Source organism: Leifsonia sp. RAF41 (assembly GCF_052114085.1).
Taxonomy (GTDB): Bacteria; Actinomycetota; Actinomycetes; order Actinomycetales; family Microbacteriaceae; genus Leifsonia.
Genome location: NZ_JBFREB010000001.1, coordinates 3,436,003 through 3,644,244, shown reverse-complemented (window position 1 = coordinate 3,644,244; position 208,242 = coordinate 3,436,003). Strand labels below are relative to the sequence as shown.

The following is a 208,242-nucleotide window of genomic DNA, read 5'->3' as shown; positions in this document are numbered from 1 at the left end:
GTGGGCGGTCATCAGACCGCCCACTACGGGAGCTGTCGCGATCCCCGCCGCGGTAGCCTCCTTGCGAACGTTCGCCGGAACGCCCGTCTCGGGAATCGCCGCGGTAGCCTCCCTGAGGGCGGTCGCCATCGCGGCCGTTGCCGGCACCCGTTCGGTCCCCGCCTCGGTAGCCTCCCTGCGAACGCTCGCCGGAACGCCCGTCTCTGGAATCGCCGCGGTAGCCGCCCTGAGGGCGGTCGCCCGAACGCCTATCCGGCGAGTCGCCGCGGTATCCGCCCTGCGAACGCTCGCCCGAGCTCCGACCGCGGGATCCGTCACGATCCCCGCCTCGGTAGCCGCCCGTCGAGCGGTCCCCCGGACGCCCGTCGCGAGACGCGTCGTTCCAACGTGGTCGATCACCCTGACCCGCGCGTGGCGTACGACCTTGCTGGCCGCCTGTCCGGTCCGAGTCTCGACCGCGGTAGCCGTCACGTCCACGGTCTGCGCCGGCACCGTCGCCGTCACGCGAACCGCTGGGCCGGCCGGCGCGCCACTGGCCGCTGCCGCTCGAGTTCGAGCGATCACGGGACGCGCCGCCGGCGCGCGGGCGCCCGTTGCCAGCGCTCTCGTTTCGGGGACGGCGCTGGCCGTCGCCCGCTCGGTCTGGGCGGCCGGGCTGCTGCCGACGCTCGGAACGCTCTTCGCGAGAGCTCTCGTCTGCCGGGTTGTCGCTCACGGCTTCTCCTGTCGAATCGGCGGGTGCTGCCCACCTTAGGCTTCGTACTGCTGATGACTCCGTTAACGCGAAATGGCCACCCATCACTGGGTGGCCATCTCACAAAGAAGTCCGGCGGTGTCCTACTCTCCCACAGGGTCCCCCCTGCAGTACCATCGGCGCAGAGAGTCTTAGCTTCCGGGTTCGGAATGTAACCGGGCGTTTCCCTCTCGCTATGGCCGCCGAAACACTATTGATGTATCAAAAGTGAACGTCGAGCGTCAGCTCGAATCAGTTCTCGACCGTACATCGAGAACCACATAGTGGACGCAAGCAATCTTGGCCTCTCATACCAGCCTTACAACATGTATGAGAGTAGTGATTATCAAGTCATCGGCTTATTAGTACCGGTCAGCTCCATGGGTCTTTAGTCCCCACTTCCACATCCGGCCTATCAACCCAGTAGTCTAGCTGGGAGCCTCTCGCCCGAAGGCATGGAAATCTCATCTTGAGGCCGGCTTCCCGCTTAGATGCTTTCAGCGGTTATCCATCCCGAACGTAGCTAATCAGCGGTGCTCCTGGCGGAACAACTGACACACCAGAGGTTCGTCCAACCCGGTCCTCTCGTACTAGGGTCAGATCCTCTCAAATTTCCAACGCGCGCAGCGGATAGGGACCGAACTGTCTCACGACGTTCTAAACCCAGCTCGCGTACCGCTTTAATGGGCGAACAGCCCAACCCTTGGGACCTACTCCAGCCCCAGGATGCGACGAGCCGACATCGAGGTGCCAAACCATGCCGTCGATATGGACTCTTGGGCAAGATCAGCCTGTTATCCCCGAGGTACCTTTTATCCGTTGAGCGACAGCGCTTCCACAAGCCACTGCCGGATCACTAGTCCCGACTTTCGTCCCTGCTCGACTTGTCAGTCTCACAGTCAAGCTCCCTTGTGCACTTACACTCGACACCTGATTGCCAACCAGGTTGAGGGAACCTTTGGGCGCCTCCGTTACTTTTTGGGAGGCAACCGCCCCAGTTAAACTACCCACCAGGCACTGTCCCTGAACCGGATTACGGTTCTAAGTTAGATATCCAGAGTGACCAGAGTGGTATTTCAACATTGACTCCACCGACACTGGCGTGCCGGCTTCAAAGTCTCCCACCTATCCTACACAAGCCACACCGAACACCAATACCAAGCTGTAGTAAAGGTCACGGGGTCTTTCCGTCCTGCTGCGCGTAACGAGCATCTTTACTCGTAGTGCAATTTCGCCGAGTTCGCGGTTGAGACAGCTGGGAAGTCGTTACGCCATTCGTGCAGGTCGGAACTTACCCGACAAGGAATTTCGCTACCTTAGGATGGTTATAGTTACCACCGCCGTTTACTGGGGCTTAAATTCTGAGCTTCGCCGAAGCTAACCCTTCCTCTTAACCTTCCAGCACCGGGCAGGCGTCAGTCCGTATACATCGTCTTGCGACTTGGCACGGACCTGTGTTTTTAGTAAACAGTCGCTTCCCACTGGTCTCTGCGGCCTTCAAACGCTCCAGGAGTAAATCCCTTCACGCCTCAGGCCCCCCTTCTCCCGAAGTTACGGGGGCATTTTGCCGAGTTCCTTAACCACGATTCTCTCGATCTCCTTAGTATTCTCTACCTGACCACCTGAGTCGGTTTGGGGTACGGGCGGCTGGAACCTCGCGTCGATGCTTTTCTTGGCAGCATAGGATCACCCATTTCGTCAATTAAGACTACGCATCGTGCCTGGGCCTATATGAGAGACGGATTTGCCTATCTCTCGGCTTACACACTTACACCGGGACAACCATCGCCCGGCTGGGCTACCTTCCTGCGTCACACCTGTTAATACGCTAGCCGCACCAGCATGGGGTCGAGCGTTAGGCCCGGACCTTCACCCCGAAGGGATCCGTGTCCAGGATTAGGACTCTTAGCACCACTGGATTAGCTTGGGCGGTTCTTCGCCGGTACGGGAATATCAACCCGTTGTCCATCGACTACGCCTGTCGGCCTCGCCTTAGGTCCCGACTTACCCAGGGCGGATTAGCCTGGCCCTGGAACCCTTGGTCTTTCGGAGGACGGGTTTCTCACCCGTCTTTCGCTACTCATGCCTGCATTCTCACTCGTGTAGCGTCCACGGCTGGTTTACACCGCCGCTTCACTCGCCACACGACGCTCTCCTACCCATCAACACGGCTGGACCACGAAGGCCTACCAATAATGTCAATGCCACAACTTCGGTGGCGTGCTTGAGCCCCGTTACATTGTCGGCGCGGAATCACTTGACCAGTGAGCTATTACGCACTCTTTCAAGGGTGGCTGCTTCTAAGCCAACCTCCTGGTTGTCTGTGCAACTCCACATCCTTTCCCACTTAGCACGCGCTTAGGGACCTTAGTTGGTGGTCTGGGTTGTTTCCCTCTCGACGATGAAGCTTATCCCCCACCGTCTCACTGCTGCGCTCTCACTTACCGGCATTCGGAGTTTGGCTGACGTCAGTAACCTTTTAGGGCCCATCGGCCATCCAGTAGCTCTACCTCCGGCAAGAAACACGCAACGCTGCACCTAAATGCATTTCGGAGAGAACCAGCTATCACGAAGTTTGATTGGCCTTTCACCCCTATCCACAGCTCATCCCCTCAGTTTTCAACCTAAGTGGGTTCGGTCCTCCACGACGTCTTACCGTCGCTTCAACCTGGCCATGGATAGATCACTTCGCTTCGGGTCTAGGACATGCGACTGAATCGCCCTATTCAGACTCGCTTTCGCTACGGCTACCCCTCACGGGTTAACCTCGCCACATATCGCTAACTCGCAGGCTCATTCTTCAAAAGGCACGCTGTCACCCCTACAAGGAGGCTCCAACGGTTTGTAAGCAAACGGTTTCAGGTACTATTTCACTCCCCTCCCGGGGTACTTTTCACCTTTCCCTCACGGTACTTGTCCGCTATCGGTCATCTGGGAGTATTTAGGCTTATCAGGTGGTCCTGACAGATTCACACGGGATTTCTCGGGCCCCGTGCTACTTGGGATACTCTTCGCGCCATTGGACCATTTCGGCTACGGGGTTGGCACCCTCTATGACTGGCCTTTCAATACCATTCGCCTATGATCCTTTGTAACGCTTGCAGTTCGGCAGAAGCTGCTGAAAAGTCCCGCAACCCCGACCATGCAACGCCTGCCGGCTATCACACATGATCGGTTTAGCCTCTTCCGGTTTCGCTCGCCACTACTAACGGAATCGCTTTTGCTTTCTCTTCCTGTGGGTACTGAGATGTTTCACTTCCCCACGTTCCCTCTACCCGCCCTATATATTCAGGCGGGAGTCACTGGGTCACCCAAAGGGCCCAGCGGGGTTTCCCCATTCGGAAATCCTCGGATCAAAGTTCGTTTATCAACTCCCCGAGGCTTATCGCAGATTACTACGTCCTTCTTCGGCTCCAGATGCCAAGGCATCCACCGTTTGCTCTTAGAAACTTGAAATCACATGAGTTTGAATCGATCGGCTCATCCGAAGATGAGCAGATTGACCAATGATCTAATCAGTACATAAGTACTGATGATCATCTTTGTGATCCGAACCCGAAGGTTCGAATCTAAGATGCTCGCGTCCACTGTGTAGTTCTCAAAGTACGGGCGGTACCTTTTCCGCCGGCTAGTTATGCCAACAAGAAAAGGTCCAGAGGATTCGTTTCCCATCCGTTTCGGATGAGGCCCGGTCCCTCAGGACCCAACAGCGTGCATGTGCAAAGCTTCCCGTTCCGAACCGTTCCTATCTGCAAGAGATGTACTGAGTTCGAGCCGTTCGGCTCCGCACCAATGTCAATGTTCCACCCATGAGCTAACCGGCTGAGACGTTCGCTCAGATCCGGCGCCTGGACACTCTTGCTAGTAAACCAGCAGAGTGCCAGTTGCTCCTTAGAAAGGAGGTGATCCAGCCGCACCTTCCGGTACGGCTACCTTGTTACGACTTAGTCCTAATCACCGATCCCACCTTCGACAGCTCCCTCCACAAGGGTTGGGCCACTGGCTTCGGGTGTTACCGACTTTCATGACTTGACGGGCGGTGTGTACAAGGCCCGGGAACGTATTCACCGCAGCGTTGCTGATCTGCGATTACTAGCGACTCCGACTTCATGAGGTCGAGTTGCAGACCTCAATCCGAACTGAGACCGGCTTTTTGGGATTCGCTCCACCTTACGGTATTGCAGCCCTTTGTACCGGCCATTGTAGCATGCGTGAAGCCCAAGACATAAGGGGCATGATGATTTGACGTCATCCCCACCTTCCTCCGAGTTGACCCCGGCAGTCTCCTATGAGTTCCCGCCATTACGCGCTGGCAACATAGAACGAGGGTTGCGCTCGTTGCGGGACTTAACCCAACATCTCACGACACGAGCTGACGACAACCATGCACCACCTGTTTACGAGTGTCCAAAGAGTTGACCATTTCTGGCCCGTTCTCGTATATGTCAAGCCTTGGTAAGGTTCTTCGCGTTGCATCGAATTAATCCGCATGCTCCGCCGCTTGTGCGGGCCCCCGTCAATTCCTTTGAGTTTTAGCCTTGCGGCCGTACTCCCCAGGCGGGGCGCTTAATGCGTTAGCTGCGACACGGAAACCGTGGAATGGTCCCCACATCTAGCGCCCAACGTTTACGGCGTGGACTACCAGGGTATCTAATCCTGTTCGCTCCCCACGCTTTCGCTCCTCAGCGTCAGTTACGGCCCAGAGAACTGCCTTCGCCATCGGTGTTCCTCCTGATATCTGCGCATTCCACCGCTACACCAGGAATTCCATTCTCCCCTACCGCACTCTAGTCTGCCCGTACCCACTGCAGGCCCGAGGTTGAGCCTCGGGTTTTCACAGCAGACGCGACAGACCGCCTACGAGCTCTTTACGCCCAATAATTCCGGACAACGCTCGCACCCTACGTATTACCGCGGCTGCTGGCACGTAGTTAGCCGGTGCTTTTTCTGCAGGTACCGTCACTTTCGCTTCTTCCCTACTAAAAGAGGTTTACAACCCGAAGGCCGTCGTCCCTCACGCGGCGTTGCTGCATCAGGCTTGCGCCCATTGTGCAATATTCCCCACTGCTGCCTCCCGTAGGAGTCTGGGCCGTGTCTCAGTCCCAGTGTGGCCGGTCACCCTCTCAGGCCGGCTACCCGTCGTAGGCTTGGTGAGCCGTTACCTCACCAACTACCTGATAGGCCGCGAGTCCATCCTTGACCGAAATTCTTTCCACGTACAGGAGATGCCTCCGTACGTCATATCCGGTATTAGCTTCCGTTTCCGGAGGTTATCCCAGAGTCAAGGGCAGGTTACTCACGTGTTACTCACCCGTTCGCCACTAATCCCCCGGAGCAAGCTCCAGGTTCATCGTTCGACTTGCATGTGTTAAGCACGCCGCCAGCGTTCGTCCTGAGCCAGGATCAAACTCTCCGTAAATGTTTAGCTCCGCGGCCAAAACAGTGACAAGCACTGCAGCGACCGGGAAACATGGTGCAGAAGCGGACAGGAAATATGTCCACGACTGCGAGTTTGTCTTGACTAGTTTCGAATATCTACTGACATTCTGTTTCTAATCCAAAGGAATCTCGCATCGACCACTAGACTAGGTCTAGGAAGTCAATGCAGAGGTTATTTGGCATTTGACATTGTGCACGCTGTTGAGTTCTCAAGGATCGGACGCTCTCACTTTTCAGCCGTTAGGCTTTCTCCGTGAGGCAACTTGTCTACCTTACCACTCTCAGTCAGTTTGTCAAGTCGGCGTTTCGTGTTCCTCGTTGGCCCTTATATGTGGACACAACCGAATCACACGATCCGAACCGGTTAGACCTGCTCAGTGAGTGGGTGTTAATCCTAAGCGCAGCAAGCGAACTAATTCAAGTTCGGATTTGCCGCTAGGCTTTGGATTTGGTCCCGCTTGAGGCCGGGGAGCTCTTCCGCTCTCCCGCACCTTTGGGGTGACAAGTAAGTACTTTACGCAGGGCTTCTGGCCGGTGCAAATTCGGGCCGCAGCCCGGGCGTGTCGTGGTTGACTTCCGCGGAATCACGCGGAAGTTGTCGACCGACGCCGTCGGGCGCCCGGCTAAAACGAAAAACCCCCTCGTCCGCCGGCCGGCGTTCGAGGGGGGTTCTGTGCTGAATGGATTGTGAGATCACAGCCCGGAGTAGGCGTGCAGTCCATGGAAGAAGACGTTCACGATTCCGAAGTTGAAGAGCACAGCGGCGAATCCGATGATCGCCAGCCATGCCGAGCGCGATCCGCGCCAACCGCGCGTCGCTCGCGCGTGGATGTATCCCGCATAGATCACCCAGATGATGAACGTCCAGACTTCCTTGGTGTCCCAACCCCAGTAACGACCCCACGCTTTCTCGGCCCAGATCGCGCCGGCGATCAGGGTGAAGGTCCACGCGATGAAGCCCACGATGTTGATCCGGTACGCCAGGTTCTCCAGAGCGACCGAACTGGGCAGAGTCGCGAGGAACCGGAACTGCTGGGGTCGCGACTCCGTGATCTGACGCTCCCGCCGGTACTGCAAGAGCTGCAACGCGGAGAGCGCGAAGCCGAGTGCGAAGAACGCCGTGCCCAGCACGGCAACGATGATGTGGATGACGAGCCAGTACGACTGAAGTGCCGGCTGCAGCGGCACCACGGGCACGTAGTACCGCAGCAAAGCGATGCCTTGCAGGACGAGGACGAGCCCCAGAACGAAGGTGCCGACGTACTTGATCGGCCATCTGAGGTTCGCGACCAGGAACACGCCGATGATGACGAGTGTCCCCGTCATCGAGAACTCCCACATGTTGGCCCACGGCACTCGCGCGGCCGCGATGCCTCTCAGGATCACCGCCACCAGGTGGAACGCGAAACCGATGATCGTGAGCACGAAGGCCCACTTCAGCGACGCTCCGCCGCCCGATCCGTTCATCACGTCGTCTTCGACGCGAGTGCTGATGCGTGAGGACAGTCGGCCGATCGCGGACGACGGAGGCGGCGGCGGCTCCACGGAACCGCCCCCGATCACAGCCGCCGATGGCGCCCCGACAGGCGCTGCCACTTCAGCACGGCGCGCCACCGCGCTCGGAACGACGGCAGCCTCGACCGCGGTTGCTCGCGCGCCACGTCGGGCGAGGTCGAGCGCGAAGGCGATGAACGCCGCCGCGTACAGTCCCATCGCCGCGTAGAGAAACACGGTCGATAGTTGAGCCAGGGTCTCGGTCACAATGCAAGCCTAATTCGTCGGAGGCCCGGACAGGGCCCTGGAGTGCTGATCGGCGACGGCTGTCACCGACGCCAGGAGATTGGGATCGTCTCCGCGCGCGAGGCCCGCGTACTCGAGCGTGAGTGATCCGTCCCGATTCTCGACGGCCTTCACCCAGAGCCGGCGCCGGGGGACGAAGAGGGACGTCAGGAGTCCGAGGAGGATGAGCACCGCGAACAGGAGAACCCAGATCTGCGCGGGATCATTGTGCACTTCCAACGTCGCGAACCGCTTGACGCCGTCCAGCGTGATGGTCCCCAGTCCATTGGGCAGGTCCACTGTCTGGCCGGGCTTGAGCTCGAGCGCCTTCGTCTTCGTCGGAGGCCCGGCCAGCTGCTCGAGCGTGTCGGTATTCAGGCTGTAGACCGACTGCGGGACACCGTCGTCGACGCCCAGGTCGCCGGCATAGACGTTGAGGCTCAGGACGGGGTCATCCAGTCCGGGGAACTTGGAGGCAAGCGCTCCCTGAGCGGTCTGGCTGTCAGTGACCGTCGGATAGAAGAAGCCGATCATGCCGACCTGCTCCTTCAGACCATCCGGGATCTTCACGAATCCCAAGGACGTCAGGTTGGGGTCCGCTTGCGGGATGAACGGAACCGAGTCCGTGAATACGACGTGCCCCTTCGTATCCTTCACCGTGATCGTCGGCGCATAGCCGTTACCGAGCAGGTAGACGTTCGTGCCGCCGATCGCCAAGGGGTCGTTCACCTTGATGGTCGTCTTCCCGGCCGCATCCCCCGGCCCCGTGGTGGTCACGTGTGCCGTGTAGTCCAGGGGCGTGCCGATCGCATCCTGATTCTTCGTCTCATAGCGCACGTCTAGCTTGTCGACCGCGATCGAGAACGGCGCGAGGGAGGCGTCATTGAAGAACCGTCCCGGGTTGAACGAGTTGTACGACGGCAGGCTGTTCACGAAGCTCTGGCCCTCGACCACGATCTTCTGGCCGGTGTAGCCGAAGCCTCCGCCGACGCCGATCGCGAGCAGCACTCCGACCAGCGCGATGTGGAAGATCAAGTTCCCGGTCTCGCGCAGGTAGCCACGCTCGGCCGAGACCGAGGTGGAGCGCGCATCCTGATAGAGGGCGACGCGATAGTGGTTGGCCTTGAGGACGTCGCGAGCGGCCAGGATCGGATCGGTGCCGCCTCCGCGGAGCTCGGCGGGAAGGATTCGGGACTGGAACCCGGCCATGCGCGCCAGTCGCACGGGCGTCTTCGGCGGCTTCGCCCGCATGGCGGCGAAGTGATGCGTGGTGCGCGGGATGATGCAGCCGATCAGGGACGCGAACAGCAGCAGGTAGATCGCAGAGAACCACACCGATGTGTACACGTCGAAGAACTGCAGCTTGTCGAGCACCGGCGCAAGCGACGGGTTGTCGGTGAAGTACTTCGTGACCCCGTTCGGGTCGGAGCTCCGCTGCGGCACCAGCGACCCCGGCACGGCCGCGATCGCGAGAAGAAGCAGCAGGAACAGAGCCGTGCGCATGCTCGTGAGCTGCCGCCAGAACCAGCGGAGCCACCCACCCGGGCCCAGCTTCGGTTGTGCGACGTCGAGGTCCTCCCGGGGAGGAGCCGCGTCGATGTGATCAGAGGGCCGGCTCAAAACCTTGGATCACCGCCAAGAACTGGGACATGAGGTCACTCCAGATACCGGTCACCATGAGGATGCCGATCACGACCAGGAGCACACCTCCGATGACGTTGATCGCCCGGATGTGGCGCTTGACGAAGCTGACCGAGCCGGCCACCCAGTCGAAGCCGAGCGCAACGAGGAGGAAGGGGATGCCGAGACCGATGCAGTAGAAGAGGCCGAGCAGGGCCCCTCGCCATGGCGAACCGCTTCCGACGCTGAGGGCGCTGATCGCGGCGAGGGTCGGCCCGATGCACGGCGTCCAGCCCAGTCCGAAGACGATGCCCAGCAGCGGCGCCCCGATGAGGCCCGTGGCTGGGCGCCACGACGGCTTGATCGTCCGCTGCAGGAAGGAGAACTGGCCGATGAAGACGAGCCCCATCACGATGACGAGCGCACCGAGCACCTGGACGACCACATCCTGCCAACGCACGAGCCAGTAGCCCAGCGCACCGAAAGCGGCGCCGTATGCGATGAAGACGACGGCAAAGCCCAGGATGAACAGGGCAACGCCCGTCAGGACACGCGCTCGGTCCCGCTTGGCCCCCGGGTCGCTGATGCCGCCGACGTACGCGAGGTACCCCGGCACCAACGGCAGCACGCATGGTGAGGCGAACGAGACCAGGCCCGCGACGAGCGCGATCGGCAGGGCGAGCAGAAGCTGGCCGCTGAAAACGATCTGACCGACGTCGCCCACGTCAGTGCTCGGCCACGGCGTCGGAGATGAGAGTGTCGAGGATGCTCTTGTCGGGGATGGCACCGAGGATGCGCGCTGCGACGCGACCTTCCTTGTCGACGACCAGGGTGGTCGGCGTCGCCTTCGGTGGAACCGTCTTGCTGAACGCGAGGAGCACGGATCCGGTGTCGCGGTCGAGCATCGACGGGTAGGTGACGCCCTTCTCCTTCTCGAAGCTGTCCGCTGTCTGCGCCGAGTCGTAGAGATTGACGCCGAGGAAGCCGACCCCCTGCGTGGCGTACTTCTGGCTGAGCTCCTCCAGCGCAGGCGCCTCCACTCGGCACGGCGGGCAGCCCGCGTACCAGAAGTTCACGACGAGAACCTTGCCTGCGTACTCCTTCGACGTCACGGGGTCGCCATCTTGCAGCTTCCCCGCGAACGAGACCGGCTCGCCTCGGTTTCCTGGGGCGAACTCGCTGACCGTTCCGTCTCCGGCGATGTAGTTCTGGCCGTTGCCCGACCGATACTGAGTAGCGAGGCTGTCGTTGGCGGTGCAGCCCGTGAGAGCGAAAGCGGTCGCAGCGACCGCGGCCACGACAGGCAGAAGGATGCGGGCGCGCAGCCGAGATGTGACGATCACACGGCCCCCACATCGGTCGCCGCGGTCAGAAGGCTCGCAGCGGGCTCCACGTAAGAGACCTCGATCAGGCGCTGGGACTCCGGAGTGCGGCCGGGGTTGTTCGGCCCCGACTGCGGCGGGTCGGCCGTTTCGCGTGTCGGATCGGCGGCGGTCTCGGGGGCGGGCGTTCGCTCGAACGTCGTGATGCTCGACAGGGCGCAGCGCCGCTTCCGGGGATCGTGCGGGTAGCGCTCCCCCGCGACGGACAGGTGCGTGACCCAGATCGGGAGCTGGTGGCTGACGAGGACGACATCGCCCGAGTCGACCGAGTCGAAGGCATCATCGACGGCAGCGAGCATCCTGCGCTCGATGCTGGTGTAGGCCTCACCCCAGCTCGGCCGCAGCGGGTTGATCAGATAGGGCCAGTAGACGGGCTTGCGGACTGCGAGTTTCATCTTGGTGCCCTCGAAGCGGTTCGTAGGCTCCATGATTCGCTCGTCGACGACCGGCTCGAGGCCGAAAGCGGCCGCTACGGGTGCCGCGGATTCGCGCGTGCGCTGCAACGGTGAGACGCGTAGCGCCGTCATCGGGCGGTCTCGCGCGACCAGGTCGTCAGCCGCGGCCTGCGCCATCCTGTGGCCGAGTTTGGAGAGGCCGAACCCCGGCAACCTGCCATACAGGATGCCGTCGGGATTGAACACCTCGCCATGACGGATGAGGTGGACTTGGCTCGCTACCACTGCTCCAGTCTACGGAGGGGTTCCCCTTGAATTCACTGAGCGCGGTGGGGCTGTGGAAAGGCCTCCGTCCACAGGCATCGGTGGTGAGCCCGTTGTCCACAGATTTTTTCGTGCGCGACCTCTCATGTTCGGTCTTCCCTAGCTTCGAGCTATGGCCGACGAGGAAGAAGAGGGTGAGGCCCTTGCGAACATCCCGAACCATGACCGACCACGCGAACGGATGCGACGGCTGGGCATCGGATCGCTCACCGACGACGAAGTGCTCGCGCTGGTGCTGGGGTCCGGTCAGACCGGGCGTAGCGTGCTCGCCCTGGCGCGATCGGTGCTGCGACGGACCGGGGGCTTCCCTGGTCTTGCCACGATGGACTTCGCCCGGCTGGAACGTCTGCCCGGTGTCGGTCCGGCGACCGCTGGGCGACTCGTCGCCATCACCGAGATCTGGCGGAGGGCCGGCGCATCGTCGACCTGGACCCGGCTCATCGACCACAAGGCGATCGCCGCTGTGGTCCGCCCCGAGCTGCTCCACCGCGACAGCGAACGCTTCGTCGTGGTCGTCGCGGACCGCGCGGCGCGGCCGATCGAGCTCGTGCTCATGCGCGATGGCGGCGTCGACGAAACGGCAATGCAGCCAGCCGACGTCCTGCAAGCCGTGCTCACTCGTGGCGGCCGGTCGTTCGCCGTGGCGCACAACCATCCATCCGGAGTGCTCGACGCGTCCGTGGCCGACCTCATGCTCACCCGACGGCTCGACCAATCGGCCGCCACGCTCGGGGTGCGATTCCTCGGACACATCCTGGTGGCGGGCGAGAGCTGGACTGCTCTGCCCGCTGCCGGGTCGGGCGCTACGGCGTCAGGCGCGTCGGCCCGCGGAACAGGTAGGTCGTCTCGCGCAGGTTCGCGAGGTGCAGCATGAGCATCAGAACGCGCGCCAGGCCCATGCCGAAGCCACCGTGCGGCGGGATGCCGTACCGGAAGAACGCGAGGACGTCCTCGAGTTCTTCCACGGAGAGGCCCTTCTCAGCGGCCTGCTGCTCCAGGATGTCGACGCGGTGCTCGCGCTGAGCGCCGGTGGAGATCTCGACACCGTTGAAGATCAGATCGTAGCTGCGCGTGATCGACGGGTCCTCGGGATGCCGCATGTGGTAGTACGGCCGGATGCTCGCGGCGTAGTCGGTGAGGAAGACGAACTCGTGACCGTAAGTCTCTTTCACGTACGCCGAGATCTGACGCTCGCCCTCCGGGTCCATGTCGTCGTCTTCGCGCGGGATCTCGTAGCCGCGTTCCGCGACGATGCGCTTGGCCTCGGCCAGGGGAATGCGAGGGAACGGCGTCGATGGAACGGTCACCTCGACTCCGAAGAGTCGCTCGATCTCGTCGCCGTGCTTCTCCTTCACCGCTGTGAAGCCAGCGACGAGGAGCTCTTCATGCACCTTCATGACATCTTCGTGGCTGTCGATCCAGCTGAGCTCGGTGTCGACACTCGTGAACTCGGTGGCATGGCGGCTGGTGAAGCTCGGGTCGGCGCGGAACGCCGGGCCGATCTCGAACACGCGGCCGAAGCCGGCGGCCTGTGCCATCTGCTTGAAGATCTGCGGGCTCTGAGCGAGGTACGCGGTGGTCTCGAAGTACGGCAGCTCGAACAGCTCGGCGCGCGACTCCGAGGCGGATGCCATGAGCTTCGGCGTGTGGATCTCGACGAAGCCGTTGTCCACCCAGTACTGACGAAGAGCGTGCTCGAAGGTCGTCTGCACGCGGAAGATCAGGTTGTGGCGGGGCTCGCGCAGGTCGAGGAAGCGCCAGTCCATGCGCTTGTCGATACCGCTGTCGGCGGCGATCGGAGTCTCGGGGATGGCGGCCGTCTCGACCTCGAGCGACGAGAGACGGATCTCGATGCCGCCGAGCTTGACGCGCTCGTCATGCTTCAGCTCGCCGGTCGCCCGGACGAACGTGCCCTGCGACAGACCGGAAATGGTGACCGCGGGCTCATCCGCCACGACAACACCGTCTTCGCCGACCGTGCGGGGGTTCACCAACTGCACGGCACCCGACTCGTCGCGCAGCACGACGAACTGCACCTTCTTCTGGTCGCGGACGGTCTCGACCCATCCGGCGACACTCACGGGGCCGTCCGGCAGGGCGGCGAGGTCTTTGATCAAAGCGCGTGCTGTCACGAGCCCCAAGCCTACCCGTGCGCCAGGTGTGAGAATGGAGGGACCAGGCACGAAGGAGTAGCCCATGAGTTCCGACGACGTCGTCATCCTGTCCGCCGCCCGTACGCCGCTGGGCAAGATCAAGGGCACGCTCGCGTCTCTGAGCGCGGTTCAGCTCGGGACGATCGCGGTGCAGAAGGCCCTGGAGCGGTCGGGAGTCGGTGCGGACGCGGTGGATACGGTGCTCTTCGGACAGGTGCTGCAGGCGGGCGCAGGGCAGAACCCCGCACGCCAGACGGCGATCGGGGCGGGCATCGGCTGGGACGTTCCCGCCACGACGATCAACAAGGTGTGTCTTTCGGGGCTGGCTGCTGTGATCGATGCCGCGCGTCTCATCCGCACGGGCGAAGCGACAGTGGTGGTCGCCGGCGGCCAGGAATCGATGACCAATGCGCCCCACATACTTCCGGGCTCACGGATGGGCTGGAATTACGGATCCATCCAGGCCCTCGACTCCGCCGCGCACGACGGGCTGACCGATGCCTTCGACGGCGAATCGATGGGCGCCTCCACGGAGAGGTACACGGAGAAACTCGGTCTGAGGCGGGAAGCCCAGGACGAGTTCGCTGCGCGATCCCATCAACGCGCCGGGGTGGCGGCAACCAACGGCGTGTTCGCCGACGAGATCGCGCCGGTCAGCATCCCGCAGCGCAAAGGGGACCCGGTGGTCGTGACCACCGACGAAGGGGTGCGACCCGAGTCGACGCCGGAGACGCTCGCCGGGCTGCGTCCGAGTTTCGCGCAGTCCGGGACGCTGACCGCCGGCAACTCGTCCCCACTGAGCGACGGGGCGGCAGCACTGGTCCTGACCAGCCGGGAGAACGCCGAACGCCTCGGGCTGGAGTGGCTCGCCCTCGTCGGCGCGAGCGGGCAGGTGGCCGGACCGGACAACTCGCTGCATTCGCAGCCGTCCCGCGCAATCGACGCGGCCCTGAGGCGGGCCGGCTGGAGCGTGTCCGAACTCGATCTGATCGAGATCAACGAAGCCTTCGCCGCGGTCGCACTGCAGTCGATGTCCGACCTGGGTCTCGACCCGGAGAAGGTCAACATCCACGGCGGTGCGATTGCGCTCGGCCATCCGATCGGCGCATCAGGCGCCCGGCTCGCCGGGCACGCGGCGCACGAGCTCGCGCGACGCGGCTCTGGGCGCGCGGCCGTAGCGTTGTGCGGCGGCGGCGGGCAGGGGGACGCTCTACTGCTGTATCGCTGAGCCGGCGCTGGAGCCGACTAGCGCTCCAGGTGTCGCTCGGCCGGACCGGTGTATTGCGAGAGAGGGCGGATGAGCGAATTCGCGGCGTACTGCTCGAAGATGTGCGCCGTCCAACCGGCCACCCGGGCCGCCGCGAACAGAGGCGTGAACGTCTCGGTGTCGAAGCCCATCAGGTTGTACGCCGGCCCGGAGGGGTAGTCGAGGTTCGGCTTGATGTTCTTCCGCTCGCCCATGGCGCTCTCGAGGGCGTCGTAGAGGTCGAGCAGCTCCTGCCGGTCGTAGTGCTCGACGAGAGTGACGAGAGCCTCCCTCATCGTCGGGACGCGCGAATCACCGTTCTTGTAGACGCGGTGGCCGAACCCCATGATCTTGCGCTTCTCGGCGAGAGCGGAGTCCAACCAGTCCGCCGCCCGGTCAGCGGTGCCGATCTCGTCGAACGCGTGCATGACAGCCTCGTTGGCGCCACCATGCAAGGGGCCCTTCAAGGCACCGATGGCGCCGGTTACGGCCGAGTACACATCGGAGAGCGTGGACGCGATCACTCGCGCGGTGAACGTCGACGCGTTGAACGAGTGCTCCGCGTAGAGGATCAGCGACACTCGGAAGGCGTCGACAACCACGTCGTCCGGTACCTCGCCGAACGTCAGCCACAGGAAATTGCGCGAATAGTCGAGGTCGTCCCGCGGCTCGAGCGGCTCCAATCCCCGCTTGCGACGCTGAACGTAGGCAACGATCGTAGGCAGTTGGGCCAGCAGGTAGATCGCGCGGCCCTCGTTGAGGTCCCGGTCGAGAATGCCCTCGGACTGTTGCAGGGTGGCATCGAGCCCTCCGAGCTGACTCACGGCGGTGCGGAGCGCATCCATCGGGTGAGCGGACACCGGAATGTCGTCGAGTGCCCGACGGGTGCGGTCGTCCAGGCGGCGAAGGGAACGCTCGAGAGACTCGAAGGCGACGAGTTCGTCGTCCGTCGGCAGTTCGCCATGCCAAAGGAGGTACGCAACCTCTTCGAACGAGCAGGCGCGCGCGAGTTCCTGAACGGGGTACCCCCGGTACAGGAGCGAGTTGCTCTCCGGATTCACCGAGGAAATCGTCGTCGTGTCGACGAAGACGCCGGCGAGGCCCTTGTGGATCTCGGGGTCGGTCATCTGAGCTCCTTCGCTGCTGACGAGGTCGCCGCGCCGGCGGGCCGCGGAAAGCGGTCGCTAGCGACGCACCTCGAAGTTGTACACCGAGGTGTCGAACGCGTTGTATCCCTCGTAGTCAATCAGGTCGTACAGTTCGGCGCGATGCTGCATGTCATCCAGCATCGGCTGCAGAGTCCCCTGCGAGAGGAGCTGCTCGAGCCCGCGCTCGGCCGCGCCCATCGCCAACCGCAGAAGAGACACCGGCCAGATGACAATGTTCACCCCGACGTCCCGCAGCTGATCGACCGTGAACAGATCGCTCTTTCCGAACTCGGTCATGTTCGCCAGGATCGGCACGTCGACGGCGGCCCGCACGGCCTCGAACTCGGACAGGTCAGCCATCGCCTCGGGGAAGATGGCGTCCGCGCCCGCGTCGACGAGCGCCTTGGCACGGTCGATCGACGACTGCAGACCCTCGACAGCGCGGATGTCCGTCCGAGCCATGATCAACAGGTTGGAGTCGCGCCGCGCATCCACCGCCGCCCGGATGCGTTTGAGCGCGGTGTCCTGATCGACAACCTGCTTTCCGTCCAGGTGTCCACACCGCTTCGGGTTGACCTGATCCTCGATGTGCAGACCGGCGACTCCGGCATCCTCGAGCGCCTGAACGGTCCGGGCGACGTTCATCGGCTCGCCGAAGCCGGTGTCGGCATCCACCAGAGCGGGAAGGTCGGTCATGCGCGCGATCTGAGCGGAGCGTCCCGCGACCTCGGTCTGCGTGGTGAGGCCGATGTCGGGAAGCCCCAACTCTGCCGACAGCACCGCACCGGAGATGTAGACGCCCTCGAAACCCTTGCGTTCGATCAGCCGAGCACTCAGGGGATTGAACGCCCCCGGCATCCGGACCAGTTCTCCCGAGGCAAGTCGGGCGCGGAAGGAGGCGCGCTTCTCATGCGCCGGAATGGTCGAATACAGCATGCGAAGAGTCCTCGTCATCGAAGGGCCACAGGAGCATGGCCCACCTCATCTTCCCAGATCGACGCCGAGGCTCTTCCGGCCACCTGCTCAGTAGCAGACGGACAGACCGTCCACTTCGCTGGTGAGCGTGTTCGGTCCGCCGGCCACCGTTGTGGAGGTGGTCCGCAGGCGCACAAGCTGATCACCGATCGAACGGGGAACGCAGTTGGTGTTCGCGATGAGGAGAGGCTTCCCCGTCGCGCCCGCGGCCGCGGACGTCACCAGTGCGTCGGGCCACTGCACCCCGGAAGCGATGTACACATTGGCGGATGCGCCGTCCGGGAAATACTTGGTGGCGATTCCGGCGCTGACATCGAATCGGGTCGCGCCGCCGATCCGCGTCACGGTGAGGCCCTCCTGCTGGGCGGACGCCGTCCAGCCGTTGGAGACGCTGGCAGGGCCGCCGGCCACGGTCACCGAGGTCGCCCTCCGGTTGGTGAGGAAGGCAGCCGTGTTGGCATCCAAGCCGCTTCCGTCGACGAGCAGCAGCGGGACGCGCTGCTTGGCGGCCGCAGGAGCCGCCGACAGTGCGTCAGGAAAGCTCCACCCGGTCGCCACGAAAGCGCTCTTGGCGGAACCGAACGCATAGTCGGCTACGGCGCGGGCCACCTCGACGCGGGTGGTTCCGTCGAGCCTGACCATCGGGATCTTCAGCGACTGCAGCTGCGCGTATGCGGCGTCGGAGACGCTGCTCGTGCCTCCGACGACGACGATCTTGCCGGGTTTCAGCCGCTGCAGTTCGTTCATGGTCGTCGTCGGGACAGACGCCGCCAGAGTGAGCAGCACCGGTCCGTGCTGAACTGCCGCGGCCGGAGCGGCCGAGAGCGCATCCGCGTAGACCTCGCCGGACGCTACGTAGGCCACGGCTGCCGATCCGGCCGTCGGGTAAGTGTCCTTGGACACGGCGACGGCAGTGGTGAAGCGGTCGGTGTCCTGAAGGCGACGGCTGGTCGGCGCGCTCGACACCACGGCGGAGACGAATGCCGTGCGGCAGCCGAGCATCGCGTTCCCAGCCCGGTCACCAGGGAGCGCCAGCACCGTCACGCACGCGCCGTACTGCCCGTTGCCGGCCCAGGGCACCTGGGCAGAGAACCCGTGGCTCGATCCGGCGGACGGGAAGGCCGCACCGACGTCCGGTCTCGACACGTTGGATGCAACGGTCGTCGTCGAAATTCCGGTCGGAGTGTTCCACTGGATCTGGACAGACGTTGTCGCCGCGAGGTTGGTCTGATCGAAGCTCCATCCCGATACCCGGAAGGGCTGACCGCTGCTGAGGGACGCGGACTCGTAGTTGCCGAGCGGCGGGTGATCGTTCGCCCCCAGAGCGAACTGCTGCAGCTGGCCCATGTTGCCGTTGAAGATGTCCTGATCGCCGGCGAACACCCCGGAACTGGCGTACTGCCACATTGTCCAGTTGAGCCAGCTGGCGGGCAGGGAGCCTGGTGTCGAACTGTCATAGCGGGCGACGAACAGCGGGTAGGCACCGAACGTGTTGTTCGAGCCGGTGCAGGTGTTCCACCAGTTCGCGGTGGAATAGATGGCGGGGTTCACACCGGTCAGAGAGCGCATCGTCTTGACGAAGTCATTGATCCACCAGGACATCTGAGCCTGCGACAGCCCCCAGCAGGTACCGGAACCATCGGTGGCGTACTCGATGTCGAGCAGCGGCGGCAGGGTGCGACCGTCAGGGGCCCAGTTACCACCGTGCGCATAGAAGAAGCGCGCCTGCGTCGCGCCGTCAGTCGTGTTCGGGGTGGCGAAATGGTAGGCGCCGCGAATCATTCCGACGTTGGTTGCGCCCTGGAACTGACTGGGGAAGTGGCTGCTCGTGTAGTAGGTGCCTTCGCTCGACTTGATGTACACGAAGCGCGCACCGTTCGCCCACTGCGCCGACCAGTCGACGGTCGGCTGCCAGCCGCTGACGTCCATCCCGAGCACGCCAGAAACGCCGAGCTGCGTCGAGAAGGTCTTCTGGGCGTTCGCCGGACGAGGGATCGTCGAACCCATCGCGTGGTCGCCCGCCGCGTTCATCTGCGCCAGCGACGGGTCGGAGACCATTCCGGCGTCGGCGGCCGGAGACGGGGTGGCCGTGGGCGTCCCTGAAGTGGTGGGCGCCTCCGGACTCGCGGGTGCCGGTGTCGCGGTCGGTGCCGGCGTCGGCGTCGGTTCGATGGCGGAAGCGGTCGGCCCCGACCCGAAGGCGAGCACCATGGTGACCATTGCTCCGAGCACAATCCTCGAGCGAGACATGAGTCGCCCCCTTCAGCGGCAGTCATGGGGAGCCGCGATAGAGCTATCCGGCACCGCCACTATAACTTCGGGGGTAGAACGATTGGGATGCCGCTCCGGAAAGTTAGAACAGCCCCCTCGGAGTGGGGATGCCCGCAAGCAAGCCGGGGCGGGCAGTGATCGTGAGGCCGCCGAGCTCTGCGGACGTGAGCTCCGGCAGTCGCTCGGCGAGCGCCAGGAAGCGATCGATCTCGTCGCTCTCCAGCACGCCGTCCGCCAGCGTGCGGAACTTGGCGACGTAATCCTCGCGAGCAAACGGGCGCGCACCCAGAGGGTGGGCGTCCGCGACCGCGATCTGATCCTCCACGACACCACCGTCGGCCAATCGGATCACGACGCGGCCGCCGAACGCCTTCTCGGCCGGGTCGGTCGAGTGGTATCGACGCGTCCACTCCGGGTCCTCGGTGGTGCTCACTTTTCCCCACAGCTCGACCGTGTCGGGGCGGGCGGCGCGCGAGGGGAGGTAGGAATCGGCGTGGTGCCATCCGCCGTCCTGCAGGGCGACCGTGAAGATGTAGGGGATGCTGTGGTCGAGCGTCTCCCGGGATGCCGTCGGGTCGTACTTCTGCGGGTCGTTGGCCCCCGACCCGATCACATAGTGCGTGTGATGCGAGGTGTGGATGACGATGCTCTCGACGCGAGACGCATCCGCTACCTCGGGGTGCTCGCGGTGGAGCTTCCGGGCCAGATCGATCCAGGCCTGCGCCTGGTACTCGGCCGAGTGCTCCTTGGTATACGAATCGAGGATGGCGCGCTTCGGCTCGCCGGGCGCGGGAAGAGGCACCTCGTAGGAGGCGTCCGGCCCATCGAGCAGCCAGGCGATCACGCCATCCTCTCCCTCGTAGATCGGCGTGGGACTCGTCTCGCCGCGCAGTGCGCGGTCGATCGCCTCGACCGCCATCTTGCCGGCGAAGGCGGGGGCGTGCGCTTTCCAGCTGGAGATCTCGCCCTTACGGGACTGCCGGGTGGCCGTCGTGGTGTGCAGGGCCTGGCCGATCGCCTGGAAGATCGTCTCGGCGGGGAGGCGCAGCAGCGTCCCGATGCCGGCGGCGGCCGACGGGCCGAGGTGTGCGACGTGGTCGATCTTGTGACGGTGAAGACTGATCGCCCGCGCGAGGTCGATCTGGATCTCGTAGCCGGTCGCGATACCTCGCAGCAGGTCTTGACCGCTCAGCCCGTAGGCGCGCGCCGCGTGCTGGGCGACAGCCGTGATCGGTGGGATGTTGTCGCCGGGATGCGAGTACTCGGCCGCCAGAAACGTGTCGTGGTAGTCGAGCTCGCGGACGGCGACCCCGTTGGCCCACGCCGCCCACTCCGGCGACACCCGGGTCGACGGCCACTCGCCGAAGACGGTCGAGCCCTCCTGAGGATGCTCCGCCGAGTCGGTCAGCTCCTGCAGCTGGCGGGCTGGGATCGGATGCGCGAGCGCCTGCGCTCGTGCAGACACCACGGGCCGCCGAGTGAGGGACGCCGCAGCCACGGCCGCGTTGTCGATGACCCGGTTGATCACCATCTCGGCGACCTCCGCGTCCACCTCGACGGGGTCGGTCGCCACCTCGGCGATCTTCCAGGCGAGCTGGTCCTGGCGCGCCAGGTTCTCCTCGCTGCTGTGCACACGAACGTTGTGGAGCTTCACGTAACGAACCTACCTCCCCTACGCTCGGCACATGGTTCCGGGCCCCTCCCTCCTGGCGTTCGCGCTCGCGTCTCTGGCGCTGATCGTCATTCCGGGTCCGAGCGTGCTCTTCGTCATCGGGCGGTCCCTGGCGCTGGGCCGGGTCGGGGGGCTGCTCAGCGTGCTGGGGAACGCGATCGGCATGCTGCCACTCGTCGTCGCGGTCGCACTCGGCATCGGCGCCATCGTCGCCCAGTCGCTCGTGCTGTTCACCGTGATCAAGTTCGTCGGGGCGGGCTACCTGGTGTACCTCGGCATCCAGGCGATCCGGCACCGCCGACACACCGCCGTGACGCACGAGGCGACGCCTCTGCGATCGCGCTGGCGCATCCTCAGCGAGGGATTCGTGGTGGGGCTGACCAACCCGAAGTCGCTGGTCTTCTTCGTTGCGGTGCTGCCGCAGTTCGTCGACTACCGCGCGGGCGGGATCCCCCTGCAGCTGTTCGAGCTGGGCGCGGTGTTCCTCGTGCTGGCGCTCACATTCGACAGCGTCTGGGCGCTCGCCGCCGGAACGGCGCGACAGTGGTTCGGCCGGTCGCCCAAGAGGGTGGAGCGTCTGGGCGCGACGGGTGGCGTGCTGATGATCGGGCTGGGCGGGGTGCTCGCCTTCACCGGCGTCAAGCACTGACACCGGTGAAGGCGAGGGGATTCCGACCGTCTCAGATGTCGCCGGCCGTCGCCACGGGAGTGAGGACCGCACGCGCAAGCGAGTGGAAGTGCGCATTGAAGCCGAGGACAGCCGGCGTCGACTCCGGGTCCAGGTCGAGATGCTCGACGTCCAGCGCGTGCACCACGATGTCGTAGTGGTGGGTGCCCGTCCCGTGCGGCGGTCCGGCACCGGTGAAGCTCTTCGCTCCGAGCTCGTTCGACAGCATCGCCGCGCCCTGCGGAAGGTTGTCGCCGCCCTCCGCGCCAGCATCCGTAGCGAGTTCCGTGACGGATACGGGGATGTTGTACACCGCCCAATGCCAGAAGCCCGACCCCGTCGGCGCATCCGGATCGTGGATCGTCACGGCGAAACTCTTCGTCTCCGGCGGGAAGCCCGACCAGGACAGGTGCGGCGAGATGTCGGCGCCGCCGCCGCCGGCGCCCCAGTGGTCGCGCGCGAGCGGACGGCCGTCGGCGACGTCGTTGCTGGACAGGGAGAACAGAGGGACAGCGCCGAAGCGCTCGAGAGGATCGACTGCCATGGCGTCAGGCTACGCCCGTGCGGCAGGCTCCACCGTCTGCGCTGCCGGTCGCTTGCGGAACCGCCGCGGAAGTCCGGCCAGACCCCACAGGGTGACCCGGACCATCGCCTCGACGACGATCCCGCCACCCATTTTGGAGGCCCCGCGCTCCCGCTCCACGAAAGTGATCGGCACCTCCACCAGCTCCAGCCCGGCGGCGTACGCACGGCGGGTCATATCGATCTGGAAGCAGTACCCCTGGCTCTCGGTGCGCTCGTAGTGGAGCGCGCGCAGCGCGTCCGCGGTGAATGCGCGGTAGCCGCCGGTCACATCCCGGACCGGAAGGCCAAGTGCGATGCGGGAGTAGGCACTCCCGCCGCGCGAGATGAGTCGACGATGGGCCGGCCAGTTCTCGACTCCACCGCCGCTGACCCAGCGCGAGCCGAGCACCACGTCCGCACCGGCACGGGCGTCGTCCGGGCCACCGTCACTGCGAAGGGCGCCGAGAAGTCGGGGCAGCTGCTCCGGCTGGTGCGAACCGTCCGCATCCATCTCGACGATCGTCGAGTAGCCGGCGTCGAGCGCCCAGGCGATCCCGGCCCGGTAGGCGGCTCCGAGCCCGTCCTTCCCGGCGCGGTGCATGACATGCACACTGGCGTCGGTCGCGGCGAGCGCGTCGGCCAGCTCACCCGTGCCGTCGGGCGAACCGTCGTCGACGACCAGCACGTCCGCCTCGGGCACCGACGCACGAACGCGCCCGACGATCGAGCCGATGTTCTCGCGCTCGTTATAGGTCGGGATGATGACGAGGGTTCGCACAACCCGCCTTCCTGTCAGGGGCCGCCTTGCGGACCTCACTCACCCTGTCGCACCAGTCTGAACGGCAGGCGAACGAGGCTTCGGGGGCTCACAGGCTCCACGATCCTACGATCAGTGCGGCCAGGGAACCCTCGCCTACGATGAGGCGGTGGCCGTCCCGAAAGTGCTCCTCTTCTACGTCTTCGCGCCGCTGCCCGATCCGGAGGCCATCCGGCTGTGGCAGCGGGACCTGTGCGAACGGCTGAATCTGCGCGGGCGGATCCTGATTTCACCGCATGGAATCAACGGAACGCTCGGCGGCGAACTCGATGCGCTCAAGCGCTATCTGCGCGTCACCAAGGAGTACGGGGCGTTCCGCGCTCTGGACGCGAAGTGGAGCGAGGGCTCCGGACTGAATGCGGACAATGCGAGCCTCGACTTCCCGCGCCTCTCGGTAAAGGTGCGCGACGAGATCGTCTCGTTCGGCGCCCCGGATGAGCTGCAGGTCGGCCCTGACGGCGTCGTCGGCGGCGGCGCACGGCTCGACCCCGAGGGCCTGCACGCGCTCGCCGCGGAGAAGGACGATCTGGTGTTCTTCGACGGCCGAAACCGTTTCGAAGCGAGCATCGGCAGGTTCCGGGATGCGGTGGTGCCCGATGTCGCGAACACCCGCGAATTCGTGGAAGCGCTCGACAGCGGCGCCTACGACCACCTCAAGGACCGGCCGGTCGTCACGTACTGCACCGGCGGCATCCGGTGCGAGGTGCTCTCGTCGCTGATGCGGTCGCGCGGCTTCCAGGAGGTCTACCAACTCGACGGCGGAATCGTCCGCTACGGCGAGGCGTTCGGAGACGACGGGCTGTGGGAGGGGTCGCTCTACGTCTTCGACGACCGCGGATCGATGACCTTCAGCGACCATGCCGCCGTGCTGGGCCACTGCTCGATATGCGGCGTGGCGACGAGCAGGATGCGCAACTGCGTCGACCCGGCATGTCGCGAGCAGCTCGTCGTCTGCGAGGAGTGCGACGTGGCCGCCTGCGAGGCCCACGCGGCCTGACGCGGAAGCTGTCCACATCGCTGAAGGCGAACAGGTTCTCCCCCGTCTGACGGAAATCTTGGCGGGCTTGTTGCGTTGCGGCCATCATGAACACCATGGATCCGGTCACCACCATCGTCTGGATCGTGTCGTTCGTTCTCGTCACGGTCACGGTCACCGGCCTGTCCCGCAGGGTGGGCTGGTCGGCACCCGTCGTGCTCGTCATCGTCGGCGCAGCGGCGTCCTTCGTTCCCGGAGTGCCGGAGGTGGCGCTCGAACCGGAGGTGGTGCTGTTCGGCCTGCTTCCCCCGCTGCTGTTCGCCGCTGCGATCCAGACCTCCATCGTGGATGTACGAGCCCGACGTGACGGCATCCTGCTGCTCTCGGTCGGCCTGGTGGCGTTCACCGTCATCGTCGTGGGTTTCGCGACCTTCCTCGTCGTGCCCGCGATCACGCTCGCCGCCGCATTCGCATTCGGCGCTGTCGTCGCACCCACCGACACCGTCGCGGTGCAGGCCATCGCCGGACGCGCACGCCTGCCTCGACGACTTCTGACCGTGCTCGAGGGCGAGAGCCTGCTCAATGACGCGACCGCGCTCGTCGCCCTGAACGCGAGCATCGCCGCCATCGTCAGCGTCGTGAATCCGTGGGCGGTGGGCGGTGATTTCGTCCTGGCGGTCGTCGTCGGCATCGGTGTGGGACTGGTCGTCGGTCTGCTGCTGGCGGTCATCCGCAAGCAGTTGCGCTCGCCCGTCCTGGACACGTCACTCGCCCTGATCACGCCTTACATCGCGTTCATCCCAGCGCAGCTCTTCCACGGCTCGGGGATTCTCGCGGTCGTCGTAGCGGGCCTGTACCTCGGTTACCGCTCCCCCACCATCCAGACCGCCGAAGCACGCATCGCCGAGACGATCAATTGGCGGACGATCAGCTTCCTGCTGGAGAACGCGGTCTTCCTGTTCATCGGGCTCGAGCTGCGTTCCATCCTGACCGGCGCCTTCACGTCGGGCATCACCGTGCCGCAGACGATCGTCATCAGCATCGTGGTCCTGCTCGCGATCTTCCTCGCCCGGTTCGCCTGGATGGTCGGGACGACCACGCTGTATCGGTACGGCCCCCAACGGCTTCGGGAACGCGGTTGGTCGTGGCCGACCGGCATCGCCGTCTCCTTCGCGGGCATCCGCGGTGTGGTCACCCTCGCGGCGGTGTTTCTGCTGCCGCTGTCGACTCCGCACCGCGAGTTCCTCCAGTTCCTGGCGTTCGTCGTCGTGGTCGCCACTCTGCTGGAGGGACTCGCGCTCCCCTGGGTCATCCGCCGGCTCAAGCTGCCACCACCCGACTTCGCGCAAGAGGCCAGCGAGATGCAACGGCTGCTCGCCGAAGCGCAATCGGCGGGGCTTGAGCGTCTCGAGTCCCAGGTGACGGGCGACGAAGACGAGCGTGTGATCGAACGACTGCGGATCAATGCGCTCTTCCTCGCCGACGCGCTGGAGAACCCGTCCTCCGATGAAGCCGCGGATCTGCCGCTCGAATACCGGAGGCTGCGACGCACGATGATCGTCGCGGAGCGGCAGGCCGTTCTCGAGGCGCGGTCGGAAGGCCGCTATCAGGAGCCGGCCGTACGGTCCGTGCTCGCCTTCCTCGACGCCGAAGAGTCAGCTCTGAAGGCGGGCGGCACTGGCGGGAAGAAACCGCTCATGTGAGCTGCGGGACCGCCGCACCGGCGCGACGACGATGACCGACCGACCGCCGCGCCCACTGGCGTGAGCGCTTCGACGACAGCGCGAGCAGCACGAGGATGTCCAGCGCCAGGCCGAGCAGGTTGTTCTTCAGCGAGACCTGCGGCCCACCGTTGAAGAAGTCGACCGCCGAGAAGAAGATGATGAGCGCGCTGTACGACATGGCGGCAATGCGAGCCCGGTTGCTGCCGAAGAACACCAGCAACGCCAGCAGGAAGTAGAGCACCAGCCCGGCCGCGAAGACACCCATAGCGACGCCGAGCACGAGACTGGTGGTCGCCCTCTCGTCCGGGGTGACGCTGGCCGCGCCCAACTCGGAGCCGACGAACCGCTGCCAGTCGAGCAGATTGAGGACGACGTAGCCGACGCCGGCCATGACTCGGAGGACCATCAGCAGCACTCCGAGCGCCGTCGGCACCGGCCGCCGCTCCTCCAGTGCGGCGCGGCGCGTGTCCGCATCCGTCGCTACCGACAGGCCCCGCGCATCCACCGCCACCCGGCTCAGGTCCACGACCGGCAGGTCCCCGTCCGTCTCGATGGTGTCGCCGCCGCCGTTGCGGGCGTGGTAGCCGGTCGAGAAATCCCGGATTACCGATACGTCGACGCCGATATCCGCATCCATCAGGGTGGAGACGATGTGGTCCCGTTCGATATCCGTGTTCGCGTCGATCTTGTGGGTGATCTGCAGGGTGAACAACGAGAACCCGACCGAACGGTCGAACGTGCCGGCGGCCAGCCACTCGACGCGACGGCCACCGGGAAGGAGCCAGCCGTCCGGGCACCGCCAGAACCGCACATGGTGCCGCTTCGCGGGGTTGCCCTTCACCTCCTGCTGGTACGCAACATCCTGCTGCCGCCCGAACAGGAACAGGGGACTGACCGGCGCTTCGTCATAACTCCGCCGCAGCACTGTCGACCCGATGATGCGACCGCTGGACCGGAGGGTCACGTCATCCGCACGCGTCCACCCCGCTTGCCGCATGGCGTCGTCGAGCTGCGCCTCGGAGCCGAGCAAGGCGAGATTGATCGGGTCGCCCAGCAGGCCGTCACTGGTGCGCGCACGCCCGATGAAGTAGTCCGGTACATAGATCTCGGTGAGGATGCGATGCAGCCGCGGGAGCACCAGATACGCGAGCACGACCCAGAACAGCACGAAGAACAGGATGAGGAACCAGCCCCACTCGAAGCTCTCGGTGAGCACGAGCCAGGCCAGCCACACGGCGGCGACCCCTCCGAAGACGAAGAAGACGTAGTCCACCACCGTGCTGACGGACGCGCGGCGGCGCGGTGCCGAGCGGCTCTTCGGCACCTCCTGCGGCTCCCCCGTGCGGGCCATGGCGCCATCCTAGGGTGCGTGGGCCACCCGCCGTAGGGTGGGCGCATGAACAGCATCGACGCACGGGGTGCCGAACTGCGCCGCCTTCACGACGCACCCGAGCTCCTGCAGGTCGTCAACGTCTGGGACGCGGTCAGCGCTCGCGTGATCGGCGACCTCCCCGACACCCGCGCGCTGGCGACCGCCAGCCACTCGATCGCCGCCACCCTCGGCTACGAAGACGGCGAGAAGATCCCCCTCGACCTCATGCTCGACATGGTGGGCCGGATCGTCCGGACGACCGACCTGCCCGTCAGCGCAGACCTGGAGGCCGGGTACGGCAACGCCGGCGAGACGATCCGCCGCGCGATCGGAGTCGGGGTCGTCGGCGCCAACCTCGAAGACCAACTGCGGCCGCTCGACGACGCCGTCGCATCCGTGCAGTCCGCCGTGGCCGCGGCGGCGGCCGAGGGCGTCCCCTTCGCGCTGAACGCGCGCACCGACGTCTTCCTGCGGGACACCATCCCGACCGACGAGGAGAAGATCGAGGAGGCGATCCGCCGCGGGCGCGCATTCCTCGACGAGGGCGCCACCTGCGTCTTCGTCCCCGGCCGCCTCGACGAGCGGACCGTCGAGCGACTCGTGGGCGGCCTCGGCCAGCGCAAGCTCAGCGTCATCGCCGTGCCCGGATCAGTCTCGCCGTCGCGCCTGCAGGAGTTGGGCGTGGCGCGTGTCTCCTACGGCCCGTGGACGCAGCGGGTCGCCCTGACCGCACTGCGGGACGCCGCGCGGACGCTCTACGCCGGCGGCGCGCTCCCGGAGGGCACCCAAACGCTCAACTGACGCGCGACCGCCCGCTCGGGCGACGAGCGGCCCGGCGTAGGGTGAGGCCATGAGCGACTTCCGGGCCATCGTGATCGAGCAGCAGGTGGACGGGGGCCGGATCACCGCGCACAGCGCTGAGGTCCGCACCGTGACCGATGACATCCTCATGCCCGGCGATGTCACCATCGATGTCGAGTTCTCCGACCTCAACTTCAAGGACGGCCTCGCGATCGCGGGTCGCCCAGGAGTGGCCCGCACCTCGCCGCTGATCCCCGGGATCGACATCGTCGGCACCGTGGAGCAGTCCGACCACCCGCGCTGGCGCCCGGGCGACCGCGTCGTCCTCAACGGTGCCGGGCTCGGCGAGTCCCACCACGGCGGCCTCGCCGAGAGGGCCAGGGTCGGCGGCGACGCACTCGTCCGCATCCCCGATTCGATCACGTCTGAGCAGGCGGCCGCGATCGGCACCGCCGGCTTCACCGCGATGCTCGCCGTGCTCGCGCTCGAGCGCAACGGCGTCGACCCGCACGAGGTCGACGAGAGCGGCAGCAGCATCCTCGTCACCGGCGCAGCGGGCGGTGTTGGATCCGTCGCCGTGGCATTGCTGGCGAAACTGGGTTACCCGGTCACCGCATCCACCGGCCGTGCGGATGAGGTGGGCGACTACCTCACGGATCTCGGCGCCACGACGATCATCGACCGCTCGGAGCTCGACGCACCGGGAAAGCCGCTCCAGTCGCAGCGCTGGGCCGGGGCCGTGGACTCGGTCGGAAGCCAGACGCTCGCCACCGTCCTGGCGCAGACCCGCTACGGCGGGACCGTCGCCGCCTGCGGCCTGGCCCAGGGACCGGACCTGCCGGCGACCGTCCTGCCGTTCATCCTCCGTGCGGTCACCCTGGTCGGCATCAACTCGGTGGAGGCTCCTTCGGCCCTCCGCGAGACGGCCTGGAGGCGACTGGCGACCGACCTCGACGAGGAGTCCCTCGCGGCGATGACGCGCTTCGTCTCCCTCGCCGACGCGATCCCCGCGGCCGACGACATCCTCGCCGGCCGGCTGCGCGGGCGCACCGTCGTCGACGTGCGCGCCTGAGGGCATCCGCGCCTGAATCGTCGGCGCCGGGTTGACCCGCCGGTATGCTGACGCCATGATCCTCCTCGCCACCATCGTGGTCACGCTCGCGGCCGCGCTCCACGTGGCGATCTTCTTCATGGAGAGCGTGGCCTGGACGCGGCCGGCGGTGTGGCGGCGGTTCGGTGTCGCGAGCCAGCAGGCGGCCGACACGGTTCGGCCGATGGCATACAACCAGGGGTTCTACAACCTGTTCTTAGCCGTCGGGGCGATCGTCGGGCTCATCCTCTACGCCGTCGGCCAGCACGCAGCCGGCCTGGCTCTCATCATCTTCACGTCCGCCAGCATGCTCGCGGCCGCGGTCGTGCTCGTCACCACCGGCCGCGGTTACGTGCGCCCGGCCCTCATCCAGGGCATCCTCCCGCTGATCGGCCTGGTGCTCCTGCTGATCGGGCTGGCCAACGGCGAGCGCTGACCGGCGTATCCTCCGGGCATGGCCAATACGGGCATCGCCGTCATAGCGAGCATTCTGATCGCTGCGGCGGCGGTGGTTCACCTGGTGTTCTTCGCGATGGAGAGCATGCTCTGGTCGTCGCCCGGCGTGTGGCGGCGGTTCGGACTGTCATCGCAGCGCGACGCGGACACGGTGGGTCCGATGGCGTACAACCAGGGGTTCTACAACCTGTTCCTCGCCGGTGGCGCGGTAGTCGGTCTGGTGCTCTATTGGACGACGCTGCGGCAGGTGGGATTCGGCCTCGTCTTCTTCTGCGGCGTCTGCATGGTGCTGGCGTCACTGGTGCTGGTGACGACGGGCCGGCGCTTCCTCGGCGCCGCGGCACTGCAGGGCGTCCTGCCGCTGGCGGGACTCGTCCTGTTCGTGGTCGCCGAGAACCTCTGAGCGCGCGACCGGAACCCGGTTACCCGGGGGGTCAGTCGATCGTGGTGCCGTCTGCCGCGAGTTCGCTGCCGTCGACCCGCAGCGCCTCGATGAGACGTGCTGCGTGCGGGGTGGAGACGATGATCCGCGAGTACTCCTCGCCGTCGAGGTCGATCACGACCGCTGCGCGCTGCTTTCCCTTGATCAGCAGGAAGTCTTTGCCGCCGTGGAACTTCCACGTCCCGAGCGACAGGGTGAGGGGGACGGCGGCGCCTGGGGCGCGGATGCCGCGGATCCAGATCCACGGGTCTTCGGTGATCGCCACCGAGCGGATGCTGTCTCGCGGCACCACGAGGTCTTCGCGCTTCACGGCCAGCACCTTCTCGGCCCGCGTGAGGTGGATCTCCAGGCGGTCGGGGTGAACGTGCAGGTCGGCCATACGTCTATCCTGCCAAGCCGGCGGCCCCAGCGGGTCACAGGAACCTCACAAACCCATTACTTTCGCTCGGAGCGGCGACCCTTGCCGAGCCATGTATCCTTCTCGTCGTGGCAACGCAGCGACGAACTCCGGGTTCTCAGACTTCACTTCGTGAAGCCAACCGAGCCCGCATCGTCGACGCCATCAAGAAGCACGGCGGTCTGACCCAGGTCGAGCTGGCCGGAGCCACGGGCCTCTCCGCGGCGACCGTCTCCAACATCGTCAAGGAGCTGTCGACCTCCGGCGTCCTTCACACGGCGCAGAGCATCCGCTCGGGCCGGCGCGCCCAGCACGTCACGCTGGCGCACGCGCTCGGTCTCGTCGTCGGCGTGCACTTCTCGACGCGACACCTGCGGGTCGCGCTGGCGGACGTGGCCCACACCGTCGTTGCCGAGAACCACATGCCGCTGGCGCGCGACCACCGCGCCGACAACGAACTCGACAAGGTGGCGTTGCTTCTCAACGACATGCTGGAATCGGTGGACGCGTCCCGCGACGACCTGATCGCCGTCGGCCTCGCCGTGCCCGCCCCGATCGACCGGACCACCGGCACGATCGCGCGCAGCGGGATCATGCGCGGCTGGGATGGCGTGGTCATCGGCGAGGCGCTGGAGCGCCGGATCAAAACGCCGGTGTACGCCGACAACTCGGCGAATCTCGGCGCGCTCGGCGAGTCCCGTTTCGGTGCGGGCCGCGGGAAACGGAACACGATCACTCTCGATATCGGCGACGGGATCGGGGCGGGTCTCATCCTGAACGGCCAGATCTATCGTGGTCACCGCGGCGTCGCCGGCGAATTCGGTCACACCACGATCCGCGAGAACGGCCCGCTCTGCCGTTGCGGGAATCGCGGCTGCCTGGAGGCGCTCGCGGGCGGCCCTGCCATCCTGGAGGAACTCCGCGACCATCTGGGCAGCCTCAAGCTCGGCGACGTCGTACTGCAGGCGATGGCCGGGGATGCCCGCTGCATCCGTGCGATCGCGGACGCCGGCCGCCATATCGGTGTCGCGACCGCCAACCTGTGCAACCTGCTCGACCCCGAGCGGATCGTCGTCGGCGGCGAACTGGCCCGCGCCGGAGAGCTGCTGCTCGGGCCGATGCGGCACGCCGTCGAGCGTTCCATCATCGTCAATCCCGACCTCATGCCGGACATCGTTCAGGGCCAGCTCGGGACGCGCGCGGTCGCGTTGGGCGCCGTGGCCTACGCCGTGGACTGCGTCTCGATCACGGGCGACGGCGTCTCGTATTGATCGCGCTCCCACCGTGTCCCCCGAAGACGGCAGGAACCGTTATCGAATCCGTTGGCTTCAAGTCTTGACGCCAAATGCGTCACCTGGGACACTCAACGCAGCCGCCAACGAAGGCGGTTTCGAATCGGAGGTTTTTCAATGAAGATCGCCACCAAGAGAGCGGTCATCGCGTCGGCCGCGATCCTGCTCACAGCCGTCACCCTCACAGCGTGTTCCAACGGATCCGGCAACAGTTCGGGTAACAGCACCGGAGACGCCGCCAACGCGCAGATCGGCCTCCTCCTTCCGGACTCGGTCACCGCTCGCTACGAGGCGGCCGACAAGCCGTTCTTCGAGGCCAAGGTCAAGGAGCTCTGCTCCGGCTGCAAGGTCCTCTACGCGAACGCCGACGGCGACGCCAGCAAGCAGCAGCAGCAGGCGGAGTCGATGCTCACCCAGGGCGTCAAGGTGCTCGTCCTCGACCCGTTCGACGGTGAGGCAGCGGCCTCGATCGTCGGCGAGGCAAAGGCGAAGAACGTGCCCGTCATCTCGTACGACCGTCTGATCAACAGCCCCGACAGCAACTACTACATCTCGTTCGACAACGAGAAGGTCGGACAGCTGCAGGCCCAGGCGCTCGTCGACAAGCTGAAGAAGGACAACGTCGCGTCCGGCGCGGGCATCCTGATGGTCAACGGTTCGCCGACGGACAACAACGCCACGCTGTTCAAGAAGGGCGCGCACAGCGTCATCGACTCCAGCGGCTTCAAGGTGCTCGCCGAGTACGACACACCCGGATGGGACCCGGCCAAGGCCCAGGACTGGGTGGCCGGCCAGGTCACGCAGTTCAAGGACCAGATCAAGGGCGTCTACGCCGCTAACGACGGCACCGGCGGCGGTGCCATCGCGGCCATGAAGGCGGCCAACGTCAGCCCGCTCCCGCCGGTCACCGGTCAGGACGCAGAGCTCGCCGGTGTCCAGCGCATCCTCGCCGGAGACCAGTACATGACGGTCTACAAGGCGCTGAAGCCGGAGGCGGAGAAGGCCGCTCAGCTGGCTGTCGACCTGACCAAGGGCAACAAGCCGAAGGGCGACGTCACGGTCAAGACGGCCGGCGGCGCGGAGATCCAGTCGTTCCTGCTGGTGCCCGTGTCGGTCACGACGGACAACATCGAGAGCACGGTCGTGAAGGACGAGTTCTACGGTCCCGACTCGGCAGGCAAGATCTGCACCGCCGACTACAAGGCAGCCTGCGACAAGTACGGCATCAAGTAGAAGAAAACCCGAAGGACCCCGGCCCGGGATTCGCCCCCTCCCCACGGAAGGGCGCATCCCGGGCCGGGTGGTTCCGCTCTAGCCTGAGACAGGAAGCATGCTGAGCACAGCTCGAAGGAGAACGCCGTGACCATGGAATCCGCCATCGTGGACGAGGACCGGTCCGCGCGCCGCCCCGTCCTCTCCCTCCACGGGGTCTCGAAGGGATTCGGCGCCGTCCAAGCCCTCACCGACATCCACCTCGACGTCTACCCCGGCGAAGTCGTCGCCCTGGTCGGGGACAACGGCGCCGGCAAGTCGACGCTCGTCAAGATCCTTGCCGGCGTGCACCCGCAGGATTCCGGGACGATCGAGTTCGACGGGCAGGGGGTGAGCATCCCCTCCCCCGCGGCCTCCCGCGAACTCGGCATCGCGACCGTGTTCCAGGACCTCGCGCTGTGCGACAACCTCGACGTGGTCTCCAACCTCTTCCTGGGTCGCGAGATCAGCAAGGGAACGCTCGACGAAGAGGAGATGGAGAAGCGCTCCTGGAGCCTGCTCCGGCAGCTCTCCGCTCGCATCCCCTCCGTCCGCATCGCCGTCGCATCACTGTCGGGCGGCCAGCGCCAGACCGTCGCCATCGCGCGGTCGCTCATCGGTGACCCCCGCGTGGTCATCCTGGACGAGCCGACCGCCGCGCTGGGCGTCGCCCAGACCGCCGAGGTGCTCAACCTCATCGAGCGCCTGCGCGAGCGCGGGCTCGGCGTGCTCCTGATCAGCCACAACATGGCCGACGTGCAGGCCGTCGCCGACCGGGTCGCCGTGCTGCGCCTCGGCCGCAACAACGGCGACTTCCGAGTGCCGGACGTGAGCTACGAGGAGATCATCTCCGCCATCACGGGTGCCACGGACAACGTCGTCATCCGCCGAGCTGAGCGGCTCATCGAGGTCGAAGAATCCATCGAACGGACTCCGGAAGCATGACGAACACAGCAAACACCCCGGCATCCTCGACGTCGGAGACGCCCGCCGAGCTGGCGGCCGATCTCCAGGACGAGCGCCTCATCCGCGACGAAGGACTCGGCGGCGCCGTCCGCGCCTTCGGACGCCGGGTGCGCGGGGGCGACCTGGGCTCGCTCCCGGTCGTCATCGGTCTCGCGGTCATCTGGGTGGTCTTCCAGATCCTCAACCCCAACTTCCTCAGCGCCAACAACCTGGTCAACCTGACCCTGCAGTGCGCGGCGATCGGCACCATCTCGATCGGCATCGTGCTGGTGCTGCTCCTGGGCCAGATCGACCTGTCGGTCGGTTCGGTCAGCGGTGTCGCGGCGGCCATTCTGGGCGTCGGCTTCACGCAGCTGCACTGGCCGCTCTGGCTCACCGTGATCGTCGCCATCCTGGCGGGTTCGCTGATCGGTCTGCTCTACGGGTTCTTGTTCACCCGCTTCGGCGTGCCGAGCTTCGTGATCACGCTGGCGGGCCTCCTCGGATTCCTCGGTCTGCAGCTGTGGATCCTCGGGGCCAACAGCTCGATCAACATCCCCTACGACTCCTGGATCGTGAAGTTCGCCCAGCAGTGGTTCCTCCCGCCGTGGGCGGCGTACACGCTGGCAGTGGTAGCCGCCGGGGGGATGTTCCTCTCCGACTGGCGCCGCAACGTGCGTCGCCGGAAGGCGGGTCTCTCGGAGGGGTCGATGGCCGTGGTCGCGGTCAAGGCTCTGCTGCTGCTCGTCGGGCTCTGCATCAGCGTCTGGTACCTCTCCACCGACCGTGGCACCGGGGCGATGTTCCTGTTCTTCGTGGTCCTGGTGATCGTGATGAACTTCCTGCTCACCCGCACCAAGTGGGGCCGTTCAGTGTTCGCCGTCGGCGGCTCGGTGGAGGCGGCACGTCGCGCCGGCATCCGGGTGAACCGCGTGTTCATCAGCGTGTTCATCCTGTGCTCGACGTTCGCGGCGGTCGGCGGCCTGCTCGCCGCCGCCCGACTCGCTTCGGTCGGGGCGGGCTCCGGCGGGACGGACACCAACCTGAACGCCATCGCGGCGGCGGTCATCGGCGGAACCAGCCTCTTCGGTGGACGCGGATCGGCCTGGTCGGCCCTGCTGGGCATCCTCGTCATCCAGTCGATCTCGAACGGCCTGACGCTGCTGAACCTGGACTCGTCGTACCGCTTCATGATCACCGGCGCGGTTCTGCTGCTGGCGGTCATCATCGACTCGCTGTCGCGGCGATCGCGGGAGTCGCACGGCCAAGCGTAGGGACGCCGTCCCGCCTGTGACGCAGGAGGCGGGCGTGGGAGAGTGGTGGGATGACCCGCACCACCACCTTCCGCGCCCGCCTTCTGCGTTCCGGCGCGGAACCGCAGACGGTGACGGTCCGGTCGTCGTCGGATGCGCCGCCCCGCACGCTGCGCCGGGCGGCCGGCGGCGGTGGAACACTCAACTTCGACGTCTACGCGCTGCTCGACGCCGACGGCTGGCCGGCCTCCGCGACATACACCTACGTCGAGTCCCTCTCACGCGAGCCCGCCGCCCCCGACGCGTAGCCACAATGGCCTCGAGTGGAGGGCTCGGCGGAGCGTCGCGGGGGCGGTCAGGCCGCGGGGGTGGCGGCGGCCGCTGCGCGGGCGGCGGCGGGGAGGGCGTCCAGGATGCGCGCGACGGCCGCGTCGTCGTGCGCGGCGGTGACGAACCAGGCCTCGAACACGCTCGGCGGGAGCGAGACCCCCTGGTCGAGCATCGCGTGGAAGAAGGCCCGGTAGCGGTACGCCTCCTGCCGCTGCACCTCCGCGTAATTGCGCGGCGCCGCGGGATACTCGCCGAAGACGAAGCTGAAGAGGTTGCCCGCACGCTGCACGCGGTGGGCGACGCCCGCACCGGCCAGGGCGTCCGAGACACCGGTCGAGAGGGTGGCGGCGACGGCGTCGAGTCGGTCGTACACGGCAGCGTCGGCGTTCTCGAGGGTCGCCAGACCGGCCGCGACGGCGACCGGGTTCCCCGAGAGCGTGCCCGCCTGGTAGACCGGACCGGCCGGCGCAAGGAAGTCCATGAGCTCCGCGCGGCCGCCGAGCGCCGCCAGCGGCATCCCGCCGCCGACGACCTTGCCGAACGTGACCAGGTCGGGCGTGTACCCGCGGTCGAGTCCCCAGAAGCCGGCGTCGCTGACGCGGAACCCGGTCAGCACCTCGTCGAGGATGAGCAGAGCGCCGAACTCGTGGGCGAGCTCGGTGAGCGCGGCGTTGAAACCGGTGTCCGGCGGGACGACACCCATGTTGGCCGCGGCCGCCTCGGTGATGACCGCCGCGATGTCCGGGCCCTGGGCCTCGAACACCGCGCGCACCGCATCCAGGTCGTTGTACGGCAGCACGATGGTCTGCGCGGCCGTCGCCTCCGTGACTCCGGCCGAACCGGGCAGTGCCAGCGTTGCGAGCCCGGAGCCCGCTTCCGCGAGCAAGCCGTCCGAATGCCCGTGATAGTGCCCGGCGAACTTGATCAGCAGCGGACGGCCGGTGAAGCCGCGCGCCAGCCGGATCGCGGTCATCGTGGCCTCGGTTCCGGTGGAGACCAGGCGCAGCTTCTCGATGAACGGCACGCGCCCGATCACGGCCTCGGCGAGCTCCGTCTCAGCCGGAGTGGATGCGCCGAACGACAGGCCGCGCGCGGCCGCCTGCTGCACCGCCGCCACGACGGCAGGATGAGCATGGCCCAGGATGGCCGGACCCCACGATGCGACGAGGTCGACGTACTCGCGCCCCTCCGCGTCGGTCACGTAAGGCCCGCGGGCCGAGACGAGGAAGCGCGGCGTGCCGCCGACGGAGCCGTAGGCACGCACGGGCGAGTTCACTCCGCCCGGGATGACGCGCTGAGCGCGCTCGAACTGCGCCAGGTTGACGTCGATCGGGTTCACATCGGTCATCGCAGCCATCCCGCCACCTCGGTCGCCCAGTAGGTCATGATCGCGTCGGCCCCGGCGCGCTTCGCGCCGACCAGCGTCTCCTCGATGATGCGGTTGCGGTCGATCCAGCCGTTCGCCGCCGCCGCCTCCACCATCGCGTACTCGCCCGACACCTGGTACGCCCACACGGGCACGTCGCTGATCGCGGCGACGTCGCTGAGCACATCCAGGTAGCTGAGTGCCGGCTTCACCATGAGCACATCCGCGCCCTCGTCGAGGTCGAGGCGCGCCTCGCGAAGCCCCTCGCGGCGGTTCGCCGGGTCCTGCTGGTAGGCGCGCCGGTCGCCGGAGAGCTGGGAGTCGACGGCCTCGCGGAACGGGCCATAGAAGCCCGACGCGTACTTGGCCGAGTAGGCGAGGATCACGACGTCCGTGCGTCCGGCGTCGTCGAGCGCCTCACGCACAGCGGCGACCTGGCCGTCCATCATCCCGCTGAGTCCGAGCAGCTGCGAACCGGCCTCGGCCTGCGCGACCGCCATGTCGCGGTAGCGGAGCAGGGTGGCGTCGTTGTCGACGTGACCCTCCGCATCCAGGACGCCGCAGTGACCGTGGTCGGTGAACTCATCCAGGCACAGGTCGGTCTGCACGACCAGCGCGTCGCCCACTTCGTCGGCGAGGACGCGCGTCGCCACATTCAGGATGCCGTCCGGATCGGTGGCCGCAGAGCCCACCGCGTCCCGCGTCTCCGGGACGCCGAACAGCATGACACCGCCGATGCCGGCCTCCGCAGCCTCGTTCGCGACGCGCTTGAGCGAGTCGAGGCTGTGCTGCGAGACACCCGGCATCGAGGCGATCGGGATGGGCTCGGTGGCGCCCTCGCGCACGAACAGCGGGAGGATCAGCTCAGCGGGGTGGAGGCGGGTCTCGGCGGTCAGCCGGCGCATCGCCGGGGACTGCCGCAGCCGTCGGGGGCGGATGACGGGATGCAGTTCACTCACTCACATCAGCCTACGCCCGCGTCGCTGAGGGTCCTCCCAGCCAGCAGGTCCGGGATTCGAGCAGAACGGTGTCGCGCGGCCTAATAGTCCGCGTTGCCGGCGTCGACCGTGCGGGACAGGGCGACGCGAGCGACGGCGTCGATGAGGGACGCGGCGGTGCGCTCGGCCGCCACCACATCGACCCGAAGGCCGAAGGCTCGGGCGTCGCGGGCCGTCTGAGGTCCGATGGCCGCGATCAGGGTCGATTCCGGCACCGGGCCGAGCTGCTGCTGCACCTGCTCGGCGACCGAGCCGCTGGTGACGAGGATGGCCTGGACACGACCCTCGCGGACGTCCGCGACCACGGTCTCCGGAACGGGGACGCCGACCGTGCGGTAGGCGACCACCGACTCCACGTCGTGCCCGATGCGCCGCAGGCCCTCGGTGAGCAGCGGCTTGGCGATCTCGGAGCGGAGGGTGAGGATGCGCAACGGGAACGCGCCCTGCGTCGCGGCCTCCCACTCGGCGAGCAGGCCGCGCGCCGAGTTGTCCTCCGACGGCACCAGGTCGACGTGGTATCCCGCCGCGGCAAGCGCAGCTGCGGTCGTCTCGCCGACGGCGGCGACGCGCGTGGACGCCGGAACGGCCGCGCGCTGTGCGCTGAGCACATCCACCGTGGTGGCGCTGGTGACGGTCATCCAGTCGAACTCGCCATTGGCCAGCCGCGCGAGGGCCCTCTCCAGCGCGGGCGCGTCCGCGGTCGGCGCGAAGTTGATCATGGCGGCGACGACAGGCGATGCGCCCTTCGCCCGGAGGTCGGCCGCGACCGAGTCGCCCCAGGGGCCGCCGCGCGGTACGAGCACGCGCCAGCCGGCCAGTGGTTTCGGTGTCGGTGCGGTGTTGGTCATCGCGAGCTCCCCAGCGGCGCCAGGTCTGCGGCGCCTGCCTGCAGCAGTTCGGCGACGACGCGAGCGCCGACATCCTGCGCCGCCTCTTCGAGGTGCGCGGCGCTGAGCGAGTCCGGGGTGGCGGCGTGGGATGCGGTCAGCTGCTCGGAGCCGTCGGGCCGGTACACCGTCGCGGTGAGGAACAGCAGCCCGTCGTCGACGAGGGCCGTGGCGCCGATGGGCGCCGCGCACCCGGCCTCCAGGCCCGCGAGCACAACGCGCTCGGCGACCGCCGACGCGTGGCTCGTCACGTGGTCGACGGCCGAGAGCGCGCGAGCGATCGGACCGCGACCCTTCTCGTCGCCCGCGCGGACCTCGAGCGCGAGCGCTCCCTGGCCGGGTGCCGTCGGCACGAGCGAGAGCGGGAAGAATTCGGTGACGTCGTCGAGCCGCCCGAGTCGCGTGAGACCGGCAGCGGCCAGCACCACCGCATCCAGGTCTCCGTCGGCGACCCGGCCCAAGCGGGTGTCGACGTTGCCGCGCAAGTCGACGACGTCGAGGTCGGGACGCTGCGCCTTCTGCTGGGCCACCCGCCGCGGTGAGCCGGTGCCGACGCGGGCGCCCCCCGGCAACGTCTCGATCGTCAGGCCGTCGCGCGCGCAGAGCGCGTCGCGAGCGTCGGCACGCTTGGGGACGGCGCCGATCACCAGCCCGGGCGCCGGTGCGGTCGGCAGGTCTTTCAGCGAGTGCACCACCACGTCGACCTCGCCGGCGCGGAGAGCGTCACGCAGCGCCGTCGCGAAGACGCCGGTGCCGCCCAGCTGCGCCAGGGACTCACGCGAAGTGTCGCCGTGCGTGGTCACCGTGACGAGTTCGACATCCAACCCGGTCGCCCGGGCGATCGACTGCGCGACCGTCGTGCTCTGGGCGACCGCCAGCGCACTGCCGCGGGTTCCGATGCGCAGAACGCCGTCGCGGCGCTCGGCGGCGCCGTCGGCCATCGTCACGGTTCCGGTCACGGTGCCAGCCCCGCCGCGGCCGGCTTGAACCCCAGGCGGACGTTCTCGCAGCATCCGGGCCGGCACACGTCGTACCAGGGGCCGAGGGAGGTGACCGCCGGACGCTGATCGACCGGGACGCCGTCGCGGCGCTCCAGCACCAGGTCGACGAGGCCCTTCACGTACGCTGCGTGCGTGCCGGGGGTGGGGACGCGGACGGCGACCAGGCCGTTCTCGTCGCTGGTCTCCATGGCCTCGTTGTCGAGATCCCAGAGCACCTCCATGTGGTCGCTGACGAAGCCGAGCGGCACGATGACGACGGCCTTGATGCCCAGCGCGGGCAGCTCGGCGATGCGGTCGTTGATGTCGGGCTCGAGCCACGGCATGGACGGCGGACCCGAGCGCGACTGGAAGACCAGATCCCACCCGACGGTTCCGCCGGTGGCGGCGTGCGACACGACCTCGGCGACGGCGAGGTGCTGAGCGGCGTAGGCGCCGCCCTCACCGAAGCCGCGCTCGGCCGGCCCGGACTTGGCGGCATCGGTCGACGGGATCGAGTGCGTCGAATACAGGATGCGCACCTCGGTGGCCGGGTCGAGCCCGGGCAGCTTCTGCTGCAGTTCGTCGATCGCGGTGCGCACACCCTCGATGAACGGCTCCACGAAGCCCGGGTGGTCGAAGAACTGGCGCACCTTGTCGATCTGGATGCGACCCTCCAGGCCCGTGGACTCCAGGGCTCCCGCGAAGTCTTCGCGGTACTGACGGCAGCTGGAGTAGGAGGAGTAGGCGCTGGTCGCGATGGCGATGAGCTTCGTGAAGCCGCGCTCGTCCGCCTCGCGGAGGGCGTCGGCCAAGTACGGGTCCCAATTGCGGTTGCCCCACAGGACGGGGAGGTCGATCCCGCGCTGCGCGAGTTCCGCCTCCAGCGCCGCCTTCAGCTCGCGGTTCTGGTCGTTGATCGGGCTGACGCCGCCGAAGTGGCGGTAGTGGTGCGCGACCTCCTCCAGCCGCTCCTCGGGGATGCCACGACCGCGAGTGACGTTCCGGAGGAACGGGATGACGTCGTCCTGACCCTCCGGACCGCCGAAACCGGCGAGCAGGATCGCGTCGTATGCGACCGGCTCGGTCACGTGCTCGGGGCCGGCGGCCGCAGCGGGGGTCGCCGCCAGCACCCGCTGGGCGGTTCGCGCGTCGGTCACTGCAGAACCTCCACGACCTCGGCGGGCTCGACCCGGCGACCGGTGAAGAAGGGAACCTCTTCGCGGACGTGCCGGCGGGCCTCTGTGTAGCGCAGCTCGCGCATCATGTCGACCAGGTCGGTGAGTTCGTCGGCCTCCATCGGGAGGATCCACTCGTAGTCGCCCAGGGCGAACGAGGCCACCGTGTTGGCGACGACCTGGCGGAACGCGGCACCCTTGCGGCCGTGATCGGCGAGCATCTTGGACCGCTCGTCGTCCGGGAGGAGGTACCACTCGTAACTGCGCACGAACGGGTAGACGCAGAGCCACGCCTTGGGCTCGACACCCCGGAGGAAGCCGGGAACGTGGGCCTTGTTGAACTCGGCGTCGCGGTGCACCGCCATGGCGTTCCAGGTAGGAAGGAGCGCCTTCAGAAGGCGGGTGCGGCGCAACTGGCGGAGTCCCCACTGCAGGGTGTCGGCTTCGGGACCGTGCAGCCAGATCATGATGTCGGCGTCAGCCCGGAGCCCGGACACGTCGTAAAGGCCGCGGGTCGTGACGCCCTGGAGCTCGATGTCGGCGATCACGCCTTCGAGCTCGTTGACGGCCGTCGGCACGTCCGTGCCGTCCAGGTCGTCGGGGCGCGCGGGATCGCGGCGCAGCACAGCCCAGAGGGTGAAGCCGGTCGGGTTGTCGCTGGGGGTTTCGGGGGCGGACGACTCTGCCGGAGCGGCAGCCGGGGTACTCATACCCACAGTCTCCCTCTGAAAGCTGGGAAGGCCAAAAGCGGGAGGCCGCTCACCGGCGGATGAGGCGGACGATGCCCCACACCGCTCCGGCCACGGCGACCGCCGCACCGGCGGCGATCCCGGCGAGAGCGACCGGATTCTCCTTGCGCAGGCGGTCGAAGCGCTCTCTCGTGCGCTGGGGAACATTCAGCTTGTATCCGATGGCGTCCACGGTCGCGGCCAGTTCGGCGCGCGCGCGGTCGACGTCGCTGCGGTCAGTTGTCATACTTCCCCAGTCCTTTCAGCGCGTCGGCGTCTTCCTTGATGCTGTCGATGGTCTGCGAGGGAGCCACGCCATCCATCTTCTTGAACGACCGGATGCCGATCAGCGCGAGCACGACCGCGATCACGACCAGCGCGCCGAACACGATGAGCGCGGCGGCCCAGGCGGGCAGGGCGACGGCGATCCCGAGGATCGCGGCGGCGATGAGCACGCCCAGCGCGTAGAACAGCAGCAACGCCGTGACGGCGAGCAGCCCTATACCGATGCCGGCATGCTTGGCCTTCTCGGCGAACTCGGCCTTCAGGTGGTCCAGTTCGGCCTTGAGCAGACGAACGATCAGCTGCGGCAGGTCCGAGACCAGCTGCGCAAGGGACTTCGTCCGTGCGCTCGCCGGCCGTTGCGGGTCGGTCATCGCGTCTCCCCTCGTCGCTTCCGTACAGTACCCCCGTCAGGAACCGCTGTTGCTGCGGTCTTCGCCGGCTCGGATGGCAGCCTCGGCAGCCGGCGACGGGTACGGGGCTCGCGACTCGCGTCGGCGGTTGTTCGCCTGCATGACCAGCTTCTTGACGGTGATGAACGCCGTCTCGGGGAATTCGCCGACCTTCTCGGCCACGAAGTCTTCGACCGTGTGCACCTGCTTCTGCACGCCGGGAGACTGCCAGACCTTCGCGGCAGTCGCCTTGATCTGCTCGTACCGTTCGCGTCCCGCGCGGGCGCCGAGCACGAAGCCCACCGCCGCTCCGGTCACGAAGAGGATCTTGCCGCGCATTCCGTCTCCCTCGGATCAGTCCGTCTGTTCGGTCTGTCTGCTCAGTCTGCCTGTGCCGTGCCGTCCGGGTGGAGGGCCTCGGTCAGGGCTCTCCACCGTAGACCTCGCGCCCGCTCGGCCGTCCGGCGGGCATCCGGGATGACGGAAGCGAGGCCTGTTCCGGTCAGCCAGGACCCGGTGACCTCGAGACCCTCGACGCCGTCGACCCCGGTGCGAACCCGCTCGATGCGTTCCCGCTGCCCCACTGTCGCATACGGGAGGGCGTTCGTCCAGGGGGTCCGGGCGAAGGCGGTCACAGAGGATTCCGCGATCGGAATATTCAGCAGCTGGGAGGCGTCGGCGACCGCCTGCGAGCGCAGTTCGGCATCCTCGAGAGACATGGTCTCGGCCGGTCGTCCCGCCCGGCCGTAGGACAGGCGGACGACATGACGGCCCGCACCGGCCGCTTCGGCGACCCACGCCCACTTCGCACTGGAGTGGGTCATGGCCTTGGCACGGACGTCAGCGTCGGGCACATCGGCGACCAGCACTCCGGTCCCGACCGGACTCGCGGCGAGGCGGTCGTCTTCGATCAGCAGGGTGACGAGTTCCACGCTGGAGGCCGCCGGCCAGTCGAGGGCGGCCAAATCGGCCAGCGCGGAATCGAGCGGCGTCAGGAGAGCAAGGGATGCATCGGCCGGCGATGCGATGACGACAGCATCGGCGACCAGCGCGTCATCGTCCCGCGTCCGCACGATCCAGCGACCGGGACGCTGCCCGTCCACCTCCAGGCCTTCCCCGGCGTCGCCGTCGTCGTGAGGCTCCTCGTCGGAGACGCTCGCGTGCTCGATCGACACCACCGGCGCATCCGTCCGGACCACTCCGCCCCGCGCCTCGACATCGGCGGCGAGCGCCTGCGGCAGCCGCCACATCCCGCCCCGGATGCCACCGACCGCGCTGCCTGCCTTGGCGGCCGATCGCAGCTCGCCGACGGCGCCGGAGAGCGAACCCAGCCGGGTGAGGGCCGCGTTCAGTCCGGGGGCCACCACATCGACGTCCAGCTCGTCGGGCGACGCGGAGTAGACGCCGGTTGCGACAGGGGCGACGAGGAGTTCGAGGACCTTGCGCCCCATCCGCTTGCGGACGAGCGTTCCGAGATTGTGCTCGCGACCGATCTTCAGCACCGGGATGAGGCGGTCCAGATACGCGCGGAAGGCACCGGCCGCACCAATCGCCGCGATCACATCCGTGGCCAGCGGTGAGCTCGGGATGCCGAGCAGCCCGGCCTTCGGGAGCGGCACCGACCGGGAGCCGTGCCGCACCCAGGCCCCGGACGGGTTCGGCTGCACCACGTCGGCGTCCAGACCCAGGTCCTGCAACAGCTCGGCGACGTGGCCCCCACGCGTCGCGAAGCTCTCGGCGCCCGCATCCAGCGTCATCCCGGCGAGGTCGAGCGGTGCGACGCTACCGCCGACGCGGCCGGACGCCTCCAGCAGGGTCACCTCGAAGCCGGGGCGGGCGCACTCGCGGGCGACCACCAGCCCGGCCATGCCGCCGCCGATCACGACGATGCGCGTCGGCGGCGCCTCCACGACGTGCCGGATCTCCTCGCCGAGATCGTCGACCTTCTCCGGCCCATCGCCGGGGAGGATCGGCTCGTCGCTCATTCGGGACGCCACCCGTGCACCAGCTCGACCAGCCGGGTCAGTACGACCGGGTCGGTCTCCGGAGGGACGCCGTGACCCAGGTTGAGGATGTGCGCCGGAGCCTCGCGCCCGCGGTCCAGGACATCGAGGACGTGCGCCTCGAGCACCGGCCAGGGCGCATCCAGCATCGCGGGATCGACGTTGCCCTGCACCGGCACGACGTGTCCCAGCCGGCGGCTCGCCTCGTCGAGCGGGATGCGGTAGTCGACGCCGACCGCATCCGCCCCTGCTTCGTGCATCGCCTTGAGCAGCTCGCCGGTGCCGACGCCGAAATGCACCAGCGGAACGTTCCGGACTACGGCGTCGATCGGTGGTTCCACGTCGGCGACCGGCTCGGCCTGCGGCAGCTCGTAGGCGAGGTCGCGGACATGCGACAGCGCCCGGGCCGATGCGGGCGCGACGTGCGTGACGTAGTCGTGCAGCGAGAGGGAACCCGCCCACGAGTCGAACAGCTGCGCGGCGCTCGCGCCGGCCAGCACCTGCGCACGGAGGAAAGCGCCGGAGATGTCGGCGGTCCAGGCCATCAGGCGGGCCCAGGCATCGGGGTCGGCATGCATCAGGGTGCGCGCCCGGATGTGGTCCTTCGACGGACCGCCCTCGACCAGGTAGGCGGCGAGGGTGAAGGGCGCGCCCGCGAATCCGATCAGCGGGGTGCGATCGAGCTCGGCGATGGTCAGCCGCACGGCCTCCTGGATCGGTGCGAAGACCTCCGCGCCCAGGGCTGCGGGATCGACCGCGGTCAGCCGGTCGACGTCGTCCGCCGTGCGAACGGCCTGTGCGAAGACCGGGCCCTTGCCCGCGACGATCTCCACATCCACGCCCGCCAGCTTGAGCGGCACGACGATGTCGCTGAAGAAGATGCCCGCATCCACGCCGTGTCGGCGCACCGGCTGCAGCGTGATCTCGCTCGCCATCGCCGGGTCGAGGCAGGCGTCGAGCATGCGCGTGCCGACCCGCAATTCGCGGTACTCGGGCAGGGACCGCCCCGCCTGCCGCATGAACCAGACCGGTGTCACCTCCTGCCGCTCGCCCTGATAGGCCCGCACGAGCGGGCTGGAGGCGGTGCGCCCGGAGGCGAGGGGATGCTCGGGTGGGAGGGAGGTCACCCCCTGATTCTGCCAGTGTGCAGGCTGATAATCGGCTGGCTGACGGCTCTGCTGATGGGAAGCTGGGTGCCGATTCGAGGTTGCTCGAACGCGAGCGTAGGCTTTCGTCCGTGCTTCTGTGCTTCTCGTCGAGTCACCGTACGGCAGACTTCGACCTCCTGGAACGGCTCGAGCGTCACGCTCCGGCCATCACGGTCGCACTCTCGGAGCACAGCGACATCGTCGCGGGCTCGGTCGTGCTAGCCACCTGCAACCGTTTCGAGGCCTACCTCGACATCGACGAGCCGCTGCCCGCCGCACGCGCCGTCTCGGCCGAGGCTGTGCTGGACGCCGTGAGCAGCGCCTCCGGAATCGACGCCGAGACCCTGCGCGGCGCGACTGCCGTCTACAGCGATCACGCCGTCGCCGAGCACCTGTTCGCGGTGACGAGCGGCCTGGAGTCCGTCGTCGTCGGCGAAGGCGAGATCGCCGGTCAGGTGCGTCGCGCGCTCGAGTCGGCGCGCACGACCGGTTCGGTCACCAGCGAGCTGGAGCGACTGTTCCAGGTCGCCTCGCGGACATCCCGCGGGGTGAAGAACCAGACCGGCATCATGACCGCCGGCCGTTCGATGGTCCGCCTCGCCCTCGACCTCGCCGAGAGCCGGGTCAGCGACTGGGCGCAGACGCGCGTCCTCCTCGTTGGAACCGGCAAGTACGCCGGCGCCAGCCTGGCCGCCCTCCGCGACCGCGGCGTCACCGACGTGCGCGTCTACTCCCCCTCCGGTCGCGCCCCCAAGTTCGCGCACTCGCACGACATCGCACCGGTCGCCCCCGACGAACTCGTCGCGGCGCTCGCGGAGAGGGACCTCGTCGTTACCTGCTCCGCGGTCACCGACTATGTGCTCACCCGGCCGTTGCTGGCCGAGGCTCTCGCCCTCCGGGGCGCGCTCGAGCGCCGACTGATCGTCGACCTGGGCCTCCCCCGCAACGTCGACCCCGCCGTCGCCGAGCTGCTCGGCGTCGAGCTCCTCGACCTCGAGACCATCAGCCTCCATGCGCCCCTCACCGAGCTTCGCGCCGCGGACGACGCGCGCAGCATCGTGGATGCGGCCGCCGCAGAATACCGCGCCCGTTCGGCCGAGCAGGTGGTCACTCCCGCCCTCGTCGCCCTACGGAAGCACGTGTTCGACGTGCTGGACGCCGAGATCGAGCGCGCGCGGCGCCGCGGCGACGACAGCGGGCAGACCGAGGCGGCACTTCGGCATCTGGCCGGCGTGCTGCTGCACACCCCATCCGTCCGGGCGCGCGAGCTCGCCCGGGAGGGCGATGCCCGGGCGTTCATCGACGGCGCCGCCGCCCTGTTCGGCGTGGACGTCGACTCCACGGCCGCCCGGCCACTCCTCTCCGCCGTGGACGACGAGTCCGCGGCATCCTGACCACCACCGCCTAAGGAGCGAACGTGAGCGACGAAGCCACGACGACCACCGTGCCGCCCCACGGCGCAACCGGGCTGCCGTACGCGGCGGAGCAGTTGCACACCGAGCGGCTGCTGCTGCGTCCCCTCAACACGGGCGACCTGCAGGACGCCCACTCCTACGAGAAGCTGAAGGACGTCGTCCGCTACCTCTACTGGGAGGTGCACGACCACGACGAGTCGGCCGAGCACCTCCGCAAGCGGATCGCGATGAACCGGCTCGCCGAGAACGGCGACGGCATCGTCTTCGCGGTCGAGCTGGCCGACCCGGAGGGCGGACCGGGGCGGGTGATCGGTCACATCAGCCTGTTCCTGAAGAACGCGAACTGGGGCAAGTTCGAGATGGGCTGGGTCTTCCACCCGGCCGTGCATGGTCGCGGCTACGCGACGGAGGCCGCGCAGCGGGTGCTGCAACTCTGCTTCGACGCGCTCGGCGCGCACCGCGTCTTCGCCCAGCTGGACGCGCACAACGACGCCTCCGCGCGGCTCTGCGAGCAGCTCGGGATGCGCCAGGAGGCGCTGCTGCGCGAGACGGAGATCTTCAAGGGCGAGTGGTCCGACACGGCCGTGTACGCGATCCTGGAGCAGGACTTCCGCGCGGGCAGCTGACCATTGACATACTGGATGGGTGCACCTCTGTTATGTCGATGACTCCGGCGATTCCCGCCGCGGTGTCCTGCTCACCGCGCTCATCGTCGAGGACTCGAATTGGAGCCGTACGCTCCGCGCCTGGTTGATCGGTCGGCGGGAGATCCACCGAGTCTTCGGCGTCCCGAAGCTCCGTGAACTCCACGCAAATCAGCTGTACAAGGGTCGCGGCACGTTCTGCGAGACGACCGAACAGAACGCGCGCTTCGGAGACGCGCAGAGGGCTGCCGTTGGGCGGATGATGCTGAGCCACCTGAGCAAGAACGGTGCCTTTGTGTTGTTCAGCGTCGGCACCTCCGACCGCTCTCCGAGCGTGGCGTACGCAAAGCTCATCGCTCGACTTGAGGATTGGGCGGACGACAACGCGACCGAGCTCATGGTGTTCTACGACGGGCGGGACGGCTCCACGGTCGATCACCACGCGTCCGCCCGCGAGAAGGCGGAGTTCTGGGAGCAGGCGATACGGGCCGCGGCGCCGTATCGTCGAGCGCACCGTGCACTCGACCTCGCGTCCCGACGGGTCATCGAGGATGTCGTGATGCAGGACAGCCGCTTCAGCCAGTTCATTCAGGCCGCTGATCTCCTCGCATATGGTGCGTTCCACAAGCACGTGCAGTCACATCCGGAGATCTGGGGCGACGAGAAGGAACCGTGTCGCCCGGCTATCAAGGCGTACATGCAGGCTTCGAGCCACTGGCCCGAAGACAGCGACGACGGGGTGTACTGGCTCGGATAACGCAAGAACCCCCAGCGGGAGCCGGGGGTTCGCGAAGTGCAGGATCTCCTGGGCGGCCTCACAGACCGCATGAGACCCTGCGCCCTGAGGTTACCACCCCCGGTACTTCACCGCACGCATCCTCAGTAGGATGGTCGGGTCCCACACACCCGCATCGCACCAGGGAGCACCATGGCCGCACCGTCGAGACTGGAATCCGTCATCACGCTGGCGCAGCACCGTGGGTTCGTGTTCCCCTCCGGTGAGATCTACGGCGGAACGCGCTCCGCGTGGGACTACGGCCCCCTCGGCGTCGAGCTGAAAGAGAACATCAAGCGCGAATGGTGGAACTCGTTCGTGCGCGGCCGCGGCGACATGGTCGGCCTCGACTCGGCGATCATCCTGCCCACCGCGGTCTGGCAGGCGTCCGGCCACGTCCAGGTGTTCAGCGACCCGCTCACCGAGTCGCTCATCACCCACAAGCGTTACCGCGCCGACCACCTGTTCGAGGCGTACGAGGCCGAGCACGGCCACCCGCCGGCGAACGGTCTCGACGACATCGCCGACCCCGACCACCCGGACAAGGTGGGCCAGTGGACGCCGATCCGCCAGTTCTCGGGTCTGATGAAGACCTACCTGGGCGTCGTCGACGACGAGTCCGGCCTGCATTACATGCGCCCGGAGACGGCGCAGGGCATCTTCACCGACTTCGCCTCGGTGCTGCAGACCTCGCGCAAGAAGCCGCCGTTCGGCATCGGCCAGATCGGTAAGGCGTTCCGGAACGAGATCACGCCGGGGAACTTCATCTTCCGCACCCGCGAGTTCGAGCAGATGGAGATCGAGTACTTCGTCGAGCCGGGCAGCGACGAGGAGTGGTTCGACACCTGGATCGACCTCGCCTGGGGGTGGTTCACCGAGCTGGGCATCAACCCGGAGAACATCCGCCGGTTCGAGCACCCGAAGGATTCGCTGGCCCACTACTCGAAGCGCACGATCGACATCGAGTACAAGTTCGATTTCGTCGGCAGCGAGTGGGGCGAGCTCATGGGCGTCGCGAACCGCACCGACTTCGACCTCAAGACCCACATCGAGCACTCGGGCAAAGACCTGAGCTACTTCGACCAGAACAAGAACGAGCGCTACGTGCCGTACGTGATCGAGCCGTCGTTCGGCCTGACCCGTGCCCTCATGGCGTTCCTGGTCGACGCGTACGACGAGGAGCAGGTGCCGAACGCCAAGGGCGGCACCGACAAGCGCACAGTCCTGCACCTCGACCCGCGCCTCGCACCGGTCAAGGTCGCCGTGCTCCCGCTGTCGCGCAACGAGGCCCTCTCGCCGCTGGCCCGCGGGCTCGCTGACCGGCTCCGCAAGCGTCGCAACGTCGACTTCGACGACTCGGGCGCGATCGGCCGCCGCTACCGCCGGCAGGACGAGATCGGCACGCCGCTCGCGGTCACGGTCGACTTCGACTCCCTCGAGGATGACGCCGTGACCGTCCGCGACCGCGATTCGATGCAGCAGGAGCGCATCCCGCTGGAGGGTCTCGACCGGTATCTTGCTGAGAGGCTCCGCGAGATCTGACGTCCACCCTCCTGCGCTCGGACTGAGCCCACCGTGACGGAGGCCCGAATGAGCACCCCAGACACGGCGAGCGCGACTCCCGCGCCGCCCACCGCGCCGACGTCGGCGCCTCCGGGAGGACGGGGCGGAGTCGGTCGCACGATCGCGCGTTACGTCCGCATCGCCCCCGCGAGCATCGCTCTCGCCGCGATCGTGCTCGTGACGTCGATCATCTCGGGCACGCTGTGGGGCGCGGCGACGACCGGCGGAGACTCGCTCGTCTGGGCGGCCGGCGTCACCAGCACGATCCGGGCAGCCTTCTGGTGGACGCCGTTCACCGCCCTGTTCGTGCCTGAGGACCCTGCGCAGCTCATCATCACTCTGGTGCTCGCGCTCACGGTGATGGCCGCCTCCGAACGCCTGATCGGCACCGCGCGCGCGGTGCTGGCCTTCCTCGTCACAGGGATTCTGGCGGTCGCTCTGGGAGTCCTGTTGCAGTGGGCCGCGGCCGGGATCGGCGAGCTCTGGGCGACGGTCACCGAGTTCGACTTCACGCTCGACCCGACGGTCGGCATCGTGGGGACCCTGATGACGGCGAGTGCGTTCGCCAGTTCGCTCTGGCGTCGGCGCATCCGGCTGCTCACGTTCGCCGTCGTTCTGGTCTTCGTGCTGTACAACGGCGATCAGAACAACGTCTACCGCCTGATCGCCGCCCTGCTCGGCTTGGGCCTCGGCGTCGTCCTGCGTCGCGGCCGGCTGCGACGCCTCCGGCGCAGCTCGCACGGCGAGACCCGCACGCTTGTCGCGGCGATCGTCGCCATCACCGCGTTCGGCCCGCTGCTCGCGCTGCTGCCGCCCGGAGGTTTCGGCCCGCTCTCGTTCGTCGCCGCCCTGTTCGAGCGCCCGGCCGTCAATGTGGCCCAGGTGCTGGCGCGCTGCGACGTCTCCTACTCGTCCAACTGCCGCAGCGAGCTCCAGCTGGTCTCGATTCAGGGACCGGGCCCGTTGCTGCTCTCCGTGCTCCCGTTGGCACTGCTCCTCCTCGCCGCCATCGGTCTGCGCCGAGGCCGCCGGTTCGCGCTTCTGCTCGCAATAGTGGTGAACGCCGCGATGGTGGTGCTGCCCTTCACCGTCCTCGGCGGTGACATCGCACTCGAGGCGCGGAGCATGGAGGCGCTCTGGCCGGCGTTGGAGGTGCTGCTCTGGCTGCTGGCGGCTGTCCTCGTGCCGATCGCCCTGATCGCGCTGCTGATCGCCACGCGTAGCCAGTTCCAGCTGCGGTCGCCGCGCGAGGCGATTGTCCGTTTCGGGATCGTCGTCGTCTGCGCCTTCGCGCTGCTCGCCCTCGCCTACCTGATCGCAGCCCTGTGGTCGCTGACGGAGTTCGTGCCGGACGCCACGGTCGCAGACGCCTTCGCCTCGACTCTGCGACGGTTCGTGCCCGCCGGCTTCCTCTCGGTGCTCGGAACGCCCGTCATCCCCACGACGTCGATCGTGGTCCTTCTCTACCAGTGGGTCGGCCCCGCCTTCTGGGTCGTCTTCGTCTTCGCCACGCTTCAGCTGTACCGCTCCTCGTTCACCGGCCGCACCCTGGCGGATGAGGAGCACTTCCGTGCGCTGCTGCGCGACGGTGGAGGCGGCACCCTCGGGTTCATGGGCACCTGGCCGGGAAACGTGTACTGGTTCAGCTCCGACGGCGAGTCGGCCATCGCTTACCGGGTGATCAACGGGATCGCGATCACACTCTCCGACCCGGTGTGCCGTCCGGAGCGCGCGGAGCGCACCATCTCCGAGTTCGTCCAGTTCTGCGACGCGAACAGCTGGACCCCGGTCTTCTACAGCGTCCACGGCGCGTTCCTCCCGGTTTTCGAAGCGCTCGGCTGGCCGACGATGTCTGTCGGCGAGGAGACGCTGATGCACCCGCAGACCTTCGACCTCGTCGGCAAGCCGTGGCAGAAGGTGCGGCAGGCCCACAATCGCGGCATCAAGGCCCGGATCTCGACGCTCTGGACCAGCTGGGACGACCTCTCACCGCTCATCCAGACCCAGATCACCGCGGTCAGCGAGCAGTGGGTCTCCGAGAAGGAGCTGCCGGAGATGGGGTTCACCCTCGGCTGGATGGCCGAGCTCAAAGACCCGGACGTGCGGCTCTACCTGGCGTTCGATCCGGACGGCGGCCTGCAGGCCGTCACCAGCTGGCTGCCGAGCTGGCGCGACGGCCGCGTGGTCGGATGGACGATCGATTTCATGCGGCGTGCGGACGGATCCATGCCGGGCATCATGGAGTTCGTGATCGCGTCCGCCGCGCAGCACATGCGCGACGAAGGCGTCGAAGTCCTGAGCCTCTCCGGCGCACCGCTCGCGACCAAACCGGGCGAGGACGCCGACGACCCGGCCGATCAGACCGCCATGGACCGGCTGCTCGCCCTTCTCGCGCACACCCTCGAGCCCGCGTACGGTTTCGCCTCGCTCTTCGCCTTCAAGAGCAAGTTCAACCCGACCTACGAGACGATCTACATGGCCTACCCGGACCAGCTGGCCCTTCCGGCCATCGGCAACGCGATCGGGAAGGCGTACCTGCCCGACGCCAACGCGCGCGAGTACGTGGCGCTTGCCCGCACCCTCGTGCGCTGACTCCTACGCGTACCCCCAGGCCGACGCCGCCATCCGTTCGGCGTCCTGTCGACGGATGCGGCGCACGATCAGCAGCCAGGCCAGCCCAGTGCTCAGGACGAAGACCAGCTCGAAGAGGAGAAGCGCACCACCGGCTGCAGCCGGCGACCAGGGGAGGTTCTGCGCGAGCCACGTCGCGCCGTTGAACAATCCGTGAGCAGCGGCGACGCCCAGGTACGCGAGCACGACCCTCACCGACAGGCGGAACCGTCCGCCACGCGCCGCGGCGAAGACCGCCGCGCCGAGCAGCGCCGAGAACACCGGGTGCAGGAACGGACCGGTCAGCTCGCGCCCCACTGCCGTAGCGACGAACACTCCGAAACCGGATCCCGTCTCCTGTCCGCGCGCGAACGCCTCCTGCAGGTAGCTGAGGTTCTCGATGACACTGAACCCGAGACCGACGGCGCCGCCCACGAAGAGACCGATCCGCGCATTCTTCACCGGCAGCTTCAGTGCGAGGATCACCGCGGCGGATACCTTGAGAAGCTCCTCCACGACGCCCGCCAGCACCAGGGCGAGCCCGCTCGGATGCGACGCCGTCCCCCCGCCCAGCACGTCGATGAGACTGTTCACCGGCGCGGCGACCAGCGTTGCCGCGAGCCCGCCGACGCCCGCGATGATCACCAGCCGGGAGGCGGTCAGCCCGTCCTCCGGCCGCAACCGGTAGGCCATCGTGTACAGGATGGCCGCGGCCACGGTCGCGGCGCCCGTCACGAGAAGGTACGGCGAGAGCACCGCGGGTCCGTCGTCGCCCGCGTTCGGCGAGATGGCGGACAGCAGCAGGCTGAAGCCGATCAGCCAGATCCAGATGAAGGCGCTGGCGCCGGCGATGATCCAGCCGCCGAACCGTCCGATCCACTTGTGGGGAGGACGACGATGGGCAGAGTGCACCCCCGCGACCGCAGCGAGCGGGTACGTGTAGGCCGTCCATCCGGCCCCGCTCCACCAGCGGAGCGAACGCGCATCCTGGGGGTCGACATACCAACCGGCCTTCGGCAGCCCTCGGGCGGCCGCGTCCCGGCCGCCGTACTGCTCGGCGGGTTGATGCTGCGAAGGCGCGATGGTCACTGCGCCAGCTTACGAACTGCGGCTGTGCCCTCTCTCGACCCCGTCCGGGCCACACGGCGAGCCTTCGGCACGAGGCCGACGACGCTGACACACTGAAACCTGAGTATCAGAAGGATCCAGGATGCGTTTCACCACCGCCGGCCGGAAAGCCGCCGTCATCGCCGTGCTCGTCGCCGTCAGCGCCCTGCTGACGCTGCTGTTCGACGCCCTGCATTCGGAAGCCGGCTCCATCGTCCTCACGATTCTGCAGGTGATCGCGTGGTACCTGGTGAGCCGCCTCTTCCGCGGTCCCGGGGAGCCTGTCCGCGCGGCACGACCCTGGTGGCGCATGACGAACCGACCGTTGCTCAGCGGGGTCCTGGCCGCAGTGTACGGCCTCCTCGCGGTGGTCAACGTCGGGTTCTCGTTCGCCGGATACGGCAGCCCCTCCGGCACCGTGTCCATCCTCGCCGAGCTCGCCCTCGCCCTCCTCTTCGCCCTGTCGTACGCGCGGCTCGCGTCGCTGGCCCGCGCCACGGCCTGACCCGTAGGCTGGGCGCATGACGCTCGACTCCGGTATCCGAACCGACGAACTCGACCCCGCCACCCGCCCCCAGGACGACCTGTTCCGCCACGTGAACGGCAAGTGGCTCGACCGCACCGAGATCCCCGCCGACAAGGCCCGCTGGGGGTCGTTCATGATCCTCGCCGAGGAGTCGGAGGCGGCGGTGCACGAGATCGTCGAGCGGGCGCAGCACGCCGACGAAGGCACCGAGGAGCGCAAGTTCGGCGACCTCTTCACCAGCTTCCTGGACGAGGAGCGGGTCGACGCCCTCGGCGTGGAGGCGATCCGCGACGAGCTGACGTTCGCGTCGGGCGTGGACAGCATCCCGAGCCTCCTGGAGACCGTCGGCAAGCTGGAGCGCCGGGGTCTCGGCGGCTTCTACCAGCTGTTCGTGGACAACGACCCGGGCGACCCGGAGCGCTACCTCGTCTTCCTCGAGCAGGCCGGGATCTCGCTGCCCGACGAGTCGTACTTCCGCGAGGAGCGGTTCGCCCCGGTCCGCGAGGCTTTCGTCGCGCACATCCAGCGGATGCTCGAACTCGCCGGCCTCGACGACGCGGCGGCACGCGCGCAACGCGTCTTCGACCTGGAGACCGCCATCGCGGCTCAGCACTGGGACAATGTGGCGTCGCGCGACTCGGAGAAGACCTACAACCTGTACAGCTGGGCGGACGCGAAGGCCGTCTTCGACGGTGGAGCCACCTCTGGGCCGGCCGCCGACCTGGACGTGTGGGCTCAGGCCCTCGGCGCCCCGCAGGACGCGCTGTCCGAGATCGTGCTGCGGCAGCCGTCGTTCAGCGCCGGCCTCGCCGGGTTGCTCACAGAGGACCGCCTGGAGTCGTGGCGCGACTGGCTGGCGTGGCAGGTCGTCCACGGCGCCGCGCCCTACCTCTCCGGCGATTTCGTGGATGCGAACTTCGACTTCTACGGCCGCACGCTCACCGGAACCCCGCAGATGCGCGCACGCTGGAAGCGCGGCGTCTCCCTCGTCGAGGGCGCCATGGGCGAGGCTGTCGGCCGCATCTACGTCGAGAAGCACTTCCCGCCTGCCGCCAAGGAGCAGATGGATGCTCTGGTCGACAACCTGATCGAGGCGTACCGCCAGAGCATCCGCACCCTCGACTGGATGGGCGAGAAGACCCGCGAGCGCGCCATCGACAAGCTGGAGAAGTTCACGCCGAAGATCGGCTTCCCGGCGAAGTGGCGCGACTACTCCCGCCTCGAGATCGACCCGACCGATCTGGTCGGCAACGTCCGCGCCGCTGCGCTGTTCGAGTTCAACCGCGAGCTCGGCAAGATCGGCAAGCCGATCGACCGCGACGAGTGGTTCATGACGCCGCAGACAATCAACGCCTACTACAACCCCGGCTTCAACGAGATCGTGTTCCCGGCGGCCATCCTGCAGTTCCCGTTCTTCGACGCCGACAGGGATGCGGCGGCGAACTACGGCGCGATCGGCGCGGTCATCGGTCACGAGATCGGGCACGGCTTCGACGACCAGGGCTCGAAGTTCGACGGCGACGGTCGCCTGGAGGACTGGTGGACGGAGGCCGACCGCGCCGCCTTCGAGAAGCTCACCGCCAGCCTCATCGAGCAGTACGACGCGCTCGCGCCGGCCCAGGTGCCGGAGCACCACGTGAACGGCGCGCTCACCATCGGCGAGAACATCGGCGACCTGGGCGGCCTGGGCATCGCGTGGAAGGCGTACCTGCTGTCCCTGGGCGGCGACGAGCCGCCGGTGATCGACGGCCTCAGCGGTGCTGAGCGGTTCTTCCTCTCCTGGGCGCAGGCCTGGCAGCAGAAGGGACGCGACGAGGAGGTCATCCGTCTTCTCGCGATCGACCCGCACTCGCCGAACGAGTTCCGCTGCAACCAGATCGTCCGCAACATCGACGCCTTCTACGAGACGTTCGGGGTCGCCGAGGGCGACGGGCTGTGGCTCGCGCCGGCGGAGCGCGTCACCATCTGGTGATCGCGTCGCCCGTCTCCGGCATCCGCCGAGCGTGTCCCCCGATCACGGGGTAGCATCGTCTCTGTCGTCCTGCGGTCACCCCCGCAGCGGCGGCTGCGGTGCCGGGGACGGGCGCCGCGATTCCGGTAGAACCGACTCGGAAGAAAGACCAGCGACACCGTGACGATCCAGGCTCAGGATTCCGCCCGTCGGGCGCGGCAGGCGCCCGCCCGTCGTGGCCGGCATCGTTCGCCGGGGTCGACCGAGAACTTCAGCCGCGGCTTCGACGCCCTCGGGCGACTGGCCGTCTCGGGCGTGCAGGTATCGGCGCGCGCAACCGACCTGTCGACCGGAGCCGTGCTGTTCTCCGTCGACGACCACGTCGTCATGCCCACCGCGAGCATCGGCAAGGTCCTGCTCCTTGTGGAGGTCGCTGCACGTCTCCAGCAGGGCGAGCTGAGCCCGTTCGCGCACCTGGACCGCGACCCGCGCGACATAGCCGGTGAGTCGGGCATCTGGCAGCACCTGCACGTTCCGTCCCTCCCAGTCGCCGACCTCGCGGCGCTCGTCGGCGCCACCAGCGACAACCTGGCCACGAACGTCCTCCTGCGCCGCGTCGGCCTGGAGGCCGTGAGCGCCCGGACCGAGTCCCTCGGCCTCACCCGCACCGCGCTGCTCGACCTGGTGCGCGACCACCGCGGGCCCGACGATGCCCCGCAGCTCTCGGTGGGAAGCGCCAACGAACTGACGTGGCTGTTCTCCGCCCTCGCGCGCGGCGAGATCGTCAACCCGGCGACCAGCGAGCGGGTGATCTCCTGGCTGTCGCTCAACAGCGACTTCTCCCTGGTGTCGAGCGCCTTCGGGCTCGACCCGCACTCCCACCGCCACCCGGAGCACGGCATCCTGCTCGTGAACAAGACGGGAACCGACGACGGCGTCCGGAGCGAGGTGGGCGTGCTGCGCGGCCCGCGCGCCGGGGTCACGTACGCGGTGTCGACCTACTTCGACGACACGAGCCTGCCGGAACGGCTGGCCGTGATCGAGGGGATGCGCGCGGTGGGGTTGGATCTGCTGGAGTACGTGTTCTGAGGGCTGCGGCTGCACAATGTGTGAGTCGTGAGGTCGTCCACCGCAACGTCGCGATCGTGCTCCAGCCGACCTACTCGGCCGGAGCGGGCGCAGGCGGCATGGCCACAACCGCAGCGACGGCCAGCCCGAGCAAAGCGACGACGGAGACGACGACGACCGTGCGGGGGGCTCTTTTCTGCAGCGGTAGCTCGACGAAACGGTACGTGACCGCGGAGAGCAGCGCCGTCCCCACGATCGCGAGTACCGCCCGCCACGGCGCGGAGAACGTGGGGATCGAAGCGAGCGCCACCCAGAGAACCCAGTGCCACAAGTAGATCGAGTACGACGCCCGCCCCACCATTCGGATGTGCCGCCAGCCGAAGAACCGAGCGAGTGCCCCCTGATGCACCACCGACCAGACCAGAGCGACCTCCGCCAACCCGACGACGAGGAGCCCGCCGGCATACAGCGCGGGCGAGTCCACGGTCCAGCCGACGACACAAGCAGCGATGAAGAGGGACAAGGCCGACCACCCCACCACCGTTACCGTGCTTCGAGCCCGGGAGGACATCGGCGGGGTCGCCGGACGGTCGGCGAGGAAGAGCGCCAGCGCGGCGCCCAAGAGCAGGGCTCCCGCGCGGGTGTCGGTTCCGAGGTAGGCCCGGTCGGGATGCGCCATGCCGATCCAGCACGCCAGGCTGTACGAGACCGCGGCGAGCGCCAGTACGACCGCGACGCGCACCCGTCGTGACACGAGGCCGAGCACGAGCAGCAGAAGCCACGGCCACACCAGATAGAACTGCTCCTCCACCGACAGGCTCCACAAGTGGTTCAGCGGCGTGAGACTGGAGTGGATGTCCCAGTACGACTGCGTGGCAAAGATGGCGTACCAATTGGAGACGTACCCAGCCGCGGCGACGGTCTGCTTGCCTCCGGCGCGTTGCATGGCATCGCCAGCAGTCAGTAGCCAGAGTTGCGTGACGGCGAGCACCACGACGAGGACGGGGAGGAGCCGCCGTATTCTGCGGGCCAGGAAGTGCCCGTACCGGACGCCCGAGCCCGCCGCATGCTGACGGATCAGCAGCCGAGTAATGACGAACCCCGAGATCACGAAGAACAGATCGACGCCGAGGAACCCTCCGGGCAGCGGTGCCCCGAAATGGAACGCGACGACGGCGACGACGGCGAGAGCGCGGAGCCCGTCGACAGCATCGATCCTCGCCGCAGGGCTGGATTGCACCGGGACAGGCGCTCCCGCGCGACGGCGCGAGCGAGACGCCAGTTGGGAAGCGCTCATCGCTGCACGGCGCCGAGGTCCGCCGAGATCGTGTTGAGGATCCAGCGGGATTGGCGAGCCAGCGACTCGCCCGCCGGGTGCGATGTCTCGTCCATCACGGCGATCCCGTCGATGGTGGTCGGGCACGTGTTGCCGTCGCAGAGCTGCCCCCGCAGGTCGAGGAGCCCGACGTTCTTGCCCGCAGCCTTCGCCTTCCGGTAGACCTCGGTGACCGTCTTGCTCATCGCCTCAGCGCTCGGCATGTCATTCCCGAGATAGGGAAGGGAGTTGTCCAGGTAAACGCGGGCGCCCTGCGCGGACAGGATGTCGATGCCCTCCTGCAGCGACGCCGCATACTGGTCTCGGAACTTCTTGTCGGTGATCAGCCGGAAGGTGTCTGTGTCATCGATCTTCTGGGCGTTGACGTCCCAATACGAGGTCGTCAGAAGGACCGCATCCGGTTTGGACTGCTCGATCAGTTGGCGCCACTCCGAATCCCAGTCGTCGCAGGCGCGATTCGCAGCGTGCTCGTCGGAGAGGCCGTAGCTGGAGAGTTTGTACCGGGACTCGCGCATGAGTCCGCACCCGCCGTACGCCGCGCGCACGACCTGGTAGGCGTCGCCGGCGACCTGCTCCATACCCTGCGCGAAGCGCAACGCGTGAGAATCACCTACCGTCGCAATCACATACTTCTTCGTTGGCGCGGCCAGGACCGTCGCGCCGAAAGGCGGCGACGTCTGCGGGGCGGTGGACGCGCTACAGCCTCCCAACAGCACGACGGACGCGACGGCCGCGGCCAAGGCGGAGAGTGCGCGGGTCTTCATGATGCTCCTCACGTTCAGCGAACGGCGAGCGGATCCCTTCGTTGCCGCAGGTGGTCTGCGAGGAAGGGTCTGCATCGCCTCTTACTTAGACGTAAGGCGTGAGGAATTATGACGTGACACCGCCGGAAAGAGGCGAGGCACCGCGAACTCGCCTCACGCGTCGCGTGCGCTGCGCACCTGCTCCCACTCGCCGATAAGCTGGAAAGCCGGTGAAGCGCCCGCGCTCAGCCGTTCTCGTTTGACTAGAACTGCCTTAGTGCCGCTCACCACTTGCCAGAACCATGTCGTCGCCGGAACCACGGATCTGACAGGTACTCAAGTAGATCGGACCGGTTTAGTTGCATTCCGATCGAGGTCGAAGTTAAAGCACGCGTACTGGCCTCCCCAGTCATACCGCTCATTTCGAACGTGCCCGAGGCAGCGTAGTCCGGGCCGCGAAGGGTGTCCGATTCGGTGAATCGTTGGGCGAGCTGGTCAAGTCAAGCTCGCGAAAGGCGGATATCCATGCGACGGCAACACCGGCAGTCCAGATCGCGATCGCGAGGCCGCCCCAGGGATTTTGGGAGAGCGGAACGCGATTTTTGATGATGGCCGAAACCACAAAGTAGATCAGCCCAACGAGAAAAACGGCTATCGCCCGGAAGAGCCCCCAACCCTGCAGGTGACTGGTGTACCGGCGGAACTCGCGGGACAGGCTGCCGCCGCGTCTGCGAGGAAAGAGCGCTCGGGTTCCGTAGACGGCAAGCGTTCTTACGAAGACGATTATCCAGAGGCACCCGGCGCAAAGCGCAGCTATTAGCCCGAGGTAGGTGGCCCGGAAGACTGGTATCGCAAATGCTGCGATTCCGAACACTGAGCACGCAACTACCACTGCTATACCCGCGACCGACCACCAGTCGCTCATGTCTTTGAGCCGTGCTCTCATGCTCTCCTCTGGCGACCGAGTCGACGAGTCCATAGTTTGAACGCCCAGGGGGCCCGGCATATCGCGCTAGTCGTCCGAAACCTCCGCCGCCTGCTCCAACCACTCCTGCATGTCTTCGATCGCCGCCTGCCCGCCCCACCGCTCCCGGTCCGTGAGTGAGTCACCCAGCGCTGCTAACCCGGCCGCCATCAACTTCAGCCTGATCTCCACGCTAACTCGATCGAGCTCGCGCCCGCAGAAGACGGCCGGGTCAACCTCGTACCCTTCCCAGCCGAGCACCCTAGCCCTGGAGAGGACTTGACGCGCGCCCCTTCCTCCGTCAATCCAGGTATACCTACGGCCCAGTATTCTTCACCCATTACTTCATTCATTACCTCTTAGTCTCCAATTCGCTTTTTGAGAGTCATATCGAATGTGCCCAAAGGATCAGGCGTTATTCCCCCCCTTCCCGACTGCTACTGGAGCGGCGACCGCGCCTCCTACACAGCCGAAAAGGGCCAATCCGTAACCGCCCCACGCTGTCTGCAGCCCACTGGACGCCTGAAACGCAACTCCCAACGAGAAGAACATGATCGCGAACGCCAGCAACGTCCCCAGGAGAAGTTTGTATCGCAGCGGCAACGACCACGCAGTGCGGATGAGCAGCCGCTCGAGAACGCTGCGCCCGCGCTTTGCAGGAAACATGGATCGCCTTCCCCACACAGCGAACGCAAGGCCGTTCTCCGCTAGGAACACAATCATCGCTGAGAAAGCCATAACTAGGCCGAGTACGGGTTCTTTGAACCATGGCACGATCAGCGCCCCTAGCCCGAGGATTAGCGTTCCGGTGGCTATGACACCCTGAACAGTGAGAAGCACACGAAGAATTAGGAGTTGCGACTTCACCCTCAATACAACACCCAAGTCCACCCCACCTCCGCCCCGATATATGCCTTCCCGCCGACGCCATAGCCGAGCTGGGAAGTCGAGATCTGCGGATTCGTAAAGGTCCAGGATTGGTCTGCGGTAGCACCCACTCCGAGCTCAGCTCCACCTTGGAATCCGAACGACCCGCCGGCGAGGTCGTCAGCTGATCGGGCGTTCGTCGTGAGAGTTGACATCTCTGCCCCCGCACCGAGGCCAAAGCCAACGGCTCCATTTCCTACGACTATGGCGTGGTCCTTCCCGTCAAGCGTGCGGACCTGGCAGTACGAGCCTCCGAGGCCGACCCCTAACTTGCCAGACGCAGAGGCGCAGCTACCCGAACCTGGTTTAAGTTCAGCATCTTGTTGCTGCACCTTCCGATCATGTTCGAGCTGCTGGTTCGACCTTTGCTGCTTTGCCCAACGGCTGTAGAACTCTTCGGGTGTCGGTCCCAAGATAGCGACGAGTGGCTTCCCAGCGTCGGTTATGTGGCCTTGCACAGTCGGCTTGCTGCCCTTCTTTTTGATCGCGCGATCGTCATACGAACTCTCTTGAGGTTCGTAGGCGCTGTGTCCCGAAATTTGCGGCGCGGCCACCCCCTTGCCGCCGCCGCAATTGGAACTGAAGTTCAGCGCGTCCTTGCCCGCGACGTAGCACTTGCCGTCGGGGTCGCTGTTGGTGATCGGGTTGTTCGCCGAGTACGCGTACCCGTTGTTCTGGGCGGGGTTGTCGGGTGCGAGGATCGAGTCCACGGACAGGAACCGGCCCACCACCGCGTCGTACAGACGCGCACCCAGCTGGGTCAGCCCCGTGACTGCGGACTTGGGTTTGTTCAGGTACCCGTGCCCGTCGACCCAGGGCACCTTCGGGCCGCGAGTGTTGCCGTAGGGGTCGGTGTAGCGGCGGGTAACCGCGCCGGTGGTGTTGTTGAAGGCGAGGTCCTGAGTGTGGTTCAGGTCCCCGGAGATCCAGGTCACCACCGAACCGGAGACACCAGCCTTGGTTGCGCGTTCCGCGACCGGGACATCACCCAGCGAATAGGTGCGGACCGCGGACGCGACCGACGCGCCCGGCGCCACCGTCACCTCGGTCTGCCCCACGAACAACATCGTGCCCGACGTCGGATCTGAGCGCAGCAGCAGGGTGCCGTCGGCGTCGTACACGTTCGACTGTGCAACACCACCGGTGGTCACCGTCGAAGGTTTGCCGACCTCGTTATAGGCCAACGTCTGACCTGGACGGGCTGTGGTGTTACCGGCAGCGTCATACGAATACGCGTCAGCTTCCACCGCGGTCACCGCGTGCGGACGGGCAGCACCAGACGCCGGGTAGCTGTACGCGGTCGACGCATCCCCGTTCGCGGTGTGCGCGGTGGACGAGGTACGGTTCCCCGTCGCCGGATCGATGGTGTAGCTGGCCCAATACGGCGCCGGGCCACCCAACCCCGTCACCGCGGGTGACGCGGCGCAGTCGGCCGACGCCGGCGTCCACGCCTCAGTCAGCGCACGGAAACCGTCATACCGGAAACACTGCGTATCCGTCCCCACCGCACCCTTGGTCACGACCGATGTCACATCTCCTGCCGCGTTACGGGAGTACAAGCGACTGGCCTGGGTAGTCCACACCGAACCGGTCAGCGTGGTGTCGATCACCTGATTCGCCAGACCGGTGCCCGGGTCATAGCCGAAACCCGTGTACAGGGTGTTCGTGCTGCCCCGCTCGATCTGCGAGAGCTGGCTTATCGGCGTGTACGTCGCAATGCCGTACATGGTCGTGCCCTGCACCGAATCGATGTTCCCGATCCCGTCATACAGAGTCCGCAACCGCTCCGCCGGAAGACCACCGATGGCCGGGAGAACCTGCTGCGACAGTCCCACACCGTTCGTCGTGTACGTCGACGTCACCGTGTACGAAGTGCCACCGAACGCGGGTGCGCCCGCCGGGATCGACACTTTCCACGACGTCGGATGGTAGAGGTCGTCGTACGCCGTAACCGATTTGGTGTAGGCGAGACCCGGCTTGCCGGCAACCGAGCCTGTGTAGCTCGACGATGACGACAGCTGGCCCTTCGCGACCGTGTCGAACGTCCACGACGCCAACAACGGACCCGCGACATCCCCCGAATACTGAGCGGTCTTCCGGTTCAGCGCGTCGTAGGCGTAGGCCAGCGTCTGACCGCGCGCATCCGTACTGGTCAGCTGGTTGCCGGCCGCATCGAAGGTGCTCGCGCTGGTGCCCGAATCCGGGTCGACGGCACTCACCTGGTTGCCCTGTACGTCATATGCCCACGACCAGCGGTTACCCGCCGGATCGACCATGGCGCTCATCCTGCCGGTCGGCGAGAACTCATACTGGGTCGTCAGGCCGCCGCCCGCTGCGATCGGTCCGGGGTACTGCGTCAGTGCGGTCTTCTGACCCCTCGAATTGGTGATCGTCGAGGAGAGGGTCCCCCCAGACGGAGGCGTCACATCCACTCGATCGGCACCAGGGTACGTGTTTGTGGTGCGTGACGCCTCGTCGCCATAGGTGTAGCGGACCGAGGCAGTCGTCCGGCCCGCAGCATCGAAGACGGTATCCGTCCGAGACGGCACCTGGCTCAGGCTCGTCGGAACGAACAGCTTTCCGGAGGCCACCGCCACTGCCCAGTACGGCTTCGTGGAAGACACAATGCGACTCTGCCTGTCGTACGACGTGTCGGTGATCACACTGCCGGCCTGCACCGCGGCGGACTGAGACTGGACAACCCGACCCAGGCCGTCGTACAGGTCGTACCGGGTGGTCGTACCGCCAGGAACTTGCGACTCGGTGGCCACCACACTCGCGGCGGTCTGCGAGACCGTGTACGTGTACTTCGTGGTCGGAGCAGACGGGTTGGCCGACTGGGGATTATTCGGCAACCACACGCCGACCAGGCGACCAAGCGCGTCGTACGACGCCGTCGTCAGCTTGCCGTTCGCGTCCGTCTCCGCCACCGTGGCACCGGTCGCCGGATCCACGGTCGTCTTCGCGGTCCACCCCAGCGGGTTGGTGACCGTCACCGCCGTCGGCGGGCCAGAGGACACCGGCGTGTAGGACGCTTTGGTGGAACGCCCGAGCGCATCCAGCGTCTCGACAACGCGCCCGAGCGCATCGAAGGTCGATGCCGATTTCGTGGTCCACGTCTTGTCGCCCGCGGCATCGAGCCCTGTCGCCTGCTCGACCCGGGTGGCATCTCCGCGCGTCGGCGAAGCACCGAAAGCCTGGCCGTCGTAACTGGTTCTCAGGTCCGAGATCAGGCGGTCCGCTCCCGCCGATGTGGCCTGGGCACAGGTCCCGGACGTCGCGGTCGACTGAGCAACAAGCCCGATCAGCCACACCGACGTGTTCGACGGGGCGTACGTCGTCGTGTTGCACGATGCCGGAGCGTCCGACGGGACTGTTTGCACCGACGTCGGCAGGCCGTCGGCATCGTAGCTGGTCGTGGTCGTGATCGTCCGGGTGCCGCCGGTCGACACCGGCTCACTCAGCACCGTTGTGCCGTCGCCCGTGCGACGCGCTGAATGCAGGCCGTCCGAGGCGGTCGGAGGGGATGCCCACGGTACGCGGAGCGTTTCCGACACCACCGCGCCGCCCGCGCCCGCGGTCACCGTCTTCTGGCGGACCTGACCGGCAAAGAAGCGACTGTCGGCAATGCCGCCGACGGACACCGAACGTGCTCCGCCGTCGGGAGCCGCACGGTCGCCGTCGAGGCCCTGGAAGAACGTGTACGAGGTGACGTTCTGTTCCGCCGGCCGGTCTTTATCCCCGATGCGAACCTGCGCCGTGTCGTAGCCCGCGAAGCCGCTCCAAGTGCGCTTGTCGGCAGGAGTGAGCGGTGAATCGTTGTACCGCCACGCTGGCGTGCCGTAGCTGTAGTACTTCTCGATCTGCGCGGCACCTGCACCACCCGTGTTCGGGTTGTCGATGACGGCTGTCACTACGTACTTGTGGAACAAATCCTGTTGCGGCGCCTGAGGCGGCGAGACCGACGGAGACCACCACTGCGGATAACACCGTTTCCCGTTCGCCGCAGGGTTCGCGAATACTGCTGCCCGGTCAGCCGGAACGCACTGCTGCGAGGAGTAACTGACGGATACGGTGGCTCCGAGCTCGGTCTTGATCGATGAGATGCGCCACTTGTCGAGCGGGGCCAGCCCATCCACGGCCCACACCCGGTTCTGCATGGTCGTGCCGGCGAAGGTGACGGCAGGTTCCGCGAGCGAGGCGCCGCCCACGTAACCGGTGTGGGTGACGGTCTGGAGCCACAGGGCCGCACTCGTGCCATCACCTGGAGCCGGATACGAGTGTGCGAGCGACCAGGAGTCCACGTCCTTATACGCGCCGGATGACAGGACCTGAGCCTTCACGGTCGCCAGTCGCGATGTCGTCCAAAACGTCGGCGAGATCTTGTCCGAGCACGGAGCTGACGTACACAACTGGTCGAACGGGATATCGGGGTAGGCCGCGGGAACAGCCGGCTTGGCCGCCATGCCCGAGATGGGCTGCGCAGTGCACTGGCCGCCCGATGCGTCGCTGCAGCGACCGTTCTTGTCGTAGGTGAACTGGACCCTGCCGCTCGCCGCGTTCACCGCATAGACCGTCTCCGAGGTCAAACCGTAATCGATGTGATCGAGCTCGCCTCCGCGGACATACGACGTGGCGGTCGCACCGTTCACCGCATACAGGTTTGTCTGCGCGTTGTAGTAGAACGCCTCAGCGTTGCCGTGAACATCGACCACGTAGTCGAGGTTCCAGCGCCAACCCAGGGCGCAGGACGACGCCGCAAACGTCGACGCATGGCACGGTTCACCCGCATCGTTTCCGAACACGGGCACGGTCCAGGCCGAATTGGTGGCCGACTTGCCGTCGACGTAACCGGGGAGACGGTTCAGGCCGAAGAAGTACTGGGTCCCTTCCGGAGTGACCATCTGCCAGCACGCTGTATCGGCCGTACCATTCGCGGCGCACGGCGCGCCCTTGAACTCGGTGAAACGCGTCCCATCGTCGTCGGCCAGACGGTACTCGTTCGATCCGGCAACTTGGATCAGCTCTCCACTGTGGCCACCGAAAGACACTGTTGCATTCGCGTTCTTGAAACACAGATCGCCGGAGGTCTTCACGGAACCGCTGGCACCGTCGTCCACGGCGCAACCGACGTAGCTGCGCTCGATGAAGCCGGAGCCGTTCAACGACCACCCCTCGCCCAGTGCGGAGGGCTGATTGTTGGTCGAAGCCGTAAGGCCATCGACCGACTGCGAGTCGTAGCTTAGGGAAAGTTCTGGCGCCGGGCCGGCAGCAGCCGGCGGAACCCGCAGCGGGTACTGCCAGCTGAAAGTACCCGTTTGGGCGGATACATCCCACAACGATGACGGTTTGAGCGAGGATGCGGTAAAACTGCCGGTGCCCGAGGCACTCGTGGGTGAGGTGATCGCCGCAAGGACGATGCCGCCGCTGCGCAACGTCGGCGACACCACGATGTCACCACCCACTGCCCGACTGGTGAGTGCCTGTGCAGCGGACGGGACCGTCGCGACCGTGGAGGCCGTTCGGACACGCTCGTCGCCCGCGTCGACCTGCACCCACCGCACGCGGCCGGCGTAGTCGGCACCGTACATGCCATCGAGGAGCCGCCGAGGCACACGCACCTCCACCGCAGCAGGTGTCGACCGGCCGTCCGCCCGCGCTAGCTGAAGGGCGAAGCCGCTCCCACCCGACGCCTCGGACCGGGAGGCCCGCACGAACTCGGCGGTGACCGAGCGAACGCGGGTGCTGTCGGAGGCGGGCGAAGTTGGACCTCCCCCGTCCCCGGCGGAGAAGCCAGGGGCGCCGATGACAACGCCGGTGTCGGCGAGTCCCCGACGCTGCGAACGAGAGACTGCCTGGTTTGTCCGGTCGCCGGTATCCACGGTGAACGGGCCGCGGGGCAGCGTCGCTGCCACGATCGGCACGGAAACGGGCGGACGTACCACCGCCCCCAGCCCATCGGACTCCACCGACCCGGTCACAACCGCGGCGAACCCGGGGGCCGCAGGCGGCTGGCCGTCCGAAAGCCACACGGGCGCACCAGGGATGAGGGCTGCAACCAGCGCAATCGCTACGGCGACCCCTGCCGGGGGCCTGATGCGGCCCGCAGGCGAGTGCTTTCGTGTGTTCATCGTTAGTGTCCTCATGGTGACGGAGGCGGAGAATGTGGGGCGTCGGGCGCTCACGGCAATGGCACCGGGAGGCGCCGGAGCGCGGCATCCGGAATCAGACCGGGATAGATACTGACGTCGGCGATCGAGCCGCCGAAGAAGTCGGACGGATAGCCCTGCGACGTCGCCGATCCGACCGTGAGCACACCGGTCGACGAGACGTTGTCGGCCGGGAGCGAGATCTGCGAGCTTGAGACATCGAGCTTCTCGCCGGAGAAGACGGCGATCGACAAGCGCTTGTTAACGGCATCCCACGTACCGGTGATGGTGGCGTAGTTCACCGTGTCGACACGGGCCCCGTTGACGCACGGCGTCACTTTCGTGGTCCCCTGGGAGCGCATGCAGAAGCGCCAGGCGTCGCCGTTTGCCTGAAGATAGAAACCCGAGTCCTGGGAGCTTGTGGTGGCGGCGACGGTCTGGATGCCCTGGATGGTGGCCGGCTTGACCCGGGCCGAGACAGTGAATGACTTCGTCGTGTCGACCACCGATTCCGTCGTCTTCGTCGGCGAATGAACCAGCACGAAGCCTCGCGATCCTTCGAAGATCTGGCCCTCGCAGGTGGACAACGTCGAGACGAAGTAGTCCGTCCCCACGCGACAGCGAAAGATCTCGCGAACGTCGTAGCCGGACGGCGCGGCCGAGCGCGTCGTCCAGACGTACCCGAGGAGACGCGCCGCCGCGCCCGTGCCTTCACAGTTCTGACTGAGGGAGAGCATGTTGCCTGGGCCGTGTAAGCACGAGTACAACGCGGCCGTGTCTTTCGGCGCAGGCGAGCCGGACGCGACGCGGGCGAGCTGGCCGATCGTCCACTCGAGAACGTGGCCGGCCGGGGTGCCGGCGGCTCCGGAATCCGTCCAGTGCGAGATCCCGGGCTTGAGAAACCGGTTGAGGGAGACGAGCGCGTCGGTCTTCAGCTGCGGGTCTTCGCCCTCATCCTCACCCCAACCCGAGATCGAGCCGACCGTGAGCCCGACCGAATTGACCGAATCATCGATCACGTCGGAGGGTTCGACGGGAAGCCAGGCGTGGCCTGCGAGCAAGTCCGCCTTACCGGATCGGACCGACAGCCCTGTGGCGGCAGACCGGGTAGCTGCGTCGAACGAGACGTTGCCGGCGCGGTCGTAGGCAGACACCCAGAGCGTAGCGAGAGGCGCGATCGGTGCGACCTCGATGTCCAGCCGACCCGTCGCGTCGGCGCACTCGACGCGCTCAGCTGCACCTTGTGCGCCACAGATCGGCAAGGCTGTCGTGTAGTCCGTGCTCGAGGGGGACGGGCTGGCCTCGGTGCGTGCGCCCGCTGTCCACCACACCATGTAGCCGCCGATGGCGTCGCCGGCTGGCGGCGTGACCCGGACACTGATCGCCTCACCGACCCGTGAGTCGACCTGGATGTTCGACGGATCTCCGTCGACCAGATCAGCAGCCGAGAGCACTGCAGCCGTCGGCAACCCCGGCTTGGTCGAGTCCACCACGAAGTAGCACGGCGCCGTGCGACCCGACACGTTCATGTAGTCGGAAGCGAGCGCGGACCAGGCGTATTTCTGGCCGTCGGGGAGTGTGCTGGCTGGGATCGTGTGCTGCAGCGCGGCGCCTTGAGCCTGCAGAGCTGTAGTTGAAAGCAGCTGCTCGATCCCGGTTGTCGTGTTGGTCAGATAGAAGTTCGCGGCGACGTTTCCGGGGTCCGGATCGCTTGCGGCCACCTGGAGCGCGATGGGCTGCTTGCCGTAGACGTAAGACGGATTGTTCGGGTCGGTGCTGCAGCCGCGGTTGGGACTGATCATGCTGGCGCCCGTAGGAACGTTCGGGCGCGAGTTGTAGGTGACGACGAGTTGGGCGTCCCAACGGAAGTGCTTGCGGGAGAGCGCGTTGCCTTCGTCAGCCGTGCGGAGAGCCAGAGTGACGTACGGTGCCGAGTAGATCGCTGCGTCCTGGGCGGTCGGGGTCGCGTTGAAGCCCACCCACGCCGGGTTGGGGCTGCACGGGCCGCCCGTGTTGTAGCTCTGGGCGTCGATCGCCCGCACCCACTGGGCGGGGTCGGAATTCCAGGTGAAGCCGACGGCGGACGGCCCGTACTGCCAGAGCTGCGTCCAGGTGCTTGCGCAGCTGTTCGCCCAATTCTGGACCACGTTGAAGCGTGCGTTCGAGACGATCTTGCCCGCAAGGAAGCCGGTTTCGAATCGGTAGAAGGCTCTCGACATGTAGGCGATGCCGTTCTGGATGCCGTAACCGACGCTGTTTTCGGGTGGGTTCAGGTACGACTGATTCGGGTAGGCACGGTCGGTGAACCAGTCGTATTGCAGGTAAGCGCTCCAGTCCGGGTCGATGTACAGCGGATAGGTCGGATCACCTTCGGCGACAGCGCCCACCGACATCACGGTTTCAGCGCCATCGACGCGGGTTTCCACCGCGCGCGGCTCGCCACCGCCGGCGCCCTCCTCGTCCGCTTCGGATTCGGACGAATCCCACCACAGCGGGGTGGCCGCGACGACCGGGTCGCCGGAGGTGGTGTGCGCCTCCAGCGTGCCCGTTTCGGCTTTCAGACGAATCTCGGCTCCCCGCAGCCCGAGTCTGAGCTCGGCAACGCGACTGTCAGAGGCCGCCGCCGCGGTCTTCACGATGAGGACTTCCCGCATCCCTGCCTTCGTCGCCTGCACCCGGAGGTCCACATCGGGGAGCACAGCAGGAAAGACGGCGGCATCTTTTCTGATCGTGGGCTTCGGGAGCGTGCCGTACGGCCAGGTCTCCGTGATCCAGTCCCCGGACTCGGCTTGCACCGAGACGATGTCGGACGTTCCGCCCTTCCCGATTCGGACCGGTACGACCGCAACCTTGGGCTCCCACCACTGATCGTGCTCGACCAGAACCGAGTCCACCGGCTTCCAGCTGCCACCGATCCGGGCCTGCTCAGGAAGCTGACTGCTGACCGCCTCCATCTGACCACCCGGCTTCGCCCGAACCAGCAGGGTCGGGGTGGACTGATCGTCGACGACGACGTCATGGTCGTGCGCGACGGCGATAGCGCGCGCTTCGGATTCGGAGGCGGCGTGCTCGGAGTCGGCTACCACCGGACCACGTTCGGCAGCGCCCGCGGGAAGCGCCACCGCGACCGGGGCAGCGACGAGGGCTGAGGCCGCGACGCATAACGAGAGCCCCACCGCGACCGCAAGAAAGCAGGCGCGGAGGGATGACCAGGACGACACAGAGAGACTCCCCGAAACGAAGGATCGCCTCGGCGGAGCGCGCGAAGCTAGCTCACGTTATCGAGTCAGGAATTTCAGACGCAAAGTACCGATACCTAATGCGGACACTTTTATGTCGAGCCCTCAGGCGTCGCGCGCGCTTCGCAGCTGCTCCCACTCGCCGATGAGTTCCGGCAGGCGCGACTGGATGAAGCGGTAGAAGCCCGCCATGTCGCGCAGGCGCTCGGTCGCCGGTGAGGCCGGGTTTCCGACGGCCGCCAGGCCCGCCTCCGCCTGGTCCGCGAGCACCCCGTAGATCGGGCTGTTGCGGACCATGAGGGCATACCAGTCACTGGGTAGCTCATAGCGGTCACGGCGGCTCCCTGTCTGCGCGAGCCGACGGATGATGCCCAGCGTCTGCAGGTAGCGCACAGCGCCCGAGATGGCGGCGGGGCTGACCTCCAGGCGCTCGGCCAGCTCCGCAGCGGTGAGGCCGGGCGATTCCGTCACGGTCAGCGCCATCAGCACGCGGGCGGGCATCTTCGGAAAACCCGCGGCGGTCAGGACGGCCGCGGAGTGCTCCATCACCTCGGCGAGCGCCGCCTCGTCACTGGCCATGGCAACCGTCCCGTCTCCTCGATGGCATCCACTAACCGATGGCGAAATCGCGCCGGCGGATCAGCACCGCGGCACCGGCGAGGGCTGCGATCGTGATGCCGAACATCCAGTATCCCCCGGTCCAGTCGACGTTCCCGACGACGACGGGGACGTCGGCGAAGGGCGAGACGTGTCGCAGCCATTCGGGAAGTTGGATGAGTCCCCCGAAGATGCCGACGAAAGCACCGAGGCCGAGGGCTGCCCAGCCGACGGGAACCGTCCAGCTGGGCAGCACGACGAAGAGCAAGGTCAGCACACCGAGGTAGACGAGTGCGACGGGAAGCTGGGCGGCCGCCGCCGCGATCGAGGTACCGATGACCGATGGGTCCTCCCCTGCCGCCATCGCCGACAACCCGGACGCGATGGCTGCAGCAATCAGTACCAGCAGCACGGCGCTCACGCCGACGGTGACGAACGAGAACAGCCAGCGGATGCGCGAGACCGGCCCGGCGAGCAGCGTCTCGGCGGTCCCGGACTGCTCCTCCTGCCGCAACCGGATGACCGCCTGCACTGCGCACGCCGCGGCGAGCACGCCGACGATCGAGAAGATCGCGGAGATGAACAGCTCGATGAGCGGTCCCGCTCCCCCGGCGCCGATGCGTCGCAGCGCCTCACGGATGCCGGCCAGGCTCGGATTGTCGGCAAGGGAGCTGTTGATCGCACTGCCCAGCGCACCGGCGAGGAGGCCGCCCAACGCACCCCCGATGGCCCAGCCGATCACGACCGGCCGCTGCAGACGCCAGGCCAGGCCGAGCATGCCGGAGAGCGCCGGCGAGGCAGCGGCTCGTCCCGGTCGTTCCGCGATGAGGCCGGCACCGGAGTCGCGAACGGCCTGGAGCGCGAACACACCGGCGACGAGGACCGCGGCGAGACCGATCTGGAGGAGCAGCGGCCACCCATTGTCGGCGGTGTACGGGGCCGCCTGCTGCCCCCAGCCGATCGGGCTGAGCCAGCTCGGCCACGCGGGCCTCAGGTGCGTCCCATCGCCGATCGGGGTGCCGGTCGCGTCTCCGATGCCCCGCACCAGGTACGCCGCCACGACGACCGCCGCGGCGGACCCGTTCGCCCCGCGCGACGTGCTCATCACCTGCGCCAGGAGCAGCCCGACGCCGAAGAAGGCGAGGCCGGCGCCGGCCGTCACGGCGCCGGCGAGAAGCGATCCGGCGACGGGGAGACCGACGGCCATGAAACCGAGGCCGGTGACCACCGCAAGCAGGATGTTCGCCACGACCGCATGACCGACGGTCGCCACCGTGGGCAGCAGCCGCGCGGCGGGGGTCGCCGCGACCAGCTCGGCACGCCCCGACTCCTCCTCGGCGCGCGAGTGCCGTACCGCGAGAAAGGTGTTCATCAGCCCGGCCAGCAGCGCGAGGAAGGTGAAGATCTCGAAGAAGGTGAGGGCGGCGAGCGTCGATCCTTGCGGCAGACCGCGCAGGACCAGGATGGTCGGGTCGGCGATGGCGAGCCGCATCAGCTGCAGGCGCGCGGCCGCGCTGGCGTAGGTCTGCTGGATGCTCGCGGCGGAGAAGGCGGCCAGCGCGCCGATCGAGAGCAACCAGATGACCAGTTGCCAGCGGTCGCGGCGCAGCCGCTGCCGGAGCAGGGCGCGCAGGGTGCTGAACCTTCCGGGTCGCGGCGATGCTTCGCGGGCGCGCGTCGGCTGGAGCGGGGCGGTCGCCGTGCTCATCGTGCCGCCGCCTGGGTGGTGGTGGGCGCATCGGCGGTGTCGTCGCCGTAGTGACGCAGGAACAACTCCTCCAGCGAGGGCGGCGCGACGGTGAGACCCCGGACGTCCATCCGGGCGAGTGCACTGAGCAGAGCCGACAGCGCGTCACTGTCCGCGGTGAAGCGCACGCGCCCGTCCCGCACCTGGATGTCATGGGCGCCGGGGAGCTGCGCCATCGCATCCTGACCCATGCCCTCGGTGCGGAAAGTGACCTCCGTGCGGGTGAGGTGCCGGAGTTCGTCCAGCGTCCCGGTCTCGACGGTTCGGCCGGCACGGATGATGGTGACGCGGTCGCACAGCTGCTCGACCTCCGACAGGATGTGGCTGGAGAGCAGCACAGTCGCGCCCTCCGCTGCCACGCGTCGGATCTCGGAGTCGAAGACAGCCTCCATGAGCGGGTCGAGGCCGCTCGTCGGCTCGTCGAGGATGTAGAGGTCGGCCGGCGTCGCGAACGCCGCAACCAGAGCGACCTTCTGCCGGTTCCCCTTGGAGTACGCGCGACCCTTCTTCGTCGGGTCGAGCTGGAAGACGTCCAAGAGCCGTTTCTTGCGGGCAGCGTACGCGGCCCGGTCAGCGGCACCGCCGCGCAGGCGGGCCAGGAGGTCGAGCGCCTCTCCTCCGGACAGGTTCGGCCAGAGGCTGACGTCGCCGGGCACGTACGCGATGCGGCGGTGCAGGTCGACGGCATCCTTCCACGGGTCACGCCCGAACAGGGCCGCCGTGCCGCCGTCGGAGCGGGCGAGGCCGAGGAGCACCCGGATGGTTGTGGACTTCCCTGCACCGTTGGGGCCGAGGAAGCCGTGGACCGTCCCCTCCGTCACGGTCAGGTCGAGCCCGTCGAGGGCGCGTACGCGCCCGAATCGCTTTTCTAGTCCGGAGACGTCGATCACCGCATCCATAGGCAGGATGCTACGCCAGTTTCAGTAATTTGTGAAAGTTGTGTTTTCTGCGCGTCACGCCTGGCCGCAGTCGACGGTGTCGATGCCCGCGTACTCGTAGACGGACGCCGAGTCCGGGATGGTCAACGTGTACGGCACGGACGCCTCCAGATCGAGAGTCGTGGTCCACTCGTCGACCACATCGCCGTCCGGCGTCTCTGAGAAGCCCGCGACGACCGTCGCCGCTGGGCACGTCTGGCCTGGCGTGAGCTCGAAAGTCCAGCCGTCGACGTAGTGGACGTGCACGCCGTCCACGTCGTAGTCCTCGACTGCCGTGCCGTCGGAGCCACCGTCGGAAGGATCGCCGGAGGGAACGTCGAATGGCGTCGCGCTGGAGCTGCTCTCTGCTTGCGCAATACGGCCCGAGCTGTGCACGACGGCGGCGATCGCGAAGACGGCCACGAGGAGCACGACAAGGCCGGCCGTGATGCTGCCGAGCGTGATGCCGACGATGGCGCCGGTGGACATGCGGCGGCGCGCGGGAGCCGCCGGATACCACGGGGCCGGGGCGCCGGTGGTGGGATAGGGCTGTTGCTGGGCGTATCCGTTGGGCGGGTAGCCGGGCTGCTGCGGATAGCCGGGCTGCTGCGGGTAGCCGGTCGGAGTCGCCCCCTGCGACCGAGCCGCAGGCGCCTGCCACGCTGAGGCGGCGAGCAGCGCATCCCGAGCCGCCGTCAACGCATCCCGACGCGGGACGTCCGAGCCGACCTCGGCCAGCCGTGTCACGTAGGCACGCTGCACCTCGTCCGGTGTCGCGGACGGCGACACTCCCAGCAATACGGCCGCCTCGTTCGGACTCACCGTGCCCCCCTCGTCACGTCAACGGTACGGCTCGATCGTAGTGGCCCGCCGCCCACCGCTATGTTGGATCAGGCGACGATTCCGCTGAGCCGGCGCACCATCCCCACGCTATCGCGGCGGCCAGGACGCTCCGCCGTGGCGATCTCGCCCAGCTCACGGATCGCCCGGTGGTAGTAGCCGGCAGCAACTCCGGCCCGGTAGGCGTCTGGCTGCAGATCGGCCTCGTTGTGCAGGCGGATCTCGGCGCGCGCGGCCTCGATGGGCGTGATGATCTTGACGCCCGCGCGGTACCGGATCAGCCGGTGCACCCACTGGTCCAGCGCCTCCGGGAGGCCTGAAGGCACGCGATCGTGCTCGGCCGCGAGCGAGCTGCGCCCGCGCGCCGCAGCCCGCGGATCGGCGGGTGCGCCGTTCGCGGTCGCCTCACGCTCGGCCCGCCGGCGCTCGGCCGCCATCACGGAGAGGAGGTCGTCGTGGCGGTTCGCCTGCCGCGAGAGCACGTCGAGTTCGTCGAGCGCCGTCGTGAACTCGTCTTCGTAACCGGCGTAGGTGTCCGGATTCGCTGCCCGGTCGTTCGCGAGATCGGTGCGGGCCGTTACAGCCTGCGCCCGCGTGAGCACCGTCCGCCCGCTGCGGACCCGCTCCAGCCGCCAGGTCCAGGTGGCGAGCGGTTCGGGCATCAGGTGGCTCATGCGTCCACCGTACGTTCGGCCACCGACATCGGCGGGAGCGAGGGCCGCGCGTCGGTGGGCGGGACTAGCGTTGTCGGTCGTGAGCACCATCCTGCGCCGTCCCGTCGATCGGGAGATCCTGCGCCTCGCGGTGCCGGCGTTGGGCGCGCTCGTCGCCGAGCCGATCTTCCTGCTCGCCGACTCGGCCATGGTCGGCCACCTCGGCGTCGACCCCCTCGCCGGGTTGGGCATCGCGAGCGCCGTGCTGCAGACGATCGTCGGACTGATGGTCTTCCTCGCCTACAGCACGACACCGGCCGTCGCCCGCCGCCTCGGTGCCGGCGACGAGCGCGGTGCCGTCGCCGCGGGCATCGACGGCTGCTGGCTGGCGCTCGTGCTGGGCGTCGTCCTTGCTGCTGCCGGATGGGCGGCCTCGCCGTTCCTGGTCGGGCTCTTCGGCGCATCCCCCTCGGTGAGCGACCAAGCCGTGCAGTACCTCTCGCTGTCGATGCTCGGCCTGCCCGCGATGCTCCTCGTCTACGCGGCGACCGGTCTGCTCCGCGGACTCCAGGACACGCGTACTCCGCTGGCCGTGGCGGTCGCCGGTTTCGCGGCGAACATCGTGCTCAACTACCTCTTCATTTACGTCGCCGGGCTCGGGATCGCCGGCTCGGCGCTCGGAACGGTGGCGGCGCAGTGGGCGATGGTGCTGGTCTACGCGGTGATCGTCGCGCGGCACGCCCGTCGGGTCGGGGCGCCGCTGCTTCCACACCACACCGGCATCGGCCGCACGGCACGCGCCGGAGGCTGGCTGTTCCTCCGTACCGCAAGCCTGCGCGCGGCCATGTTGCTCGCCGTCTTCGCGGCGACGCAGCAGGGACCGGATGAGCTGGCCGCGTTCCAAGTGACGATGACCGTGTTCGCCACCCTCGCTTTCGCGCTCGACGCCCTGGCGATTGCTGCCCAGGCGCTGATCGGCAAGGGGCTGGGCGAGGGCGACCTCGAGAGCGTCCGCGCGGTGCTGCGCCGGTGCATCCGCTGGGGCATCGGGGCGGGAGTCGTGCTCGGCCTGGTGACGATCGCGCTGAGCCCGTTCGCCGCGGCCCTCTTCACGAACGATTCCTCCGTCGCCGCCCTGTTGCCGCTGTCCCTCGCGATCGTCGGGCTCGGTGCCCCCTTAGGCGGTTACGTTTTCGTGCTGGACGGGGTGCTGATCGGTGCGGGAGACGCGCGGTATCTCGCGCTCACCGGCCTGCTCAACGTGGCGGTCTTCGTCCCGCTCGCGGTCGCGGTCGCGAGCTGGGGCGGCCGCGACGCCGTCGGCCTGGCCGCTCTCACCGCCGCATTCGCTCTCGGCTATCTGGGTGCGCGGGCGGTCACCCTGGGGCTGCGGGCGCGAGGCCGCGTGTGGATGCGCGCGGGCGCGACGGTCTGACCGGTCGGGCAACGGAGGAGCCTGCGTCGACGACGGCCCGGCCGTCCTCCGTTTCCGGTGCCCGCACCGCGCGCCGAACCGCAGCTCCTCCGTTTCCGAGACCGTTACCGGCGTCGGCGGCCGCCACGGAAACGGAGGCGGTCGAAGGTCCCCGGTCGCGCCCGCTACGCCAGCCACTCCCGCGCCGCGACCACCAGCGCCTGCACGCCGGTGTCGATCGTCGGCTGCGGCACCGGTGCGAAGTACGGGGAGTGGTTCGACGGGATGTCCGTGTCGAGCGTCCCCGCGGCCGTGGCGGCGAGCACCGTCTCCGGGTCGGCACCGCCCAGCATCCAGTAGACCAGCGGTACGCCGGCCGCGGTGGCCAGGTTGCCGACGTCTTCGCTGCCGGAGAGGGCACCGGGGTGCAGCACTTTGTCCTCCCCGAACTCAGCGGCGAACGCCGCATTGACCCGCGCGGTGGAGTCGGGGTCGTTCACCGTCACCGGGTACCGCTCGCCCCACTCCATGTCGGGTTCCTGCGGCGCACCGGACGCCTGCGACTCCGCCCGGATGACGCGGTGCACACCGTCGAGCACGCGCTGGCGCACCTCTTCGTTGAAGCTGCGGACGCTGATCCCGAGCGTGGCCTCGGCCGCGATGATGTTGTTCTTGGTTCCCGCGTGCAGGCTGCCGACCGTGACCACCGCGGTGTCGTGCGGCGCGATCTCGCGCGAGACGACGGTCTGCAACCGCATCACCGTCGCCGCGGCCATCACGACCGGGTCGATCGTCGTCTCGGGCCGGGAGCCGTGGCCGCCGCGCCCGTGCAGAGTGACCTCCATGGTGTCCACGGCCGCCATGGCCGCGCCCGAGTGCGCGCCGACCATGCCGGCCGGCGCGGGCAGTACGTGCTGGCCGAGCACCACATCCGGCACGGGGATCTTCTCGTACAGCCCGTCTTCGACCATGACCTGCGCGCCGCCGCCGTGCTCCTCCGCCGGCTGGAAGAGGGCGATGAGGGTGCCCGACCAGTCCCCCCGCGAGCCGACCAGCGACTCGACCGCGCCGAGCAGGCAGGTGATGTGGATGTCGTGGCCGCACGCGTGCATCAGCGGCACGGTGTTACCGGCGTCGTCGGTCACCGTCTCGCTGGATGCCCACGCGAGCCCGGTCTGTTCGCGGACGGGGAGCGCATCCATGTCGGCACGGAGCAGTACCGTCGGGCCCTCGCCGTTGCGGAGGACGCCGACGACCCCGGTGGTCGCGATGCCCGCGTGCACCTCGAGACCGAGGCCGGTCAGACGGTCTGCGACGATACCGGCGGTGCGGTGTTCGGTGAAGGCGAGTTCGGGGTGGGCGTGCAGGTCGCGGTAGAGGGCTTCGAGATCCATGCCGCCAGCCTACGACCGGCGCTCTACGGCTCCCGCGGCGCCGCGGTGGTGTTGCCCCGATGGAAGACGCTCGTGAAGGTGGAGGGATGCGGGTCGCCGCCGGACAGCATCTCGACGACGGCGCGACCAGCGGCCCGGCCCTTGTCGACCGCCGGCTGCACCAGAGTGGTCAGATCGTAGGGCCAGAGTCCGTCGACCCGGACACCGTCGAAACCGACGACGCTGATATCGCCGGGCACGTTCAGATCGAGCTCTTCGGCGGCGCGGATGACCCCGGCGGCGAGCAGGTCGCTCTGGGCGATGATGGCCGTCGGACGGTGTCCCGGGTGCTCGAGGAGCGCCCGGCCGGCGATGCGCCCCTCCTCGACGAAGGAGCCACGGGTGACCCAGCCGCCCGCCTCCGGAAAGACGTCGCGCGCACCGGCGAGACGATCCAGCGCGGTGGTGGAGCTCGCCGCGGCGAGGCGGTCGGGCGTGAGCTCCCCCCGAGCGCGGTCCCGGGTCAGCGAGAGGGTCACGACGGCGACGTCACGATGCCCGAGCTCGTAGAGGTGCTGCGCCGCGATGCGGGTCGCCTCGCGGTTGTCCTGCCCGATGGTCGGGACGCCGTCGGCGGGGTCGCCCTCGATGGCGACGAGCGGGATGCCGCGCTGGCGCAGGGTGGCGACCGACTCGTCGAGCCGGGGGCTGCAGCCGATCAGGACGACCGCATCCATCGGGGCGTCCTCGATGCGCTGGGCCGCCTCCCCGGCGTCCGTCAGGATGAGGAGGCCCGCGTCGATCGCGCCGATCTCCTCCGTGATGCCGTCGAGCAGCGCGATCTTGATCGGGTCGCGGAAGGCGTCGCGGACGCGCTCCTCCATGACGACTCCGACGATGCCGGAGCGGCCCGTGCGGAGGGAGCGCGCACGCGGGTCGGGGCCGGCGTAGTTCAGCTGCTTGGCCGCCGAGAGCACGCGCTCACGCGTGGCGTCGGAGACGGGACCGGTGCCCGAGAAAGCGAGGGACGCCGTGGAGTTGGATACCCCGGCCAGCCGGGCGACGGCGGCCAGCGTGGGCCGCGGGGCGGCCTGGGCTGTGCTGGGTTCGTTCACGTATGGTAGCTTAGTCGAATCGTTTCGATCGAAACGATTCGAGCCGCCGACCCACAGGAATCGCCCGTGTCACAGCCGACCGCCGCCCCGACGCGCGACCGCCGAGAGCTCAAAGCCTGGCGGAACGCGGTGTTCGTCATCTTCATCCTGAGCGGCCTGGCGATCGCCAGCTGGGTGGCACGGATCCCCGGCGTCCGCGACGACCTGCGGCTCGGGAAAGACCCGTCGGCGGTTGGGCTCCTCATCCTCGGGCTGTCGGCAGGCGCCATCCTCGGCCTGACGATCTCCTCCTGGGCACTCGTGCGCTTCGGACCGCACCGCGGGATGGTCGGCGCGCTGGTCATCGTCGCAATCGGCACCGTCTTCATCGGTTTCGGCGCCACGACATTCCACAGCGTTCCTCTGGTCGCCGTGGGGCTCATCCTGCTCGGGTTCGGCAACGGCATGGTCGACGTGATGATGAACGTCGAGGCCACGGCGGTCGAGCGCGAGATCGGCAAGACACTGCTCCCCCTGATGCACGCCTGCTTCAGTCTGGGAACCGTTCTGGGCGCCGCGATCGGCGCGCTTGCCGCCTGGCTCGCCGTGCCGGTCGTCTGGCACCTGCTCGGCATCGCCGTCGCGATCGTCGTGATCGCGGTCATCGCGGTCCGGTTCATCCCGCGGGAGGCGGACCTCGGCGATGAGGCCGCGACGCCGACGGAGCGCATCCCCTTCGGCGAGCGCATGCGCACGTCGCTGGCCGTCTGGGCGGACTGGCGCCTCATCCTGATCGGCGTCGTGATGCTCGGGATGGCGTTCGGCGAGGGATCGGCGAACGACTGGATCTCGCTCGCCGTCGTCGACGGCCACGGCCAGTCCAACTCGATCGGTGCGGTCGTCTTCGGCTTCTTCGTCGCCGCGATGACCCTGGGACGCGTCGCCGGCGGACCGATCGTCGACCGGATCGGACGCGTCGCCGCCATCCGCATCACCGCCGGAACGGGGGCCGTCGGACTGGTGCTCTTCATCATCGGCGGACCGATGTGGGTCGTGGTCGTCGGAACGGTGCTGTGGGGCTTCGGCGTCTCGCTGGGGTTCCCGCTGGGCATGTCGGCGGCGGCGGACGGTGCCGCCAACCCGGCTGCCCGCGTCTCCGCCGTCGCGATCATCGGCTACTGCGCGTTCCTCGCCGGACCGCCGCTCATCGGCTTCCTCGGCCAGCACTTCGGGCTGCTGAACGCGCTGTTCCTCGTCCTCGTGCTCCTGGTGGCCGCGTTCCTGGCGGCTCCGGCCGTGCGCCCGGTGGCGGCCGCCGCGGAGCAGCGCGAGAACGCGCCCGAGGCCGCCTGACCGGAGCCGAGGTCTCCCACCGCCTTACGCGAGTGGTGACTACATGTCGCAACTCGCGCAGAATTCCCGCAACGACTCACCACTGGGGCGGTCGCCCACGCGCAACGACTCGCGACTCGCGAAGCGGGGCTAGACGAACGCCAGCCGCACCGGGGTCGGGATGGGGGACGCGCCCAGCGGACGGAGGGTGCGCTCGGCCTCGTCGAACGCGAAGACCGTCACCTCGTCGCTGTCCTGGCAGGCCGCGAGCACACGGTCTCCCGCCGGCGCGATGACCAGGTCGCGGGGCGATTTCCCGCCCACCGGCACCGATGCCACGAGGGCCACTCGCGACGCGGCCGGATCGAACGCGAACACCGCGATGGTGTCGTCACCGCGGTTGCTCACCAGCACGGTCGTCCCGGACGCCGCGACGCAGACGGCTGCCGGGGCGTTGTCGCCGGTGGCGCCGTCCGCCCGCGTGGTCGTGCTCTGCACCCGGATGAACCGGTCGCCCTCCCGGCGGAGCACGTCGATGCTGGAGTCGAGCTCGTTCACCAGCAGCGCGTGCGTCCCATCGGGGTGGAAGTCGAGATGCCGCGGCCCCGGCGAACCGACGACCACCGTCGCGTCGTCCCGGAGCGCGACCTCGCCCTCCGGCGACAGCGCGTACCATCGCACCTCGCCGAGTCCGAGGTCGACGACCACCACATCCCCGGACACCGGGTCGATGCTCAACTGGTGGACGTGCGGGCCCTCCTGCCGCTCGGGATCCGGACCCCGGCCCTCATGCTGCACGAACGCGGTCCGCTCACCGAGCGAGCCGTCCTCCCCGAGGGCGAAGACCGAGAAGGTACCGCCCCCATACGTGCCGGCCACCAGCAGCGGCAGGGTCGGGTGCACCACGAGGTGCGCCGGGGATGGACCCCCGCTCGACACCGAACCGAGCTCCGTCAGAGTCCCGTCCTGCGCGCGCGCGAACGCGACGATGCGCCCGTCCGGTTCCGTCTCACTCACGGCGTAGACCCCTGCGCCACCCCGCGCGACCGCGACCCACGACGGGTTCGTCACACGCGCGGCGACCGTCGCATCCACCACCGCCGTGCCGTCGAAACGGGCCGAGAGCACGCCCTCCGCGTGCCCATCGACGTGCGGGAGCGTCTCGGTGTAGGTGCCGATCAGGAGTTCGCTGGCCATGCGCCCATCCTGCCAGCGCCCCCGGGCGCGCTCCGCCGGGTTGCACTTAGGATGTTCCGGTGCGTCTCGTCATTGCCAACTGCTCCGTCGACTATGCCGGTCGGCTGAGCGCGCATCTGCCGCTCGCCACGCGGCTGCTGATGCTGAAGGCCGACGGCAGCCTCCTCGTCCACTCCGACGGCGGCTCCTACAAGCCCCTGAACTGGATGAGCCCGCCCTGCACCGTCGCCATCGATGAGCCGGACGAGCTGCAGCAGGCCGCAGGCATCCGCGAGGTGTGGCGCGTCACCCAGGCGAAGACCGCGGACATGCTCGTCGTGTCCATCCACGAGATCCTCAGCGACACGTCGCACGATCTCGGAATCGACCCCGGCCTGCAGAAGGACGGTGTGGAGGCACACCTGCAGAAGCTGCTCGCCGAGCAGATCCACCTCCTCGGCGACGGCCACGTGCTGGTGCGCCGCGAATACATGACCGCAATCGGGCCGGTCGACATCCTCGCGCGGGACGGCTCCGGTGCGGCGGTGGCCGTCGAACTCAAGCGCCGCGGCGACATCGACGGGGTGGAGCAGCTGACGCGCTACCTGGAGCTGATGAACCGCGACCCGCACCTGGCCCCCGTGACCGGCATCTTCGCCGCGCAGGAGATCAAACCGCAGGCGCGAACACTGGCCGAGGACCGCGGCATCCGCTGCCTGGTGCTCGACTACGACGCGATGCGCGGTCTCGACGACAGCGAAAGCAGGCTGTTCTGATGGCGCAGCCGAAGGCCCGGTTCCCGCAGAGCTACGAGAACGCGCTCGTCAAGAAGGCGCTCGCCGCCATCGCCGCCGAGCCGTCGCGCGAGAGCCTCGACGCACTGCTCACGGCCGCGACGAAGGGCGGCCTGGTCGTGGATGTGACCGGCTCCACCCCGCAGGACACCCGGCTGCGCACCATCAGCTCCACCACCGGCGAGGCGGTGCTGCCCCTGTTCACCTCGATGAACGCCCTCCGCTCCGCCGTCGCTCAGGCCGCGGAGGGCGACGGCGCCCGCGTGCAGGCCGTGATCGTTCCGGCACTGGAGGCGCTCGGATTCATCCGAACCGCGGATTTCGTCGCGGTGCAGTTCGACCCGGGCGCCGCGCACACGATGGTCGTCGCCCGGTCGCACATCGAATCCGCCCTCAGCGGGCGCTGACCCGGCATTCAGATACCTGACATACGCTAGGACCGCTATGACCAACCCCACTCCGACCGTCACCCGGACCTGGACCTGCATCCTGTTCGACCTCGACGGCACCCTCACCGACTCGGCCCCCGGCATCACATCCTCCCTCGCGCGCATGTTCGCGACCCTCGGACAGCCGGTGCCCTCCCCCGCCCAGCTGCTCGAGTACGTCGGGCCGCCGCTGCTCGAATCGCTGGAGGCGTTCGGCGGGATGAGCGAGGCCGCCGCGCGTGAGGCCCTCGCCGTCTACCGCGCCGACTACGCCGCGCACGGTGCGCTCGACTCCGCCGTCTTCCCCGGCATCCGGGGCCTCCTCGAGCGGCTGCATGCGGCGGGCATCCCCCTCGCCCTGGCGACGAGCAAGCCCGAGATCCAGGCGACCCGCATCCTGGAGCACTTCGGTCTCGCCAAGTACTTCGACGTCATCACGGGTGCGACGGAAGACGAGAGCCGCAGTGCCAAGGCGGATGTGGTGGAAGAGGCCCTGCGCCGCCTCGGCGAGCGCGGCGTCGACCTGGGGCACACCGTCATGGTGGGCGACCGCCAGTACGACGTGGAGGGCGCCGGCGCTCACGGCCTGCCGACGATCCTCGTCGAGTGGGGCTACGGCTCCCCCGCCGAGGCGGCCGGTGCGATCGCCGTGGTGCACTCGGCGGACCAGCTCAGCTCGCTCCTCCTGGGGTGACCCGACAGCGGACACAGAGCGTGGACACGGAGGGGGACGCGGTCGACGGCGTGCGCGAGTAATCTGGGTGGTTGCACAACCGCACCCATACAGCACTAGGAATCCATATGCGCACACGTAATCCGTTCGTTCCGGCCGCCATCGTCGCGGCCCTCACCATCGGTTCGCTCGCCGCCTGTTCCAGCGGCGGGAACGGGAACTACGTCACTCCCCAGACGCCGGGGGCGTCGTCCTCCTCGGGGGCGAGTTCCGGCTCAAGCTCGGCGGACCAGAAGTCCGAGGAGCTGCCGTCCGACTTCCCGAAGGAAGACGTCCCGATCGTCGACGGGACCGTCGTGGTCGCTCGCGGCGATAAGGATAACGGCTGGTCGGTCACGGTCCAGCCGTCCGGCAAGAACGGCTTCGCCGACGCCCAGTCCGCGCTGAAGGGCAAGGGCTTCACCGAGCAGGCTGGCTCGTCGGACAGCAAGGCGGTCTTCACCAACGACAAGTACACGGTCGCCGTCGGCACCCCCGGCGTCTCCGTGACCTACACCGTCACCGCCAACTAGCCCCGCGCCCCGCCATCGAGTCCGCGAAGACTGCACGCTCGCCACAGTGATACCGTGCAGTCTTCGCGGACTCGATGGTGGGCGGCGAGAAGCGGGGCAAGGCGAGGCGGGGCGGGACTCGGGGCCGGGTCAGGCGTCGATGATGCGGACGAGTTCGTCGATGAATGCGGTGAAGGTGTCGGAGCGGCGGATCAAGGCCAGCACGGCCTCGCGGTCGGAGAAGACCTCCACGAACTGGTCGAAGACCGTCTGGAACGATGAGCGGCCCGCCGCCGAGAACGCGATGAAGGCGATCACGTTGACCCGCGCATCCCCCCAGTCGATCGCCGTGTCGTTGACGACGATCGCGATCGCCGTCCGGTGCGCGCTCATCGTCATGGCGTGCGGCACCGCGAGCGAGTCGGTGAACGCGGTGGATGACATCTGCTCGCGTTCCACCGTCTGATCGACATACTCCTGGTCGATGGCGCCGGCCGCGATCATCCTGTCGCCGAGCGCCCGGATCATCGTGATCGGGTCGCGGGCGTAGAAGTTGCGCAGGAACAGGTTCTCGTCGAAGTACTCCAGCAGCTCGCTCTTGATTCGGGCACGATGACGCTGGCGGCGGATGCGCGAGGCGGCCTGCCGGACGTGCTCGACATCCGTCTCGGTCAGGAACGGCTGCACGATGACCGTGTTCTCGCGTCGCCCGCGCGGGTCGATCGTGGTGAGCACCAGGTCCGCCTCGATCGCCTCCCAGTCGGCGTCGGTCGAGGTGATGACGCTGGTGATGTCGAGCTCGTCGCCGAGCGTGCTCTCCAGCCGGTCCCGCAGCAGGATGTGCATGTCGTAATAGTTGGGGCAGACCACGGCACAGGTGACCGCATCCCGGCGCCGTGACTGCTGCTCCAGGTACGCACCGACGTGCATGGCGATGTAGGCGATCTCGTCGTCGTTGACCGCGATCCCCTCGGCGGCCTGCAGCCGGCTGGCGATGTACACGGCCAGCTCGTAGATCATCGGGTACGAACTCTTGATGGATCGGGTGAGCGGGTTGCGCGAGAATGTGTTCTCGTGCGCGCGGGCGACCAGGTTCTGGACGTGCAGCGTGAGCCGGACGATGAAGTTCTCGTCGTGCAGATCCACCAGGTACTCGGCGGAGGCGCGATCGACGATGCCGCGGACGACTTCGAGGTCGGCCGGGCTGACGAACTCCTCCACCGTGTCGCGCCCGGCGCCCGGTGCGATCACGCGGGTGCGCATCAGGATGGCCAGGTAGCGCAGCTCGGTCGCATCCAGCGCGGTGCCGAAGTGCTGCTCGATCAGCTCGCCGAGGTCGTGCGCCAGCGAGCGGATGGTCTCACTCGTCTCCGGCTCCTCGACCGACGGCAGCACGCGGTTCTTCGCTACCCGGTCGAGCGCGACGGCCATGTGCAGCAACACGTCGTTGATGCCGTACTCGTTGACGAAGAAACCGCGCGCATCCAGCATCGCCACCAGTGCGGACTTGAAGTCGGCGAGCCCCTCCGAGCCGAAGGCCTCCTGGATGCGCGCCACGTCCACCACGCTCTGCCGCATCTCGTCGCGGAACAGCCGGCTGAGCAGCTTGCGCCGCGCGATCTCCGGTCCCAGCAGCTGCACGGTGCCGCCGCGGCGTTCGAGGGAGAGCTCGGTTCCGGAGAGCAGCCCGCGCATGCGGGTGAGGTCGGACTCGATGGTCGAGTCCGACACGAACAGGCTCTCCGCGGTCTCGTACACGTCGATTCCGTCAGGCTCGTCGAGCAGCCGCCGCACCAGGAAGACCAAGCGCTCCTGGGGGGAACCCGCCGTGCCCGCCTCGGAGCTGCCGTCGCCCGCGAGATACGCGGCGTACTCGTCCGGCTTGACGCGGTAGCCGTTGGGCCCCGACTCGACGACCTCGCCGAGGGCGGCCGCATAGCTGCGAATGCTGCGGGTGGTCACTCCGAGGTCGTGCGCCAGCTCACCGGCCGTCACCCAGGCAGCACGACGCGCCAGGATGTCGAGCATCCTCGTCTGCTTCGCCGAGAGCGCCACCGGGACCACCTTCCCCCACGAGTCAACCACCGGGCGCGGGCCGCCACGTGTGTTCCCGACATCTTTCCGCACCCCCGGAAGAAACGGTGCTGGAAGCGCCTCGGCATGCGGACGAGCATGTGAGACGTTCCATCAGCTCCATCAGCAACACGTGAAAGGCAAGGATCGATGAGGATCATGGTCGTCTGCGGCGCCGGTGCGTCCAGCACCTTCGTCGCCGTGAAGCTGCGCAGCGCCGCCCGGATGCGCGGCGAGGATGTCGTGGTCGAGCCGGGCAGCGCCAGCCAGCTGGAATCCCTCGATGGCATCGATGTGCTCCTCGTCGGGGGGCATCTCGAAGCAGCGCTTCCCTCCCTTCGCGAGCGTGCGGCCGCGACCGGCACCGCCGTCGCCCTCCTTCCCGCGATCTCGCCCGCCTCCCTCGACGGCGAGAAGGCGCTCGACCTGGCCCTCAACGCGAAAGCGGCGGCACTATGAGAACGGAACGGGCCACCCGCCCGGCACGGAGTGAAGGAGATCGGAAACATGGCTGAACGGATCATCACCGTCGGATCGGCGCACGGGCTGCACGCCCGCCCGGCGAAGCTCTTCGTCGAGGCGGTCAAAGGCTCTGGTGCGACGGTGAAGCTGACGAAGGAGGGCGGCAAGACCGTCGATGCCGGCAGCATCCTCGGCGTGATCTCGCTGGGCATCGATCACGGCGACAAGATCGTTCTCACCACCGACGCGGACAACGGTGAGGTCGTCCTCGACGACCTGGCCGAGATCCTGGCCACGGACCACGACGCCTGATCATGGCCACCGAACTCAATACGGCCGGCACCACGCTCGCCGGCGCAGGCATCGGCCAGGGTGTGGCCATCGGTCAGGTCCTGCGCATGTCGGCTCCCCTCCCCGAGCCGGCGGACACCGCCAGCACCCGCACGCCCGACGAGGAGAAGGCGCGTGTCCAGGAGGCGGTCGCCGCGGTCGCCGCAGACCTGCGCGAGCGCGCATCCTCGGTCCAGGGCACCGCGGCGGACGTGCTGGAGGCGCAGTCGATGATGGCGGAGGACTCGACGCTCGCCGACGATGTCTCCTCGCGTATCGACGGCGGCAAGACCGCTGAGCGTGCGGTCTTCGAGGGATTCGCCGTCTTCCGGGACATGCTGAAGGACCTCGGCGGCTACATGGGCGAGCGGGCCGGCGATCTCGACGACGTCTCACAGCGCGTCGTGGCCGCCCTCGAGGGCAAGCCCGCTCCGGGCGTTCCTCACTCCGACCGCCCGTACGTGCTGGTCGCCCACGACCTGGCGCCCGCCGACACGGCACTGCTCGATCTGACCAAGGTGCTGGGCCTCGTGACCAAGGAGGGCGGCCCGACGTCGCACACCGCCATCCTGGCGCGCGAGAAGTCGATCATCGCCATCGTTGGCGCAGCCGGCGCGGACGGGTTGGCGGACGGCGACGAGGTCATCGTGGATGCGGCGGCCGGCTCGGTCACCGTCTCACCGACCGAGCAGCAGCGCGCGGACGCGCAGCGCCGCATCGACGAACGCGCCGCCGCTCTCGCCGGGGGCGTGGAGCCGGGCGCCCTCGCAGACGGCACGGCCATCCCGCTGCTCGCCAACCTGGGCTCCGCAGAGGGCGCCGAGGGCGCGCTCGCGGCCGGCGCCGAGGGTGTCGGTCTGTTCCGCACCGAGTTCCTCTTCCTCGACCAGCGCCTGGCACCGACCGTGGAGCAGCAGCGCGAGCAGTACGTGAAACTCCTGAGCGCCTTCGGCGGCGGCAAGAAGGTCGTCGTGCGCGTGCTCGACGCGGGTGCGGACAAGCCACTCGAGTTCCTGAACGACGCCCACGAGGACAACCCGGCGCTCGGCCTGCGCGGCCTGCGCTCGCTGCGCGCCAACGAGGACATCCTGCGCGAGCAGCTGACCGCGCTTGCCGAGGCGGACGCGCAGACCGACGCCGACCTGTGGGTCATGGCGCCGATGGTCGCGACGATCGAGGAGACCCGGTACTTCACCGAGCTGGGCCGCGAATACGGGCTCAAAACGGTCGGCGTCATGGTCGAGGTCCCCTCGGCCGCACTGCTTGCCGACCGCGTGCTGCAGGTGGCCGACTTCGCCTCCATCGGCACCAACGACCTCACCCAGTACACCCTTGCCGCCGACCGCCTTCTCGGCTCGGTCGCGGGCTTCCAGGACCCGTGGCATCCCGCCGTCCTCCGCCTGATCGGCGAGGTCGGCGCTGCGGGTGCCGCTGCGGCCAAGCCGGTCGGGATCTGCGGCGAGGCGGCGGCGGACCCCCTGCTCGCCGTGGTGCTCGTCGGGCTCGGGGCGACCACTCTCTCGATGTCGCCTTCGGCGCTCGCCGACGTGCGGCTCTCCCTCAAGCGTTACACCCTCGACCAGGCACGTTCGCTGGCCGAGACCGCCTTGGCCGCCGATGGCGCGGCCGAAGCCCGGGAGGCGGTCCGCGCGGCCGCCGAACGGTTCACCTCACACGCACACCAGAACAGAAACGAGGCACCACAATGACATCGGCGACACAGACGTCGACGACGGCGTCGGCCCCCAAGAAGCCCGTAGGAGCACGTGTCCACGTGCAGCGATTCGGTACGTTCCTCTCGAACATGGTGATGCCGAACATCGCGGCCTTCATCGCCTGGGGCATCGTCACAGCGCTCTTCATCGCGCAGGGACCGTTCCCCAACAAGGACATCGCCAGCCTCGTCGGCCCGATGATCACGTACCTGCTCCCGCTCCTCCTCGCCAACACCGGCGGTCGTCTGGTGTACGGCGTCCGCGGCGGCGTAGTCGGAACGATCGCAGCCATGGGCGTGATCGTCGGCACCGACATCCCGATGTTCATCGGTGCGATGATCATGGGTCCGCTGGGCGGCTACCTCATGAAGCTCGTCGACCGGATCTGGGAGGGGAAGATCAAGGCGGGCTTCGAAATGCTCGTCAACAACTTCTCGGCCGGCATCCTCGGCTTCCTCCTCGCGATCGGCGCCTTCTTCGGAATCGCCCCGCTGGTCCAGGGACTCAGCAAGGCCCTCGAGGCAGGCGTGGACTGGCTCGTGTCGGTGCACCTGCTGCCGCTGGTCAGCATCCTGGTCGAGCCGGGCAAGGTGCTGTTCCTCAACAACGCGATCAACCACGGCGTGTTCACACCGATCGGGACGCTCGAATCGCAGCAGGCGGGCAAGTCCATCCTGTTCCTCATCGAGACGAACCCCGGCCCCGGCGCCGGAATCCTGCTCGCCTGGGCGATCTTCGGCCTCGGCGCCGCGCGTGCGGCAGCTCCTGGCGCGTTCATCATCCAGTTCTTCGGGGGCATCCACGAGATCTACTTCCCGTACGTGCTGATGAAGCCCATCCTGATCATCGGTGCGATCCTCGGCGGTATGACCGGCGTCGCGGTGAACGTCGCCTTCCAGACGGGACTCCGGGCGCCGGCGGCACCAGGATCCGTGTTCGCGATCTTCGCGCAGGCGCCGGTGAACAACATGCTCGGCATCGCCCTGGCGATCATCTCCGCCGCTGCTGTCTCGTTCGGCTTCACGGCGATCGTGCTGCGCTCGAGCCGCAGGCGTGACCTCCTCGCCGGCAACGCGGGCGACCTGTCCGCTGCCGTCGCGCAGACCGAGGCCAACAAGGGGAAGTCGTCATCGGTGCTCGGGGGCCTCGTCCAGGAGGGCGAGCACGACACCGGTGACGCGCAGGGCGACGCCACCGACCGGCTGGTGCGCAACATCGTGTTCGCGTGCGACGCTGGCATGGGCTCGAGCGCCATGGGCGCCTCGGTGCTCCGCAACAAGATGAAGAAGGCCGGAGTCGAAGGGGTGACGGTGACCAACCAGGCCATCAGCAACCTCGACGGCACCGCCGACCTGGTCATCACCCAGCAGCAGCTGACCGACCGGGCGAAGGGGCAGTCGCCGGACTCACTCCACGTCTCCGTCGACAATTTCATGAACAGCCCGAAGTACGACGAGGTCGTCGACCTCGTCAAGAACCAGAACGCTAGGGAGGACGTCACCAAATGACCGACACGATTCTCGACCGGGCGAACGTGGTGGCCGCGGGTTCCGCGACCACGCGGGAGGACGCGATCCGGGAGGCCGGTGCACTGCTGGTAGCCGCGGGCGCCGTCGAACCCGGGTACGTCGACTCGATGCAGGACCGCGAGAACACCGTCTCCACCTTCATGGGGAACGGGCTCGCCATCCCGCACGGCACCAACGAGTCCAAGGACGAGATCAAGCGGTCCGCACTCTCCTTCATCCGCTACTCCTCGCCGCTCGACTGGGGCGGCGAGGAGGTGCGGTTCGTCGTCGGCATCGCCGGGCAGAACAACGAGCACCTCGAGATCCTGTCGAAGATCGCCATCCTCTTCTCCGAGGAGGACGACGTGCAGAAGCTGGTCGACGCCCCGGATGCGGACGCCCTGTTCGCGCTCCTCGGCGACGTGAACGAGTGAGGATCGCCCGGATGAGGAGAACGCTGACGAGGAGAGCACAGTGAAGGCCGTCCACTTCGGCGCAGGCAACATCGGCCGCGGCTTCGTGGGGCTCCTGCTCCACGAAGCCGGGTACGAGGTCGTGTTCGCCGACGTCAACGCCGAGCTGATCGACGCTCTCGCCGCCGCCGACTCGTACGAGGTCCACCTCGTCGGCGAGGAGTCGGAGACGAAGACGGTCACCGGCTTCCGTGCCATCAACAGTGCGACGGACGAGGAGGCGCTGGTCGCCGAGATCGCGACGGCAGATGTCGTCACGACCGCGGTCGGCCCGCGCATCCTCCGCTTCGTCGCCCCCGTGATCGCCCGCGGCCTGGCGGCGCGCTCGGAGGACGCCCCGCGGTTGGCGGTCATGGCGTGCGAGAACGCGATCGGCGCGTCCGACCTGTTGGCTGCCGAGCTGATGGACGGGCTTCCGGACGACGACACGCGAGAGGAGCTGGGCGCCCGGGCCATCTTCGCCAACACGGCCGTCGACCGGATCGTCCCTGCCCAGGCGGCGGACGCCGGCGTCGACGTCACCGTCGAGACGTTCTATGAGTGGGTGGTGGACCGGACGGTGTTCGGGGGCGACGAGCCGCGCATCCCTGGCGCCCACTTCGTCGACTCGCTCGGTCCGTACATCGAACGCAAGCTGTTCACGGTGAACACCGGGCACGCGACCGTCGCCTACACGGGCTTCCTGCACGGTGCGACCACGATCAGCGAGGCGATCGCCATCCCTGCGGTGCGCGAGGCCGCCGAGGGGGCGCTGCGCGAGACGTCCGCTGCGCTCTCCGCCAAGCACGGGCTTCCCGAGGAGGAACTGGCCGCGTACCGGGCCAAGATCCTCGGCCGGTTCACCAACCCCCACCTGGTGGACGAGGTCAGCCGCGTCGGCCGCGAGCCGATCCGGAAGCTGGGGCGCCACGACCGCTTCATCGGTCCGGCGTCGGACTACGCCGAGTACGTCGGTGGAGTCCCGACGGCCCTCATCGCCGCGGTCGGAGCCGCGCTGCGCTTCGACGTGCCGGAAGACAGTCAGAGCGTGGAGCTTCAGCGGTTGCTGGACGAAGCGGAAGCGGCTGCGATCGTGGAGGAGGTCATGGGCGTGGAGGCGGATCAGCCGCTGCACGAACCCCTGATCCGCGTGGTCGCCGAGGCTCAGCGGGACCGCCGCGACGCGCACGCTAGCCACGTATCCTGAGACTCATGGACGATCTGGACCGTGTGGTAGACCCCGCGACCCAGTTGGAATTGTTGGTGCCGCCATTTGCGACGGCAGAGCGGGCTATCGCGCGCGCGGCTATGGAGCGAGATGGTCGTCTCCGTCGAATTCGGCTTTACCCGGACGGCACGTACGCCTGGTCCTTGTGGGAAGAGGGCGGTGGGATGCCAACGCCGTCGGAACTCGGGCTGAGCGAACAGCTCGCCTCGGATCTTCGCGACTGGTTCGAGGACTGGAACGCGAACTTCCGCTACGACGGGCCGCAGGACGAGGACTTCTCTCGCCGCTGGTTGGCGCGTGGCACAGAGCTCACCGTCCGGCTCGAAGAGGAGACGTGGGACTTCGCGGAGATCGTGCCCGGTGGCGGAGGTTGGGACGCAGCGGGGGCGACGTGGAGTGCGTGATCACGAACCCCCGCCGCGGTTCAGCAGTAGGTGCGACTCGTAGGGAACGACGTGATCAGTCGATCGCTGTCAGACGCCCAGGCTGCCTCCACCCGGAACGAATACAGTTCGCGGCCCGTTTTCACATCTTGTAGGTAGAACTCGTTGTTTGCGCACCACTTGTTGTTGATCGCATCTTTGCGAAGGTAGTCGGGGTAGAGAATGATTGCTCCGGTTGCGCCGGACATGAGGTCATCCCACGACTCCACACCGAGGGCGGAAGCCTGCCATCCCGCGGCCCGCGCACTGTCGAGCTTCGATTGCCACCCGCCTTCCTTGTCCTCGCGGATGTGCTTGTATCCCCACGAACTGTTGCCGCACTTGAGTCGCACGTCGTGTCCGTAACCGTCCCACCAAAACATATAGTCGGCGAAGACATCGTTCTCCGTGTTCAGCGAGTAGCACCCGAACCACTGGTTCCAGTCGATCAGTCGTGGCGCGATCGACACCGAGTCGGACGCTTCTTCGACGGGGGCAGTCAGGTCCAGAGCGTGTGACGTCAGGTCATCGCCGTCGAGTTGTAGAGGCTTGCCATCAACTCGGGTGAACAGCGCGACCGTTCGCGAGGTCTCGATTTCCGCCGTCGCAGGGGCAGCGCTAGCGAGGCCCAGCAATACGGCAGCAGATGTGGCCGTGAGTACGAATGCGGCGAGACGGTTGAAGGGTCTTGTCATAGTGATCCTTGGTTCAGTAGCGTCGCGACCCACCTTGAGAGCTAGGCCGCCGGGCACCTCCATCCGGAGGATGCGCGAGCCTAGCATTAATAAAATGCCTGTAATTATTCAGGGGCCAGCCGGCGGCTCGGCCGCCCGCTGGGTATCCGCCGACCGGCGGTGTCGGCGGCCGAAGCCGGTGGTACGTTTCGCTTGTGAGTCGAATCGTGTCGGTTGCGCCGGTACTTCCCGCCCGGAGTTACAGCCAGGGGGAGATCACCGCCGCGCTGCTCGCGATGATCACATCCGACCCCGCCCGACAGAAGGTGATGCGCCGCATCCACGCCTCTTCGGGGGTTCAGACGCGCAGCCTGGTGATGCCGCTGGAGCAGTACAGCTCGCTGGCGTCGTTCCAGGAGTCGAACGACTACTTCATTGCGGAGGGCACCTCGCTCGCCGAACGCGCCCTCACCGCCGCACTCCAGTCGGCCGGGCTGGAACCGGCCGACGTCGACTTCCTGCTCTTCACCTCCGTGACCGGCATCGCCGCACCCTCCATCGACGCCCAGCTGGTCGCTCGTCTCGGGCTGCGTCCCGACGTGAAGCGGCTGCCGAGCTTCGGACTGGGATGCGTCGCCGGGGCGGCGGGGATCGCCCGGGTCAACGACTACCTGGCCGGGCATCCCAACGAAGTGGCCGTGCTGCTCTCGGTGGAGTTGTGCTCGCTGACCGTGCAGGCCAGCGACGACTCGATGGCGAACATCGTCGCGAGCGGCCTCTTCGGCGACGGCGCCGCGGCCGTCGTCATGGTCGGCGAGGCACGCGCGGAGAAGCTGGGGATCGCAGGCCCGGAGGTCATCGACACCCGCAGCCACATCTACCCCGACACCGCCGATGTGATCGGCTGGGACATCGGCGGGACGGGCTTCCGTATCGTCCTCAGCGCCGGCGTGCCGGAGGTCATCGAGCGGAACTTCGCCGGGGACGCCCGCGGAATCCTGGCGGCGCACGGACTCACGGTGGAGGATGTGGGCGCCTGGGCGGCCCATCCCGGCGGACCGAAGGTGCTGGAGGCGTTCGCGCAGGCGCTCGACCTGCCCGAGGGGGCTCTGGATGCCAGCTGGCGCTCGCTCGCGAATGTCGGAAACCTGTCGTCCGCGGCCGTGCTGCATGTGCTCGCCGAGCAGCTCGACGAGCACCCGGTCGGAACCATCGGGTTGCTGTTCGCCCTCGGCCCGGGGGTGACGAGCGAGCTGGTGCTGCTGCGCTGGGCGGACGGTGAGAAGCGGGTGCCGCCCGCAATCGTGGCCGCACCCGCCATAATCGAACCGGCGTAATGAAACCCAGCCGACTCGAGACCCTAGGCAGCTGATGATCTGGTACACCGTCCTCGTTCTCGCGACCGGCGCGGAACGCATCGCCGAGCTGGTGGTGTCCACCCGCAATGCGAAATGGTCGTTCGCTCGGGGCGGCGTCGAGTTCGGTCGCGGGCATTTTCCGCCCATGGTGGCCCTCCACACCGGGCTGCTGCTCGCCTGCCTAGCCGAGGTGTGGTTCGCCGGGCGCCCGTTCATCCCCTGGCTCGGCTGGCCGATGCTCGCGTTGGTGCTGGCGAGCCAGGCGCTCCGCTGGTGGTGCATCGCGACCCTCGGCCCCCGTTGGAACACCCGGGTCATCGTGGTGCGCGACCTGCCACTGGTGACCCGCGGCCCGTACCGCTGGTTCACCCACCCCAACTACGTCGCCGTGGTCGTGGAGGGCTTCGCGCTCCCACTCGTGCACACGGCCTGGGTGACGGCGCTCGCCTTCACCGTGCTCAACGCCTGGCTGCTCGTGGTCCGGATCCGCTGCGAGAACCGGGCGCTCGCCACCGTCTTCTCGGCCCCGGCCCCCGCATGAGCCCGCAGGTCGTCGTGGTGGGCGGCGGCCCGATCGGCCTGGCCTGCGCAATCGAGGCGCGCATCGACGGGATGGACGTGGTGCTCGTCGAGCCGCGCACGGGCCCCATCGACAAGGCGTGCGGCGAGGGGCTGATGCCCGGGGCTCTGGCGGCTCTGCACCGGATCGGGGTGGACCCGGCAGGCCGGCGGCTGGACGGCATCGCCTATGTGGATGCGGCGTCCCGCGTCGAACACCGTTTCGCCGACCGGCCGGGCCGCGGAGTGCGACGGACCGTGCTGCATCAGGCGCTCGCGGACCGCGCCGCCGAGCTCGGCGCCGAACGCATCCAGGCGAAGGTCACAGCGGTGTCGCAGCGCGCGGACGGCGTTGCGCTGACCCTGAGCGACGGCCAGACCGTCGACGCCCCCTGGGTGATCGCGGCGGACGGCCTCCACTCGCCGGTGCGCCGCATGGTCGGTCTCGACGGACGCGGCCAGCCGGGCACGCGCCGTCGGTTCGGGCTGCGGAAGCACTTCGGGGTGGAGCCCTGGACGTCGCTCGTGGAGGTGCACTGGTCGGATGGCGCCGAGGCGTACGTCACCCCGGTCGACGACCGCACCGTCGGCGTCGCGGTGCTCGGGGCCCGTCCGCTGGACATCGATGAGGTCATCGCCGGCATCCCCGAACTGGCGGACCGTCTGCGCGGCGTACCTGCGGTCAGCGACCCTCGCGGTGCCGGTCCGCTGCTGCAGCGCGCGCGCTCGCGGTCCCGAGGTCGGGTGCTGCTGGCGGGCGACGCCTCCGGTTACGTGGACGCGCTCACGGGCGAGGGGATGCGCGTCGGCTTCGCGCAGGCCCGCGCGGCGGTCGCAGCCGTCCACACGGGGAACACCGAACAGTACGAGCGGGCTTGGCGGACGACGACGCGCGACTTCCGCATGCTGACGTCGGCCCTGGTCGTGGCTGCGCGGTCGCGGTACCGGCCGCGCATCGTTCCGATGGCGGCCCGGCGGCCCGAACTGTTCGGCTCCATCGTGGAGCGACTCTCCCACTGATGGCCTGAATAGGCCGCTGTGAGCAGCCGCTCGTGCTGTCACTGCCCGCATTATCGGGCTCAAACGCATGCTTAGAGCCTGTGGAATCTGGTCATCCGCCGGGCCGAGCGGATAGCATGTGAGATCGAACATCAACATCCGATATTCCGAAAGGTGACACATGGACGGCTCAGCATCCAGTCCCTCCGAGGAGCCTTCGGCCGCCGGAAGCAGCATTGAACTCCGCGTCTCCGGCACGGGGCCTGTCGCTCAGCCCCAGGCCGTGAAGAAGCGCACGACCGTGACCTTCTACCTCACCGACGCCATGCGCAATCGCGCGAGGGCCGCATACCGACAGACATCGTTCAACGAGCGGGACACCAGTTGGTCCGAAATGATCAACAAGGCGCTCCTTGCGGAGGTACAGCGCCGGGAGCGCGCGTACAACGGCGGCGAGATATTCGTCGGCAACGACGATCCGTTGACGCCGGGGCGGCCGATCGGGTTCTGAGCGCGCCGAGTCCAGACGCGCCGAGCTCCCGGCACGCCGAGCTCCCGGCACGTCGGCGGCTGGGATGCCGGCGTGCCGGGAAGCGGGTCGCCGACGCTCAGTGGGCGGATGTACTCAGCGGGCGGATGTACTCAGCGGGTGTGGTGGCGGCGCTGCCGGTTGGAGGCAGCGAACGCGAGCATCACACCGAGGAGCGCCAGCAGCGCGCCCACCGCGCCCAGTCCGAGCTCGTCCGAGCCGGTGGAGGCGAGGGTCGCACTGCCGGACATCGTGCCGGCAGCGAGCGTCATGACGCCACCCGCCGATGCGCTCACCGTGCCGACTCCGTCGTTCGCGGTCAAGCTGGCCGGAGCGCTCGGAGTGGCCGGCATCGCCGGGGTCGTCGGCGTCGTCGGCGTCGTCGGAACGGTCGGCGCGGTGGCGGAGTCGGTGGTCTCACTGTCGCCGACCACCGAGATCGCGTTGCCGCCCACCGTCACCGGGACGTCGATTCCGATCGGCAGGTCGATCCCGCCGAGCAGACCGCCTCCATCGGTGCCGGTTGTCGTCCCGCCTCCGGCCGTCGCACCGCCGGTCGCCGGCGCCGCGGTGGCCGAACCGGTCGAGCCGGCGTCTCCGACGACGGCGATGACGTTACCGCCGACGGTCACCGGAAGGGCCGCATCCACGGGAGCCTGGACGCCCGACAGGATGCCGCCGTCCGAACCCGAAGCCGCCGTCGTTCCGTCGCCGGCGGCCGGAGCCGACGTCGCCGAACCCGACGACGTCGCGTCACCGAGCACCGACACGGCGTTACCGCCCGCCGTCACGGGAACCGCAGCACCGACCGGAGCCTGAATGCCCGACAGGATGCCCCCGTCCGCTCCCGCGCCTGTCGCGGTCGCCGACGATCCCGAACCGCTCGAGGGTGTGGAGGTCGCGGCGCCCGTCGACGACGCGTCGCCGAGGACCGAGATCGCGTTGCCTCCGGCCGTGACAGGCACATCCACCGCTACCGGCGCCTGGATCCCCGAGGCGATCCCGTCGGCACCGGACGACGTTGTACTGGTGCCCGCCCCCGAACCGGCCGCCGGAGCGGACGCCTCGGAGCCGGAGCTGCCCGAGTCGCCAAGGACGCTGATGGCGTTCCCGGCGACCTGGACGGGGACGCTCACATCGACGACCGCCTGGTCACCGCTCAGCACACCGCTGACGGAGTCGGGCGAAAGGGAGGCAGACGGTGCCGCGGGCGCTGCCGGAGCCGCCGCAGTGGAGTCGCTGCTCGACGCGTCGCCGAGGACCGAGACCGCCGTGCCGGAGAGGGAAACCGGGATGGAGATGCCCACGACCGCCTGGTCGCCGGTGGCGACGCCGTCGGTGCCGGAGGATTCGGCCGCGTTCGCCGCCGCCGTTCCGGCGAGCCACAGGCCGCCGACGCAGAGGGTGAACCACATCCCCCTGGATACGAACTTGTTCATGATCGAGCCTTTCGAATGAGTGATAGTCGCCCGGGCACAGGGGTGCCGGGTCATGGTCGCGTGCTGCCGGAAGGGCAGCCGGGACCCACTCAGTCGGGGCTGATGTCGTGGTCGGCGACAGGGCCGGCGGGGACGTGATCGTCCGCGGGCGTGCCACTCAGCCCGCTCCAGGCGGAGGCGGGCAGAAGGAACGTATCGGCGGTGGCCAGGGCGGAGGGCGCAGCTCCGCCCGGACCGCTCGTTCCGCCGGACGAACCGGCCGAGCCACCGGCGGGCAGCCCGCCGGTGGCATCACCGGTCGGGAGCACCGGGCCGCCGAGAGGACCGCCGGGTGACGACGAGGATGCGCCGCCCGCCCCTGCCCCAGCGACGACGGCGGGCGCCGGGTGGCCGCCGAACGCAGCCACCGCCGGGGTCAAAGCCGCGGCCGGGATGACCAGCGCAACGCTCACTGAGCCGGCGAGGGAGAGTCCGGGCACCGGGGATCCCGGCGCGGGACCGACTTCTGCCGCGGGCGCGAGCGGCGAAACGGCCGTCTCGATGGCCCCGACCACATCCGCGACCGCCTGATCGACCGTGCCGGTGACCGGCTGCGTGACGGAGGCGAGAGGAGCGGCAGGAAGCACATCGCGGACCACCGGAACCGAAGCCAGGGCCTGGTCGACCGTCGCGGTCACGGGCTCGACGACGCTGCTCACGGGCACCTGGTCGACCACGCGGTCGACGGTTTCGGTGACGGGAGTGACGACCGCCGAGACGACCTCTCGCGCGGATGCCGGGAGCACCGGTGCGACGGCCTGGGTGACCGAGCCGAGGGATGCGCCGATCTCACCGGTCACGCCCGAGACGAGCGAACCGACCGGTGTGGGAGGCGGTGCGGGCTCTGCCGCCGACGCGGCGGAGCCGCCCGCAAAGAAGCCCAGGACGGTCAGTCCGGCGCCGGCGATCAGTGATCCGACCAGCACACGCGCAGGGGTGAGGATGCTGCGGTGCGGCTCCGAGGCCCACTCCGGCATACGATCACCCCCCGACCGTTCGAGATGAGGGCGACTGTACCCCACGTTCTACTAGACAGGAAGCGCGGATTTCTCCGACCCGGCCGCGGCCCGTTCGGTTCGCGAACGTGCGCGCCGGGCCGACACGGAGGCGACCGCCACCACGACGAGCGCTCCCAGCGTCATCGCGGCCCCCACCCACAGCGGGGAGGTGTAGCCCAGCCCGGCCGCGATGGTGACTCCGCCGATCCAGGCGCCGAGCGCGTTTCCGAGGTTGAATGCCGCGATGTTCCCGCCCGAGGCGAGGGTGGGCGCGTGCGAGGCGTACGACAGGACGCGGAGTTGCAATGCAGGCACGGTGGCGAAGCCGAACGCGCCCATGAGGATGAGGGCGATGACCGCTCCGATCGGCATGCCGGCGACAAGGGCGAAACCGGCGAGAACCACCGCGAGTGCAGCGAGTAGCCAGAGCAGCGTGCCATCGATCGACCGGTCCGCGAGGCGACCGCCGACCCAGTTGCCCACGAAGAGGCCGACCCCGAACAGGATGAGCAGCCACGGCACCGCACCTGCCGCAAAGCCGGACACTCCGGTCAGCGTGTAGGCGATGTACGTGAAGGCGCCGAACATCCCGCCGAAGCCGAGCACGGTGGCCGCCAGCGACAACCACACCTGCCCGGAACGGAAGGCGGACAGTTCGCCGCGGAGGCTCGACGTCGGCCGCTCCCCCGCTGCCGACGGCACGAGGATCGCGACGCCGATCAGCGCGATCACGCCGATGACCGTGATCGCCCAGAACGTGGAGCGCCAGCCGAACGCCTGACCGAGGAGGGTGCCGAACGGCACGCCGAGAACGTTGGCCGCCGTGAGGCCCGTGAACATGACGGCGATGGCGCGCGCCTGCCTCTCGGGTGCCACCAGGCTCGCGGCGACGACGGAACCGATGCCGAAGAATGCGCCGTGGCACAGCGCCGCGAGCACCCGGCCGCCGAGCATCACTCCATAGTCGGGGGCGATCGCCGACAGCAGGTTGCCGGCGATGAACAGCACCATGAGCCCAATGAGGGCCGCCTTGCGTGGGATGCGCGTGGCAGCGGCCGTCAGCCCGAGCGCGCCCACCACGACCGCGAGGGCGTACCCGGAGATCAGCCAGCCGGCAGCGGCCTCATCGACGTGGAAGTCCGCGGCCACCTCGGGCAGCAGGCCCGCGATCACGAACTCGGTCAAGCCGATGCCGAACCCCCCGAGGGCGAGGGCGATCAGGCCAGCAGGCATGGAGGTCTCCTTCGAGAAGGTGCGAGGGGTGCGCTAGTCTGTTAGTTGCAGACGCGCTATATATAGTTGCACGCGCAACTAAATCGCGCAAGCGTCTCCGACCACGACCGACTCACGACCCGGGAGGCACCCATGGGGATCGCCGACGATGCCGTCGAGGTCCGCGCGCACGGCTGGCGCACCCTCGCAGCCCTGCACGGCTCCATCGAGGCGGAACTGGAACGCGCCCTCAGCCGCGCCGTGCAGCTCTCTGTCGTCGAGTACACGGTGCTCGACGCCCTGGCCCGTCAAGACGGCTGGCAGATGCGGATGCAGCAACTCGCCCGCGCGAGCGCGCTCAGCCCCAGCGCCACCACCCGACTGGTGAATCGCCTCGAAGACCGCGGACTGCTCACCCGCATCCTCTGCGACGACGACCGCCGAGGCATCTACACCGAGCTCACAGCGTCCGGGCACGAACTGCTCGACGCCGCCCGCCCGGTGCACGATGAAGCACTGGCCCGCGCGCTCGACAGTGCACGTCAGGTACCGGAACTCGCGCCGCTGGTGGATGCCCTGCCGCAGCTGTCGGAGTCGGAACTGGTCTCCTAGCGCAGCACCTCGACGAGGGCGATCCACGAGAACAGCACGGTCGTGACGATCGCAAGGATGGTGCCGGCGGCGACGAGGACCAAGCCGGTCGGCGACTCGGGCAACGCCACCAAGAACACCCCTCCGACCGCGTAGATCGCGGGAGGAGCCGAGAAGAGCAGGATGCGCTCCGCCGTGTACCTTCGAAACCCGGTCTGGGCCCCATCCCGCTGCACCGCCAGCGCCGACCGCACGATCACCGACGCGCACAGCGCTGTCCCCACCAGCACCTGGATGCCGTAACCGATCGGCACCTGACCGGGGATCAGCGCCGCGCAGCACAGCGCGACGCCCAGGATCAACCCGGCGATGGATGCGGCGGCCCGGGCGGCGAGACCACGCGATTCGGCGATCGTCTTGATGTTCACGGACAGCGCCACGATCAGGAGCCCGCCGAGGGCGGCGCCCGCCCCCGCTACTGCGACGTTGAACTCGGACCACGAATCGAACGGCTCCAGCATGCGGCCCAGCGTAGCGGTGCGCCTCAGGCAGGGCGTATAACGGGGGGATGGCGGACGCGATCACCAACTGGATCGACCTCTACCGGCGCGCGTGGGAGAGCAACGAGCCCGATGACATTCGGGCCCTGTTCACCGAAGATGCGAGCTACCGTACGGAGCCGTTCGCCGAGCCCTGGGACGGCTACCTCGAGATCGTCGAGGGGTGGCTGGACGCGCAGGACGACCCCGGCGCCGCCACCTTCGAGTGGCGACTGCTCGGCCAGGACGGTCCGGTGTACTTCGTCGAGGGCGTGACGGACTACCGCGACGGCCCCATCTACAGCAACCTGTGGATCATCCGCCTGGCCGCTGACGGCCGTGCGGAGGAGTTCACCGAGTGGTGGATGGAGCAGGAGCCCGATCAGGTCTGACCGGCCAGCTGTCCCAGCCACAGGCCGAGCCCGGCTGCGGCGAGCGCCAGCACGAGCATCCCGACGCCGTTGACCAGCGCGGCGCGGTACCGCCGCTGCTGCGCCAGCCGCACGGTCTCGTAGCTGGCCGTGCTGAAGGTGGTGTACCCGCCGAGGAATCCGGTGCCGAGCACGGCCCTCCACTCCGGCGGCAGCCCGTGCGCGAGCGCGAGGCCGGTCACGAGCCCCAAGAGGAACGAACCCGTCACGTTGATGATGGTCGTGCCGATGGGAAAACCGACGCGCAACCACGACCGGAGCGCTCCGTCGAGGACGAATCGCGCCACCGCGCCGACACCGCCGGCCGCGGCGACGGCGAGGACGAGCAGGGCGGTCATGCGCGGCCCCGCGCGGCCCGGCGCCGTTCGATCCCCGACGCGAGCGCGATACCGGCCACCGAGGCCGCAGCGCCGACGACGATCGTGGCAGCGGCGTACAGGATGCTGAGCCCAACGCTCTGGGCCGCGATCAGGCCATCCGTGTCCACCGCCAGTGAGCTGTACGTGGTGTAGCCGCCCAAGACGCCGGTTCCCACGAAGAGACGCACCGTCCGACGCGTGCCCTCATCCTGTCCGCGGAGCGCGAGAGCCTGCAGGAGCCAGCCGAGCGCGAAGGCGCCGGTCACGTTGATCAGGAACGTGATCAACGGCACACCGCCGACAGGCGGCACGGAGAGGGTGAGCAGGTACCGGGCAGCCGTACCCAGCGACCCCCCGAGGAAGACGAGCAGGATCGAGCGCGGCCGGAGGTGCACGGGCGCTCGGGGACGTTCGGCCGGCACTAGACCGGCGGATCTTCCCACGGGAACCGCTGGGCTCCCGGCAGCGGATTCAGCGGCACCACGATCACGGGCCGGTGCTGTCGGTGCGCCAGATGCACCGCGATGGAGCCGTTGAAGAACTCGCGCACGCTGCCGCGGAGCCCGGCCTCCCGCGTCCCGATGACGATATAACGCGCATCCATGTCCTCCGCCAGCCGGGCCAGCGACCACGCAGGGTCGCCCGCCCGCTGTTGCAGCGAGTACGGGATGCCGCGGCCATCGAGCGCCTTTCGGATGTGCGCCTCCAACTCGGGGTCGAAGTGCTTCTCCTCCGTCTCCGGGAGGTCCGGATCGTACGGGAGAGCGACCACCGTTCCGTCGACGTAGCTCGAGACGACGTAGCGGTCGGGATCGACGTTCGCGCACACGAGCGGGATGTCGAGGTCATCGGCCAGGCGCGCGGCCTGCTCCAGCACCACGAGAGGCTGGCCGGGGACCACGGCCACGAGGATTCCCCCTCTGCCGGCGATCTCGTTGCCGTTCATGCCCCTAGTGTGCACTATCACGGGTTCACTCGCGTGGAGCCGTGGAGTACGGTCGCCGTACCAGTGTCTGAGAGGAGCCCGATCCGATGGCCGACACGCCACCGCTTCCCCGGGAGCGACGCCGCACCACCCGCGGACTCCGCCCGCTGCCGGAGCTGACGAAGGACCTCGTCGCCCAGTTGCAGCGACTGGTCGCCGCAGAACTCGCGCTGTTCAAGGCGGAGATGACCGCCAAAGCGAAGGCCGCCGGAATCGGTGCCGGCCTTCTGATCGGCGCGCTCCTCTTCCTGTTCTTCGCGTTCGCCGCGCTGATCACCGCGGCGGTACTCGGGTTCGCACTCATCCTTCCCGCCTGGCTCTCCGCCATCATCGTGGGCGTCATCCTCATCGTCATCGCCGTCGTCATCGGCCTCATCGGCCTGCGCAGCCTCAAGAAGGGCATGCCTCCGGTGCCGGACGACCTCGGTAGCGAGCTGAGCGCCGACGTCAAAGCTCTGAAGGGAGAGCAGCCGTGACCTCCGAGACCATCCCTGCGGTGCACCGTCAGGGCCAACGACCGGCCGGACGTCCGCCGCTGCCGAAGGGCGCCGGGATCAATTCGCTCAAACTCGACCTCGAGGTGACCCGCGACGAGCTCGCGAGCACGCTCGACGACCTGTTCGCGACCTTCAACGTCCGGGTGCAGATCCGGTCCCATCCCGTCTTCTTCACCGGGCTGTTCCTCGCGCTCACCGGAGCTGCGGCCGGTATCGCGACTCTGCTCCTGCGGAGGCGCGGGCGTGCCGGCTGACCAGGGCGGCGTGGGCAGCGACCGCGCCAAAGCGGTTCGTCGGATCGAGGACCGCAACAGCGTCCACTGGTACCGCCTGCCGTGGGGATTCATCTTCAAGCGCACGATGCGCAGTTTCTCGACGGACCAGTGCACCGACCTCGCCGCCGGCCTCACCTACTTCGCCGTCCTGTCGCTGTTCCCCGCGCTGCTGGCGCTGGTCAGCATCCTCGGCATCGTCGGGCAGAGCAAGACCGGAGTCGACGCCCTGTTCGGGATGGTGAACGAGCTCGCGCCCGGCATGACCGACGTGCTGAAGGGGCCCATCGGGGATCTCGCCTCGTCGCCCGCCACCGGGTGGGCCCTCGCGATCGGGATCGTCGGCGCCGTCTGGTCGGCGTCGGGATACGTCGGAGGGTTCGGGCGCGCACTGAATCGCGTCTACGGAGTGCAGGAAGGCCGGACGTTCATCGCGCTCCGTCCGGTGCAACTCGGCGTGACACTGCTGGCGTTGGTGCTGGTGTCGCTGCTGGCCCTGCTGCTGGTCATCTCCGGCCCCGTGGCCCAATTCCTGGGCGGACTGATCGGGCTGAGCGACGCGTTCCAGGTCGCCTGGTCGATCATCCGCTGGCCGATCGTGGTCGTGGTGATCGTGGCCCTCGTCGGCGTGCTGTACGCCGCCACGCCGAACGTGAAGCATCCCAAGGTCCGGTGGCTGACGCCCGGCTCGATCGCCGCCATCGTGGTCCTGGGGATCGCTTCGGCACTGTTCGCCTTCTACGTCGGCAACTTCGGCAACTACGACCGGACCTACGGCGCGCTGGCCGGCATCATCGTGTTCCTGCTGTGGATCTGGATCGCGAACAACGCACTGCTTTTCGGCGCCGAGCTCGATTCCGAGACCGAGCGGGCGCGGGAGCTGATCGCCGGCATCGACGCGGCCGAGGTGCTGCGACTGCCGCTCAAGTCCGACAAAGCGCTGCTGAAGGCTCGGGAGGCACACGCCGGCGACATCCTCGCGGCCAGGGACATCCGGCGGCGTTATCGGGCGAGAGCGTGAACCTCGGTCGCAGGCTCCCTAGGCTCGTCGTATGAGCGACCAGCGACCCGGCCACGATGTCCCCGACGCGCGCGGACGCAGCGGACTGCACCAGACCGGACGCGACCTGACCGGCAATCCGGGTGTGCGCATCCGTGACGTGGAGGTCACCTCCGACGGCTGGCACGTGCTGCGACGGACGACCTTCGACTATCGCGGCCGCGACGGGGCGTGGACGACGCAGGCCCGAGAGACCTACGACCGAGGCAACGGCGCGACGGTTCTGCTCTACGACCCGGTCGGTCGCACCCTGCTGCTGTCGCGCCAGTTCCGCTTTCCCGCGTATGTGAACGGCCATCGGGACGGGATGCTGGTCGAGTCGGCCGGCGGGCTGCTCGACGGCGACAGCGCCGAAGAGGCGATCCGTCGCGAAGCCGCTGAGGAGCTGGGCGTCCGGATCGGCGAGCTGACGCACCTGTTCGACCTCTACATGAGCCCGGGGTCCGTCACCGAGCGCGTCCACTTCTACGCCGCGCCCTACACGCCGGCGGACGTCGTGGGTGGCGGCGGACTCGAGGAGGAGGGCGAGGAGATCGAGCCGGTGGTCGTGCCGTACGACGAGGCCCTCGCGTGGGTCGCCGACGGCCGCATCGCTGACGGCAAGACCGTGATCCTGGTGCAGTGGGCGGCCCTCAACCTGTTCGGCTGAGCGGGCCGGTTGCGGTCACTCAGCCGTAGCGGAGGGTGGAGCCGCTCGACTTGAGGAAGTCGATGTGCAGGTGGTTGCACGTGTCGTCGAAGGGCTTGAAGTTCGAGAGGTCCATGGATGACCGGCAGCCGACCTGACCCAGGCCCGTGCCGTCCGGGACCAGCGGGTCGAGGATGCGGATGAGCTCCACCGACTTCGCGTCGCCGCCGGTGAGCGGGGAGCCGTTGAGCAGATAGAAGTCGACCGCGTGGCCGCCGCCGTCGGCGTAGTGCGCCGAGTCGGTTCCGGCGCCCTCGATCTGGCCGGTGCAGCGACGGTTGATGTCGCTGACGCCGACCTGGTTGAAGTTGTCGAGCGCGATCGAGATGGCCTGAAGGACGCGGTAGTCGACGCCGCAGCCCGGCACGGCCTGACCCTCGGCGAGGTCGGCGATCTCCGGGATGTGGTTCGGTGTCGAGCCGACCAGGCGCCCGGATGCGACCGCGCCCATGATCTGGACGGCCAGTGCCTGCACGGTCGGCGACACGCTGGCGTTGGTCGTCGAGTCGAGCGCCTGCGGGCTCTCCTGGATGGCGAGGCCGTCACGAGCGACGACCTGGGTGACACCGCCACCGGTGAGCGTCTGCACAGCGAGGGCGGTGCGCGCCGCGCCGACGGTCGAGCCTTCTCCTGAGGTCGCGTAGGCGGGAAGCGCTGCGGTGCCGAAGAAGGCCGCCAACGCGAGCATGACGACGGCGTGGACGCCCCAGCGACGACGCTCGGGGTGCGAACTGCGCACGCGGGGGGCACGGACCGGACGTGCGGGCCGGGCGGCACGTTCGACGCGGGCCTTCGGGCTTCGCTCGGCGCGGGTCGGCTTGACGACGATGCGCTCACGGGTGCGCGGGCGGCTGCGTTCGGCCTCGAGCGCGGCTCTGCGGCTGGGGAAGGGCTGAGCGATGGTCAGCTCTTCCGGCGTCGTGAACGCGGTGACCGGGTCGTCCGAAAGTTCCGGCTGCTGATCCACATCCACCACGACGGGTGCCCTGAAAGTCCGGCGAGGCCGCACTGAAGGAGTGGACTGTGGCAAGCTGCTGGGTCTTCCTGGGGGGAGTCGGTCGGGGGCGACGCACGCTGTGGCGCGAAAAGGGTACCGACCATTTCTACCCGATTTCGCCTGGATGTTCCATCAATGCAGACGAATAGATCCCGGCCGGGGGCTCGTCCTGCGTGTTCGGGTCACGCAGGGGCCCCCCTCCGGGACCGGGACGGCGGCAGGCGCCATCCCTTGAGAATCTAGGGATGCAGTGGCCGCGAAGGGCTTCGCGGTACGGCTGATACGACCGGGTTCTCAGGCTCCGGTCAGGGGATGTCGACAACAAGTTCGACACGCCCGGCGACCTCTCGGAGGGCGACCGTTCCGCGTTCTGAGAGCTGTCGCAGACCGATCCCCGGTCGCGCAGTGTCCAGCGTCCCTCCGGACTCGATCACGACCTCCACTCCGTCGTCGCCTCGCGGCCGCAACTCGACGCTCACGGGCGAACCGTCGCCGTGCCGGACCGCGTTCGCCAGCCCCTCCGAGACGGCGTCGACCACGGCGGACGTCCGGGCCGGATCACCCAGCCGATCCCACACGCCGTCCTCGATTCGTGCACGGAGGTCGATCGCCGACGACCAGCTCTCGACGAGCGCCCGGACCTCGTCGGCAGCGTGCGGTTCCTCCTGCCCCCCGCGCAGCGCATCCCGAGCACGGCCCACGACCTCCGCAAGGCGCACGCCGGGGGTTTCCGGCCCCACCGCCCGCGTCGACGTCAGAGCGAGAGCACCAGCGATCAGCTCGGACTGGACCCCGGCGTGCAGCAGCCGCGCCAGCGACGCGCGCTCGCGGTCGTACTCCGAGCGGATGCGGGCGGCTGCGCCGACCCGCGACTGCAGCGCCCGCTCCAACTCGGCCTGGTCCTGGCGGACCCGGATGGTGAGCGAGGTGACGAACGCGACTCCCAGGGTGATCAGCGGATAGGTGAGCGCCTCGAACCAGGCCGAGGAGGGATTCTCGCCGACGAGTGTGAGCGCCAGCCCGGTCGTCACGGCCAGGACGACGCCGACGACCGAGTAGAGCACGAGCAGGAGCAGCGCCCGCGGAACGGCCCTCTGCGGGAGCGGGATGGCCGCGACCCCCGCCCCGGCGACCAGGAGGACAAGCAGTCCGGTGACCACCGGCAGCAGACTGACGGCGCCGATCTGCACGAGTGCGAACGGAAGGACGAGGGCGGTGAACAGCACGGCCGCGGTGATCGGCGGCGCAGCCCGCATCCCTCCGATGACCGACGCGGCCCACTCGCCGCGGCTGAGGCCCCGCGCCTCGGGTGGCCCGCCGGCGGAGTCGTCGTCGTAGATCCGGTGGCTGGCGGGGCGCACGACGTCTTCAGCGAGGGTGCGCAGCACGCGCGCTGCCTCCACCGGTTCCAGCCGGTGCGCAGTGGCAGTCGTCGCCGCGTCCTCCAGCGCCGAGACCACCTCGTCGACCGCCGTGCTGCGCAGTCGACGGAGCCTGTCCGCCGCGCACTCGACGTCCCGTTCCGACGCGTGCTGCGCGGCGCGCAGACGGCGGAACATCCCGCGGTGCTCGCACACCAGATCGACGCCGATCGCGATCAGAGAGAACATCACCACGACGACGACCAGGTTGATCGCCATCCGTCCGATCAGGTCGCCGGCCATCACACGGATGCCGAGCAGACCGCCCGCCTCGAGGAAGAGCAGCGGACGGGCCGCACCGACCACGGCGTAGATCGTGAACACGGCGAACGGACGCCCTCGACCCCGCACGACACGCAGCACGGCGGCACCGACGAGGAGAAGTCCGCCGAGGATCGCATGCTGCAGGGCGGCGACCGCGAGCACCGCGGCAGGGCCGCCCGTCACGTACTGGAGCCCGGACATCACGGTCAGGGCGGACGGCAACGTGACCAACCACGTCCACCAGGTGATGGCCGACCCGCTCCAGACGCGCGCGATCGAACGACGGACCGGGAGCATCGGGGATCAGAGCCCCGTCGCGGGATCGCCGAAGGTCGCCGTGTACAGGGTCGCGGCGGCGACGCGAGGGGCCGTCCGCTCGGTATTGGCGAAGCCCAGCGCGGAGAACACGCGTTCCACGCTCTTCTCGACGGCGCGCACGGTGACGTTCCGGCGACGCGCGATCTCCGCATTCGAGAGACCTGCCGCAAGCAGTCGCGTGGTCTCCAGCTGGGCGGCGGTCAGGCCGAGCAGGCGGGAGCGCGCGTCGGAGCCCCCGCTCTCGCGCCGGACCGGGCGGTCGGCGAGGACGGCCTCGGCCGCATCCACCAGCTCATCGACGGACTCCACGGCCGCTTTGTTGACGAACGAGGCGTCCGAGACCGTGCTCCGCGCCTGAACGGCGGCAGCATCCCGGGACAGGTTGCTGAGGAACATCACGGCGATATGCGGCGCGCGCTGCCGCAGGATCGTGGCGAGTTCGACGCCGTTGGGCCGCTGGCCGAGGTCGATGTCGGTGACCAGAAGATCCGGGTCGATTTGCTCGGCGATGCGCAGGGCTTCCGCCGCCGAGCCGGAGGGGGTGGCCTCGAAGCCGCGCTGCCCGAAGGCGTCGACGACGAGCGAGCGCATCAGGGCGTGGTCCTCCACCACCAGAACCCTGCGCCGCCACGTGTCCACCGCCACTCGCATAGGATAACGCGGCACGGGCGATCGACCGGCCGGACCGGCGACCCCCGTTGTGGTCCCCCGCGGCCCGCGGAGAGCCGCGCCCATCCGTTCCGTAGACTGGCTCCGAAGACCCGACGACACGGAGGATGCGCATGGGATCGAGGTGGGCCCGCCTCTCCCGCGGCATGCTCGCCTCGGGAGTCGCGATCTTCGTCGCGGCCTTGTTCCACGTCGCCGGTGGCGGAGCCGCTCCCGCACCGGTCGCGCTGGCGCTCAGCATGGCGTTCGCCACCCTCGCCTCCGTAGCGCTCACCACCCGCCGACTGTCGCTGTGGCGGCTGACCATGGCCGTCGGCGTCAGCCAGTTCCTCTTCCACGCACTGTTCTCGCTCGGCGAAGGCGGCGCGCGGTTCAGCACTCCCGGCGGGATGACGCACCTCCACACCGGCGTTCACCTCACGATGACGACGGGTGCCATGCCTGCAGCGCACGGCTCCGATCTGAGCCCATCGATGTGGCTGACGCACGCAACGGCGGTGCTGGTCACCGTCATCGCGCTGCGCTTGGGTGAGCAGGCGTTCTGGGGGCTGCTCCGGACCGCCCGAGTGCGCATCCGGCACGTGACCGACCGTCTCGTCGTCGTCCCGGTCGCGGTCGGTCCGCGGATCACGGCGGCGCCTGCGGAAGCCGAGCCGTCGCGACTGCGAGACCTCGGGCTCCCCCTCGCCCGGCTGCGGCACCGCGGACCGCCGGCGGTCGCCGGCGCGTTCTGACAGCGACCCGGGAGGCCCGGGCGTCGCTGCGACACGCGCACGCGCACACGCACACGCCTACCGACGATCCGATCACAAGGGACCTCCCATGAAAAAGACCACGTTCGCCGCGTCCATCGCGGCGGCATCCACCGCTCTGCTCCTCGCCACCTCACCGCTCGCGGCGAGCGCGCACGTCCACGTCGACCCCGGAACGGCGACGCCGGGCAGCTACACGAACCTCACTTTCAAGGTGCCGACCGAGTCGGCGACGGCCGGCACGGTCAAGCTGGTCGTCGACCTACCGACCAAGACACCGTTCACGTCGGTGAGCTACCTCCCGCTCGCGGGATGGACGACCACCGTCGACACCGAGAAGCTCGCCGAGCCCGTGAAGACGGACGACGGCACGATCACGGAGGCGCCCATCCGCGTCACCTGGACGGCCGACACCGGCGTCCAGATCGCGCCGGGACAGTTCCAGCAGTTCACGGTGTCGGCGGGTGCCGTTCCGGACACCGGTTCCGTCGCGCTTCCGACCCACCAGTACTACTCCGACGGCACCGTCGTCGACTGGGATCAGCCGACTCCCGCCTCCGGTAAGGAGCCCGAGCATCCCGCGCCGACCCTTTACATCGACGACCCGGCTCCCGCAGAGGGTGGTGCGCCGGCGCTCGTGGCGACCTCCACGCCGAAACCCGAGTCTGCGACAGCGGGGACGACGGCGACGGTCGTCTCCCTTGCGGTGGGCGTCGGCGGTCTCGCGCTCGGAGCGATCGCACTGGTCATCGCCGTGTTCGCCCTCACTCGGGTGAGCCGCAGCCGCGAGCGTAAGGTGCAGGGATGAGGAACAGGCTGATCGCCGCGGCCGCCGGTATCGCCGCGGCCGCCGCCCTCGCGCTGGCCCCCGCGGCCGCCGCCGACGCGCACGACTATCTCGTCGGCAGCGACCCGTCCGCCGACTCCACGGTGACGTCTCAGCTGGATTCGGTGTCACTCACCTTCAACGACCGCGTGCTGGATCTGTCGGGCAACGGCTCGACGAACCTGCTGACGGTCACCGGCCCCGACTCCGGCACCCGCCACTTCGAGACCGGATGCGCGACCGCGGCCGACACGAAGCTCAGCGCACCCGTCGCGCTCGGCTCCGCCGGCACGTACACGGTGACGTACCAGATCGTCTCCGCGGACGGACACACGGTGTCGTCGTCGTACACGTTCACCTATCAGCCGCCTGCCGGGGCCACCGCCGCGGACGGGTCCGCGTCGACGCCGTGCGGAGCCACCACGACCCCGAGCTCGACATCGGCTCCGGCGGCGACCGGCTCAGGGAGTGGGGCCACCTCGCCCGCCACGGCTACCGCGTCCACCCCCCAGCCGACCGCCGCCGCGGGGAGCGGCACTGATCTCGGCCTGGTGATCGGCATCGCGATCGCCATCGTCGTGCTGGCGATCATCGGAGTGGTCATCGTGCTGCTCACCGCTCGCCGCAAACCGCCGACGACGACCGAGACACCCGACTCGGAGGAGCCGAAGGAGTGAGGGCTCGCCGCGGCGCGCTGGCTCCCGACGCGCGCCGTGGCGACCTGCGAAGGTCCACCCTGGGACTATCCGCGCCGGGATCGCTGGCGTAACGTTCGCGCATGGCCAGACAGAGTGGTGACCAGCAGACCTCGGACTTCCCGGACCTCGTCCCCGAGGGTCAGATGGATCCGGACATCGTGCCGGTGACACTGCCTGAGCCCGACTCGGTCGACGACGGCGACGAGGAAGACGGTCGCCTCTAGTCGGTCGGGTCCCCCGACTCCCCCGACTCGCCGATCTGGCCCTCTTCGGGGTCGTGCGCTGTCAGGTCGGCGCTCGTGTACTGGCGCTCGCCCGGGTCGAGGTCTTCGCGCTCGTCGTCGCCGTTGGCTCTGGGATCCGACATGGTGTCCTCCGTCACTGTTTGATGGGTTCGCTTTCGGACGGTAGCCCTCGGCCGCGTGGACCGACAGGGGTGCTGGGCCAGCGGACGCTCACCGGGGGTTGAGCAGTCGCCCAGTTCCGTACGGCAGGGTATGCCTCGTGGAGATCGTGGTCGACGTCGTGCTCGTGGTGCTCGGCATCCTTGCCGTCGCGGCCGGCTGGAGCAAGGGCGCCATCCGCGCTGCCGGGACGCTGGTCGGGCTGGGCCTCGGGCTGTGGCTCGGGCTGACACTCGCTCCCATCGTGGTCGACTGGTTCGCTGCGTTCGGGTTCAGCGGGGTCACCGAGCGCTCCGTGGTGGCCGGCATCGTTATCCTGGTCTGCGCCGGAGCGATCTACGCCATCGCCGGCGCGCTGGCCTCCATCATCGGCAAGCTCTTGCGCCGAGGACCGGTCCGGTGGCTCGACTCTCTCGTCGGCGCGATCCTCGGTCTTCTGACCTGGGGGGTCGTCGTCTGGCTGCTCGCCGGGTTCGCCCTGGCGACCAGCCTGGCCACGGTGGTGCAGGCCGCGAACTCGTCGCGCGTCGTCGCCACGCTGAACGGCATGGCGCCCCTGCCCTCCTCGGCCGTCCTGGGTGCGGTCGACGATGCGCTGGCCGGTGCCGGGCTGCCGAAGGTCTTCGCGGGTGCGGAGGCGATCCGCGCGGTCCCCGAACCCGACCCCTCGGTCCCGGCCTCGGTCGCCCGGTCGGAGCAGTCCGTGGTCACCGTGCTCGCATCGAAGCCCGCTTGCGGCGTCGACTCCGAGGGCACGGGATGGGTCCTGCAGCGCGGTCGCGTGGTGACCAACGCGCACGTGGTCGCCGGGGCCTCGTCCGTCGTCGTCCGGATGTCCGGGAGCACGAGCGTGGAGCGGGCGACGCTCGTCGCCTTCGACCCGTCGCGCGACCTCGCCGTGCTCGACGTGACCGACCTCACCGCACCGGCGCTCGACGTCGGCCCCGACCTGACGGCGGGCGCCCCCGCCTATGCCGTGGGATACCCGGGCGACGGCCCGTTCACCGTGTCTCCGCAGCGTGTGCGCGACCGCGTCACCGCACGCGGAACCGACATCTACCAGAGCGGGAGCGTCGATCGCGACATCTACTCGCTGCGCGGCGTCGTCCGCCCCGGAAACTCGGGGGGACCCCTGCTCGACCAGAACGGACAGGTCGCGGGAGTCGTGTTCGCCCGGAGCGCCACCGACGCGGACACCGGCTACGCGCTGACCCTGGCCGAGCTCCGGCCCGTGCTGTCGTCCGTTGGCTCTGCCCCGATCAGCTCCGGCGCCTGCTCGGCCGGCTGAGCGACGCTCTCGCACGACGCCTCCGGTCATGGTTGGCTGGTGCCATGAAGGCTGTGACCTACTCCGCGACCGGTGATTCCGACGTTCTGACCTTCGGCGAGCGCGAAGAGCCCCATGCCGGCCCCGGCGAGGTGCGCGTGCGCATCCACGTGTCCGGCGTCAACCCCACGGACTGGAAGGCACGGAAGGGCAGCGGATCGAAGCAGCTTCCCCGGCCTCAGGTACCGAACCAGGACGGGGCAGGGGTCATCGACGAGGTGGGCGAGGGAGTGACCGGCTTCGCGGCCGGCGACCGGGTGTGGGTGTGGGACGCCGCCTACCAGCGCCCGGACGGCACGGCTCAGGAACTCGTCGTCCTGCCTCAGAACCTCGTGGTCGCCCTCCCCAAGGACGTGAGCTTCGACGAGGGCGCGTCGTTCGGCATCCCGGCCCTGACCGCCCACCGGGCGCTCACCTCGTACGAGCACGCAGCCGCCGAGCTGACGCCCGGATCGCTGGACGGCCGCACGGTGCTGGTCGCCGGAGGCGCGGGCGCGGTGGGCCACGCCGCCATCCAGCTCGCCGTCTGGGCGGGAGCGACGGTCATCGCCACGGTCAGCAGCCACGACAAGGCCGAACTGGCCCGCGCCGCGGGAGCGCACCACGTCGTCAACTACACCGAGCCGGACACCGCGCAGGCGATCGGTGCCCTCGCACCACGTGGCGTCGACATCGTGGTCGAGGTGAACGTGGCCGCGAACGCCGAGCTCGACGTGAAGGTCACGAATGCGAACGCCACAATCGCGAGCTACGCCGACGCGCCCGGCGCCGACTCGGTGACCATCCCGGTGCGCCCGAGCATGGCCAAGAACCTGCGCTGGCAGTTCCTCCTCACGTACACCGTGGCATCCGAGGCCAAGGAGGCCGCAGTCCGCGCGGTGTCCGCGGCGGCAACCGACGGCGCGCTGCGGGTGGGCGCCGACCACGGCCTCCCGATCACGCGATTCCCGCTCGACCAGACCGCGGCGGGCCACGACGCCGTTGAGGGCGGCGTCGTGGGCAAGGTACTCATCGACGTGGCTTGAGCGCCTGCACGATCAGGGCGACGACGGAGGCGGCGGCGATCGCCGCGGAGTAGCCCAGCGCGGTCGGCAGCAGGCCGATGATTCCGATCAGCTCACCCGCGACCAGGGCCGGAAGCCCGTATGCGAGGTAGCTGACCAGGAAGATCCCGGCGAAGAGTTCGGCGCGCTGGTCGTTCGGAGCGAGTGGCGCGAGGATGCGCAGCATCCCCGAGAACCCGGCCCCGAAGCCGCCACCGGCGACGGTCGCTCCGACGAAGAGCAGCGGCAGGACGGCGGCGCCGATCCCGACCGCGGCCACCGCGACGCCGACCAGGATCGCCGCCATCGACCACACGACCGTGGTCCGCGCGACCGCGCGGGTGAGAAGCAGGCCGGCCACCGCGCCGACGGCCGGCGGGACGGCGACGATCGCGCCATTCAGGAGCCCGCTGTCGAGGTGGAAGATGCCGTGGAGGATGGACGGAGACAGTCCGATGAAGAGGCCCGCGAGCATCCAGGTCGCGATGAAGAGCGGGAGCGCACCGATGAACTCGCGGCGGGCGGCAGCGGGGATCAGCAGGCGCGGGATGAGCGACCGGACCGCTCCAGGGCGACGCACCACCGTCTCCGGCGAGGCCACGATCACCAGGATTCCGGCGGCGAACAGCAGCGCCAGGGTGATGAACACCAGGGTGGTCGGCTGCGGAACGAACTGCACGGCGAGACCGGTGAGGAATGCACCGATCGCGATGCCGCCGACGGGTGCGGTGCTGCCGATGGTGGCACCGAGCTTCTTCTGCTTCTCCGGGGCCAGCTCGACGAGCGCGGCGGTGAAGGTGCTCATCGCGGCTCCCGTCGCGACGCCCTGGATGGAGCGGGCGCCGATGATCCAGCCGATGTCCGGGGCGAAGAGGAACACCAGCATCGCCACGACCTGCAGCGCGAGTGCGCCGATCAGCACCGGGCGACGCCCGATGTGGTCGGACAGCGAGCCGGCGATCAGGAGGGTGATGAGCAGCGTCACGGCGTAGATGGCGAAGGCCACGGTGAGCAGCCACGGCTGGAACCCCCACTCCTGCTCGTACAGGACGAAGAGCGGGCTGGGAGCGCCGACCGCGAGCGCCACGGCGACGAAGGCGAGCGCCGTGCCGGCGAAGGCGGCAGTCGGGCGAAGCCGGAACGGACCGCCGGACTTCCGGACGGCGGCCGGCCGGACGGCGAGCATGCCCCCGGTGCGGGTCTCTTCGGCTGTAGTCATGTCGGCTCCTTAAAGCAAATAGGATTGCTTTTGCGACTATAAGTGCGGGACTGTTAAAAAGCAACAAGATTTGCTTTAAGCTATTCCTATGGATACCACGACCACACCGTCCAAGCGCACGGGCGGCCGCAGCGCGGCGGTCATCCACAACGTGCGGACCGCCGTCGAAGAACTCGTCGAAGAAAAAGGTCAGGACAGGGTCACCGTCCCGATGATCGCCGAGCGCGCCGGCGTCAATCCGACCAGCATCTACCGACGCTGGGGCGACCTCCCCACGCTCATCAACGACATCGCGACGTACCAGCTCGACCCCGAGCGCCCGCTGCCCGAGAACGGCGACCTGCGCAGCGACCTCACCGCCTGGACGCGCGAAATCGTCGACCACTACCGAAACCCGGTCAATGCAGCGCTCCTGCGCGGCGGTGCCTCGGCTGCCGGCGAGCAGCAGTCGTACTGCCTGCGCAACCGCCGCATCGAGGCCAACATGCTGCTCGGGCGCTACCCCGACACCGCGGTCACCGCCGACGACATCCTCGACGTCGTCATCGCGCCCGTCATCTACCGCGTGATCTTCCTGCCCTGGACGCTGGAGGACACCACCGCCGAGCACCTGGTCGACCGGCTGTTCAACTAACGCTCTCACCAGGCGGTAAGGTCGGGAGGCGATGCGCCAGGAACCGACCAGCGAGGAACGCGCCGCGGCCCGCTCCGGCTGGGCCGTCGGCATCGCGACGGCACTGTACGGAATCTCCTTCGGCGCGCTCGCGACCGCCTCGGGACTCGACGTCTGGCAAGCGTGCGTCCTCAGCCTCGTCATGTTCAGCGGTGGGTCCCAATTCGCCCTGATCGGCGTGCTCGCGTCGGGAGGGGTCGCGGCTGGCGGCACCGCCATCGCGAGCGCCGCGCTGCTGGGCGTGCGCAACTCCTTCTACGCACTGCGGCTCTCGCGGGTCATCGGCCCCGGGTTCTGGAGGCGCGCGGGTGCCGTGCAGCTCACCATCGACGAATCCACCGCCGTCGCCATCGCGCAGAAGGAGCCGAGGGCGCAGCGCATCGGCTTCTGGGTGACCGGGCTGGTCGTGTACATCGGCTGGAACCTGATGACCCTCGCCGGAGCGCTGCTCGGCAACCTGATCGGAGACGTGAAGGCCTACGGGCTCGACGCGGCAGCGGCCGCCGCCTTCCTCGGCCTGCTCTGGCCCCGGCTCAAGGCACGACAGACCCAGGCGGTCGCGGTCGCCGGTGCTTTCGTCGCGACCCTCCTCACACCGTTCCTGATGCCCGGCCTCCCCGTGCTGGCGGCCGCCGTCGTCGCCGTCGTGATGGGGGTGCTCAACGTGTTCGGTCGTCGCGACGATCCGCCGCATCCCGAAGCGATCCCCATGGAGCGGGAGGTGGAACCGTGACCACCTGGCACGTCATCCTCCTCGGATCGATCGCGGTGCTCGCTCTCAAGGCGATCGGCTGGATGGTCCCGCCGAAGGCACTCGACCATCCCACCGTGGCCCGCGTCAGCGACCTCCTGACCGCGGCGCTGCTCGCTGCGCTGATCTGCGTGCAGACCCTCGGCGCCGGTCAGTCGCTCCAGCTCGACGCGCGCCTTCCAGCGGTCGCGATCGCGGCGGGACTCTACGCGCTGCGGGTCCCGTTCATCATCGTGGTGCCGGCCGCGGCCGTGGTCGCCGCACTCATCCGCTTGCTCACGTAGCCACCGCCGAGCGGGTGTCGGCGGCCGCACATACCGTGACGCTGTGAGCGCATCCTGGCACCCCGTGGCGAACGCGCAGCCCTCGGAGTGGCTGCTGCGCCAGGGTTCGCTCGGAGCGCCGTACGGCGTGATCCGCCGGTTCGCGTTCGGGGACCCGAATCGGCCGGACGTGTGGTTCCGCGCCGTCACCTGGGCGCCGACGTCGGAGGGGCGCGAGCTCATCGGATGGTGCCGAACGCTGGAGGCGGCCGCTGCCGCTGCCTGGGACCACCGCTGCGCCGCGGAGTCATGGCGTCACCATCTGGCGGCCCGGCGGACCGACGCGGCGACGATGGCTGCTCAGCGCCCGTCGGCGGCAGAGATGGTGCGCTTCTACCGCGCCGCACTTCGTCGCGACGCGCCCGTTTCCGTCTGACGGACGGCTCCACGGAGTCTGCACCGATCGGCATATCCGTGCTGGCCCGGATGCCGCGAATGTCGTGCCGGACCTAACCTGATGCTGTCTCGGCCAGGGGGAACCGATCCCGTCGGGGGACGGATCGGGAAAGGGGCCGGAGCGCTCAGCGCTCCGGCCCCTTTCGTGTTCACACGAGGGTGCGAACGGGAGTTACTTGGTCAGCGGCTCCAGGGTCGGGTCGTTGGCGTACGCCTCGGCCGCGTTCTCCTTGGTGACGATGACCGGCTTCAGCAGGAAGGCCGGGACGACCTTCTTGCCGTTGTCGTACGACTTGTCGTCGTTCGTGGCCGGCTTCTTGCCCGCCTGCAGGTCCTTGACCATGTCGATGGCCTGCTTGACGAGGTTGCGGGTGTCCTTGTTGATGGTCGAGTACTGCTCGCCCGCCATGATGGACTTGACCGACTCGGCCTCCGAGTCCTGACCGGTGACGGTCGGGACCGGCTTGCCAGCACCCTTCACCGAGGTGATGATGGCGCGGGCCAGGGTGTCGTTCGGCGACAGGACGCCGTCGAGCTCCGCCGAGGCGTAGTTCTTGGCGAGCAGGTTGTCCATGCGGGTCTGCGCGTTCGCCGGCAGCCAGCCCTGGGTCGAGGTCTGCTTGATGTCGGTCTGGCCCGAGACGACCTTCAGGGTGCCGTCGTCGATCTTCGGCTGGAGGACCTTCATCGCACCGTTGAAGAACACAGCCGAGTTGGCGTCGTCCGGCGAACCGGAGAAGAGCTCGATGTTGAAGTTCTTCTTGTCCGGGAACTTGGCCTTCATGCCGTCGAGGAGGGCCTGACCCTGCAGCTCGCCGACCTTCTCGTTGTCGTACGCGACGTAGTAGTCCACGTCGTTCGTGTTCAGGATGAGGCGGTCGTACGCGATGACGGTCGCGCCGGCGTCGTGCGCGGCCTTGGCCTGCGCGGCGAGCTGGCCACCGTCGACGGCGCCGATGATGACGACCTTGGCGCCGTTGGTGATCATCGACTGGATCTGCGACTGCTGGTCGGAGACACCCGAACCACCGGCGTACTGGACGTCGCCCTTGAAGCCGGCCTCCTTGAGACCGTCGGTGAACAGGCCACCGGCGAGAACCCAGTTCTCCGACGTCTTAGTCGGAAGGGCGACACCGATGGTGGAGTCCTTGGCGAAGCCGGACGCGGAGCTGCTGTCCGAACCGGAGCGGCTCGACGAGCAGCCGGTCAGGGCGAGCGCGGCGGCAGCTGCGACAGCCACTGTCGCGAGTGCGATTTTGCGCATTGCGTTTCTCTTTCTCTGTGTGTGATTGGTGCAGGGGAAGGTGAAGCTCAGGTATTCAGGAGGTCAGCGAGCGGGAGCTGTCCTCGGCGGAGTCGCCGGTCGGTACCACTGCGGGCTGGTCGGCGCCGGCGGCGTCGGCCTGCTGCGTCTTGTCGCGGTTGAACATCCTGCCGATCAACGACGGGCCTCCGCGACGCTTGGAGTAGACGTCCACACCGACCGCGATCAGCAGCACGAGGCCCTTGATGATCTGGACCTTGTCACTGGTGACACCGAGCAGCTGGAGGCCGTTGTTCAGGACCGCGATGACCAGACCACCGATGATGGAGCCGGCCACGGTTCCGATACCGCCCGAGACCGCGGCGCCACCGATGAACACGGCCGCGATCGCGTCGAGCTCCCAGCCGAGGCCGTCCTGCGGGCCGGACGACACCGAGCGGGCGACCGCGATCATGCCCGCAAGGGCCGCGAGGACCGACATGTTCATCATGACGAAGAAGTTGATGCGCTTGATCTTGACGCCCGAGAGCTCCGCGGCGTGCCAGTTGCCGCCGACCGCGTAGATGTGGCGACCGAAGATGGTGCTGCGGGTGATGAACGAGTACAGGATGATCAGCACGCCGAGGATCACACCGGCGACGGGGAACGAGGTGCCGACGCGGCCGCTTCCGAACAGCACCGCAGCGTAGATGACGACGGCGTCGAGGATGATGACCTTGAACACGCTGACCCACAGCGGAGCCTTCTCGGAGCCCATCTTCGTCTGCTTGCGGCGGGTGCGGACCTCGGCCAGCGCGATCACGACGGCGATGAGGATGCCGAGCAGCAGGGTGGAGTTGTTGAAGCCGGTGTTCGGCCCCCACTCCGGCAGGAAGCCGCCACCGATGAAGGTGAAGCCGTCGGGGACGGGGATCGTGTTCGCGCTGCCGATCAGCTGGTTCAGGCCGCGGAAGATGAGCATGCCGGCCAGGGTGACGATGAACGCGGGGACGCCGACGTAGGCGACCCACCAGCCCTGCCACGCGCCGATCAGCACACCGACGACCAGGCCGAGGACGATTGCGAGCGGCCACGGCACGTTCCAGTCGGTCATCGACTTCGCGACGATGATGCCGACCAGGGCGGCCACCGATCCGACCGACAGGTCGATGTGGCCCGCGATGATGACCATCACCATGCCGATGGCCAGGATCAGGACGTAGACGTTCTGATTGACCAGGTTGATGAGGTTGACCGGCTCGAGCGTGGTGCCGCCGGTGAGCACCTCGAACAGCAGGATGATGACGACGAGGGCGCCGAGGATGCCGAACTGCCGACCGGTGGACTGGCCACCACCGAACATCTTGCCGAGGTCGCGGAGACCGCCGGACTTCTTCTTCTCGGGAATCTGTGTGGTCATGGCTATCGGGCAATCCTCTTCTTGGCGGACGTCATGCTTTTCAGGAGAGTCTCGGGGGTCGCCTCCGCGATGGGAAGCTCGTCGGTGATCTGACCCTCGAAGATCGTGTAGATGCGGTCGGAGATGCCGAGCAGCTCCGGAAGCTCGGAGGAGATGACGATGACGCCCTTCCCCTGCGCGGCGAGCTGCTGGATGATTCCGTAGATCTCGAACTTGGCGCCGACGTCGATACCGCGCGTCGGCTCGTCGAGGATGAGGACGTCCGGGTCGGTGAACATCCACTTGGCCAGGACGACCTTCTGCTGGTTGCCGCCGGAGAGCGTCGAGACTCCGCGGTCGACGTCGGGCGTCCGGATGCGGAGCAGCTTGCGGTACTCGTCGGCGACCGCGTACTCCTGGAGGTCATCCACGACACCGCGCTTGGCGATCTTCGACAGCTTGGCGGCGACGACGGACTGCTTGATGTCGTCGAGGAGGTTCAGCCCGAGCACCTTGCGGTCCTCGCTCACGTAGGCCATACCGTTGTCGATGGCCTCGGAGACGTTGCGGACCTGGATCTCCTTGCCGTCCTTGTAGATCTCACCGGAGACCCAGTTGCCGTAGGAGTGGCCGAAGACGCTCATGGCGAGCTCCGTGCGGCCGGCGCCCATGAGGCCGGCGAAACCGACGATCTCGCCGCGGCGGACGTAGAAGCTGGAGTTCTTGACGACAAGACGGTCCGGCACCTGCGGGTGCTGCACGACCCAGTCGCGCACTTCGAAGAACTTCTCTCCGATGTCGGGGGTGCGCTCCGGGAAGCGGCTCCCGAGCGTGCGGCCGACCATGCCGCGGATGATGCGGTCCTCGTCGACGCCGTCGGCCTGGACGTCGAGCGTCTCGATCGTGTGGCCGTCGCGGATGATGGTGATCTGGTCGGCGATCTGCTCGATCTCGTTGAGCTTGTGGCTGATCATGATCGAGCTGACGCCCCGGCCCTTCAGCCCGACGATGAGGTCGAGGAGGTGCGCCGACTCGGCCTCGTTCAGCGCGGCGGTGGGCTCATCGAGGATGAGCAGCTTCACCTGCTTGTTGAGCGCCTTGGCGATCTCGACCAGCTGCTGCTTGCCGACGCCGATGTTCTTGATCTGCGTGTCGGGGTCGTCGTCCAGGCCGACCCGGGCGAGGAGTTCGACCGCTCGGGTCTTCGCCTCGTTCCAGTCGATGACTCCGAACCGCCCCGGCTCGTTGCCGAGGAAGATGTTCTCGGTGATCGACAGCTCGGGGATCAGCGCGAGCTCCTGGTGGATGATCACGATGCCCTGCTGCTCGCTCGACTTGATGTCCTTGAAGCGCATCACGTCGCCCTGGTAGACGATGTCGCCGGAGTACGTGCCGTACGGGTAGACGCCGGAGAGAACCTTCATGAGGGTGGACTTCCCCGCACCGTTCTCGCCGCAGATCGCGTGGATCTCGTTAGCGTGCACGGTGAGGGAGACATCCTCCAGCGCTTTGACCCCAGGGAACTCCTTGGTGATCGCGCGCATCTCGAGGATGACTGCGTTCGACGGCATCGTCGCTCCTTGCGGGCTCGGGAATGTATGTGCCTAAGTAGTAAACGCTATCTTCTGGGTTGTCGTCAAATAGTGAAGACAACGATGCGATAACAGTCAGTCGTTGCCGGCGAGCGCGCCCTTGATGACGATCGCCGCCGCACCGAGCGACTCTGCGCGGTCGCCGAGGGATGAGACCCGCACTGTGGTGGTTCCGGCGATGATCGGCAACGCATTGTGCTGGATTCCGCGCCGGATCGGGTCGAGGAGAGCATCCCCCAGCCCGACGAGCGGACCGCCGATCAGGACGAGCTCGGGGTTGATCACGTTGGCGATGTTTCCGATCGCCTGGCCGATCGCCGTGCCGGCATCGCTGACGACACGCAGCACCGCCGGGTCCTGCGCGAGTCCCCGCCGCAGGATGTCGGCGGTGGATGCGGCGCGGCCGGCTCCCCGCCCGAGCGACTCCAGCATGACGCTCGTGGAGGCGACGGTCTCGAGGCAGCCGCGGTTGCCGCACCGGCAGATCACGCCGTGCTCGGCGACGGGAGTGTGACCGAGTTCCCCCGTGATGCCGAGGAACCCGTAGTACGGCTGGCCGTTCAGGATCAGGCCCGCGCCGATCCCGGTGCCGATCTTGACGAAGATGAGATTGCGCTCCCCCCGGTTGGCGCCCCAGGTCACCTCGGCGAGCGCCCCCAAGTTCGCGTCGTTGTCCACGACGACCGGGAACCCGAACACGTCCTCCAGCTCGCGCCGGGTGATCCCGACCCATTCCGGAAGGATGGCGCCCTGCAGCACGGTGCCGGTCCGGCGGTCGATGGGGCCCGGGATGCCGACTCCGACGGCGAGCACGGACTCCCGGTCGTGGCCCCCTTCCACCAGCATCCGGTCGAGCAGGGTGGACGCCTCCCCCACCGCCCCCAGCACGTCGTAGCCGGGTTCGAGGGCGACCTGCTCCTCCGCGAGGACGTCGTAGCCGAGGGTCGTCAGCACGATGCGGACGTGTCGCCGGCCGAAGTCGACCCCCACGGCGATGTCGCCGGTATCGGTGAGCTGGACCAGGAGAGCGCGCCGCCCACTGGACGTCACGGGACTGGTCGCGACGACACCCTTGGTCGCCATGTCGCGGACGATGTTGGACACGGTGGCGGTGGACAGGCCGGTCCCGCGCGCCAGCTCAGCCTGGGTGGACGGTCCGTTGGCAAGGAGGAACTCGACGAGTCGCTCCTGGTTCAGATGCCTCAGTGCGCCCTGCGACCCGGGATTGCGTGCGCCACGAGGGATCAGCCCCTGAGTGGCGGTCATGACGTCAAGAGTGAATGATCAACGTGTTGGAGTCAAGCTGTGAACGCAATCGTCCACCCCGCGATCGGGTGACCCCTAAGAGGTTTCGAGGTCCAGTCGGATCAGCCACTGCTCAAAGTTCGGATCCACCAGGAATACGTCTCGAGTGAACCCAATGCGTTCGAAGCAAAGCTGGCTAGCAGCATTCCGCCGATGAATGTTCGCGCTGACGATCACATGCTCAAACTCAGGCGGAACAGCAGATGCAGCCAGATCTAACGCGTGCTCCACTATGTGCGAGCCGAGGTGAGCACCGCGTATCTCCACCGCGCGGGCGACGACCAGTATGTGGACAAATTCCTCGCCAAGGTGCTCAACGGCCGCGACCGCCCGCAACTCACCGCCGTCAAATCCAAGGTCGAGAGTCCGAGTCGCACCGAGCGGTGGCTTCTGATCGCGTATCCATCGCTGAACGTCATGTTCCCATGGGAAAGGGTGCGGCACACGCCAGTCGCGCTGTCTGTGGACAGTGCAGGTGAACGATTGAAGGAGCGTCCGATCAGCTCGTCGGGCCAAGCGCCAGGATAGGTTCACACTTGAACAGGCTTCCGAACTGCACGGCGCCCGACGGCTTCAGTCGAGGCAAGCCTTCGCAGACGCTGCTTTTCCCTTTCCGTCCGCTCCGGGCTCAGCGAACGCAGGAAGGCTTGTCGCTCAAGGTGATCAACCTGGCTCTGTGCAGTAGGGAGCACTTCGAAGAACGCACTGGACTCCCGTATCTGGCAGAACAGCCAGAGCCCGTCTCCTTGCCCTAGAGACCAATAGTCGAGCAATGAGCGCGGCAGATCCATTTCCGCAGTTTCGCCCTCCGGTGTGGATTCTTCCACGCGCGCTATCCGCGAGGTTGCCGACTTCACAGTGGCATAGACCAGGATTGAACTCCATGCGGCTTCGTGAGTTCGAAGCGCCCGCAACGTCGCCCGAGTCAGCTCTTGATAAACCGCCCCCGTCGTATCGCGATCAGTCCAGTCGGACGAGCGAACAGCCTCGCCATACTGCAGCTCCAGCTCGGTAGCTTCAGCGAGCAGCGCGTCCGCCAACTCACCGAAATCTGCCCTTCGGGCGTACGCGGCGATAACTCCTAAGACGCTGTGAACTGTGTCCGTTCCACGTGCTCGCCCATCCTCCCGCCGCTGGACGCGAACCCCCTCCGTCGCTCGGCCACGACCCTTCATGGTGCGATATCTCGCGCGTGTGGGATCAGAGGTCGGATCGTTCGCTCGGACCACTGTCTGCCACGTAACTAAGGGAATAGGCGCCTCAGTTTGGACGTCGTCCACGGTTGCCATGCGTCAACCCTACCTGAAGGGTCGTTTCAACCTCTCTGATCTCCCACGAATTTCCAGGTAGGCCGTCCTGACGGCCCGAGAGGCAACCGCCCCTCACGGACGAGGTTCGGCTGGGATGATGGGACCATGCCCATCCTGAACAAGGACATGCAGGTCTGCATCTCGCTGGCCGGTCGTCCCAGCAACATCGGCACCCGCTTCCACAACTTCCTGTACGACGAGCTCGGCCTGAATTTCGTCTACAAGGCATTCACCACGGACGACCTCGAGGGCGCCGTACGCGGCATCCGGGCGCTCGGCATCCGCGGATGCTCGGTGTCGATGCCGTTCAAGGAGGCGATCATCCCCCTGGTCGACAACCTCGAAGCGTCCGCCGTCGCGATCGAGTCGGTCAACACGGTCGTCAACGAGGACGGCCTGCTCACGGCATCCAACACGGACTACGAGGCAGTGGCCCAGCTGCTCGCCGAGCACGAGGTCGACCCGGCTCAGCGTGTGCTGCTGCGCGGTTCCGGCGGGATGGCGAAGGCCGTGGTCGCCGCGTTCCGCGGCGCCGGATTCGACGACCTCACGGTGCTGGCGCGCAACGCGGACGCAGGTCCCGCGCTGGCCGAACGCTACGACTACCAGTGGGTCGCCGAAGAACCGGAGCCGGACTTCGACGTGATCGTCAACGTCACCCCGCTCGGGATGCGCGGCGACTCCGAGTCCGTCCTCGCGTTCGGCGAAACCGTCATCGAGCGCGCCTCCACCGTCTTCGACGTCGTCGCCTTCCCGTCCGAGACCCCGCTGATCGTCGCCGCGCGAGCATCCGGCACGGCCGTCATCACGGGCGCCGAGGTCATCGCGCTGCAGGCCGCCCGCCAGTTCGAGCGCTACACCGGAGTCGTGCTGACGCCCGAGCAGGTCGCGCAGGCCTCGGAGTTCTCTCGCGCGGAGTGACGCTCGAGGGCTGGTCGAGTGGCGGAGCACGGTGATGCGCACGACCCCGCTCGGGGAGTAGCTTGAGCCCACGGACGTGAGGGAGCGTGGCGGCAATGGGCATCGGAAGCGGCATCTTCATCTTCGTCGTGGGGCTCATCCTCGCCTTCGCGCTGCAGGTGCAGGTGAGTTGGATCGACCTGAAGACGACCGGATACATCCTGATGGGCGCTGGCCTGGTCGTGTTCGTGATCTCGCTGACCTTCGCATTGCGCCGCCGCCCGCGGACCACCATCCGCCGGGAGATCGTCGACCCGGCCACCGGCGAGAGGGTCGAGCGCAGGACCGATGAGTACTGAGTCGCCCGCCTACAATTGCCGGGTGTCAGACGACGTCCTCGCGCTCGAGAACCAGGTGTGCTTCGGTCTCGCCGTCGCCGCCCGCAGCGTCATCGCCCTCTATCGTCCGGTGCTGGAGCCGCTCTCGCTGACGCATCCGCAGTACCTGGTGATGCTCGCCTTGTGGGAGCAGGAACCGCGCTCGGTGAAGAACCTCAGCGATGCGCTCGCCCTCGAGCCTGCCACCCTGTCGCCCCTCCTCAAGCGGCTGGAGGCGACCGGCTATATCCAACGCCGTCGGAGCCTCGCCGACGAGCGGGCGCTTGAGGTGCGGCTGACCGAGAGCGGCCGTGCGCTGCGCGCCGAGGCGGAGAAGATCCCGCCGCGCATCGTCGAGCGGCTCGGGCTACCGGTGGCTGAGCTCACGAACCTCCGCGAGAGTCTGCTCGCCATCATCGGCGCGGCCGTCCGCTCCGGCTGACCCCTCTGCTGATCCGTCGGTGCGGAGGAGTTCCGCAACCTCCGTTCGTGCGACGTTGACCCTGACCCGCGGGTCAGGGTCTACGCTGACGGCGGAGGACGACATGCGCATCAGCGAACTGGCCGAACAGGCCGGGGTGACGGTGAAGGCCGTGCGCTACTACGAGCGGCTCGGGCTGGTCTCGCCCGCACGGCTGGGCAACGGCTACCGAGAGTACGGCGACGATCACCTGCGCGTCGTGCGCGAGATCCGAGAGCTGGCGGCGACCGGAATCCCGCCGGGCAAGGCGCGACCGTTCATCGACTGTCTCGGTTCCGGCCACGCGCACAGCGACGAGTGCCCCGCCTCGCGCGACGCCTATCGGGACGGCCTGGCGGAGCTGGATGCGGCCATCGCGCAGCTGGAGGCCCGGCGCACCCTGCTGGCCCGGCGCCTCAGCGGGGCGGAGCACCGCATCCCCGAGCCCATGCACGCGTGCGGGTGCACCGTTTCCGCGTCCTGACATCCCGCCCGGATCATCCCGCCGGATCATCCCGAGGGATGACCCTCCCCCGACCTCCGGGCGATGCCCGCGCGTTCCCGGAACGGTTGACTCGTTCCTGTCGGCTCGAGCACTCGGCTCGCGGCTTCGACGCGAAGGGGGAGACCGATGACGACGCTGGGCCACGGACTGCGAACCGCACCAACGCTCCGAACGCCATCGGTACCGGCACGGCGGCGAGCGCGGGGGTTGCTCGCCGCCGTCACCGGGAACGCCTACCTGCAGCTGGCGGTGACGCTTGTCGTGGTCGCGGCCGGTCTTGCGCTGCTGACGGTCGGGATCGGACTGGTGCTGAACCTCGCCGTGCCGCTCGTCTTCGACGACGAACTGCGGGCCCTGAAGGCTCTGGTCCCGCAGGTGGGGTGACCACCGGCCACTGGCCGTCCGCCCGCACGGGTCCTAGAGTCCCGGCATGGGACGACTCATCTTCGCGGCGATCACCTCGATCGACGGCTACACCGTCGATGCTTCCGGTTCGTTCGACTGGGCCGCGCCGGATTCCGAGGTGCACGCCTTCGTCAACGACCTCGAACGCGGGATCGGCACCTATCTCTACGGACGCCGCATGTACGAGACGATGCGCGTCTGGCAGGACTTGCCCGGCGCCGACGACCACCCCGTGACCGCCGACTACGCAGCCATCTGGCGGGCCGCGGACAAGGTCGTGTACTCATCGACGCTGACGGCGGCGACGACGCCGCAGACACGCATCCAGCCCGCATTCGACGCTGCGGAGGTGCGCAGCCTCATCGAAGCCAGCGATCGGGATGTCGGGATCGGCGGCCCGACGCTGGCGGCGGCAGCGTTCGCCGCAGGTCTCGTGGACGAGGTGCGCCTGATCGCGGTGCCCGTCTCCGTCGGCGGTGGCACCCCGGCGCTCCCCGCCGGCCAGCGGCTGCACCTCGATCTGCTGGACGAGCGCCGGTTCGCCAACGGCACCGTCGCGCTCCGCTACGCGGTCCTGCGCGCCGACTGATCAGGCGGAGTCCCACCAGCGGAGCACCCGCAACGCCCGCAGGGTGATCCACTGGCTCGGGAATCCCTCCATCTCGAACTCCACGATCACGGAACCCTCGTGCAGGTTCTCGAGCACCCAGCGGCCGTCCTCGTCCGCCTTGCCGCGCACCAGCTCGATGGCCTCGCCGAGCCGGGGATCGCGCTTGTCCTGCACCCGGAAGTGCTCCAGGCCGCGAAGGATGTCGTGGTACCAGCGCACCGGGTACGAGAGCATGGCCATCCGCGGGTCGGCGACCGATCCATCCGATCGGCGACGGAAGAGCCCGCGATCGAGCAAATACTCCTCCCCCGCGGCCGCCACCTCGTCCACCCGGGGATCCGCGCCTCCCGCCCGTTGCCACGCGCGCAGGCCCTCCACCGCGCAGATCGTCGAATGGAAGGAGGACACTCGCGCTCCGAACTCCGCCCAGCAGTTCCATCCGCCGTCCCCCAGCCGAGAATCGACCAGGGTCTCGGCGATCGTGTCGCCGCCCTGACCGAAGTACGCGGCGATCGTCAGGACCACACCGTTGATGCACGGCTCGGTCTCGCCGTCGAAGTACGGTTCGCCGGCGTGCTCCCAGCGAACATTTTCGCGGACCCGACGGATCGCCTCCTGAGCTTCGGGGCACTCCGGGTCCAGCCCGAAGTCGACGAGTTGCTGCAGGCTGAAGTGCGTTGCGCTCCACGCATCGAAGCCGTCTCGCTCGGGCGGGATCCAGCCGGGCCGGTACGTTCCGCCGTCCCAGAGGCCGTCATTCGCCTGCTCGGCCAGGATGGTCGCTCCCCAGCCCTCGCGCGGAATCCGGGCCCGCTCTAACGCGATCTGCTCCGGAGGCGCATCCTTCAGATCGGCCAGAACCTGCCAGCGGATCGCGGGGTCGGAATCGAGAAGCCAGTCGACGACATCCATGCGCGACACGGTAGCCCAGGGCCGCCGTCATGGCACACCTGCACGCAGGGATACCCCCTGCGAGAGGGTCGTGTCAATCGCTCGACCCGCCTCCCCGACGTGTCTTCAGTGGGCAGCACATCCCAACCGGACACATCCATCGAAAGGAAACGTCAGTCATGACCATGTCAGACGACCAGTCCGCGGACACACCGATCTTCGACAGCAGGCGCGACGCGTTCGACCCGGAAGCCGGCCTGCCTGAGACCGTACAGCCGGACAGCACCACCGTTGGCACCGTCGGCACCCCGGTGGGCGGAAGCGGCCAAGGCGGCGTCAAGGACGAAGCAGGCCGCGTCGCCGGATCGGCCGCCGACGCCGGCAAGGCCGTGGCAGGCACCGCCAAGGAGCAGGCCAAGAACGTGGCCGGTGAAGCCACGTCTCAAGCCAAGGACCTGTACCACCAGACCCAGCGCGAGTTGCGCGACCAGGCTGCCCAGCAGCAGGAGCGCGTGGCCAGCGGCCTCCACTCGGTCGGCGACGAACTCGACCAGATGGCGTCCTCGTCGGAGCAGAACGGCCTCGCCACCGATCTGGTCCGCCAGGCAGCCCAGCGAACCCACTCGATCGCGGGCTGGCTCGACCAGCGCGACCCGGGTTCTCTGCTCAACGAGGTGAAGTCGTACGCCCGGCGCAACCCCGGTACGTTCATCGCCGCCGCAGCCATCGCCGGCGCACTCGCCGGTCGCCTGACCCGCGCCCTAGCCAGCGGCGGGGACGACTCGGGCAGCGACTCGGGCAGCACAGGCACGAACACCACCGGCCTGACCGGAGCCGGCCGCATCCCCGAGACGCGGAGCTACACCGGAGCGGCCGTCGTCGACGACCCGTACGGCGACGACGTCAACGACCTACCCGAGCTCCCCGGAGCGGGCTACACCGGAGGCCGGGCATGACCGATCAGCCCACCCCGTCGGAGGAGCGCGCCGCGAACAATTCGCTCGGCGAGCTGCTCGGGGAGGTCAGTCGTGACCTCTCCACCCTGATCCGCCAGGAGATGGAACTCGCCAAGGCCGAGATCAAGCAGACCGTCACGCGCGCCGGAAAGGGCGCCGGCCTGCTGGGTGGCGCGGGTTACGCGGGCCTCATGGCCGTGTTCTTCCTGTCGATCGCCCTGTGGTGGGCGCTCGGCTACCTGGTGGGCAACGCCTGGTCTGCGGTGATCGTCGCCATCATCTGGGGCGTCGTCGCATTGATCCTGTACCTCCGCGGTCGCAAGCAACTCGAGACCGTCAAGGGTGCACCCCAGACCGTGGAGACGGTCAAAGAATTCCCCGACACACTGAAGCGAAACGAGGAGAACCGATGAGCGACGACCCCGACGCGATCCGCGCCGACATCGAGGCCACGCGCCGCAACCTGAGCGGTGACGTGGACGCACTGGCCGACAAGGTCACGCCCGGCAAGATCGCCGACCGCCAGGCGCGCAAGGTGAAGGGCGCCTTCCATTCCATCAGCGAGCGGGTCATGGGATCCGCCGACGACATCTCCAGCTCTGCCGGTGGCGCCGTCTCGAATGCCGGCTCGGCCGTCTCAGACGCCGGCCGAACCGTGGTGAACAAGGCGCAGGGCAACCCGCTCGCGGTGGGCCTCATCGCCTTCGGCGTCGGCGCTCTCGCTGCCAGCCTCATCCCGGCCAGCAACAAGGAGAAGGAGCTCGCGGAGTCCGCCAAGGATGCTGCGCAGCCCCTTCTGCGGGAGGCCGCAGACGCCGGCAAGCAGATCGCCAGCAACCTGAAGGAGCCGGCCCAGGAGGCCGTGCAGTCCGTCAAGGAGACCGCGCAGGAGGGGGTATCCACCGTCACGGAGGAGGCCACCGACCGCGCGAGCGATGTCGCCGACGACGTCAAGGAATCGGGACAGCGCTTGCAGTAAGCGGACTAAGCCGCAGAGCCGACCACGCGATTACCGCCGGCGTTCTTCGCCGAGTACATGGCGTGGTCGGCTTCGCGGATGAGCCGGTCGGGGTTCCACCCCGGATCCTGGGTGCGGGCGAGCGACATCCCGATGCTCGCACTGATCGGGAAGCCCTCGGGCAGGTCCTGGAAAGGCTGCTCGATGGACCGTCGAATGCGGTCCGCGACCTCCTGTGCCGCCTCCACCTCCGGTACCTCGCACACCACGACGAACTCGTCGCCGCCGTAGCGGGCGACGAAATCGTCGGCGCGAACCGCGACCTGCAGACGCTCCCCGACTTCACGCAGCAGCAGGTCGCCGACATGGTGACCCAGGCTGTCGTTGACGCGCTTGAAGCCGTCGAGGTCGATGAAGAGGGTAGCCACCAGCGCGGAGCTCGCGAGGCCGTACTCCAGCAACTGGGTTTCCAGCCGGCGGCGGTTCGGCAGACCGGTGGTCTCGTCGTGCATGGCCGCGTGCTCCAGCTTGCGCTGGAGACGCAGCGTGGTGATCGCCTGCGCGGCCTGCCCGGCGAGCGCGTCGGCGAGCGGTGCGGCCTCGGAGTCGAACTGGCGCGGGTGGAGGAAGAACGCGACGAAGATCCCGTAGAGCACATCGTCGTGCTGGATGGGCGCCACCAGCACCGCATCCACCCCGGAGTCGCGCATGGCGTGACCGAGGGCCGGCGTGACCGCGTCGGCGGCGGCCGTCCCGCTGATCGTGAGCACCTGCCGGAGGCTGGCGGCTCGGGAGACCAGCGGATCCGTCTCAGGGACGGACCGCAGCGGGTTGGTGCCGGAAGCCTGGGTGAACGCACCCAACTCGTCGATCAGGAAGACACCCGCCTGCTCGGCCTGGTAGGCCTGCGCGACAGTGGTCGCCAGGATGTCGACCAGCTCCTGCTCCGTCGTCGCGCCCGAGAACGCGATCGACGAGTCGATGATGAGCTGGAGGCGGTTGCGGGTACGTTCTTGAAGCGCCTGCGACCGCATGAGCTCCTGCTCGTGCTGGGCGCGCTCGGTCGCATCGACGAGCGCGAGACGCTGCCCGCCGTCGATCTCGCGGGAGTCGACGATGACGGCCCGCGCGGTGCCGTCGATGTTCGCCAGGCGAACAAGTCCGTCCGAGCGGCCGCCGATCGCGGGGATGCGCTGGCGCAGCGAGGCGAAGGGTCGGCCGACCAACTCCGTCAGCGTGAGGCCCGTCCACTCTGCGAACAGGCTGTTCGCGTCCACGATCCGGCCGTCCGCATCCAGCTCTACGAGGGCGCAGGGCAGGTCGTCCGCTTCGCTGGGGCGCACCGCTCGTCTCCTTCGTGCTGGGCCGCCCTCCGGGCGGGGCTGACACCTTGAATTTAGCGTACGAACGAACGTAACCAGTCTTCGAAATCTTCGTTGCGACTCGGCCTGGCGATGTAGTAGCCCTGCGCTCGGTCGCATCCGGCCGTCCGCACGCGCTCCAACTGCTCGCGCGTCTCGATTCCCTCCGCGACCACCCGCATGCCGCCTGCTTTGGCGAGCGCGACCGCCGCGTCGACGCCTTGCCAGTCGCCGGCTGCGATGAGACTGCGGTCGATCTTCAGCTCCCGGGCATGGACGGCGGCTGCCCGTTCGATCGAGGAGTGTCCCGAGCCGAAGTCGTCGATGGAGACCGTCACGCCCCACTGCTGGATGACGTCCAGCCGTCCGGCGACCACACCGTAGTCGGCGATCCGCTCGGCCTCGGTCACTTCGACGATGAGATCGGCCGGTGGAAGTCCGGACTCGGCCAGCTGCCGCTCCAATTCGTCGAAGAAGAGGTCCGTCTCGAGCTGCAGCGGTGACACGTTGACCGCGACCGCGAGGTCATACCCGCGCTCGCGCCAGTCGCGCCCGATGCGACAGCACTCCCGCAGGGCGAAGAGACCCAACTCGTGGATGAGGCCGCTCGACTCGGCGAGAGCGATGAACTCGGCGGGAGGGATCGGGCCGCGGGTCGGGTGCGTCCATCGGGACAGACCTTCCACGGCGACGACCTCTGCGGTCGCCAAATCGATCTGCGGTTGGACGTACACCTGAAGCTCATTCGCTGCGATCGCGCGGGAGAGCTCCCGCGCATCCAGGTCAGTCGTCGCCACCCGCACCTCCTCTTCACCGTCTCCGCGATACTCCCCGGGCGTACGCCGTCTGTCAACGGGGTGCTAGTCGTCGGGCCGGAAGTCGGTACGCGGGAATTCGGCGTCGACGTCGCCGGTCGGGTCCTCCTGCCGCAGCGTGTCCCCGATACTCGGGCCGGAGCCGACCGGCGAGAACGCGACCCGGTCACCGCGGGTGCTCGACTGATAGGTCTTCATCCGGCCGTCGACCGGCAGGTCGATCTCGGAAGGAGGTCGTCCGTCGGCGAACGGTACCGCCCGCTGGGTCGTGGTGCCGTCCTCCTCCACGAACTCGACCAGGCCGAAGGTGAGGCCGCCCCGGTCGAACGAGACACGGACGAGGAGGGCGGTGCGCAGCTCGTCGTCGCTCAGCGCATCCACTGCGGTCACCAGGCCGGCCAGTTCGGCCGTCGTTCCGAGGCGCGGTGCGGCGTCCCGCAGTTCCGTCGCCCACGCCCGCACGTGCGGCACCAGATCGTCGATCGCCGCCTCGTACGAGAGCGGAGATGTGCCTTGGATGCCGAACTCGCCCCACTCGGCGATGTACCGGTCGCCCTCGTCGTCATGCTCGACGGCGACGATCACGGCGAGCACCCCTGCCCGGAAGGCCTCCCAGGCGGCGAACTCGGCCGGCGAGAACAGCTCGCGCAGTTGTCGTACCGCATCCTCGTCCTGCGGCCCCGCGGCCGCGGCGAGAATCGATCGCTCGAAGAACGCGTTGTCGTCCATTGCCGTCTCCCTTCGACGCCCCCAGCATCGCAGTCGAGTGCCGGGCCGTGAAGAGCAACCCATACGATCCGCATAGGCGGCTCCCAGCCCACGTAAGAATCCACAAAGAATGTGGCGGCATCGTGGATGACATGGACGAGACCTTGAGCATGACGGCGCCGGCACGCCGGGCCCGGACGCGCACCCGCACCGCGCACCCGCGCTCCGGATCCCGGGCGGTGCGGGCGGCTCTCGTGATCGGAACCGTCATCGTGCTCGGGATGTGGTGGCTGACCGTCCCCGCCGGGTTCGCGGCGACGCCCGCGAACGCGCTGACGTCGATCGGTGAGCTGAGCGGGATGGTCGGGGGCTACCTCGTCTGCGCTCAGGTACTGCTGATCGCCCGGGTGCCCTGGTTCGAGAACGCCGTCGGCCTGGACAGGCTGGTCTCCTGGCATCGCTCGCTCGGCGCGTCCGTCCTCTTCCTCATTGTGGCGCACGTCCTGTTCCTCGTCTTCGGAGGCGAACTCGCCGACAAGAACCCACCCTGGACCGAGTTCGTGTCGATCCTGCAGTCATACCCGGACATGCTCACCGCCCTGGTCGGCACCATCGCCTTCCTCGTGGTGGGTCTCAGCAGCGCCCGGCTGATCCGCGCCAAGCTCTCCTACGAGGTCTGGTATTGGCTCCACGTGACCACCTACGTGTCGATCTTCTTGACGTTCCTCCACCAGCTGAGCGGCGGCGCACACTTCGTCTCCGACCCGTGGAACCGGGTGATCTGGATCGCCCTGTACCTCGGAACGGCGGCCGCGGTGCTGACCTGGCGGGTCATCCTGCCCGGGCTCGACGCGTGGCGCGGCCGCATGCGGGTCGTGACGGTGATCCCCGAAGGCGAAGGTGTGAACAGCGTCTGGCTGACCGGTCCCCGGGTCGAGCAGCTCGGAGTGAAGGCGGGCAACTTCCTGCTCTTCCGCTTCGTCAGCTGGGGCCATCTCGGCACCGCCCACCCCTACTCGGTGTCCGCCGTACCCGCGAACGGGTACCTGCGGATCACGGTCGGGGCCCTCGGTGACCACTCGAGCCGGCTACCGAACCTCCGACCGGGGTCGCTGGTCTTCGTGGAGGGACCGTTCGGCCGCTTCACCGCCGACCGCGCGAGCCGTGCGCGCACCCTTCTCATCGCCGGGGGCGCAGGCATCGGACCGATCCGCGCACTCGCCGAGGAACTCGTGTACCGCGGCGCCCGTCCGGTGGTGCTCTACCGGGCACGTTCCACCCAGCACCTCGCGCTGATGGGCGAACTCCAGAACATGCCGGGGGTGACGGTCATCCCGCTGGTCGGCCGTCGCAGTCAGCTCGGCTATGACCCGCTCGACGTCGAACCCCTCCGCCACCTCATCCCGGACCTGCACGACTGGGAGGCGTTCATCTGCGGGCCGGAAGGGATGGGCGAGCGCGTCGAAGCATCGCTCCGCGCCCTGCGGATGCCCAAGCGTTTCATCCACCGAGAAGAACTGAGCATGTCATGAACAGCAGATCCTGGCGGGGAACCGTCCTCTTCACCGTCATCCTCGTCACCATGGGCGCGACGGTGGGCTTGAAGCTGTACGGGATCGGAGGCGACGTCTCCGCCGCGCCGGTTGCGACCCAGTCGTCCACCTCCACTGGCTCCACCGGCTCCACTGCGGGCACGGGCTCGTCGACCGGTGGCTCGACCACCTCGGCGACGCCCTCGCCGTCCGCCTCCGCGTCCGCCGCTGCTCCCGCGCCATCGGCAACGACCGTCATCACGGGTTCGGCCATCGACACCCGCTACGGGGTCGTTCAGGTGAAGGTCACCTTCTCGGGCACCACGATCACCGCGGTCGACACCGTCCAGTCGCCGGATCGCGACGGTCGCGACATCGAGATCAACAACCAGGCCCTGCCGATCCTCCAGCAGGAGGTCCTGTCCTCCCAGTCGGCGAGCATCGACACCGTGTCCGGGGCGACCTACACCTCGGAGGGGTACATCCAGTCCGTGCAGTCCGCGATCGACCAGCGATGAGGTTTCTCGAGACGGTGATGGGCATCCCGATGTCGATCGACATCCGGGGCGACGTGGATGCGGCGCCCGCCGCCGAGCGTGCGTTCGTGGTCCTGCGGGATGCCGACCGGCGTTTCAGCGCCTACCGTCCCGACAGCGAGGTGAGCCGGTCGAACGCGTCAGGCGACCGCGTTGAGCACAGCACCGACTTCCGTGAGGTGGTTGCGATCGGCGAGGCCGCTGCGCGGGCGTCCGGAGGCGCCTTCCGCATCCGCCGCCCGGACGGCACCTGGGATCTTGACGGCGTCGTGAAGGGCTGGGCCGCGGCGCGCGCGGCCCACGAGTTGCGTTCAGCCGGCCTGCGCGATTTCTGTCTCAACGCCGGCGGAGACGTCGCGGTCTCGGGCGGCCCCGGCGAGGGTCGGCCCTGGAGCGTCGGCATCCGCTCACCCCACCGCCCGACGGACATGCTGGCCGTCCTCGCTGTCACCGATGCGGGCGTCGCGACCTCCGGCGCGTATGAGCGCGGTCACCACATCGTCGATGGCCGCGACGGGTCGGTCCCCCGGTCGCTCCTCAGCGCGACAGTCGTGGCAGCTGACCTGACCACGGCGGACGTGCTGGCGACCGCCGTCTTCGCGATGGGGCCGGACGGCATCCCCTGGGCCTTGGAGTGCGGAGCCCGCGGGGTACTCGCGATGGACGCATCCGGCCGCGTCCTCAGGTCAGGGCAGCTCGCGTTCGCCCAGCCGGCGTCCGCGGGATGACCGCATTGCCACCCCCGGACGGCCCGCGTCCGGACTCCTATACTGCGCATGTGAGCGAAAAGCTGCGCGTGCTGATCGCCGAAGACGACAGTCGGCTCGCGGGCATGCTCGAATCGCTCCTCCGGTCGGAGGGCTTCTCGGTAGAGCTGGCCCGCGACGGTCAGCGCGCGCTCCACCTGGGGCTCACCGGGGCTTTCGATGTCGCGGTCCTGGACCGCGGCCTGCCCGCCGTTGACGGGCTGGACGTACTGCGTCGGCTCCGTGAGAACGGCGTGACCACGCCCATCCTCGTGCTGTCGGCGCTGGGTACCGCCCCCGACCGGGTCGACGGCCTCAACGCCGGCGCCGAGGACTACCTGGCGAAACCGTTCGACATCGACGAACTGGTCGCTCGGGTGCGGGCACTCACCCGGCGAGCCGCCTCCGTGGTCCCGACCGTCCGTTTCCCGGGCGGTCGCCTCGACACCGACAGCCGAACCGTGACGCTCGACGACGGCAGCAAGACGGTCCTCTCGGAACGGGAGTCCGCCCTCCTGGAGCTGCTCGCCCGCAGGCCCGCTCAAGTCTTTTCGCGCTCGCTCCTCCTCGAGGAGGTCTTCGCGGCTGCGGACGACCCCGGGGTGGTCGACACGTACGTGCATCACTTGCGCCGCAAGTTCGGTCGGACCCTCATCGAGACGGTCCGCGGCGTGGGCTACCGGCTGGGGGCGCTCTCATGACTCACGCCGACGAGCGCGAGTTACGCGCCGCGTCTCTGCGGCTGGCCGCCCAGTTCGCCCTCATCATTCTCGGCCTGTTCCTCGCGCTCGGCGTGGTCGTGTACACCGTGGTCGCGGCCGGGCAGACGGAGGCGGCCCAGCGCACGCTCGCCGACGCCTCCATGGTGGATTCTGTGCACGATGCGCCTCGCAACCTCCTGGTCACCGTCGTCGACCCGCAGGGCCGAGAGGAGTCCCCGAACATGCCGGAAGGGCTCCCCGACGAGGGCGCTCTGAAGATGGTCGAGGCGAACGGCCGCTCGGTGTCCGGGACCGTGGACGCGGACGGCCAGCGCTACCTCACGGTGACGGACGTTCGGCACGGCAAGATCGTTCAGGTCGCCTACGGGTTGCAGGAACAACAGGAGGAGCTGAGCCGGCTGGTCATCGCCCTGGTCGTGTCCGGGCTCATCGCGTCCCTCGCCGCGGCCGGGATCGGCCTGGTGCTCGCTCGACGGTCCATCCGGCCGCTCGCGGATGCGCTCGCCCTGCAACGCAGATTCGTCGCCGACGCGGGACACGAGCTGCGCACGCCGTTGACCCTACTCAGCACCCGCGCTCAGCTGTTGCGCCGCCATGTCGCGACGCGGCCCGGAGCGGTGTCGGACGATGAGGTCCGCTCCGGTCTCGATGAGATCGTCGACGACAGTCGCGCACTGACCGAGATCGTGCAAGACCTCCTCACCGTGGCCGACCCCCGTCAGACCGCCGAGAGCGAAGGCGTCGACCTCGGTGAGCTGGCCGGCGCGGTCGCCCGCTCGGCGGAAGGTCGAGCGGAGGATCGCGGGCTGCGGATCGACGTCGACGCCGCGTCCGATGCTGTGGTCACCGGCGCTCCGGTCTCCCTGCGGCGGATGATCGTCGCCCTGGTCGACAACGCTCTCGACCACGCCCGGACCCGGGTGCGCCTGACGGTGACCGCCTCCCGAGACCAGGTCACGGTGACCGTGGAGGACGACGGGCCCGGCTTCTCTGCGGGAGTCGACTCCCGGGCATTCGAGCGCTTCGCCACCGCCCGGGATGCGCAGCCCGGCGACGACCGGGTGCGGCACTACGGTCTCGGTCTCGCGCTGGTGGCCGAGGTGGTGGGCCGTCACCGCGGCCGTGTGGATGCGGCCAACCGCCCCGAGGGAGGCGCCGTGGTCACCGTGCGACTGCCGCGGCGGGAGTGAGCCCGGACCGCCTCAGCGCGGGGCGACGTCGTCCCGAAGGACCCGCACGGGAGCCACGATCACGCTCTCGAGCCGGCTCACCACCTCCAGGTAGTCCGCCGTCCAGATGATGCGGACCGCCGTGGACACGTCATGCATGTCCGTGGACGTGGCCTGGCTCGCGAGCACGGCTCCGGCCAGCCGCGCCACCATGGTCGGGTCCGAGGGCACGGGCTCGGGCAGCGCTCCGCGCGCTACCAGCTGTTCGGCCAGTTGGCTGTACCAGGTCTCGAGCTTCAGCAGCGCGTCGTTCAGCGCCCCGCGCGCGTCCGCCGTGTGGCGGTCCCCCGGCGGTTGCCCGCGCCACAGCTCCGCGATCGCGTCGCTCGCCTGCCGGACCCCCGCGACACCCGTCACGGACGCGGAGACCTCGGCGAGGGGGCGACGCTTCGCCCCGCGCTCGGCCAGGTAGGTGCGGAAGGCGTCATCGAGGCGCCGGGATGCGGCCGCCGCACGCGTCGCCTGGGCCCGGAGTTCGCCGGCGTACGACCCGTCCGCGTCGCGTGGCCCCACTCCATAGGTGACGGCAGCCTCCAGGTAGCGGATGCTCTCCCGGTAGGCGTCGGAGAGGGCCCGCCGGAGCGATGCGGCAGCGCCTCGCGGCCAGAACAGCACACCGACCAGCAGGCTGACCACGCAGCCGAGGGCGATGTCTTCGATCCGGATCAGGCCGACCGTCCATCCGGTCGGCGCGATGATGTTGAAGAGCAGCACGAGCACCACCGTGAAGGCCGCCTGCCCCGCCGCGAACGAGATGACCGACGGCGCGACACCGGCGATCAGGATCGCCACCGGCAGCACGATCCACAGCACCGCCACGTTGGAGCCGATGACGGTGAGCACGGCGGCGCCGAGCACCACGCCGATCACGGTTCCCAGAACGCCCCTCAGCACTGTCTGGCCGGTGCTGAGCGCATTCGAGCGAAGCACCGAGAGCGTGCCCAGGACAACCCAGAACGAGTGCTCGACTCCCGTGAGCTTCGCGAGGAGGACGGCCAGGCCGAGAGCGATGGCGCCGCGGATGCTGTTGCGCAGCCACACCGAGTTCCATCCGACGTACCCGCTCGCGCGTTCGGCCGCCGCCGCGAGGGGACCGCTCACGCCTTCGGGTTGGCGGCCGAGCATCCGCTGCCACCACGACCGGCGCTCCGCGCGGGCGGTCAGCGAGATGTTCGTGCCGACCGTCGCGACCGCGTAGGCGAGCTCTTGCGCCCGGAAGCCGGGGTCCAGGATCGTGACCATCGCTTCCGGCGCTCCACCTGAACCGCCGTCGGTCATCGGCTGCGCGAGCATGGCGGCCTCCACGTCGGCGCGAGCCTGTGCGAGCCGACGGAGGGCCGCCTCGAGGACGGAGGAGTCCGCGCCGTGCTGGGCGAGCACCAGCGCTCCCTCGTCGAGGGCGTCGGCGGCGGCGCTCTTGACCGTCCAGGCGGCCGCGTGCGTCGGTTCCGCCACCGCGGACGACCTCCGCGCGTACCGCTCGAACTGGGTCATCACCGAGTCGAGCCAGGCGAGCTCGTCGACCAGCCGGACGATGGTCCGCGCGGGGGTGCTCAGGCCGGTCGGCCGGTACGGCGCAGCGAGGAACGCCTCGTGCAGGGCCGCGACTTCGGCACCTGCCTCCCCGCTGGTCCGGTCGCGGTCGGCGACCAGCGCCGGGTCACCGTCACTCAGCAGGAAGGCGGATTCTGCACGCAGCCGGCCGGCGAGCGCCCGGATCGCCTCGACCGCCGGACCGCGCAGCGGCTCGCGCGCGGGCGCCGGCCACAGCACAGTCACCGCAACGATGCAGACGACCGCAGCGATCCCCCACCCGAGCAGCCGCGGTCCGAGGGATGCGATGGTCCCCGGGAGCGTGACCGGAAGGATGAAAGCCAGTAGCAGGGCGGTGCTGGCCGAGGCGCTGACCGAGCTGACGGACCCCGCGAACAGCACCACCAGGGCGACGACGGACATCGCGACGGCGGACAGCCACACCGGCTGCGACGCCAGCGTTCCCAGCGAGACGAGCACTGCCCCGACGACGGCGAGCGCCGCCAGCGCCTGCGCCCGCTCGCGCGGCGGTCCCCCGAAGTCGACGAAGAGCAGCATCGCGAACGACCCGAACGCCGAGAAGATCGCGACGTCAGGGTTGCGCAGGACTCCGCTCGCGAACGCGAACAGCAACGGCATCACGATGGCTGCCCGGCTGGCACGCCGCAGCGCACTGTAGCCCGGGTCGTGACGACTCAGCCACTCCCTGAACCGCACCCGTCCTCCGTAGCGATCCGCGCGGCGCCGCCGGGTGCGGGGCGCCGTCCAGCCACACCCTAACGCGCGCTCGGCGTAGCGGGCAGCCGTTCAGGCGCCTGTGGAGAGGAGCCCCTCATACACAGCCTTCCGCAGAACTTCCGCGCGCAGGATCGCCTCCACAGCGTCGGACCCCGCCTCCGTCGAGGCGGCCGACACAGCATCCCGGACGGGGCCGGTGGAGCCGACACGGATCGCGTCCGGGTGCACGTAGGACTGGCGAGCCACCGTGAGGGTGTCCCCGAGCAGGTGCGCGGCCGCGTGGTACGGCGCCAGCTCGTCCCGGAGGCGCGTCGTCGTGCCCTCGAATCGCGCACCACCCGCGACCGCGGCCGCGGCGATCGTGGCGCCCCAGGTTCGGAACGTCTTCGCGCTGGATGCCGCGCCGGAATGAGTGTGGATGTACGAGTTGACGGTCACGCTGTCGATCCGTCGCGGCACCGGCTGTTCGGCGGTCGAGAAGAGCGCGGCCTCGTCGCCGTCGTCACGTTCGAGCCGGCGGTGGATCACGGACGCGGCATCCCCGTCACGCACGTCGATGTGGTGCACGATGTGCTCCTTGCCGACGAAGTCGAACGCGAGCGCGTCTCCATCGACGCGCACGTGTGCCCGGGTGAGCGTGGTGAGGCCGAAGGTGTGATTGTCGCGGGCGTAGCGGGTCGACCCCACGCGGAAGAGTCCCTGGTCGAGCAGGCGCACGGCCGCCGCGGTCAGCGGGAGCGCCGGTCCGGCGGCGTCGTCGGTCGAATGCAGGTCCGCCTCCACGCGCTCCCGCAGCAGGGGAAGAGCGAGTGCGAAGTCCATCAGCGAGCCGAACTTGTGCCTCTCCGCCCGGGCGACCGCCTCCGGCGAATACAGATATTGGGTGCGGCCGCGCGCATCCACACCGGTCGCTTGCAGCGCGGCATCGCCGCTGGATGCGGCCCAGACATGAGTCCAGGCCGGCGGAACGCGGAGCGCCGCAAGACGGGCGAGCGACTCTGCATCCCTGACCTCGTCGCCGGCGTCGTCCACCCACACGGCCGGGCGCACGCCGATCCGATGAAGGCCCGGCGGACGGATGACATGCCGCGCCGTCGTCGTCGAGTCCGCATCCATACCGCTTACTCTGCCCGATCGTGGCCCTTGCATGAGGGCTCCCGAGATGTGAGTGGGCCCGGAAGACTCGTGTCCGTACCCACTCCCATCGAAGGAATCCTCTTGCGCTTCAGATCGTTGATCCTCGCCGCCCTTGTCACCGTTGCGATCGCTACGGCAGTGGTGGCCGCTCCGACGGCAGAGTCGGCTAGTGCCACACAGCTGACGGTCAGCGCTGGACAGACCGCGTCGACAGGCACGGTGGTCGTTCCCCGTGTCGTCGGCACGAGCGGCAGCGCCGCAACAAAGGCGCTGAAAACCGTCGGCCTCAAATGGAAATGGTCCAAGTGGGTCATCGTGAAGAGCAATTGGACCGTTACGGCGTCCTCCCCCAAGGCCGGTACGCACGTGAAAAAGGGCACGACCGTCAAGCTCACGGTGAAGAAGGGTGTCGCCCCCCAGCCCGCTCCCAGCGCGGTTCCCACCAGCGAGCCTGCTCCGGCGGGACAAGCGCCTGCGCCTGTTGCCCCCGTGCCCGTCGCACCGGCACCTGCGCCCGTCGCCCCAGCACCTGCGCCTGCACCAGCGCCCGACGTTGCCTACGCGAACTGCGCCGCGGTACGCGCTGCAGGTAAGGCGCCCATCCACGCAGGGCAGCCGGGGTACTCGAGCAAGCTCGACCGGGACGGCGACGGGGTCGCCTGCGAGTAGGCAGCGACCACCAGGCTCCGCGGAACGAAACAAGTGCGTGCACGCCGTCACCTGCTGTCCAGTTCGGTGAAGCGCACGTCTGGCGCTCCGAGAACCGGTGGACGATACTGCCAGCATGCCGACACGGGCCGCCGGGAAGTGGATCAGCGCGCTGGCGGCGCTCGCCGTCGGAGCGGTCATCGCTCTCGGTGCGGCCGCGGCCCCGGCCTCCGCGACGTTCGCGACGCAGTGCGGCGCGCCCACGCGGACCCTGAACCCGTCCGCATCCTCCGTCTCCGTGGCGCCGGGCGAGACCGTGCTGCTCGCATCCGGCACCTTCGCCGGCGGGGTGGATGCGCTCCCCTCGGGGGCAACCCTGTGCGTCGCGGCCGGGGCGACCCTCCGCCCCTCCTACATGAACAACGCGGCCGGTTCGCTGGTGGTCGCCGCCGGAGCCAGCGCGACCTTCCCCTCCGTAGCGGTCGCCACCGGATTCGGCCTCGACGTCGAAGGCACCGTGGAGTTCGCGGGCCTGAACGTGAACGGCGCGTCCACGTTCACCGTCGCCACCGGCGGCTCCCTGACGATCTCGGGGAGCTTCTCACCCGCCGCAGGCTCGTACGACAACGCGGGCACCATGGTGATCGGCGGAACCCTGGACCTCAACAGCGCCGCCGACATCGACAATACGAGCGTGATGCGGGTCGCCGGTGACGTGCACCTGAACGGCAGGCTCGAGAACACCGGCGTCGTCGAGGTCGGTGGGTCGCTGACCGTCAATGGCGGCGCGACATTCGCGAACGCCTGCCGCGTCCGTGCGACCGGTGCCCTGTCGAACCAGTCAGCGGCCTCGACCAACGCGGGAATCGTCACCAGTGGAGGGGTCTTCACCAACAACGGGACCTGGCGGCAGTCGGTGGAGGGGCTGCTCCTCTCGACCGGACTGACCGACGACGGCGAGGTGAGCGGGTTCGGCGCCTACCGGTTCGCGGGGCCGACCAGCGTCCAAGGACGGTTCACCGGCGACTCGGCCGAACATCCCATCGCGGTGCAGACGCAGGCGCCCGCGGGCAGCATCTTTGATGTGCAGACCGGCGTCGTCGCCAATGTCGTGCGGGTCGGCGGCGTCCGGGCCGTCGGCCCCGATTCCCCGCTGACCGGGTGCGTGCTGAACGTGCTGCCGTTCGCGGACATCTCCGTGTCGAAGTCGGGGCCGGCGACGGTCGCGGTGAACGGGGATGTGACCTACTCGCTCGTGGTCGCCAACGACGGTCCGGATGACGCCGAGGGGGTGGTCCTGACCGACACGCTTCCCGCCGGCACCAGCGGCGTGGTGGATGCGGGAGGCGGCACGGTCGCGGGCGGCACCATCAGCTGGACCATCGGCACGCTGGCGCCGGGCGCGTCGGCCACCCGCACGTTCACGGTCTCCCAGTCGGCGCCCGTCGGCACGGTGCTCCACAACGTCGCCTCGGCCGTCGCCGACATCGACGATCCGGATCCGTCGAACAACGACGGCACGAGCGCCGACAGTCAGGCGGATACCACGGTCGTGGGGGTGGTGCCGCCGGCAAACAGTCCTCCCGTCGCCCAGCCGCTCGTGCGGCCGGGGTTCACCGGAAAGGTGCTGTTCGGACGCGTCATCGCCACCGATCCCGATGCTGATCAGAAGCTGACGTACACGATCACGACACCACCGCCGCACGGCACGGCCGTGATGATCGCGGGAGGCTACTTCGGCTACCGCTCTGCGGACGACTTCACCGGCGACGACAGTTTCGTGTACACCGTGTGCGACGACGGGACGCCCGCGTTGTGCGACTCGGCGACCGTCTCCCTGCCCATCAGCCCGATCGCCTCGGACGACATCGCCGAGACCTTCGCAGGCACGCCGGTCGTCATCCCGGTGTCGGCCAACGACACCGAGGGTGCGGTTCTCGACACGACACTGATCGCAGCCCCGGCGAACGGTGCGGTGACGGTCGATCCCGCAACGGGATCCGTCACCTACACTCCGGCCGACGGCTTCACCGGGCAGGACACCTTCCAGTACCGCACCTGCTCGCCGACCAACCCGTCTCTCTGCTCCACGGCGACCGTCACCGTGACCGTGCGCCCGCTGAACAACCCGCCCGTCGTCGAGCCCCTCCACCTGAGGACGACGGTGGGGACGCCGGTGACCCGCGCCATCCGCGCGACCGACCCCGACATCGGCCAGAACCTCACGTTCACCCGCGGCATCCCGCCCCGCACCGGGACGGCCACGGTGTCGGGTACCGAGACCACCTACTTCCCGCGTGCCGTCTTCGCGGGTTCGGACGCCTACACCGTCATCGTGTGCGACGACGGTGTCCCCATCCTCTGCGCCACCGGGGCGGTGGATGTGGACGTGTACCCGGTCGCCAACGCGGACACGGCGACGACCTCGGCCGGAACGCCCGTCAGCATCCCCGTCGGGGACAACGACCTGGGTACCGTCGACCCGCCGACCGTCGCATCCACCCCGTCGCACGGCACGGTGAGCGTGAGCGGATCGGCAATCGTCTACACGCCGGATCCCGGCTTCTCCGGGACGGACTCGTTCACCTACACGATCTGCGCGTCGATCGCGCCGACGCTGTGCGACGGCGCCACGGTGACGGTGACGGTGGTGCCCGACGCGATCGTGCCGCCCGACGGCTCGGGCGGCGGCTCCGGAAGCGAGACGGCGGGAGGCCCGGGCGGTGACTTGGCGGACACGGGGTCGGCCGTGCTCATCGTCCCGATGCTGTGGCTCGCGTTGGCGGCGATGGCGGCCGGAGCGGTTGCTCTCCGAGTCCGCCGCAGGGGCTTCCGTAATGCACCAGGGAGCACGACGAGCAGGACGCGGTCCGGCGGCCGGTAAGCATTCCGGCCGACGGTGACGACGCTCATCGCATCGACCGGGCGATATGCGATGTCCGCATCGCACAAAAGGGCCGGTCCGACTTTCGAGTCGGACCGGCCCTTTCTTGTTCGCTTCGCAATTCCGTGAATCCGTTTCCCGGATTTCCTGAAACAACGTCCGTGCGCGAGGGGGGACTTGAACCCCCACGCCCTTGCGGGCACTGGCACCTGAAGCCAGCGCGTCTGCCAATTCCGCCACTCGCGCGAACCCAGGAACTCTAACACGGTGCTCGGATGCTTCACGAATCGTGGCGTCCTCCCGACGGCTGATCTTCACCCGATAGCCAGTGGGTTTCCCAGGGTTCCGACTAACATGCATGTAGTCAACGACCGGGAGCGGGAGACTGTGGGCATTCTGGACAACTTCGAGCGTGGGCTCGAGCGCGCCGTCAATGGCGCGTTCGCGAAGACGTTCCGCTCCGGGCTGCAGCCGGTCGAGCTCTCCAGCGCCCTCCGCAAGGAGATGGACACCAAGGCGGCGGTCGTCGCGCGCGACCGTGTCCTCGCGCCCAACCGGTTCCTCCTGCGCATGGCGCACGACGACTACGACCGCATGCGATCGATGGGCGCCGCGCTCACCGACGAGCTGATCGACTTCGTCCAGAAGCACGCCGCCGCCCAGCATTATCAGTTCGCCGGCGGCATCTCGATCGACCTCGAAGAGGACGCCGACCTGACCGTGGGGATGCTGCAGGTCGAGTCCGAGAACGTGAAAGGCGACGTCGCCTGGACGCCGGTCCTCGACATCGACGGCCGGCACTACCCGTTGAGCCACTCGCGCACAGTCGTCGGCCGCGGCGCCGAGGCGGACATCACCGTGGATGACACCGGCATCTCCCGCAAGCACGTCATGATCACCTGGGATGGGCGCCGCGCCCAGGTGGAAGACCTCGGCTCCACGAACGGCACGAAGCTCGACGGTCAGCCGCTCCGCAAGGCGATCCTGGAGCCGGAGTCGGTGATCACCCTCGGTCGAACGCGCATCGTCTTCCGCGTGCTCCCGCAGGCCGCGCCGGCCTCGCGCGGGCAGACCGTCGACCCCACGCGGCGCCACGACGTCGGCAACTTCTGGAGTCCCTCGTGAACCCCAGCGAGCTGACCCTGCTGGTGCTGCGGTTCGGCTTCCTCCTGCTGCTGTGGCTGTTCGTCTTCGGGATCGTGTACGCGCTGCGCACCGACCTGTTCGGGCAGCGCGTCCGCAAGCTGCCCGAACAGCCGGCGTCCGGCTCCGCCTCCCCGTTCCCGGCGTCCACCGCAGCGAGTGTCCCCGTGCCCGCGGGCGCACCACCGGCCGGGCCGACCGAGCCGGTCATGAAGGCCGCGCCGGTCTCGTCGCTTCCTGCCGGAGCCAACCGCGCAACCGGCCACACCAACGCGAGCGTGCAGACCGCCCGCCGCCTCGTCATCACGTCCGGACCTCGGGCCGGGACCGAACTCCCCCTGGGCCGCGACCCGATCACGATCGGCCGCTCCAGCGAGTCAAACCTCGTCATCCGAGACGACTACACCTCCACCCACCACGCCCGCCTGCTCCTCTGGAACGACGAGTGGATGATCCAGGATCTCGACTCCACGAACGGCACGTTCCTCGACGGCCGCCGCGTGACGGTCCCCACCCAGGTCCCACTCGACACGCCGATCAAGATCGGTACGACGACGTTCGAGCTGCGGCGGTAACCGGTGGCGGCCAACAAGGCGGCGGCCCTCTCCCACGTCGGGAAGATCCGCTCGAACAACCAGGACTCCGGCTACGCCGGTCACGACCTGTTCGTCGTCGCCGACGGGATGGGCGGCCACGCGGGCGGCGACGTCGCCTCCGCGATCGCCGTGAACCGCATCCGCGAAGCCGACCGTGAGTACGACTCCCCGGCAGAGGCGGAGTTCGCCCTCCAGTCCGCGCTCATCGCCGCCAACTCGCTCCTCGCCGAGACCGTGTTCGAGCATCCGGAGCTCACCGGGATGGGGACCACCGTCAGCGCGATGGTCCGCGTGGCCGACCAGATCGCGTTCGCCCACATCGGCGACTCCCGCATCTATCTGTTCCGGGACGGCGAACTCAAGCAGGTCACGACCGACCACACCTTCGTGCAGCGCCTCGTCGACAGCGGCCGCATCACCGAGGAGGAGGCGATGGTCCACCCCCGCCGCTCCGTCCTGATGCGCGTGCTCGGGGATGTGGATGCGTCCCCCGAGATCGACACCTGGACGCTCGACACGCAACCCGGCGACCGGTGGCTGATCTGCTCCGACGGCCTCAGCGGCGTGGTGAAGCACGACGACATGCTCGCCGCTCTCGCCTCGAAGGACGGCCCGAGGCAGGTCGCAGAGCGTCTGCTCAAGCAGAGCCTCGACGCCGGAGCGCCGGACAACGTCACCGCCGTCGTCCTGGACATCGCGGACACGGCCCGCGGCGAAGTCCTGAAGGAGCCGGTGACGGTCGGTTCCGCCGCATCACCCCTGCAATTCGGTGCGGAGCCCAAACCGACGACCCGCGCAGCACGCCTGCCGGGCCTCCGGCTGCATCCCATCCGTCCGGCCACCGGCCCCACCCACTTCGAGCCGCAGTCGGAGGACTACCTCGACGAGCTCATCGAGGAGGATGCCCGGCGAGCCCGGCGGCGTCGCCTCACCTGGATGGTCGGTCTCATCGCCCTGGTGGTCGCGATCGTGCTGGCCATCTTTCTCGGATACCAGTGGACGCAGTCCCGCTACTACGTCGGTATGACTCCGGACGGCAAGGTCGCCATCTACCAGGGGGTGCAGCAGGGCATCGGGCCGATCGGCCTGTCACACCTGTACGAGGAGTCGAACGTGACGGTCGACGATCTCCCGGAGTACGACAAGCAGCAGGTCGAGCAGACCATCAACGCCGACGACCTTCAGGCGGCCAAGACGATCGTGGAGCAGCTGAGCGATGCCCACGGACAATAGAACCGCCGCGCGTCAGCAGGGGACGCCCCGGACCGCCACCGGTCCGGTGAAACGGCTGCGCCTGCCCGCCAAGCTTCGCAACCTGGAGCTGTTCCTCCTCGTCATCGCGTGCGCCATCAACGCCGCGGCCATCGTGCTCGTCCAGCTGGGCGCGCTCGGCCACGTCGATCTCACGCTCGTCTACCTGGGCGCGGGGCTCTCCGCGCTCGTCGTCGGGATGCACATCGCGCTCCGGTTCGTGGCGCCCCAAGCCGACCCGTTCCTGCTGCCGATCGCCACGCTCCTCACCGGGATCGGCATCGCCGAGATCTATCGCATCGACATCCACTACAAAGACTCCGGCTGGGACAGCGCGGGCATCAAGCAGATCGTGTGGAGCGCCATCGCGATTATCTGCGCGATCCTCGTCGTGATGCTCATCCGCAACCACCGCATCCTGCAGCGGTACACCTACCTGTTCGGCTTCGCGGCGCTGGTGCTCCTGCTGCTTCCGATGCTGCCGGGCATCGGCAAGGAGATCTACGGCGCCCGTGTCTGGATCGGGATCGGGCCGTTCAGCTTCCAGCCGGGTGAGATCGCCAAACTGTGCCTTGCGGTGTTCTTCGCCGGCTATCTGGTGCAGGCGCGCGACTCGCTGTCGGCCGTGGGCAAGAAGTTCCTCGGGATCCGGTTCCCACGCGCCCGCGACCTCGGCCCCCTCCTCGTCGTCTGGTTGATGGCGATGGCGGTCATCGTGTTCCAGCGCGACCTCGGTACCGGTCTGCTGATCTTCGGCCTGTTCCTCGTCATGCTCTACGTAGCGACGTCCCGCATCAGCTGGGTGATCCTGGGTCTGCTGCTCATCATCGGCGGCGCCGTCATCGCCAGCCAGGTGCTGCCGTACGTGCACGACCGCTTCGCGAACTGGCTGTCGCCGTTCTCGCAGAACGTGTACGACGCGCAGGGCGGCAGCTTCCAGCTCGTGCAGGGCCTCTTCGGCCTTGCACAGGGCGGCCTGATCGGCACGGGGCTCGGACAGGGCCAGCCGTGGATCACGCCCGTCTCGCAGAGCGACTACATCATCGCGAGCCTCGGAGAGGAGCTCGGCCTCGCCGGCCTCTTCGCCATCCTGGCCCTGTACATCGTCTTCGTCTCGCGCGGCCTGCGCATCGGCTTCTCGGGTCAGGACGACTTCGGCAAGCTGCTCGCCGTCGGGCTCTCGTTCACGGTCGCCCTGCAGTGCTTCATCGTCATCGGCGGCGTCACCCGCGTCATCCCGCTGACCGGCCTGACCACGCCCTTCCTCGCGGCCGGCGGCTCGTCGCTCGTCGCCAACTGGATCATCGTGGCCCTGCTCCTGAGACTGTCCGACACTGTCCGCAATCAACCTCGGCTGGTGGTGAGCTGACATGAACCGTGAGATCAAGCGCGTGAGCGTGATCGTGCTCGGGATGTTCTTGGCGCTCCTCGTCTCGACGACGATCCTGCAGGTGTTCCAGGCCGACTCGCTCAACGCGGACGCACGCAACACCCGCGCCCTGAACGACAGCTATTCCGCACAGCGCGGAGCCATCCTCGTCGGCGGCCAGCCGATCGCCCAGTCCGTGCCCTCCAACGACGTCTACAAGTGGCAGCGCGTGTACAGCAACGGGCCCCTGTACTCGGCGGTCACCGGCTTCTTCCCGATCAACGGCGAGCCGACCGGGCTGGAGGGCGCCCTCAACGCGAAGCTCAGCGGCTCGGCGAACTCGCAGTTCTTCGACCGCATCAACGCCATCCTGACCGGGAAGAACCCGCAGGGCGCCGCCGTCGAGACCACCATCGACCCGGTGGCGCAGCAGGCGGCCTGGGATGCGCTCGGCGACCAGCAGGGCGCGGTTGTGCTGCTGGAACCCAAGACCGGCAAGATCCTGGCGATGGTGTCCAAGCCGACGTACGATCCGAACACTCTCGCGTCGCACGACGGCAAGGCCGTCGATGCGGCGTACCAGCAGCTGCTCGCGGCTCCGGGCGACCCGCTGATCAACCGCGGCATCGGCGGAAACCTGAACCCGCCCGGATCGACGTTCAAGCCGGTGATGAGCGCATCCGCTTTCGGCACGGGCCAGTACACGAAAGACAGCCAGCTGCCGAACCCAGCATCGCTTCCGCTTCCAGGCTCCGGCACGATCGTCAAGAACGACTCGCTGACGACCTGCGGCCCCGGAGCGACCGTCTCGATCGCGACCGCGCAGATCCTGTCCTGCAACATCCCCTTCGCCGAGTTGGGGATGTTGCTGAAGCCCGAGGTCATCAAGGACCAGGCCGACAAGTTCGGCTTCAACCAGTCGCTGAGCATCCCGATCCCGGTCGAGAAGAGCGTCTACCCGCTCTACACCGACCCGGCGGAGCGCGCGCTCGGCTCGTTCGGACAGATGGATGACCGCGCGACTCCCCTGCAGATGGCAATGGTGTCCGCGGCGATCGCCAACGGCGGCACGCTGATGACGCCCAATCTCGTGGACTCGATCCGGTCGGCCGATCTGCAGACCGAGGAGAGCTTCCAGCCCAAAGAATTCTCGCGGCCGCTGAGCCAGCAGAACGCCGACACGATCAAGCAGATGATGGTGGACGGCGTCGATCACGGCGTAGCGAGCAATGCAAGAATAGGTGGGGTTCAGGTCGGCGGTAAGACGGGCACGGCGCAGAACGGGGAGGGCGATCCCTACACGCTGTGGTTCACCGGTTTCGCGCCGGCGAACGACCCGGAGTTCGCTGTGGCGGTAGTTGTCGAAAATGGCGGTGGACAGGGTCAGAGCGGCACGGGTAACTCGGTCGCCGCTCCGATCGCGAGGAAAGTACTAGAGGCGGTGCTGAATAAATGAGACCCACAGCAGGGCTCACCTTCGGGGGACGTTACGAGCTGCAGTCGCGGATCGCGATCGGCGGAATGGGCGAGGTGTGGCAGGCCACTGACCTCGTCATCGGTCGTACCGTCGCCATCAAGATCCTCAAGGACGAGTACCTCGGCGACCCCGGCTTCCTCGAGCGCTTCCGCGCCGAGGCCCGCCACGCCGCCCTCGTCAACCACGAGGGCATCGCCAACGTGTACGACTACGGCGAGGAGGACGGCAGCGCCTTCCTGGTGATGGAGCTCGTCCCCGGCGAGGCCCTGTCCAGCATCCTGGAGCGGGAGCACGTCCTCAGCACCGACCGAACGCTCGACATCGTCGCCCAGACCGCCGCCGCGCTCCACGCCGCGCACGCAGCCGGTCTCGTCCACCGCGACATCAAGCCGGGCAACCTGCTGATCACGCCGGACGGCCGCGTCAAGATCACCGACTTCGGCATCGCCCGGATCGCCGATCAGGTGCCGCTGACGGCCACCGGCCAGGTGATGGGCACCGTGCAGTACCTCTCTCCGGAGCAGGCGTCCGGTCACCCCGCGTCGCCGACGACCGACATCTACTCCCTCGGCATCGTCGCCTACGAATGCCTCGCGGGCCGCCGGCCCTTCACCGGCGAGTCGCAGGTCGCGATCGCCATGGCGCAGATCAACGAGGCCCCGCCGGAGCTCCCGGCCACGGTCGCCGAGCCGGTCCGCAATCTGGTCTTCGCCTGCATCGCCAAGAACCCGGCCGATCGCCCGGCATCGGCTGCGCACCTCGCGCGTGCGGCGCAGGCCCTGCGACGCGGGGACGTGCGTGCCGCAGCGGCGTCCGTCCCGGCCATCCTCGGCGCGGCAGCCGCGACCGACGCGGCCACCGTGCTCATGCAGTCGCCTGCTCCGGCACCCACCCAGGCCACGACCGTGCTGCCCGCGACCGCGGTCGCACCGGTCGTCGAGGAGGAGACGATCGCTCCCGTCGAGGAGCGCAAGCGCAGTCGCTGGACCTGGCCGCTCATCGCGCTGATCGCGCTGCTGGCGCTGGTCCTCATCGGCACGATCATCACTCTCGTGGCGCAGCCGAAGGCCGCACCCTCCTCGACACCACCGACCACGCCGACCTCACAGCCGTCGTCGCCGTCTCCGAAGCCCACGCCCACGAGCAACACGGTGCAGATTACCGAGAGCGACTTCCTCGGCCTCACCGCGGACCAGGCGCGCGACAAGCTCCAGCAGCTCGGGATGGTCGCGGACGTCTCGCAGGGCAACGCCGCGACCACGCAGGACCAGGCCAACAAGGTGTACTCGGTCAACCCCACCGGCCCGGTGCCGAAGGGCTCCACAATCGCAGTGAAGGTCTATGGACCCGTCGCGCCGATCCCCACCCCAACGGACACCGTCTCGGCGACACCGCCCTCCGGTCAGGGCGCGCCGAACTCGCAGATCACCGTGAACTTCGGTTCGGCAACCTGCCCGGCCGGGCAAAACATGGTCGGCCGTCGTCTGTACATCAACGGGCAGCCGCAGACGCCGGTCAACGACACCAAGATGGTCTGGTCTCCCAGCGCCGCCGCAACGTATCAGCTGACCTACACGATCTTCTGCGGCGAATCCGTCGAGTCCGGCCAGTCGCCGGCACTGGCGTACGAGGTCGTCGCCTCAACCCCCGCACCGGGCGCGGGCGGCGGCGGAGCGGGTGGCGGCGGCAACAACGGGAACGGCGGCTGAGCGCGGAGTAGCCCCGGGGAGATATCCAGCCGGGCCCCGCTACACTAACCGGAGTCAGCACCGAGAAGGAGTCCGCATTGAGCCCAGATAGCCGCCTGCTCGCAGGCCGATATCAGGTCGGCGAACTCATCGGCCGGGGCGGTATGTCGGACGTACACCGCGGCACCGACAGCCGACTGGGTCGCACCGTCGCGATCAAGCTTCTGAAGCCATCGCTGGCGACCGACCCGGCCTTCCGGACGCGCTTCCGCCAGGAGGCGCAGGCCGCGGCTCGCATGACGCACCCGACGATCGTGCGCGTCTTCGATGCCGGCGAGGAGACCATCCGCGAGCCGAACGGCCACGAGGCGCAGCTGCCCTTCATCGTGATGGAGCACGTCGACGGCGTCCTCCTGAAAGACCTGATCAAGAAGGGTCCGCTCGAGATCCCGGAGGCTGTGCGCATCACCGAGGGGATCCTCACCGCACTCGAGTACTCCCACCGCGCCGGGGTGGTCCACCGCGACATCAAGCCCGGCAACGTCATGATCACCAAGGCCGGCCAGGTCAAGGTCATGGACTTCGGCATCGCTCGCGCGATCAGCGACTCGTCCGCGACGGTCGCACAGACGACCGCGGTGCTCGGCACCGCCAGTTACTTCTCGCCGGAACAGGCGAAGGGCGAGTCCGTCGACGCCCGCACCGACCTCTACTCGACCGGTGTCGTGCTCTTCGAAATGCTGACCGGACGGCCGCCGTTCCGCGGCGACACTCCGGTCGCAATCGCGTACCAGCACGTCAGCGAGACGGCGGTGGCTCCGAGCACCGTCAACCCCAAGGTCTCGCCCGCGATGGATGTCGTGGTTGCGCGCGCCATGACCAAGGATCGCTTCGAGCGCTACCAGACGGTCGCGGAGTTCCGCGCCGACCTCGAAGAGGCTGCCGCGGGTCGTGTCCCGAAGCGCAAGCACGAGGACGAGCTCGCGGAGACGCTGTTCGGCGCTCCGCCCAGCTCGGTCTCCGGACCGGAGGCGGCGTTCCGCCAGCTGGCGGAAGACCAGACCATGACGCGCACGCAGCGGCGCCCACCGGTCATCTGGATCTGGGCCGGCATCGCGATCATGGCCGTCGTCATCGTGGCCGTGCTCGCGTGGGTGCTCCGGCTGGCGCCGAGCACCACCATGCCGGACACATCGCGCAAGGTGCCGAACCTGTCCGGCCAGGTGCTGGACAAGGCGACCGCCCAGCTGGACGAGATGAAGCTGAAGTGGGTGCAGGCCACCGAGTCGAGTCCGACCTACTCGCAGGGCCAGGTCATCCGTACCGACCCGGGTGCCGGGATCGTCGTCGCCACCGGCGACACCATCACGGTCTACGTCTCCACCGGCAAGAAGACCGTCACCGTGCCGGACGTGCACAATATGACGGTCGACGTGGCGACGCAGGCGTTGCAACAGGCCGGCTTCACCGTGGGCCCGACGACCTCCGAGAACTCACCCAGCGTGCCCGCCAACGTCGTGATCTCCACGGATCCAGCCGCGAACGCGTCCGCTCACGAGGGCGATGCGATCGGATTGCACGTCTCGAGCGGCAAGGTGACGCTCACCGACCTCACGGGGCAGACGATCCAGGCGGCGACCGGAATCCTGTCACAACTGGGTCTGACGGCGAACCCGAAACCCGATCCGTCGTGCCCGCAGGACAAGGGGGCGACCATGGTGCACACCCAGTCCGTGGCCCCCGGTGACGTGCCGCAGGGCACAACGGTCGACCTGACGTACTGCTCGGGCTGATGTACCGCTCGGGCTGACCTCGACAGCCCTCGGGATTAGCCCAGCTTCACCAGCGGGTTGAGCGACCGTGCCGCCTGCGCGGCGCCCGCCAGCCCGGCGACCTCGAGCCAGTTGCCGAGCATCCGGTAGCCGCCCTCGGTGAGCACGGACTCCGGGTGGAACTGCACGCCGTAGATCGGCGCCTCGCGGTGCTGCAGCGCCATGATGACGCCGCCCGCCGTGCGGGCCGTCACGTGGAGGTCGTCGGGCAGGGTGCCGTCGACCACGGCGAGTGAGTGGTATCGGGTCGCCGTGAACGGCTGTGCGACTCCCTCGAACAGCGGGCTGTCGTCGTGGCCGACCTGCGACGTCTTGCCGTGCATCAGCTCTTCGGCGTTGGTGACAACGCCGCCGAACGCCTCGGCGATCGCCTGGTGACCGAGACACACACCGAGCAGCGGCTGCTGGGTAGCCAGCGCCTGCTCGACGACCGAGATCGAGACGCCCGCCTGCGCAGGTTTTCCCGGACCGGGCGAAATGAGCACCGCGTCGTACTCTGCGAGCTTCGCCGGGAGGTCCTCGGCGGCGATGTCATCGTTGCGCACCACGTCGGTTTCGGCGCCGAGCTCCCGGAGGTAGCCGTTCAGCGTGTAGACGAAGCTGTCGTAGTTGTCGATGACGAGTACGCGGGTCACGTGCCCACGGTACCTTCCTGCGGACCGAGGAGCGAATCCACCCAGGGAAACACCCAGGTCACGAGAGCAAACAGCACCACGACCACCAGAACCAGCACGATGAGGAGCCGCACCCACCACGGGCCGGGCAACACCCTCCACAGAGCTCCGTACACGTCAGCCTCCCGCCCCGACCGCCGCGGCGATCTCGCTCGGAACATCCTGTGGCGGCGCGAACGTCTGGAACACGCTGTAGGCGATCAGCCGCTCCCCGGCAGCGAACGGCGGATTGCAGGTGGTGATCGTCATGAAGCGGTCGACGGGCGTCGCCGCCGGCTGGCGCGGCACAGGCAGGAGGACGCCGACAGCCGAGGGCTGCACGTATTCGAAATTGCGGAACGTGTAGGTGTACCAGCCGTCCTGCGTCTGCACGTAGATGCGGTCTCCGATGCGCAGCTTCGAGAGGTCGATGAACGTATTGCCCCAGCCGGAGTCGTGGCCCGCAACGGCGAAGTTCCCGACCTGGCCCGGCATCTGGGTATCGATGTAGTGACCGACGCCGGCGGTGTAGCTGTTGAGGACGCGCTCGGTGTCGACCGTCTGTCGGATGACCCGCTTCCAGTCGGGGCCGAGCCGCGGCACGTAGAGGACGGCGAACGCCTGATACGGAGCCGGCTGCGCCATCACCGGCGGATCGAGCTGCGCGGTCGCCGGATCCGGCGCGGACTTCGGTGCCTTGATGGCATCGTCCACCCACTTCTGGCTCTGCTGGGCGGCGGCACTCGACTGCTGATTGGCAAGAACGAGGTTGTTCCACCACACCTGCCACCCCAGGAAGAGCAGGACGAGCACACCCGCGGTGATGAGCAGCTCCCCGAGGACTCCGACCACCGTCGGACGCCGGCGCGGCCGGCGACGCCGACGCACTCGAGTCTCCGCGGTGGTCATGTGTCACATTCTAGAGAGGCCGGGCTGTGAATCGGCAGCCACCCCAGAGGACCTCCCCCATACGGGGGCCTCAGGAAGCTCGGCACCTTCCCCGCTACACTGTGGTGCTATGGCACGCAGCAATTCGAAGACGAAACCCGAGCGACCCGCCCGCGCAGAGCGCCCGGCGGCCACATCCGGAGAGGACGCGCCGAACCCGGTGTGGTTCAAGCCGGTGATGTTCGGCTTCATGCTGCTCGGACTCATCTGGATCATCGTCTTCTACGTGAGCCAGAACCAGTACCCGATCCCCGCGCTGGGAGCGTGGAACATCCTCGTCGGCTTCGGCATCGCGTTCATCGGCTTCCTGATGACGACGCGCTGGCGGTAGCTCCGCACACCTCGTGCCTCGAACCCGGGTTGGCTGCTGCCGACCCGGGTTCGTTGTTTTCCACAGCTCTCCACAGGAGCCCTGTGAACAGTTGCCGCGCATTCTCCGCCGGTTTCCCCAGTGTTAATAAGCCTGTGGAGAGTTACAGACGTGTAATTACCCACATTGTTAATAAGCCTGTGGATAACTTATCCACGCACTGTGGGAACTGCGGGGGAACCTACACGAAGAAGTAGACGAGGCTCAGCGCCACCAAGATGACGGAGAACACCAACAGGAGCGGCACCTGCCACCGGCGCCGCTGCGGCTGGCGGGTCTCGACGAAGATCAGGCCGACGAGGAACCCACCGATCAGGCCTCCGACATGCGCCTGCCAAGCGATGTTGAAGCCCGGAAGGAAGCCGATGCCCAGGTTCAATGCCAGCAGGATCAGCATCTGCGTAGCATTACCGCCCAGGCGGCGCTGAATGATGAAGAAGGCACCGAACAGCCCGAAGATCGCGCCCGACGCGCCGACCACCGGAACGTTGTAGGGCGCAAGGAGCAGAACGCCGACGGATCCGGCGAAACCGCTGATCAGGAAGAGCGCGAGAAAGCGGACCCGGCCCAGCACCGGCTCGAGCGCCATCCCGAACACCCACAGCGTGTACATGTTCAGCGCGAGATGGATGATGTTCGCGTGCGCGAAGATGCTCGTCACCATCCGCCAGGGCTCGAACACGCCCGTGAGCGCACCCGGATACGAGTACAAGCCCGCGTAGCGGAGAGCGTTGGTGACCTGGAAACCTAGGAGATCACCCACCGTCTGGACGATGAAGACCAGCACGCACAGTGCGATGAGTGCATACGTGACCACAGGAGCACCCGACCCGGTGAGCCGCGTCAGCCATGCCGGTTTGGTGCGGGGATGCGTCGCCTGCTGCTTCGCCATGCACTCCGGGCACACGACGCCGACCGCGCCAGGGGTCTGGCATTGGCCGCAGATCGTACGACCGCACCGCTGGCAGAGCACATAGCTCTCCCGGTCGGGGTGCCGGTAACAGTAATTCGCGCGTGCGTCGACGGGCTGAGTCATATCGTGCGCTCGCCCGTCTTCTCTCAGACCTGCTCGATGTCGATCGACTCGATGACGACGTCGTCGAGCGGCCGGTCACGCGCGTCGGTCGGAACCTCCGCGAGCTTGTCCACGATCTTGCGGGAGGCATCGTCGGCGACCTCGCCGAAGATGCTGTGCTTGCCCTGCAGCCAGGTCGTCGGCGCCACGGTGATGAAGAACTGCGATCCGTTGGTGCCGCGTCCGCCCTGAATGCCCGCGTTCGCCATCGCCAGGATGTACGGCTGCGTGAAGTCGAGCTCCGGGTTGATCTCGTCGTCGAACTGGTAGCCCGGTCCGCCGACGCCCTGACCGAGCGGGTCACCGCTCTGGATCATGAAGCCGGGGATGATGCGGTGGAAGATCACACCGTCATAGAGCGGGGCCGTCGACTTCTCGCCCGTACCGGGATGCGTCCACTCGATCTCACCCGTCGCCAGGCCGACGAAGTTCCGCACCGTCTTCGGAGCGTGATTGCCGAAGAGGTTGACCTTGATGTCTCCGTAGTTAGTGTGGAGCGTGGCGACAGCGGTGTGCTTAGACATGGCACCAATTCTTGCACAGGGCGTATAGATGGCTTGGGCGGTCCCGGGAGCTCTCGGGCCATCCCCAGCCCTTTCGGTGGCAAGATGGAGTCAGTCGCCACCCTGACTCGACGGAGGAACAGATGAGCCTGACACGGAAGCGCACGAAAGAGCTCAAGCGACTGCGCAGCGGCGCCGAAGACCTGTGGACCCAGCAGCAGGAGGTTTTGGCCAACGCCAACGCCCTCGCCGCAGAAGCCAGGAAGCAGGCCGGCTACTACACGCGCGAGGAGATCGCGCCCCGAGTCCGCGACGGGTACGACCAGTACGTGCGCCCGGCAGCGGACACCGCGAAGGCCACCGCCGGCCGTTACGCCGGTCAGGCGCGTGAGCGCGTCGTGAGAGACGTCATCCCTGCCGTCGGCACCGCAGTCGGCACCGCCCTGTCGGTGGTCGACCACGCTCGTGCTGCCCGCGCATCCGCCCTTGCCGGCGAATTCAAGAGGGCAGGCAAAGAGTTGACGAAGAAGACGCAGGTCGTTACCGAGAAGTCGGGCCCCGGCGCGGGAAGCGTCATCGCCATCGGTCTCGGCATCATCGCCGCCGTCGGTCTGCTCTATGCGGTGTGGCAGACGTTCCGCGCAGACGACGAGCTGTGGGTCGCCGACGAGGAGCCGACGACGCCCGCGACCGACCCGGTGCAGTAGCGACCTGAGGGTTCATTCGGGGGTTTCCCCGATTGTCGGTGCGCGCGCCCGGTGAGACCCTCGAGAGCATGAACACTCTCTACCGTCCCAACGCCGATCGCATCCTCGCGGGCGTGTGCGCCGGGCTCGCTCACCGCTTCGGAGTGCGGCCCTGGACAGTGCGCCTGATCTTCCTGCTGTCCTGCCTGCTTCCGGGTCCGCAGGTCGTCGCCTACCTCGTGCTGTGGATCCTCATCCCCGGTGAGGGCCGTCCGACGGCCGTCTAGTCGGCGCTGCGCAGCCCGGCCATCTCGAGCGCGATGTCGACGAGTTCGACACGTCGATTCGGGATGCCGCCCAGCGGAAACCACGCCGCTTCGTCCGTGGTGCCGTCCCGCTCGTTCGTGAGCGCGCCACCGACAACAGTGGCGCGGTAGATAATTCTGAGCGCGTGCAGGGGGCCCGCGTCCGGCACGAAGCGGTGCTCAGCCGGGATGACCTTGGAGTCGATGCCCAGGAGCGCCCCGGCCTCGGCCGAGTAGCCGGTCTCCTCCGCGATCTCACGCACGACGGCATCCACAGGATCCTCGCCCGGATCTATCCCTCCGCCTGGCAGCGTCCAGCCCGAGCGGCCGCTCTCGTTCCAGTGGGCCAGCAGAATGCGGTCACCTTGGGTGATGACGCCGTAGGCAGCGACTCTGATATCCACCGCCTCACCCTACTGCCGATGTCGGAGGAGGGGGGCAGACTAGGGGTGATGCCCGAACTACCGGAAGTCACCGCCCTCGCCGCCGACCTCGATGGCCGGCTGAAGGGTCGCGTCATCGACCGCCTGAGCGTGGCCGCGTTCTCCGCGCTGAAGACATTCGACCCGCCGGTCGACGCTCTCCACGATCTGACCGTCGCGGGTGTCGGCCGCCACGGCAAGTTCCTCGACATCACTGCGGGCGAGCTCCACCTGGTGGTTCACCTTGCCCGCGCCGGATGGATCCGCTGGCGAAGCGCGGCACCGCCGCCGACGGCCGGGCGTCTCGGCAAGGGTCCGCTCGCCGCACGACTCGTGCTGGACGACGGCACCGGTCTCGACATCACCGAGGCTGGAACCAAGAAGAGCCTGGCCATTTATGTGGTGCGCGACCCTGCGGAGGTTCCGGGGATCGCTCGGCTCGGTCCGGATCCACTCGACGCCTCGTTCACGGAGGAGGTCTTCGCGGGCATCCTGGCGGAGCAGGGCCGCGCTCAGATCAAGGGAGTCCTTCGCAATCAGTCACTGATCGCCGGGATCGGCAATGCGTACTCCGATGAGATCCTCCACGTTGCGAAGATGTCCCCGTACAAGCCGGCGAACATGTCGCGCGACGACGTCTCACGGCTCTACCTCGCCATGCAGTCCACCCTGCGGGAGGCACTCGCGCGGGCCGACGGGCTGGCCGCTTCCGAGCTCAAGAGCGAAAAGAAGTCCAATCTCCGGGTGCACGGTCGCACCGGGGAGGCGTGCCCGGTGTGCGGGGACACGATCCGCCAGGTCATCTTCCACGACTCGACCTTCCAGTACTGCCCCACCTGCCAGACGGGCGGCAAGCCGCTCGCCGACCGCGTCCTCTCCCGCCTGCTCAAATAGCGTCAGTCAACACGCGCAGTCGATGGCGCCGGCGGGCGCCGTCAGCAGGTCCGGCTCGCGGAGGATCGGTCCGTGGTCGTTCACGACGGGGAGACCCTCGCGTGCCCAGTACTCGAAGCCACCGATCATCTCGCGCACTTCATAGCCCAGGAGGCTGAAGGCCAGCGCCGCTCGGGTCGAACCGTTGCATCCCGGACCCCAGCAGTACACGACCACGGGAACCCCGGCTGGGATCACCGCAGCAGCCCGGCCGGCGATCTCGGCCGTCGGCAGATGGATCGCACCATCGATGCGTCCCTGGCGCCAGGCCGCCTCTCCCCGGCTGTCGACCAGAGCGAACGGCTCACCCGCATCCCGTGCCGCCTTGACGTCAGAAGGATCGGTCTCGAAACGCAGCTTGGCGGCGAAGTGGATGGTGGCCTCGGTGGTGAGCATCGTCATGTTTCGAGGCTACGGAGATCGGACCGGCGAATGAACAGGTGATCGACGGCATCCGACGCCGTCACCCGTGAATGTCGTGGAAGAATCGCGTCATGACCGTCACTTTTCCGTTCGTCGCCGACAGCATCGACCGCGCCCTCCTCGCCGAGCTGCAGCGGGACGGTCGCCAGTCAGTGGCCGAGCTCGCCCGCACGGTCCACATGTCGAACAGTGCTGTCGCGGAGCGCCTCCGCCGGCTGGAAGAGGCCGGTGTGATCGCGGGATACCGTGCGGTCGTCGATCCGGAACGTCTCGGCTACGGCGTCCTGGCGTTCCTGCGTCTCCGCTACCCGAGCAGCCAGTACAAGCCGCTGCACGACCTCCTGGCGGACATCCCGGAAGTCGTGGAGGCCCACCACGTGACGGGCGACGACTGTTTCATCCTGAAGGTGGTCGCCACCTCGATGCGTCACCTGGAGCAGGTCAGCGGCCGGGTAGGAACCCTCGGCAGCGTGACGACCAGCGTCTCGTACTCGAGTCCGTTCCCGACACGGCCGATCGTACCGCCAGCCGAGTAACACGCTTCCGCGTCGGTCAGCCGCGCGACTGAAACTCGCGAGAATGAACAACTCGCGAGAATGAACACTGTGGAGCCTAGGAGATTCGAACTCCTGACATCCTGCTTGCAAAGCAGGCGCTCTACCAACTGAGCTAAGGCCCCAAAGACAAGGTTGGTGGGGATACGAGGACTTGAACCTCGGACCTCTTCGTTATCAGCGAAGCGCTCTAACCGCCTGAGCTATATCCCCGAATGGGCAGATACGAGACTACCCGATCTGCCCGAGCATTGCGAAATCGGTCAGTTGTTGGTGAAACCGACCAGCAAACCGCCCGTGATCTTCACCGAGAGGTTGTACAGCAGCGCGAAGACGGCGCCGAGCGCCGTCACCACGACGATGTCGAGGATGGCCACGATGAGCGAGAAACCCATCACCTGTCCGAGGCCCAGAATCGACCGGAGGTCGCTGCCACCGGCGCCGGAGATGTCCTTGAACAGGCTGTTCACCTGGTCGAAGATGCCCGTGCGGTCGAGCACCGTCCACACCAGGAAGGTGCCGACGACTGCGATGATCGCCAGGCAGATGCCTGCGAGGAACGACAGCTTCACGGTCGACCAGAAGTCGATGTAGACCAGCTTGAGCCGCACCTGCTTCGAGGATGCGGGTCGACGGGTCGACTTCTTGGCGAGCTTGTCGGCGACGCTACTGCTCATCTACGGTTTCTTCCTTCCCGACCGCCTCAGCATCCTCCGCGGGACTGGAGGATTCGAGGTCGCGTTCGGTGTTCTTCGCCAGAGCGATGATTTTGTCCGACTCGGCGAAACGTGCAAAGACGACACCCATGGTGTCACGGCCCTTGGCAGGTACCTCGGCCACGGCAGAGCGTACCACCTTGCCGCTGGCAAGAACCACAAGGACCTCGTCGTCCTCGCCGACGATGAGCGCACCCACCAGGTCGCCCCGGTCGACGTTCAGCTTGGCGACCTTGATGCCCAAACCGCCTCGGCCCTGGAGGCGGTACTGGTCGGCAGCGGTCCGCTTCGCGTACCCGCCCTCGGTCACGACGAACACGTATCCCTCGTCGGAGACGACCGAGGCGTCGAGCAGCCGGTCCTCCCCGCGGAAGTGCATCCCGATCACGCCGGAGGTGGAACGGCCCATCGGTCGCAGCGCCTCATCGGAGGCGGTGAATCGGATCGACATGCCCTTGCGTGAGACCAGCAGCAGGTCGGAATCCTCCTCGACCAGCAATGCGGAGACGAGTTCGTCGCCTTCGCGCAGCTTGATCGCGATGATGCCGCCGGTGCGGTTGGTGTCGTACTCCGACAGCGCGGTCTTCTTGATCAGGCCGTCGCGCGTGGCCAGCACCAGGTACTTCGCCACCTCGTAGTCGCGGATGTCGAGGATCTCAGCGATCTGCTCGTCCGGCTGCAGCGCGAGCAGGTTGGCGACGTGCTGGCCCTTGGCGTCACGGCCGGCCTCCTGCACCTCGTAGGTCTTGGCGCGGTAGACGCGTCCTTGGTTCGTGAAGAAGAGCAGCCAGTGGTGCGTGGTGGTCACGAAGAAGTGATCCACCACATCCTCGCCGCGCAGCTGCGCGCCCTTCACACCTTTGCCGCCGCGGTGCTGGCTGCGGTAGTTGTCGCTCCGCGTCCGCTTGATGTAGCCGCCGCGCGTGACGGTGACGACCATCTCCTCTTCCGGGATGAGGTCTTCGACGCTCATGTCGCCGTCGTAGCCGAACATGATCTCGGTGCGACGGTCGTCGCCGAAACGGTCGACGATCTCGGTGAGCTCCTCGCTCACGATCGACCGCTGGCGCGCGGGGTCGTCGAGGATCGCGTGGTACTCCGCGATCTGCTTCTCGATCGCCTCAGCCTCCTCGATGATCTTCTGACGTTCGAGGGCGGCCAGGCGACGCAGCTGCATCGCGAGGATCGCGTCGGCCTGCACGTCGTCGACGTCGAGCAGCCCCTTCAGGCCCTCGCGCGCGTCGTCGACCGTGGCCGACCGGCGGATGAGCGCGATCACGTCGTCGAGCGCGTCGAGCGCCTTGAGGTAGCCGCGCAGGATGTGCGCGCGCTCCTCGGCCTTGCGCAGACGGAACCGCGTGCGACGGACGATCACTTCGATCTGGTGGTCGACCCAAGCGGTGATGAACCCGTCGAGGGACAGCGTGCGCGGCACGTTGTCGACGATGGCGAGCATGTTGGCGCCGAAGTTCTCCTGCAGCTGCGTGTGCTTGTACAGGTTGTTGAGGACGACCTTCGCGACCGCATCCCGCTTCAGCACGATCACGAGTCGCTGCCCGGTACGGCCCGAGGTCTCGTCGCGGATGTCGGCGATGCCGCCGATGCGGCCTTCCTTCACCAGATCCGCGATCTTGATCGCCAGGTTGTCCGGGTTCACCTGGTACGGGAGTTCGGTGACGACCAGGCAGACCCGACCCTGGATCTCCTCGATCGTGACGACGGCACGCATGGTGATGGAGCCGCGACCCGTGCGGTAGGCGTCGTGGATGCCTTTGACGCCGAGGATCTGCGCTCCGGTCGGGAAGTCCGGTCCCTTGATCCGCTTGATGAGCTCCTCGAGCAGCTCCTCGCGCGGCGCGTCCGGGTTCTCGAGGTGCCACAGCGCGCCGGCCGCGACCTCGCGCAGGTTGTGCGGCGGGATGTTCGTGGCCATACCGACCGCGATTCCGACCGAACCGTTGACCAGCAGGTTCGGGAAGCGGCTGGGCAGGACGGCGGGTTCCTGGGTGCGGCCGTCGTAGTTGTCCTGGAAGTCGACGGTGTCTTCGTCGATGTCGCGGACCATCTCCAGCGCGAGGGGAGCCATCTTCGTCTCGGTGTACCGGGGGGCGGCGGCGCCGTCGTTTCCGGGCGAGCCGAAGTTGCCCTGGCCGAGCGCCAGCGGGTAGCGGAGGCTCCACGGCTGCACGAGTCGCACCAGTGCGTCGTAGATGGCCGTGTCACCGTGCGGGTGGAACTGACCCATCACGTCGCCGACGACGCGAGCGCACTTCGAGAACGCCTTGTCGGGGCGGTACCCACCGTCGAACATCGCGTAGATGACGCGGCGGTGCACCGGCTTCAGGCCGTCGCGCACCTCGGGCAGCGCGCGCCCGATGATGACCGACATGGCGTAGTCGAGGTACGACCGCTGCATCTCCGACTGGAGGTCGACCTGATCGATCCTCCCGTGGATGCCGAAGCCGGCACCATCGCCCGACACGTTCTCTTCGTCCGTCACAGTCTTCTCTTCCTCGTAGTCCCTAGCAGTTCATCGGCGCCGAAGCGTCAGATGTCGAGGAACCGCACGTCCTTGGCGTTCTTCTGGATGAACGAGCGTCGCGATTCGACGTCCTCGCCCATCAGGGTGGCGAAGACCTCATCGGCCACTGCCGCATCGTCGAGCGTCACCTGGAGCAGGGTCCGCGTCTCGGGATTCATCGTGGTCTCCCACAGCTCCGAGTAGTCCATCTCGCCGAGACCCTTGTAGCGCTGCACCCCGTTGTCCTTCGGGATGCGCTTGCCGGCCGCGAGTCCCTCGGCCATCAAGGCGTCGCGCTCCCGGTCGGAGTACACGTACTCGTGCTCGGCGTTCGACCACTTGAGCCGGTAGAGCGGCGGCTGCGCGAGATACACATACCCGAGCTCGATCATCGGGCGCATGTAACGGAACAGCAGCGTCAGCAGCAGCGTCGTGATGTGCTGGCCGTCGACGTCGGCGTCGGCCATGAGCACGATCTTGTGGTACCGCGCCTTGTCCGGGTTGAAGTCCTCCCCGATGCCGGCGCCGAACGCCGTGATCATCGCCTGGACCTCGTTGTTGCCGAGAGCTCGATCGAGGCGCGCCTTCTCGACATTCAGGATCTTGCCGCGGAGCGGGAGGATCGCCTGCGTCTCGGGGTTGCGTCCCTGTACGGCGGAGCCGCCGGCCGAGTCGCCCTCGACGATGAAGATCTCGGAAACCGTCGGATCCTTGGACTGGCAGTCCTTGAGCTTGCCCGGCATTCCGCCGCTCTCCAGCAGCCCCTTGCGGCGCGCGGTCTCGCGAGCCTTGCGGGCTGCGAGTCGTGCGGTCGCGGCCTGCAGCGCCTTGCGGATGATGTCCCTGGCCTGATTCGGGTTGCGGTCGAACCAGTCGCCGAGCTGGTCGCCGACAACCTTCTGCACGAACGCCTTGGCCTCGGTGTTGCCCAGCTTGGTCTTGGTCTGGCCCTCGAACTGCGGCTCGGAGAGCTTGACCGAGATGACCGCGGTCAGTCCTTCTCGTACGTCGTCGCCGGAGAGGTTGTCGTCCTTCTCCTTCAGGATGCCCTTCTCACGCGCATATTTATTGACCAGCGTGGTCAGCGCAGCACGGAATCCCTCTTCGTGTGTGCCGCCCTCGTGGGTGTTGATGGTGTTGGCATAGGTGAAGACGCTCTCGTTGTAGCTCGTCGTCCACTGCATGGCGACCTCGAGCGCGATCTTGCGGTCACTGCCCTCCGACTCGAACGAGATGATCTCGTCGTGCACGACCTCCGCCTTCTTGGCCGAGTTCAGGTAGTGCACGTAGTCCATCAGCCCGCGCTCGTAGAGGAACACGTCGTGCCTCGGAGCGAACTCGTCGTCGTCGACCTCGCCCTCGACGGGCTCGATCGCGGGGGGACGCTCATCGGTGAGAGCGATGCGGAGGCCCTTGTTGAGGAAGGCCATCTGCTGGAACCGGGTGCGGAGCGTTTCGTAGTCGAACTCGACGGTCTCGAAGGTCACCGGGCTCGGCCAGAAGGTGATCGTGACGCCCGTCTCGTCGGACGCCTCACCCTGCTCGAGCGGTGCCTGTGGCACGCCGTCGCGATAGCTCTGCCGCCAGACGTGTCCCTGGCGGCGCACTTCGACGTCGAGACGGGCCGAAAGGGCGTTGACGACCGAGCTGCCGACTCCATGCAGACCGCCGGAGACCGCGTACCCGCCTCCACCGAACTTGCCGCCGGCGTGCAGGATCGTCAGCACGACCTCCACGGTCGACTTCTTTTCGACCGGGTGCTCGTCGACCGGGATGCCTCGACCGTTGTCGACCACGCGAACCGCGCCATCCGAGAGGATGGTCACCTCGATGTTGTCGGCGTAGCCGGCGAGCGCCTCATCGACCGAGTTGTCGACGATCTCATAGACCAAGTGGTGGAGGCCACGGGGACCGGTCGAACCGATGTACATTCCGGGTCGCTTGCGAACCGCTTCCAGACCCTCGAGGACCTGGATCTCGTTCGCGCCGTATTCGTGTTCTTCCCGGGCCGTGTTCGGTTCCGTCGTCATATGAAATTAGGCTCCTGACCGCACTCAATCGTGACAGTCCAGTCTACCAAGAGCCGACGCGCTAAATGCCGGAAAACGGCCGTCTGACGCATTTTCTCGTGCGCGGCGACCTCTTTTGTGCTCTTAGCCGTAAGTATCGCGCGGGCCACGCCCTGGAATCGACCTGGGGCCTCTTTTCCAAGAGGGGGCGTCCGGCCCTTGAAAACGGATTGACTCGATGCCGGCTTGAGGGAACCGCTCCGCGATGCGCGCAAGCAGTTCTGATCGCATCATCCGCAGCTGCGTCGCCCATGCGGTGGACTCGCAACGGATGACCAGTACGCCGTCGCTGATCTGGTCCGGAATGGCGTGTTTGGCGGTCTCCTCGCCGGCGAGTTCGCGCCACCCCTCGAGGAGGTCGGACTGCGCGAGCGCGGAGGTCCAGCCGAGCTGGGCCGCGAGCGCATCCACCACGTCACCCACTCCGTGCGGGTCTCGCCCATTGCCGAAGGGGCGGCTGGTCGAAGCGCCCTCCTCCCGACCCGCGGTCCGCCGCCTCCGAGCCGGCGTCCCCGTGAAGAGGGACTTGAGCCTCAGATAGACGGCGGATGCCTCGCTGGGCTGATCAGGCATCGGGGGTCTCCACGATCGCGCCCGCGTCGATCCGCACGGTGTGCGCTGTCAAGCCATCCGGCACGTCGTCGAACACCGCTGCTGTGATGAGAACCTGCTCGTAACCGGCTACGGCAGTTGCAAGCATTCTTCTTCGAGCCTGGTCCAACTCGGCGAAGACATCGTCGAGGATGAGAACCGGATCCCCCGTCGTCGATTCCCGGCGGAGCAGTTCGGCCGACGCCAGCTTGAGCGCGAGAGCGAACGACCACGACTCTCCGTGGCTCGCATACCCCTTCGCCGGAAGGCCATTCAGTTCGAACAACACATCGTCCCGGTGTGGACCGACCAGGGTCAGTCCGCGATCGAGCTCCTTGCGACGAACCGCGGTGAGCGCGCGACGGAAGGCCTCGGCGGTTGCGACACCGGCTGAGCCCGTTACAGCGTCGTCCACGCTTTCACCGTCGTCCTCCACATGAGCACCGTGAATGGTCACCTGCGGAACGAGCCGGGGGTGGTGATCATCACCCGCAACCGACCGGTAGGCGGCGACCAGCGGGTCACTGAGGCGCGTGACCAGGTCGAGTCGCGCATCCATCAGCTCCGAGCCCAGCTGGATGAGACGCTCATCCCAGATGTCCAGGGTGCCGAGCTGATCCTCCCGGACCCGGGTGGCCCGCGCCGACTTCAGCAGAGTGTTGCGCTGCTTGACCACGCGCTCGTAGTCGGCGATCACCGCCGTGAACCGGGGGTTGCGCTGGATGAGCAACTGATCGAGGAAGCGCCGGCGGATTCCCGGCTCGCCCCGAACGAGCGCGAGATCCTCCGGCGCGAACAGAACACTGGAGAAGTACCGGGGCAGCTCTCGCGGCTTGATGGCTGCCCGGTTGACCTGGGCGCGATTGGGCGAACTCCGGTTCAGTTGCATCTCGACCAGCAGTTCGCGGCCTTCATGCTGGATGCGCGCCCGCACGATGGCGGCGTCCGCATCCTTCCGGATCATCGCCTGGTCGCTCGACACCCGGTGCGACCCGAGGGTGCTCAGGTAGCCGAGCGACTCGACGAGATTGGTCTTCCCCTGACCGTTGCGGCCGACGAACAGATTCGCGCCGGCCGCGAACGGGACTTCCGCGGTGCGGTAATTACGGAAGTCGGTCAGGGAGAGATGTGTGACACGCAACGAGTTTTCAGTCCACGGCCTTCACGGCGTGGCCGCCGAACTGGTTTCGCAGTGCCGCGACAGCCTTCATGGCCGGGGAGTCCTCCTGGCGCGAGACGAACCGCGCGAAGATCGAAGCGCTGATCGTCGGGACCGGGACGGCGTTGTTGAGCGCCTCCTCCACGGTCCAGCGACCCTCGCCGGAATCCTGGACGTAGCCCTCGATGTGCTCGAACTCCGGGTCCTGCTCGAGTGCACGGACGAGAAGGTCGAGCAGCCAGGACCGAACCACGGTTCCGCGCTGCCATGCCTTGAACGTGCCGGTCACATCCTTGATGATGTCCTTGCGCGTGTCGAGCAGCTCATAACCCTCGGCGTACGCCTGCATCAGCGCGTACTCGATGCCGTTGTGCACCATCTTCGCGTAGTGCCCAGCGCCGACCTCGCCCACGTGGACGAAGCCCTCGTCGCGCGGTCCCTCTGGTCGCAGCGCGTCGAAGACGGGCATGACGCGCTGGACCTGGTCGGCAGAGCCGCCGACCATCAGGCCGTAGCCGTTCTCGAGACCCCAGATGCCGCCGGAGACACCGACGTCCATGAAGTCGACGCCACGCGGCGCGAGAAGTTCGGCGTGTGCGAAGTCCTCCGTGAACTTGGAGTTTCCACCGTCGATGACGAGGTCGCCCTTCTCGAGCAGCGGCTCGAGCTCGCGGATGACCGAGTCGGTGATCTGGCCGGCGGGGACCATCACCCACACCGTGCGAGGCGCGGGGAGGGCTGCGACCAGGTCGGCCATGGTTGCGACGTCCGAGACCTCCGGGTTCGTGTCGTAACCGGTGACGTCGATGCCGTTCTTCTCCAGCCGGGCACGCATGTTGTTGCCCATGCGTCCGAGACCGATGAGGCCGATGTGCATGATTGTCCTTCTCTTCTCTTGCTTCTTCCGACGCCGGGCGCTAGCGCAGCAGCAGGTTCGGCTGGAGCAGATACTTGTAGGAGTCCGCGCCTGCCTGATCCTTGGACGTCTGGCTCGTGATGAGCACAGGGCCCGGCTTGTTGGGGTTCTCGGTCTTGGTGAACGAGATGCGCACGAATTCCGAGTGCACCGCACCGAGACCATCGAGCAGGAACTGCGGCTTCAATGAAACCACCGTCTCCTGGCCAGTGAGAAGAGCGTCGATGCTCTCGGATGCCTGCGCCTGCTCGGAACCGATCGCTTCCAGCGTCAGTCCGTCGGCGGAGAATGTGTAGCGGAGCGCGGCCTCGCGCTCGAGGACGAGGGCGACGCGACGGGTCGCCTCGATGAGTTCGGCGGTGTTGACCACCGCGTAGTTGTCGACCTGTTCCGGGAAGAGCCGACGCACGGGCGGGAAGTTGCCCTTGATCAGCAGCGAGGTGACCGTCTTGCGATCCGCAGTGAAGGCGATCAGCTCGCGGTCGTCGCGGTTGGTGATCGAGATCGAGACGTTGCCGCTGTGACCGAAGGTCTTGCCGATTTCGGTCAGAGTGCGTGCCGGGACCAGCGCCGTCACCGGCTCGCCCGAGGTGGTGCCGTTGTCCCAGTCGATTTCGCGAACAGCGACGCGGTAGCGGTCGGTGGCGACGAGGCCCAGTGTGTTGTTCCCGACCTCGAGCTGAACCCCGGTGATGACCGGCGTGACATCGTCCCGGGATGCGGCCACGCCGACCTGGGCGACAGCCTGTGCGAACTCCTCGGCCGGAACCAGCCCGGCTTCCCCACTCACCTGCGGGATGCTCGGGTATTCCTCGACCGGCATGGACAACAGCGTGAAGTTCGCCGATCCTGCGCGGACCACGATCTTCGACTCTTCGGTCGAGAATCGCACCGGCGCGTTCGGCAGCTTGGATGCGATCTCCGCCAGGAGCCGGCCGGAGACGAGCACGCGTCCCGGCTCCTCCACCTCGGCGGAGATCTCGGTCTGTGCCGACACCTCGTAGTCGAACGACGACAGTTGAAGTCCGTTGTCTGTCGTCTCGATGAGCACACCGCTCAGGATGGGCAGGGTCGTCCGCTGCGGGAGGAGCTTCACCGCGAACGAGACGGCTTCGCTGAACACATCCCGGTTGGCTTGGAACTTCACGAGTCACCTCTGTCGGCTCACGGATAACGGACGTGACAAATCCTAGCCCCTGGCCTGTGACGCGGATGCGGCGAGCGTCCGACCCCAGGAGGTTGTCGTCTGCCCCCTTGAAGAAGAGTTAAGAAATAATCTTGTTAACCGCTGTGGAAACTGTGGATAACTCTGTTGAAGCCGCACGAACACAGGGAACTACAGCTCCGTGACTTGTTGATGACCTGAGGAATGCGCCTGTTCACAGGGATGCGTGTCCAGAGAACCGTCGGTGCACTTTTCACAGGTGCAGGTCGGCCGTCCCCATTAAACGTGTAGTTCTCCGGAGGCTCTCCACAAGTTATCCACAAGTGTTAATAACGCACTGTCCCCACTCTGGGGATGGATATGTGGATAAGTTCTGCGCTAGCGGGAGTGCTGGCTACTTGCCGTAGCGGTGGTTCTGCTTGATCCGACTGGTCAACTCGGTGACCTGGTTGTAGATCGAGCGCCGCTCCTTCATGAGCTCGCTGATCTTCTTGTTCGCGTACATGACGGTCGTATGGTCGCGGCCGCCGAACAGCTGTCCGATCTTCGGCAATGAGAGGTTCGTCAGCTCACGGCACAGATACATGGCGATCTGTCGTGCGGTCGCCACAGCCTGCGAACGGCTCGAGCCATAGAGGTCGTCGACGGTCAGCTTGAAGTACTCGGCCGTGTTCGTGATGATGTCCGTCGGTGCGATCACGTTGTCGTCGTCGAGCGTGATCAAGTCCTTGAGCACCGTTTGAACGAGGGGCATATCGACGGGAGTGCGGTTGAGGCTCGCGAACGCCGTGACGCGAATCAGCGTCCCTTCGAGTTCGCGGATGTTGCTTGAGACCTTAGAAGCCATGAACTCGAGGATGTCGTCCGGCACCTGGATCTTCTCGCTCTGCGCCTTCTTACGCAGGATCGCGATGCGAGTCTCGAGGTCGGGGACCTGGACATCGGTGATCAGGCCCCACTCGAACCGCGACCGCATGCGGTCCTCGAATCCGGTGAGGTGCTTCGGAGGCAGGTCGGACGTGATGACCACCTGCTTGTTGTGGTCGTGCAGCGTGTTGAAGGTGTGGAAGAACGCCTCCTGCGTCTCCACCGCCCGCTGCAGGAACTGGATGTCGTCGATCAGCAGGATGTCGATGTTGCGGTAGCGCGCCTGGAACGACGAGCCACGGTTGTTGGCGATCGAGTTGATGAAGTCGTTGGTGAACTCCTCCGACGAGACGTACCGCACCCGGATCCCGGGATACAGGCTCATCGCGTAGTGACCGATCGCGTGAAGGAGGTGAGTCTTGCCCAGACCGGAGTCGCCGTAGATGAACAACGGGTTGTAGGCCTTCGCGGGCGCCTCGGCTACGGCGACCGCCGCAGCATGAGCGAAGCGGTTCGACTGACCGATGACGAAGTTGTCGAAGCTGTACTTCGAGTTCAGCCGGGTGTCGCCACCGCGGGGAGGTGCGGTGATCTCGGTCGGTGGGTTGACCGTATGCGCCGCGGACGGGTCGATGTAGGCGGACGGGATCTCGGGATCGCCGCCCGGCCCCGCCATCGTCTCCTGCTGGATCTCGGGGTTGACCACGATCGCGAAGGTGTTGACGGCCAGCGTCTCGTCGAGTCCGCCGATGGCGTTGAGCAGGGGAAGACGGCTGCGCTGCTCGATCATTCCCCGGGTGAATTCGTTGGGAACCTCGAGGTAGAAGGTGCCGGCCATGATGCCCTTGGGCTCGACCAGGCTGAGGAACCCGTACAGCTGCGGGGTGATGCGGTCGTCCGTCTCGAGCTTGCCGAGCACGTCCTGCCATGCCGCAGCTATGGGCTCTTCGCTGCCTGCCATCGTTCCCCGTCTTCGTCTGTGTTGCGGATGCCGTCAGCCCGACGAAGGACGAGTCGACCCCCGGTGACTCTCGTCGGGTTGGCGGCTCGGATGCCGCCGGTGGGTATTCACAGAGTTATCCACCGCTGTGTGAGAAATACCGTAGCCATCTCCGGCCAGAATTGGGATGACCTGGGGATAACTTTCGACCTCACGGTAACTTGTGCACAGGAAGTCGATCAAATCCGTTCCGCGGCATACGTCGGCGCGTCGGACGCCTTTTCCCTGCCAATCACGTGCATAATCAGTGGATTTGGCTCGACCGGTTTGACCTGATCCGCCCCAGGCCGTAGTTTTAATCAGTTGACTTGCAGCCGTTTTCGGCTGCCCTGAAACTTTCCTGGCTCTCACGCTGACGATCACCATTCAGCGCAGGCCTGTGAAGCAACCCACGGAGATAGAGACATGAGCAAGAGAACGTTCCAGCCGAACAACCGCAAGCGCGCGAAGACCCACGGCTTCCGCCTTCGCATGCGCACCCGCGCCGGTCGTGCCATTCTTTCGGCGCGCCGCACCAAGGGCCGCACCAAGCTCTCCGCCTGATCCTTCTCCGACAGACGGCCGGCCGGTGCTTGCGAAGGTCAATCGCATCACGCGGGGGGCGGACTATCGGGTGACTGTGCGTCGAGGTGCTCGTTTCTCCGGAACGAACACGCTGACGTACATTCGCCCGAATCCTGACACCGACGTGGTGAGATTCGGCTTCATCGTGAGCAAGGCGGTGGGCAACGCCGTCACACGGAACCTCGTGCGTCGTCGGCTGAAGGCAGCATCGTACGACCTGCTCTCCCATTTCGCGGGCGACGAGTCGCCGGCCGCCGGGCTCGACGTGGTGGTGCGCGCATTGCCAGCCTCCGTACAAGCACCGTGGGCTAGCCTGCACGAAGAACTCTTCCGGGCATCGACCCGGTTCACCAGCCGTCTTCACTCCACCCGAAGTGAAACCAGTAAGGGCAGCGTCCGTCCATGACCACCGCGATCGCAGCAGTGCTCCTCGCACCGCGGAACATCGCAGTGCTGGTCTTGCGTGCGTATCGCGCGGTGATCTCGCCGTTGTACGGCGACGTGTGCCGGTACTACCCGTCGTGCTCCGCTTACGCACTTCAAGCCATCCAGCAGCACGGGGTTCTCGTGGGCTCGTTCCTCGGGGTCCGTCGCATCCTCCGCTGTCATCCGTGGGCAGCGGGCGGGGTCGATGACGTCCCGCCGGCGAGGAAGCCGCGCTATCGGGTAACCCCGTTCGGATTCGTGGTCGCCACCGGCCAGCACAGCTTCATCAGCCAGGGAAAGGCCTAGCTACAAGACATGGACATCATCGGAACCATCCTCTGGCCCATCAAATGGGTCGTGGAACTGATCCTCGTCGCCTTCCACTGGCTGTTCACTCAGATGGGTCTCGACCCGGCTGCGGGCATCACCTGGGTGCTGGCGATCGTCGGTCTGACCGTGGTCGTCCGCGCGGCCCTGATCCCCATCTTCGTCCGCCAGATCAAGAACCAGCGGCGGATGCTGGAAATCGCGCCTCACCTGAAGAAGATTCAGGACAAGTACAAGGGTAAGAAGGACCAGTTCTCGCGTGAAGCGATGTCACGCGAGACCATGGAGCTCTATAAGAAGACGGGCACCAACCCGCTGAGCTCGTGCCTCCCCCTGTTGCTGCAGATGCCCGTGTTCTTCTCGCTGTTCCAGGTGCTGAACGGTGCCCAGGGTGGGCATGCCGGTGTCGGTCCGCTGAACGAGGAGCTCGCACAGCAGTTCGGAAACGCAACGCTTTTCGGCGTCGCTCCCCTGCACCAGAGCTTCCAGGGTGCCTTGAACTCCCACCCGCCGCAGGTCGCGGTCATGGTCATCGCAGCCGTCATGGTTGTGCTGATGACGGGCTCGCAGTTCCTCACGCAGCTCCAGATCGTCTCCAAGAACATGTCGCCCGAGACCAAGGCGAGCCCGCAGTTCAAGCAGCAGCGCATCCTGCTGTACCTGCTGCCCTTCGTTTTCCTCTTCTCTGGTTTCGCCTTCCCGCTCGGCGTCATGTTCTACTGGCTGACCTCGAACTTGTGGACCATGGGTCAGCAGTTCCTGGTGATCCGCAACATGCCGACACCAGGTTCGGACGCGGCCAAGGCGCGCGAGGCTCGTCTCGCCAAGAAGGGGAAGCTCGTCCAGCCGGACGGGTCGACCGTTTTGACGGTCGAAGAGCAGCCGGCGAAGCAGCCGACGCAACGAGTTCAGCCCGTCGGCAAGTCCCGGGCCAAGAAGCAAGCAGGAAAGTAGTGAGGGTTTCGAACCGATGACCGACGTGCAGACCTCCTCCCCCGAGCCGACTGGTGTCTCCGCCCCGGCCGACGTCCCCGAGACGACCGACGCCGTGCAGACGGCTGGTGTTTCCGAGACGGACGGTGTGGTCGCCGTCGAAGAGACGATCGAGCCCGCCGACCTGGATCGCGAAGGCGACATTGCCGCCGACTACATCGAGGAACTCCTCGATATCGCGGATATCGACGGCGATATTGACATTGACACCCGTAACGGTCGCGCCTACATCTCGGTGAACGCCGAGGGTGGCTCGAACCTCGCCGTGCTCGCGAAGTCGGATACCGTCGCAGCCCTACAGGAGTTGACGCGCCTTGCGGTGCAGAACCAAACCGGCGGTTACTCGCGGTTGATCCTAGACATTGCCGGTTCCCGAGAAGCTCGACAGGGTGAACTCGGCGAGCTCGTGGACCGCGCGATCGCACGTCTCGAGGAGGGCGCTGCAGAGGCGGCCCTCCCCCCGATGTCGTCGTACGAGCGCAAGCTGGTTCACGACCTCGTCTCTGATCGTGGCTTCGTTTCAACCTCGCGGGGCGAGGGGCGCGACCGCTACACGGTCATCACTGCCGCCTGAGTTTCACGTGAAACTGTGACCGACGTCGAGGTTGAACCGCTGGCCGCTTCCGATTTATTCGGAGCGCGCATCGAACTCGCGAGACGCTTCACCGCGAATCTGGCGGCTCAGGGCGAGGAACGCGGACTGATCGGTCCTCTCGAACTTCCGCGACTGTGGTCGCGCCACATCCTGAACTCTGCGATCGTCGCTCCTTTGCTTCGACCTGGACTAGTGGGGGACGTGGGGAGTGGCGCCGGCCTACCCGGTCTTGTGCTGGCAATCGCCCGTCCGGATGTGTCGTTCGTGCTGATAGAGCCGATGGAGCGCCGAGTCGCCTGGCTTTCGGAGCAAGTGGAAGAGTTGGCGCTGGACAACGTCAGCGTCGTCCGCGCCCGAGCCGAGGAGGTTCGCCTCGACGGTCCACTCGACCAAGTCACCGCCCGCGCGGTGAGTGCGTTCCGTAAGTTGCTCCCTCTGACCGCTCCCCTGCTTCGCGACGGGGGGGAACTGGTTCTCATGAAGGGAGCTGGAGCGCCTGCCGAAGTGGAAGCAGCCACAAAAGAGATTCGGAAGTTCAGAGTCCACGATATCGAGGTGCTCACCCTCGGCGAAGGTACTCTCAACGAGGTCACGCGCGTCATTCGGGCCACTGTTCGCTAGATCGAAGCGCCGCCCTAGCTCGTTAGGATCGCTCTGAGACAAGCAAAGCAGTGTCTTCGCGTGTCTCAGCGCCATCCTAAGCTCATATCGAGACTGCGCTTACGGCCTTTCGTGGCGCTGATCGGGCTCAACCAGCGACTGTAGTGAGCGGAATTCGTTATACAGGTTCACATTGCATATGGCATGCGAATGCGACTAAGGGCGCGATTCAGTGGGCGGTGGCCGATAGAGGGACGGCCAAGTCGGTGAGATCGGCTTGACGCAGACTGGTGGAGCTTCACCACCGCCTGGGTCGGATGCAATTTCGGGTGGGATCAAGGACATCACTTCCACGACGGATAGCGGCCCGGGCGATTAAGGTGGGGTGGATGTCCGCTCCCCTCTACGTGCGATTCCGTTCGCCCATACCGAATGCTCGCGGTGTCCAGGTCGGCGTCTTCGCGCTCGCCAATGGTCTTGCGGGCGCCGGGAAGCTCAACGAGGACGAGCACGCGCGATGGAGACGCAGCAACGACTGGTTCGAGGTTGCATATGCGGAGCCAACGCGGACCCATCCGGCTGTCTACGATCGCACGGTAAATCCCGGTGCGGTCGCCTGGTTCAAGATCTCCGCCGTCGAGCTGATCGAGAAGACAATGGTCTACACACAACTGTTGGACGCACATCGTGTGGCATGGGAACGCGTCGAAACCTCGTTCCCGGGACGCATCCTCTACGAGGACGACATACAGTTCATCGCCACTTGTGAGGCCAACGGCGGCTGATCAGTCAGGGGTGTGCCGACAACCTCCCTGGAGTGGCGGCGCGCCACGATCAAGGTGGCCCACTCTCGGTGTGATGGCCGGACAGCGGTATCAGTGAGGGCACATGCGCCCCGGATCACTCGCACACATCCGCGTCGGCTGTTGCGCCCCTCTTCCGATCTTGCCGGAGCCTAGTGGCGCAGATTTTGCTGTGGCTCCATGGCTCCCGGTATGGGACGCCTTTGCCGGCCACTGGCGAGAGGCCACACGCCGACTATGCGCTGCTCCCCCAGCGTAGACTCGCCAAGCTGCGTTTCGGGTCCGACAGCCAGCCGGCGATCGCGGGACAGTGATGGTGGTCTTCGGCGTCATCCTCGCTGCGCGCGACCATTCTTCACTTTGGTTCCCACGGAGTCGGATCGACACAACATACTGGAGACGCTGCCGACGCTTCGCGGGCAGGGCGGACTGGTAGTTATGGCTCGCGGACGCCGGACGTTTCACGTGAAACCCTGGCAGCGAGCTGCGATATGGATGGGTGACGTGACCGTCTCTCGGCAACCGCTCTCTGCCACTGTGACAGGCGTGAGCACAGGGTGCGTTTCACGTGAAACCCTGGCGATCGCTGATGGACTCAGGTGGATTCCCCGGGGAAGTCTCCACCGGAAGCCCTAACGTCTATTGATGACCGCGTTGGAGCTCGGGGACATTTCGAGTGAGACCCACTCCGTTGGCGGTGGGACCGCGTTGGAGGCGCCGGGGTGTTCACGTGAAACCCTCGCAGTTGGTGGTGGATCCGCGTTGGAGACCCTGGCGACGCTTCACGCGAAACGCACCCTGTTGGTGGTGGGTCCGCGTTGGAGCCGCCGCGGGCGTTTCACGTGAAACCCAGCCTGTTGGCGGTGGGTTGAGTTGGAGAACCCGGGGACGCTGCACATAAACACACTCCGTTGGCGGTGGGCCCGCGTTGGAGTCGCCGGGGTGTTTCACGTGAACCCTCGCTGTTGGTGGTGGGTCCGCGTTGGAGACCCTGGCGACGCTTCACGTGAAACGCACCCTGTTGGCGGGGGGGCCCGCGTTGAAGACCTCGAGGCGCTTCACGTGAAACGCGCGCTCTTGGTGGTAGGCCCGCGACGAGGCATCGGGTGGGAGACGCCGGGATGTAGCACGCGAGGCCATCGCATCTACCGGTGGGATCGAGTCGGAGACACCGGGGAGTCCCAGGTGAAGCTGCCACAGCTGCTACTGGGATCCAGCGCGCAGCGCCGGATCAGCCAGGCGTCGGGAAATTGCGGGTAGTGAGAGCAGAGTGATCGGAACCTGCAACTGGTAGTGGTTATGCCCGCCATTCGAACGGGCCGCTCGCTGGGAGCCTGACGGGGCCCTGCAGTCTTCAGGCCCAATGGCCCTGAACGTTAAGCGACGGCACTGCTGGCTTCACGTGAAACGGAAGTCAGGACGGATGCGTCAGTTGCCGCAGCGTTTCACGTGAAACCGTGGTCGCCCTCCGACAGCACGCCGTCCGCAGACATGGTCACAAACGACCTGCAATACTCGCTCCCCACAGCTCGCGCGGCGCGGCGAGAAGCGTCGGACTTCCGAGTTAGAGTTGAACAACGGGTGCGCTGCGGGTGTGCCGACGACCGACCAAGAGCCGGTGCGAAGCACCAAGGAGCGACGAGGTTTCACGTGAAACAACCCCACGAGAACGAGCGCGGAGTAGGTGAGATCGACAGCGATATGGAGCCTGTGACCACCGCTGCATCCTTCGACGGGACCACACCGCTCGCTCAAGAGCTTCAAGACCTCGCGCGCCGTCGGCAGGCGATCGCAGCCACCACGCTCCCCCTCCCCTCCAAAACCCGCATCTTCACCATCTCGAATCAGAAGGGCGGCGTGGGGAAGACGACGACGGTCGTCAACCTCAGTGCGGCACTCGCGAAATCGGGTGCACGCGTCCTCGTGATCGACCTCGACCCGCAGGGAAATGCCTCGACGGCGCTCAGTGTCGAGCATCGCGAAGGCACGCCGAGCGTCTATGACGTCGTGGTCAACGACCAAGAGATGGACGAGGTCATCCAAAAGAGTCCCGAGTTCGACGGCCTCTTCGTCATTCCCGCAACGATTGATCTCGCAGGTGCCGAGATCGAGCTCGTGTCGATGGTCGCACGCGAGCAGCGACTGTCGCGCGCACTCGACCGATTTCTCGACGAATACGACATCGACTACGTGCTGATCGACTGCCCGCCCTCCCTGGGACTCCTCACGATCAACGCGTTCGTCGCGGCAACGGAGGTTCTGATCCCCATCCAGTGCGAGTACTATGCGCTCGAAGGGCTCAGCCAGCTGCTCAAGAACATCCAGTTGATCGAACGACACCTGAACCCGAAGCTCCAGGTTTCGACGATTCTGTTGACGATGTACGACTCCCGCACCAATCTGGCGCATCAGGTCGCTGCCGACGTGCGCGAGCACTTCCCCAACGAGGTCCTCGACACGATCATCCCCCGCTCCGTCCGTATCTCTGAGGCTCCCAGCTACGGCCAGAGCGTCATCAGCTACGACACAAACTCCAGTGGCTCCCTCTCATACATGGAGGCGGCCGCAGAAATCGCACGCAGAGGAGTACCCCGCTAATGGCAGCGAAGCGCACCGGACTGGGCCGAGGCATCGGCGCACTCATCCCCACCAGCGACCAGACGAGCCGCCCCGTCGACGTCTTCTTCCCGGAGAGCTCCGGCGGGAGCTCGATGACCGCAGTAGCGGTGGCCGAGCGCGACGACGATCTGGTTGCCGTTCCGGGAGCTCGTCTCGCCAGCCTCTCCCCCGACGACATCGTCCCGAACCGGGCGCAGCCGCGTACCGAATTCGACCGGGATGCTCTCGATGAGCTGGTGGCGAGCATCCGCGAGGTCGGCGTACTGCAGCCGGTCGTCGTCCGCCCGATCCCCGACGAGCCCGGACGCTACGAACTCATCATGGGTGAGCGCCGCCTGCGCGCGACGAAGGAACTCGGCCTCGACGCCATCCCGGCCGTGGTCAAGGAGACCGCCGACGAGGACATGCTCCGGGATGCGCTCCTCGAGAACCTGCATCGCAGCCAGCTGAACCCTCTCGAAGAGGCCTCCGCCTACCAGCAGCTCCTCGCCGACTTCGGCATCACCCAGGACGAGCTCGCGAACCGCATCGGCCGCTCGCGCCCCCAGATCACCAACACCATCCGTCTCCTGAAGCTGCCGGCGGTCGTGCAGTCGCGGGTCGCTGCGGGCGTGCTGAGTGCAGGCCACGCCCGCGCCATCCTGTCACTGGGTGACGACCAGGAGGCGATGATCCGCCTCGCCGACAAGATCATCAATGAGGATCTGTCGGTCCGGCAGGCGGAGGCGGCGGCCAGCAAGACGCCCAAACCGGAACGGACCAAGGCCACCGCTGGGCGGCATCGCGGTCACCTGGATGAGATCGCGGGCACGCTCGGCGACCGCCTGAACACACGCGTCAAGATCACACTGGGAGCAAGAAAAGGCCAGATCGTGGTGGATTTTGCGACCATCCAGGACCTCAACCGCATCCTCGATGAGATCGGCCAGCCCAGCTTCAGCTGACCCGCGCTGAAACAGCGGGGACGCGGTCAGGCGTCGGCGATCGCCGCGAGAGCGAGCGCAGCGTAGACGTCACGGGGCTCCTGCCCCGAGGCAGTGATCGCCTGGGGCATGATCGACGTCTCCGTGAGTCCGGGGAGCACGTTCGCCTCGAGGAACCAGGGCGTCCCCGCCGCGTCGACGATGAGGTCGATTCGCGAGAGATGCCGCAGGCCCAGCGCCCTGTGCGCGGTCACGGCTGCCGCGGCGACCGCCGCCGTCACTCCCTCATCCAGCCGCGCGGGCACGTAGAAGCGGGTCTCCCCCGCGTTGTACCGAGCATCGAAGGTGTAGGCACCCTCAACCGGCTCGATCTCCACCGCGGGAAGCGCCGAGGGACCATCTCCGGTGTCGACGACCGCGACGGACACCTCGATCCCGTCGACCTTCTGCTCGATAAGCGCTACGTCCGAGTACGTGTAGGCGTCGACCATCGCCCGAGGCAGTTCTTCCGCCGTATCGACGATCGTCACACCCTGGGCGGATCCGCCCTGCGCGGGTTTCACGACGACCGGCAGTGAGAGGCCGCGCAGTACGGTCTCGAGAACACTCCCCGCACCGAGCTCGCGGAAGGTCTCCTGCGGGAGGGTCACCGAGCGAGGCGTCGAGACGCCGGCGCGCTCGATGACGGTCTTGGCCGCCGGCTTCGACCAGGCAAGTCTGGACGCGTCGGCGCGGGAACCGACGAAGGGCACCCCGGTCAGTTCCAGCAGCCCCCGAAGGGCGCCATCCTCCCCGCTCGCGCCATGGAGAGCGGGCCAGACGACGTCCGGGCGGCTCTCGTTGAGGAAACCGAGGAGAGAGGCATCGGGATCGCGCAGTGCGACCCGATGGCCCAGCGCATTGAGCCCGTCCGCGACGCGGCGACCGCTGCGCAGCGAGATGTCGCGCTCGTGCGAGATCCCGCCGGCGAGGACGACGATGTCCAGTGCTTCTTTTTCAGCCATGATCAGGTCTTTCTCGTCTAGCGGAGGTCCGTGGGCGGGTTCGCGCTCGTACGGTTCTTACGCGGGGCGTCGAGGAGACCGGTTCCGGCGAACGTCTCGAGCAGGTCCTGCTCGCCGCCGATCACGTTGGCCAGGCGCCGGACGCCCACCCGGATGTTCTCCGGCGTGGGGTAGCAGAAGGACAAGCGAATGTTCTGGGCACCCGAGCCGTCGGCGTAAAACGCAGTACCCGGAGTGTAGGCAACGAGCTCCGTCACCGCCCGCGGCAGCATCGCCTTGGAGTCCAGGTGCGGCGGGAGGGTGACCCACACGTAGAAACCGCCGTTGGGATCCGTCCAGCTGAGTTCCGGCAGGTGCTCGGAGAGCGCGGAGATCATCGCCTCCTTGCGTTCCCGGTACACGCCACGGAAGGTGTCTATCTGGCCCTTCCAGTCGGCGTCGCGGAGATACTCCGAGATGACGAGCTGGCTGAAGGAACTCGGGCTCAGCACCGCCGCCTCATTGGCCAGGATGAGCTTCTCCCGGATGGCGTGCGGCGCGAGCGCCCAGCCCACCCGGAAGCCGGGGGCGAGGGTCTTCGAGAAGGTGCCGAGGTACACGACGCCATCCCGCTCGACGGAGCGCATTGCAGCCGGGGGCTTGTCCTCGAAGTACAACAGGCCGTACGGGTTGTCCTCCAGCACCAGGATGTCGTTCTGCCGCGCGATCTCGAGGATCTCGAGCCGGCGCTCCCAGGTCAGGGTCACCCCCGCCGGGTTGTGGAAGGTCGGGACGGTGTAGAGGAACTTCACGCGCCGGCCCTCTGACTTCAGGCGCGCGATGTGCTCCCGCAGGGCCTGCGGGATGAGGCCGTGCTCGTCCATCGGGACGTGGTCGACCTCGGCCTGGTACGACTTGAAGATCACCATGGCCGTGACGTAGCTCGGACCCTCGGCGAGGACCACATCCCCCGGGTCGATGAAGAGCTTGCTGAAGAGCTCCAGCGCGTGCTGCGATCCGGTGGTGATGACGATGTCGTCCGCGCTGCCACTGATGCCCTCAAGGGCCATCACGTCCAGGATCTGCTCCCGGAGGGCCGGCACGCCCTGGCCCGAGCCGTACTGGAGGGCGACCGCGCCCTGTTCGCGCATGACGCGATCCATCGCCCCCACGACGAGGTCCTGCGGGAGGGCGGAGACGAACGGCATACCGCCGGCCAGTGAGACGACCTCGGGGCGACTGGCCACGGCGAACAGGGCTCGGACCTCGCTGGCGGCCAGGCCGCTCGTGCGCTGCGCGTAGTGGTGATACCACGGGTCCAGATTATTGCCCCGCTGCTGCGGAGTGCTCTGTTCGATCACGTGTGAGTCCGTTTCTCTGCCGTTCAGCAATGCTATGGGGGCAGTGCACCGCCGAGAAAATCGGTGTCGTGTCCCGGGTACGAAAAAGACCCGCCCGGCGGGTGAGCGCCGGACGGGTCTGAAGAGGACGGGTCGCGCTACGCCAGGTAGGCGGCCAGGTCGGCCTCAAGGGCGGGCTTCGGCTTCGCACCGATGACGGTCTTGACGACCTCGCCACCCTGGTAGACCTTCATCGCCGGGATCGACGTGATCTGGTACTTCGCAGCGGTCTGCGGGTTCTCATCGACGTTGAGCTTGACGACCTCGATCTTGTCCGAGTGCTCGGAGGCGATCTGGTCGAGGATCGGGCCGACGGCGCGACACGGACCGCACCACTCAGCCCAGAAGTCCACGAGGATGGTCTTCTCGCTGTTGAGGACGTCCTGCTCGAAGCTGGAGTCCGTGACCGAACGTGCTGCTGACATTGTGTTGTTTCTCCTTAGGCGGTGGCGGTGAGTTCGAGGTCACCCGACGCGCCATCCGCTGCGCTGTCGAGCAAGTCTTGCGGGAGGGTGGTGAGGTAGTGCTCCGCGTCGAGCGCGGCGACCGTACCCGATGCCGCGGCGGTGACCGCCTGGCGATAGGTCGGGTCGATGACGTCGCCCGCGGCGAAGACGCCGGGGAGGTTGGTCTTCGAGCTGCGGCCCTCGACGGCGATGGTGCCCTCCGCCGTCAGATCGAGCTGACCGTGGACGAGGTGGACGCGCGGGTCGTTGCCGATCGCGATGAAGAGACCGTGCAGCTGCAACTCGCTCTCCTCGCCGGTGACCAGGTTGCGGAGCTGGACGTTCTGCACCTGCTCGTCACCGCCGATCCCGACGACCTCGGTGTTCCAGATGAACTCGATCTTGTCGTTGGCGAACGCGCGCTCCTGCATGATCTTGGAGGCGCGGAGCGAGTCGCGACGGTGGATGACGTACACCTTGTCCGCGAAGCGGGTGAGGAAGGTGGCCTCCTCCATCGCCGAGTCGCCGCCGCCGATGACGGCGATCGTGCGCTGGCGGAAGAAGAACCCGTCGCAGGTGGCGCACCAGGAGACGCCGTGACCGGAGAGTCGCTCCTCGTCGGCCAGACCGAGCTTGCGGTAGGCGGAACCGGTCGCGAAGATGACGGCGAGCGCCTCGTGGACCGCGCCGGAGCCGAGCGTGACCCGCTTGACCTCGCCGGTCAGGTCGATCGACACGACGTCGTCGAGGACGATCTCGGTGCCGAACTTCTCTGCCTGCGCCTGCATCTTGAACATGAGGTCCGGTCCCATGACCGCCTCAGGGAAGCCGGGGAAGTTCTCGACCTCTGTGGTGTTCATCAGCTCGCCGCCGGCCTCGACGGAGGAGGCGATCAGCAGCGGCTTCAGGTTGGCGCGTGCCGCATAGACGGCCGCCGTGTATCCGGCGGGGCCGGAACCGATGATGATGATCTGCCGCACGGCAAAACTCCTTGACCTGTCACGACACCTTCGTCTGGAGGCGTCGACCTGTAGAACACATCCTAGGCGGATGCTATTCCGTGTCACCTGGGTGCGCGAGAACGCCCTCCGGCGCGGTTCAGGATGGGCGCGAGTCCGCTCTCGAGGTCGGGCGATCGGAGGATGACGAGGAAGCCCACGTACACGACCAGCATGACGACCCCGGTGACCGCTGTGGCGACGATGGCGGCGATCGGGCCGCTCACGGGGAATCCGCCGGAACCGACGCCGCCGAGGATGACGAGGAAGCCCGCGCCGGCCGCCATCGAGGCGAGCCCCGCGAGGACGAAGCGCCAGAGCGACCCGAGGATGCGGCCGCCGTCGACTCCCCCGGTCCGGCGACGGAGCAGCGCGAATGCCAGGACGGCCTGGACCACGCTGGCGACGGAGACGACGAGGGCAACCGAGGCAGCCCTGATCTCGGGAGCCACCAGGAAGCAGAGCAGCACTCCGACGATCACGACGCCGACCTGCGCGAGGGTGAACAGGAACGGAGTGCGCGTGTCACCGAGTGAGTAGAACGCGCGCTGCGCCATGAACACCAGCGAGAACGGGACGAGCCCGACCAGGTACGCGATCAGGACCAGGCCCAGCGTTTGGTAATCGGAGGTGAAGACGCGCGCGACGGGGTAGGCCGTGACGATGAGAGCTGCCGAGGAGAACACGATCAGCAACATGATCGAGCGTGCGGCCGATGAGAAGTCCTGACGGAACTCAGCCGTCGCCCCCCGATGGGCGTGCTCCGCCATCCGTGTGTAATACGCGGTGACGATGGAGACGGCGATGATGCCGTGCGGCAGCATGAAGATCAGCCAGGCGTTCTGCATGGCGAAGGAACCGGCGAAGTCCGGCCCGGCGGAGTTGGAGACGTTGATCTCGATGAGGCCGGCCACTTGGGTGGCGACGAGCATGGCGAACGTCCATCCGGCCGCCTTCCCGGCTGTTCCGAGGTTCACCCCACGCCAGCCGAAGTCGAAGCGGAAGCGCAAGCCGACCCGGCGCCAGAACACGAAGAGGACGAGGGCCTGGATGGCGATGCCGAGCGTTGCACCGCCGGCGAGCAGGGCGATCATCCCGAACGTCCACTCGGTGTGCTGGTGGCCCGTGGAGAAGGCGCCGAAGGCGAGGATGAACACGCCCAGCATGATGATCGCGACGATGTTGTTGACGACGGGCGCCCAGGTGAACGGCCCGAACGACTTGCGTGCGTTGAGCACCTCGCCGAGCAACGTGTAGAGGCCGAGGAAGAAGATCTGAGGCAGGGACCAATAGGCGAAGGCGGTTGCGAGTTCGCGCTGCGACTCCGGAACGCCGAAAAGTGCGATGAGCAGCGGCGCCAGGAACGTCGCGACGAGGGCGAGGCCCGCGAAGACCACGATGCCAAGGGTCACCAGCTTGTTGATGTACGCCCGGCCACCGTCGGCGTTCACCGACGCGCGGACGATCTGGGGCACCAGGATGGCGTTCAGGATGCCCTGGGCGATGAGCGCGTACAGGCTGTTCGGGATGGCGGTGGCGGTGCCGTAGGCGTTCGCGGCGAACGAGACCACACCGATCGCCTGGACGAGGAGCCAGGCCTTGCCGAAGCCCAGCAGCCTCGATACCAGGGTGCCGGACGCCAGCATTGCGGTAGCGCGGCCGACGCTAGCCACCGTGCCGCTCCTCGGGTGGGGTGGAACCTGACGACGGGGTTACGTCGGCGGTCGTGTCGGTGTCCGGCTCGTCGCCCTCCCCGCTCTTCGACCGGCGACGAAGGATGTTGCGGACGATCCCGAAGCCGAACAGCAGCACCAGCAGGATGCCGAAGATCAGCGCGCCGATGCCCTCCCAGTCGGCGTGCACATCCACCGTCACCGACGTCGGGTCGCCGATAGGAACGCCCGTCGGGCTGTACAGGTGCAGCGAGAGCACGACCTGGCCGTTGCCGACCTTCGCCTTCACCGGGACGAGGACGGTGGCGCGGGAGTCCGGCTGGATGCGTTTCGTCGTCGACTGGTCGATCTCGAGACGACTGTTCGAGGGCGATGCCACGAGGACGATCGTGGCGGCGTCAGCAGGGAGGTCGTTGCTCACGGTGAACGGGATGGAGCCCTGCGCGCTCACGAGGTTGACGTTCTCTGTCGGCAGGATGCGGATCGAGTGCAGCGTCCTGACGGTCGCGGCCCGCTCCTTCGTGACCGCCGCTGTCCAGTCTGTGCGGGGGTTGAGCCACGAGACGGCGAGCAGCGCGAGGAGGTCCGCGCGCGTCCTTCCCGTCAGTCGCGTCGGGTCGTCGAGGATCGTGGCGAACTGCCCGAGCGATGCCTCGTCCTGAATCAGTGCGTGGATGTCCGCGATCCGCTCGGCCGATTCCGGCGCGTCGACGATGTCCAGGCCGGCGGTCGGGGTGGCACCCTTCACCGTCGAGAACGCCGCAGGGGCTGACCACGGCGTCGAGAACAGAGAGTTCAGCGTGCGCTCCAGTTGGGTTCCGCTCGACGGCCAGGACCGATCCAGCCCGATGAGCAGCTTTCGAGGGTCGCCCGATTCCTGACTGATCAACTCGAGCTGCGCGTTCACCTTCGACATGGCTGCGTTCCACGCCACGTCACTGGGGGCGCTGACCGCCTGACGGAGTGCGTCGCTGAGCGCCTGGTCTGTGGACACCATGCGGTCGTTCCCGGAGACGATCGGCGCGTTCGGGGTGCTGCTCTGCTCCGCCGCGTTGGTGTTGCTTCCCGACAGAATCGTCGTGGTGAGCCCAGCGGCAGCAAGGGGCGCCAGGTCGGCGCGACGCACCGTCTTGTCCGCCGGCCAGCTGATCCCGGTGAGGGTGTAGTCCCAGGCGAGCAACGTCGCCAGATCGGGAAGGGCGGGACCAGGCGTCGCTGTCGGGCTCGGGGAGGGCGAGGTCGTTTTCGGTTGCGGCGTGGGAGTCGCGGTGGGCGGTTCTCCGACCGGGGTGGGCGCCGGCGTGAAGTTCTTCGGGTCGATGGCGTACGCGAGGGAGGTGGGCGAGAGGGGGGCCGGCAGACCGGCCTGAATCTGCCCGGCCGCGTCCGCATCCGCGTAACCGAGTGAGAAGGTTTCGTTGGGGAGCTCGGAGAGCTGGACCAGCCACTGCACCGCGCTCGCCGGCGCCGCGTTCCCGAGTACGCGGATGGACGCGATGATCATCGGGTCGATCCCGACCGTGACCGTGGTGTGGCCGGTGAGACCATCGAGCTCCCGGGTGAGGATGCCGTTCGGCGCGGTGTAGGTCGCCAGGTCGTCGGCAGCGATCAGCCCGCTGGAACCGGACGGGGTGACGATCGGCAGCACCACGTTCAGGCCGGCCTGCTTGGCGGCCCCGCCAGGGTTCCACACGACGGAACTGCGCGGTTCCGCCTGGGCGGACCCGGCGCGCACGGTGGCGCCCATCCCGAATACGGCAGAGGTCGTGCGGCCGGAGAACGGCAGCGACGCGGCCGGTGCCGTGAGGCGCACGACTGTGCTGGTTCCCGGCTCGAGCGTGTTCAGCTGCGCCTGGCCGAGACCGACCGCGCCCGACGGCTTCTCCGTCGACGCTGACCACGAGGCCAAGGCGGCGCGTCCGCTCTGCGGCTCCGGGTCCACCCAGAGGGCCACCGATCCGGACGAGTACGCGTTGTCCGTTGGATTCGAGACGGTGACCGAGACTGCGAGGTCTGCGCCTGGGCCGACCACGCCACCGCCGTCCGAGGTGACGGTCGCGGTCAGGGCGGAGGGGCTGGCCGCTGCCACGGGCGAAGGAGTCACGGCGTCGGCCGCCGCCACCGTCCCCACGCCGGTCACTGTGGCCAGTGCGCCGACCAGTGCGCTGACGGTGGCAGCCGCTGCCAGGAGCCGGACGCGGGCGCGAAGTCTCGCACCCCCGCGGAGGGTGGGGGAGGCTGCGCTCATGCGTCGACGCGCGATCCCGACTCGGCCTCCATGTCGACGATTGTAGAGGCCGCCTGCTGAGAGCCCGGCGCGCAGGGCCGTTAAGCTGGGTCACCATGCAGAGCGTCGCCGAATCCCTCGAACGCCTCGGCGACCTCGCACGCACCCGGTCGGTCGCCCGCCTCGCCGACGCATTCGAGGCAGCTGGGCACGAGCTGGCCCTCGTCGGGGGTCCGGTACGAGACGCCCTCCTCGGCCGGCTGGTGCATGATCTCGACTTCACGACGGATGCGCGCCCGGACGACATCCTGAAGATCGTCGCGCCCATCGCCGACGCCGTCTGGGATGTGGGCCGCCAGTACGGCACGATCGGCGCGCGACTCGGAGACGACACCGTCGAAATCACGACCTACCGCAGCGACAGCTACGACGGCACCACCCGGAAGCCGGAGGTGGAGTTCGGCGACAGCCTCGAAGGCGACCTCATGCGTCGAGACTTCACGGTCAATGCGCTCGCCCTACGACTCCCCGAGGTGCGACTGGTCGATCCGTCCGGCGGCGTCGAAGACCTCATGGCGGGCGTGCTGCGGACACCGAGCACCCCGCAGATCTCGTTCGGAGACGATCCGCTTCGGATGATGCGCGCCGCGCGGTTCACGGCGCAGCTGGGCTTCACGGTGGACGACGAGACCCGCGATGCGATGGTCGCCATGGCCGACCGCATCGAGATCATCAGCGCCGAGCGCGTGCGCGACGAGCTGAGCAAGCTGCTCCAAGCGGATGAGCCGCGCGCCGGGGTGGAGTTGCTCGTCGCGAGCGGTCTGGCCGAACTGGTCGTGCCGGAGATCCCCGCGCTGCGGCTGGAGGTGGACGAGCACCACCACCACAAAGACGTGTACCAGCACAGTCTCACGGTGCTGGAGCAGGCGATCGGTTATGAGAAGGAGCGGCATGCGGGCGAGGCGCCCGATCTCGTGCTGAGGCTGGCCGCCATCCTGCACGACATCGGCAAACCGGCGACGCGACGCTTCGAGCCGGGCGGCGCGGTCAGCTTCTATCACCACGACCTAGTCGGGGCGAAGCTGGCCAGGAAGCGGTTGACGGCTCTGCGCTTCGACAGGGCGACCATCGACTCGGTGGCGCGCCTGATCGAATTGCACCTGCGGTTCTTCGGCTACGCCGACGCGCAGTGGACCGACTCCGCAGTGCGGCGTTACGTGCGTGACGCCGGCCCGGAGCTCGAGCGCCTGCATATGCTGACGCGTGCTGACGTCACGACCCGGAACCGACGGAAGGCCGACCGGCTGGGATTCGCGTACGACGATCTCGAGGCGCGCATCCGCGAGCTGCAGGAGCAGGAGGAGCTGGACTCGGTCCGGCCCGACCTGAATGGCGAGCAGGTGATGAGCATCCTCGGCATCCGCCCGGGGCGAGAGGTCGGTCAGGCGATGAAATTCCTGCTCGAGCTGCGTCTCGACGAAGGGCCGCTCGGCGAGGAGGAGGCTTCGCGCCTACTGCTCGCCTGGTGGGCTGACCGCTGACGCGGCTCTCTTTCGCGTGCTTCGTCCCCAGAGCCGCTGACTGACGCGTTCTCCACGGATCCGGTGGAAGCGCCGGGAGGATCCTGCGCCGCCGCCAGGGTGGAGACATGACCGAGATCACCGCCGGCTGGCGCCCCACATCCGCATCCGCTACCCTAGATAAGTTGCCCGGGCGCAGTTCTGCCCTGGGCGCGTCTATGACACCCTCCTGCTGCAGAACGTCTGCAGCCGCTGAGACCAGAGGAGGTGGGTTAGTCATGCATCAGTACGAGTTGATGGTCATCCTCGATCCAGAGATCGATGAGCGCACCGTGGCTCCGAGCCTTGACAAGTTCCTCAACGTCGTTCGTAACGACGGTGGAACTGTCGACAACGTCGACATCTGGGGACGTCGTCGCCTGGCTTACGAGATCAACAAGAAGACCGAAGGCATCTACGCCGTCGTGCAGCTCACCGCTGAGGGCGACACGACCAAGGAGCTCGACCGCCAGCTGAAGCTCAGCGAGGCCGTCATGCGCACCAAGGTCCTCCGCGCGGAAGAGGCGATCGCTCAGGTCGCCGCTGCTCAGAAGCGCGCCGACGAGAAGGCTGCCCGCAAGGCCGCCACCTCCGAGAAGGCCGGCGCCTAGTCCCATGGCCGGCGAGACCGTCATCACCGTGGTGGGAAACCTCACGGCCGACCCCGAGCTGCGCTACACGCAGAACGGGCTGGCAGTCGCCAACTTCACCATCGCGTCCACCCCCCGCACGTTCGACCGTCAGGCGAACGAGTGGAAGGACGGTGAGGCTCTGTTCCTTCGCGCCAGTGTCTGGCGCGAATTCGCCGAGCACGTCGCCGGTTCGCTGACCAAGGGGTCCCGCGTCATCGCGCAGGGTCGTCTGAAGCAGCGCTCCTACGAGACGAAGGAAGGCGAGAAGCGCACCAGCATGGAGCTCGAGATCGATGAGATCGGCCCCTCGCTGCGCTACGCCACCGCGCAGGTCACGCGTGCCCAGTCCTCCGGTGGAGGACGGGGTCCGGGCGGCTTCGGCGGCGGTGCGCCTGCCGTCGAGGAGCCGTGGGCCGCATCTGCCCCCGCGGATCCGTCCGCCGGTGCGGATGTCTGGAACACTCCGGGCTCCTACAACGACGAGACCCCCTTCTAACGAGACTCGCCTCTCGATGGAGGGGCACACATCATCAGCCCGCCGGCCGTCAGCCGGTAGGGCGGAAAGCAAAGGAAACCATGGCTGGAAAGTCGAGCGGCGACCGCCGCAAGCCGATCCGCAAGGGTAAGGACGGCAAGAACGCCGCCCCCGCGAAGTCCGTTCGCGTTGGCGTCATCGATTACAAGGACGTCGCCACCCTGCGCAAGTTCATCTCCGAGCGTGGAAAGATCCGCGCCCGCCGTATCACCGGTGTCTCCGTCCAGGAGCAGCGCCTCATCGCCCGCGCGGTCAAGAACGCGCGCGAGATGGCGCTCCTCCCCTACGCCGGCTCTGGCCGCTAAGGAGCAACGACATGTCGAAGGTAATTCTCACGCACGAGGTCACCGGCCTCGGCTCGGCCGGTGACGTCGTCGACGTCAAGAACGGCTACGCCCGTAACTACCTGGTTCCCCAGGGCTTCGCGATCTCGTGGAGCCGCGGTGGCGAGAAGCAGGTCGAGCAGATCAAGGCGGCTCGCGCCGCTCGCGAGCTGCACACCGTCGAGCAGGCTCAGGACCTCAAGGCGAAGCTCGAGGCCACCAAGGTCAAGCTGACCGTCAAGGCGGGTCGCGAGGGTCGTCTGTTCGGTTCGGTCAAGACCGGTGACGTCGCGGACGCCGTCAAGGCTGCCGGCATCGGCGAGCTCGACAAGCGCAAGATCGAGCTCCCCAACCCCATCAAGGTCGTCGGCGACCACGAGGCGACCGTGCGACTGCACGACGACCTCTCGGCCGTCATCACCCTGCAGGTGGTTGCCGCCAAGTAGGCGAGAAAAGCGAGAAGTGTAGCGGCGGGCTGAGGCCCGCCGCTACCTCTCGTTAAGGGTGATTGTGCACAGGCGCACCGGCCGTGCGACGAACGTTGAACACAGGGTTCAAGGAACTTTTTACACACAGGGTGTTGAAACTGAATGAGCAGGTCAGCGTCAATAATCGTGCCCAAGCTCATTTGTTGTCCACAGGTTTCCACACACCTTCTACACACGCTCCACGGCGTTTCGCGCAGATTTTCCCCAGTTTTATCCACAGGCTGAGTTGTGCGAAGAGGTTGGGGTTCATAGTGTTGACCGACGTCGACGGACGACGGCCGCGGAACTGCGGAAATGTCAGAGGTCGTCCCGACAATCGAGCCGAGGGAACAACTCGCGCGGCGAGCGTGCAAGCACGCCCGCCGACGGTCCCATCGTGCCCGAGCGCATGCGAGCAGTAGAGGAGTGAACGTGTCGATCGCCCATATCGGTCTGGCCGACGGTCGTGACCCGGGCGACGCCCGCTCCCCCGAGCGCACTCCCCCGCACGACCTGCTCGCCGAGCAGAGCGCCCTCGGGGGCATGCTGCTCAGCAAGGATGCTGTCGCAGACGTCGTCGAGGTCATCCGCGGCACCGACTTCTACATTCCCAAGCACGAGATCATCTACGACGCGATCCTGTCGCTCTACTCTCACGGCGAGCCGACGGACGTCATCACCGTCACGGACGAGCTGACCAAGATCGGCGAGCTGTCGCGAGCCGGCGGAGCAGAATACCTGCACACACTGACCAGCCTCGTGCCCACCGCCGCGAACGCGGGCTACTACGCCAACATCGTCGGCGAGAAGGCGCTGCTGCGCCGACTCGTCGAGGCGGGAACCCGCATCACGCAGATGGGCTACAAGGCCGAGGGCGAGGTCCTCGACCTGGTCAACAACGCACAGGCCGAGATCTACTCCGTCACGGGCACCCAGGAGACCGAGGACTACGTCCCCCTCACCGAGGCCGTCACCGTGGCGATCGACGAGATCGAAGCGGCCAAACACAAGGACGGCTCGATGACGGGCGTCCCCACCGGGTTCGCCGAGCTCGACGAACTGACCAACGGCCTCCATCCCGGCCAGATGGTGATCGTCGCGGCCCGACCAGCTCTCGGTAAGTCGACCCTGGCGCTCGACTTCGCGCGCGCGGCGGCGATCAAGCACGACATGCCGACGATCTTCTTCTCGCTCGAGATGGGCCGGAGCGAGATCGCGATGCGCCTGCTCTCTGCAGAGGCGTCCGTCCCGCTGCAGAACATGCGCAAGGGAACGGTGGACAACCGCGACTGGACGACGATCGCATCCACCCGCGGCCGCATCAACGACGCGCCCCTCTACATCGACGACAGCCCCAACATGACCCTGGTGGAGATCCGCGCGAAGTGCCGCCGGCTCAAACAGCGCGTCGGTCTCAAGATGGTGATCATCGACTACCTCCAGCTGATGACCAGCGGCAAGCGCGTCGAGAGCCGCCAGCAGGAGGTCAGCGAGTTCTCGCGCGCGCTCAAGCTGCTCGCCAAGGAACTTCAGGTGCCGGTCATCGCCCTGTCGCAGCTGAACCGTGGCCCCGAGCAGCGCGCCGACAAACTTCCCGCGCTGAGTGACCTCCGCGAGTCCGGCTCGATCGAGCAGGACGCCGACATGGTCATCCTGCTCCACCGCGAGTCCGCCTACGAGAAGGACAACCCGAGAGCAGGCGAGGCCGACCTCATCGTGGCGAAGCACCGAAACGGACCGACGCGGACCGTCACCGTCGCCTTCCAGGGGCACTACTCCCGTTTCACGGACATGGCGCCGGTCTAGTCGACGCGTGCGGAAGGCGCCTGTCACACCTCGCAGTGAAACGATGATCGGAGCCCACCGAATGCTTCTGAGACACCGCGGCAGCGACCCGATGATCGATCCCGCCGCCTACGTGGCCGCATCCGCCGTGATCGTGGGGAACGTTCGGATCGCCGCAGGCGCCCGCATTCTCCACGGAGCAGTGATCACCGCCGAGGATGGAGCGGTCACCATCGGTGAAGACACCATCGTCATGGAGCACGCTCTGCTCCGCGGCCGGGCCGACCACCCCGTGCACATCGGCGCCGCCGTCATGGTCGGCCCCCACACCCACGTCAACGGCAGCATCGTCGCGGACGAGGCGTTCATCGCCACCGGCGCTTCCCTCTTTCCGGGGAGCCTCGTCGGAGCCGGGGCCGAGGTCCGGATCAATGGCGTCGTCCAGGTCAACACAGTTCTCGAGCCCGGAGCGGTCGTTCCGATCGGGTGGATCGCGGTCGGAGACCCCGCGTCGATTCTCTCGCCCGATCGCCACCAGGAGATCTGGGCGATCCAGTGCGAGCTCGACTTTCCCGGCACCGTGTACGGCGTGGGACGCGAGGCGTCGATGCGGGACCTCATGCGGCAGCAGTCCCAGTTCTACGGTGCCCACGCCACCGATGAGGATGTCACCCGCTGAACCACCGCCGCGCGGCCGACGCGGATCATCCTCACGGACGACGCGCCACCGGCCGGGGGACGATTCAATGGATGCATGATGGGCATCCTCCTTCCCGTGCTGCAGGGCGCAGGCAGCGTGGCGCTCGCTCTCGTGGCGTTCGCCCTGGCGTTCACCTGGCCGGCGTTGCTCCGGCCCATCCTGGCTTTGCGCACCGATGGTGCTCGCGTGCTGGCGTCCACCGGACTGGGCGTTGTCCTGTTGCTCGCCGCGTCACTCCTCTACGCGACTCCCGGTGTGCTCCTGCGTGACCCACTGGGGATGCTCCTGGCGCTTCCGGTGGCGACGTTGTGGCTCATCGGTGCGGTCGCCCTCGTCGTGCGCGGTCTTGTCATGGGAGGCGCGGCTCGGGCGATCTCGTACGCATTCGCCGTCGTCACGGTGTGTGGCGCCGCCGCCGGGATCGTGTCCGCCGTGCTGACGCAGCACGGCGTCGCGGACGACGTCACAGCCACGGGCGCCTTCCTGCTGGCGGTCGGCGGGCTCGCATCCGTCATTCTGTGGGCGCGGGCCGACGATCCGGAACCGCGTCGTCGCCGGCGACCGCATCCGACCGCCGTGTAACGTTCCACCGCCGCGAGACCCACACGACCGCGTACCCGGCGACCAGGATGACGACGGCGATCAGGACGACGTAGAAGGCGACAGACAGGTACCCGTTCGGACTGGTCTGCGGGTTGAGGAACGGATACGGGTACCACGGCTGCTTCCCGCTGACCGGTTCGGCGGCGAACGGCGCCCGGATCAGCGTGTAGATCGCCCACACGATCGGGAACACCGCGATGCCCCACACCGCCCGCAGTCGAAGCGGGGTCCGGCCCGGCGCGAACAGCCAGTCGATCAGCAGGTACAGCGGCGCGACGACATGCAGCACTTCGTTCGACCAGCCGACGGTCGTGCCCTGCGGCAACGGGATGTTGCGCAGCAGCAGGTTGTAGACGACGCCCGTCGTCACCAGATACGTCACCGCCGCCGCGCGCAGCGCCGTGAACCATCCCGGGTCATCGCCGCGCCGCACGACGAGCAGCACCGCGCCGATCCCGAGCACCACGATCCCGAGCACATTCGAGTCGATCGTGAAGAAGCTGAAGAAGTTCGTAACCAGCCCGGCCACGCTTCCACCGCGATCGCTCGTCGAATGGATGCTAGTGCCCAGCTGAACGGCGACGGCCGCGACCATGAGCAAAAAGACCACCGCGCGCAGCGCCGCGAAACCGATCCGCATGCCGTGATCGTAGCGAGCGGACGCGTCTCGATGCGGTGAACGCGCAGGAACCCGCCGACTAGACTGGAGGGCGAATCCGTACGAAAGAGGTCGCCTCGTGGCTACCGCCGTCCCCGCCCAGAATGCCCGCGCCCACGCGCACAACCGGTACTGGGTCGTCCCCGCCGTCCGCGCCGTCGTGGCCCTCGCCGCCGCCGCCGTCATCACTTTCACGCGGGACGCGCACACTGCGGCCTTCGGTCTGATCGTGTTCGGCGTCTTCGCGCTCGTCGACGGACTTGCCACCGGTGTCCTGAGCTGGTTGCTCGCCGGACGCAGGCTGACGCGAACGTTGTTCGCCGTGCAGGGCGTCATCGGTGTGATCGCCGGTGTGGTCGCGCTCGCGCTGTCGGGTGGCGGGCTCGGACTGTACCTCTACCTCGTGACGGTGTGGGCGGCGCTGACCGGCTTCCTCGAGCTGTACAACGGCATCCGGGAGCGCGGCCGGGACGCTGCCGCCCGTGATTGGCTCATCACCGGTGCCATCACCGCCGTCCTTGCACTCGCGTTGTTGTTCGCCCCGGCCGACGCCATCCTCGCCATCGGGCTCTTCGGCGCCTGGGCGGTCATTGTCGGCGTCTTCCAGGGCATCGGCGCGGTGACTCTGCGGTCGGCTGCACGACCCGGTGACGAAACACGCGGAGTGGAGAGCGGATCGTGACCTCGCGCGACAAGAAAGACCCTCGATTGACCCAGAATCTGCAGCCCTCCCGTCGGGACCGGTTCCTGCCGGTGGAGCTTCTAGCGATCTCGGCCGGACTGGCTGTGTTCGTCGGCCTGATCGTGCTCATCGCGACGCGCGAGTTCGTGCTCGCCGGAATCGGCCTGGGTGTGACGTTCATCGTCGCGCTCGTGCTGCTGGCGCTTTTCGCACTCGCCTTCAAGCCGACCGAGGCCGAGGTGGAGGACATCCACGAGCAGGACGCCGAAGCCCGCGCCAAGGCGGCCCGGGCGCGCGCCGAGGGCGACGAGCGCCCGCGCGGGCACTGACCGGCGCCTGCCGGTCGGCAAGCGTTACAGGTAGTCGACGAGCTCCGACGCCAGACCTACATACCCGGCGGGCGTCAGCGCCAGAAGGCGGTTCTTCGCCGCCTGGCCGATCTCCAGACCGTTGACGAACTCCGTCAGCGCAGCGTGGTCGACGCGCTTTCCGCGGGTCAGCTCTTTGAGCAGCGCGTACGGATCCGTGATCGTGGAGCGGCCGGCCGTGACCTCCGCGCGGATCACGGTCTGGATCGCCTCCGCGAGCACTTCCCAGTTGGAGTCCAGATCGTCGGCGAGCAGCTGGCGGTCGATGGTGATCTGCCCCAGCCCGCGCTCGATGTTGTCGAGTGCCAGCAGGGAATGACCCAGGCCCACGCCGATGTTGCGCTGGGTGGTCGAGTCGGTGAGGTCGCGCTGCAGGCGGCTGGTGACGAGCGTCGCCGCGAGCGAGTCGAGCACCGCGCTGGAAAGCTCGAGGTTGGCCTCCGCGTTCTCGAAGCGGATCGGGTTGACCTTGTGCGGCATGGTGGACGACCCGGTGGCGCCGGGCTCCGGGACCTGGCGGAAGTACCCGAGAGAGATGTACGTCCAGATGTCGGTGCACAGGTTGTGCAGGATGCGATTCGCGTGTGAAATGCGCGAGTACAGCTCCGCCTGCCAGTCGTGCGACTCGATCTGCGTGGTCAGCGGGTTCCAGTCGAGGCCGAGGCTCTCGACGAATTCCCGCGAGATGCGGGGCCAGTCGGCTTCCGGATCGGCGATGAGGTGGGCGGCGAAGGTCCCGGTGGCGCCGCTGAACTTGCCCAGGTGGACGCCCGATTCGATCTGCGTGCGCACCCGTTCCAGGCGGTGGACGAAGACGGCCAGCTCCTTGCCCATGGTCGTCGGCGTCGCGGGCTGGCCGTGGGTGCGGGCGAGCATCGCGTCATCGCGGTACTGCTTCGCCTGCGCGCGCAGTTCGGCGATCACCGCGCGGAACTTCGGAAGCCAGGACTCGCGGACCGCCGCACTCACCGTGAGCGCGTACGAGAGGTTGTTGATGTCCTCGCTCGTCGCCGCGAAGTGGGTCAGCTCGGCGATGTGGTCGAGCCCGAGTGCGTGCAGGCGCTCGCGCACCAGGTACTCGACCGCCTTCACGTCGTGCTTGGTCGTCGCCTCGAGTTCGGCCAGGCGATCGATCTCGGGCTGCCCGAACTCGTCGGCGAGGGCGCGCAGGGCGCGCTTCTGGTCCTCCGTCAGCGGCGACGAGCCGAACATCCGGTGCTCGGTGAGGTAGAGCAGCCACTCGACCTCGACCTGCACGCGCGCCCGGTTGAGGCCGGCCTCGGAGAGGTGGTCGCCGAGCCCGATGACGGCGGACCGATAGCGGCCGTCCAGGGGGCTGAGCGGCTGGGGAGGCAGGGCGGTCATGGTGCTCCTCGCGAAATCAGGCGGCGGGTACTCCACCATTCTCCCGCACGCCGCTGGTCGGTGCCGACGCCGCCGGCACGACCGGGCTCAGTCGCGGCGGGCGGGCCGGAAGATCAGACCGAGCAGCCAGGCGATGATGCCGAGCACGAGCGCGCCCAGGACACCGGACCAGAAGCCGTCGATGTGCAGCCCGAAACCTATCGCGTCGCTGATCCAGGAAACGATGAAGAGGAGGAACGCGTTGACGAGCAACGAGATCAACCCCAGCGTGAGGATATAGAGCGGGAACGCGACGATCCGGATGACCGTGCCGACGATGGCGTTCACCACTCCGAAGATCAGGGCGATGAGCAGGTACGTCAGCACGAGCGCGGTCGTGTCCGACGCGTAGGGATGCACGGTCACACCGCTGACGATCAGCGTCGTGAGCCAGAGGGCGATGGCGTTGATGATCAGTCTGAGCAGGAATCGCATGGATCCATCCTGTCAGTGGACACAGAGGGGTACAAAGGGTGCGTCCTCCACAGATTCCGGTAATTCCTCTCCGGGTATGCGGGCGCGACTAAGTTGGGTCTGTGAGTTCGGAAGACACCTTCGGCGTGAGACTGCGCCCCGAGATCGTTGCTGTCCCCGCCTACAAGCAGGGGCGGCCGGCGCCGGCGGACGGCTTCAAGCTGTCGAGCAACGAGAACCCCTACCCGCCTCTCCCCTCGGTGGTGGAGGCGGTGACGGCGACCCTGCACGAGCTCAACCGCTACCCCAACGCGGGCGGAGCCGACCTGCGCGCCCGGCTGGCGGAGCGACACGGCGTCGGGATCGAGGAGGTCCACCTGGGCAGCGGCTCGGTAGCCCTCCTGTCGCAGCTGATCGCGGCCGCGGCCGGTGTCGGCGACGAAGTCGTGTACTCCTGGCGCTCGTTCGAGGCGTATCCCGGGCTCGTGACGGTGACCGGCGCCACGAGCATCCAGGTGCCGAACCGTGCCGACGGCAGCCATGATCTGGATGCGATGGCCGAGGCGATCACGGAGCGAACACGCGTCGTGATCGTGTGCACGCCCAACAACCCGACCGGCACGATCGTCACGGCCGCGGCCTTCGAGGCGTTCATGGCGCGCGTCCCCTCGGACCTTCTCGTCCTCCTCGACGAGGCGTACTTCGAGTTCGTCACGGATGACGCCGCGGTCGATGGCATCCCCCTGCTGTCCCGCTACCCCAACCTCGTCGTGCTGCGCACGTTCTCCAAGGCCTACGGGCTGGCGGCGCTGCGCATCGGCTATGCGGTCGGGCCGGCGGCCGTACTGAACGCGGCGCGTTCCGCCGCCATCCCGCTCTCGGTCACCGATGCCTCCCGCGTCGCCGCGCTCGCCTCCATCGAGGCCGAAGACGAGTTGATGGAGCGCGTCGCCCGTGTCGCGATGCGCCGCGACCGGCTCCGTGACGCCCTGATCCAGCTGGGCTGGGCGGTCCCGGAGGCCCAGGGCAACTTCGTGTGGCTTGCGACCGGTGAACAGACCGTCGAGGCCAACGACGCATTCTTCGACGCCGGACTGACGGTTCGCGCGTTCCCTCCGGAGGGCATCCGCATCAGTGTCGGCGAGGAGGAGTCTGTGGACAAACTCCTGCAGGTTGCCGGTGATATTGTGCGGAACCTACCAAATGGGCACTCCGGCAAGCGGTTAGGTTAGAACGGTGGTTGCGACGAACGAGATCCCGCGCCCGGCGAACACGGTCCAGCTGCTCACGGCAGACGGCCGCTTCCAGCCGAGCGAGACGTCGGCAGAGTACCTCCCCTACTTGGAGCGTCTCGACGAGAACGATTACCGCCGCTTCTACCGCGACATGGTGCGTGTGCGGGCGTTCGACATCGAGGCCGCCAACCTGCAGCGGCAGGGCCAGCTCGGATTGTGGGTTCCCAGCCACGGCCAGGAGGGCGCCCAGGTGGGCTCGGCCCACGCCGCGAAGCCGCAGGACCACCTGTTCCCGACCTACCGCGAGCACGTCGTCGGCATGATCCGCGGTATCGATCCGATCGGCATCATCGGCCTGCTGCGTGGGACGACCCACGGTGGCTGGGACCCGACCGATCCCGCCGTCGGCAACTTCCACCTCTACACGCTCGTGATCGGGTCGCAGACCCTGCACGCGACCGGGTACGCCATGGGCATGAAGTTCGACGGCAAGGTGGGCACGGGCGACCCGACGCAGGATGAGGCGTCCATCGTCTACTTCGGTGACGGCGCGACCAGCCAGGGGGATGTGAGCGAGGCGTATGTCTTCGCCGCGAGCTATCAGACCCCTCAGGTGTTCTTCCTGCAGAACAATCACTGGGCGATCTCCGTTCCGGTGAGCACGCAGTCCCGCACTCCGCTCTATCTGCGGTCGAGTGGATTCGGCATCCCGGGCGTGCAGATCGACGGCAACGACGTGCTTGCTGCGTACGCGGTGACGGCGAAGCACCTGGACGACGCCCGCAGCGGCGAGGGGCCGAGCATGATCGAGGCCCTCACCTACCGCATGGGCGCCCACACTTCGAGTGACGACCCCAGCAAGTACCGCAGCGATGACGAGGTCACCTACTGGGCCGAGCGTGACCCGATCCTGCGGTTCCGTGTCTTCCTGGAGCAGCAGGGTGTCGGCCAGGCGTTCTTCGATAGTGCGGATGAAGAAGGGGCTGACCTCGCGGCCGACATCCGCCGCCGGACCCTCGAACTCACCCCTCCTTCCGCCGCCTCGATGTTCGACCACGTCTACAGTGAGCCGCATCCGCTGACAGAGGAGCAGCGGCGCTGGCTCCTGGACTACGAGGAATCGTTCGGAGGCGACGCATGAGCGACGTGAGAAGCGAGGCCGAGTACGTGGAGGCCGAATTGATCGAGGAACCGGCCGCCACTGGCCCGTCGGACGAGGAAACCGCCGCAGACAGCGCGTCGCTCGACACGCAGGCCATCGACGTGGTCGAGATCGTCGAGAGCGACCCGGATTCGCGCGTGCTCGAAGAGCACGTCGCCGAACAGGAGTGGACGCGGGAATTCGTGATCGAGGACGAGCAGATGGGTGCCTTCCCCGACACTGCGTACCCTGCCGCACACACCGACGCGCAGGCCTCTGCCGAGGTGGGCGCGGAGGCTGCTGCCGCCGAACACGCCGACGAGACGCCTGAGCAGGCGGTGGCGGACGCCGCGCCCGAGCCGCGCATCCAGTCGCTGCCGATGGTGAAAGCGCTCAACGCCGGTCTCCGGCGCGCGCTCGCCGACGACCCGAAGGTGATTCTCCTGGGCGAGGACATCGGCCCGCTCGGCGGAGTCTTCCGAGTGACCGAGGGCCTGCAGAAGGAGTTCGGCCCGCAGCGCGTGGTGGACACGCCGCTCGCCGAGGCCGGCATCATCGGTACGGCGATCGGTCTGGCGATGCGCGGCTACCGCCCGGTCGTCGAGATCCAGTTCAACGGTTTCGTCTTCCCCGGCTTCGACCAGATCACTACGCAGCTCGCCAAGATGACGAACCGGCACAACGGCAGGCTGCCCTTCCCGGTGGTCATCCGCATCCCGCACGGCGGCCACATCGGGGCGGTAGAGCACCACCAGGAGGCGCCCGAGGCGTACTTCGCGCACACGGCCGGCCTTCGCGTCGTGGCGCCCTCGACCCCGCACGACGCGTACTGGATGATCCAGGAGGCCATCCGTTCCGACGACCCCGTGGTCTTCTTCGAGCCGATGAGCCGCTACTGGCCCAAGGGCGAGGTCGACCTCGTCGAGAACCCGACGGCGCTGCACGCCAGCCGGGTCGTCCGCACGGGCACGGATGCGACCATCGTCGCGTGGGCCGGCATGGTGAGCGTGGCACTCCGCGCGGCGGAACTCGCCGCGGAGGAGGGGCGCAGCCTCGAGGTGATCGACCTGCGCTCGCTCTCCCCCGTCGACTACGGGCCGGTCATCGCATCCGTCCAGAAGACGGGTCGTCTGGTCATCGCCCAGGAAGCGCCGGGCAACGTGTCCGTCGGGTCCGAGGTGGCCGCGACCGTCGCCGAGAAGGCGTTCTACTCGCTGGAGGCGCCGGTGATCCGTGTCGCGGGCTTCGACGTCCCCTTCCCGCCGGCCAAGCTCGAGGAGCTCTACCTCCCCGACGCCGACCGCATCCTCGAGGCCGTCGACCGGGCCCTGGCGTACTGATCGCCCCGGCCGGAGCGCGCCGCACAGGCACGCTGTATTGAAGACACGCTGTATTGAAGACAGAGAGAAGTCGCACATGAGCGAGTCCCAGTTCCTCCTGCCCGATGTGGGCGAGGGCCTGACCGAGGCGGAGATCGTCTCGTGGAAGGTCGCGCCCGGCGAGCAGGTCGCAGTCAACCAGGTCATCGTCGAGATCGAGACGGCGAAGTCGCTGGTCGAGCTGCCCTCGCCGTTCGAGGGGACCGTGGGGGAGCTCCTCGTCACGGAGGGCCAGACCGTCGAGGTCGGAACGCCCATCTTCACGGTCACCGCGGGCGCCCAGGCCGCTCCGACCCTGGAACGCGAGCCGGAGCCGGCGGACGAGATCATCGCCGATGCCGCGTCGACGGTCTCGCACGAGGACGAGCCGAAGCCGGGCGCCGTGCTCGTCGGCTACGGCTCGGCGGGTCACGGCAGCAGCCGCCGACGCCGGGTGTCGCATCCGGGAACCGCTTCGATTCCCGTCGCGTTCCCGGGGAGCATCCCGCAGCCGGCGGCCACGGCGGCAGCTCCGGCAGCCGCATCGGTCGCCACGGCCGCGGCTCCCACCGCCCCGACAGCGCCCGCCGCCCAGCCCGGGACCCAGCCCGGGACCGAGCCCGGGGCCGCGCCGACGGCGCGTCCCAGCGGGCCGGTCATCGCCAAGCCGCCCGTTCGCAAGCTCGCCAAAGATCTCGGGGTCGATCTCGGCCTGGTCACGCCGACCGGTCCGATCGGCGACGTCACCCGGGACGACGTCCTCCGCGAGGCGACGCAGGTGAGCGTCTTCCGCAACATCCAGACGCCCGAGTGGCCGAACGACCGCGAAGACCGCATCCCGGTCAAGGGCGTCCGCAAGGCGATCGCCAACGCGATGACGTCGAGCGCGTTCACTGCCCCGCACGTCAGCCTCTTCGTCGACGTGGATGCCACGCGCACCATGGAGTTCGTCAAGCGCCTCAAGAACTCCCCCGACTTCGCGGGCATCAAGGTGTCGCCGCTGCTCATCATGGCGAAGGCGATGATCTGGGCGGTCCGTCGCAACCCGATGGTCAATTCGTCGTGGACCGACGAGGAGATCATCGTCCGCCACTACGTCAACCTCGGCATCGCGGCGGCGACGCCGCGCGGCCTCATCGTGCCGAACATCAAGGAGGCGCAGGGCATGACCCTGCTCGAGCTCGCGAGGTCTCTCGAGCAGCTCACCCTGACGGCGCGCGACGGCAAGACGCCCCCGGCCGACATGAACGGCGGCACCATCACGATCACCAACATCGGTGTGTTCGGGATGGACACGGGCACGCCCATCCTGAATCCCGGCGAGGTGGGCATCGTGGCTCTGGGCACGATCAAGCAGAAGCCGTGGGTGGTGGATGGCGAGGTGCGCCCGCGCTTCGTCACCACCCTGGGTGCCTCCTTCGACCACCGCGTCGTCGATGGCGACGTTGCGTCCCGCTTCCTGGCGGATGTCGCATCCATCATCGAAGAGCCCGCGCTGCTGCTCGATTGAATTTGACAATCATTTTCAATAAGACGTAATGTGAGCCGGTGCCCGCGACCGTGGGCACACCCTCTTCGTGTCGTTCGCGACTTAGACAGGCTCCCATGAAGACGCGCTCCCTCGTCTCCGCCCTGGCGCTCGGCGCCGCAATCGCACTGGCGACCGCCGGTTGCGCCACCTCGTCGGCGGGATCCGACGACGGCACCCTCCGCGTGGTCGCCAGCACCAACGTGTACGGCGACATCGCGACCACCATCGGCGGCGACGCCGTCCACGTCACCTCTCTCATGTCCGACCCGGCCCAGGACCCGCACTCGTTCGAAGCCAGCGCCCAGAACCAGCTGGCCGTATCGAAGGCCGACGTCGTCATCGAGAACGGCGGCGGCTACGACGAATTCATGCAGACGCTGGTGAAGGGCTCCAAGAACCGCAGCACCACCGTCCTGAACGTCGTCGACCTGTCCGGTAAGAAGCCGGCCGACGGCGAGCTCAACGAACACGTCTGGTACGACTTCCCGACCATGGGGAAGCTCAGCCGGGCCCTGGTGGCCGCGCTCTCGGCCGCCGACCCGTCGCAGAAGGCAGTGTTCGAGAAGAACGGAACCGCGTTCGCGCGGCAGCTGACCGCTCTCGAAGGCACCGAGGCGCAGCTCAAGACGTCGTACGCGGGACAGGGCGTTGCCATCACGGAGCCCGTCCCCCTCTACCTGCTGGACGCGATTGGGCTGGTCGACAAGACCCCCGAGAGGTTCAGCGCTGCCATCGAGGAGGAGAACGACGTCTCCCCCGTCGTCCTCAAGGACACGCTGGCGCTGTTCAGCGGTCACCAGGTCAAGCTTCTGGCGTACAACGAGCAGACCACCGGTGCCGAGACCGAGCGCGTGCTCGCCGCCGCCAAGCACAACGGCATCCCCGTCGTGCCGGTCACCGAGACGCTGCCGAGCAGCAAACATTACGTCGGGTGGATGCAGTCCAACCTGGACGCCGTCGGAAAGGCGTTGGCCGAGTGAGTGAGCCGCTGGCGCGCGTGACGCCCCCGAGCGAACGGGACGTGGTCCTGGCATTGCGGGACGCATCCCTCGGATTCGGCGACCGGACGCTGTGGAGTGGGCTCGACCTCGACGTGCACGCCGGTGAGTTCGTCGCCGTGCTCGGCCCGAACGGCTCCGGGAAGACCAGCCTGCTGCGCACGATCCTCGGTCAGCAGCAGCTGGACTCCGGCGAGATCTCGTTCGAGGGGCACCCCATACGCCGCGGTGACCGGCGCATCGGCTACATCCCGCAGCAGAAGCTCATCCCGGCCGGCACTCCGATGCGCGCGCGGGACCTGGTCGCACTCGGCGTCAACGGCCACCGCTGGGGCCTGCCCCTTCCCCGTCGTTCCGACCGCGATCAGGTGGATGGACTGATCGACGCGGTAGGCGCCCGGCGCTATGCGGACACGGCGGTCGGTTCCCTCTCCGGCGGCGAGCAGCAGCGTCTGCGTGTAGCGCAGGCGCTTGCCGGAGATCCGGCGCTGCTGCTGTGCGACGAGCCGCTGCTCTCACTCGACCTCCAGCACCAGCGAGGCGTCAGCGAACTGATCGACCGGCGACGCCGGGAGCACGATAGCGCGGTCGTCTTCGTCACGCACGACGTGAACCCGGTGCTCGGGATGGTCGACCGCGTCCTGTACCTCGCCGGCGGCCGCTTCCGCATGGGGACTCCGGACGAGGTGCTCCGCAGCGACGTGCTCACCGATCTCTACGGGACGCCGGTCGACGTCATTCGGAGTCGCGGCCGCATCGTCGTCGTGGGCATCCCCGACGCGGAAACGCACGACCACCATGAGCACACCCGCGAGACGCATCCGGAGCCGGCCGCATGACGCACATGGACCTCTGGTCGCAGCTGTTCGACTTCACCGACTACGGCGAGCTGCTGCTTCTCGTCAAGAACTCGATCTTCGCCGGCGCAGTGCTCGGCATCGTCGGCGGTCTGATCGGCGTCTTCGTGATGCAACGCGACATGGCGTTCGCGGTTCACGGCATCAGCGAGCTGTCCTTCGCGGGCGCGGCCATCGCTCTGCTGCTGGGGGTGGATGTCGTGGCAGGGTCGCTGATCGGCTCGCTGATCGCCGCCATCCTGATCGGTCTCCTCGGCGCCAAAGCACGAGACCGCAACTCGATCATCGCGGTGCTGATGCCCTTCGGGCTCGGGCTCGGCATCCTGGCGCTCGCGCTGTATCCCGGCCGCAGCGCCAACAAGTTCGGACTGCTGACCGGTCAGATCGTGTCGGTCGACGACCCGCAGCTGGGGTCCCTGTTGGTCATCGGCGTGATCGTGCTAATCGCACTGCTGCTGATGTGGCGTCCGCTGACCTTCGACAGCCTGGATGCGGACGTCGCCGCCGCGCGCGGCATCCCGACCCGCTTCGTGGCGCTGGCATTCATGGTGCTGCTCGGGCTCGCGGTCGCCGTCTCGGTGCAGATCGTCGGAGCGCTGCTGGTGCTGTCGCTGCTGGTGACGCCCGCAGCTGCCGCGATGCGCATCTCCTCGTCACCGCTCGCGGTCCCGGTGATCAGCGTCGTCTTCGCCCTCGTCTCCGTGGTCGGCGGCATCCTGCTGGCGCTGGGCAGCGCGCTGCCGATCAGCCCGTACGTCACGACGATCTCGTTCCTCATCTACGTGGTCTGCCGCATCGTCGGCGGACGCCGCGACCGGCGCAGGACGGCCTCGAGTTCTCGGCGACTCGTGAGCCAGGCGGGCTAGCCTGGAATGGTGAAGCGCAACACCTGGCAGCGGGAGGCTGTCCGCGAGGCTCTGACCTCTACGGAGGGCTTCATCAGCGCGCAGGGACTCCACATGAGCCTGCACGAAGGGGGCTCCCCCATCGGCCTGGCGACCGTGTATCGCGCGCTCGCCGACCTGGCGTCGGAGGGTGATGCCGACTCGCTGCAGTCACCGGAGGGCGAGAGCCTCTACCGGGCCTGCACGACGGGCCACCATCACCACCTCATCTGCCGCAACTGCGGGCTGACGGTGGAGATCGAGGCGGATGCCGTCGAGCTCTGGGCACGTCAGGCCGCGGCGGCGCACGGCTTCACCCAGGCGCAGCACGTCGTCGATGTTTTCGGCCTCTGCGCCTCGTGCACGGCCCAGAGCGATTTGGCCGGCACTGCCTCCATGCCGTAGCATAGATGTTTGGCTGAGTGGGCCTCCCCCCGCTCTGATCGTGTACGAACCCCCCACATCTCGATGTCGGGAAGTCGTGCGCCGACAAGTGACCTTGGGTGGTGCCGTCCGGCACCACGGTATTGGAGAAGAAAGCAATGGCAGCAGTGTGCCAGGTGACTGGAGCCGTTCCCGGCTTCGGTCACAACATCTCGCACTCGCACCGTCGCACGAAGCGCCGGTTCGACCCGAACATCCAGAAGAAGACGTACTACGTTCCGTCTCTTCGTCGTAACGTCACCCTGACGCTGAGCGCCAAGGGCATCAAGGTCATCGACGCCCGCGGCATCGAGTCCGTGGTGAAGGACCTCCTGGCCCGAGGGGAGAAGATCTAATGGCGAAGCAGCAGGACGTCCGTCCGATCATCAAGCTCCGTTCGACGGCGGGCACCGGTTACACCTACGTGACCAAGAAGAACCGTCGCAACAACCCCGACCGCCTCGTGCTCAAGAAGTACGACCCCGTAGTGCGCAAGCACGTCGACTTCCGAGAGGAGCGCTAAACATGGCCAAGAAGTCAAAGATCGCCAAGAACGAGCAGCGTAAGGTCATCGTCGAGCGCTACGCCGCGAAGCGCGCCGAGCTCAAGAAGGCCCTCGTCGACCCGAATGGTAGCGACGAGTCCCGCGAGGCCGCGCGCCTCGGCCTCCAGAAGCTTCCCCGTGACGCCTCCCCGATCCGCGTCCGCAACCGCGACGCCGTCGACGGCCGTCCCCGCGGAAACCTCAGCAAGTTCGGTATCTCCCGTGTTCGCTTCCGCGACATGGCGCACCGCGGCGAGCTGCCCGGCATCACCAAGTCGAGCTGGTAAACCAGTCCGGCGACGCACTCAAGGGGCGTTCGGCTTCGGCCGGGCGCCCCTTTGTGGTGTCAAATGCCTGAAGAAGCCCGGAAATCCGCGTGTTTCCGCGGGTTTCTGATACATTCAAGGCGGTCAACCGACCAAACGTATGGCCCAACGTGGCCTCAACCGTTCCACAAACAGCTGTAAAACCAGCACAAGGTCCGAGGAGGACACTCAATGGCTGACAACCTGAACAAGACCGAGCTCGTTGCTGCCGTCGCTGCGGCGTCGGGTCAGAGCCAGGCCACCGTCTCGAGCGTCGTCGACGCATTCTTCAGCACCATCAGCGAGACCGTCGCCAAGGGCGGCAAGGTCACCATCCCGGGTTGGCTCGCCGCCGAGCGCAGCGAGACCGCTGCCCGCACCGGCCGCAACCCGCAGACGGGCGCGGAGATCTCGATCCCGGCCGGTCACCGCGTCAAGCTGACCGCGGGTTCGAAGCTCAAGGCTGCCGTCAAGTAGTCTTTCCCAGCTTGCCCGAGGGCGGTGCCGCATCACGCGGTGCCGCCCTCGTCGTCTCCGGAGGCGCGCCGCACCCGACGAGTCGTGAGTCGTTGCTGGAATCCCGGCTCAGTGGCGACATCTGGTCACCACTCGTCGTTGCCCGGCGCTGTGGGTGCCCGGCTGTGGGCGCCCGCCCAGGAGCGTGGACGTAGGCTGGACGGGTGCCACGAATCCTCCGCGTGATCGGCCCTGCCGCGCTGCTGCTCGCAGCCGTGGCGGCCATGATCATCGCGCTCGCATTCGGCGGTGGGGCGTCCGCTCCCCTTCTGGCCGATCCCGGAGCGTTGGTGCGATGGGGGTTGCCCGCCGCGACCCTCGTGGCCAACCTCAGTCTGGCGGGCACCGTGGGGGCCCTCGTGCTCGCGTGTTTCGCGTTCGCGCCCGACCGCGACGAGTACGGCAAGGCGCTGGATTTCGCCGCCGGCAGCGC

204 protein-coding genes, 3 tRNA genes and 3 rRNA genes (1 of these 210 only partly in view) are annotated in these 208,242 nt (G+C 67.7%); 115 read left to right on the top strand and 95 right to left on the bottom strand.

Annotated features, from left to right (window positions below):
* The 9 genes from AB4Y74_RS17735 to AB4Y74_RS17695 all read right to left on the bottom strand — a co-directional run.
* Window positions 1-504, bottom strand: a 504-nt coding sequence (locus AB4Y74_RS17735) for a hypothetical protein (protein WP_441800371.1), incomplete at its 3' end; no start/stop codon positions are given.
* A gap of 320 nt (window positions 505-824) precedes the next feature.
* Window positions 825-941, bottom strand: a 5S ribosomal RNA gene (gene rrf / locus AB4Y74_RS17730).
* A 134-nt stretch (window positions 942-1,075) separates the two neighbouring features.
* Window positions 1,076-4,189 (bottom strand): 23S ribosomal RNA (locus AB4Y74_RS17725).
* A gap of 439 nt (window positions 4,190-4,628) precedes the next feature.
* Window positions 4,629-6,152 (bottom strand): 16S ribosomal RNA (locus AB4Y74_RS17720).
* The 16S, 23S and 5S rRNA genes sit together here, the layout of an rRNA operon.
* Window positions 6,153-6,865: 713 nt before the next feature.
* A complete protein-coding gene (gene ccsB, locus AB4Y74_RS17715) occupies window positions 6,866-7,933 on the bottom strand; it encodes a c-type cytochrome biogenesis protein CcsB (protein ID WP_441800370.1) in 1,068 nt (355 codons plus the stop codon).
* Between the two features lie 9 nt (window positions 7,934-7,942).
* Window positions 7,943-9,571, bottom strand: coding sequence for a cytochrome c biogenesis protein ResB (resB, locus tag AB4Y74_RS17710; protein WP_441800369.1), 1,629 nt, complete (start codon window positions 9,569-9,571; stop codon window positions 7,943-7,945).
* Window positions 9,555-10,295 carry a cytochrome c biogenesis CcdA family protein gene (locus tag AB4Y74_RS17705; protein WP_441800368.1) on the bottom strand — a complete coding sequence of 247 codons (741 nt, stop codon included), beginning with the start codon at window positions 10,293-10,295 and terminating at the stop codon, window positions 9,555-9,557. The genes resB and AB4Y74_RS17705 overlap by 17 nt, the downstream gene beginning before the upstream one ends.
* A 1-nt stretch (window position 10,296) precedes the next feature.
* Window positions 10,297-10,914 carry a TlpA family protein disulfide reductase gene (locus tag AB4Y74_RS17700; protein WP_441800367.1) on the bottom strand — a complete coding sequence of 206 codons (618 nt, stop codon included), beginning with the start codon at window positions 10,912-10,914 and terminating at the stop codon, window positions 10,297-10,299.
* The gene (locus AB4Y74_RS17695) at window positions 10,911-11,633 is read right to left on the bottom strand and encodes a histidine phosphatase family protein (protein ID WP_441800366.1); all 723 of its coding nucleotides are present in this window, start codon (window positions 11,631-11,633) and stop codon (window positions 10,911-10,913) included. The genes AB4Y74_RS17700 and AB4Y74_RS17695 overlap by 4 nt, the downstream gene beginning before the upstream one ends.
* Before the next feature lie 151 nt (window positions 11,634-11,784).
* Here AB4Y74_RS17695 and AB4Y74_RS17690 point away from each other — a divergent pair, with 151 nt between their 5' ends.
* Window positions 11,785-12,546 (top strand): JAB domain-containing protein, encoded by a 762-nt coding sequence (locus tag AB4Y74_RS17690; protein WP_441800365.1) that lies wholly within the window; start codon window positions 11,785-11,787, stop codon window positions 12,544-12,546.
* On the opposite strand, the gene aspS is transcribed toward AB4Y74_RS17690, so the two are convergent.
* Window positions 12,476-13,804: an aspartate--tRNA(Asn) ligase gene (gene aspS / locus AB4Y74_RS17685; protein ID WP_441800364.1), complete on the bottom strand. Its 1,329-nt coding sequence runs from the start codon at window positions 13,802-13,804 to the stop codon at window positions 12,476-12,478. The genes AB4Y74_RS17690 and aspS overlap by 71 nt on opposite strands.
* 64 nt (window positions 13,805-13,868) lie before the next feature.
* On the opposite strand from aspS, the gene AB4Y74_RS17680 reads away from it, so the two are divergent.
* Complete coding sequence (locus AB4Y74_RS17680) at window positions 13,869-15,053, top strand: acetyl-CoA C-acetyltransferase (protein WP_441800363.1); 1,185 nt, start codon at window positions 13,869-13,871, stop codon at window positions 15,051-15,053.
* Window positions 15,054-15,070: 17 nt separating this feature from the next.
* Here the strand turns inward: AB4Y74_RS17680 and AB4Y74_RS17675 are convergent, their stop codons facing one another.
* From AB4Y74_RS17675 to AB4Y74_RS17660, 4 genes are all read right to left on the bottom strand, one after another.
* Window positions 15,071-16,198 (bottom strand): bifunctional 2-methylcitrate synthase/citrate synthase, encoded by a 1,128-nt coding sequence (locus AB4Y74_RS17675; protein ID WP_441800362.1) that lies wholly within the window; start codon window positions 16,196-16,198, stop codon window positions 15,071-15,073.
* Between the two features lie 57 nt (window positions 16,199-16,255).
* Window positions 16,256-17,155 carry a methylisocitrate lyase gene (gene prpB / locus AB4Y74_RS17670; protein ID WP_441800361.1) on the bottom strand — a complete coding sequence of 300 codons (900 nt, stop codon included), beginning with the start codon at window positions 17,153-17,155 and terminating at the stop codon, window positions 16,256-16,258.
* Between the two features lie 87 nt (window positions 17,156-17,242).
* Entirely contained in the window at window positions 17,243-19,444 is a 2,202-nt protein-coding gene (locus tag AB4Y74_RS17665) for a GH25 family lysozyme (protein WP_441800360.1), read from the bottom strand.
* Window positions 19,445-19,547: 103 nt separating this feature from the next.
* Window positions 19,548-21,119 carry an MmgE/PrpD family protein gene (locus AB4Y74_RS17660; protein ID WP_441800359.1) on the bottom strand — a complete coding sequence of 524 codons (1,572 nt, stop codon included), beginning with the start codon at window positions 21,117-21,119 and terminating at the stop codon, window positions 19,548-19,550.
* Between the two features lie 31 nt (window positions 21,120-21,150).
* Here AB4Y74_RS17660 and AB4Y74_RS17655 point away from each other — a divergent pair, with 31 nt between their 5' ends.
* Window positions 21,151-21,786, top strand: coding sequence for a LysE family translocator (locus tag AB4Y74_RS17655; RefSeq protein WP_441800358.1), 636 nt, complete (start codon window positions 21,151-21,153; stop codon window positions 21,784-21,786).
* A 31-nt stretch (window positions 21,787-21,817) separates the two neighbouring features.
* Here the strand turns inward: AB4Y74_RS17655 and AB4Y74_RS17650 are convergent, their stop codons facing one another.
* Both AB4Y74_RS17650 and AB4Y74_RS17645 read right to left on the bottom strand, forming a co-directional pair.
* Window positions 21,818-22,348, bottom strand: coding sequence for a YbhB/YbcL family Raf kinase inhibitor-like protein (locus tag AB4Y74_RS17650; protein ID WP_441800357.1), 531 nt, complete (start codon window positions 22,346-22,348; stop codon window positions 21,818-21,820).
* A 9-nt stretch (window positions 22,349-22,357) separates the two neighbouring features.
* Window positions 22,358-23,146, bottom strand: a complete 789-nt coding sequence (locus tag AB4Y74_RS17645) for a polyprenol monophosphomannose synthase (RefSeq protein ID WP_441800356.1) — start codon at window positions 23,144-23,146, stop codon at window positions 22,358-22,360.
* A gap of 148 nt (window positions 23,147-23,294) precedes the next feature.
* Here AB4Y74_RS17645 and trhO point away from each other — a divergent pair, with 148 nt between their 5' ends.
* Together trhO and AB4Y74_RS17635 are read left to right on the top strand one after the other, a co-directional pair.
* Window positions 23,295-24,182, top strand: coding sequence for an oxygen-dependent tRNA uridine(34) hydroxylase TrhO (gene trhO, locus AB4Y74_RS17640; RefSeq protein WP_441800355.1), 888 nt, complete (start codon window positions 23,295-23,297; stop codon window positions 24,180-24,182).
* A gap of 95 nt (window positions 24,183-24,277) precedes the next feature.
* Window positions 24,278-25,864: a Na+/H+ antiporter gene (locus AB4Y74_RS17635; RefSeq protein WP_441800354.1), complete on the top strand. Its 1,587-nt coding sequence runs from the start codon at window positions 24,278-24,280 to the stop codon at window positions 25,862-25,864.
* Here the strand turns inward: AB4Y74_RS17635 and AB4Y74_RS17630 are convergent.
* The gene (locus AB4Y74_RS17630) at window positions 25,857-27,236 is read right to left on the bottom strand and encodes an LssY C-terminal domain-containing protein (protein WP_441800353.1); all 1,380 of its coding nucleotides are present in this window, start codon (window positions 27,234-27,236) and stop codon (window positions 25,857-25,859) included. The genes AB4Y74_RS17635 and AB4Y74_RS17630 overlap by 8 nt on opposite strands.
* A 45-nt stretch (window positions 27,237-27,281) precedes the next feature.
* Between AB4Y74_RS17630 and AB4Y74_RS17625 the strand changes: the two genes are divergently transcribed.
* Genes AB4Y74_RS17625 through AB4Y74_RS17610 form a run of 4 tightly spaced genes read left to right on the top strand, consistent with a single transcriptional unit; the run spans window position 27,282 to window position 30,007 of the window.
* On the top strand, window positions 27,282-28,058 hold the full coding sequence (locus AB4Y74_RS17625) for an isocitrate lyase/PEP mutase family protein (protein WP_441800352.1): 777 nt from the start codon (window positions 27,282-27,284) through the stop codon (window positions 28,056-28,058).
* Between the two features lie 49 nt (window positions 28,059-28,107).
* The gene (gene acuI / locus AB4Y74_RS17620; protein WP_441800351.1) at window positions 28,108-29,130 is read left to right on the top strand and encodes an acrylyl-CoA reductase (NADPH); all 1,023 of its coding nucleotides are present in this window, start codon (window positions 28,108-28,110) and stop codon (window positions 29,128-29,130) included.
* Window positions 29,131-29,185: 55 nt separating this feature from the next.
* Entirely contained in the window at window positions 29,186-29,584 is a 399-nt protein-coding gene (locus AB4Y74_RS17615; protein ID WP_441800350.1) for a DUF1304 domain-containing protein, read from the top strand.
* 18 nt (window positions 29,585-29,602) lie between these two features.
* A complete protein-coding gene (locus tag AB4Y74_RS17610; RefSeq protein ID WP_441800349.1) occupies window positions 29,603-30,007 on the top strand; it encodes a DUF1304 domain-containing protein in 405 nt (134 codons plus the stop codon).
* Between the two features lie 31 nt (window positions 30,008-30,038).
* On the opposite strand, the gene AB4Y74_RS17605 is transcribed toward AB4Y74_RS17610, so the two are convergent.
* A complete protein-coding gene (locus AB4Y74_RS17605; RefSeq protein WP_441800348.1) occupies window positions 30,039-30,425 on the bottom strand; it encodes a hypothetical protein in 387 nt (128 codons plus the stop codon).
* A gap of 107 nt (window positions 30,426-30,532) precedes the next feature.
* Between AB4Y74_RS17605 and AB4Y74_RS17600 the strand changes: the two genes are divergently transcribed.
* The 5 genes from AB4Y74_RS17600 to AB4Y74_RS17580 all read left to right on the top strand — a co-directional run bounded on the left by AB4Y74_RS17600 (window position 30,533) and on the right by AB4Y74_RS17580 (window position 35,492).
* The gene (locus AB4Y74_RS17600) at window positions 30,533-31,714 is read left to right on the top strand and encodes an ROK family transcriptional regulator (protein ID WP_441800347.1); all 1,182 of its coding nucleotides are present in this window, start codon (window positions 30,533-30,535) and stop codon (window positions 31,712-31,714) included.
* A gap of 138 nt (window positions 31,715-31,852) precedes the next feature.
* A complete protein-coding gene (locus tag AB4Y74_RS17595; RefSeq protein WP_441800346.1) occupies window positions 31,853-32,968 on the top strand; it encodes an ABC transporter substrate-binding protein in 1,116 nt (371 codons plus the stop codon).
* A 132-nt stretch (window positions 32,969-33,100) separates the two neighbouring features.
* Complete coding sequence (locus AB4Y74_RS17590) at window positions 33,101-33,931, top strand: ATP-binding cassette domain-containing protein (protein WP_441800477.1); 831 nt, start codon at window positions 33,101-33,103, stop codon at window positions 33,929-33,931.
* Entirely contained in the window at window positions 33,928-35,205 is a 1,278-nt protein-coding gene (locus AB4Y74_RS17585) for a sugar ABC transporter permease (RefSeq protein WP_441800345.1), read from the top strand. Before AB4Y74_RS17590 ends, AB4Y74_RS17585 begins: the two co-directional genes overlap by 4 nt.
* Window positions 35,206-35,255: 50 nt before the next feature.
* The gene (locus tag AB4Y74_RS17580; protein ID WP_121263242.1) at window positions 35,256-35,492 is read left to right on the top strand and encodes a hypothetical protein; all 237 of its coding nucleotides are present in this window, start codon (window positions 35,256-35,258) and stop codon (window positions 35,490-35,492) included.
* A 47-nt stretch (window positions 35,493-35,539) separates the two neighbouring features.
* Here AB4Y74_RS17580 and hemL read toward each other — a convergent pair whose 3' ends face one another.
* The 11 genes from hemL to hemE all read right to left on the bottom strand — a co-directional run bounded on the left by hemL (window position 35,540) and on the right by hemE (window position 45,452).
* Window positions 35,540-36,871: a glutamate-1-semialdehyde 2,1-aminomutase gene (gene hemL / locus AB4Y74_RS17575; protein WP_441800344.1), complete on the bottom strand. Its 1,332-nt coding sequence runs from the start codon at window positions 36,869-36,871 to the stop codon at window positions 35,540-35,542.
* Window positions 36,859-37,785 carry a porphobilinogen synthase gene (hemB, locus tag AB4Y74_RS17570; RefSeq protein ID WP_441800476.1) on the bottom strand — a complete coding sequence of 309 codons (927 nt, stop codon included), beginning with the start codon at window positions 37,783-37,785 and terminating at the stop codon, window positions 36,859-36,861. Before hemB ends, hemL begins: the two co-directional genes overlap by 13 nt.
* 134 nt (window positions 37,786-37,919) lie before the next feature.
* Window positions 37,920-38,726, bottom strand: coding sequence for a uroporphyrinogen-III synthase (locus AB4Y74_RS17565; protein ID WP_441800343.1), 807 nt, complete (start codon window positions 38,724-38,726; stop codon window positions 37,920-37,922).
* Window positions 38,723-39,724 carry a hydroxymethylbilane synthase gene (gene hemC / locus AB4Y74_RS17560; protein ID WP_441800342.1) on the bottom strand — a complete coding sequence of 334 codons (1,002 nt, stop codon included), beginning with the start codon at window positions 39,722-39,724 and terminating at the stop codon, window positions 38,723-38,725. The genes AB4Y74_RS17565 and hemC overlap by 4 nt, the downstream gene beginning before the upstream one ends.
* Window positions 39,721-40,902, bottom strand: coding sequence for a ferrochelatase (locus tag AB4Y74_RS17555; protein WP_441800341.1), 1,182 nt, complete (start codon window positions 40,900-40,902; stop codon window positions 39,721-39,723). Before AB4Y74_RS17555 ends, hemC begins: the two co-directional genes overlap by 4 nt.
* A complete protein-coding gene (gene hemQ, locus AB4Y74_RS17550; RefSeq protein ID WP_441800340.1) occupies window positions 40,899-41,630 on the bottom strand; it encodes a hydrogen peroxide-dependent heme synthase in 732 nt (243 codons plus the stop codon). Before hemQ ends, AB4Y74_RS17555 begins: the two co-directional genes overlap by 4 nt.
* Before the next feature lie 49 nt (window positions 41,631-41,679).
* A complete protein-coding gene (locus AB4Y74_RS17545; RefSeq protein ID WP_441800339.1) occupies window positions 41,680-41,895 on the bottom strand; it encodes a DUF3618 domain-containing protein in 216 nt (71 codons plus the stop codon).
* Window positions 41,885-42,304, bottom strand: a complete 420-nt coding sequence (locus tag AB4Y74_RS17540; RefSeq protein ID WP_441800338.1) for a phage holin family protein — start codon at window positions 42,302-42,304, stop codon at window positions 41,885-41,887. The genes AB4Y74_RS17545 and AB4Y74_RS17540 overlap by 11 nt, the downstream gene beginning before the upstream one ends.
* A 36-nt stretch (window positions 42,305-42,340) precedes the next feature.
* Entirely contained in the window at window positions 42,341-42,661 is a 321-nt protein-coding gene (locus tag AB4Y74_RS17535) for a hypothetical protein (protein WP_441800337.1), read from the bottom strand.
* Window positions 42,662-42,702: 41 nt separating this feature from the next.
* Window positions 42,703-44,307, bottom strand: coding sequence for a protoporphyrinogen oxidase (hemG, locus tag AB4Y74_RS17530; protein ID WP_441800336.1), 1,605 nt, complete (start codon window positions 44,305-44,307; stop codon window positions 42,703-42,705).
* Complete coding sequence (hemE, locus tag AB4Y74_RS17525) at window positions 44,304-45,452, bottom strand: uroporphyrinogen decarboxylase (protein WP_441800335.1); 1,149 nt, start codon at window positions 45,450-45,452, stop codon at window positions 44,304-44,306. Before hemE ends, hemG begins: the two co-directional genes overlap by 4 nt.
* A 110-nt stretch (window positions 45,453-45,562) precedes the next feature.
* On the opposite strand from hemE, the gene AB4Y74_RS17520 reads away from it, so the two are divergent.
* The 5 genes from AB4Y74_RS17520 (at window position 45,563) to AB4Y74_RS17500 (ending at window position 52,462) form a co-directional block, all read left to right on the top strand.
* Window positions 45,563-46,867, top strand: a complete 1,305-nt coding sequence (locus tag AB4Y74_RS17520; RefSeq protein WP_441800334.1) for a glutamyl-tRNA reductase — start codon at window positions 45,563-45,565, stop codon at window positions 46,865-46,867.
* Between the two features lie 23 nt (window positions 46,868-46,890).
* The gene (locus AB4Y74_RS17515) at window positions 46,891-47,514 is read left to right on the top strand and encodes a GNAT family N-acetyltransferase (RefSeq protein ID WP_441800333.1); all 624 of its coding nucleotides are present in this window, start codon (window positions 46,891-46,893) and stop codon (window positions 47,512-47,514) included.
* A gap of 19 nt (window positions 47,515-47,533) precedes the next feature.
* Entirely contained in the window at window positions 47,534-48,289 is a 756-nt protein-coding gene (locus tag AB4Y74_RS17510) for a DUF3800 domain-containing protein (RefSeq protein ID WP_441800332.1), read from the top strand.
* A gap of 171 nt (window positions 48,290-48,460) precedes the next feature.
* Entirely contained in the window at window positions 48,461-49,849 is a 1,389-nt protein-coding gene (locus tag AB4Y74_RS17505) for a glycine--tRNA ligase (RefSeq protein WP_441800331.1), read from the top strand.
* A 48-nt stretch (window positions 49,850-49,897) separates the two neighbouring features.
* A complete protein-coding gene (locus AB4Y74_RS17500; protein WP_441800330.1) occupies window positions 49,898-52,462 on the top strand; it encodes a phosphatidylglycerol lysyltransferase domain-containing protein in 2,565 nt (854 codons plus the stop codon).
* 3 nt (window positions 52,463-52,465) lie between these two features.
* Here the strand turns inward: AB4Y74_RS17500 and AB4Y74_RS17495 are convergent, their stop codons facing one another.
* Window positions 52,466-53,569 carry a PrsW family glutamic-type intramembrane protease gene (locus AB4Y74_RS17495; RefSeq protein WP_441800329.1) on the bottom strand — a complete coding sequence of 368 codons (1,104 nt, stop codon included), beginning with the start codon at window positions 53,567-53,569 and terminating at the stop codon, window positions 52,466-52,468.
* Between the two features lie 121 nt (window positions 53,570-53,690).
* Here AB4Y74_RS17495 and AB4Y74_RS17490 point away from each other — a divergent pair, with 121 nt between their 5' ends.
* From AB4Y74_RS17490 to AB4Y74_RS17480, 3 genes are all read left to right on the top strand, one after another.
* Window positions 53,691-54,092, top strand: a complete 402-nt coding sequence (locus AB4Y74_RS17490) for a hypothetical protein (RefSeq protein ID WP_441800328.1) — start codon at window positions 53,691-53,693, stop codon at window positions 54,090-54,092.
* A gap of 16 nt (window positions 54,093-54,108) precedes the next feature.
* Window positions 54,109-56,085, top strand: coding sequence for a M13 family metallopeptidase (locus AB4Y74_RS17485; protein ID WP_441800327.1), 1,977 nt, complete (start codon window positions 54,109-54,111; stop codon window positions 56,083-56,085).
* A 159-nt stretch (window positions 56,086-56,244) separates the two neighbouring features.
* On the top strand, window positions 56,245-57,153 hold the full coding sequence (locus AB4Y74_RS17480; RefSeq protein WP_441800326.1) for a serine hydrolase: 909 nt from the start codon (window positions 56,245-56,247) through the stop codon (window positions 57,151-57,153).
* 70 nt (window positions 57,154-57,223) lie between these two features.
* Here the strand turns inward: AB4Y74_RS17480 and AB4Y74_RS17475 are convergent, their stop codons facing one another.
* The 10 genes from AB4Y74_RS17475 to AB4Y74_RS17430 all read right to left on the bottom strand — a co-directional run bounded on the left by AB4Y74_RS17475 (window position 57,224) and on the right by AB4Y74_RS17430 (window position 75,265).
* On the bottom strand, window positions 57,224-58,372 hold the full coding sequence (locus AB4Y74_RS17475; RefSeq protein ID WP_441800325.1) for an acyltransferase family protein: 1,149 nt from the start codon (window positions 58,370-58,372) through the stop codon (window positions 57,224-57,226).
* 53 nt (window positions 58,373-58,425) lie between these two features.
* A complete protein-coding gene (locus tag AB4Y74_RS17470; RefSeq protein ID WP_441800324.1) occupies window positions 58,426-59,232 on the bottom strand; it encodes a DUF459 domain-containing protein in 807 nt (268 codons plus the stop codon).
* A gap of 991 nt (window positions 59,233-60,223) precedes the next feature.
* Entirely contained in the window at window positions 60,224-60,367 is a 144-nt protein-coding gene (locus AB4Y74_RS17465) for a hypothetical protein (RefSeq protein WP_441800323.1), read from the bottom strand.
* Window positions 60,368-61,044: 677 nt separating this feature from the next.
* Entirely contained in the window at window positions 61,045-66,567 is a 5,523-nt protein-coding gene (locus AB4Y74_RS17460) for an RHS repeat domain-containing protein (RefSeq protein ID WP_441800322.1), read from the bottom strand.
* Window positions 66,568-67,283: 716 nt separating this feature from the next.
* Complete coding sequence (locus AB4Y74_RS17455) at window positions 67,284-70,472, bottom strand: LamG-like jellyroll fold domain-containing protein (protein WP_441800321.1); 3,189 nt, start codon at window positions 70,470-70,472, stop codon at window positions 67,284-67,286.
* A gap of 123 nt (window positions 70,473-70,595) precedes the next feature.
* Window positions 70,596-71,069, bottom strand: coding sequence for a GbsR/MarR family transcriptional regulator (locus tag AB4Y74_RS17450; protein WP_441800320.1), 474 nt, complete (start codon window positions 71,067-71,069; stop codon window positions 70,596-70,598).
* A gap of 31 nt (window positions 71,070-71,100) precedes the next feature.
* Window positions 71,101-72,795, bottom strand: a complete 1,695-nt coding sequence (locus AB4Y74_RS17445; protein ID WP_441800319.1) for an ABC transporter permease — start codon at window positions 72,793-72,795, stop codon at window positions 71,101-71,103.
* On the bottom strand, window positions 72,792-73,733 hold the full coding sequence (locus tag AB4Y74_RS17440) for an ATP-binding cassette domain-containing protein (RefSeq protein WP_441800318.1): 942 nt from the start codon (window positions 73,731-73,733) through the stop codon (window positions 72,792-72,794). The genes AB4Y74_RS17445 and AB4Y74_RS17440 overlap by 4 nt, the downstream gene beginning before the upstream one ends.
* A gap of 54 nt (window positions 73,734-73,787) precedes the next feature.
* Window positions 73,788-74,573 carry a hypothetical protein gene (locus AB4Y74_RS17435; RefSeq protein ID WP_441800317.1) on the bottom strand — a complete coding sequence of 262 codons (786 nt, stop codon included), beginning with the start codon at window positions 74,571-74,573 and terminating at the stop codon, window positions 73,788-73,790.
* 68 nt (window positions 74,574-74,641) lie between these two features.
* Window positions 74,642-75,265, bottom strand: coding sequence for a hypothetical protein (locus tag AB4Y74_RS17430; protein WP_441800316.1), 624 nt, complete (start codon window positions 75,263-75,265; stop codon window positions 74,642-74,644).
* Between the two features lie 79 nt (window positions 75,266-75,344).
* Here AB4Y74_RS17430 and AB4Y74_RS17425 point away from each other — a divergent pair, with 79 nt between their 5' ends.
* Window positions 75,345-76,679 carry an MATE family efflux transporter gene (locus tag AB4Y74_RS17425; RefSeq protein WP_441800315.1) on the top strand — a complete coding sequence of 445 codons (1,335 nt, stop codon included), beginning with the start codon at window positions 75,345-75,347 and terminating at the stop codon, window positions 76,677-76,679.
* A 164-nt stretch (window positions 76,680-76,843) separates the two neighbouring features.
* On the opposite strand, the gene AB4Y74_RS17420 is transcribed toward AB4Y74_RS17425, so the two are convergent.
* The gene (locus AB4Y74_RS17420; RefSeq protein ID WP_441800314.1) at window positions 76,844-78,052 is read right to left on the bottom strand and encodes an amidohydrolase; all 1,209 of its coding nucleotides are present in this window, start codon (window positions 78,050-78,052) and stop codon (window positions 76,844-76,846) included.
* A 23-nt stretch (window positions 78,053-78,075) separates the two neighbouring features.
* A complete protein-coding gene (locus AB4Y74_RS17415) occupies window positions 78,076-79,146 on the bottom strand; it encodes a LacI family DNA-binding transcriptional regulator (RefSeq protein ID WP_441800313.1) in 1,071 nt (356 codons plus the stop codon).
* A gap of 66 nt (window positions 79,147-79,212) precedes the next feature.
* Between AB4Y74_RS17415 and AB4Y74_RS17410 the strand changes: the two genes are divergently transcribed.
* Entirely contained in the window at window positions 79,213-80,478 is a 1,266-nt protein-coding gene (locus AB4Y74_RS17410) for an MFS transporter (protein WP_441800312.1), read from the top strand.
* A gap of 129 nt (window positions 80,479-80,607) precedes the next feature.
* On the opposite strand, the gene AB4Y74_RS17405 is transcribed toward AB4Y74_RS17410, so the two are convergent.
* Window positions 80,608-81,654 (bottom strand): lactonase family protein, encoded by a 1,047-nt coding sequence (locus tag AB4Y74_RS17405; protein WP_441800311.1) that lies wholly within the window; start codon window positions 81,652-81,654, stop codon window positions 80,608-80,610.
* A 59-nt stretch (window positions 81,655-81,713) separates the two neighbouring features.
* Between AB4Y74_RS17405 and nucS the strand changes: the two genes are divergently transcribed.
* The 4 genes from nucS to AB4Y74_RS17385 all read left to right on the top strand — a co-directional run bounded on the left by nucS (window position 81,714) and on the right by AB4Y74_RS17385 (window position 84,100).
* Complete coding sequence (gene nucS / locus AB4Y74_RS17400; RefSeq protein WP_441800310.1) at window positions 81,714-82,409, top strand: endonuclease NucS; 696 nt, start codon at window positions 81,714-81,716, stop codon at window positions 82,407-82,409.
* Window positions 82,409-82,834 (top strand): SseB family protein, encoded by a 426-nt coding sequence (locus AB4Y74_RS17395; protein ID WP_441800309.1) that lies wholly within the window; start codon window positions 82,409-82,411, stop codon window positions 82,832-82,834. Before nucS ends, AB4Y74_RS17395 begins: the two co-directional genes overlap by 1 nt.
* Window positions 82,835-82,871: 37 nt before the next feature.
* Window positions 82,872-83,549 (top strand): HAD hydrolase-like protein, encoded by a 678-nt coding sequence (locus tag AB4Y74_RS17390; protein WP_441800308.1) that lies wholly within the window; start codon window positions 82,872-82,874, stop codon window positions 83,547-83,549.
* A gap of 107 nt (window positions 83,550-83,656) precedes the next feature.
* Window positions 83,657-84,100 (top strand): hypothetical protein, encoded by a 444-nt coding sequence (locus tag AB4Y74_RS17385; RefSeq protein WP_441800307.1) that lies wholly within the window; start codon window positions 83,657-83,659, stop codon window positions 84,098-84,100.
* 129 nt (window positions 84,101-84,229) lie between these two features.
* Here AB4Y74_RS17385 and AB4Y74_RS17380 read toward each other — a convergent pair whose 3' ends face one another.
* Entirely contained in the window at window positions 84,230-86,134 is a 1,905-nt protein-coding gene (locus AB4Y74_RS17380) for a BglG family transcription antiterminator (protein WP_441800306.1), read from the bottom strand.
* Between the two features lie 168 nt (window positions 86,135-86,302).
* On the opposite strand from AB4Y74_RS17380, the gene AB4Y74_RS17375 reads away from it, so the two are divergent.
* From AB4Y74_RS17375 to AB4Y74_RS17345, 7 genes are read left to right on the top strand one after another with little or no spacing between them, the layout of a single operon-like run.
* Entirely contained in the window at window positions 86,303-86,611 is a 309-nt protein-coding gene (locus tag AB4Y74_RS17375) for a PTS sugar transporter subunit IIB (RefSeq protein WP_441800305.1), read from the top strand.
* 48 nt (window positions 86,612-86,659) lie between these two features.
* Entirely contained in the window at window positions 86,660-86,926 is a 267-nt protein-coding gene (locus tag AB4Y74_RS17370) for an HPr family phosphocarrier protein (protein WP_441800304.1), read from the top strand.
* Between the two features lie 2 nt (window positions 86,927-86,928).
* Window positions 86,929-88,653, top strand: a complete 1,725-nt coding sequence (gene ptsP / locus AB4Y74_RS17365; protein WP_441800303.1) for a phosphoenolpyruvate--protein phosphotransferase — start codon at window positions 86,929-86,931, stop codon at window positions 88,651-88,653.
* The gene (locus AB4Y74_RS17360; protein ID WP_441800302.1) at window positions 88,650-90,167 is read left to right on the top strand and encodes a PTS mannitol transporter subunit IICB; all 1,518 of its coding nucleotides are present in this window, start codon (window positions 88,650-88,652) and stop codon (window positions 90,165-90,167) included. Before ptsP ends, AB4Y74_RS17360 begins: the two co-directional genes overlap by 4 nt.
* A complete protein-coding gene (locus tag AB4Y74_RS17355) occupies window positions 90,164-90,601 on the top strand; it encodes a PTS sugar transporter subunit IIA (protein WP_441800301.1) in 438 nt (145 codons plus the stop codon). The genes AB4Y74_RS17360 and AB4Y74_RS17355 overlap by 4 nt, the downstream gene beginning before the upstream one ends.
* 40 nt (window positions 90,602-90,641) lie before the next feature.
* Complete coding sequence (locus AB4Y74_RS17350; protein WP_441800300.1) at window positions 90,642-91,826, top strand: mannitol-1-phosphate 5-dehydrogenase; 1,185 nt, start codon at window positions 90,642-90,644, stop codon at window positions 91,824-91,826.
* Window positions 91,827-91,831: 5 nt separating this feature from the next.
* Window positions 91,832-92,251 (top strand): hypothetical protein, encoded by a 420-nt coding sequence (locus tag AB4Y74_RS17345; protein ID WP_441800299.1) that lies wholly within the window; start codon window positions 91,832-91,834, stop codon window positions 92,249-92,251.
* 20 nt (window positions 92,252-92,271) lie between these two features.
* On the opposite strand, the gene AB4Y74_RS17340 is transcribed toward AB4Y74_RS17345, so the two are convergent.
* A complete protein-coding gene (locus tag AB4Y74_RS17340) occupies window positions 92,272-92,964 on the bottom strand; it encodes a hypothetical protein (protein WP_441800298.1) in 693 nt (230 codons plus the stop codon).
* A gap of 194 nt (window positions 92,965-93,158) precedes the next feature.
* On the opposite strand from AB4Y74_RS17340, the gene AB4Y74_RS17335 reads away from it, so the two are divergent.
* The 4 genes from AB4Y74_RS17335 to AB4Y74_RS17320 all read left to right on the top strand — a co-directional run bounded on the left by AB4Y74_RS17335 (window position 93,159) and on the right by AB4Y74_RS17320 (window position 96,369).
* Window positions 93,159-94,280: a type III polyketide synthase gene (locus AB4Y74_RS17335; RefSeq protein ID WP_441800297.1), complete on the top strand. Its 1,122-nt coding sequence runs from the start codon at window positions 93,159-93,161 to the stop codon at window positions 94,278-94,280.
* Between the two features lie 34 nt (window positions 94,281-94,314).
* A complete protein-coding gene (locus AB4Y74_RS17330) occupies window positions 94,315-94,842 on the top strand; it encodes an isoprenylcysteine carboxyl methyltransferase family protein (protein WP_441800296.1) in 528 nt (175 codons plus the stop codon).
* Window positions 94,839-95,879: an NAD(P)/FAD-dependent oxidoreductase gene (locus tag AB4Y74_RS17325; RefSeq protein WP_441800295.1), complete on the top strand. Its 1,041-nt coding sequence runs from the start codon at window positions 94,839-94,841 to the stop codon at window positions 95,877-95,879. Before AB4Y74_RS17330 ends, AB4Y74_RS17325 begins: the two co-directional genes overlap by 4 nt.
* 160 nt (window positions 95,880-96,039) lie before the next feature.
* Window positions 96,040-96,369, top strand: coding sequence for a ParB family protein (locus AB4Y74_RS17320; protein ID WP_441800294.1), 330 nt, complete (start codon window positions 96,040-96,042; stop codon window positions 96,367-96,369).
* A gap of 131 nt (window positions 96,370-96,500) precedes the next feature.
* On the opposite strand, the gene AB4Y74_RS17315 is transcribed toward AB4Y74_RS17320, so the two are convergent.
* From AB4Y74_RS17315 to AB4Y74_RS17305, 3 genes are all read right to left on the bottom strand, one after another.
* Window positions 96,501-97,826, bottom strand: coding sequence for a chaplin family protein (locus AB4Y74_RS17315; protein ID WP_441800293.1), 1,326 nt, complete (start codon window positions 97,824-97,826; stop codon window positions 96,501-96,503).
* Window positions 97,827-97,915: 89 nt separating this feature from the next.
* Window positions 97,916-98,842, bottom strand: coding sequence for a hypothetical protein (locus tag AB4Y74_RS17310; RefSeq protein WP_441800292.1), 927 nt, complete (start codon window positions 98,840-98,842; stop codon window positions 97,916-97,918).
* 51 nt (window positions 98,843-98,893) lie between these two features.
* The gene (locus tag AB4Y74_RS17305; RefSeq protein WP_441800291.1) at window positions 98,894-100,096 is read right to left on the bottom strand and encodes an MFS transporter; all 1,203 of its coding nucleotides are present in this window, start codon (window positions 100,094-100,096) and stop codon (window positions 98,894-98,896) included.
* A 132-nt stretch (window positions 100,097-100,228) separates the two neighbouring features.
* On the opposite strand from AB4Y74_RS17305, the gene AB4Y74_RS17300 reads away from it, so the two are divergent.
* On the top strand, window positions 100,229-100,687 hold the full coding sequence (locus AB4Y74_RS17300) for a MarR family winged helix-turn-helix transcriptional regulator (protein WP_441800290.1): 459 nt from the start codon (window positions 100,229-100,231) through the stop codon (window positions 100,685-100,687).
* On the opposite strand, the gene AB4Y74_RS17295 is transcribed toward AB4Y74_RS17300, so the two are convergent.
* The gene (locus tag AB4Y74_RS17295; RefSeq protein WP_441800289.1) at window positions 100,684-101,187 is read right to left on the bottom strand and encodes a hypothetical protein; all 504 of its coding nucleotides are present in this window, start codon (window positions 101,185-101,187) and stop codon (window positions 100,684-100,686) included. The two genes, AB4Y74_RS17300 and AB4Y74_RS17295, sit on opposite strands and share 4 nt — an antisense overlap.
* Before the next feature lie 47 nt (window positions 101,188-101,234).
* Here AB4Y74_RS17295 and AB4Y74_RS17290 point away from each other — a divergent pair, with 47 nt between their 5' ends.
* Window positions 101,235-101,597 carry a nuclear transport factor 2 family protein gene (locus tag AB4Y74_RS17290; protein ID WP_441800288.1) on the top strand — a complete coding sequence of 121 codons (363 nt, stop codon included), beginning with the start codon at window positions 101,235-101,237 and terminating at the stop codon, window positions 101,595-101,597.
* Here the strand turns inward: AB4Y74_RS17290 and crcB are convergent.
* The 3 genes from crcB to AB4Y74_RS17275 are packed head-to-tail and all read right to left on the bottom strand — an operon-like array spanning window position 101,588 to window position 102,941.
* On the bottom strand, window positions 101,588-101,974 hold the full coding sequence (gene crcB, locus AB4Y74_RS17285; RefSeq protein WP_441800287.1) for a fluoride efflux transporter CrcB: 387 nt from the start codon (window positions 101,972-101,974) through the stop codon (window positions 101,588-101,590). The two genes, AB4Y74_RS17290 and crcB, sit on opposite strands and share 10 nt — an antisense overlap.
* On the bottom strand, window positions 101,971-102,390 hold the full coding sequence (locus tag AB4Y74_RS17280; RefSeq protein ID WP_441800286.1) for a fluoride efflux transporter FluC: 420 nt from the start codon (window positions 102,388-102,390) through the stop codon (window positions 101,971-101,973). The genes crcB and AB4Y74_RS17280 overlap by 4 nt, the downstream gene beginning before the upstream one ends.
* A 26-nt stretch (window positions 102,391-102,416) precedes the next feature.
* Window positions 102,417-102,941 carry a universal stress protein gene (locus AB4Y74_RS17275; RefSeq protein ID WP_441800285.1) on the bottom strand — a complete coding sequence of 175 codons (525 nt, stop codon included), beginning with the start codon at window positions 102,939-102,941 and terminating at the stop codon, window positions 102,417-102,419.
* Window positions 102,942-103,027: 86 nt separating this feature from the next.
* Here AB4Y74_RS17275 and AB4Y74_RS17270 point away from each other — a divergent pair, with 86 nt between their 5' ends.
* From AB4Y74_RS17270 to AB4Y74_RS17255, 4 genes are read left to right on the top strand one after another with little or no spacing between them, the layout of a single operon-like run.
* Window positions 103,028-103,456 (top strand): phage holin family protein, encoded by a 429-nt coding sequence (locus AB4Y74_RS17270; RefSeq protein ID WP_441800284.1) that lies wholly within the window; start codon window positions 103,028-103,030, stop codon window positions 103,454-103,456.
* Entirely contained in the window at window positions 103,453-103,731 is a 279-nt protein-coding gene (locus AB4Y74_RS17265) for a hypothetical protein (protein WP_441800283.1), read from the top strand. Before AB4Y74_RS17270 ends, AB4Y74_RS17265 begins: the two co-directional genes overlap by 4 nt.
* Window positions 103,721-104,770: a YihY/virulence factor BrkB family protein gene (locus AB4Y74_RS17260; RefSeq protein WP_441800282.1), complete on the top strand. Its 1,050-nt coding sequence runs from the start codon at window positions 103,721-103,723 to the stop codon at window positions 104,768-104,770. Before AB4Y74_RS17265 ends, AB4Y74_RS17260 begins: the two co-directional genes overlap by 11 nt.
* Window positions 104,771-104,801: 31 nt before the next feature.
* Window positions 104,802-105,458 carry an NUDIX domain-containing protein gene (locus tag AB4Y74_RS17255; RefSeq protein ID WP_441800281.1) on the top strand — a complete coding sequence of 219 codons (657 nt, stop codon included), beginning with the start codon at window positions 104,802-104,804 and terminating at the stop codon, window positions 105,456-105,458.
* A 19-nt stretch (window positions 105,459-105,477) separates the two neighbouring features.
* Here the strand turns inward: AB4Y74_RS17255 and AB4Y74_RS17250 are convergent, their stop codons facing one another.
* The 3 genes from AB4Y74_RS17250 to AB4Y74_RS17240 form a co-directional block, all read right to left on the bottom strand.
* On the bottom strand, window positions 105,478-106,473 hold the full coding sequence (locus AB4Y74_RS17250; protein ID WP_441800280.1) for a hypothetical protein: 996 nt from the start codon (window positions 106,471-106,473) through the stop codon (window positions 105,478-105,480).
* A gap of 326 nt (window positions 106,474-106,799) precedes the next feature.
* Window positions 106,800-108,476, bottom strand: coding sequence for a sensor histidine kinase (locus AB4Y74_RS17245; protein WP_441800279.1), 1,677 nt, complete (start codon window positions 108,474-108,476; stop codon window positions 106,800-106,802).
* Between the two features lie 6 nt (window positions 108,477-108,482).
* The gene (locus AB4Y74_RS17240) at window positions 108,483-109,142 is read right to left on the bottom strand and encodes a response regulator transcription factor (protein WP_441800278.1); all 660 of its coding nucleotides are present in this window, start codon (window positions 109,140-109,142) and stop codon (window positions 108,483-108,485) included.
* Between the two features lie 137 nt (window positions 109,143-109,279).
* Between AB4Y74_RS17240 and AB4Y74_RS17235 the strand changes: the two genes are divergently transcribed.
* From AB4Y74_RS17235 to AB4Y74_RS17220, 4 genes are all read left to right on the top strand, one after another.
* Window positions 109,280-109,900: a hypothetical protein gene (locus AB4Y74_RS17235; RefSeq protein WP_441800277.1), complete on the top strand. Its 621-nt coding sequence runs from the start codon at window positions 109,280-109,282 to the stop codon at window positions 109,898-109,900.
* A gap of 88 nt (window positions 109,901-109,988) precedes the next feature.
* Complete coding sequence (locus tag AB4Y74_RS17230) at window positions 109,989-110,726, top strand: YcnI family copper-binding membrane protein (RefSeq protein WP_441800276.1); 738 nt, start codon at window positions 109,989-109,991, stop codon at window positions 110,724-110,726.
* Window positions 110,723-111,421: a copper resistance protein CopC gene (locus AB4Y74_RS17225; protein WP_441800275.1), complete on the top strand. Its 699-nt coding sequence runs from the start codon at window positions 110,723-110,725 to the stop codon at window positions 111,419-111,421. Before AB4Y74_RS17230 ends, AB4Y74_RS17225 begins: the two co-directional genes overlap by 4 nt.
* Window positions 111,422-111,522: 101 nt before the next feature.
* Window positions 111,523-111,666, top strand: a complete 144-nt coding sequence (locus AB4Y74_RS17220; RefSeq protein ID WP_441800274.1) for a hypothetical protein — start codon at window positions 111,523-111,525, stop codon at window positions 111,664-111,666.
* Here the strand turns inward: AB4Y74_RS17220 and AB4Y74_RS17215 are convergent.
* The gene (locus AB4Y74_RS17215) at window positions 111,663-111,809 is read right to left on the bottom strand and encodes a hypothetical protein (RefSeq protein ID WP_441800273.1); all 147 of its coding nucleotides are present in this window, start codon (window positions 111,807-111,809) and stop codon (window positions 111,663-111,665) included. The genes AB4Y74_RS17220 and AB4Y74_RS17215 overlap by 4 nt on opposite strands.
* Window positions 111,810-111,946: 137 nt before the next feature.
* Here AB4Y74_RS17215 and AB4Y74_RS17210 point away from each other — a divergent pair, with 137 nt between their 5' ends.
* The gene (locus tag AB4Y74_RS17210; RefSeq protein ID WP_441800272.1) at window positions 111,947-113,134 is read left to right on the top strand and encodes a MarP family serine protease; all 1,188 of its coding nucleotides are present in this window, start codon (window positions 111,947-111,949) and stop codon (window positions 113,132-113,134) included.
* Window positions 113,135-113,178: 44 nt separating this feature from the next.
* On the top strand, window positions 113,179-114,198 hold the full coding sequence (locus AB4Y74_RS17205; protein ID WP_441800271.1) for an NADPH:quinone reductase: 1,020 nt from the start codon (window positions 113,179-113,181) through the stop codon (window positions 114,196-114,198).
* Here AB4Y74_RS17205 and AB4Y74_RS17200 read toward each other — a convergent pair.
* The gene (locus AB4Y74_RS17200) at window positions 114,182-115,435 is read right to left on the bottom strand and encodes an MFS transporter (protein WP_441800270.1); all 1,254 of its coding nucleotides are present in this window, start codon (window positions 115,433-115,435) and stop codon (window positions 114,182-114,184) included. The genes AB4Y74_RS17205 and AB4Y74_RS17200 overlap by 17 nt on opposite strands.
* An 88-nt stretch (window positions 115,436-115,523) precedes the next feature.
* Here AB4Y74_RS17200 and AB4Y74_RS17195 point away from each other — a divergent pair, with 88 nt between their 5' ends.
* Genes AB4Y74_RS17195 through AB4Y74_RS17180 form a run of 4 tightly spaced genes read left to right on the top strand, consistent with a single transcriptional unit; the run spans window position 115,524 to window position 117,558 of the window.
* A complete protein-coding gene (locus AB4Y74_RS17195) occupies window positions 115,524-116,069 on the top strand; it encodes a TetR/AcrR family transcriptional regulator (protein WP_441800269.1) in 546 nt (181 codons plus the stop codon).
* Between the two features lie 31 nt (window positions 116,070-116,100).
* Window positions 116,101-116,841 carry an AzlC family ABC transporter permease gene (locus AB4Y74_RS17190; RefSeq protein WP_441800268.1) on the top strand — a complete coding sequence of 247 codons (741 nt, stop codon included), beginning with the start codon at window positions 116,101-116,103 and terminating at the stop codon, window positions 116,839-116,841.
* A complete protein-coding gene (locus AB4Y74_RS17185; RefSeq protein WP_441800267.1) occupies window positions 116,838-117,143 on the top strand; it encodes an AzlD domain-containing protein in 306 nt (101 codons plus the stop codon). Before AB4Y74_RS17190 ends, AB4Y74_RS17185 begins: the two co-directional genes overlap by 4 nt.
* A 43-nt stretch (window positions 117,144-117,186) precedes the next feature.
* Complete coding sequence (locus AB4Y74_RS17180) at window positions 117,187-117,558, top strand: hypothetical protein (protein ID WP_441800266.1); 372 nt, start codon at window positions 117,187-117,189, stop codon at window positions 117,556-117,558.
* A gap of 192 nt (window positions 117,559-117,750) precedes the next feature.
* Here AB4Y74_RS17180 and AB4Y74_RS17175 read toward each other — a convergent pair whose 3' ends face one another.
* The 6 genes from AB4Y74_RS17175 to AB4Y74_RS17150 form a co-directional block, all read right to left on the bottom strand.
* Window positions 117,751-118,842: a substrate-binding domain-containing protein gene (locus AB4Y74_RS17175; RefSeq protein WP_441800265.1), complete on the bottom strand. Its 1,092-nt coding sequence runs from the start codon at window positions 118,840-118,842 to the stop codon at window positions 117,751-117,753.
* Window positions 118,843-118,897: 55 nt separating this feature from the next.
* Window positions 118,898-120,241 (bottom strand): multiple monosaccharide ABC transporter permease, encoded by a 1,344-nt coding sequence (mmsB, locus tag AB4Y74_RS17170; RefSeq protein ID WP_441800264.1) that lies wholly within the window; start codon window positions 120,239-120,241, stop codon window positions 118,898-118,900.
* A 2-nt stretch (window positions 120,242-120,243) separates the two neighbouring features.
* Window positions 120,244-121,791, bottom strand: coding sequence for a multiple monosaccharide ABC transporter ATP-binding protein (mmsA, locus tag AB4Y74_RS17165; protein WP_441800263.1), 1,548 nt, complete (start codon window positions 121,789-121,791; stop codon window positions 120,244-120,246).
* Window positions 121,792-121,887: 96 nt separating this feature from the next.
* On the bottom strand, window positions 121,888-123,078 hold the full coding sequence (locus AB4Y74_RS17160) for an ROK family transcriptional regulator (RefSeq protein WP_441800262.1): 1,191 nt from the start codon (window positions 123,076-123,078) through the stop codon (window positions 121,888-121,890).
* A gap of 75 nt (window positions 123,079-123,153) precedes the next feature.
* Window positions 123,154-123,561, bottom strand: a complete 408-nt coding sequence (locus tag AB4Y74_RS17155; RefSeq protein WP_441800261.1) for a GNAT family N-acetyltransferase — start codon at window positions 123,559-123,561, stop codon at window positions 123,154-123,156.
* Between the two features lie 86 nt (window positions 123,562-123,647).
* On the bottom strand, window positions 123,648-124,157 hold the full coding sequence (locus tag AB4Y74_RS17150; RefSeq protein ID WP_441800260.1) for a hypothetical protein: 510 nt from the start codon (window positions 124,155-124,157) through the stop codon (window positions 123,648-123,650).
* 375 nt (window positions 124,158-124,532) lie between these two features.
* Here AB4Y74_RS17150 and AB4Y74_RS17145 point away from each other — a divergent pair, with 375 nt between their 5' ends.
* From AB4Y74_RS17145 to AB4Y74_RS17120, 6 genes are all read left to right on the top strand, one after another.
* On the top strand, window positions 124,533-125,348 hold the full coding sequence (locus tag AB4Y74_RS17145; protein ID WP_441800259.1) for a shikimate 5-dehydrogenase: 816 nt from the start codon (window positions 124,533-124,535) through the stop codon (window positions 125,346-125,348).
* A 95-nt stretch (window positions 125,349-125,443) separates the two neighbouring features.
* Window positions 125,444-125,686, top strand: a complete 243-nt coding sequence (locus tag AB4Y74_RS17140) for a DUF6458 family protein (RefSeq protein WP_441800258.1) — start codon at window positions 125,444-125,446, stop codon at window positions 125,684-125,686.
* A gap of 22 nt (window positions 125,687-125,708) precedes the next feature.
* Entirely contained in the window at window positions 125,709-126,146 is a 438-nt protein-coding gene (locus AB4Y74_RS17135) for a MarR family winged helix-turn-helix transcriptional regulator (protein ID WP_441800257.1), read from the top strand.
* 103 nt (window positions 126,147-126,249) lie between these two features.
* A complete protein-coding gene (locus AB4Y74_RS17130) occupies window positions 126,250-126,648 on the top strand; it encodes a MerR family transcriptional regulator (RefSeq protein ID WP_441800256.1) in 399 nt (132 codons plus the stop codon).
* Between the two features lie 147 nt (window positions 126,649-126,795).
* The gene (locus AB4Y74_RS17125; protein WP_441800255.1) at window positions 126,796-127,053 is read left to right on the top strand and encodes a hypothetical protein; all 258 of its coding nucleotides are present in this window, start codon (window positions 126,796-126,798) and stop codon (window positions 127,051-127,053) included.
* Window positions 127,054-127,099: 46 nt separating this feature from the next.
* Window positions 127,100-127,663, top strand: coding sequence for a dihydrofolate reductase family protein (locus AB4Y74_RS17120; RefSeq protein WP_441800254.1), 564 nt, complete (start codon window positions 127,100-127,102; stop codon window positions 127,661-127,663).
* Here the strand turns inward: AB4Y74_RS17120 and AB4Y74_RS17115 are convergent, their stop codons facing one another.
* Entirely contained in the window at window positions 127,664-128,596 is a 933-nt protein-coding gene (locus AB4Y74_RS17115; RefSeq protein WP_441800253.1) for a hypothetical protein, read from the bottom strand. It abuts the gene before it with no gap.
* Between the two features lie 158 nt (window positions 128,597-128,754).
* On the opposite strand from AB4Y74_RS17115, the gene AB4Y74_RS17110 reads away from it, so the two are divergent.
* From AB4Y74_RS17110 to AB4Y74_RS17100, 3 genes are read left to right on the top strand one after another with little or no spacing between them, the layout of a single operon-like run.
* Entirely contained in the window at window positions 128,755-129,531 is a 777-nt protein-coding gene (locus AB4Y74_RS17110; protein ID WP_441800252.1) for a hypothetical protein, read from the top strand.
* Entirely contained in the window at window positions 129,528-129,944 is a 417-nt protein-coding gene (locus AB4Y74_RS17105) for a phage holin family protein (protein WP_441800251.1), read from the top strand. The genes AB4Y74_RS17110 and AB4Y74_RS17105 overlap by 4 nt, the downstream gene beginning before the upstream one ends.
* Window positions 129,941-130,510, top strand: coding sequence for a DUF3618 domain-containing protein (locus AB4Y74_RS17100; RefSeq protein WP_441800250.1), 570 nt, complete (start codon window positions 129,941-129,943; stop codon window positions 130,508-130,510). Before AB4Y74_RS17105 ends, AB4Y74_RS17100 begins: the two co-directional genes overlap by 4 nt.
* 5 nt (window positions 130,511-130,515) lie before the next feature.
* On the opposite strand, the gene AB4Y74_RS17095 is transcribed toward AB4Y74_RS17100, so the two are convergent.
* From AB4Y74_RS17095 to AB4Y74_RS17085, 3 genes are all read right to left on the bottom strand, one after another.
* Entirely contained in the window at window positions 130,516-131,832 is a 1,317-nt protein-coding gene (locus AB4Y74_RS17095) for a diguanylate cyclase domain-containing protein (RefSeq protein ID WP_441800249.1), read from the bottom strand.
* 53 nt (window positions 131,833-131,885) lie between these two features.
* The gene (locus tag AB4Y74_RS17090) at window positions 131,886-132,647 is read right to left on the bottom strand and encodes an EAL domain-containing protein (RefSeq protein ID WP_441800248.1); all 762 of its coding nucleotides are present in this window, start codon (window positions 132,645-132,647) and stop codon (window positions 131,886-131,888) included.
* Window positions 132,648-132,710: 63 nt separating this feature from the next.
* A complete protein-coding gene (locus AB4Y74_RS17085) occupies window positions 132,711-133,394 on the bottom strand; it encodes a hypothetical protein (protein ID WP_441800247.1) in 684 nt (227 codons plus the stop codon).
* 131 nt (window positions 133,395-133,525) lie between these two features.
* On the opposite strand from AB4Y74_RS17085, the gene AB4Y74_RS17080 reads away from it, so the two are divergent.
* From AB4Y74_RS17080 to AB4Y74_RS17060, 5 genes are read left to right on the top strand one after another with little or no spacing between them, the layout of a single operon-like run.
* The gene (locus AB4Y74_RS17080; RefSeq protein ID WP_441800475.1) at window positions 133,526-134,905 is read left to right on the top strand and encodes a ferredoxin reductase family protein; all 1,380 of its coding nucleotides are present in this window, start codon (window positions 133,526-133,528) and stop codon (window positions 134,903-134,905) included.
* The gene (locus AB4Y74_RS17075; protein ID WP_441800246.1) at window positions 134,902-135,423 is read left to right on the top strand and encodes an FMN-binding protein; all 522 of its coding nucleotides are present in this window, start codon (window positions 134,902-134,904) and stop codon (window positions 135,421-135,423) included. The genes AB4Y74_RS17080 and AB4Y74_RS17075 overlap by 4 nt, the downstream gene beginning before the upstream one ends.
* Window positions 135,420-136,169 carry an FAD:protein FMN transferase gene (locus tag AB4Y74_RS17070; protein WP_441800245.1) on the top strand — a complete coding sequence of 250 codons (750 nt, stop codon included), beginning with the start codon at window positions 135,420-135,422 and terminating at the stop codon, window positions 136,167-136,169. The genes AB4Y74_RS17075 and AB4Y74_RS17070 overlap by 4 nt, the downstream gene beginning before the upstream one ends.
* 50 nt (window positions 136,170-136,219) lie before the next feature.
* Window positions 136,220-136,888 carry a response regulator transcription factor gene (locus tag AB4Y74_RS17065; protein ID WP_441800244.1) on the top strand — a complete coding sequence of 223 codons (669 nt, stop codon included), beginning with the start codon at window positions 136,220-136,222 and terminating at the stop codon, window positions 136,886-136,888.
* Window positions 136,885-138,099: a sensor histidine kinase gene (locus tag AB4Y74_RS17060; RefSeq protein WP_441800243.1), complete on the top strand. Its 1,215-nt coding sequence runs from the start codon at window positions 136,885-136,887 to the stop codon at window positions 138,097-138,099. Before AB4Y74_RS17065 ends, AB4Y74_RS17060 begins: the two co-directional genes overlap by 4 nt.
* 12 nt (window positions 138,100-138,111) lie before the next feature.
* On the opposite strand, the gene AB4Y74_RS17055 is transcribed toward AB4Y74_RS17060, so the two are convergent.
* Entirely contained in the window at window positions 138,112-140,388 is a 2,277-nt protein-coding gene (locus AB4Y74_RS17055; RefSeq protein ID WP_441800242.1) for an FUSC family protein, read from the bottom strand.
* Window positions 140,389-140,478: 90 nt separating this feature from the next.
* Window positions 140,479-141,525, bottom strand: coding sequence for a DNA topoisomerase IB (locus AB4Y74_RS17050; RefSeq protein ID WP_441800241.1), 1,047 nt, complete (start codon window positions 141,523-141,525; stop codon window positions 140,479-140,481).
* Window positions 141,526-141,627: 102 nt separating this feature from the next.
* On the opposite strand from AB4Y74_RS17050, the gene AB4Y74_RS17045 reads away from it, so the two are divergent.
* Window positions 141,628-142,215, top strand: coding sequence for an excalibur calcium-binding domain-containing protein (locus tag AB4Y74_RS17045; protein ID WP_441800240.1), 588 nt, complete (start codon window positions 141,628-141,630; stop codon window positions 142,213-142,215).
* 115 nt (window positions 142,216-142,330) lie between these two features.
* Window positions 142,331-145,078, top strand: coding sequence for an Ig-like domain-containing protein (locus tag AB4Y74_RS17040; RefSeq protein WP_441800239.1), 2,748 nt, complete (start codon window positions 142,331-142,333; stop codon window positions 145,076-145,078).
* Between the two features lie 162 nt (window positions 145,079-145,240).
* Here the strand turns inward: AB4Y74_RS17040 and AB4Y74_RS17035 are convergent.
* A tRNA-Leu gene (locus tag AB4Y74_RS17035) sits at window positions 145,241-145,324 on the bottom strand.
* A 141-nt stretch (window positions 145,325-145,465) separates the two neighbouring features.
* Here AB4Y74_RS17035 and AB4Y74_RS17030 point away from each other — a divergent pair.
* The 7 genes from AB4Y74_RS17030 to pknB all read left to right on the top strand — a co-directional run bounded on the left by AB4Y74_RS17030 (window position 145,466) and on the right by pknB (window position 154,395).
* A complete protein-coding gene (locus tag AB4Y74_RS17030; protein WP_441800474.1) occupies window positions 145,466-146,203 on the top strand; it encodes an FhaA domain-containing protein in 738 nt (245 codons plus the stop codon).
* Window positions 146,200-146,796 carry an FHA domain-containing protein FhaB/FipA gene (locus AB4Y74_RS17025; protein ID WP_441800238.1) on the top strand — a complete coding sequence of 199 codons (597 nt, stop codon included), beginning with the start codon at window positions 146,200-146,202 and terminating at the stop codon, window positions 146,794-146,796. The genes AB4Y74_RS17030 and AB4Y74_RS17025 overlap by 4 nt, the downstream gene beginning before the upstream one ends.
* 3 nt (window positions 146,797-146,799) lie before the next feature.
* Window positions 146,800-148,050 (top strand): PP2C family protein-serine/threonine phosphatase, encoded by a 1,251-nt coding sequence (locus tag AB4Y74_RS17020; RefSeq protein ID WP_441800237.1) that lies wholly within the window; start codon window positions 146,800-146,802, stop codon window positions 148,048-148,050.
* Window positions 148,034-149,437: an FtsW/RodA/SpoVE family cell cycle protein gene (locus tag AB4Y74_RS17015; RefSeq protein ID WP_441800236.1), complete on the top strand. Its 1,404-nt coding sequence runs from the start codon at window positions 148,034-148,036 to the stop codon at window positions 149,435-149,437. Before AB4Y74_RS17020 ends, AB4Y74_RS17015 begins: the two co-directional genes overlap by 17 nt.
* 1 nt (window position 149,438) lies before the next feature.
* Window positions 149,439-150,893, top strand: a complete 1,455-nt coding sequence (locus AB4Y74_RS17010; RefSeq protein WP_441800235.1) for a peptidoglycan D,D-transpeptidase FtsI family protein — start codon at window positions 149,439-149,441, stop codon at window positions 150,891-150,893.
* A complete protein-coding gene (locus tag AB4Y74_RS17005; RefSeq protein ID WP_441800234.1) occupies window positions 150,890-152,623 on the top strand; it encodes a serine/threonine protein kinase in 1,734 nt (577 codons plus the stop codon). The genes AB4Y74_RS17010 and AB4Y74_RS17005 overlap by 4 nt, the downstream gene beginning before the upstream one ends.
* A 77-nt stretch (window positions 152,624-152,700) precedes the next feature.
* Window positions 152,701-154,395 carry a Stk1 family PASTA domain-containing Ser/Thr kinase gene (gene pknB / locus AB4Y74_RS17000; RefSeq protein WP_441800233.1) on the top strand — a complete coding sequence of 565 codons (1,695 nt, stop codon included), beginning with the start codon at window positions 152,701-152,703 and terminating at the stop codon, window positions 154,393-154,395.
* Between the two features lie 35 nt (window positions 154,396-154,430).
* On the opposite strand, the gene AB4Y74_RS16995 is transcribed toward pknB, so the two are convergent.
* Window positions 154,431-155,069, bottom strand: coding sequence for an anthranilate synthase component II (locus AB4Y74_RS16995; RefSeq protein ID WP_441800232.1), 639 nt, complete (start codon window positions 155,067-155,069; stop codon window positions 154,431-154,433).
* A gap of 156 nt (window positions 155,070-155,225) precedes the next feature.
* On the bottom strand, window positions 155,226-155,996 hold the full coding sequence (locus AB4Y74_RS16990) for a class E sortase (protein WP_441800231.1): 771 nt from the start codon (window positions 155,994-155,996) through the stop codon (window positions 155,226-155,228).
* 109 nt (window positions 155,997-156,105) lie between these two features.
* Here AB4Y74_RS16990 and AB4Y74_RS16985 point away from each other — a divergent pair, with 109 nt between their 5' ends.
* Complete coding sequence (locus AB4Y74_RS16985; RefSeq protein ID WP_441800230.1) at window positions 156,106-156,366, top strand: cell division protein CrgA; 261 nt, start codon at window positions 156,106-156,108, stop codon at window positions 156,364-156,366.
* A gap of 220 nt (window positions 156,367-156,586) precedes the next feature.
* Here AB4Y74_RS16985 and AB4Y74_RS16980 read toward each other — a convergent pair whose 3' ends face one another.
* Window positions 156,587-157,297, bottom strand: coding sequence for a rhomboid family intramembrane serine protease (locus AB4Y74_RS16980; protein ID WP_441800229.1), 711 nt, complete (start codon window positions 157,295-157,297; stop codon window positions 156,587-156,589).
* 167 nt (window positions 157,298-157,464) lie between these two features.
* The gene (locus tag AB4Y74_RS16975; RefSeq protein ID WP_374008867.1) at window positions 157,465-158,004 is read right to left on the bottom strand and encodes a peptidylprolyl isomerase; all 540 of its coding nucleotides are present in this window, start codon (window positions 158,002-158,004) and stop codon (window positions 157,465-157,467) included.
* 122 nt (window positions 158,005-158,126) lie between these two features.
* Here AB4Y74_RS16975 and AB4Y74_RS16970 point away from each other — a divergent pair, with 122 nt between their 5' ends.
* Both AB4Y74_RS16970 and AB4Y74_RS16965 read left to right on the top strand, forming a co-directional pair.
* Complete coding sequence (locus tag AB4Y74_RS16970) at window positions 158,127-158,690, top strand: hypothetical protein (protein WP_441800228.1); 564 nt, start codon at window positions 158,127-158,129, stop codon at window positions 158,688-158,690.
* A 68-nt stretch (window positions 158,691-158,758) separates the two neighbouring features.
* Window positions 158,759-158,956, top strand: a complete 198-nt coding sequence (locus AB4Y74_RS16965) for a PspC domain-containing protein (RefSeq protein WP_441800227.1) — start codon at window positions 158,759-158,761, stop codon at window positions 158,954-158,956.
* Here AB4Y74_RS16965 and AB4Y74_RS16960 read toward each other — a convergent pair.
* Window positions 158,953-159,378, bottom strand: a complete 426-nt coding sequence (locus tag AB4Y74_RS16960) for an NUDIX hydrolase (protein ID WP_441800226.1) — start codon at window positions 159,376-159,378, stop codon at window positions 158,953-158,955. The genes AB4Y74_RS16965 and AB4Y74_RS16960 overlap by 4 nt on opposite strands.
* A gap of 48 nt (window positions 159,379-159,426) precedes the next feature.
* Between AB4Y74_RS16960 and AB4Y74_RS16955 the strand changes: the two genes are divergently transcribed.
* On the top strand, window positions 159,427-160,290 hold the full coding sequence (locus AB4Y74_RS16955; RefSeq protein WP_441800225.1) for an Fpg/Nei family DNA glycosylase: 864 nt from the start codon (window positions 159,427-159,429) through the stop codon (window positions 160,288-160,290).
* Window positions 160,291-160,296: 6 nt separating this feature from the next.
* Here AB4Y74_RS16955 and AB4Y74_RS16950 read toward each other — a convergent pair whose 3' ends face one another.
* The gene (locus AB4Y74_RS16950) at window positions 160,297-160,725 is read right to left on the bottom strand and encodes a rhodanese-like domain-containing protein (RefSeq protein ID WP_441800473.1); all 429 of its coding nucleotides are present in this window, start codon (window positions 160,723-160,725) and stop codon (window positions 160,297-160,299) included.
* Between the two features lie 98 nt (window positions 160,726-160,823).
* On the opposite strand from AB4Y74_RS16950, the gene AB4Y74_RS16945 reads away from it, so the two are divergent.
* Window positions 160,824-161,288, top strand: a complete 465-nt coding sequence (locus tag AB4Y74_RS16945; protein WP_441800224.1) for an Lrp/AsnC family transcriptional regulator — start codon at window positions 160,824-160,826, stop codon at window positions 161,286-161,288.
* Between the two features lie 70 nt (window positions 161,289-161,358).
* Here the strand turns inward: AB4Y74_RS16945 and AB4Y74_RS16940 are convergent.
* From AB4Y74_RS16940 to dnaA, 10 genes are all read right to left on the bottom strand, one after another.
* Window positions 161,359-161,431, bottom strand: a tRNA-Ala gene (locus tag AB4Y74_RS16940).
* Between the two features lie 11 nt (window positions 161,432-161,442).
* A tRNA-Ile gene (locus AB4Y74_RS16935) sits at window positions 161,443-161,519 on the bottom strand.
* A gap of 50 nt (window positions 161,520-161,569) precedes the next feature.
* The gene (locus tag AB4Y74_RS16930) at window positions 161,570-161,983 is read right to left on the bottom strand and encodes a DUF3566 domain-containing protein (protein ID WP_441800223.1); all 414 of its coding nucleotides are present in this window, start codon (window positions 161,981-161,983) and stop codon (window positions 161,570-161,572) included.
* On the bottom strand, window positions 161,973-164,522 hold the full coding sequence (gyrA, locus tag AB4Y74_RS16925; protein ID WP_441800222.1) for a DNA gyrase subunit A: 2,550 nt from the start codon (window positions 164,520-164,522) through the stop codon (window positions 161,973-161,975). The genes AB4Y74_RS16930 and gyrA overlap by 11 nt, the downstream gene beginning before the upstream one ends.
* 47 nt (window positions 164,523-164,569) lie before the next feature.
* Window positions 164,570-166,573 (bottom strand): DNA topoisomerase (ATP-hydrolyzing) subunit B, encoded by a 2,004-nt coding sequence (gene gyrB, locus AB4Y74_RS16920; protein WP_441800221.1) that lies wholly within the window; start codon window positions 166,571-166,573, stop codon window positions 164,570-164,572.
* Between the two features lie 123 nt (window positions 166,574-166,696).
* Window positions 166,697-167,026, bottom strand: coding sequence for a DUF721 domain-containing protein (locus tag AB4Y74_RS16915; protein ID WP_441800220.1), 330 nt, complete (start codon window positions 167,024-167,026; stop codon window positions 166,697-166,699).
* Window positions 167,027-167,177: 151 nt separating this feature from the next.
* Window positions 167,178-168,344, bottom strand: a complete 1,167-nt coding sequence (recF, locus tag AB4Y74_RS16910; RefSeq protein ID WP_441800219.1) for a DNA replication/repair protein RecF — start codon at window positions 168,342-168,344, stop codon at window positions 167,178-167,180.
* Window positions 168,345-168,351: 7 nt separating this feature from the next.
* Window positions 168,352-169,311, bottom strand: coding sequence for a phosphogluconate dehydrogenase (NAD(+)-dependent, decarboxylating) (gnd, locus tag AB4Y74_RS16905; RefSeq protein ID WP_441800472.1), 960 nt, complete (start codon window positions 169,309-169,311; stop codon window positions 168,352-168,354).
* Complete coding sequence (gene dnaN / locus AB4Y74_RS16900) at window positions 169,280-170,425, bottom strand: DNA polymerase III subunit beta (RefSeq protein WP_441800218.1); 1,146 nt, start codon at window positions 170,423-170,425, stop codon at window positions 169,280-169,282. Before dnaN ends, gnd begins: the two co-directional genes overlap by 32 nt.
* A 412-nt stretch (window positions 170,426-170,837) precedes the next feature.
* Window positions 170,838-172,271 (bottom strand): chromosomal replication initiator protein DnaA, encoded by a 1,434-nt coding sequence (gene dnaA / locus AB4Y74_RS16895; RefSeq protein WP_441800217.1) that lies wholly within the window; start codon window positions 172,269-172,271, stop codon window positions 170,838-170,840.
* A gap of 444 nt (window positions 172,272-172,715) precedes the next feature.
* On the opposite strand from dnaA, the gene rpmH reads away from it, so the two are divergent.
* The 9 genes from rpmH to AB4Y74_RS16850 all read left to right on the top strand — a co-directional run bounded on the left by rpmH (window position 172,716) and on the right by AB4Y74_RS16850 (window position 180,181).
* The gene (gene rpmH / locus AB4Y74_RS16890) at window positions 172,716-172,853 is read left to right on the top strand and encodes a 50S ribosomal protein L34 (RefSeq protein ID WP_441800216.1); all 138 of its coding nucleotides are present in this window, start codon (window positions 172,716-172,718) and stop codon (window positions 172,851-172,853) included.
* Between the two features lie 25 nt (window positions 172,854-172,878).
* The gene (gene rnpA, locus AB4Y74_RS16885) at window positions 172,879-173,280 is read left to right on the top strand and encodes a ribonuclease P protein component (RefSeq protein ID WP_441800215.1); all 402 of its coding nucleotides are present in this window, start codon (window positions 172,879-172,881) and stop codon (window positions 173,278-173,280) included.
* A complete protein-coding gene (yidD, locus tag AB4Y74_RS16880; RefSeq protein ID WP_441800214.1) occupies window positions 173,277-173,606 on the top strand; it encodes a membrane protein insertion efficiency factor YidD in 330 nt (109 codons plus the stop codon). The genes rnpA and yidD overlap by 4 nt, the downstream gene beginning before the upstream one ends.
* Before the next feature lie 9 nt (window positions 173,607-173,615).
* Window positions 173,616-174,581 carry a membrane protein insertase YidC gene (gene yidC, locus AB4Y74_RS16875; RefSeq protein ID WP_441800213.1) on the top strand — a complete coding sequence of 322 codons (966 nt, stop codon included), beginning with the start codon at window positions 173,616-173,618 and terminating at the stop codon, window positions 174,579-174,581.
* Between the two features lie 16 nt (window positions 174,582-174,597).
* Window positions 174,598-175,194: a Jag family protein gene (locus AB4Y74_RS16870; protein WP_441800212.1), complete on the top strand. Its 597-nt coding sequence runs from the start codon at window positions 174,598-174,600 to the stop codon at window positions 175,192-175,194.
* Between the two features lie 15 nt (window positions 175,195-175,209).
* The gene (rsmG, locus tag AB4Y74_RS16865; RefSeq protein WP_441800211.1) at window positions 175,210-175,836 is read left to right on the top strand and encodes a 16S rRNA (guanine(527)-N(7))-methyltransferase RsmG; all 627 of its coding nucleotides are present in this window, start codon (window positions 175,210-175,212) and stop codon (window positions 175,834-175,836) included.
* Window positions 175,837-176,204: 368 nt separating this feature from the next.
* Window positions 176,205-176,600, top strand: coding sequence for a hypothetical protein (locus AB4Y74_RS16860; protein ID WP_441800210.1), 396 nt, complete (start codon window positions 176,205-176,207; stop codon window positions 176,598-176,600).
* Window positions 176,601-178,319: 1,719 nt separating this feature from the next.
* Window positions 178,320-179,216, top strand: a complete 897-nt coding sequence (locus tag AB4Y74_RS16855) for a ParA family protein (RefSeq protein ID WP_441800471.1) — start codon at window positions 178,320-178,322, stop codon at window positions 179,214-179,216.
* Window positions 179,216-180,181 carry a ParB/RepB/Spo0J family partition protein gene (locus AB4Y74_RS16850; protein WP_441800209.1) on the top strand — a complete coding sequence of 322 codons (966 nt, stop codon included), beginning with the start codon at window positions 179,216-179,218 and terminating at the stop codon, window positions 180,179-180,181. Before AB4Y74_RS16855 ends, AB4Y74_RS16850 begins: the two co-directional genes overlap by 1 nt.
* 26 nt (window positions 180,182-180,207) lie before the next feature.
* Here the strand turns inward: AB4Y74_RS16850 and AB4Y74_RS16845 are convergent, their stop codons facing one another.
* From AB4Y74_RS16845 to AB4Y74_RS16820, 6 genes are all read right to left on the bottom strand, one after another.
* The gene (locus AB4Y74_RS16845; RefSeq protein WP_441800208.1) at window positions 180,208-181,164 is read right to left on the bottom strand and encodes a D-alanine--D-alanine ligase family protein; all 957 of its coding nucleotides are present in this window, start codon (window positions 181,162-181,164) and stop codon (window positions 180,208-180,210) included.
* Window positions 181,165-181,181: 17 nt separating this feature from the next.
* Window positions 181,182-182,504: an aminotransferase-like domain-containing protein gene (locus AB4Y74_RS16840; protein ID WP_441800207.1), complete on the bottom strand. Its 1,323-nt coding sequence runs from the start codon at window positions 182,502-182,504 to the stop codon at window positions 181,182-181,184.
* Window positions 182,505-182,641: 137 nt separating this feature from the next.
* Window positions 182,642-182,968, bottom strand: a complete 327-nt coding sequence (gene trxA / locus AB4Y74_RS16835) for a thioredoxin (RefSeq protein ID WP_441800206.1) — start codon at window positions 182,966-182,968, stop codon at window positions 182,642-182,644.
* A gap of 14 nt (window positions 182,969-182,982) precedes the next feature.
* A complete protein-coding gene (trxB, locus tag AB4Y74_RS16830) occupies window positions 182,983-183,969 on the bottom strand; it encodes a thioredoxin-disulfide reductase (protein WP_441800205.1) in 987 nt (328 codons plus the stop codon).
* 83 nt (window positions 183,970-184,052) lie between these two features.
* Window positions 184,053-185,660 carry a murein biosynthesis integral membrane protein MurJ gene (gene murJ, locus AB4Y74_RS16825; RefSeq protein ID WP_441800204.1) on the bottom strand — a complete coding sequence of 536 codons (1,608 nt, stop codon included), beginning with the start codon at window positions 185,658-185,660 and terminating at the stop codon, window positions 184,053-184,055.
* The gene (locus AB4Y74_RS16820) at window positions 185,653-187,908 is read right to left on the bottom strand and encodes a DUF6049 family protein (protein ID WP_441800203.1); all 2,256 of its coding nucleotides are present in this window, start codon (window positions 187,906-187,908) and stop codon (window positions 185,653-185,655) included. Before AB4Y74_RS16820 ends, murJ begins: the two co-directional genes overlap by 8 nt.
* Window positions 187,909-188,003: 95 nt before the next feature.
* On the opposite strand from AB4Y74_RS16820, the gene AB4Y74_RS16815 reads away from it, so the two are divergent.
* From AB4Y74_RS16815 to AB4Y74_RS16780, 8 genes are all read left to right on the top strand, one after another.
* On the top strand, window positions 188,004-189,428 hold the full coding sequence (locus tag AB4Y74_RS16815) for a CCA tRNA nucleotidyltransferase (protein ID WP_441800202.1): 1,425 nt from the start codon (window positions 188,004-188,006) through the stop codon (window positions 189,426-189,428).
* A gap of 257 nt (window positions 189,429-189,685) precedes the next feature.
* Window positions 189,686-190,057 (top strand): 30S ribosomal protein S6, encoded by a 372-nt coding sequence (gene rpsF, locus AB4Y74_RS16810; protein ID WP_441786793.1) that lies wholly within the window; start codon window positions 189,686-189,688, stop codon window positions 190,055-190,057.
* Window positions 190,058-190,061: 4 nt separating this feature from the next.
* On the top strand, window positions 190,062-190,574 hold the full coding sequence (locus tag AB4Y74_RS16805; protein WP_441800201.1) for a single-stranded DNA-binding protein: 513 nt from the start codon (window positions 190,062-190,064) through the stop codon (window positions 190,572-190,574).
* A gap of 80 nt (window positions 190,575-190,654) precedes the next feature.
* On the top strand, window positions 190,655-190,918 hold the full coding sequence (rpsR, locus tag AB4Y74_RS16800; RefSeq protein WP_018189012.1) for a 30S ribosomal protein S18: 264 nt from the start codon (window positions 190,655-190,657) through the stop codon (window positions 190,916-190,918).
* Window positions 190,919-190,929: 11 nt separating this feature from the next.
* Window positions 190,930-191,382 (top strand): 50S ribosomal protein L9, encoded by a 453-nt coding sequence (rplI, locus tag AB4Y74_RS16795; RefSeq protein WP_374008895.1) that lies wholly within the window; start codon window positions 190,930-190,932, stop codon window positions 191,380-191,382.
* Between the two features lie 453 nt (window positions 191,383-191,835).
* Window positions 191,836-193,209: a replicative DNA helicase gene (dnaB, locus tag AB4Y74_RS16790; protein WP_441800200.1), complete on the top strand. Its 1,374-nt coding sequence runs from the start codon at window positions 191,836-191,838 to the stop codon at window positions 193,207-193,209.
* 61 nt (window positions 193,210-193,270) lie between these two features.
* Complete coding sequence (locus AB4Y74_RS16785) at window positions 193,271-193,867, top strand: gamma carbonic anhydrase family protein (protein ID WP_441800199.1); 597 nt, start codon at window positions 193,271-193,273, stop codon at window positions 193,865-193,867.
* Between the two features lie 75 nt (window positions 193,868-193,942).
* A complete protein-coding gene (locus AB4Y74_RS16780; protein WP_441800198.1) occupies window positions 193,943-194,470 on the top strand; it encodes a hypothetical protein in 528 nt (175 codons plus the stop codon).
* Here AB4Y74_RS16780 and AB4Y74_RS16775 read toward each other — a convergent pair.
* Window positions 194,400-195,131, bottom strand: a complete 732-nt coding sequence (locus AB4Y74_RS16775; RefSeq protein WP_441800197.1) for a Pr6Pr family membrane protein — start codon at window positions 195,129-195,131, stop codon at window positions 194,400-194,402. The two genes, AB4Y74_RS16780 and AB4Y74_RS16775, sit on opposite strands and share 71 nt — an antisense overlap.
* A gap of 97 nt (window positions 195,132-195,228) precedes the next feature.
* Here AB4Y74_RS16775 and AB4Y74_RS16770 point away from each other — a divergent pair, with 97 nt between their 5' ends.
* Window positions 195,229-195,831, top strand: a complete 603-nt coding sequence (locus AB4Y74_RS16770) for a DUF308 domain-containing protein (RefSeq protein ID WP_441800196.1) — start codon at window positions 195,229-195,231, stop codon at window positions 195,829-195,831.
* Window positions 195,828-196,160 carry a hypothetical protein gene (locus AB4Y74_RS16765; protein ID WP_441800195.1) on the top strand — a complete coding sequence of 111 codons (333 nt, stop codon included), beginning with the start codon at window positions 195,828-195,830 and terminating at the stop codon, window positions 196,158-196,160. Before AB4Y74_RS16770 ends, AB4Y74_RS16765 begins: the two co-directional genes overlap by 4 nt.
* Before the next feature lie 24 nt (window positions 196,161-196,184).
* Here the strand turns inward: AB4Y74_RS16765 and purB are convergent, their stop codons facing one another.
* A complete protein-coding gene (purB, locus tag AB4Y74_RS16760; RefSeq protein ID WP_441800194.1) occupies window positions 196,185-197,564 on the bottom strand; it encodes an adenylosuccinate lyase in 1,380 nt (459 codons plus the stop codon).
* Between the two features lie 87 nt (window positions 197,565-197,651).
* Window positions 197,652-198,038, bottom strand: coding sequence for a phage holin family protein (locus AB4Y74_RS16755; RefSeq protein WP_441800193.1), 387 nt, complete (start codon window positions 198,036-198,038; stop codon window positions 197,652-197,654).
* 101 nt (window positions 198,039-198,139) lie between these two features.
* Here AB4Y74_RS16755 and AB4Y74_RS16750 point away from each other — a divergent pair, with 101 nt between their 5' ends.
* The 13 genes from AB4Y74_RS16750 to AB4Y74_RS16690 all read left to right on the top strand — a co-directional run.
* A complete protein-coding gene (locus AB4Y74_RS16750; protein ID WP_441800192.1) occupies window positions 198,140-199,249 on the top strand; it encodes a pyridoxal phosphate-dependent aminotransferase in 1,110 nt (369 codons plus the stop codon).
* Between the two features lie 4 nt (window positions 199,250-199,253).
* On the top strand, window positions 199,254-200,393 hold the full coding sequence (locus AB4Y74_RS16745) for a thiamine pyrophosphate-dependent dehydrogenase E1 component subunit alpha (protein WP_441800191.1): 1,140 nt from the start codon (window positions 199,254-199,256) through the stop codon (window positions 200,391-200,393).
* Between the two features lie 380 nt (window positions 200,394-200,773).
* Window positions 200,774-201,733: an alpha-ketoacid dehydrogenase subunit beta gene (locus AB4Y74_RS16740; RefSeq protein ID WP_441800470.1), complete on the top strand. Its 960-nt coding sequence runs from the start codon at window positions 200,774-200,776 to the stop codon at window positions 201,731-201,733.
* Between the two features lie 76 nt (window positions 201,734-201,809).
* Window positions 201,810-203,261, top strand: a complete 1,452-nt coding sequence (locus tag AB4Y74_RS16735; protein ID WP_441800190.1) for a dihydrolipoamide acetyltransferase family protein — start codon at window positions 201,810-201,812, stop codon at window positions 203,259-203,261.
* Between the two features lie 95 nt (window positions 203,262-203,356).
* The gene (locus AB4Y74_RS16730) at window positions 203,357-204,262 is read left to right on the top strand and encodes a metal ABC transporter solute-binding protein, Zn/Mn family (protein WP_441800189.1); all 906 of its coding nucleotides are present in this window, start codon (window positions 203,357-203,359) and stop codon (window positions 204,260-204,262) included.
* Entirely contained in the window at window positions 204,259-205,119 is an 861-nt protein-coding gene (locus tag AB4Y74_RS16725) for a metal ABC transporter ATP-binding protein (protein ID WP_441800188.1), read from the top strand. Before AB4Y74_RS16730 ends, AB4Y74_RS16725 begins: the two co-directional genes overlap by 4 nt.
* On the top strand, window positions 205,116-206,003 hold the full coding sequence (locus tag AB4Y74_RS16720) for a metal ABC transporter permease (RefSeq protein WP_441800187.1): 888 nt from the start codon (window positions 205,116-205,118) through the stop codon (window positions 206,001-206,003). The genes AB4Y74_RS16725 and AB4Y74_RS16720 overlap by 4 nt, the downstream gene beginning before the upstream one ends.
* Before the next feature lie 6 nt (window positions 206,004-206,009).
* Complete coding sequence (locus AB4Y74_RS16715; RefSeq protein ID WP_441800186.1) at window positions 206,010-206,426, top strand: Fur family transcriptional regulator; 417 nt, start codon at window positions 206,010-206,012, stop codon at window positions 206,424-206,426.
* 137 nt (window positions 206,427-206,563) lie between these two features.
* A complete protein-coding gene (rpmB, locus tag AB4Y74_RS16710) occupies window positions 206,564-206,800 on the top strand; it encodes a 50S ribosomal protein L28 (RefSeq protein ID WP_018188988.1) in 237 nt (78 codons plus the stop codon).
* Window positions 206,800-206,967, top strand: a complete 168-nt coding sequence (gene rpmG / locus AB4Y74_RS16705) for a 50S ribosomal protein L33 (protein WP_085367414.1) — start codon at window positions 206,800-206,802, stop codon at window positions 206,965-206,967. The genes rpmB and rpmG overlap by 1 nt, the downstream gene beginning before the upstream one ends.
* Before the next feature lie 2 nt (window positions 206,968-206,969).
* The gene (rpsN, locus tag AB4Y74_RS16700; protein ID WP_018188986.1) at window positions 206,970-207,275 is read left to right on the top strand and encodes a 30S ribosomal protein S14; all 306 of its coding nucleotides are present in this window, start codon (window positions 206,970-206,972) and stop codon (window positions 207,273-207,275) included.
* A gap of 210 nt (window positions 207,276-207,485) precedes the next feature.
* Window positions 207,486-207,770 (top strand): HU family DNA-binding protein, encoded by a 285-nt coding sequence (locus AB4Y74_RS16695; RefSeq protein WP_090039575.1) that lies wholly within the window; start codon window positions 207,486-207,488, stop codon window positions 207,768-207,770.
* 263 nt (window positions 207,771-208,033) lie between these two features.
* Window positions 208,034-208,242 carry the 5' portion of a cytochrome c oxidase assembly protein gene (locus tag AB4Y74_RS16690; protein ID WP_441800469.1) on the top strand. Its footprint extends 1,702 nt past the window's final position, so the window shows 209 of its 1,911 coding nt (coding positions 1-209); the start codon lies at window positions 208,034-208,036; the stop codon falls past the right edge of the window.

Coding starts and splice junctions, on each gene's coding strand:
- AB4Y74_RS17215 (WP_441800273.1), bottom strand. CDS start 111,809: ATGTCGGATCCCAGAGCCAACGGCGACGACGAGCGCGAAGACCTCGAC.
- AB4Y74_RS17605 (WP_441800348.1), bottom strand. CDS start 30,425: ATGGCCGACCTGCACGTTCACCCCGACCGCCTGGAGATCCACCTCACG.
- AB4Y74_RS17565 (WP_441800343.1), bottom strand. CDS start 38,726: ATGACCAACACCGCACCGACACCGAAACCACTGGCCGGCTGGCGCGTG.
- AB4Y74_RS17130 (WP_441800256.1), top strand. CDS start 126,250: ATGCGCATCAGCGAACTGGCCGAACAGGCCGGGGTGACGGTGAAGGCC.
- AB4Y74_RS16815 (WP_441800202.1), top strand. CDS start 188,004: ATGCAGAGCGTCGCCGAATCCCTCGAACGCCTCGGCGACCTCGCACGC.
- AB4Y74_RS17545 (WP_441800339.1), bottom strand. CDS start 41,895: ATGACAACTGACCGCAGCGACGTCGACCGCGCGCGCGCCGAACTGGCC.
- AB4Y74_RS16740 (WP_441800470.1), top strand. CDS start 200,774: ATGGTGAAAGCGCTCAACGCCGGTCTCCGGCGCGCGCTCGCCGACGAC.
- AB4Y74_RS16950 (WP_441800473.1), bottom strand. CDS start 160,725: ATGCTCACCACCGAGGCCACCATCCACTTCGCCGCCAAGCTGCGTTTC.
- purB (WP_441800194.1), bottom strand. CDS start 197,564: ATGACCGCCCTGCCTCCCCAGCCGCTCAGCCCCCTGGACGGCCGCTAT.
- AB4Y74_RS17005 (WP_441800234.1), top strand. CDS start 150,890: ATGAGACCCACAGCAGGGCTCACCTTCGGGGGACGTTACGAGCTGCAG.
- AB4Y74_RS17315 (WP_441800293.1), bottom strand. CDS start 97,826: ATGAACAAGTTCGTATCCAGGGGGATGTGGTTCACCCTCTGCGTCGGC.
- AB4Y74_RS17175 (WP_441800265.1), bottom strand. CDS start 118,842: ATGCGCAAAATCGCACTCGCGACAGTGGCTGTCGCAGCTGCCGCCGCG.
- AB4Y74_RS17270 (WP_441800284.1), top strand. CDS start 103,028: ATGGCCGACACGCCACCGCTTCCCCGGGAGCGACGCCGCACCACCCGC.
- AB4Y74_RS16695 (WP_090039575.1), top strand. CDS start 207,486: ATGGCTGACAACCTGAACAAGACCGAGCTCGTTGCTGCCGTCGCTGCG.
- AB4Y74_RS17680 (WP_441800363.1), top strand. CDS start 13,869: ATGAGTTCCGACGACGTCGTCATCCTGTCCGCCGCCCGTACGCCGCTG.
- AB4Y74_RS17015 (WP_441800236.1), top strand. CDS start 148,034: ATGCCCACGGACAATAGAACCGCCGCGCGTCAGCAGGGGACGCCCCGG.
- AB4Y74_RS17540 (WP_441800338.1), bottom strand. CDS start 42,304: ATGACCGACCCGCAACGGCCGGCGAGCGCACGGACGAAGTCCCTTGCG.
- AB4Y74_RS17385 (WP_441800307.1), top strand. CDS start 83,657: ATGCGCACACGTAATCCGTTCGTTCCGGCCGCCATCGTCGCGGCCCTC.
- AB4Y74_RS17120 (WP_441800254.1), top strand. CDS start 127,100: ATGGGACGACTCATCTTCGCGGCGATCACCTCGATCGACGGCTACACC.
- AB4Y74_RS16930 (WP_441800223.1), bottom strand. CDS start 161,983: ATGAGCAGTAGCGTCGCCGACAAGCTCGCCAAGAAGTCGACCCGTCGA.
- AB4Y74_RS17040 (WP_441800239.1), top strand. CDS start 142,331: ATGCCGACACGGGCCGCCGGGAAGTGGATCAGCGCGCTGGCGGCGCTC.
- AB4Y74_RS17325 (WP_441800295.1), top strand. CDS start 94,839: ATGAGCCCGCAGGTCGTCGTGGTGGGCGGCGGCCCGATCGGCCTGGCC.
- AB4Y74_RS16850 (WP_441800209.1), top strand. CDS start 179,216: ATGGCAGCGAAGCGCACCGGACTGGGCCGAGGCATCGGCGCACTCATC.
- AB4Y74_RS17220 (WP_441800274.1), top strand. CDS start 111,523: ATGGCCAGACAGAGTGGTGACCAGCAGACCTCGGACTTCCCGGACCTC.
- AB4Y74_RS17310 (WP_441800292.1), bottom strand. CDS start 98,842: ATGCCGGAGTGGGCCTCGGAGCCGCACCGCAGCATCCTCACCCCTGCG.
- AB4Y74_RS16965 (WP_441800227.1), top strand. CDS start 158,759: ATGAACACTCTCTACCGTCCCAACGCCGATCGCATCCTCGCGGGCGTG.
- prpB (WP_441800361.1), bottom strand. CDS start 17,155: ATGCTGTATTCGACCATTCCGGCGCATGAGAAGCGCGCCTCCTTCCGC.
- AB4Y74_RS17585 (WP_441800345.1), top strand. CDS start 33,928: ATGACGAACACAGCAAACACCCCGGCATCCTCGACGTCGGAGACGCCC.
- hemL (WP_441800344.1), bottom strand. CDS start 36,871: ATGGCTGCGATGACCGATGTGAACCCGATCGACGTCAACCTGGCGCAG.
- AB4Y74_RS17205 (WP_441800271.1), top strand. CDS start 113,179: ATGAAGGCTGTGACCTACTCCGCGACCGGTGATTCCGACGTTCTGACC.
- yidC (WP_441800213.1), top strand. CDS start 173,616: ATGGACATCATCGGAACCATCCTCTGGCCCATCAAATGGGTCGTGGAA.
- AB4Y74_RS17635 (WP_441800354.1), top strand. CDS start 24,278: ATGGATCCGGTCACCACCATCGTCTGGATCGTGTCGTTCGTTCTCGTC.
- AB4Y74_RS17320 (WP_441800294.1), top strand. CDS start 96,040: ATGGACGGCTCAGCATCCAGTCCCTCCGAGGAGCCTTCGGCCGCCGGA.
- AB4Y74_RS17145 (WP_441800259.1), top strand. CDS start 124,533: ATGCCCATCCTGAACAAGGACATGCAGGTCTGCATCTCGCTGGCCGGT.
- rpsR (WP_018189012.1), top strand. CDS start 190,655: ATGGCTGGAAAGTCGAGCGGCGACCGCCGCAAGCCGATCCGCAAGGGT.
- AB4Y74_RS17080 (WP_441800475.1), top strand. CDS start 133,526: ATGGACGAGACCTTGAGCATGACGGCGCCGGCACGCCGGGCCCGGACG.
- AB4Y74_RS16855 (WP_441800471.1), top strand. CDS start 178,320: ATGGAGCCTGTGACCACCGCTGCATCCTTCGACGGGACCACACCGCTC.
- AB4Y74_RS17255 (WP_441800281.1), top strand. CDS start 104,802: ATGAGCGACCAGCGACCCGGCCACGATGTCCCCGACGCGCGCGGACGC.
- AB4Y74_RS16845 (WP_441800208.1), bottom strand. CDS start 181,164: ATGGCTGAAAAAGAAGCACTGGACATCGTCGTCCTCGCCGGCGGGATC.
- AB4Y74_RS17395 (WP_441800309.1), top strand. CDS start 82,409: ATGGCGCAGCCGAAGGCCCGGTTCCCGCAGAGCTACGAGAACGCGCTC.
- AB4Y74_RS17355 (WP_441800301.1), top strand. CDS start 90,164: ATGACCGACACGATTCTCGACCGGGCGAACGTGGTGGCCGCGGGTTCC.
- AB4Y74_RS17490 (WP_441800328.1), top strand. CDS start 53,691: ATGCGTTTCACCACCGCCGGCCGGAAAGCCGCCGTCATCGCCGTGCTC.
- AB4Y74_RS16820 (WP_441800203.1), bottom strand. CDS start 187,908: ATGAGCGCAGCCTCCCCCACCCTCCGCGGGGGTGCGAGACTTCGCGCC.
- AB4Y74_RS16945 (WP_441800224.1), top strand. CDS start 160,824: ATGACCGTCACTTTTCCGTTCGTCGCCGACAGCATCGACCGCGCCCTC.
- AB4Y74_RS17235 (WP_441800277.1), top strand. CDS start 109,280: ATGGGATCGAGGTGGGCCCGCCTCTCCCGCGGCATGCTCGCCTCGGGA.
- AB4Y74_RS17505 (WP_441800331.1), top strand. CDS start 48,461: ATGGCCGCACCGTCGAGACTGGAATCCGTCATCACGCTGGCGCAGCAC.
- AB4Y74_RS16735 (WP_441800190.1), top strand. CDS start 201,810: ATGAGCGAGTCCCAGTTCCTCCTGCCCGATGTGGGCGAGGGCCTGACC.
- AB4Y74_RS17405 (WP_441800311.1), bottom strand. CDS start 81,654: ATGGCCAGCGAACTCCTGATCGGCACCTACACCGAGACGCTCCCGCAC.
- AB4Y74_RS16970 (WP_441800228.1), top strand. CDS start 158,127: ATGAGCCTGACACGGAAGCGCACGAAAGAGCTCAAGCGACTGCGCAGC.
- AB4Y74_RS17230 (WP_441800276.1), top strand. CDS start 109,989: ATGAAAAAGACCACGTTCGCCGCGTCCATCGCGGCGGCATCCACCGCT.
- AB4Y74_RS17060 (WP_441800243.1), top strand. CDS start 136,885: ATGACTCACGCCGACGAGCGCGAGTTACGCGCCGCGTCTCTGCGGCTG.
- AB4Y74_RS17085 (WP_441800247.1), bottom strand. CDS start 133,394: ATGGACGACAACGCGTTCTTCGAGCGATCGATTCTCGCCGCGGCCGCG.
- AB4Y74_RS17125 (WP_441800255.1), top strand. CDS start 126,796: ATGACGACGCTGGGCCACGGACTGCGAACCGCACCAACGCTCCGAACG.
- AB4Y74_RS17195 (WP_441800269.1), top strand. CDS start 115,524: ATGGATACCACGACCACACCGTCCAAGCGCACGGGCGGCCGCAGCGCG.
- AB4Y74_RS17615 (WP_441800350.1), top strand. CDS start 29,186: ATGATCCTCCTCGCCACCATCGTGGTCACGCTCGCGGCCGCGCTCCAC.
- AB4Y74_RS17050 (WP_441800241.1), bottom strand. CDS start 141,525: ATGGATGCGGACTCGACGACGACGGCGCGGCATGTCATCCGTCCGCCG.
- AB4Y74_RS17245 (WP_441800279.1), bottom strand. CDS start 108,476: ATGCTCCCGGTCCGTCGTTCGATCGCGCGCGTCTGGAGCGGGTCGGCC.
- AB4Y74_RS16990 (WP_441800231.1), bottom strand. CDS start 155,996: ATGACCACCGCGGAGACTCGAGTGCGTCGGCGTCGCCGGCCGCGCCGG.
- rpmH (WP_441800216.1), top strand. CDS start 172,716: ATGAGCAAGAGAACGTTCCAGCCGAACAACCGCAAGCGCGCGAAGACC.
- AB4Y74_RS17140 (WP_441800258.1), top strand. CDS start 125,444: ATGGGCATCGGAAGCGGCATCTTCATCTTCGTCGTGGGGCTCATCCTC.
- AB4Y74_RS17305 (WP_441800291.1), bottom strand. CDS start 100,096: ATGCCTGCTGGCCTGATCGCCCTCGCCCTCGGGGGGTTCGGCATCGGC.
- AB4Y74_RS17590 (WP_441800477.1), top strand. CDS start 33,101: ATGGAATCCGCCATCGTGGACGAGGACCGGTCCGCGCGCCGCCCCGTC.
- AB4Y74_RS17225 (WP_441800275.1), top strand. CDS start 110,723: ATGAGGAACAGGCTGATCGCCGCGGCCGCCGGTATCGCCGCGGCCGCC.
- mmsA (WP_441800263.1), bottom strand. CDS start 121,791: ATGCCGTCGAACGCAGTCATCCTCGAGATGCGCGCGATCACCAAGGAG.
- AB4Y74_RS17610 (WP_441800349.1), top strand. CDS start 29,603: ATGGCCAATACGGGCATCGCCGTCATAGCGAGCATTCTGATCGCTGCG.
- AB4Y74_RS17690 (WP_441800365.1), top strand. CDS start 11,785: ATGGCCGACGAGGAAGAAGAGGGTGAGGCCCTTGCGAACATCCCGAAC.
- rpmG (WP_085367414.1), top strand. CDS start 206,800: ATGGCGAAGCAGCAGGACGTCCGTCCGATCATCAAGCTCCGTTCGACG.
- trxA (WP_441800206.1), bottom strand. CDS start 182,968: ATGTCAGCAGCACGTTCGGTCACGGACTCCAGCTTCGAGCAGGACGTC.
- AB4Y74_RS17485 (WP_441800327.1), top strand. CDS start 54,109: ATGACGCTCGACTCCGGTATCCGAACCGACGAACTCGACCCCGCCACC.
- dnaA (WP_441800217.1), bottom strand. CDS start 172,271: ATGGCAGGCAGCGAAGAGCCCATAGCTGCGGCATGGCAGGACGTGCTC.
- AB4Y74_RS16720 (WP_441800187.1), top strand. CDS start 205,116: ATGACGCACATGGACCTCTGGTCGCAGCTGTTCGACTTCACCGACTAC.
- AB4Y74_RS16975 (WP_374008867.1), bottom strand. CDS start 158,004: ATGTCTAAGCACACCGCTGTCGCCACGCTCCACACTAACTACGGAGAC.
- AB4Y74_RS17445 (WP_441800319.1), bottom strand. CDS start 72,795: ATGAGCACGGCGACCGCCCCGCTCCAGCCGACGCGCGCCCGCGAAGCA.
- AB4Y74_RS16775 (WP_441800197.1), bottom strand. CDS start 195,131: ATGCGGATCGGTTTCGCGGCGCTGCGCGCGGTGGTCTTTTTGCTCATG.
- AB4Y74_RS17580 (WP_121263242.1), top strand. CDS start 35,256: ATGACCCGCACCACCACCTTCCGCGCCCGCCTTCTGCGTTCCGGCGCG.
- rplI (WP_374008895.1), top strand. CDS start 190,930: ATGTCGAAGGTAATTCTCACGCACGAGGTCACCGGCCTCGGCTCGGCC.
- crcB (WP_441800287.1), bottom strand. CDS start 101,974: ATGACCGCCCTGCTCGTCCTCGCCGTCGCCGCGGCCGGCGGTGTCGGC.
- AB4Y74_RS17450 (WP_441800320.1), bottom strand. CDS start 71,069: ATGGCCAGTGACGAGGCGGCGCTCGCCGAGGTGATGGAGCACTCCGCG.
- AB4Y74_RS17650 (WP_441800357.1), bottom strand. CDS start 22,348: ATGGCAGTCGATCCTCTCGAGCGCTTCGGCGCTGTCCCTCTGTTCTCC.
- AB4Y74_RS17105 (WP_441800251.1), top strand. CDS start 129,528: ATGACCGATCAGCCCACCCCGTCGGAGGAGCGCGCCGCGAACAATTCG.
- AB4Y74_RS16870 (WP_441800212.1), top strand. CDS start 174,598: ATGACCGACGTGCAGACCTCCTCCCCCGAGCCGACTGGTGTCTCCGCC.
- hemG (WP_441800336.1), bottom strand. CDS start 44,307: ATGAGCGACGAGCCGATCCTCCCCGGCGATGGGCCGGAGAAGGTCGAC.
- AB4Y74_RS16860 (WP_441800210.1), top strand. CDS start 176,205: ATGTCCGCTCCCCTCTACGTGCGATTCCGTTCGCCCATACCGAATGCT.
- AB4Y74_RS16715 (WP_441800186.1), top strand. CDS start 206,010: ATGGTGAAGCGCAACACCTGGCAGCGGGAGGCTGTCCGCGAGGCTCTG.
- AB4Y74_RS17330 (WP_441800296.1), top strand. CDS start 94,315: ATGATCTGGTACACCGTCCTCGTTCTCGCGACCGGCGCGGAACGCATC.
- AB4Y74_RS17275 (WP_441800285.1), bottom strand. CDS start 102,941: ATGAACGGCAACGAGATCGCCGGCAGAGGGGGAATCCTCGTGGCCGTG.
- rpsN (WP_018188986.1), top strand. CDS start 206,970: ATGGCCAAGAAGTCAAAGATCGCCAAGAACGAGCAGCGTAAGGTCATC.
- AB4Y74_RS17375 (WP_441800305.1), top strand. CDS start 86,303: ATGAGGATCATGGTCGTCTGCGGCGCCGGTGCGTCCAGCACCTTCGTC.
- rpmB (WP_018188988.1), top strand. CDS start 206,564: ATGGCAGCAGTGTGCCAGGTGACTGGAGCCGTTCCCGGCTTCGGTCAC.
- acuI (WP_441800351.1), top strand. CDS start 28,108: ATGAGCGACTTCCGGGCCATCGTGATCGAGCAGCAGGTGGACGGGGGC.
- AB4Y74_RS17440 (WP_441800318.1), bottom strand. CDS start 73,733: ATGGATGCGGTGATCGACGTCTCCGGACTAGAAAAGCGATTCGGGCGC.
- AB4Y74_RS17190 (WP_441800268.1), top strand. CDS start 116,101: ATGCGCCAGGAACCGACCAGCGAGGAACGCGCCGCGGCCCGCTCCGGC.
- AB4Y74_RS17630 (WP_441800353.1), bottom strand. CDS start 27,236: ATGGCCCGCACGGGGGAGCCGCAGGAGGTGCCGAAGAGCCGCTCGGCA.
- ptsP (WP_441800303.1), top strand. CDS start 86,929: ATGGCCACCGAACTCAATACGGCCGGCACCACGCTCGCCGGCGCAGGC.
- AB4Y74_RS16805 (WP_441800201.1), top strand. CDS start 190,062: ATGGCCGGCGAGACCGTCATCACCGTGGTGGGAAACCTCACGGCCGAC.
- rpsF (WP_441786793.1), top strand. CDS start 189,686: ATGCATCAGTACGAGTTGATGGTCATCCTCGATCCAGAGATCGATGAG.
- AB4Y74_RS17290 (WP_441800288.1), top strand. CDS start 101,235: ATGGCGGACGCGATCACCAACTGGATCGACCTCTACCGGCGCGCGTGG.
- AB4Y74_RS17625 (WP_441800352.1), top strand. CDS start 27,282: ATGAACAGCATCGACGCACGGGGTGCCGAACTGCGCCGCCTTCACGAC.
- mmsB (WP_441800264.1), bottom strand. CDS start 120,241: ATGACCACACAGATTCCCGAGAAGAAGAAGTCCGGCGGTCTCCGCGAC.
- AB4Y74_RS17535 (WP_441800337.1), bottom strand. CDS start 42,661: ATGCGCGGCAAGATCCTCTTCGTGACCGGAGCGGCGGTGGGCTTCGTG.
- AB4Y74_RS16730 (WP_441800189.1), top strand. CDS start 203,357: ATGAAGACGCGCTCCCTCGTCTCCGCCCTGGCGCTCGGCGCCGCAATC.
- AB4Y74_RS17100 (WP_441800250.1), top strand. CDS start 129,941: ATGAGCGACGACCCCGACGCGATCCGCGCCGACATCGAGGCCACGCGC.
- AB4Y74_RS16785 (WP_441800199.1), top strand. CDS start 193,271: ATGCTTCTGAGACACCGCGGCAGCGACCCGATGATCGATCCCGCCGCC.
- AB4Y74_RS17360 (WP_441800302.1), top strand. CDS start 88,650: ATGACATCGGCGACACAGACGTCGACGACGGCGTCGGCCCCCAAGAAG.
- AB4Y74_RS17370 (WP_441800304.1), top strand. CDS start 86,660: ATGGCTGAACGGATCATCACCGTCGGATCGGCGCACGGGCTGCACGCC.
- AB4Y74_RS17345 (WP_441800299.1), top strand. CDS start 91,832: ATGGACGATCTGGACCGTGTGGTAGACCCCGCGACCCAGTTGGAATTG.
- AB4Y74_RS17655 (WP_441800358.1), top strand. CDS start 21,151: ATGGTTCCGGGCCCCTCCCTCCTGGCGTTCGCGCTCGCGTCTCTGGCG.
- AB4Y74_RS17470 (WP_441800324.1), bottom strand. CDS start 59,232: ATGAAGACCCGCGCACTCTCCGCCTTGGCCGCGGCCGTCGCGTCCGTC.
- AB4Y74_RS17500 (WP_441800330.1), top strand. CDS start 49,898: ATGAGCACCCCAGACACGGCGAGCGCGACTCCCGCGCCGCCCACCGCG.
- AB4Y74_RS17070 (WP_441800245.1), top strand. CDS start 135,420: ATGAGGTTTCTCGAGACGGTGATGGGCATCCCGATGTCGATCGACATC.
- AB4Y74_RS16980 (WP_441800229.1), bottom strand. CDS start 157,297: ATGGCGAAGCAGCAGGCGACGCATCCCCGCACCAAACCGGCATGGCTG.
- AB4Y74_RS17430 (WP_441800316.1), bottom strand. CDS start 75,265: ATGAGCCACCTGATGCCCGAACCGCTCGCCACCTGGACCTGGCGGCTG.
- AB4Y74_RS17295 (WP_441800289.1), bottom strand. CDS start 101,187: ATGCTGGAGCCGTTCGATTCGTGGTCCGAGTTCAACGTCGCAGTAGCG.
- yidD (WP_441800214.1), top strand. CDS start 173,277: ATGACCACCGCGATCGCAGCAGTGCTCCTCGCACCGCGGAACATCGCA.
- AB4Y74_RS16780 (WP_441800198.1), top strand. CDS start 193,943: ATGATGGGCATCCTCCTTCCCGTGCTGCAGGGCGCAGGCAGCGTGGCG.
- AB4Y74_RS17160 (WP_441800262.1), bottom strand. CDS start 123,078: ATGACCGCCACTCAGGGGCTGATCCCTCGTGGCGCACGCAATCCCGGG.
- AB4Y74_RS17665 (WP_441800360.1), bottom strand. CDS start 19,444: ATGTCTCGCTCGAGGATTGTGCTCGGAGCAATGGTCACCATGGTGCTC.
- AB4Y74_RS17300 (WP_441800290.1), top strand. CDS start 100,229: ATGGGGATCGCCGACGATGCCGTCGAGGTCCGCGCGCACGGCTGGCGC.
- AB4Y74_RS17010 (WP_441800235.1), top strand. CDS start 149,439: ATGAACCGTGAGATCAAGCGCGTGAGCGTGATCGTGCTCGGGATGTTC.
- AB4Y74_RS17110 (WP_441800252.1), top strand. CDS start 128,755: ATGACCATGTCAGACGACCAGTCCGCGGACACACCGATCTTCGACAGC.
- AB4Y74_RS17675 (WP_441800362.1), bottom strand. CDS start 16,198: ATGACCGACCCCGAGATCCACAAGGGCCTCGCCGGCGTCTTCGTCGAC.
- hemB (WP_441800476.1), bottom strand. CDS start 37,785: ATGCGCCGGCTGACCGCCGAGACCCGCCTCCACCCCGCTGAGCTGATC.
- hemQ (WP_441800340.1), bottom strand. CDS start 41,630: ATGAGTACCCCGGCTGCCGCTCCGGCAGAGTCGTCCGCCCCCGAAACC.
- AB4Y74_RS17115 (WP_441800253.1), bottom strand. CDS start 128,596: ATGGATGTCGTCGACTGGCTTCTCGATTCCGACCCCGCGATCCGCTGG.
- AB4Y74_RS17340 (WP_441800298.1), bottom strand. CDS start 92,964: ATGACAAGACCCTTCAACCGTCTCGCCGCATTCGTACTCACGGCCACA.
- AB4Y74_RS17200 (WP_441800270.1), bottom strand. CDS start 115,435: ATGACTACAGCCGAAGAGACCCGCACCGGGGGCATGCTCGCCGTCCGG.
- AB4Y74_RS16755 (WP_441800193.1), bottom strand. CDS start 198,038: ATGCGATTCCTGCTCAGACTGATCATCAACGCCATCGCCCTCTGGCTC.
- AB4Y74_RS16955 (WP_441800225.1), top strand. CDS start 159,427: ATGCCCGAACTACCGGAAGTCACCGCCCTCGCCGCCGACCTCGATGGC.
- AB4Y74_RS17390 (WP_441800308.1), top strand. CDS start 82,872: ATGACCAACCCCACTCCGACCGTCACCCGGACCTGGACCTGCATCCTG.
- gyrB (WP_441800221.1), bottom strand. CDS start 166,573: ATGACGACGGAACCGAACACGGCCCGGGAAGAACACGAATACGGCGCG.
- AB4Y74_RS17420 (WP_441800314.1), bottom strand. CDS start 78,052: ATGGATCTCGAAGCCCTCTACCGCGACCTGCACGCCCACCCCGAACTC.
- AB4Y74_RS17595 (WP_441800346.1), top strand. CDS start 31,853: ATGAAGATCGCCACCAAGAGAGCGGTCATCGCGTCGGCCGCGATCCTG.
- AB4Y74_RS17075 (WP_441800246.1), top strand. CDS start 134,902: ATGAACAGCAGATCCTGGCGGGGAACCGTCCTCTTCACCGTCATCCTC.
- AB4Y74_RS16985 (WP_441800230.1), top strand. CDS start 156,106: ATGGCACGCAGCAATTCGAAGACGAAACCCGAGCGACCCGCCCGCGCA.